The sequence below is a fragment of the Desulfomicrobium norvegicum genome (assembly GCF_900114595.1).
In the GTDB taxonomy this organism is placed as follows: domain Bacteria; phylum Desulfobacterota; class Desulfovibrionia; order Desulfovibrionales; family Desulfomicrobiaceae; genus Desulfomicrobium; species Desulfomicrobium macestii.
Map to the genome: position 1 here is coordinate 630,154 of NZ_FOTO01000001.1, position 230,686 is coordinate 860,839.

Genomic DNA, 230,686 nt, shown 5'->3' on the forward strand with positions numbered 1-230,686 from the left:
CCCGTGACCTTGACCACGGCGCTCTTGTAGAACGGATCCATGGCATAGTTGCCAAGGTTGATGTGGTCGTCGAAGGTCACGTATTCAAGCCCGTGCTGCACGGCCACGGACATGTACTCGAAGGCATAGTCCATGTTGCCCGACTCCATCATGGAAATGAGCTCCACGGACTTGGGGCGAACGTTCTTCTCCGGGCGGTTGGCGAGCACTTTGTCGTAAAGACCCGGCAGGCCCGTGAACTTCTCGGCGAGCTGGATGGTCATCAGACTGCGATAGCCGCACGGATCCAGATTCGGGTCCGAATGCCCCCAGACGACATCCGGGCGCTGCAGGATCTCGAACCAGTTCTTGTCGTTAATTTCGTCGGCATACCTGCTTGTGGGGGTGTAGCAGAGCACGATCTGGTTGGTGGCGAAACGGGCGTTCCACTGCGCGAATTCGGGCACGAGCATCTTGTCGATGACCAGATAGTCGGCGGAAGCCATGATGTCCGCGGGCTTGCCAAGTTCCGTGATCATGCGCGCGAGCTTGGTGCTGCCGCCGGATTCGCGCTGTACGTCGACCTTGGGATATTTGGCTTCAAAAGCCTTTTCCATGTCGGCAAAAGGCACGGCCAGGCTTCCGGCATGGAAGATCACCAGCTTGCCCGACGGCTCGGCAAAAGCTGATCCGCTCGTGCAGACGCCGAGCAGGGCAACAAGGAGAAGCACTTTCAAAAAATAGGGATTCATGAGCAACCTCCGGATAAAATGAAAAAGGTGCCCTGTATTATGCCCTCCAGGACTTTTGAGTCAACACTGACATAGATTTTTTAAATACGACCAAAACGGTCGGCTCCATGCCCAAGAACGCCAAACAAAAAATCCAGCCCCCGGCCGCGCCGAAGACTGGATTTACCAGGGGAGAAAGATTGGGCCTGGACTATTTCTTCTGCGCCGAAAGCCAGTCGACGATAAGCCCGTGTTCCTCGTGGGTGACGGCAGGAGCCTTGCTCTTGGCCAGCATCCGGGCCACCGTTGCGGACCAGGCCGCCTGATCCTTGACCCCGAATCCGGCCCGGACCCGGCCCAGATCGTGGCACTTGGAGCAGGTCTTCTCCACCAGCACCTGCCCGTCATCGGCAAAGGCAAATACGGAACCAAGGCATAGCAGCACGCCCATGACCATGACTTTAATAGCGTTCATGACAACTCCTTCTGTTTGCGAAAACCAGCAAGACACCATGAATGATCGTTATTTCAATGCGGCCTCGATGAAAAGGAAATCCTGGCTGTCGCGCCCGAATCAGCGTTTCGCGACCCGGCCCAGCGAACAGAACACGCCCGCCACGCAAAGCCCGGCGCAAACGGCGAAAATGATCTTCATGCTGGCCAGAAATTCCGGGATCGTGTCCGGAGCGATCTGGCGATCCTGCAGCAAAAAGCCGAACACCACGGCGGAAATGCCCATGGACAGAGTCATGCCGAAGGTGCGCATGGTCGCGACCAGGCTTGAGGCGATGCTGTAGTCCTTCGGTTCGACGCTGCCCATGACCACGCTCATGTTCGGCGAGGCGAAGAGAGCGAACCCGAGGCCCAGCAGAGCCAGGATCGAGCCGATCTCCCATAGTCCGGTCTGAGCGCCCACCCCGCACATCGCCCACAGGCCAAGGGCGCAGAAGGCCATGCCCATGCTGGCCAGCCAGGCCGCGTTGAAACGGTCGGACAGGACCCCGGCCACGGGAGACAACAGGCTCTGCACGACCGGCTGCACGATCAGGATGAACCCGGCGTGCATGGGCGAGAAGCCCTTGACCACCTGCAGGTACAGGCTGAGCAGGAAGCCCACCGCGAACGTGCCTGCGTAATTGATGAGGGTCGCAAGGCTTGAAAGCAGAAAGACGCGGTTGGCCGTGAACAGTGTCAGGTCGATAAGCGGATGCCGGATGCTGCGCGAGCGCAAAACGAACAGGACGCCCATGACCAGGGCGCCCCCAAGCAGCGGCAAGCCCCGCTCGGGCCGGGCCAGCCCGGTCAGCCCGTTAACGCAGCAAACCACGAAGGCCGCATAGAGCAGACTCCCGATCAGGTCGAAGCCCTGGCCGCGCGCCGGACGCCACTCGTCCTTGATCCCGCGGGCCATGATCCAGGCCAGCAGGCCCGGAGGCAGACACAGGAAGAAGACCGAGCGCCAGCCGAAAAGGGAGGTCATCATCCCGCCCACGAGAGGGCCCACGGACAGCCCCAGATAGACGCAGGCGACCAGGATGCCCATGACCCGGCCCCGCTCCTCGCGGGGGTAGAGCTCCGTCACGATGGCCACGCCCGTGGCCAGGATCATGGCCGCGCCCACCCCCTGCACGACGCGCAGGGTCACGAGGCTGACCACGGACCAGGCCAGGGAGGCGCACAGGGAAAAGACGACGAAGGCGCCCGTGCCCCAAACGAAGGTGCGCCTGCGGCCCAGGATGTCGGCCAGCCTGCCGATGGGCAGGAGAATGGCGGCCAGGGCGAGAATGTAGCTCCCGGCCACCCAGCTCAGCTCCACGGCCGAGGCCCCGAGCTCGATTTGCATGACCGGCAGGGTGATGGCCACGGCGGACATCATGAAGGGTACCAGAAAACTGGCCACGGACGCGGCGGCCAGGGCGGCTGTACGATTGTGCATGCTTCCTCCGAAGATCGGCCTTGATTAGTCCCAGCCGCGCGTGGGGGCAACCCCTGCAACCAAGGATGCAAAATTTGACAAAAACGGTTGCGCGCCACTTGTTTTCATCCAATCGATGATCTATCGGCAGGACTCGCAAGGAGATCCGATGCTTACATCCATGAAGTCCATCATCGACAAGGCCCTGACCCTGCCCAGGCAGACCGTGGCCGTGGCCTGCGCGCAGGACGCCGAGGCGCTCACGGCCGTGGCCGAGGCACATGCCATGGGTCTGGCCGATTTCATACTGGTCGGGAACACCGACAAAATCAAAGCCATTGCCGAGAGGATCGAACTCGATCTCACGGCGTTTGAACTTCTCGACGCCCGGGGCGAGGCCTGCGGAGCCGCCGCCACGGTGCAGGTCGTAGCCTCGGGGCGGGCGCAGATCCTCCTCAAAGGGTTCGTGGACTCCTCGGTCCTCTTCAGGGCCGTGCTCGACCGCGATACCGGACTGCGCAACGGTTCCACGGTCAGCCACACCGTGGTCATGGACGTGCCCGGGTTCGACAAGCTCTATCTGCTGACCGACGCGGCCATGATCATAAAACCCGACCTCGCGACCAAGCGCCAGATCGTGCTCAACGCGGTCAAGGTGGCCCGCGCCCTCGGCAACCCGGACCCCGTGGTCGGGGTTTTGTGCGAATCCGAGAAGGTCAACCCGAAAATGCCGGCTACCATGGACGCCGCGGCCCTGGTGGAGATGAACGCCAAGGGCGAACTCCCGGGCTGCCGCGTGGGCGGGCCCTACGCCCTGGACAACGCCATCAGCGAGCAGGCCGCCCGGCACAAGGGCATGAAAGATCCCCTGGCGGGCAAGGCCGACATCCTGCTGGCCCCGGATCTGGCGGCAGGCAACATCTTTTACAAGAGCCTCATGTACTTCGCCCACGCCCGCTCGGCCGGGGTGGTCATGGGTACCAGGGCCCCGGTGCTGCTCAACTCGCGGGCCGACTCCCACCAGACCAAGATCAACGCCGTGGCCCTCGGAATTCTCATGGCGGCAAAAGGAGCCTAGAACATGAAAATCCTGGTCCTGAACCCCGGTTCGACCTCCACCAAGATCGCGGTCTTTCAAGGCCGGGAAGCGCTCTTCGTGGAGACCATCCGCCACGAAGCAGCCGATCTGGATCGCTTCGCGCACGTCATGGACCAGGAGGGATACCGGCGGGAAATGATCGTGGCGGCCCTTGCGCGCCATGAGCTTGCCGTCTCGGACATGGCCGCCGTCATCGGCCGTGGCGGACTGCTCCGTCCCATGCCCGGCGGCGTGTACGCCGTCGGCCCGGAAATGCTCGCCGACCTGAGTTCCTGCGGCTTCGGAACCCACGCCTCCAACCTCGGCGCCATCCTGGCCCACGACCTGGCCGCCCGCGCCGGAATACCGGCCCTCATCGCCGACCCCGTGGTCGTGGACGAGCTTGGTCCTCTGGCCCGCTATTCCGGCCATCCCTCCATACAGCGACGCAGCATCTTTCACGCCCTGAACCACAAGGCCGTGGCCAGGCGCGTGGCGCAGGAACTGGGGCGCGCCTATGAAGAACTGCGGCTCATCGTGGCTCATCTGGGCGGAGGAGTGTCCGTGGGGGCGCACGAACTTGGCCGGGTGGTCGACGTCAACAACGCCCTGGATGGGGACGGGCCCTTCTCCCCCGAACGCAGCGGCGGCCTGCCCTGCGGAGCGCTCGTCAGCTGGTGCTTTGCCCCGGGCGCCAGCGAAAAAGACATCCGCCGCAGGATCACGGGCGCAGGCGGACTCTTGGCCTATCTTGGAACGGCCAACGGCATGGAGGTCGAGCGGCGCATCCGCGAAGGCGACACCCTCGCCCGGGAGGTGCGTCAGGCCATGGCCTACCAGGTGGCCAAGGAGATCGGAGCCATGGGCGCGGTGCTCCGTGGCCGGGTCGACGCCGTGATCCTGACCGGAGGGCTCATGCACGATCGGGGGCTGGCCGCGCTCATATCCGGACAGGTGGAATTTCTGGCTCCGGTCATGGTCCATCCGGGAGAGGACGAAATGTCCGCCCTGGCCGAGGCCGCCGGGCGCGCCCTGGCAGGCATGTGCGAGACGCTGACCTACCCGCCCCGCCTGGTGGACACAGGCGGCCGGAATCCGGTCTGAAAAATCAGCTGGTTTCGATTCTTCCGGGATTTGGCGGGAATTGCCCCTTTTCCCGGGCAGCGCTCTGGGGTAAAGGAAAAGAAATATTTCCATCTCAAGCCCCAGGAGCCGCAGGGAATGAACAAAAAAATCATTTGGGATCAGTCTTTTGAAACCGGAATTGCCGAGATCGACTCGCAGCACCAGCGCCTGGTCGAGATCATCAACTCCCTTGCGGACGGCATCGGTCACGCTTCCATGGACGATCTGCACAATATCCTGACCCAGCTCAAGGAATATGCCAATTACCATTTCCGGGCCGAGGAGACGCTCATGGAGGCCGCCGGATACGCGGAACTCGAAGAACACAAAAGCGAGCACCTGGCTTTTGTCGACCAGATCCTGCTTTTCGATCTGGACGTCATCCTGGCTTCCGAAGGACTGGCCTGGGACATGTTCCATTTCCTGCGCGGCTGGCTGACCAACCACATCCTCGTTGTCGACAGGAAATTTTCGACAGCGATGCCGGCCTGACACCCTCCCGCGCATTCCATTTCAATCGCGAAGCGCGGGTTTCCCCTTTTTTTAAGGTTCAGATTGCGCCAATGTTCATGCTTAGCAGGACTTTTCCGCCATCGACTCCTCCCGGAGCAAATTGCATGAGGCTTCTTGTTTTTCTTTTTCTCCTGACGGGATGTCACGCCTTCGCTCCTGTCCCCCCGGCCGTGCAGGAGCTGCCCCAGGCCTACCGGCTTGAAGCTGGAGAACATGATCCGGCCGACCAGTGGTGGCGGGACCTGCAAAGCGAGGACCTGAACGCCCTGATGGACGAGGCCCTGCGCTCCGCTCCGGACATGCGCACTGCCCTGGCCAGGCTCGATCAGGCGCAGGCCGCGGCTGAAAAGACCGGCAGCGCCCTCTGGCCGACCCTTGGCGCCAGCGCCGACGCAACGCGAACCTGGACCAAGCTCGACACCAAAAACCAGATCGAAAGCGACGCCTATGGACTGGGACTCGCCGCCAGCTACGAACTCGACCTTTGGGGACGGGTCAGGGCCCTGCGCCAGGCCGACACCCTGGAAGTCATGGCCAGCCGCGACGATCTGCGCACGGCGGCCCTGACCTTAAGCGGCGAAATCGCGGGGGCCTGGATATCCCTGTGTTCGACCCGGCAGCAGCTCGCCGTGCTGGCAAGCCAGCAGCGCACCAACGCGGACATCCTCTCCACCCTTGAGCTGCGCTTCGCCAACTCTCTGGCCTCGGCCCTGGACGTGCTGCAACAGCGCGAGGCCATCGCCCAGACCGAGACCGTGATTTTCCCCCTGAAATCCGAGGCCGTGCGCCTTGAAAACCGGATCAACCTGCTCCTCGGCAAGGCGCCGGGCACGATGGATCTCGCCGGAGCGGCCGATCTCCCGATGCCCATGCCCCTGACCAGGGCCGGGCTTCCGGCGGAGCTGCTGCTTGAGCGGCCCGACATCCGCGCGGCCTGGCAACGGCTGCTCGAATCGGGCTGGGACCTGGCCGCCGCCCGGGCGGACCGCATGCCGGCCCTGCGTCTGACCGGAAATTTCGAGCACAATGGCGGGGACGCAAGCCGCATCTTCGACAACTGGCTGGCCAACCTGGCCGCCTCCCTGACAGCTCCGATCATCGACGGCGGCAGCCGCCGGGCCGAAGTGAAACGACAGGAAGCCGTGCGCCGGGAGCGGCTGGCCTCCTATGAAAAGACCGTCTTCACGGCGCTCTTTGAGGTGGATACGGGCATAAACGCCGTGCTCAGACAAATCGAACTGGTGCGCGCCCTGGAAACCCAGCGCGACGCGGCCCGGTCCGCCCTGACCAGCGCCCAGGTCCGTTACCGCAACGGCGTGCTCGCCTACGACACCGTCCTCTCCCTGCTCCTCAAGCTGCAGCAGCTCGAGCGCACCCATATCAGGGAACAGGCCTCCCTTTTGACCCTGCAGACAGGACTCTGCCGGGCGCTGGGCAAGGGCTGGAGATCTTCTTTCCCCGATGCATCCTGAAAAAACCAAAGCGAAAAAGCCATGATCATACCCGAATGCGACAGCACCAAACCCCTGCCGTCCAAAGTCAAGCTTCTTGTCGTTCTTCTGTCCCTTCTTTTCCTCGGAGCCGGAATCTTTGTCGCGGTCCGTTTCATCAAGACCCGGCCCACGCCTCCCCAGAGGCCGCTGGTGGTCATCGCGCCCCTGGTCGAGACAACCACCGTCACGGCGGGACCCCAGACGGCTGTAGTCCAGGCGCTGGGCACCGTCGTGCCCGCACGCCAGACCCTGATCCGCTCCGAAGTGGCCGGAGTCGTCCGCGAGATTTCTCCGGCCTTCGTGCCCGGCGGAACGGTGGTCGGGGGCAGTCCGTTGCTGCGTTTGGCGGACGAGGATTTTCGTCTGGCAGTGACCAGCAGGGAGGCGGAGCTTGAAAACGCCAAGGCCGCGCTGGAACTTGAACTTGGGTACCAGCAGGTGGCCAGGCACGAATGGGAGCTTTTGGGAATCACGGGCAACGCCGGTGAGAGTCCGGATCTGGCCCTGCGCAAACCGCAACTCGCCCAGGCCCGGGCCAAGGTTCGGCAGGCCGAGGCGGCCCTGGATCAGGCCCGGCTCGATCTGAAACGGACCACCGTGACCGCGCCGTTCACCGCCCTCGTGCTGGAAAAGAACGTGGAGATCGGCTCCAGGGTCTCCATCACCGACACCCTGGCCACCCTTGTCGACACCCGTGAATTCTGGGTCGAGGCCGCCATACCGGTGGACCGCCTGCCCTGGATCACCCTGCCCGGAAAAGACGGCCCCGGCTCGGCGGTTCGCATCCGTTCCCAGGCCAGCGGCGCCGAGCGCACGGGCCGCATCCTGCGCCTGCGCGGGGATCTGGAGGAGCAGGGGCGCCTGGCCCGGGTGCAGGTCTCGCTGCCCGCGCCCCTTGAAGCCCCCCCCGCGCCCATTCTGCTGGGTGAATACGTGCGTCTTGAAATCGAGGGAACGCGTCTTGAAAACGTGATCCGCCTGCCCAGGGCCGCACTACGCGAAAACGACACCGTCTGGACCGTGCACAACGCGACCCTGGCCATCCGGCCCGCCACCGTTGCGTGGCGCGACACGGACACGGTCCTTGTTTCGGACGGCCTTGAATCCGGCGACACCGTCGTGACCAGCGAACTGGCGAGCCCCATCGACGGCATGCCTGTCAGCCTTGGCCAGGAAAAGTAGAGCCATGCGCAACAAAATCCAACACGGCGCCATCGCCTGGATGGCCTCCAACCCGGTGGCCGCGAATCTGATCATGCTGCTCTGCCTTGTCGGCGGACTGCTCATGACCACCAGGATCAAGCAGGAAGTCTTTCCCGAATTCGAGTCCGAAATCGTGACCGTGACCGTGGCCTACCCCGGAGCGAGCCCCGAGGAAGTGGAGAAGGGCATTGTCCTTGCCATAGAGGAGCGGGTCACGGGACTGGACGGAATCAAGAAGGTCACCTCCTCCTCGGTGGAAGGCGCCGGCACGGTCACGGTCGAGGCGCTGGAAGGGACCGACATGGAACGCCTGGCCCAGGACGTGAAAGGCGAGGTCGACCGCATCTCCTCTTTCCCGGAAGATGCCGAGACGCCGCGGGTGGTCATCGCCTCCAACCGCCGCCGGACCATGTCCATCGCCATCTATGGCGACATGGAAGAGCGCATCCTGCGCGAGATGGCCGAAACGGTGCGCGACGACCTGCTCCAAGACCCGGAGATCACCCAGATCGACCTGAGCGGCGCGCGCGACCTTGAGATCAGCATCGAAATTTCCCAGGACACCCTGCGCGCGCATGGCCTGACCCTGCGGCAGGTGGCGGAGATCATCGGCAACTCCGCCCTGGAGCTGCCCGGAGGCAGCGTCAAGACGAGCCAGGGTGAAATCCTGGTCCGGGTCAAGGACCGCCGCGAACTGGGCAAGGAGTTCGCGAACCTGCCCATCATCAGCTCCTCCGACGGCTCGATGGTCCGCCTTGAGGACCTTGGCCGCATCACCGACGGGTTCGAGGACACTGACCTCTTCGCCCTCTACAACAACCAGCCGGCCATCCTGCTGGACATCTACCGCGTCGGGGACCAGACGCCCATCTCCGTTTCCAATGCCGTCAAGCGGCACATGGAGCGGCTGAAGCAAATCCTGCCGCCGGGCGTGAACCTGGCCAAACGCAACGACAGCTCGGACATCTTTCGCCAACGCATGGACCTGCTGACCCGCAACGGCCTCATGGGTCTTTGCCTGGTCTTCATCCTCCTGGCCCTGTTCCTGGAAATCCGCCTGGCCTTTTGGGTCAGCATGGGCATCCCCATCTCCATCCTGGGCTCGTTCCTGATCCTTCCGGGGCTTGGCGTGAGCATCAACATGGTTTCCATGTTCGCCTTCATCATCACCCTCGGCATCGTGGTCGATGACGCCATCGTGGTCGGTGAAAACGTCTATCAGTACAAGGAACAGGGGCTCTCCTCCCTCAAGGCCGCCACCAGCGGCGCCCGGGAGGTGGTCATGCCCGTGACTTTCTCTGTCCTGACCAACGTCGTCGCGTTCGTGCCCATGCTCTTCGTGCCCGGCGTCCTGGGACGCGTTTTCGGCGTGCTCCCGGCGGTTGTCGTCAGCGTCTTTCTCATCTCCCTGGTGGAAAGTCTCTTCGTGTTGCCTTCCCACCTTGGGCACCTCAAGTCCGGAGGCAAATCCAGGCTGTCCTTCCTGCACAATTGGCAGGCCAAATTCAGTGCCGGGTTCATGCGCGTGGTGAACAACTTCATCTCGCCCCTGCTCATGCTGACCATACGCCTGCGTTATCTGACCCTGGCCATCGCCGTTGCGGTGCTTCTGGCCACGTTGGGATACGTGGCCAGCGGACGCATGGGCATCGTCATGTTCCCCAAGGTCGAGTCGGATTATGCCTACGTCGAACTGGCCATGCCCTTCGGCTCGCCCGTGGCCCGCACCGAAGCGGCCATCAACCGCATGGTCGGCATCGCCGACGAGCTGGCTCGTGAACACGGCGGGGATGAGCTGGTCGAGGGAATCTTTTCCCAGGTCGGGACGAGCTCGGGCGGACACCAGGGCTCGGTGCGCGTCTTTCTGACCCCGCCGGAAATGCGCACCCTGCCCACGGCGGAATTCACCAGACTCTGGCGGGAACGCGTCGGCGAAATCGCCGGAGCCGAATATCTCAAATTCGAATCGGATCGCGGCGGCCCGGGTTCCGGCGCGGCCCTGACCATCGAACTCTCGCACCGCTCCACCCAAATCCTGGAAAAAGCAGGAGAGGATCTGGCCAAGGAACTCGGTTCCTACGCCCAGGTGTCGGACATCGACGATGGATTTTCCGCCGGAAAGACGCAGCTCGACTTCCGTATCCGGCCGGAGGGGCGCAGCCTGGGGCTGACCTCCCAGGACGTGGCCCGCCAGATCCGGGCTGCATTTTACGGAGCCGAGGCACTGCGCCAGCAGCGCGGACGCAACGAAATAAAGGTCATGGTCCGTCTGCCGGAGGGCGAGCGCGTCTCCCTGCAAAACATCGAGGACTTTCTGGTGCGCACCCCTGCCGGCACAAGCGTGCTGCTGCGCGAAGTGGCCGATGTCACCAAGGGGCACTCCTACACCAGCATCGACCGGCGCAACGGCCGCCGGATAATCTCCGTGACCGCCGACGTGACCCCGCCCTCGGAGGCCGCCGCGATCATAAACGCCATCAAAGACGGATACCTGCCAAAACTGCAAGACCGTTATCAGGGTCTGGAGTTCAGCTTCGAAGGCAAGCAGGCCGACATCAAGGAAGGGGTCGGGGCGCTTTTGCTCGGACTTGGCATGGCCTGCCTGGGCATCTTCGCCCTGCTGGCGGTGCCGCTGCGCAGCTATGTGCAGCCGCTGATCATCATGACCAGCATCCCCTTCGGCATCGTCGGCGCCGTGTTCGGACATCTGGTCATGGGCTACAGCCTGAGTCTGGTGTCACTTTTCGGCATCGTGGCCCTGTCCGGGGTGGTGGTCAACGCATCCCTGGTGCTCATCGACTGCGCCAACGGCAAACGGCGGGTCGGTCAATCGGCCCTGGCCTCCATTCATCAGGCCAGCGTGCAACGCTTCCGGCCCATCCTGCTGACCACGGTGACCACCTTCGGCGGTCTCGCGCCCATGATCTGGGAAACCTCGCGCCAGGCGCGTTTCCTCATCCCCATGGCCCTGTCGCTTGGGTTCGGCATTGTCTTCTCCACTTTCATCACCCTTGGAATCGTGCCGTCCCTTTATATGGTGCTCGAAGACCTGAAGCGCTTCGGGCGCTCTCTTGTCAAATAAGGAGGACAAATGGAACTTGGAGTGCTGATCCTGCTGGCCGCCGCGGCCGGAGCGCTGGGCTGGTTCTGGATGGACGGCGTGGCCAGCGGCGAACGTCGCATGGGACACCGCCCTTGAGGTGCGCGCGGACCTCTTCCGGGAGAAGAGGCTGAAGAACACGAGGATAAAAAAGACGAGACGAGACCGGGCGGGGCGTAAGACGGCTAAAAATGCGATGCGTCCCAACGCACTTTGTTCATGGACTGCCAAAGACGGCACAGAAAGTGCCTCTCGGCCACCGGATACAGAATTCACAAAAATTCCAATCATTTGATCAAACCTGATCAGACTCTACTGATTGGCTGCATCGGCACCACGCAGCTGCCGCGACGGTCCGAAAAGCTCACTCTGTTCAATTCTTGAGCATTTTTTCGTGACTCAGATTTTCACCATCTGCCGTCAAAAAAACAGCCTGGCAAATAATTATCAATGAATTCAAGGCGATTAAAATTCAGACCGGCAACTGGCGTGAGTTCAAATTCTTCGATCACGGAATATCAGGGGGAGGGAAGATGCGGGCAGGTGCGCGTAAGTCAACCGGCCACACAGCAAAAAAAAACCCTGCAAGGCAGGGTTTAGAGGCTCAGATCGACGCGACTACCATCTGGGCCGGCGTTCACGCTCGGGACGGGGACGGGCTTCGTTGACCTTCAGGGAACGTCCGCCGTAATCGGCGCCGTCCAGAGCAGCGATGGCTTCTTCAGCGCCGCTCTCCATTTCCACAAAACCAAATCCACGGGCTCTGCCTGTCTCACGGTCGGAAATGAGTTTAACGTTTGCAACTTGGCCGTAGGTTGCGAACAGCGTTTCCACATCCTGCTCGGTGGCACTCCAGGGCAGGTTTCCGACATAAATGTTCTTCGACATGATGCACTTGTCTCCTGTAAAAAAACTGAAAAATCCAGGTTGAGTCTCCCATCGGATCTGTCGCGCCTTTGGGCCAAAACCCTTCCCGTCTCCTCGTACCTCGCACCAACCGAAATGGTTGATACATGGCTATGGAAAATACGTATTTCTAAAAAAAGAGGCAAGAGTTTATTTGAAAAGTTCCCTTAAAAAAGATGCCTTTTTTCGATCTTTTCAAACACGCCTGATTCCGGCATTTCCCCGGGAACATTCTCTGTTTCCACGTTGAAAAACATAACGGTTTGCATTACTAATTACCAATGCCCAGCGCTTCCTCCCCTTCCGGCACTCTTTTCGCCATCAAACGCTACGCCCTGCACGACGGGCCGGACCTGCGCGTGACTGTCTTCCTGAAAGGCTGCCCCCTGTCCTGCCTGTGGTGCCACAACCCCGAAGGCATCGAGGCCGCGCCGGTCATGGTGCACCTCCCGGAAAAATGCGTCGGCTGCGGGGAATGTCTGAAAACCTGCCCGCAAGGAGCCCTGCGCCCCGGACTGACAGGCGTGGTCAGAGACAATGAGACCTGCACCACCTGCGGGGTCTGCGCCGAGACATGCCCGGCCCTGGCTCACGAAGCCGTGGGCAAGACATGGGCCGTGTCCGAAGTAATGGCCGAGATAGAGAAGGAGATCCCCTTTTTCTCCGGAACCGGAGGCGGGGTGACCTTTTCCGGAGGCGAACCTCTGGCCCAGCCGGATTTTCTTGAAGCCATGCTCATGGCCTGCGGACAGCAGCACCTGCACCGCGCCGTGGATACCAGCGGCTTCGCATCCGCCGCGACGATCTCACGCATCGCCAGGCACACGGACCTTTTCCTTTTCGACCTGAAACACATGGACCCTGACGCCCACCGCCGGGCAACAGGCGTATCCAACGCCCCGATCCTTTCCAATCTGCGCCTGCTGGCAGAGTCGGGGGCGCGGATCGGGCTCAGGCTGCCGCTCATACCGGGAATCAACGATGACGCGGAGAACATTCGCCGCACAGGCCTTTTGGCCGCATCCCTGCCCGGAATCCAGAGCATCGACGTGCTCCCCTACCACGCCACTGCCAGGGGCAAATACGCCAAGCTCGGCATGCCCTACCCGGGAGATGCAATCCCCGCGGCCGATCCAGACAGCCTGGACCGGGCCATGGAAATTCTACGGCACTGCGGACTTGCGGTCCGTATCGGAGGATAGATGAACGACAGAATCATGCGCCTGCGCGAAGAAAGCTTCGCCGCCGAACCGTCCGTTTCCATCGAGCGAGCCCTGCTGGAAACCCGATTCTACCGCGAGAATTATGGCAAACACTCCTTGCCGGTGCTGCGAGCCCTGGTCTTCAGGGACCTGTGCGAAAAGAAAACCATTTACCTCGGCGACGGCGAACTCATCGTCGGCGAACGCGGCCCCGCCCCCAAATGCGTGCCGACCTTCCCCGAGCTGACCTGCCACTCGGCCTCGGACCTGCGCGTACTCGCGACCCGGCCCATGACCCGCTACCATGTCAGCGACGAGGATATCGAAACCTACGAACGCGAGGTCATCCCCTACTGGACCGGCCGGTCCATGCGCGAACGCGTCTTCTCTCAGATTCCTGACGAATGGCGGGCGGCTTACGAAGCCGGTCTCTTCACCGAGTTCATGGAACAACGCGCTCCCGGCCATACGGCCCTTGACGGCACGATCTACGAGTGGGGCATGCATGATTTCAAGGCGCGCATCGCCGAACGCATGAGCCGTCTGGACTATCTGAACGATCCCCTGGCCTCGGACCGCGCCGAGCAGCTGAAGGCCATGGACATCGCCTGCGACGCGGCCATCGTCTTCGCCCAGCGCCACGCCGATCTGGCCTGGGAAAAAGCCAAGACCGAGCCAAATCCGACGCGCAAGGCCGAACTCACGCGCATCGCCGAGGTCTGCCGCCGCGTCCCGGCCCAGGCCCCGCGCGACTTCTGGGAAGCGCTACAAATGTACTGGTTCGTGCACCTGGGCACCATCACCGAATTGAACGGCTGGGACGCCATGACCCCCGGCCACCTCGATCAGCACCTCACCCCCTTCTACGAGAAAGGCCTGGCCGACGGCACCCTGAACCGCGAAGCGGCCAAGGAGCTGCTCTGTTGCCTGTGGATCAAGGTCAACAACCACCCGGCCCCGCCCAAGGTCGGAGTCACGGCCAAGGAGAGCGGCACCTACAACGATTTCACCAACATCAACCTCGGAGGCCTCCGGCGCGACGGCTCCGACGGGGTGAGCGAGCTCTCCTACCTCATCCTGGAAGTGGTCGATGAACTGAGACTCCTCCAACCCCAGACCAGCGTGCACATCAGCCAGAAGACGCCGGACCGCTTCCTGAAGGCCGCCGCCCGCGTCATCAAAAACGGCTGTGGCTACCCGTCGGTCTTCAACACCGACGCCGTGGTCATGGAACAGATGCGCGTCGGCAAAACCGTGGAAGACGCACGCGAAGGCGGCTGCTCCGGCTGCATCGAAACCGGGGCCTTCGGCAAGGAAGCCTACATCCTGACCGGCTACCTGAACGTGCCCAAGGTCCTGGAACTGGCCCTGAACGACGGACGCGACCAGCTCACCGGCCGCCAGATCGGCCCCCGGACCGGCGACGCCCGCGATTTTTCAAGCTTCGACGACCTCTACGACGCCTTCACCCGCCAGCTGGACTGGGTGGTGGACCTCAAGGTGCGCGTCAACAACTACATCGAGCGCATGTACGCCACCCACTCCCCTGCGCCCTTCCTGTCCACGGTCATCCACGACTGCATCGAAAAGGGCCGGGACTACTACGACGGCGGCCCGCGCTACAACACCAACTACATCCAGTGCTGCGGCATCGGCACGGTCACGGACAGCCTGTCCGCAATCAAGACCCACGTCTTTGACGCCGGGACCGTCCCCATGCAGAAACTTGCCCAGGCCCTACAATCCAATTTCGAAGGATCGGAAGCCCTGCGCCTGAAGCTCTGGAACAAGACCCCCTTCTTCGGTAACGACGACGACCGGGCCGACGACATCATGCGCCGCATCTACGATTCACTCTTCACGGCCATCGACGGCCGCCCCAACACCAAGGGCACCGAATACCACTTGAACATGCTCTCCACCACATGCCACGTCTATTTCGGCAAGATGCTCGGAGCCTCGGCCAACGGCCGCCTGGCCGGACTGCCCGAGTCCGACGGCACCTCGCCCTCCCACGGCGCGGACAGAAACGGACCCACGGCCGTGGTCAAGTCGCTCTCGAAGATGGATCAGATAAAATCCGGCGGCACCCTCCTCAACCAGCGCTTCCTGCCCGGCGTCCTCAAAACCGATCAGGATCTGGACAAACTCGCCCAACTTGTGCGCACCTATTTCCGCCTCGGCGGCCACCACATCCAGTTCAACGTGGTGGACACGGCCACCCTGCGCCAGGCCCAGGCCAGTCCCGACGAGCACCGCAACCTGCTGGTCCGCGTGGCCGGATACAGCGACTACTTCGTGGACCTGGATCTGGATCACCAGGAGGAAATCATCCGGCGCACGGAGCAGGAAACGGCCTGAAAGAAATGCCTCCGGCGGGCAGGGGACTCGTCCCCTGCACCCCATTCACATTCTTTCAACCTGTCCTCATCCCTCTCAACCCGTCCACATCGCCTCAAGCGGGTCGGCGTGGTCCGGGCGAGAGCTGTCGGCTGTCTGACTGAGCCAGGCATCGTTTGCTTCCCGGCCGCCTGCCGGACAAAGCGCGCAAAAATGCCAAAACCTCAAGGACGGGAAGCATTACGAGGCCAGCGAAGGAGTTCCGGCAGGCCTCGCCCGGACCGCACCGGCACGCGCCCCCGCATCCCGCGCCAATTCCATGCCTTCGACAAACAGGAGCCTCGCCCCCTGCACCCCTCTCCCATCCTTCTCAACCCGTCCGCATCGCCTCAAGCGTGTCGGTGTGGTCCGGGCGAGGGCTGTCGGCTGTTTGACTGAGCCAGGCATCGTTTGCTTCCCGGCCGCGTGCCGGACAAAGCGCGCGAGGATGCCAAAAGCTCAAGGACGGGAAGCATTACGAGGCCAGCGAAGGAGTTCCGGCAGACCTTGTCCGGACCGCACCGACACGCGCCCCCCCGCATCCAGCGCCAAATCCCTATCTCCGACAGCCCCCAGTACCCCGTCCCCTCCCTTCACAATCCATCCACATCGCCTCAAGCGTGTCGGCGTGGTCCGGGCGAGGGCTGTCGGCTGTTTGACTGAGCCAGGCATCGTTTGCTTCCCGGCCGCGTGCCGGACAAAGCGCGCAAGGATGCCAAAAGCTCAAGGACGGGAAGCATTACGAGGCCAGCGAAGGAGTTCCGGCAGACCTTGCCCGGACCGCACCGACACGCGCCCTCCGCATCCAGCACCAAATCCACTCCCCGCCCCCAGCCCGTTCCTCCCAGAGAACCGATCGTTCCGATTCTGCCAACCTTCTTGCATTTTCCGTCATTTTGGCCCATGCCAAGGACGATTTTCCGCCATAGTGGCCAAACCCGTTTCTTCTCATCCATCATCAAGGAGGCTCCATGAAACGCATCCTGCTTTTCGCCGTTTTAGCCCTGGCTCTGTGCGCGACCACCGCTTCAGCCAAAAAGCTGGTCGTGGCCACGGATACCAATTTTCCGCCTTTTGAATTCAAGGACCCCGAGAGCGGCAAGCACACCGGCTTCGACGTGGAGCTTTGGGACGCCATCGCCAAGGAAATCGGCGCCGAGTACGACTTGCAGCCCATGGACTTCAACGGCATCATCCCCGGCCTGCAGTCCGGCCAGGTTGACGTCGGCATCGCCGGCATCACCATCAAGCCAGAGCGCGCCGAAGTCGTCGACTTTTCCGACCCCTACTACAACGCGGGCCTTCTGATCCTGGTCAAAGCCGACAACGAAGACATCACCGACGTGAAGGCTCTGGCCGGTAAGATCGTGGCCACCAAGCTCGGCACCACCAGCGAGGACTTCGCCAAGAAGGAAGCCGGAGCCAAGGAAGTGAAGCTTTTCCCCAACAATGACGCCATGTTCATGGAACTGCTCGCCGGCGGCGCCGATGCAGTCATCTTCGACTCCCCGGTCATCTCCGAATTCGTGCGCACCGTGGGCAAGGGTCAGGCCAAGATCGTCGGGCCCCTGTACATGGGTCAGTCCTACGGCATCGGCTTTCCCAAGGGCAGCGATCTGGTCGCCAAGACCAACGCCGCGCTCCAGAAGCTCAAAGACAGCGGCGCCTACCGCGAACTGTACATCAAGTGGTTCGGCACCGAGCCCAAGTAATCCCTCTTAAATCATCCATGGAGGCAGGATCTTCCTGCCTCCATTTCGAGACACCCATGGCCTTTCAATTCGAACCAAGCGTCGTTATCGACACCCTGCCCATGCTCATGCGCGGAGTCTGGTACACTATCTACCTGACCATCGGCGGCCTGTTTTTCGGCTTTCTTCTCGGAGTGGCCACGGGCCTCATGAAGCTGGCCCGCCCCTTTTTCGTCCGCAAGCTCGCCGATCTCTATGTGGAGCTCATTCGCGGCACGCCCATGCTGGTGCAGGCCATGTTCCTCTATTACGGCGTACCCATGGCCGTGGGCCTGCGCATCCCGCCGCTCATCGCCGGAGTCATCGTCATCGCCATCAACTCCGGCGCCTACATCGCCGAGATCGTGCGCGGGGCCATCCAGTCCATCAATGTCGGCCAGACCGAAGCAGGACGCTCCATCGGCCTGACCCGGGCCCAGACCATGCGCTACATCATCTGGCCGCAGGCCTTCAAACGCATGATCCCGCCCCTTGGCAACCAGTTCATCATCAGCCTCAAAGATACCTCGCTACTGATGGTCATCGGCGTGGGCGAACTGCTGCGGACCGGCCAGGAGATCGTGGCCGTCAATTTTCGGGCGTTCGAGGTCTATATGGCCGTGGCCATGGTCTATCTGGTCATGACCATGAGCATCGCCAAGGCTCTCAAGATTCTTGAGAACAGACTCATCAACAAGACCAGCGGAAAGCGCGCATGATTGAAATAAAGAACCTGCACAAGAAGTTCGGCGACCTGGAAGTTTTGAAAGGAGTCAACCTGACCGTGGCCTCGGGAGAGGTGGTCTGCATCATCGGACCGTCGGGCTCGGGCAAATCGACCGTGCTGCGCTGCATCAACCGGCTGGAAACACCGACCGCGGGCACGGTGATCGTCGACGGACACGACATCATGAACCCTCGGACAGACATCAATTACGTGCGCACCGAAGCGGGCATGGTCTTTCAGCAGTTCAACCTCTTCCCGCACATGACCGTGCTCGACAACGTGATCCTCGGACCGGTCAAGGTCCGCAAAATGCCCCGTGCCGATGCCGAACACCTGGGCCATGACCTTTTGGCCAAGGTGGGCCTCGGCTCCAAGGCCCAGGCCTACCCGGAGCAGCTCTCGGGCGGACAGAAGCAGCGCGTGGCCATCGCCCGCGCCCTGGCCCTGCAACCCAAGGTCATCCTCTTCGACGAGCCGACCTCGGCCCTGGACCCGGAACTTGTCGGCGAAGTGCTGGAAGTCATGAAAAAACTGGCGGCCGAGGGTATGACCATGATCGTGGTCACGCATGAGATGGGCTTCGCCCGCGAGGTGGCGGACAGGGTCATCTTCATCGACGAAGGTGTGATCCAGGAAGTAAACACCCCGGACAAATTCTTCAGCAACCCGAAAAATCCGCGCCTGCGCGACTTTCTGGGCAAGATCGTGGGCACCTGCCGGGAAATGCAGGGTCAGGGCAACTGAGCCCGGCCCACCAGTTGCGCGAATATGGTCGGCATCGGCGCTTCAAGGGTCATGCGTTGACCCGAGAACGGATGCGCAAAGCTGATTGAAGCGGCATGCAGCGCCAGGCGGGAAAAATTGTCCCCCTTGCCTCCGTATTTCCGGTCACCGGCCACCGGATGCCCCAGATCCGCCATCTGCACCCGGATCTGGTGCTTGCGTCCCGTCAGCAGTTCGATCCTCAAAAGCGAATATCCCCCCTTCTCCTTGACCACGGTCCAGGCGGTCTGCGCCAGCTTGCCGAGCCTGGCGTCGCGAGTGGAAAAGACCTTGTGCACACCACTCTCCACCAGATGGGAGATGACCGTGCCCGAGGCCTTGTCCATTTGCCCGTGCACCACGGCAGCGTAGATCTTGGTGGTATCCTCCCACTGATCCTGCAGGGTGCGTTTGGCCGCCTCGGTCTTGGCGAAGAGCAAAATCCCGGAAGTCTCCCGGTCCAGGCGATGGACAATGAAAATCCTGTACCTGGACTTGGCGTTGCCCTTGCGCACGTAATCGGTCAGGGCGTAATAGGCGGTACGCGTCTTTTCCGCCTCCGTGGCCATGGTCAGCATTCCGGCGGGCTTGTCCACGACGATGATGTCCCGGTCTTCGTGAATGATGACCAGGCCGGGCGGCAGATGACGGGAGACTGTACGCAGGGAAGCACACATGGTTTGTCCTTGAAGGGGAAATAGTTTCAAATAATTTAAGGGGCTTTGACTGCGAGCCGGGCCAGGCGTTCCAGAAGAATGGGGAGGCGCTGCTGGCTTCCGGCGTCTCCCGGGAGATATCCGGGAAGCGCATCCAGAAAGAATCGATTTTGGAGAAGCGAAGCAAACTGTTCCCGCAGGTAGTTACGCACCTCGAACTCCGCCGTGGATATATCCCGGACGATTTCGGGACGCCCGTCAATGACCGCGATAATATCTTCCATATCGTGACTGAGCATAAAATCGCCGTTTCCACGACCATGGAACGCATCAAGCTTGGTCGCAAGAAAACTGGCCGGGCTCACAACCCGCAGCGTTGCCGAATTCACAGCCATAATCCGAAAATCCCTGGCGGCGTATACATACCAACGGTTGGCAAACCCAAGAATATCGGGATCCGTTGGCATGACATCAAGTATCAGCGCGCCATGCCTGAAACGGCAGATAACTGACTCTCCGAGAGCTTCCAGAAAGCCCCTCTGCCGCAATCTCTCCTGAAATCTGTAATACTCCCCAAGCGTGCCAACCTCGACGAGGACGTCAATATCAAGAGTTGGGCGTATCGCCGGGCTTGCGGGGTCCGTGATCAAAAGTCCCGCCACCGCGCCACCCAAAAAAACAACTTCCTCGGCCAGATCACCAAGCAATGTTGCGACTTCCACGATGCGCTCCAGGCATGCTTCCCTATGTCGTCGCACGGTCGAGCATCTCCGAGAGCAATCGTTCAGCAAGCCGCTTCTCCCGGACCCTGCCGATCCGGATGGCATCCAGCAACGCCAAGGCGGCGTAGAGACCCGCGTCACCCACGGCCGCTTCGGGGACAGATTTGTACAAGGGGGACAAACCGATGCCACGAACGTTGCCCTCGGAAAAAGGCCACACGTACACATCCATCTCCCCCTCCCGGGCAGACAGTTCGCAATGCACAACAGGAGCTGAGAAAGCGGTGGGAATCCCTCTCGTGACAGGCCCGAGGTCCGGGGCAAAAGCATACTTCACGCCATGCAGGAGGAATTCGTCCAAAGCCATGCGGTGCGGCCTTTTCTGCTGCCTGTTGAACAATCCGGCATGTTCGGCCCGCCCAATCCCCTTGTGCACCTCGGAAGCGCTCATGCGCAGCTCGTAAGCCAGCTGATTGTACGACCACGGGCGGTCAGGCTCCAAAGAAAGTTTGAGCAGGATCACGATATCTTGCGGCTTCAACATGCGAATTCTCTATTCGCGAATCGCGAATAGAGCAAGCCCGTTTTCATCTCGGAATGTTTCGCCAACAAGCATGTTTGGTGAGCGCTCGGTAAGACGGGAATTCAAAGATGACAGGACCATCCTTGAAAAACCCGTTCAGTCAATCGAAGCAGAGGAAAATCAAAACCCGTCAACTCTCGCGCACGAACCCCTTGGACTTGAGTTTGTGGGCATATTGGGAATGCAGGGGACGGATCAGGTTGAGCCTTTTTTCGGCTCTGGAGGCGAAGATGTTGTCTCCGGCGGCCAGGACCACGCCGGTCTGGCCGTCCTGGGTCAGATAGACATCCGGGTCGGCGTCGAGGACCAGGATGCGCAGGTCGTTCTCGAACGGCAGGACCATGGGCCTGAAGGCGTGCAGGAAGGGACAGATGGGGGTCAGAGCGAAGACGTTGAGCTCCGGATAGATGAGCGGCCCGCCCGCGGAGATGGAATAACCCGACGAGCCCGTGGGCGTGGCCACGATCATGCCGTCGGCCCGCACCGTGCCCAGGTGGTCGTTGCCGTACCACATGTCCAGCCTGATCATGCGCGCCAGGCTTCCGCAGCTGATGACCAGATCATTTATGGCGTAGCCCCGATAATACTCCTGACCGCGCCGGAGCACATGAAAGCTGATCACCAGCCGCTGGGACATGTCGTACTCCCCACGCAGAATGAGCGTCAGGGATTCGCGCCAGTCCGTGGGCGAAAGCTCCGTAAGAAACCCGACTTTGCCGAGGTTCAGGCCCAGGATCGGGACACCCAGATCCTGCACGGCCCGGGCCACGGCGAGCAGGGTGCCGTCGCCGCCCAGGGTCAGAATCATGTCCGCATCCCCCCAGGTCGAAACGCAGTGGACCTCTTCCTTGGAAGATGCGACAATCCGCGCCGAGCGCCCCTCGCCCACGAGCCAGCGCCGGATTTGCCGGGCCATGTTGGCCGCAAGTTCGTTCTCGACGTTATGGACAATGACTATTTTGCTGATGATTTTTCCCATTTGCGGGAGTGTAAGCAAAAGGTCTCGCGTATTCAAGGAGAGGGGCAATGTTCGCTTGGGGCGGGCTATGGGCGGGGACAAACTTTTTTGCAAATAAAACTAAAGTTCGCGAACAAGTGGCCGATAGGGTGAAGTAAGAGGTACGCCCTGTGACAGTGAATCCCTTTCTCGTCAAAAACGTGATGCGCACGTACGACCAGCACCAAGAAGCGGGTCGGCGCATTGCCAGGTTCAAGAAATACATGGACCGCGCCGGGCAAGAGGATTCCGTTTCCATTTCCAAGGAAGCCAAAAGACGCCAACTGGTCGAAAAGGTCGCAGGCGAGATCGTGAACAACCTCATCGGATCGGACACCACGAACCCGGTCGTTCGCGAAATCAAGACACAGATGGCCAAGGAATTCGGGCAGGATGTGCTTTTCAGGTACCCGTCCGACGGAAACGGCCTCCAGATATTGAAAAAAACAGACCAGGGTGTCGCGGAATTGACCAACGGCGAAAAGGATGCTTTCATGCGCCGGTTGTGGGAAATCGCCTTGACCCGGGTCAACGAAACAATGCTCTAGGCCTTGTTCTTGGGCGGGCGCATGTCGTCCACATGAGGATCAAGCCATTGCAGCCGGAAACCCCGGCAGGAGCGGAAAATGTCGATCAACACCATCAAATCTTTCAGCGGCTACGAATCGCAACGACTGGACCAGCTGGAGCAGCAGCGCCAGGAGCACCAGAAGACCGTCGCCAATCCGGACGGCGGAACCGATCGCATCTCCATTTCGGATGAAGCGCGGCTCAAGATGAGCATGCTCAAGGCTGCCCAGGAAAACGACGGGGTGCGAGCCGACAAGGTCGCCGACGTGAAGGCCCGGATAGAGGCGGGAGAGTACAGTGCAAGCGGCAAGGATATCGCAGCCAGCCTGCTCCAGCAGGAGCTTGACATCTGGGGCTGACCCATTTGCGACTCGAACAGAAAAAGCCTGACCGGTGACCCGGCCAGGCTTTTTTCATGAATTGGCCAAACGCCTGTCCTCGTTTCCAAGGTCGCGCAGCAGGACCTGGGATGGAAATCCCGATTCCACTTGCGGGGACTGCAGCCCCAGTCGTTCCGGGACATTGACACAGATGGGCCCGGTCAGGTTGAGGGTGCTGCCCTGCGGATCGCCCTTGGGCACGGTCACGCTGACCATTATGACCAGATCGTGAATGCTGCGCACCTTCAAAATCCGCTCTTCGGCCGCGGCCAACCGAATCTCATAGTTCGGTAAAAACGAGAACGGGTCGGCGAGCATCATGCCCATGCTCGGCACTTCCATGCTTTGCAGGAAATGAAAGGGGGTTCCGGGCTTGAACTCCACCAGGGCGAATTCCCGCAGGGACTCGAAGCCGATGATGCCGCGAGGAAACCGGATGGTCTTGTCCGAGGAAACGACCAGCTGCCCGATGCGTGAATTTATTATTTGTCTTTGCTTGTCCATATTGCTGCCGCCATCATCAGATCGTTGTTATCGAGTTCCAGGGCCGAGGCGTTCTGGGTCTGCACCTTGAGGTAGATTTCTTCCCGGTAGACCGGCATGTGTTCCGGCACTTCAAGGCCCAGCTTGATCTGCTGCCCCTTGATGCTTAAAATAGTGATTTTGATGTCATCACCCACATGCACGCTTTCTCCGGGGCGACGAGAGAGTATGAGCATAACCCCTTCCTACAGATAATTGACCAGGCTCATCTTCATGATCATGGACGAGGATTTGAGGACCGCCTCATAAGACAGCTGCTGGTTGGCCAGCTCCGTCAGAAGCGTGGCCAGATCCGCATCCTCCACATTGCTCATGCGCTCGGTTTCGTTGAGTTTAAGGCCGGAGAGAACGGTGTCGGCCACGTCGAGTCGGTTTTCCCGCGCACCCACGGAGGCCAGCTGGGTGGTGAAATATTCGTGGCCGGTCTTCAGGCCGTCCAGCGCCTCGGCGCAGCCCTGCTGGTTATTGTTTTCAAGCGCGGCCACCAGCTTGCCCACGGTGACCATGATGTTCTTGCCCACGTCGGAATCCGAGAACACCGGCTGAGTCCCGTTTTCATAGTAGCCACCAAAAATTTCCGCTCCGACATTGTTGAGCCGCAAATACTGCCCGGCGGAAATCTCCACGTTGTGGGCCGCCGTCTGGGGATGGATGACGAACTGGGCGTTCTTGACGAGCGAGGCCTCGGCACCTCGCGTCGTAAGCACCAGCTTGCCGCCGGGCACCAGCAGCTCGACCGGAGCAGGAACAGCGGGAGGATCAGGAGGCGTGGTAGGAGTTGGAACGGGGCTATTAGAAGCCGTATGCCCCTCGGACCAATTCACCCCTCCGTCGATACTATAAGAATATTTGATTTTTTCAGTGGCGGACGTGCCGAGCACAATTGATTCCTCGATACGTACCATTACGTCACTTGAAAAAAGCCCGCGTCCCTCGGCGTTGACCGCCACCCCCATCTGAATGACGCCCGTGGATCCGGCTTTTACTTCAAATGCGGCTCCCTCGAGATCCGAGCCGGACAAGCGCACCTGACCGTAAGGCGTATTCACTATGCAGGAGGTTGAATCCGGAATAGTGGTGGTCCATGACTCGGTCGTCCCGTTGACCTCGGCCGAAACGGTGATGTCCAGATTCGCCCCCGCCGCCGCGACGGAAACCTTCACATCCTTCTCGAACCCACCAAGAGGCTGAGCGACAACGTCGGGATCGCCCGCTGTATAAAGCACCGCAGACTGGGACTCATGATCGCCCTTGTACACCGCCGTGGGCGCGATAGTCAGCCAAGAGCCCTGCGACACCGAGGTGTTGGAGGGAGGCGAAAGCGTCACTTCATGGTTTGAAGGCAGATTCACGCTGACCCCGCCCAAATTCAACGTTCCGTTGGCGTCCCATGTCCCTGTTTCCCAGGTCGCGCCCCCATCCTTGCTGAACCGGCAATCCGGCCTCCCGCTCACAGGGACGACCGTCCCTTCGGCCCCCAGAAACTGGACGACGAAGCTGTGGCTGGCCAAGCCCGTGGCCAGGCCAAGGCTGTTGCCGTCCTGGTCGTAAACCATGAGCGCCTCCTCGAAGGCGCTCTCGTCAAATTTCTGGCCGCCAAAAATGGCGTTGCCCTCGAAACGGGTGTTGCCCAGATTGACCAACTGGCTGAAAAGCTGACGGACCTCGTAGGAGGTGGCCTCGCGGTCTGAAGCGGTCATTGTCCCGGAAGCGCCCTGTTCGGCCAGCCCCTTGAGTTTGGTCAAAATGGTGCTGACCTGGATCATGGATTCATCGGCCAGGCCGAGCCAGCCCTTGGCCGTGTCAATATTGGAGCGATACTGGTCGATGGAAGCCAGGGAAGAGCGGTAATTGAGCACACGGGCAGTGCCCACCGGGTCATCGGAGGGGTTGTTGATGCGCTTCTGGCTGGAAGCCTGCATGTTCAAATCCATGAGCTTGGACTGGGTGTCCTGCAGATTGTACAGAAAATTGCTGTACTGGTTACGAAGGGATACGCGCATGTCCCGCCTCCATTAGTTCTTGAGCCCCAGCAGCACTTGCAGCATGGACTCGGCGGTGGTGATCAGTTTCGCAGCCGCGGTATAGGCGTGCTGAAACTTGATCAGGTTGGTCATTTCCTCGTCCAGATTCACGCCCGAGACGGATTCCTGCCGCGATCTCAGGTCATTTGCCAGGGCCTGCTGGTATTCATAATTGAACTTTGAAGACTGCGTGTCCGAGCCCGCCTTGGCCACCAGCGTGGAATAATATTCCCCCAGAGTCTGGATGGTCTTACCTTCGCTTACAGTACGCGTGGTCACGGCCTTGTTCTGCAAGGCGGCAAGGGCGGCGGCCGTGGTGTTGTCGCCCTCGTTCATCTCCCCGGCGCCGTTGACGTGGCCGGTGTTGATGCGGGATATGTTGCTGCGCACATCGTTGTTGAGGGACAGGGTCTGAGCGTCGGAGCCGTCGAAAAAGGTATTGATGCCCAGGGCAGCAAGCAGGCCGGTGGAATCGGAACCAAAGGCGAAATCATAGCCGTCTGCGGCTTCGATCTGCAGATGGTTGTCCAACACGGAGGCCGTGAGCTTGCCGGGAAAAACTCGATTTATAGCTCCAACAACACTTTCGAGGGAATGATCTTTGGCAACGAAATTTTGCACCCCGGCATCCGCGCTGAAATCCAAAGCCGAAAACTGCACCTGCGCTCCGGTATTCTTGTCGTAAACCCCGATCATGAGGTTACCGTCTTCCAGTTTGTCGCCAAATGCCGACCCAGCGCCGGTTTGCAGGGAAAGCTCGCTGCTCGTCACTCCGTAGGTCCCGGCTACTTGTTCGAAACGTTCAAGTCCCGTGCCCTGGGAATGGATACGGTTGACTTCCCAAGCCAGGCTCTTGGAAAAGGCGTCCAGCTTCTCGATATAACCACCCACGCTCGCATCCCGAAACTGGAAGTACCCGGCCAGGGTACCCCCGGTCAGACGACGTTCGTTATCTTCGCCGTTGGGCATGATCTGGGGAGTGATGTTGATCCTGGAGGAGGTGGTCTCGTACCAGAAAAGAGATTTCTTAGGCAGTATCTGAAAGCGATCGTCTTTCTGCAATGTACCATTAACATCGGCCCCGACTGGAAACGTCAGAGTGCCCTTGCCGTCGGGCAGCAGAAAAGCCTCTCCCGTGTACTTGAATACATCGCCGCCCGCTTCATTGGTCATCCAGGTCTTGCCGCCATCCACGGAAATCCTGAAATCCAGCGTTTCATTAGATCCAAGAGGAACGTCCACGGGAGGATCATTGCGAATTTCTATAGTATATTCGCTGGAACTTTCCCCGTCAAAAGTCGGCAACCCTTTATAGGTAGAGGTGCTTTTCAAATTCGCAATAGACGTCGGAGAATCGAAAGCCAACCGAAAGGCACTGACGCCATCAACCAGAGTATGCCCGGCCTGGGTGGTGATGGTCACGTTGCCAAGGCCGTTGTCGATATATCTGATATCGATCTTTTCGGCCAACTTCCGAACCAGGGCCGCACGTTCGTCGCGCAGTCCGTTGGCGTTGTTCTTGCCAGTCTCCTCGGTCACGGTGATCTGTTTGTTCAACGCGGCAATGCTTTCAAGAAGCGTATTGATCTCGCCGACTTCAGCATGAATGGTATCATCGGTCTGAGACTGCAGACGCTGCAGATCGCCGTAGACAACCCCGATGGCCTGCTCTAGATTTGAGGCATGGCCGAGCAGGGCCGAGCGCACGCTCTGATTGTCGGGGCTGGTGGCCAGGGTCTGCCAATCGGCCCAGAACGCGGACAGGGCCGAGTTGACCCCTTGCGCGTTGGATTCGTTGAAAATCATTTCAACGTTCTGCAGATTCTCGTAGAGCTTCTGCCAACGCTGCTGCTCCGAACTTTTGTCATTGTACATGATCTCGGTGAACTCATCGAAATAACGGATGACTTCGGCCGCGTTGACCCCTGTACCAAGCTGGCCCGGAGTGTAACTGATGTAGTAGCCATCCTCGAAGCGCACCGCCTGACGGCTATAACCTTCGGTATTGGCGTTGGAAATGTTGTTGCCGACGACCTCGATGGCCGACTGGTTGGCAAAAAGGGACTGCTTCCCGATATTGAACAGGGATGCGATGCCGGGCATCAGAGCCTCCCGCGCACCAGAGTCGCCGTGGCCGTGCGGTCCTGCCACGTCCCCTTGGCCGAGTAGGTGTTGCGCTCCCTCGGTGCGACCTGATTCTGAAAATGGCTGAGCAGCACGCCGCTCTGCTTCCACAGGGCCATGGCCAGATCGGCGTTGATCGAGGCCAGATGGCCGCTGTCCTGCTCATGCGTGACGATCTTGGCCCGCCACGTTTCAAAGATGCGCCTGTCCGCGGCGGGCAAGGTCTCCAGAAAAACAGCCAGATTGGTCATGCCCGCAGATTGCAGGCGATGGACCAGAGCCTCGCGTTCGCGCACGAGCTGTCTGATCAGGTCCTGGATGCACATCTCAAGTCCCGTCACCTGATCCGGCGCGCCCGCCCGCAACAAGGCGTATTCCTCGCGCAGGAGCTGACAGAGAAGCTCTGTGCCTTTTGCCTGACGAATGAGACTGCCAAGAATGATCTGTTGCATATCGTGCTTCCTTACACATGAGCGGTAGTGAAAATTAAGGCCGAGACAGGAAATCCCTGCTTGGCGCACCCTTCATTTCCCTGATCTTTGCAAAATGCCGACCAGCATGCATCAGATCCTCCAAAGACAGCGCCAGAGGCCCTTTCCCGTCCCTGACGCAGACGTCAGCGCCATGCCCACCGGCAAGAATTTCCCCGTGGCCACAAGCACTAAGGGCCGTCCTCGCCATCCATGCGCACAACGCGCAGGGCATCCTCAAGATCCGTGGGCATGATCTTCGTCTGAGCCTCTCCGGACTGCGACCTCTGCTCGATGCTACGCGCCAGCATCTCGGCCTCATGCTGGGCCGTGATCGCGGCCAGCGTGCGGGGGGGCACTGCCGCGGCCTGCGTCCCGGACGGAGCCTTGCCGCGATCCGCCACGTTCAGGGGATGCAAAGGAGCCGTCGAGGTCGTGTCGCGGCTGGCATTGACCAAGCGCTCGGAAAGATTCGCATAGAGCATGTCGGACAAGCCGATGCCCCCGCTTTGCGACATCTTGACTGAGAGTTCCTGGTCAAACATGGACAGATAGCTCTCCTCTTCCTTGGAATGAAGCAATCCTTCCTTGGGCACGGAAGCGCGCATCTGCTTCCAGATCTGGCCGATGAACACAGCCTCGAAATCCTGGCAGGCCTTCTTGAGCTTGACCTCATCCAGCCCCTTTTCGGGCTGCACCCGGGAGCGCAGATCCCGCAGGCGTTCCTGCAGGCTTTGCGTCGGATCAGGTTCGGGCAGGCCCGTGGTGATAATCTCGTTCATGCCGCCTCCGCTGGCTAGAGGACCTCAAGATCGGCATGCAGGGCGCCCGCCGATTTCATGGTCCGCAGAATGGAAATGAGGTCCCGGGGAGTGGCGCCGATGGCGTTCAGGCCATCGACCAGCTCCTGGATGGAAGCCCCGGCCATGAGGACGAGTCTCCGCTGCTCTTCGCGGACGCCGATCTCGGTGGACGGAGTGATGGCCGTCTGACCCGGGGAGAACGCTCCGGGCTGGGAAACCTGGGGCTGCTCGGACACGACCACGTTCAGGTTGCCATGGGAAACGGCAACCCGGGACAGGGTGACGTTGGAACCCAGAACCACGGTGCCGGTCTTTTCATCGACAACCACCTTGGCCCGGCTGTCGGGCTGTACTTCCAGATTCTCAAGAGAGGCCATGAGCGCGACGATGTTCCCCTGATACTGGGGAGGAATTCCGAGCCTTATGGAAGAGGCGTCCTGGGCGTGGGCGTACTGGCCGCCGATGGCCTTGTTCAGGCTGTCCGCGACCTGCTTGGCCGTGGAAAAATCCTCCACGCCCAGCTGGATGGTGATGTCCTTTTGCTCATTGAAGCTGAAGGGCACGCTGCGCTCGACCACCGCGCCGCCGGGGATGCGACCCACGGTGGTGATGTTCTTGGTCGCCGTGGCCGCATCTCCTCCGGCCGAAAACCCGCCCACGGCCAGGGAGCCCTGGCACAGGGCGTAAATGCTGCCGTCAATGCCCTTGAGTGGGGTCATGAGCAGCACGCCGCCAAGCAACGAGGACGCGTCCCCCACGGAGGATACTGTCGCGTCGAGCCGGGACCCCGGTCTGGCCGAAGCCGGCATCTTGACCGTGACCATGACCGCTGCGACGTTTTTGGGCTTGAGCGCTGCCCGGTCGACCTTGACCCCCATGTTTTCAAGCATATTGGCCATGGATTGGATCGTGAACTGCGAACTGCTCTTGTCTCCGGTTCCCGGCAGGCCGACCACCAGTCCGTAGCCGACGAGATCGTTGGAACGCACCCCGCCGAAGCTGGCGATATCCTTGAGACGCACGGCCCCGGCCGGCATGGCCAGGCCCATGGTCAGGCCAAGGGCGAGAAGCAGGAAAGCGAAGCGTCTGGTTTTAGAATGGCCACACATTGTCAAGTATCCTCGCAAGCCACCCGGGGCGTTGTTTATCGGCCAGGACGCCCTCGCCGTAAAGTTCGATGCGCGCTTCGGCCAGACTGGTGGACATGATGGTATTGTCGGCGTCGATGTCTCGATCCCGGGCCACACCCTGCACCAGCACGATCTGGGTCTCGCCGTTGACCCGCGTCTCGCGGGCCCCGACCACTTCCATGAGTCCGCCGCCAAGAACCCGGGTCACCCGGGCGGCCACGGTGGTGGTAAGGGAACTTTCGCGCTTGGTTTCGCCATCGCCCTCGAATCCGCTGGTGGACTTGGCGCTGACCAGAGAATCCGGACCCACGGTCGCGCCGGGAATGAGCGGTAACTTATCCTTGCCCAGATAGGCGCTTACGCCCAGATCCATGGAGCTCGCCCTGTCGGCCGTGGTCGAGGCCTTGCTCTTGGACAGCGTGGTCTCCACGACCTTGATGAGCAGGATGTCGCCGACCCTTTTGGCCCTGGCGTCGGCAAAGAGCATGGTCGCCCCGTCCGGATCGAAGAGCGAACCCGGATTTTGGGCCTCGGCCACCCGCTCCTGGGGAGGAGGCGTGACCACGGCCGCGGGCATGGGCGGACGGCCTGTGGTCCGGCATCCGGTCATGGCCAGCACGGCCAGCGTGAACATAAAGAATTTTTTCTGCATATTTCCTCCCAGCCTACGGCACACGCACCGTTTCTGCGTCGACAACCTGCGCGGCCACCACTCTGCGGCTTTGCATGTTTCGGACCCGGATGGTGTTGCCGATGCCGCCGTCCTCGAGACTTTCGACCGGCACGGTCAATTTGAGTGTCTGCCCCGCATAGACAAGGGTCAAAATCTGCCCCTTGGCCACCACGGGAATGAATTCCACCGCGTCGGCACTGATGACCTGCCCCTCGCCCACCGCCGCGGTCATGCGCAGGGGCAGATTGCCTCCATCCCAGGGCGCTCGCGCCATGTAAGCCAGATTCTTGCGCGCAAAGCCCACCAGGCCCGGCTCCAGGATGTCGCCCCTGTTCAGGACGCGGGCGGCGCAAGGCACGGTCTTCCAGACATCGGCGAAAACCGTGCCCGTGAAGCTCTGCACCGGGCGCCCGTCCTCGGTCACGGCCTCAAGGCGCAGGCTGATCCGCCCCGGCGCGGGAGTGCCCACGGGAATGACACGGACCTGAATCGGCTCCTTTTCCGGAAGAAAGAGATAGTCCGCCATGCGATACTCGCGGATTTCCACTTCGCCCCCGTGATGGGCCAGTGCATTCGTCAAAATTTTGTCGATGGCCGGCCGCAGGGACAGGGAGCTGAGCACCTGTCCCCCGCGCTGGACCTGAACCTGATCGGGAACGTCCACGGACGGCAGGGCCGTCCCGAAGCGCTGCACGATCAGTTCCCGGAGCCTGGCCCCATTGAGGTTGGCCCTTGCACCATCGAATTTGGGAGAGGCCAAAAGTGGTACAGTTCCGATGCCTGCCAGGATGGCCTTGGCGTCCTCGCCCTCGGCGCGGGCCAGATCGTTCAGGGTGATGGCCGGTCCGTCCACGCACACGGCCCCGGCCACGATCAGCCGGCCCTGGGCCACGGCCAGGCAGGGACAGAGCAGAAGAACGAACAGAGCCACGAAAAAACGCATGAGCTACCTCTTCAACTGATTGGCGGTCTGCAGCATCGTGTCGGCCGTGGTGATGGACTTGGAGTTGGCCTCGTAGGCGCGCTGGCCCACGATCATGTTGACCATTTCTTCCACGATCTCCACGTTCGACATCTCCAGAAATCCCTGGGCCAGGGTGCCGGCATTGTTCTCTCCGGGCACGCTCTCCACCGCCTCGCCGGATCCGTCGGTCTGCACATAGAGGTTGCGCCCCATGGCCTTGAGACCGGCGGGGTTGACGAAGGTGTAGACCGGAATGTCCGTGCCGGCGATCTCCGCTCCGGCCTTGTCCACGCAGGTCAAACGGCCGTCCTCGGTCACGACGATGTTCTGCGTCTCTGGCGGGACGATGAATTCAGGCTGCAGGGGGTGCCCGTTGTCGGTCACGATGCGTCCGTCGCTGTCGAGCTTGAAGGCGCCGCTTCTGGTGTAGGACTCCTCGCCGCTGCGATCGACGCGGAAAAACCCGTCGCCCTCGATGACCAGATCGAGCTGGTTGCCCGTATTCTGGAAATCGCCCTGCGAAAATATCTTGTGCACGGACACGGGCCGCACGCCCATGCCGACCTGCATGCCCACGGGCAGGCGATCGCCTTCCTGGTTTGAAGAGCCCGCGATCTTCATGTTCTGGTACATGAGATCCTCGAACTCGGCCCTGTTCTTCTTGAACCCGGTGGTGTTCACGTTGGCCAGGTTATTGGCCGTGACATCGAGATTGAGCTGCTGGGCAATCATGCCCGAGGCGCTGGTCCATAAAGCGCGAATCATATCTTCTTCTCCTTGCGGGATCACCCGCGCCCATCCTGCGTCCCGCGATCAGGTCGCGGGCGGCAAGCCTAGGGATATTATCTGGGCGCACCGACCTCTGCGATGGCCTTCTTGTCCTGCTCGAACGAGCCGCTGATCATCTTCTGGTAGGCCTCGAAAGCACGCATGGCCTCGATCATGTTGACCATCTCCGAGACCACGTTCACGTTGGCCGCCTCCAGAAAGCCCTGCTCCACGGTGGAATCCTCGGCCGGGATGGCCTGTGCCTCCGCACCCGGGCGGATGCGCAGCAGGGAATTGCCCACCTTTTCCAGAACGCGAGGGTCCTCGACGCGAACCAGATCGATGGTATCGACAAGTTCGCCGTCAACGGAGAACCCGCCGTCGGCGTCAACCAGCACGGCTCCCCCTTCCGCTATCTGCAGGGGGCCGCCCTGGCCCAGGAGCTGATTGCCGTGGGCGTCCACGACAAAACCCTCGGCCGAGCGATGGTACACGCCCTGACGGGTCAGGAATTCCCCTTCGGGCGTCTGGACCCGGAAAAAACCGTCCCCTGCGATGGCCAGGTCAAGCGGGTTGCCCGTGCTCTTCATTGGTCCCTGGGACATGTCGATGACCGCCTCGGAAATCCTGGGCTGCGCCAAAAGATTGGGCTGCGGCCAGGGTACCTTCTCGTTCAGAGTGGTGTTAGGGTCGACCATGTCATGGGCATAGCGGCGAAAGGTATCCCGAAAGGCCAGTTTTTCGCTCTTGAAACCCGTGGTGTTCACGTTAGCCAAATTATTGGCGATGCTATCCAGTCGATGTTGCTGTGTAAGAGCCCCGAATACGGCGCTATAACTGCTGTCTTGCATGGGGGGTCCTCCTTGGTAACGCTCATTGAGCAAATACCAGGCCACTTGAAATGCATGATCGCCGGGTTCACAAGGGCCACGGGAAAAAAACACTTGACTGCCATCCCCCCACTCATGCAAGGGAAACGGTTGCAGAGCGGGTGTAGCTCAATGGCAGAGTACAAGCTTCCCAAGCTTGGAGTCGCGAGTTCGACCCTCGTCACCCGCTCCACTCCTGTATGTGGTCATACTGATTTTCGGTAGCTGATGGGGGTGGGCCTTTTCGTGGTCCACCTTTTTTTTTCCGATAGGCTTATAAGATGGACAAAAACGAAATACACGCGCGGCTCATGGAAATGGTGACTCCCCTGTGTCAGGCCCGGGACCTCGAAGTCTGGGGCATCGACCTGCTTTTCGCGGCCGGGGGACGGCACAAGATCGTACGGGTCTATCTGGACTCCGAACACGGGGTCGGCATCGACGAATGCTCGGAGGTCAGCAGACAGCTGAGCCTGGCCCTGGACGTGGAGGACATCATTCCCGGAGCATTCACACTGGAAGTGTCCTCGCCCGGCCTTGAGCGGCCGTTTTTCTCCTTGGAGCAGCTGCAGGCCCATGTGGGGCAGACGGTGCGCATCCGCATGGAAAACCCGCTTGAGGGCAGAAAAAATTTCAAGGGGCGTCTGCTCGGTGTCGAACCGCCCATGTTTACGCTGACCGACGACAGCAATACATTTGAATTGAACTGGGACGATGTGGGCAAGGCCAACCTCGTCTACGAGCCCTTTGATCAGGGCAAGAAACGATAAATTTCGGAATACGGCGGGTTGTTTCCGCACGGAGAACGGAGGACGTTCATGAATTTGGAACTCAAAAAAGCCATCGACCAGATCAGCAAGGACAAGGGCATCGACCGTGAAATGCTGATCGACACACTGGAAGAAGCCATTCGGGCCTCCGTGACCAAAAAATACGGTGACAAGATGGATATCGAGGTCACCTTCAATGAAGAGACCGGCGAGATCGAAGTCTACCAGTTCAAAATCGTGGTCGAAGAGGTCGAGGATCCCGACACGGAGATTCTCATGGTCGAAGCAGTCAAGCACGACCCCAACGTCGAGCTTGACGACGCCATCGGATTTCGCCTGCAGGTCGAGGATCTTGGCCGCATCGCCGCCCAGAGCGCCAAGCAGGTCATCATCCAGCGCATGCGCGACGCCGAACAGGAAATCATCTTCGAGGAATACAAGAACCGCAAAGGCGAGATCGTCAGCGGCATCATCCAGCGTCGTGACCGTTCCGGCTGGATCATCAACCTCGGCCGGACCGAGGCCCTCCTGCCCAAGGACAAGCAGATCCCGCGTGAACGCTTCCGTCAGGGCGACCGGGTCGAGGGACTCATCATCGACGTACGCAAGGAAGGACGCGGGCCGCAGATCATCATCACCCGTTCCGATCCCGAGTACATGACCGCCCTTTTCCGCCGTGAAGTGCCCGAAGTGGCCGACGGCACCGTGAACATCATGGGCGTGGCCCGTGACCCGGGCCTGCGCGCCAAGGTCACCGTCCTGTCCCAGGATTCCAACGTCGACCCGGTCGGCGCCTGCGTCGGCATCCGCGGCTCGCGCATCCACAGCATCGTGCAGGAACTGCGCGGCGAGCGCATCGACATCGTGCTCTGGAGCCCGGACATCGCCACCTACGCGGCCAACGCCCTGTCCCCGGCACGCATCTCCAAGATCGCCATCGACGACGAGGAAAAATCCCTGGAAGTCGTGGTACCCGAGGATCAGCTGACCCCGGCCATCGGCAAGAAGGGCCAGAACGTCAAGCTCGCGGCCAAGCTTCTGGGTTGGAAGATCGACATTTTCACCAACAGCCGCTTCAACAAGGTGCACAAGAACCGCCACCTGCTGGAACAGCTGGCTAGCGCGGCCCAGGTCTCCGTTGCGGACTTCACCGAAGCCGGCTTCGATTCCCTTGAAGCCATGGCCGCCTGCACCAACGAGCAATTGCTCGACATCCAGGGCATCAGTGAAGAAAACATCGGCGCCCTGCGCGGAGCATTGAACCTCCTCATCAGCCAGAACCGGGAAGAAACCCCGGAAGAATCCGAGGAATCGGAAACAAAAGGCGCGGTCGAAGGGGAAGATGCTGATTACGCGGACGGAGACGAAGCATAGATGATCCCAGCGGACGACAAGACCGCCTGCGCGCAAGGGCCTATACGCATGTGCGTGATTTGCAGGCAGCGCTTTTCCAAAGAAGAACTATATAGATTTACCTGCCCTGTTCACGGAGAGCTCACTCTGACCGCTGACAGCACCGGAAAAACACCGGGACGGGGTTTTTATCTTTGCCGCGATGCGGCGTGCCGGAACAAATTCGAGCGATTCAAGGGCTGGCAGAAGAAATGTAAGGGGGTTGGGCATGTCCACTAGATTGCGGGTGAGAGACCTTGCCACGGAGCTTGATATCTCCAGCAAGGATTTGATGACGTTATTGCGGGAACTCAAAATCCCGGCCAAGAGCCATATGAGCAGCCTGACCGACGAAGAAGTCGGACAGGTCCGCAATCACCACCAGAACCGGGCCGCCGCGCCCCAGGTCGTGGACACGCGCGCCACCTCTGGCGTCATCGTGCGCAAGCGGCACAAGGTCTCTGCCGCCGAGGCCGAAACCCCGGAAACGGACGGCGAAGCACAGCCCAAGGACGGAACTCCCGCCGAGACCCCGGCAGAAGCGCCAGCCAAGACTGTGACTGAAACGACCGAGGCGACCGAGAAGTCCACGGCGCGCAAGCCTTCGAGGGCGGTCATCGTCACCCCGGCGCGCATCATCGAGGAAGTCTCCAGCGCCAAGGCCGCGCCCGAGGAATCCGCGAAGGAAGAGACGCCTGTGGCCGAGGCTCCGATCGCCGAAGCTCCAGTTTCCGTCGAAGAAGTCCCTGCCGAGCCGGTAGCCGCTGAATCGGCCGATGCCGATGCCGCAACCGCCGAAAAGACCGTTCAGGCACCTGCCGAGACTCCCGGTGAAGCCGGAGACGAGACAACCGCGGAAACCGAAGGCGAGTCCGAGGAAGCCAAGCGCGCCCGCAAGAAGACCAAAAAAGCCAAGCCCGCTCCTCCGTCCGTTCAGGTCAAGATCATCTCCCGGCCCACCATCGTCGAATTTCCCGACACCCGCGTGGACGGCCAGCCGGTTCGTCCCATGGGACCGGCAGCGCGCCCCATGGGTCCGGCAGGCTATACCCCGCGTCCCTCCGGACCGGGCGGACGTCCTTCCGGCCCAGGTGGCCCCGGCGGCCCCGGTGGTCAGCGCCCGAGCGCTCCGCGTCCTTCCGGACCGGCCAACCTCGGAGCTCCGCCACGTCCCGCCCCTGAAACCGAGGGTACCAAGGACAGCCGCGGCAAGAAAAAGAAGGGTCGCCGCACGGTGGAGGCAGCCGATCTGTACCGCAAGGAAGAATTCTCCATGGGCAAGGGCAAGAAGGCCCAGCGTGCCGAGGCTCGCAGAGCCGGTGGAGCCCGGGCCCAGGCACAGAACACGCAGCCGCTCAAGGCGTCCAAGCGCAAGATTCGCATCGACGACACCATCAGGCTGACCGACCTGGCCCATCAGATGGGCATCAAGGCCCAGGACCTGATCAAAAAGCTCTTTTCCCTGGGTGTGATGGCCACCATCAACCAGTCCCTGGATTTCGACACGGCCCTGCTCCTGGCCGCCGAATTCAAATATGAAGTGGAAAGGGCCGGATTCTCCGAAGACGACTTCCTGCTGCCCAAGGAGGCCGACAAGGCCGAGGACTTGAAGCCCCGTCCCCCTGTCGTGACCATCATGGGCCACGTCGACCACGGCAAGACCTCGCTCCTGGACGCCATCCGCTCCACCAGCGTGGCATCGGGCGAAGCCGGCGGCATCACCCAGCACATCGGCGCCTACCACGTGGCCACGTCACGCGGCGAGATCGTCTTCCTGGACACCCCCGGCCATGAGGCGTTCACCACCATGCGCGCCCGTGGCGCCAAGGTCACGGACATCGTCGTCCTGGTCGTGGCCGCCGATGACGGCGTCATGGAGCAGACCAAGGAAGCCGTCAGCCACTCCAAGGCGGCGGGCGTGCCCATCGTCGTGGCCGTGAACAAGATGGACAAGGAAGGGGCCGACCCTGACCGCGTCAAGCGCGAACTGTCCGATCTTGGGCTCATGCCCGAGGACTGGGGCGGCGATACCATCTTCGCCCACGTCTCCGCCAAGAAGCGCGAAGGTCTGGACGAATTGCTCGAACTTATCCTGCTGCAGGCCGAAGTGCTCGACCTCAAGGCCAACCCGGACAAGCCCGGCCGCGGCCACGTGGTCGAAGCCAAGCTGGACAAGGGCCGCGGCCCCGTGGGCACGGTTCTCATCCAGGAAGGCCAGATCACCCAGGGCGATGCCTTCGTGTGCGGCCTGATCAGCGGCAAGGTCCGCGCCATGTTCGATGACCAGGGCCGACAGATCAAGACCGCCGGACCGGCCATCCCGACGGAGATCCAGGGTTTTGAAGGCATCCCCGAAGCAGGCGACGAGTTCGTCATCGTCAAGGACGAGAAGGTTGCCCGCAAGATCGCCGAGGAACGCCGCGTCAAGCATCGCGACAAGGAACTGGCCAAGGAATCCAAGGTCACCCTCGAAAGCTTCCTGGCCACCAAGGCCGGCGAAGAGGCCCAGAACCTGAACCTGCTCTTGAAAGCCGACGTGCAGGGTTCCCTTGAAGCAATCTCCGAGGCCTTGCGCAAGCTGTCCACGGACGAAATCAAGATCGCCCTCATCCATGGCGGCGCCGGGGCCATCACTGAATCCGACATTCTGCTGGCATCGGCCTCCAACGCCATCATCATCGGGTTCAACATCCGTCCCACGGCCAAGATCAAGGAAGTGGCGGAGCAGGAAAAGGTCGACATCCGCTTCTACGACATCATCTACAAGCTCGTGGATGACATCAAGGCGGCCATGTCCGGCATGCTCTCTCCCGACATCAAGGAAGTGTACCTCGGCCAGGCCGACGTGCAGCAGGTGTTCAGCGTGCCCAAGATCGGCAATATCGCAGGCTGCATGGTCAGTGACGGCAAGCTCAAGCGCAACGCCAACGTCCGTCTGCTGCGCGACGGTGTGGTCATCTACACCGGCAAGCTCAGCTCCCTGAAGCGATTCAAGGATGACGCCAAGGAAGTGACCAAGGGCTACGACTGCGGTGCGGGCCTGGAGAACTTCAATGATATCAAGTCCGGAGATATCATCGAAGCCTTTGAACTGGTCGAGGAAGCCCGGACTATCTAGGCCCGGGTGGCCGTGAGGATCGACTAAGGTCCTCACGGAACCGGAAACCAAGGCATGGATTCCCGCCTGCGCGGGAATGACACGGAAGTGACGCGAACGGCCGGTGCGTCATCCCTGCTCAGACGGGGATCCATGCCTTTCATTTTTTCAGCACGTTGGATTTACGAACGGTACGCGGCCATGATCATCGGCACCCTGCGCCTGGAATTCCGCCTGCACGGCGTTTTTTCCTTGAAGGAAAAGCGAAAAAGCGCCAACAGCCTGAAGCAGAAGCTGCGCAACACCTTCAATGTTGCCGTGGCCGAAACCGAATCACAGGATTCCCATCAGGTCCTGGTTCTCGGGGTGGTCACGGTCTCCAACGATACGGCGCACGTACACAGCCGACTGTCCAAAGTACTGGCCATGGTGGAAGCTTCCACCGCCGACGAGCTTGTCCATGCCGACATGGACGTATTTGGAGCCTGATTTTTTATGCAAAGAAGCAATTCGAGACGCGCCATACAGATGGGCGATCAGATCATGCAGGTCCTGGCCTCGCTCCTGATTCAGGAGGTCGAGGACCCGACCCTTGCCCTTGTAACCATCACCGGAGTGCGCCTGAACCGGGATTTCAGCATTGCCGAGGTCCTCTACACCCACTTGCGCGGACGCGCGGCAGAGCCCGAGATCACCAAGGCGCTCTACCATGCCAAGGGTTTTCTGCGTTCGCGGCTGAGCAAGGAGCTCAACCTGCGCGGCATCCCGGACCTGCGATTCAAGTGGGACACCTTCCTCGAAGACATGGTGTACGATGCCCCTCCTGAAACAGATAGCTGAGCAACTGCGGGACGCGGACAATTTTCTTGTCCTCGCGCACGTTTCCCCGGACGGCGACGCCCTGGGCTCCATGCTGGCCATGGGAGAACTTCTCGACGCCCTGGGCAAGAAGGTGGTCCTCTTCAACGAGTCCGGCATCCCCCGTCGCTTTGAATGGCTCACGCCCAAACGCGAGATCCTGACCCGTTTGCCCGAGGAAGAGCCGGACAACCTCATCGTTCTGGACTGCGGCAGCGCCGAACGGGCCGGAGAACTCATCGCGCCGTGGCTCAAGACCAAGAAAGTGTTCAACATCGACCATCACCTGGGCAACCCCATGTTCGGCACCCTGAATTGGGTCGAACAGCGTGCGTCATCGGTGGGCGAAATGGTCGGCATGCTGGCCCGAAAGCTGGGAGTCCCGCTGGTGGGCCTGCTGGGCGAATATGTCTATTTGGCGCTCATTTCCGACACCGGGGACTTCTGTTTCAACAACACCCGACCCGAAACCCTGGAGATGGCCGCAGAAATCCTGCGCCTGGGCCTTTTGCCCGGACCTTTCCACGAACAGAAGCAATCCACCGGAAAGCTCAGCCAGCTTCAGATGCGCGGCACTGTCCTGCAACAGGCCCGCCTGTACGCGGACGGGCAGATCAGCCTCATCTGCTTTACGCGTGAACTCTTCGAGCAGACTGGAACAGGCCCCGAGGATACCGAAGGACTGGTCAACACCGTCCTCTACGTAAACGGGGTACAGGTGGCCATCAGCCTGCGCGAGGAAGAACAGGGCATCAAATTTTCGCTGCGTTCCAAAAGCAGCACCAACGTGCAAACCGTGGCCTTCCGCTTTGGGGGAGGCGGGCATCGCAACGCCGCCGGCGGGACCCTGCTCATGGACATGGAGCAGGCCAAGGCGACCATGATCCAGGCCGTGACCGAGGAGCTGGGCAAGTCATGAGCGCACCGTCACTGAAACAACTTGACGGGGTGCTGGTTTTGCATAAACCGGGAGGTCCCACTTCGGCCGATTGCCTGAATCAGATCAAGCGCCGCCTGGGGCAGAAAAAAATCGGGCACGCCGGTACCCTCGACCCCATGGCCACGGGAGTTCTGGTGGTCCTGCTCGGACAGGGCACCAAGCTGGCCGGCTATCTGGTCGATGGCCGCAAGACCTATCGGGGGCGCCTGATCCTCGGACAGACCACGGACAGCTACGATACGCAAGGCAAGGTTCTCGCCGAAGCGCCATGGGAACACCTGGACCCGGAGGCAGTGCGGGCCGAGGTGCTCGGCTGGAAGGGAACCATCAGCCAGGAAGTGCCCCCGGTATCGGCGGCCAAGCACCAGGGCAAGCCCCTGTATGCCTTGCACAGGGCCGGACAGGAAGTTCCGGTCAAGGTCAAGGATGTAACAATTTTCGATTCGCAGCTGCTCTCCATGGAGCTGCCGAGTCTTGATTTTCGAGTCACCTGTTCCGCGGGAACCTACATCCGCTCCCTGGCCCACAGCCTGGGGATGCGACTTGGGTGCGGAGCGGTGCTCAGCGAACTGGAGCGGGAGGCAAGCCACCCGTTCACCCTCGCCCAGGCTCATGATCTGGAAAAAGTGCTGGAAAGCAAGGATCTGCTCCACGAGCTGGTCCTGCCCATGACCCAGGCCCTGCCCCACTGGCCCAAGCTTGTGCTCAGTCACGAACAGGCCGCGCTGGTGCAGAATGGGGCATGGCTGCCGACGAGCCTTTTTCCCGATTATCCGGCCCAGGAAGGGGACCGGGCTCTCATGCTCTCCGCCGAAAGGGCCCCCCTGGCCCTAATGGAAGCGGGCATGCGCGCGGGAGTCCTGTCATGGGCCATCCTGCGCGGGCTTTGGCAAGCCTGAAAACTCTGGTTCGCAAAGTGGATATGGTCAGGTGGAAGAAACATGATAACCGGAGGATATGGCTGTGGTCTTAACCCCTGAACGCAAGGCTGAAGTTGTAAAGGAATATGGCAAAACCGAAACTGATACCGGGTCTCCTGAAGTACAGGTAGCCCTGTTGACCGAACGGATTACGTACCTCACTGACCACTTCAAAGGTCACAAGAAGGACTTCCATTCCCGCACAGGTCTGCTGAAGCTCGTCGGCAAACGCAGACAGCTTCTGAATTACCTGAAGAACAAAGACATTCAGCGTTACCGCGATCTGATCGCGAAACTCGGTCTGCGCAAGTAGACAGCTTTAAGGCGGGACCAATGGTCCCGCCTGCCCTTTTTTTGAACCGCGCTCCCGGCAGCATCACATGCCTGCGGTTTTGTGTTTAGTGCATGGCCCAACCCCGGTTGAACCATGCACTAAACACCAAACCCGCCGCCCGCTGCCCTCGACAGGGAGTGCCCAAACCATCACGAGGCAAATCATGGCAGCTTTTCAGACCACCAGACGCACCATCCCTATGGGCGACAGTGAAATCATCATCGAACACGGCAAGCTCGCGCTCCAGGCCAGCGGCGCCGTGACCGTGCAGTGGGGCGACACCGTCGTTCTGGTCACGGCCACCCATCAGGCCCTGGACCGGGTCGTGGATTTTCTTCCCCTGACCTGCAACTATCAGGAAATGCTCTATTCCGCAGGCCGCGTTCCCGGCAACTACTTCCGCCGCGAAGTGGGCCGCCCCAGCGAACACGAGACCCTGACCTCCCGGCTCATGGACCGTCCCATCCGTCCGCTCTTCCCCAAGGGCTGCACCAACGAGATCCAGGTCATCGCCACGGTCATCTCCTCGGACAAGGAGCGCTCCGCCGACATCCTGGCCATGCTCGGCGCTTCCACGGCCCTGCACATCTCCGAGATCCCCTTTGCCGGACCCATCGCGGCCATCCGCGTCGGCTACCGCGACGGACAGTTCCTCTTGAACCCCACGGCATCCGAGCTCGCCACAAGCCAGTTGAACATGATCCTGGCCGGTTCGCGCGACGCGGTGGTCATGGTCGAAGGCGGGGCCCAGTTCCTGTCCGAGGACATCATGACCGAAGCCGTGGCCTGGGGACACGCCCAGCTCGGACCCCTGCTTGATGTTCAGGAAGAGCTGCGCAAGGAACTTGGCAGAGAGAAGTTCACGGTCACTCCCCCGGCCGAGGACTCGGAACTGATTGCCGTCGTGGCCGAACTCGCCACCACGCCCCTGACCGAAGCCCTGGCAGTGCCCGGCAAGATGGATCGCCGCGATGCCAAGAAGAAGGTCAAGCAGAATCTGATGGAAGCCCTGGCAGCCAGATTTGCCGAAACACCCGAACGCGTCAGGGGTGTCGGCGAGATCATGGAAAAGCTGGAAAAGAAGATCGTCCGCCAGCGCATCATGAAGGACAAGATCCGCATCGACGGCCGCGACCTGACCACGGTCCGCCCCCTGATCATGGAAGTGGGTTTTCTGCCCCGCACCCACGGCTCGGCCATCTTCACGCGCGGCGAGACCAAGGCCCTGTGCACATGCACCCTTGGCAGCACCCGCGACGAGCAGCGCATAGAGACCCTGGCCGGCGACACATCCAGACGCTTCCTCATGCACTACAATTTCCCGCCGTACAGCGTGGGTGAAGCGCGCATGCTGCGTGCTCCCGGACGCCGCGAAATCGGCCATGGCGCCCTGTCCGAACGGGCCCTGAATCCCGTCCTGCCCGCGCCGGACGCGTTCCCGTTCACCATCCGCGTTGTCTCCGACATCATGGAATCGAACGGCTCGTCCTCCATGGCTTCCGTCTGCGGCGGCACCCTTGCGCTCATGGACGCTGGCGTGCCCATCAAGACTCCCATTGCGGGCATCGCCATGGGTCTCATCAAGGAAGGCGACGAGTACCTGGTCCTGACCGACATTCTCGGTGACGAAGACCACCTCGGCGACATGGACTTCAAGGTCGCGGGCTCCCGTGACGGCGTGACCTCCATCCAGATGGACATCAAGATCGCGGGCATCCCGGCCGAAGTCATGCAGAAAGCCCTGCACCAGGCCAAGGACGCACGCGTGCACATCCTCGACCAGATGGAAGCGCTCATCGCCGCGCCCAGAGGCGAGCTGTCCAAATTTGCTCCGCAGATGGACATCGTGCACATCTCCCAGGACAAGATCCGCGAAGTCATCGGACCCGGCGGCAAGAACATCAAGGCCATCTGCGAAGCCACGAGCGCCGACATCGATATCGACGATTCGGGCAAGATCTCCATCTTCGCTCCGGATTCGACCTCCCTGGCCAAGGCCCGGGAAATGGTCCTCTACTACGACCAGAAGGCCGAGCTGAACAAGGACTACGACGGAATCGTCAAGAAGATCATGGACTTCGGCGCGTTCATCGAAATCCTGCCCGGACTTGAGGGCCTGTGCCACATCTCCCAGCTTGCCCGCGACCGGGTCAACGTGGTGACGGATGTGGTTCAGGAAGGCGACGCCATCCGCGTCCGGGTCATCGACATCGAGCCTTCCGGGCGCATCAAGCTCAGCCGCAAGGCCATCATCCTGGAAGAACTGGGTGAAGAACCCGAACCGGTTCAGCCCCGCTCCGACCGCCCGCGTAACGACCGCCCGCGCGGCGGAGACCGAGGCGGAGATCGCGGTGGACCACGCCGTCGTTAATTCAAATCAAAAAAAACCCGGAAATTCCGGGTTTTTTTTGGCTCTCATTTTGCCGGTCATCCATCGCGTCTCGGATCACCGCCGGATGTAGTGGCTGAATTCTCCGCCCTGCACCCAGCGCTTCATCCCTCCGAAACCAGCGATAACGTTCCTGCAAGTCTCAAGGTCCGCTGGCGACATGGCCTTGAGACGCGTCGGCTGTCTGACCGAGCCAGGCATCGTTTGTTGAATCGTTGCCGAATGTACCGACTGGATTTTCTGTCCTGCACCCAACGCTTCAACTCTACGAGGCCGGTGAGGGAGTTCCGGCGGGGCTCAAGGCCATGTCGCCAGGGGGCCGCGTATCGCAAAATCAGCCGTGTTTTTTAAATTTTTATATTTTGCCCTGCACCCAACGCTTCATCCCTCCGAGACCAGCGAGAACGTTCCAACAGGTCTCAAGGGCCGCTGGCGACATGGGCTTGAGACGCGTCGGCTGTCTGACCGAGCCAGGCATCGTTTGTTGAATCGTTGCCGAATGTACCGACTGGATTTGTTGTCCTGCACGCAACGATTCAACTCTACGAGGCCGGTAAGGGAGTTCCGGCGGGGCTCAAGGCCATGTCGCCAGCGGGCCGCGTATCGCAAAATCAGCCGTGTTTTTTAAATTTATATATTTTGCCCTGCACCCAACGCTTCATCCCTCCGAGGCCAGCGAGAACGTTCCAACAGGTCTCAAGGTCCGCTGGCGGCATGGCCTTGAGACGCGTCGGCTGTCTGACCGAGCCAGGCATCGTTTGTTGAATCGTTGCCGAATGTACCGACTGGATTTTCTGTCCTGCACGCAACGATTCAACTCTACGAGGCCGGTGAGGGAGTTCCGGCGGGGCTCAAGGCCATGCCGCCAGCGGGCCGCGTATCGCAAAATCAGCCGTGTTTTCCAGGTTTTTATATATTCCCCCCCGGTCCGACTTCACGAAACGCCCCCCTCAACTCATCCAATAATACACGGCTCCGCAGAAAATCAGGCTGGCCACGCGAAAACCCTGGCTGCAAAAGATGAGTTCCAAGGCCAGTTTCGGCCTGAAAATGCCTGCGTAGTAGGGAAACTGATGCCGGAAGGCCCGCATGGGTGAAGACAGGACGTTCCCGACAATGAGCGCGATGACCACGTCGCGCACGGACATGGACCCGGCGTCGAGCAGAGCGCCGGCGGCGGCCATGCCGGCCGAAAACTCGGCGGCCAGCTGAAAGACAATGATGCCCATGGCCTTGGGATGCAGCCAGGACATGGCACTCATGTGCTCGGCCAGAAAATGCTCGACGACCGCAAACATGCCAAGCTTGTTCATGAAATGAACACCGACATAAATGGGCGCGGTAATCATCACGATCTTTTTGATGCGTCGCCTGAAACGACTCCAGGTCTTCTGCAAGACCTGCCGCGCCACGAGCTTTTCCTGGGCGGGCATGTCCATGGCATGGCAGCGGTTAAGCCCGGTCAGCAGAATCCGGCCAATGAAAAGAATCAGAACCGTGCGCAGCAACGCCGCCCCCACTGTGATGCCAAGATAGACCACAGCTGCGGATTTGAGGATGGGCACGGTGATAAAGATCATGCTCGGCAGGTGCAAGAAATAGGTCGGCAAGCTGTTGAAGAGATTGGTGAGGATGAGTTCACGGCGGGACAGTCGGCCCTGGTCGTACGCTTCGGCCAGCATGGTGTTGGCCGTGACGCCGGAAACAAAGGCCACGGAAAAACTGGCGGCGGAAATTTCGCACATGCGCCCGATGCGGGTCAGAGGATTGGCCAGACGCGCCATGAAACGGGTCCAGTGCATGGCCTCGATCAGGTTGCCGACAAAAAGTCCCACGGAAACAAGGCCGATCAGTTTGCACAGAGGCCACAGGATCTGCGCCCACAATTCAGCCGCGCTCATGCCTTGCGCCTCATGCCTTCAAACAAATTTCGCCCCGCTGATCGGGACCACACTAAAACCGCGCCGACGCCAACCCCGGCTCCCATGGCGTTGGCCACGGCATCCCACGGATCGAAAAATCGTCCCGTGGGCAACGCCCCCTGTGCAAACTCGAGCAGCAATCCAAGTCCGCCGGCAAGACAGAACGCCGTCAGCCAGGAGCGTCTCCAGGACGAGGGCCAAAAAGAAGCCATCAGGGCATAGGCCAGGAAATGAACAACCTTGTCGCTCTGTTCCGGTGCGCTGGACATATTCACCGGGATCAGGGAACCGACGATGAGGGCAAGCACATAGAACGCCCAGAAAAATTTGTGCAGGAAGATGACCGTATTTTCACGCATGGCCTCACCTATTCCAAAGGTCCGGACAGGGCAAGGGTTCGGGCTTCTTGTTATTTTGACGCCAAAGAACTATTGCCATCCCATGACGCACACGCCCACCATCTGGATAAATGCCGGAGAAACTTCCGGCGATTTGCATGGCCAGCTTCTGGTTCAGGCCCTGCGTGACCAGTGCCCGGATGCCAGATTCCTGGGCATGGCCGGACCGGCCATGCGTGAAGAAGGGGTCGAGGCCAGGCTGTGCACAGAGGCCCTGTCGGTCATGGGCTTCACCGAAGTCCTGGCACAACTCCCCAGAATCATGGGCCTCTTGCGTACCCTTGAAAGCCAGCTGGCAACATCCCGTCCGGATGTGGTGGTGGTCATCGACGCCCCGGATTTTCACTTCCGTGTGGCCCGAATCGCGCAACGCCTGGGCATTCCCGTCGTATATTACATCAGCCCCAAGCTCTGGGCCTGGCGGGAGGGGCGGGTTGAGTTCCTGCAACGCCACGTCGACCGACTGATCTCCATCCTCCCGTTTGAAGTCGAATTCTACGCCCGTCACGGCATGTCCATCGACTATGTCGGCCACCCGTTGCTTGACTCCATCAAAACGCCCCGGATCATGAATGTCCGCCGCCACGACAACCGAATCGGCATCCTTCCCGGCAGTCGCAAACGCGAAATAACGTCCCTGCTGCCCATTTTCTCCCGCGCCGCCGCCCTGCTGGCCGCCCGCTATCCGGATCTGGAATTCGTGCTGCCCGTGGCTCCCGGCATGGACCGGGAACTGATCAACCGCTGCTGGGTCTCGAAAACTCCGGTCACCCTGGTCAAAAGCTCCTCCCGTTACGAACTCATGCGCTCCTGCCGGGCCATCATGGCCGCTTCGGGCACCGTGACGCTGGAAACGGCCCTGCTAGAAGTGCCCACCGCCGTGGCCTACAGATTTTCCCCCCTTACCTATCTTTTGGGGCGCATGCTGGTGAAGGTGCCTTTCATCTCCCTGCCGAACCTCATTCTGGACGAACCCGTCTTCCCGGAATTTCTGCAGCACGATGCCAACCCTGCGGCCCTTGCCGCCGCCGTGGCGCAATGGATCGAGGAGACGCCTTCCCGGGCCCGCGTTCTCGACCGGCTTGGCGCTCTGCCCGCCCTGCTCGGCAACGGAGGGGCCACGTCGCGCGCGGCAAAAATCGTCCTGGACACCATGCGCAGGACCTGAAAGCCCGCCGTCAGCCGGGTGACTATCTTGCAGCAAGCCCGGGGAAGCAAAGATCAGGCTTGACAATCGATTCTCCATTGTTCATCTACGCAGACAGGAAACAAACATGAAAAACATCGCTACCCCCATTTCCATTATTATTCTCATTTCCGTGATTCCAGGATCACGGTCGGGGGAGTGACGCGTCTGCACAAGCGGATATCCACAAAAGAGCAAAGCCCCCGACCGCAAGGTCCGGGGGCTTTTTTTCATGCAAAAATGGCAAACTCAGGCCCGTCGGGCATGCAACCATGAACACCAGGCCACACGGCCGGCGGACACCGCCAGGAACTCAATGAACACCATTCAAATCTACGACACCACCCTGCGTGACGGCACCCAGTCCGAGGAACTCAATCTTTCGACAGAGGACAAGCTGCGCATCGCCACCAAGCTCGACCAGCTTGGGGTGGCCTACATCGAAGGCGGATGGCCCGGCTCCAACCCCAAGGACAAACGCTTTTTCGCGGAGATGCAGCAGTACCAGCTCAGCACGGCCAGGCTGGCGGCGTTCGGCTCAACCCATGCAGCCAAGGTCTCGGCGGAGAACGATGCCAATCTGCTCGCGCTCATCGATTCCGGCGCTTCGGTGCTGACCATCTTCGGCAAAACCTGGGACATCCACGTCACCGATGCCCTGAAAATCACCCTGGAGCGCAATCTCGAACTCATCCGGGACTCCCTGGCCTTCCTGCGCCCCCACGCCAAAGAGCTTTTCTACGATGCCGAGCATTTCTTCGACGGGTACAAGAAGAACGCCGACTACGCCATCTCCTGCCTTGGCACGGCGCTGGATTCCGGTGCGGATCTCCTGGTGCTCTGCGACACCAACGGCGGCACCCTGCCGGAGGAGATCGCCGCCATCATGGACGCGGTGCGTACACGCCTGCCCGAAGCGCGCCTGGGCATCCACGCCCATAACGACTGTGAGCTGGCCGTGGCCAATTCCCTGGCGGCCGTCCGGCACGGGGCCGTTCAGGTCCAGGGCACCATGAACGGCTACGGGGAGCGTTGCGGCAACGCCAACCTCTGTTCCATCATCGCCAACCTGGAACTCAAGATGGGATATTCCTGCCTGCCCGAGGGGCATCTGGAGCGCCTGACTGACACCTCGGCCTTTGTGGCCGAAGTGGCCAACCTGCGCTGCTTCAAGCGCCAGCCGTACACGGGGCAGTCGGCCTTTACGCACAAGGGCGGGGTGCATGTCGCCGCCGTACGCCGCAACCCGCGCACCTACGAACACATCGAACCCGAACTGGTCGGCAACAAGCAACGCATCCTGCTCTCGGACCTGGCCGGGCAGTCCAACATCCTTTTCAAGGCCAAACAGTATGGATTCGAACTGGACAAGGGCGACCCGTTTGTCCTTGAGCTGCTGACCGAACTCAAGAACCGCGAGGACCAGGGCTACGAATATTCGGCCGCCGAAGCATCCTACGAGCTTCTGGTCAACCGCGTGCTGGGGCGGGCCCGCAACTATTTCAGGCTGATCAGCTTTCGCATCATGGACTCGGTCTTCACCGAGGGGATGGAACCCTTCACCGAGGCCACGGTCATGCTGCGCGTCGGCGGCATGATCGAGCACACGGCGGCCACGGGCAAGGGTCCGGTCAACGCCATGGACTGCGCGCTACGCAAGGGTCTGGAGCGCTTCTACCCCAACCTTGGCGAAATGCGTCTCCTGGACTTCAAGGTTCGCGTCCTGACCGGATCGGTCCGCGAAGACGGGCACGGCGGAACAGCGGCCGTGGTGCGGGTGCTCATCGAATCCGGGGATCAAAAGAGCCGCTGGACCACGGTGGGCGTATCCTACAATATCATCGAGGCCAGCCGCCAGGCGCTGGAAGATTCCATCAATTACAAGCTCTTCAAGGACGACCAGAAAAAACTGACCCAGGCCATCCGGGAAATCTGACGGTAAAGCGGCCCGATGCGCAACGAGCCACCCGAAAATAATGCCTCCGACGTGCAGGCGGTGGGGCACCTGCACGCAACCGCAAGCGTTCAGGTGCTGGCCAGGCAAGGGCTGTCGGCTGTCTGACAGAGCCAGGCATCGTTTGTTTCCCGGCCGCGTGACGGACAGTGCCCTGCCCGCTGCCCAAAGTTCAAGACGGGGAAACATTACGAAGCCGGCGAGGGAGTTCCGGCAGACCTTGCCTGGCCAGTACCGAAACGCGCCACCCGAAAAAAAAAGCCCCGATTTCACGGGGCTTTTTCCTTTTGGCATGGGGTCCGAAGTTTTTAGATCCCAAGACTTTCCTTCATGTACTGGAAATCAATGATGGAGCTGACCAGCTGGGAGCCGTGCTGGATCTTGATCACATCACGCAGTTTGTGCCGCGACAGGATGGCTTCCATCTTCTTGGCCACGGTGAAGGTATCGTCGCGAACGACCACGATGGGCACTTCGAGAACCTCGGCCCGGGTCATGATGATGTCGTTGGGATAGAGATTGCCGGTCAGCACCAAGCACTGGCACTGCCCTTCCAGGGCGACCAGCTGAACATCGGAGCGGTCTCCGCCGACGATGATCGCGGACTTCTTGCTCTTGCGGAAATGGGTCATGAAATTTTCGACCTGCATGGTGCCGATCAGAAAATTCTCCACCACCCGCTCGGACTTGTCCTGGGCGGTAATGACCTTGCCGCCCAGACGGTCGGCCAGATCCGCGACCTTGATGGCGCCCATGAGCGGATCGGACGGGATCTTGCCCAGAATCTTGATACCCTTGCTCTCCATGAACGGATGCAGAAGCGAATCAAGCTCTTCCTTGAAAGCCGGGGGAATGTCGTTCAGAAGTACGCCCAGAAGCTGCTCTCCGAGCAGTTCCTTCATGGCGATGAGGTAGTCGTAATTGAGCTCTTTGACGTAGCGATCGATGATGATGGACTTGATCCCGAGGGACTTGACCACGCTGATCCCGTCCACACCGCAGTACTTGCCCGAATACATGCTGCCGGAACCGGCCACGATCATGACATCCTTGTCCTTGCCGAGCTCTTCGTAGGCAGTCTTGATGCGAGGCATCAGATCTTCGCACTTGCCCGTGAAGGCCTTCATCTTGAAATCCTGGTCCACGACCACGGGAGTGACCAGGGCGGGATTCTCGGAGAGCCCCAGGATGTCCTGAACGAAAAATGCGTCGGCATCGCCCAGCACTCCGTTCTTTTCCTGCGGCAAGGCACCCACCGGCTTCATGTAACCGACCCGGTAGCCCTCTTTTTGCAGTTTGAGCCCGATCCCCATGGCAATCATGTTTTTCCCGGAATAACCGGACGTCGCCCCTACATAAATTCCTACCATATTCCCTCCCGATCAGGACTGCGAAATTATTTTTTCGATCACGGCCCGACTATTCAGACTGAGGCAAAAGAGACATTCGCGCCCCGGCCACCCAGGCCCCCCTCGACGTGACCAGAACAGGATCGAATTCCAGGGTGTAAATTTCAGGAAAATCCAGAGTCATCTGCGACAATGTCAACAATACATCCTCAAGAGCCCGCAAGTCCAGCGCCTCGCGCCCACGCTCCCGCTTGAGCAGGGAGAAGACCTTGAGTTCCCGCATCATTCCGGCGGCGTCATCCAGGGACAATGGTGCAAGACGCATCGAATACTCCTGGAAAATGTCCGCCTGGCTGCCCGACAGCCCGAAGCGGATCAGTGGACCGAACTTCGGATCGCGCTGGACCCGAATGCAAACTTCCGCCGGTTTGCCGAGAATCATTTCTTGGACCAGACAACCCGAGACAAAGGCTTCGCTGCGCAGGCGCTGCACGCGCGAAGTCAATTTCATGAAACCCAGGCGAACCTCTTCGGAAGTCTGCAGATTGACCTCGACTCCGCCCACATCGCTTTTGTACTCGATATGCGGGGATGCAATCTTCAGCGCCACTGGACAGGCCAGACGCTTGGCGATCTTGACCGCGCTCTTGCTGGTCCGGGCAAGCTCCGTGCGGGGGAAACCAAGCTCATAAGCCATGAGCAGGGGCTGCACTTCAAAGCCGAACAGCTCGGTCTTGCCGACATCGAGGCAGTCTTTCAGAAAACGCTCGGCCTTGGCCTTGTCCCGGCGGTAACAGACCTCGACCGGATAGGATTTGGTCTTCCACCCGGCATAGCGAAGCATGGCCTCGAAGCTGGCCAGCGCCGCCTTGGGGTTGGAATAGCAGGGCAGGCCGTGACGCTGCAGAAAACGTTTCTCTTCCATCACCCCTTCCTGGCCGATCAGGCAGACCGCGACGGTCTTGCCTTCCGCCCTTGGCAAGGCGACCAGTTCGCGCACGATGGCCGGCAGGTCCACGCCAAGCCCCGGAGCGATGACCAACAGGGCCATCTGGATCTGCCGGTCGTGCAGCACCGTGTTCAAAGCCTGTGCATACTGAACGGGGGTGGCTTCCATGCCGATGTCCACAAGATTGGATGTCTGTGCATGGCGGGGAAGAACGTCGGCCAGACGGGCGGCCGTATCGCGGCCGAGGCGCGGAAGGATGAGACTGGTCCCGGCCATTCCGTCGGCGGCCAGAATCCCGGCTCCTCCGGAATTGGTGACGATGGCCAGATTCGGCCCCTTGGGCAGGGACTGAGTGCCGAACATGCGCGCCAGATCGAAGAGTGTAGAGAGATTGTCCACCTGAATGATGCCCGCCTGCTTCAGGGCGGTCTGGTAGGCCCTCTCCGATCCGGTCAGGGCGCCCACATGGGAAGAAATTGCCTTCTGCCCGTGCTCGGTCATGCCGGCCTGCAGCATGATGACCGGCTTTTCGTGGGTGATGGTCTGGCTGATGCGCGCAAAGCGGCGGCCGTTGTTCATGCCTTCCAGATACCCGATGATGACGCTGGTCTGGGGGTCTTCGGCCAGAAATTGAAGCATGGACGCTTCATCAATGACCGCCCGGTTGCCGAGGCTTGCGAATTTGGAGAAGCCGATCTCCTCGCTTGCGGCCCAATCCAGGATGGCGTTGCACATGGATCCGGACGGCGAAAAAAAGGCGATATTGCCCTGGCTGGGCAGCCGGGAAATGAGCGAAGCGTTCAGATGGTCCGCCCAGGAGGCCACGCCCAGACAGTTGGGCCCGAGCAAGGTCAGGTTCCGGCGTTCGGCCAACTGGATGATGGATTCTTCGAGATAATAGCCCTGTCCCCCGATCTCCCGGAATCCGGCGGAAATGATGATGACCGCCTTGATGCCCATGTCCGCGATCCATTCCAGCGCTTCAGGCACAAATTCAGGAGCAAGGCAGACCACGGCGAGGTCGATTCCTTTCAGATCGTCAAGGGTGCGCGGATCCTGTCCGGAGGTCCAATTGACGGGAACAATCCTCCCCTGATACCCCCAGCCTTCAAGATTTGAAAGCACGACACGGGCCGAGGCTCCTGCGTTGTCGAATGAACCGACAACGGCGATGGTTTGGGGAGAAAAAAGGGCGTGAAGATAATCGTCTCTCATGGAGAACCTTAATGTCACTGGAAGTTCCATCGGATGCACTGCAATCGCTGCAGAATGAAATCCATTATGAATTCAAGCAAGTCAAGCTTTTAATCCAAGCCCTCACACACAGCTCCCATGCCAATGAACACGGCTGTCCGCATAACGAACGGCTCGAATTTCTTGGTGATGCGGTTCTTGAGCTGGCTGTGTCCCAGGAATTGTTTCGCAAATTTCCGGAAGTGCAGGAAGGCCATCTGACCAAAATGCGCTCCGCGCTGGTCAGCGAAGGGGCGCTCGCGCAGGCGGCCAGAAGGATTCGTCTTGGCTCATGCCTGCTCCTTGGCCGCGGTGAGGATGTGCAGGGCGGGAGAGAAAAAAATTCCGTGCTGAGCGATGCGCTGGAAGCGGTGCTCGGCGCCGTCTACCTTGACGGGGGGCTGGAGTCCGCGATCACGTGCGTCAATTTTTTGTTCGAGGGGCAGTGGCCCGCGCCTCCGGAGACCTTCCGACCGCGCGACTTCAAAAGCCTGCTGCAGGAAGCCACCCAGCGCATCTGGAAGGCCAGGCCTTCGTATGCGCTACGCGACAGCCAGGGCCCGGAACACGCCAAGCAGTACACCGTCGTCGTGACCATGCCGGACAAGACCGAGGTTGAATGGGAGGAGCGCAGCATGCGCAAGGCCGAGCAGGGCGCTGCCGAGCAGGCTTTGCTGCTCCTGCGGAAACGCTTCCCTGATCTTTCCGAACCAGGCGCATAAGCCCGCCATCACCAGCAAAAGGCATTGCAAGAAAACAAGCCGGGGCCAAACGCCCCGGCTTTGTCTTTGATCATTGCCTTTGCCGATGGAAACCCGATTAACCCTGCATGAGCTGCATGGCCATCTGCGGCAGCTGGTTGGCCTGCGCCAACATGGCCACGGCGGACTGGGTCAGGATCTGGTTGCGCACGAATTCCGTCATTTCCTGGGCCACATCCACGTCGGAAATGCGCGACTCGGCGGCCTGCAGGTTCTCGGCCTGAATGCTCAGATTGGTGATGGTATTCTCCAGGCGGTTCTGCAAGGCACCAAGGCTGGCCCGGATATTGTCCTTGGAGACAATGGCTTCGTTGATGGCGTCGAGCGACTGCTGCGCCCCCTGCTGGGTGGAAATACTGAAGCCGCCGCCAACAGCCGGATCGGACTGGTTACCGACGCCAAGCGCCGAAGCAGTGGAGTTGCCGATGGCGATGTAGTAGTAGTCTTCACTGCTGTCATTGCCGGTGCCAAAATGGATCTTCATGGCACCTTGGGCTTGCAAGCCGCCACCATTGTGACCATCGCCCCAATCGGCAGCATTTGTTTCCGATGAAGAAAGATTGCCGTTGAGCAGATAAATTCCGTTGAAGTCCGTAGCATTGGCGATTCGGGTAATTTCCGAGGCCATGGCCTGGTACTCCGAGTCGATGATCAGACGCTGATCCGAGCCATAGGTGCCGGTAGCGGCCTGGGTGGCCAGTTCCTTCATGCGGATCAGCTTTTCATCGATAACGCCGAGGGCGCCGTCGGCCGTCTGAATCATGGAGATGGCGTCGTTGGCGTTGCGGACGCCCTGATTGAGGGACGCGATATCGGCGCGCATCAACTCGCGGATGGCCAGGCCCGCCGCATCGTCGGCGGCGGTGCCCACGCGCAATCCGGAGGAAAGGCGCCGGGTCGAGGTTGCTAAACTGCTGTAGGAATTGGACAGGTTCCTGGCGGAGTTCATCGCCATCAAGTTGTGATTTATGACCAAAGACATGTGAGATCCTCCTTACGCTGGTATGCACGCAACAATGCACACAGAATGCCATTTAAAATTTATTTATTATTTTCAGAATATTAGATTAATATCCCAGACAGAGCTTCGGCAAAGAGGTCAAAATTGCCTCCCACGGCTAAAGTTTTCCTCCCGCTGGACGATTATATTTATGAACTCATCCATCAAGAGGAGGCCTCGGCCATGAAAATAACCTCCCTCTCCTACGAGCCCCAGGAACTTCTGGCGCCCGTCGAGCAAACCAATCAGCTCAAATCCGACTTCGAAGACGCGGAGCGTGCCGCATCGGGCGGGCTTCAGGGCCGGCAATCCGGAGCGACGCCTGACGAGTCGGAAGAAATTTCCGCGCAGAAACTGCAAAACCTGACCGAAGCGGTCGATTCCTACATGTCCTCCCTGGGTGTGAACCTGAAGTTTCACATCGACGAGCGAACCGACACGGTCCAGGTGGAGGTGCGCGACCCCGAAACGCAAAAGCTGATCCGCAAGATCCCCGCCGACGAGATGCTCGACCTAGCCGTTTCCATAGAAAAGATGGTCGGACTTTTTCTGGACAAAGCCCTATAAACTGCTTGGTCCGCACGAAAAAAAACCCGCTCCGGGATTGCCGGAACGGGTTTTTTTTTCGTGCTGAAAGCTTAGAAGATTAGCGCTTGAGCTGGATAAGTACGGTCAGCATCTGATCGACGGTGGTGATGGTTTTGGAGTTGGCCTGGAAGCCCTTTTCCGTGGTGATCATCTTCACGAACTCCGTGGCCAAGTCCACGTTGGACTGCTCCAGGGAGTTGGAGGCGATGCTACCCTTGCCCCCGGTGTTCGCCAATCCGGTGATGGGCGGCCCCGAGGAGCGCGTCTCGGAAAAGAGGTTCCCGCCCTCGCGGTACAGGGCATAGTTGTTGTTGAACGTGGCCAGAGTCACGGCGAAGAGTTGCAGAACCTGCCCGTTGGAATACCTACCAGTGATGACCCCATCTCGGTCCACTGAGATGTTCTGCAAAAATCCTGCGGTGTATCCGTCCTGGGCCTGAAAGATGGTCGTGGAACCGGTGCTGTAGTTGGTGGATGAGAGAGCGCTTTTATCCGTCACATCAAAACCGTTAATAAGGGCCAAGTCGCTTGGGTCAAGGGTTGCCAACGCGGCCAAGTTGTCAAGACCGAGGTCTGAGGCTTCAGGATTCTGACCGGCGGGCCCAGGGTCCCATGTTGTCGTCTTGTTCCGCAAGCCAAAATTGATCTCGATATTTTTGGAAAGCGGCCCCACAATACTTCCATCCGAGGTTCCCAAAAAATTGGCCGTACACCGTGGATAGCCAGTCGGCGAGATATCGGCAGGTTCCCAGGAAGTCAGTGTATCAGGGGGCAAGGTGGTATCGTTGATCGTGAACGCGGACATATTCTCGAGTTCGCCAGCCGCGTTGAATGTAAGAGTACCAGCCATCAAAACACCTTTCATTTTCGGATCAGCAACACCATCCCAGAACTCGCGATTATCGTCACCAGGAGGAACAGTAACAATATATTCCCAATACTTCTTACCTCCAGCTTCAGACTCAACATTCTCATCGCCAACAGGATCCATATACACAGTTAGATTGTGGGACGAGCCGTTTTCATCATAAACCTTTATTGTAGTCTGATATGCGTAACTTTCTTCGGTCAGTGGTGAAGCTTCCCCCGCGTCATACGCGTTGAATAACGATGTAAACGGGGAAGTGGTGTAAGCTGACTTATCCTCCGATGCAGAGTCTACGTTGACGATCACATCAATCCGAGCCGTTGCCTGGGGTGGAGACTGGAAATTTTCCAATTTCACGTCCTGAGGCACGCCCTGAATCTGCACTCCGGATTTCGTCGGAGCTGTCGTGTTTCCGGTGGTTGAGGCGCTCGCATTTGTCTGCTGTACTTCCCACCCCTGAAGACGGTAACCTTGAGGATTGACCAGATAGCCATCCTCGTCAAAACGAAAGTTTCCGGCTCGCGTGTAGTAATTGATTTCCTGCCCGGCGGGGGAAACCATGAAAAATCCGTTGCCGCCGACAGCCAAATCCGTGGCTTCTGTGGTGCTCTCCAGGGAGCCCTGGGAAAAATCACCCATGACCGTACCCACGGACACGCCACGTCCCACCTGACCGCTGCCCGAAGCGGTGGTGATCTGCTGGCTCAGCGCATCCTCGAAATACATGCGCGAGCCCTTGAATCCTATGGTCGAGACGTTGGAGATGTTGTTGCCGATGACGGTCATATCCTCGCCATGAGCCTTGAGACCGCTGGTCCCGGAGTACAGAGATGCTGACAAACCCATAACTACCCCCTTCTTGATTCACTGCAATGAGCTGTGAAGAAAATTTACTCTTCAGCCACAACCGGCTGGATGACCTTCTTGATGTCGCTGAAACTGATCTTACGTCCGTCGCTCAGGCGGAAGAATGTCTCCCCGTCGCCCTGTTCCAGTGCGGTCACGGTGCCGGAGACTTCCGTGTCGACAAAAACCGTTGCCCCGGTTGGGCTTTCCGCTGAAAAATATACGTTGTACTGGCCGCTGTTGGCCGGATTCCCGTTGTAGTCCAGACCGTCCCAAGTGAATCCAAACTCCCCGGCCTGCATGGAGGAGAACTTCTCGGTACGCACCATATTGTTGTTTTCATCGTAAACATTGGCGTAGACTTGCGCGGCGGCGTCGGCCAGGGTGAAGTAGACCGGGGTCACGTAATTTCCGCTCTTGGTGATTCCGTCTCCCGAAGCCGTGATTTCCTTGCCGATGTAGTTGACGGCGCTGAGCATGTCCTGCTGGGCGGTCTTGTCCGTGAGGGAGGTGATGCCCTCGGAAATATTCGTCATCTGCTCAAGGCTCGAAAACTGCGCCAGCTGGGCAATGAATTCCTTGTCGTCCAGAGGATTGAGCGGATCCTGATTCTGCAACTGGGTCACCAGAAGCTTCAAAAAGGCGTCCTTGCCCAGGACATCGTTCTTGGATGCCGTGTCCGCGCCGTAAAAACCGCCCTGCTGCTGCAAAATCTGATCGATCATGACCGCCTCCTCTCAGGCAAAAATATCCAGGCCGCTTTGGGAAAGTTTTTCCCTGTGCCCGCTATTTTGCACATCCCGGACCATACCGCCCGCCACCCGTTCCAGAGTGCGCCAGCGCTTGGCCGACGAGGCCAATTCCTGGTTTTCCTGATAGCGGTTGTGATTCTCGGAGCCCTGCCACTGCGACTGGCTCTGAGAATCGGCCAGTTGCGTCTGCACCTCAAGTTTCCCGACCTTGAGCCCCTGGGCTTCGAGTTGCGTGCGTAGCTGCCCCAACTGCTCATTCAAGGCCAAAGAGGTCTCCTGATTGCTGGATCTGAGCACGGCCTGCACTTCCTTGCCCCGCACCTGCAAAATGACACTGACCTGCCCCAGGTCGGCCGGATCAAGACGAATGACCAGTTGCTTCACGCCCTGCCCCAGGTTCCTGAAGGCTCCGTTCTCAACCTGCTGATAGACCTCGGCGTTGCGAGCACTGACGGGAGCCTCCATCCTCTGCTGAAACTGACTCTGGGAAGCCTGTGCGGAGGCTGGGGTCAGCGTCTGGGATTCGGATGCTGTCTTTGTGTTCCCGGCGACCTGGGCGGCGCGGGAGGTGGATGAGGACGATTTTTCCCCGTCCTGCGTGCCGAAAAATCCCTGACGGGCATCGGGCTGCTTTTTCTCCCCCTTGGAATCCGCGGCCGCAGCGCTTCCGGCGGAAGCGGCTTCGCCCTCACGCGCCAGGGAGGCCGCGTCCTGCGCTACCGTCTGCCCGGAGCTTTCCCTTGCCGCCACGGGTCTGTCGGCGGCAGCCGGCAGGCCGCCGCGCGTCACGACGCTCCCGTTGCGGGCGGCGCCGTCCTGATCCTTTGCGGCGGCATGCTTGCGCTCCGCGTCGGTGGCCACGGACTCTGCGTGCCAGTCCTGCGCCGAAAGAGCTTCTTCCGTGGCATCAAGCACCACAGAGCTTTTCCCGGCGGAACCCTCGGACGCCGCGACGCGAATTCCGGGTTGACCTTGAACATCCGAAGACTGTTTCTCGCTGCGGACCGGGCGAGTTCCGATCTCAGGGCCCTTGCCGTCCTTAAGCGCGACCGGAATCTCGGACTTGGGATCATCGCCCTGCTTGCGATCCAGGGCTTCGCCGGACGCGGCCTTCGCAGCTTCCGCCGCCAAAATCCGAGACCTCGCGACGCGGGACTGTCCATCCTGCGCTCCCTCCATGACGCCGGCTTTCGAGGCAACGGAAGCATCGGCCTTGCCCAGGCTCTTTGTCAGGCTCTTGTCCGGGCTCACGCCTTCATGTCCCGCCGTCCGATGCGCTTCCAAGCGGACCAAAAGGGCGTCGATCTTCTGCATCACAGAAGACGAAGCGCTCTGTGTCTTCCGCTCCAAATTTTCGGTGCCTTCGCCCCGTTTCCCGTCCGCTGCCAGCTCCGCCTTCAGGCTTCTCATCTGCTCGCCCAGGGTCACGGCCAGTTCGCTGCGGTTCGAAGGATCGCTCTTTTGGAATTGACGGAGAAGTTCGTGCAGGGCCGCGATTTTTTCGGAAATGACGGATTCATCGTTGTCCGCGCCCCTCGCCCTGACTTCCTCGGCCAAGCTGTCGAGCAGCTCCTGCACTGCGGCAGCGGTGGAGTCATCCGCATTGTCCGCATTCGTAGCGCCGGTCTCTTTATCCAAGGCAGCGCTCTCGGCAGCGGATACGGAATCCGCCTGCCCAGATCCTGAGGCTTGGGGCTCCTGCACGGCAGCTTTTGCCGAGCCACCTGCGCTTTCTTCCACACGGTTTCCCTCATGGTCGGCAGGGTCCGGACTTGCGGAGACACTCTCTTCTTCAATTGGGGACGACTCGCGATAATCCGTATCCCTTCCATCTTCGGCAGGAACATGATCGTCAGCGAAAACCTGTTCGTGACTTGCAGGCGGCTCGGCCTGACTGGTTTGAGGAGTTACGACGGCTGTATCCGGCTGGTTCAGATGCGCCGAAAACAGATCATGAAAATCCTGACCGGACCGATTTTCCATCATTTCAAATGCGCCGCCAGCGCGAAAGGACTGTGCCCCACCAGACATGGATGCGGGAAAAAACTGCATTCTTCACCTCCTGCTGGAGGCAATAGATCAAAAGACGGGCCAAGCCGGAGCACGAAGGCCAAGGCGCCCCCCCGAAAGAAATTTTCCACCCGGAAAAACGCACCGCGCGCGTCCTACAAAAAAAGCGATTTCTGTCTTACAAAGCCTTTTTGATTTACTTTTTTCTTCCGCCCATGTTAAAAAAAATCGACTATCGCGTCATGGACTGTGTGGGGTTTTCGGAGCTGGCTTCTCCGAAAGCCCTCGCTTCCCGAACACGGGAAGCACACGACAAACGCCCAGCGGCTTCCCGCTGGGCGTTCTTTTTGGTGCCCCCCGACGATGGGGCTTGAAAACTCTCTTTACGCGGAAATACGCTATGATCCCGTTTCACCCATTCGGGAGAGCAGAAGCTGATAATTCCGAACCGTGCGACTGCGAAACCCTGCCTCACAATAGCTGAAATAATACTCCCACTTGCGCAAAAAATTCTGATCAAAACCCAGCTTCATGACCTCATCGCCACGCGACATGAACGCCAGCCGCCACAACTCAAGGGTTCGGGCGTAATGGAGCCCGATATCCTCCATGCGCGTGATGCCCAGCCTGCTTCGTGCGCCCACGGCTTGGGCCATGGCCCCGAGGGACGGCAAGTGACCGCCGGGGAATATGTGCTTCCGGATCCAGTCCGAACCCAGGCGGTAAGCCCTGTATTTCTGGTCGGGCATGGTGATGACCTGCAGCACGGCCCGTCCGTTCGGAGCGAGCAGACGGTCAAGGGTCTGAAAATACAGAGGCAGATTGCGATGCCCCACGGCTTCGAGCATCTCGATGGAAACGATGGCGCTGAAACTGCCCTGCACATGGCGGTAATCAGTCAGCAGAATGCTGATGTTCTCCTCCATGCCCTCTTCCCGCACCCTGCGCGTGGCCCACTTAAGCTGCTCTTTTGAAATGGTGATGCCCGTCACCCGGCAACCTGTGCGCCGCACCGCCTCCAGGGCGAAGCCGCCCCAGCCGCAGCCGATCTCGAGCACGTGATCTTCCGGGCCAAGACCGGCCATGTCGATGATGGCGTGCATCTTGGCGAACTGGGAATCTTCAAGGGAATCCTCTGCGCTTTTGAAGATGCCGCCGGAATAGGACATGGTCGAATCCAGAAAGAGCCTGTAAAAATCATTCCCGAGGTCGTAATGTTCGCCGATGTTGCGTCGGCTCCCGGCGACGGTGTTGGGGCGACGCAGATGCGTCATGAAATTGAGCGCTCTCCCCGCCAGGGCAGGCCAGAAGCGCCGATCATCCAGGACATCCTCGCGCTGCGCCAGCAGGCAGAGCAGGCGGACCAGTTCCGGGCTGCTCCAATCGCCGTCGGCGTAGGCCTCGCCAAAGCCGATGTCCCCGGACAGCATGACGCGGCTGAAGAAACGCGATCTGTGCACAGTAATCTCGGCCTTTGGCAGCGATCCGGACAAACCGAATATTTCCCGCCCCCCGTCCGGAAGGCCAAGCGTCAGCTGGCCATGATCCAGTTGCCGCAAGAAGCGCCTGACCGCCCACTTGCCAAGTGTGTCGGTCAGTGTCGGCGGAGCCTGCCGGATCGTCATGGACGAAGCAGGTTCAGGCTTCGGGTGGACGGCGAGTTTGCTGCGAAAATAAAGCCGCGCCGCCTGGGCCACGATGCGCGGGACGGTCAGGACCGCCCGCAAGGGATGCCCCATGAGTATCCGCGCCAGATTGCGACCGGTCATGGGTCGCGCCGCGCCGGTGAATGACGCCTTGAGGGCCTGCTGGTCGCCCAGATAATACGTGATGGAAATGGCAAGCTCGTCGCCCGGTTCGGAAAACATGAACTCATAGCGACCGCGACGTGGAAAAAACGGGGAGACATGAAAAGCCTTTTGCGCACCAAAAATCCTCTCCCCGCCCTCTGGAGTGAGCAAGTAGAGGTGAGTCTCGCCAAAGGTGTTGTTGACCTGCACCAAGACGCACGCAAGGCACCCCGACTCGTCGAAACAGTAAAAGAAGCTGGCCGGGTTGAAAACGTAATGAAATTGACGCAGGGCCGTGATCAGCACGATGCGCGCTGGCGCAAGATCCACTCCATTCTCCCGCAAGGCGCGCAGCACTTTGTCCCGCAACCCCTCGTCCCCATGATGCAGATAGTCGCGGTCATGCAAAGCCAGGGGGCGCAAACGGTTGTGTCCGAACCAGAATGTATCGCGCTCCAGCCGGTCCAGTTCGTCAATATCCAGGGCATACAGATGCAGATCGTAATCAAAGCCATGCCTGGCCTCATGCGTGCGCAAATGGCTCAGGGTTCCGACATAAATCCGCGAATTCATTCCTCCCTCCTGAACTTCCGCACGGCTTCGTGACTGGAGCGAACCGCGTCCTCGTGAAATCCGAAGCCGAAATAGCTGCCGCAGAAATAGGTGTTTCGGTGACCGTTCAAGGAAGAGAGGGAGCCCTGCGTCTCCATGGATTCCCTGGTGTACACCGGATGATGGTAGACCAGACTGGCCAGGACCGTGGATTCGTCATGGGGAGTCGGCCGGTTGAGGGTCACGAGATACTGTTTGCTTGCGGCCAGACCCTGCAGAAGATTCATGGCATACGTTACAAAAACCCGCGCGTTCTCCTGGGCTTCCCGCCTAAAATTCCAGCAGGCCCAGGCCTTGGGCGAGGGGGGCAACACCGAAACATCCGTATGCAGGACGGTCGTGTTTTCCTCGTAACGCCAGGCCCCGAGAAGCCGCGCCTCCTCCGGCGAAGGATCGCCCAAAAGGCGCAGGGCCTGATCGGCATGGGCCGCGATGAACACGTCATCAAAAATGCGCGGTTCCTCACCGGAAACCGTCACGCTGACCCCCGACGCGCCGCGCCGGATTTCCTCGATGGGAGCGTCAAGCCGCACCTCTCCGCGAAAACGACGCAAAAATGCCCGGACGTAGCTGCAACTGCCCCCTGAAACCGTTCTCCAACGTGGACGATCAACAAGGGAGAGAAGCCCATGATTGTTGAAGAATCGCAAAAAGGACAGGGCCGGAAACTGTCCCACCCGTCCGGCCGGAGTCGACCAAATGGCCGCGGCCATGGGCAGCAGATAGTTCTCGACCATGAAGGATGAAAAACCATGGCGGCGCACGTAGTCATCGAGGGTGCCAAGCTCCTGTCCGTCCTTGAGATCCGCCTTGCCCTGACGGCAAAAGCGGACAATCTCGAACAGAAAACGGTAATAGCGCACGGAAAACAGATTGGAGCGCTGGGCGAACAGCCCGGCCAGGTCCGTCCCGGCGTAGGTCAAACCGGTGCGCTCGCAATGAAATGCGAACGACATCTGAGCCTCCCTTGATGGGACTTCAAGCTCTTCGAGAAATTTGATGAAAAGCGGATAGGTGGCCTCGTTGAAGACGATGAAGCCCGTATCCACAGGGGTTCCCCCGTCCGGGCCATCCGGGACGGAAACGGTGTGCGTGTGCCCGCCCAGATAATTTTCCTTCTCGAAGATGGTCACCTCGCGGCTATCCTGCAAGAGGTGCGCGGCCACGATCCCGGCCACGCCGCCGCCGATAACGGCCACTGTCTTTTTGGCATTCGCCCTGCCTGTATTCATGCATGCTCCGAATCGTCGCCGCCGTGGCGGGTTTTCAAGGTGCGAGGGGGCCAGGGAAAAAAGGCGCTGGTAGCGCTTTTATAGGCCTCGAACTCAGGCTGGCCCTTGTATTTGTCTTCCAGCATGGGGATGCCCGATACTTTCAGGAGCAAAAATCCGATGAGTACGGGGCTGACCAGACCATACCAGCCATGCCCGGCACCAAGCCCCAGAAAAAAGAAGCCCCACCACAGCACGGCTTCGCCAAAATAATTGGGATGGCGGGTGTAACGCCACAGCCCCGTGGTCATGATCCTGCCCTTGCCGGCCGGAGTCTTCTTGAAACGGGACAATTGCCAATCGCCCACGGCCTCGAAGAAAAAGCCCACCGCAAAGAGGGCCGCACCCAGGACATCGGTCCAGACGAGCCCGGATCCGGGTCCGGCCACGGCCAGAAGGATGGGCATGGCGACCAGGAACACGACCAGCCCCTGCAGCATGTAAATCTGCAGGAAACTTCGCCAGACAAAGGTGTCTCCCCATTGCTCGCGAAAATTCCGGTAGCGAAAATCCTCGCCGCGACCCCGATGGCGCAAGCCGATGTGCACCGCCAGGCGCACGGCCCAAAGACACAGCAGACAGAACATGAGCAGCGGCCTGAAATGCAACTCCATCCCGCTCGCGAGCCAGGCTCCGAGACAGGCCGCCACAAAGGCCGGGCCATAGGCTATGTCGATGAGGCTGTTGTCACTTGCACGCGTCCCGATGACAAACATGGTGTTCATGGTCAAAAGCAATGCCACGGCCGCACCAAGAAATACGACAGTCATGGGCTCCTCCCTGAAGTTTCAGTTCAGCCGCACTCCGATGAGGTAGCTGCCTCCGGCGACGAGGGTGCACAGGACCATGCCCCAGGCGATATCGACCACAGCGACCAGCACCGGCCAGTCCCGCAAGGTCGCGAGGTTGGTCAGATCGTACGTGGCGTAGGTGAAAAAGCCGAAGAGCGCGCCAAACATGCAGGCCCGGACCAAAGACTGGGCTTCCAGGCCAGGACGGACGGCAAAGAGAAGAATCCCCGCTATATATATGAAATAGAACGCGAACGCCGCAGGCCAATTGACATCCGGGCTCAAGAGATGATGCAGGTTGGTCTTGTAGAAATTTCTGGCCACGAAGCCCAGCCAGATCATGTCGATGGCGAAGAAGACAGGGATGGTGAACAAATAGAGCTTGAGCCAAAAAATCGGATTCATGACCGCGCCTCCCTCATGGTTGCAAATCTTGCCCTCCGGCAACTATCCGCCCCTTCCAGCGCCGAGGCGGCAAGCACTGGCATCTCGGCCTCCCTCATAAGGCGCGGCTTTGCTGAAAAATCCGCCCGCTGCCGGGAGCAGGAACAAAAACGCCCGGTGACTGTCACCGGGCGCGATTATTTGGTTTTCAAAAAGCAGGGTTTTTCTTCAACCTCCGAATGAGCCGGCTCCGATCACTTCCATAGCCTTGGTGTAATGCACGCGCAGCTTGCCCATCTTGTCACCCAGATCCTTTTCCACGGGTCCCATCTCCAGCGGACATTCAGCTTCAAGTTGGGCGGTTTTCGTCTCGATCTCGCGCACCAGAGCCTTTATCTCGGCGACAGCGTCAACCAGTGCTCCTCGATCCTTGTCACCGAGGTCCAGAAAGCCGACCATCACATCATAAAGAGTCGCCTTCCATGCATTGAGTTCTCGTTCGACGCCTTTGCAATAGCCTTTTACAGCCAATTTTTTCGCTTCTTCAGTCGCACATCCATCAATTGCGGAACAAGCAAAGCAGGGGCCTGGATAATCCATGTTTACCATAGGTGCCTCCAAAAAGAGTTTGATGTTTGAGATACATGATACTCTAAAACCATCAATCGTCAATGAAAACTGTTATTGAATTCTTAATGTCACGCGCACTTCTGACAAGAGGCACGGCCCACTTTTTGCCCTCTGATTATCAAAGCATGACGCCCTTGAACGACTTGTCGCAGCCGCCGCGCATGCACCACGCACAGGAAGCGCCTTGCCATGACACCCGCAATCCGCGATGACCATGACGCAAGCGCGGAGGTACAAAAAATGCGATCCTGGCTCCACATAATCAGCCGACTGCGGCCCGCCACCATCCAGGCACATCTGATCCACATGGTGCTGGCCCTGGTCGTCATTCAGATCGCCGTCAGCTGGCACGTCATCTCCGGGCTGACCGAAGAGATGCTGCATGAACAGATCGGCCAGACGGCCCTGCAAACAGCCAGGACCATCGCCCAGATCCCGCGCATCCGGCAGGCGCTGCTCGAAGGCGACCCGCAAGGGGAAATTCAAACCCTGGCCGAAAACATCCGCACTCAGACCGGCGCATCGTTCGTGGTCATCGGCGACAGCGCGCAGAAGCGCTATTCACACCCGGTGCCCGCACGCATAGGCCAGACCTTTGTCGGCGGAGACACCGGGCCTGCCTTGCAGGAAGGTAAATCCTATGTTTCCGAAGCGGTCGGAACCCTTGGCAGGTCCCTACGCGGGATGACTCCGATCCTGGACGAGGACAACTCCATCATCGGCTTCGTATCTGTTGGCTATCTATCCGAAAGCATTCATCAATCAATCTCTGCCCACTTGGACAAGCCGCTCATGTACATCATCGGCATGAGCGTGGTCGGCATCCTGAGCGCCGTGGTCATCGCCGGGCGCCTCAAGAAGCTGACCCTGGGCCTTGAACCATCTGAAATAACCAGCCTGTATCTGGAACGTGTCGCCGTCCTGCAGACAATCCGCGAGGGAGTTCTGGCCATCGACCACCATGGCAACATCCGCGTCGCAAACCAGGCTGCGCGGCGCTATGCGGGGCTGAGCCTCGATGAACGTTTTGCGGGCAGACCCGCCTCCGGCATCATCCCGGAGGCGGGTCTTGAGCAGGCTCTGCGCACGGGCCAATCCGAGTTTGACCAGGAACGAACCGTCAACGGTCAGGAGCTCATCTTCAACATCGTGCCCGTTTTCCAGGACCAGAAAATTCAGGGCGTCGTGGCCAGTTTCAGGCGCAAGGACGAGCTTGACCTCCTGGCTGCGGAGCTTTCGCGAGTGCAGGAATACTCCGAACTGCTGCGCGTACAGACCCATGAATACTCGAACAAGCTGCACACCATCGCAGGACTCATTCAGATCGAAGCCTACCGCGAAGCCCTGGAACTGGTGGTCACCGAATCCTCGGGCTATGAGGAATTCATCCGATTCCTTGGCGAATCCGTGCCCCATCCGGTCATTGCAGCCATCATCCTCGGCAAGTACAACAGGGCCAAGGAGCTCAGGATCAATTTCGCCATCGACCGGGACAGCAGCATGGCCGATGTGCCAAAATGGATTCGCCAGGAAAAGATCGTGACCATTGTCGGCAACCTCCTGGACAACGCCTTTGATGCGGTCCTGACGCAGCCGCAGCAACTGCGCATGGTCGAGATGTCCTTCACGGACCTTGGCAACGACATCGTCTTCGAGGTCGAGGATGCCGGGCCGGGAGTGGCCGTGGACCAGCTTGAGCGGATTTTCGAGAAAGGGGTTTCATCCAAGGGCCGTGGGCGGCGCGGAGTCGGGCTGTATCTGGTCCGCCAGCGTCTGGATGAGCTGAACGGACAGATCATGGTCAGCCGCGGCAGCCTGGGCGGCGCTCTTTTCACCGTGGTCATTCCCAAGGAGCAGACATGATTACCAGGGTACTTGTTGTCGAAGACGATGTACGCATCGCGGATCTGCATCGCCGCTTCACCGAACGGGTCGAGGGCTGCGAAGTCGTCGGCATCGCCCACCGACTTGATGACGCGCGGGACATGGCCCAAGCCCTGGAGCCGCACCTCATCCTGCTTGACCTCTATTTCCCGGAAGGCCCCGGCACGGATCTTCTACGGGAAATCCGGGCCCAGAACCTGGAAATCGACGTCATCCTGATCACCGCAGCGCGCGAAGTCGGGACCTTGAAAGAGGCCCTGCGCGGCGGGGTATTCGACTATCTGATCAAACCCGTCACCGCCGAACGCTTCCATGAATGCCTGACCAAATTCTGCGCCTACCGGGAGCGCCTTGGACTTGGAAACGCCATCGAGCAGCACGACGTGGACACGCTGCTGCATCCCGCAAGTCCCTGCCCGCCCCTCGGCAGCAGCTGCCTCCCCAAGGGTATCGACGGTCTGACCCTGACCAAGGTGCGCGGCGCGTTTGAACAAACCGAGCCCGCGGGTCGCAGCGCGGAGGATGTGGCCGAACTGATCGGCATCAGCCGTTCCACCGCGCGCCGGTATCTTGAATACCTCATCTCCGAAGGCACGCTCTACGCCGACGTGGTCTACGGCAGCGTGGGCCGACCCGAACGCCGCTATTTCAGCCGCTGAGAGACCTGCCTTGGCCACTCCTGAAAGGGGGACCCTGATGCCGCCGTGAACAAAATGCGCTTAATCCACTAAATGGCGCTTTTTCTTTTTACGTTCCAAACCGTATTTTCCCCTCTTCCCGTCATATCCTCTCCTCATCAAAACTTGAGGTCCCTTCCCCGCGCGTCCGCGCCCATAACGTTTTTTGTTGACGGAGGAGTCATGAAACGTTTCTTCATGTGTGCAGTCCTTGTGATCGCAGTAGCCCTGACCATTCCCGCCTTTGCCAAAACAGTGCTCAAGCTCGGCCATATCGCCGAAGTCAGCCATCCCTATGCCAAGGGCGCCGACCAGTTCGCCAAGCTGGTCGCGGAAAAATCCGGCGGAGACATGGAAGTCCAGGTCTTCCCGTCCTCCCAGCTGGGCAGCCAGAAGGACATGACCGAAGGCCTCATCTACGGCACCATCGACATGGTCCTGACCGGCACTGCGGACCTCGGGCAGTTCCAGCCCAAGATGTCCCTTTTCGACCTGCCCTTCCTGTTCAAGGACCGCGCCCACGCCTACAAGGCTCTGGACACCGTGGGCATGGAACTGGGCAAGGAGCTTGAGCCCCGCGGCCTGAAGCTGCTGGGCTACATGGAGAACGGCATCCGCCACCTGACCAACAACGTCCGTCCGGTCAAAGCCCCGGCCGACATGGATGGCCTCAAGATCCGCGTCATGTCCAACAAGATCTACATCGAGACCATCAAGTCCCTCGGCGGCTCTCCCACGCCCATGGCCTTTGGCGAACTCTACTCCGCCATGCAGCAGGGCACTGTCGACGGACAGGAAAACCCCAGCGCACATATCTACACCAAGCGTTTCTTCGAAGTGCAGAAGTACGCATCCATGACCGCCCACGCCTATGCCCCGGAACCGGTGCTCATCTCCATGATTACCTGGAGCAAGCTCAGCGACGCCCAAAAGGCCATCATCCAGGAAGCCGCCACCGAGGCCGTCGCCTGGCAGCGCGAACTCTCCACCCAGCAGGACAACGAGTACTGGGACAAGATCAAGGCCACCGGCAAGATCGAGGTCATCGAAGTCGACCGCGCCCCGTTCATGGAAGCCACCCAGCCCGTGTGGAAGGAATTCGCCCCCACTGTCGGGCAGGACAACATCGACAAGGTGCTGGCTCTCGGCAAATAACTCATTCTCATGAACCCGCCCGCTTAGCCGGGCGGGTTTTTTTATCATCACATTTCTAGGAGGATTCCATGGACAAGCTCCTCAAGGGCGTGCGCTCGGTACTGTACGGATTTTCCGTCGTCGCCATGTCGATCATGCTCCTGATCATCTTTGCCCAGGTCGTGACCCGCTACATGTTCGGATACACCCCTGAATGGTCCGAGGAGCTGGCACGTTTCCTCTTTGTCTGGGTCGTTTTCCTGGGCTCGGCGCTGATCATGGGAGAAACCGGACACCTGGCCGTGCAGTTTCTGCCGGACAAGTTCAAGGGCACCCGCTTCGGCACCATTCTGGACGTCATCATCAACGCCTGCGGATATGTATTCATCATCCTGCTCCTGACCCAGGGCTGGAAAATGACCTCCATCATGACCTTCCAGCGCGCCCCGGGCCTCGATATTCCCATGAGCTGGGTCTATGTCATCATCCCTGTCAGCTGCGTGCTCATGCTCCTGTACCTCTTCAGGGAGACCCTGCGCATCATCAGGGACATTTCCAAATCTCGCGCCAGGCAGGAGGGATAGCCATGGAATACGTACTGCTCTTCGTCTTTCTGGGCCTGACCGCCCTTGGCGTGCCCGTGGCCTTTGCCCTGTGTCTGGCCGCGGCCACCGTCCTGCACTTTTTCATGAACATGCCCCTCGTCATGGTTTCCCAGATGATGTACTCGGGCATCGACTCGTTTTCCTTCATGGCCGTGCCCTTCTTCATGCTCGCCGGATCGTTCATGTCCGCGGGCGGCGTGACCGGCAGGCTGGTCAACTTCTCCCAGGCCCTGGTCGGCTCCTTCACCGGAGGACTGGCCCAGGCCGTGGCCGTTTCGGGCATGTTCTTCGCCGCCATCTCCGGGTCGTCCGCCGCCACCACCGCCGCACTGGGTTCGACCATGGTCAATGAGATGGAAAAGAAAGGCTACACGCGCGAGTGGGCCACCGGCATCGTCGCCGCCGGCGGCACCGTGGGCATCGTCATTCCGCCGTCCATCACCCTGGTCGTGTATGGCGTCATCGCCGACACCTCCATCGGCGATCTGTTCGTGGGCGGTTTTCTGCCCGGCCTGCTCATGGGTCTGTCCATGATGCTGGTCAGTTGGTATCTGGCCAAAAAACGCGGGCTCAAACCCGAGGGCACGTTCTCCACCTCGGCGCTGTGGACTTCCTTCAAGGACTCCTTTTTCGCCCTCATGACCCCGGTCATCATCATCGGCGGCATCTACGGCGGCATCTTCACCCCGACCGAAGCCGCGGCCGTGGCCGCCGTGTACGGCATTCTGGTCGGGCTGTTCATCTACAAGGAACTCAAATTCAAGGATTTCCCCAAGATTATCTTCCAGGCCGTCATCGGCACGACCATCATCATGTTTCTGGTCGGCGCGGCCAACGTCTTCGGGTGGCTCCTGACCAACCTGCAGATTCCCCATCATGTGGGCGCCTTCGTGGCCAGCCTGACCTCATCCCCGGTTCTTTTCCTGCTGGCCATGAACGTGCTGCTGCTGTTCATCGGGACCATGGTCAACGCCTCGGCCGCCGTGGTCATCCTGACCCCCATCTTCCTCCCGGTGGCCAAGAGCCTTGGCATCGACCCGCTCTTCTTTGGCGTGCTCATGGTCTGCAACCTGGCCATCGGCTGCATCACCCCGCCGGTGGGCCTCGACCTCTTCGTGGCCAGCGCCATCACCAAGGTACCGCTTGAAAAGGTCATGAAGGCAGCCGTGCCCTACCTGCTCGCACTGCTGGTCACCCTGCTGATCCTGACCCTCTTTCCGATCATCACCACCATCCTGCCCAGCCTGCTGCGCTAGAAAAGATACGAAGCACCACAAAAAAAAGGGGCGATCCTTAACGGACCGCCCCTTTTTTTGTGGTGCTTGGCGCAGGATCACTGCATCACTTCAGCCTTTTCGATGATGACAGGCTCGACCGGGACATCCCCGTGCATGCCCTTGGAGCCCGTGTTCACGGCTTCAATAAGGTCCACCACGCGCTTGCCCGCGACGACCCGGCCGAAGACGGCGTATCCGAAATCACGAGCGCCGTGATTCAAAAAAGCGTTGTCGGCCGTGTTGATGAAAAACTGGGACGTGGCGGAATCGACCTCGCCCGTACGGGCCATGGCGACCGTGTACTTGTCATTTTTAAGACCGTTGTCGGCCTCGTTTTTGATGGGATCATGGCCGCGCTTCTGGTGCATGGCCGTATCCATGCCGCCGCCCTGGATCATGAAACCCTTGATGACGCGGTGAAATACCGTACCGTCGTAAAAGCCCTCGCTCACGTAGGTCAGAAAATTCCGGGCCGAGACAGGGGCCTTGGCCTCGTCGAGTTCGATGACGATGATGCCTTTGTTCGTGGTCAGGGAAACCCTGGGGCCTTCCGCGAGAACGGTAGACGAAGACAGGCAAAGCAGAATCAAGGCAAAAACAAAAGTACGCATTGAGCACCTTCCTTTAAAAAATGACGGCTTCAAACCACCAGATCTCCGTCTTGGGTTTGCGCCAGGTTCCCTTGGGCAGGCCGGCCTTGACGCAGGTCTGATCCAGAAATGTTTCGCGGTCCCAGCCCCACTCCGTGGCCACCTGAGGCAACAGCAGGCCGGAATGCACGGATTTGCGGATATAGAGCCCGTGCCGTCCGACTTCGATCAGTTCCGGGTCGGGACACGGCGAGAGCGGCCCCATGACCGAGACCTCGATATCCAGGTCATCGAGCTCCCCGGCCGTCAGCGGAGAAAAGCGCGGATCCTCGAAGGCCGCCGCGCCCGCCATGCGCTCGATGGTGGCGGCCAGCGGACCCTTGCCCACGATGTTGCCGATGCAGCCGCGCAGGCGGCCCTCGCGCTTCAAGGTCACAAAAGCGCCCAGCTCCTCGCTCAGGGTCCTGGACTCAAGAGCGGGCTTCGGCCCGGAAGCCAGACCGAGATGATCCCGGATGACCCAGACCACGAGGTCCTTGCAGAAGCGCTTCTCCTCATCGGTCAAAACCAGTTCGAATGTGTTCATGCTTTCCTCCCTCAAGAATCAAAAGGCGGTTCCAAAGGCGGATTGGCCCACAGCGCGCCCATGGTTCTGGATGCGTCCCGGACCACGACCTGCCGTCCCTCGACACGCACCCGGCCCTGGGCGATCCAGTGCAGGGCCTGGGGATAGATGCGATGTTCCATCTCCAATATGCGCGCCCCAAGGGAGGCTTCGTCGTCGTCCGGATAGGCGGGCACGGCGGCCTGGATGATGACCGGGCCGTGATCCATCTGCTCGTCCACGAAATGCACGGTGCATCCGGCCAGCCGCACACCGTGGTCTGCCTGTTGCCCCTGGGCGCGCAGCCCGGGACAGGCCGGAAGCAGGGCGGGATGGATGTTGACCACGCGACCAGCAAAGGGCGTCAAAAACACCGGGGTCAGGATGCGCATGAACCCGGCCAGCGCCACGAGCTCGACACCGGCCTCCCGCAGCAGCCGGACCAGCTCGCCGTCAAAGGTCGCACGCTCGGGAAACTCGTCGTGGCGCACGCAGGCGGTTGCGATACCCGCCTTCCGGGCGCGCTCAAGCCCCTGCGCGTCAGGCTTGTTGGCGATGACGATGCGGATGTCGGCGTCGAGGCCGCCGTCGGCCACCCTGTCGAGTATGGCCTGCAGGTTGGACCCGGACCCGGAAACGAGGACGCCCAGCGCGATGGTCATTGAATCAGCCCTTCACCAGTGCTTCGACCAGGGCCGGAATGGTGTAGTCCTCGGGCATGATGTCGGGAGTGAACCCGTAATCCTTCAGGGTGCCTGCCGTCACGGGGCCGATGCAGCAGATCTTCAGCCCCTGGCCGACATAGGGGCGCAGGGTGTCTGCCGGGACCAGGGCGAAGAAGTTCTCCACCGTGGATGAGCTGGAGAAGGTCAGGTAATGGAGCCTGCCCTTTTCGAGAAGATCGATGATCTCGGCGCCGTCCTCCTGGGTCAACTGCGTCTCGTAGACCGGAAGCACGTCCACCTGGGCCGCGACCTTGGCCAACTCCTCGGGCAGCACTTCACGGGCGACCCTGGCGCGGGGGATGAGGACGCGCTTGCCTGCGATGCCTCGCTCAAGCAGCCCCTCGACCACGGATTCGGCCACGTACTTGGGCGGAATGAAGTCGGGACGGATGCCGTGCTCCAGGAGCGCCTCGGCCGTGGCAGGTCCGATGGCCGCGATCTGCATGGCGCCGAAAGCCCGGGCGTCCTTGCCCACGAGTTCGAGCTGGTTCCAGAAATGACGCACGCCGTTGACGGAGGTGAAAATGGCCCAGTCGTAATCCTGCAGGCTGTCTATGGCCGCGCGGACCGGAGCGTAATCCTCCAGGGGCACGATGGTGATGGTCGGAAACTCGTAGCAGGCCGCGCCCAGGCCTTCCAGCGTGTCCTTCAGACCGCTGGCCTGCTCCCGGGCCCGGGTCACGACCACGCCCTTGCCATGCAGGGGCAGCTTCTCAAACCAGTTCAGGGTGTCGTGCAGCTGCACCACCTCGCCCACGACCAGCATGGACGGAGCCTTCACCCCTTCACGCTCGGCCATGGCCGGGATCTCGCCGATGGTCGAGACCCAGGACTGATGCTCGCTTGTCGTGCCCCAGCGCACCAGGGCGGCGGGCATGTCCGCGCGCATCCCGTTCTCGATCAGCTTGGCCGAGATGTACGGCAGATTCTTCACGCCCATGTAGAAGCACAGCGTACTGGCCGCCGTGGCCAGAGCCGGCCAGTTATGGGCGGAATCAGGCTTGGTCGGGTCCTCGTGGCCGGTAATGAGCGACACGGAGGAAGCGTATTTGCGATGCGTGAGCGGAATGCCCGCATAGGCCGCGCCAGCCACGGCCGAGGTCACGCCGGGAACGACCTCGAAGTCAAGCCCGGCTTCGAGCAGTTCCTCGGCCTCTTCGGCTCCGCGCCCGAAAATGTAGGGATCGCCGCCCTTGAGGCGGGCCACGTTCTTGCCTTCCCTAACTTTGGCCACGATCAGGTCGTTGATCTGGTCCTGGGGCAGGGTATGGTCGCCGCCCTTCTTGCCGACATAGATGATCTCGGCGTCGGGACGGCACAGGGCCAGAAAGGTCTTGCTGGCAAGGTAATCGTAAATGACGACCTCGCATTCCTGCATGAGACGCTGCCCCTTGACCGTGATGAGACCCGGGTCGCCGGGACCCGCGCCGATGAGATATGCTTTGGCCATGATTGTTCCTTTCCTGAGCGTTTCCGCTGTTATTTTTTCGATCCGTGAACTTCCCGCCCAAGCTGTCGAAGGTGGGAACCCCGAAGTTGCGGGGGCTTCTCCGGGCAGACGCGTCACCATGACGTCATCCCCGTGAAAACGGGGTCCATCCCCTTGTACAGGAAAAGGCATGGATTCCCGCCTTCGCGGTAATGATCCGGCAACAACGCGCCACGCCTTCCCATGAAAAACGGGGTGACGTCGGGCCCGGAAATGTTAGCGCCTCACCCCACAAACTCCTGCATCCTGGCCCGCAGCTGCTCCAGGGTGGCCTTCTTCTCGGCGAATCCCTCCGCCTTGGCTTTTTCCTTGGCCACAACTTCCTCGGGAGCCTTGCTGACAAAACTCTCGTTGCCAAGCTTCTTTGTCACAAAATCAAGCTCTTTGCTGATCTTGCCCAGTTCCTTGTCCAGACGGGCCAGTTCGGCCACAAAATCGACCACGCCCTCAAGGGGCACGAAGAGTTCGCAGCCGCGCACCACAGCCGAGGCGCAGCCCCGGGGCGGCGCGATGTCCGCGCCCACGATCAGGGTCCCGACCCGGGCCAGGGCCGCGATCTCCGTTTCATGCGCCTTGAGGAAGCGCTGATCTTCCCCGCCCGCACGAACCATGACCGTCAGGGCCACGCCCGGCGCAACGCCCAGCTCGGAGCGGATGTTGCGCACGGCCACGATGACTCCCTGCAGAAACTCCATGTCGCGCACGGACGCCTCGTCCTCGCACTCGGGGCGGGCCTTGGGATAGGGGCGCACGGCCAGGCTCTCGGCATCGAGAGATGGGATGGAGGACCAGATCTCCTGGGTCACGAAGGGAATGACCGGGTGGGCGATGACCATGATCTCCGAGAGCACGTGCTTGAGGCACGACCGCGCCGCGGCCTTGGCTGCCGGATCATCGCCGTAGAGCTCGGGCTTGATCAGCTCCAGGTACCAGTCGCAGAACTCGCGCCAGACGAATCCGTACAGACCCTGGGCCGCCTCGTTGAAACGATAGCCTTCGATCTGGGCGGCGTGTTCGTTCTTGAGCATCTCCAGACGATGCAGAATCCACTTGTGATGCAGGGCCGTCATGACTTTGGGATCAAACTCGGGCTCGTTTCCATCGACATGCATGAGGGCGAACCGGGCCGCGTTCCAGATCTTGTTGATGAAGTGACGATACCCCTCGATGCGCGCCTCGGAGAGCTTGATGTCACGGCCCATGGCCGCGAACGAGGTCAGGGTGAAGCGCAGGGAGTCACAGCCGTACTTGTCGATCATTTCCAAGGGATCGATGACGTTGCCCGTGGATTTGGACATCTTCTTGCCGTGCTCGTCGCGGACCAGGGCGTGGATGTAGACGTCCTTGAAGGGCACTTCATCCATGAACTGCAGGCCCATCATCATCATGCGGGCCACCCAGAAGAAGAGGATGTCAAAACCCGTGACCAGGAGCGAGGTCGGGTAGAAGGCTTTGAGCTCGTTGGTTTGCTCCGGCCAGCCCATGGTCGAGAACGGCCACAGGGCGGAGGAAAACCACGTGTCTAGCACGTCCTCGTCCTGAGAAAGGGCTGTGCTTCCGCATTTGCAGGAGGTCGGGTCCTCGCGGGCGACAATGATCTCGCCGCAGTCCCGGCAGGTCCAGACCGGGATGCGATGTCCCCACCACAGCTGACGGGAGATGCACCAGTCGCGGATGTTGTCGAGCCAGTTGAAATAGGTCTTGTTCCACTGCGCGGGCCAGATGGTCGTACGTCCGTCCTCCACGGCAAGGCGGGCCTTTTCGGCCAGGGGCTTGACGGAAACGAACCACTGCTCGGACACGAACGGCTCGATGGTGGTCTTGCAGCGATAGCACTGGTTGACCTTGTTCTCGTAGGGCTCCTCGGCGGTGAGCGCCCCGCAGGCGCGCAGATCCTGGGCGATGAGCGTACGGCAGTCGACGGCGCTCATGCCCCGATACGCCTCGGGCGCGTTGTCGTTCATGCACCCCTTGTCGTCGATGACGCCAATCGCCTCCAGACCGTATTTGCGGCCCAGTTCCCAGTCGTTCATGTCATGGGCCGGAGTGATCTTGAGGCAGCCGGTTCCAAATTCGCGATCCACGTAGGCGTCGGCGATGATCGGAATGCGCCGCCCCACCAGCGGCAGAATGACGTACTTGCCGATCATGGACTGATAGCGTTCGTCCTCGGGGTGCACGGCCACGGCCGTGTCGCCGAGCATGGTTTCGGGGCGCACCGTGGCCACGGTCACGGAACCCGAACCGTCCTCCAGGGGATAGCGCAGATGATAGAGGGTCGACTTGGCCGGTGCGTACTCGACCTCGTCATCGGCCAGGGCCGTGTGACAGCGGGTGCACCAGTTGATGATGTACTTGCCGCGATAGACAAGTCCCTGTTCGTAGAGAGAGACGAAAACCTCGCGCACGGCCTTGGTCAGTCCCTCGTCCATGGTGAAGCGTTCCCGGCTCCAGTCCACGCTGGCGCCCATGCGCCGGATCTGGTTCAGAATGCGTCCGCCGTAGTCTTCCTTCCATTCCCAGACGCGGTTTATGAATTCCTCGCGGCCAAGGTCTTCGCGCTTCTTGCCCTCGGCCAGGAGCTTGCGTTCGACCACGTTCTGGGTGGCGATGCCCGCGTGGTCCGTGCCCGGCACCCAGAGCACGGTCTTGCCGCGCTGGCGCATGTAGCGGCACATGATGTCCTGCAGGGTGAGGTTGAGAGCGTGTCCCATGTGCAGGGCCCCCGTGACGTTGGGCGGCGGGATGACGATGGAGTAGTTGTCCTTGACGTGGGTCGCGGCCTTGGCCGCGTCGGGGGTGAAACTCTGGTGCGTCTTCCAGTACTCAAGCCACCGCTCTTCCACGTCGGCTGGTTCGTATCCCTTGGAAAGCGTCTCGTTGGCCATATGATGAACTCCGGATAATGAGCTGTTTGCGGCAAAAAAGCGCCGGAATGCCCGGCGCCACGGAAACAAAAATGAGTACTGGGGCGAACCCCAAAAATCAAGCCCGACTTGCCCGCCATCGTGCTTCCTGCTAGTCCGTCGGACATGCACAGACACCTCCCGCCCCTGGTCCTGCTGTGGGACGAATCGCACCTGTGGGTCCTGCTTCTCCACCGCGCCCTGAAAGCCCTGCACGCCCCCGTGACCCTGCTCAAGGCCGAGCAGGTCCGCGCCGGGGCATTGCGCAGTCACGAGGGTGCCACGCTGCTCGTCCCGGGGGGCTGGGCCCGGCTCAAATCCCTGGCCCTGGGCGAAGACGGCCGCAGGGAAATCCGCGAGCACATACGCGGCGGCGGCAAGTACCTGGGTTTCTGCGGAGGTGCGGGCCTGGCGCTCGGTTCGGAGCGCGGCGCGCCCTTTCTGGATCTGTGCCCCTGGTCGCGCAAGGCGGCCAGTCAGCGGCTGCCCAATTTCAGCGGACACCTGAACTGCATCGTCACCGAGAACGGCGAAGAGTACGAGGCCGCCCTGCCGGTCTGGTGGCCCTCGCAATTTCAGGCCAAGGACACGGAACTGGAAGTGCTGGCGCGCTACGAAGGGCCCGGCCCTGACTTCTGGTCCGCCGATCTGGATTGGTCCGGCATCGCGGCTTCGGAGGTGGGACAGTGGGAAGAGCTGTACGGCATAAACCTGAGTCCGGAGCGGCTGCGCCGGGAACCGTGCATCGTCCGGGGCGCTTACGGTCAGGGTTCCTTCGTGCTCAGCTACGCGCATCTTGAGACGCCGACCTCGCCCCAGGCCAACGCCCTGCTCTGCCGCCTGCTCGGCCTCGACCCGGCCCCCGGCGTACCGGCCTGGGACCTGAGCCGGGAAGAGGCGCTGTGGAACGACAAAGCGCTGCGAAGCGTGCATGCCGAACTGGCCGATCTTGTATCATTCGGCCAGAGTCATTTCCTGCTCTTCTGGCGCACCCCCTGGCTTCTGGGCTGGCGGCGCGGGGTGCCCGGCTCGCCCATCAACTTTCTGCTGGCCATGGCCTGGCAGGCCAGACACAATGAGGCGACCGCGCCGGCCAAGGAATATTGGGCCGAACACGGAACCAAATGCAGCCACCTCTGCCGGGATTTTTGCGCGCAGACCCGCGACTACCTGTTGCAGGAGCGCCGCATCCTGGCCACGTCTCCATCCTCGCCGGAAGCCAGCGCCTCGCCTGGCCTGCAACGCCGCAAACAGGAGCTTTTCGGAAAGTTCCCCGGATACGGGGGGCTGTACGGAGATATCCTGCGCACCCTTGACGAGCTGCTATGGTTGCAGTTCAGCGCTCAAGATGACCGGCAAGGCAGCTCTTGAGCCCCGAGAAGCGCTCGGTTTTCGGGAGCAGGTCGAAGAGGCTGTCCAGGTAGCCGCGCCCGGAGAAAATGCGCCGGCTTGCGCCATGGACCAGTTTCGGTCCCCATGAGGCAAGCAGCAGCTTGAAATCGTTGATGTAGCGAAGCTCCCCGTACGCAGGGCTCTCGCCGTCGGCCACGGCTTCGGCGACAAGCTCGGTCCAGGCCTCCGGTTCGTCCATGAGCCCAAGGGTGACCACGGGGTCCTGCGGGCCGGAGGCACCGAGCTTGGCCAAAACCACCGGCACGATATCGAGCTTGTCCGCATCCCGGACGACGTTGCACAGCGCCCTGCTCAGCGGGTCCATGTCCCGGGGGACTTCGCGCTTGTTGTGCAGCCGCACCGCCAGGATGATGCAGTCCCGGACCTGCGGTTCGAAAGCCGACAGAAAATCCCCCTCGCGCAGAAAATCAGCCCCCTCCTCGCCGTGGTCCACGGACTGGTCATCGCGATAGGTGCCAAACCTCTCGAACTGCGAAAACCTGCCGATATCATGCACAAGCGCCGCGGCCAGGTACGGCGCGGGCGGGGCGATGCTCTCCCTGGCCACGATCTTCGCGGCCAGGGCATGCACACGCAGGGAGTGGTCGCGTTTCAGGATGATGTGCTCACGCCGATCACCCAGACGCTCGGCGTACTCGCCGGCCATCCCGACAAAACGGGCGCGCATCTCCCGCAACACGACCGGATCCATCAAAGTCCCTGATAAAACTTGTACAGATCTTCGTCGATAAGCAGTCTGAAACCCTTGTCGGTCTCCTCGAAACGAATCACTGCGGCCGGGTCCAGGGCCACATCCAGAGCGTATTCCGCCAGACGGTTCGCTTCTTTCTGCGCAACTTCATCAAGCTCGGCAAATTTTCCCATCTCTATCCATTCGGTCATGATTTTCTCCCAGGACTGTCTATTTTCGCCAGAATTCAGGCACAAACAACACCAAAACCGTATAAATTTCAAGGCGCCCAAGCAGCATGCAAAAACTCAGCACCCATTTGCCCAGGGTCGGGATCGCCGCGTAGTTATCAACCGGACCGACTTCGCCGAGGCCCGGACCAATATTGCCGATGCACGCCACAACCGCCGCGAAAGAGGTCAGCACGTCCACTCCCATGGCGGCCAGGGCCAGCGCCGAGAGTACGAAAAGGACGATGAAGAGAACGAAAAATCCCCAGATGCTCGTCAGCACCTCTTCCTTGACCAGCTTGGGGCCGAATTTGAGCGGGAGCACGGCCCGGGGATGCACAAGCCGAAACAGCTCGCGGTAGGCATGCTTGAAGAGCAACATGACCCGCATGCACTTGATCCCGCCCGCCGTGGATCCGGCGCAACCGCCGATGAACATGCACAGGAGCAGCACCCCTTGCGACAGGGGCAGCCAAAGCTCGTAGTCCGCAGTGGCGTAGCCGGTGGTGGTGAGGATTGAGGCTACCTGAAACGATCCGAAGCGCAGGGCATCGAACCAAGAGGGGTAGCTTGAACCCTGGATGGAAACGGTTACGACGACGGTCAGAACAAGAACCAGGATCACGAAAAAGCGAAATTCCGGATCACGCCAGACGGCCAACGACCTTCCGCGAAAGAGCTGAAAATGAAGGGCGAAATTGACTCCGGCCACAAGCATGAAAAACGTGATCACGCCATCGATGTAGGCGGAATCGTAGGCCGCGATGGAGGTATTGCGCGTCGAGAATCCGCCTGTGGCCATGGTCCCGAAGGAATGACAGATACTCTCGAAGAGATCCATGCCGCCAAACATCAAGAGCACAACCTGGATCACGGTGAAGAGCACATAAACCTTCCACAGGCTCATGGCCGTATCCTTGATCCGGGGCTGGAGCTTGTCGGCCACGGGGCCCGGCACCTCGGCCTTGTACAGCTGCATGCCGCCCACGCCCAGAAAGGGCAAAATGGCGATGGTCAGGACGATGATGCCCATGCCGCCCAGCCAGTGAGTCAGGCTGCGCCAGAAAAGAAGCCCCTTGGGCAGGGCTTCGATGTTGGTCAGTATGGACGCACCCGTGGTGGTGAAGCCTGAGACGGATTCGAAAAAGGCGTCCGTGAAGGAGGGAAATCCGCCCAGGGCAAAGGGCAGGGCTCCGAAAAAGGCGCACGCGGCCCAGCCCAGGGAGACGATGACCATGCCCTCGCGATGGTTGATGACCAGCGGTTTGGGGCGCTTGAAGGCGAACATCAGAAAGGCCCCGGCCAGCACCGTCACGCACAGGGACAGAAAAAGCGGTGCCACGGAGGTATCGTCATAATACCAGCCGCAGGCCAGGGGCAGGAACATGCACAGGCCCACGCAAAGCAGGATGAGACCGGTGACGTGCAGGGCGATGGTCCAGCGCATCAGCCCTTCTCCTGTCCCCGGGACAACATCCGCTCGACTCCGGGAATGGACTCGGTCAGGCTCAGGATGAAGAGTCGGTCGCCGCGCTGGATAACGTCAAGCCCGGACGGGATGAGCACGGCGTCGGCGCGCATGATGCAAAGGACAAGCACGCCCTTGGGGAAAGTAAGGTCCTTGAGCGCCCTGCCCACCAGATCGGACTCGGGACCGACCAGCGCTTCAAGTGCTTCCGCTCCGTCCTTGATGGCCACGGCCGAGAGAACCCCGCCTTTTCGCACATGCTTGAATATGCTGTTCACCGCCGAAAGCCGGGGACTTACGATATGCTCAAGACCGATGGCCCGCACCAGCGGCATGTATTCGATCTTGTTCAGGCGGGTGATGGCCATGGGAGTGCCCAGCTTCTTGGCCAAAAGCGAGGCCAGAATGTTGCTCTCCTCGTTGCCGGTCATGGTCACCACCACATCCATGGCGCCGATATTCTCTTCAAGAAGCGCTTCCTGGTCCGTGCCGTCTCCGACCAGAACCACGGTCCGGTCGAGTTCCTCGGCCAGCACGGAACAGCGCTCGGGGCTCTTGTCCATGAGCTTAACGTGGACAGGCTTTTTTTCCAGGGCGCGGGCCAGACGCAGGCCGATGTTCCCGCCGCCGATGATCAGCACGCTGCTCTTCTTGCCGGAGCGGTTGCCCAGAAAGGAAAACACCGACTGCAACTGACTGTCCTCGCAGACAAAATAGACCAGATCCCCGTCGAGGATCTCGTCGGAGCCCGTGGGCACGATGACCTTGTCGTCACGCACGATGGCCGCGACGATGAGCTGCATGTCTCCGGCCTTGCGGCGCAAGTCCATGAGGCTGGTCCCGACCATCGGGTTGCCCGAGGTGATCCAGGTTCCGACGATCTTGATCCGCCCGTCCGCAAGGTCGCAGATGTCGACGGCTCCGGGGGCGCGCAGCATGTGCTCGATGGTGCGCACCACTTCGACCTCCGGATTGATGATGATCCCGATGCCGATGCCCTTGGCCAGCTGCTGTCCATACGCCGTGTACTCGTCGTTGCGGATGCGGGCCAGCTTGGTCAGCCCCGGGGCCAGCATGTTGGCGAAGGTGCAGGCCATGAGATTGATCTCGTCGCTGTCGGTCACGGCCAGCAGCATGTCGGCCTTGGTGATGCCGGCCTCGCCCAGCACAAGCGGGCTGCAGCCGGAGCCTTCAAGCACCTGCACGTCCATGTGTTCGAGAATGCGCTGCAGCACGGCAGGGTTGCGGTCGATGACCACCACATCCTTGTTTTCGGCGGCCAGTCGTTTGGCAATGTGAAATCCGACTTCTCCCGCTCCGACAATAATGGCTTTCAAGCAAATCGCTCCGGTTTTGGTAGGCTAGCGGCCCGATTGCACGGGCCAGGGAGTGCACTCCCGCGCCGGTGCATAACCGGCCGCGAAGGCTTCCCGCAAGGAGGAAAAATATACCCGGTTGGAGACACCGACCTTGCGTCCCTGCGTGCAGGGCAATGTATGAAAACGCTTGCTGCTCTTCGTGCCGACATAGCCGGCCTTGGCGACGGGGCCACTGAGAATCGCGGGCCAAAAACCCTTGCCCTGCTCCATGGCCGCGTTCTGGGCGGCAAGCAGGCGACCGGTCAGTGCCCTGTCCTTGTCCGACGGGTGAGGATAGACGAAAGCCGCACCTTCTTCAATCATGATCAGGTTGACCATCCGCCCGTCCGCAAGCCGCGCGATTCCGACCAATCGTCCATGACGGTCCCTGCCGAGCTCCTTTTCTTCCAAATCAAGGATCTGGCCGGAAACCAGGGAAAAAAGCCTGTCCCGGGATTGACTGCCGTAATGCTGCCCGGGCTTGTCCCCGCGCGAGATCTCCGGCGCGTCGATGCCACGCAGCCGCAGGCGCTCCCCTCCGTCCAGAATCAAGGTGTCCCCGTCCAGAACCGCCTGAACCCCGACGCGCCACGTCTGGGCCGAAACGCCCTGCGCAGAAAGCACCAGCGCCAGGACGACGGCCAGCACCTGAAGCAGCGGCCCAAAAAAGAAGGCAACCCGGAAGGTTGCCTTGGGATTTGAGATCACGTTCAGGCTAGGACTCATAGTACGAGCGCAGCTGCTGGCTGCGCACGGGGTGGCGCAGCTTGCGCAGGGCCTTGGCCTCGATCTGGCGGATGCGTTCACGGGTGACGTTGAAGAGCTTGCCGACCTCTTCCAAGGTATGGTCGCTCTTCTCGCCGATGCCGAAGCGCTTGCGCAGGACCTGCTCCTCGCGCGGGGTCAGGTCGGAGAGCACTTGGGCGATCTGCTCGGCCAGCTTGGTGTTGACCACCTCGTCGGCCGGGGCCACGGCCTTTTTGTCCTCGATGAAATCGCCCAGGCTCGAATCCTCTTCATCGCCGATGGGCGTCTCCAGGGAAATGGGCTCCTTGGCGATCTTGAGGACCTTCTTGACCTTCTCCAGCGGGTAATCCATCCGCTCGGCGATCTCCTCGGGAGAGGGGTCGCGGCCCAGCTCCTGGACCAGGTAGCGCGAGGTGCGCACCAGCTTGTTGATGGTCTCGATCATGTGCACCGGGATGCGGATGGTGCGGGCCTGGTCCGCGATGGCGCGGGTGATGGCCTGACGAATCCACCACGTGGCATAGGTGGAGAACTTGTAGCCGCGCTGGTACTCGAACTTGTCCACGGCCTTCATGAGGCCGATGTTGCCTTCCTGGATGAGATCCAGGAACTGCAGGCCGCGGTTGGTGTACTTCTTGGCTATGGACACGACCAGGCGCAGATTGGCGCGGATGAGCTCCTGCTTGGCGTCCAGGGCGTCGGTGTTGCCCTTGCGGATGCGCCACAGGATCTCTTCCAGCTGCTCCACGTCGTGCATGGCGTTTTCCTGCAGCTTGCCCAGGATCTCGATCTTGCCGTTGACCATTTCCTTGAAGGAGAAGAGCTCCTCCATGGTCATGCCGAGCTGGTCGGCGGCGGCCACGGGATTGATGGTGCGGGCGTCGAGCTGCTTGAAGATGCCGAAAATCTCGTCCTGGGATTTGCCCAGCGACAGGATGTAGGCCGAAAGGTCGCGGCGGCAGTTGTGCATCTGGCGCACATAATCGCCCACGGTCTCGATGATGCGGTCGATGAGCGTCTTCTCGAGCTTGATGTCGCGCAGGCACTGCACGACGCCTTCCTTGTAGTCCATGATCTTCTTCTGGATGCCGAAAACACGCTTGTCGAGGGTCGCGCACTCATCGAGACGGGTGTAGAGGGGCTTCTTCTTGCGGTAGATGTTCTTCACGTCTTCGAGCAGCTTGATGACGCGCTCGCGCTGGTTCATCTCCTCTTCGGAGGGGTCGTCCTCCTCGATGGTCTTGACGACATCCTTAAGCTTCATGCGGCCTTTTTTCAGGTCCTCGCCCACGCGCACCAGCTCTTCCACGGCCACGGGCACCTCGACCAGGGCGTACATGACTTCGAGTTCGCCGGCTTCTATCTTCTTGGCGATGTAGACCTCGCCGTCACGGTCCAAAAGGCCCACGGCACCCATCTCGCGCAGATACATGCGCACCGGATCGTTGCTGCGCGAGGAATAATCCGCGCCGTCCTCGTCTTCGGCCAGCTCCAGCTTTTCCTCTTCCTTGGGTTCCTCGCCGTCATCCTCGGCGATCTCGATCCCGCGACTAAGCTTCTCATCGACGATATCAATGTCCAGCTGATCGAAAATGACAATGATTTCTTCTATCTGTTCCGGAGTGTTTACTTCGGAAGGCAAGGCCTTGTTGAGTTCATCGAAGGTCAGAAATCCCTTTTTCTTTCCTTCGGCAATAAGCGCCTGAATTTGCTGAACATCCTTGATATTGCTCATCCGTTCCCCCCAAAGTTGATAAAAACCTTTCGTCCGCCGACGTGAAAATCCTTTCTCAGCACTGTGTCTTGGCCTGGATCAAGGCCAAAAGGCGAAGCTCTTCCTGGAAATCGCCGCTCTGACGGGCCTTGCGCAACCCGAAGTTGAGACTCTCCAACTCACGGCGCTGGCCCGTCTGACGCAAAAAATCCCGGACTTCGTCCCATTCGCTCCGGCCGTCATCAACCGTGACGTCGGTTCGCATCTGGCACTGAACATAAAACTGCTTCTCGCCCTGATCCATGCGGCTCAGGACTTCATGCGGGCTGACCCCGAAAATCTTGCTCCAGAAAATTTTGCCCCGTTCCGTGGCCAGGGCCTCGCCAAGCCCGAGCTCGTGCAGCTGCCCATGATATTCGGGAAAACGCACGGCAAAGGCCAACAGATTCCTGTCGAGCTGGGAAGGCTTGCACTGCTCCAGACCTGCCGGCGCCGACGCGGCGACACCCGTGCCTTTTTCATCCAGCGTGCGGCGCAATTCGGTTTCCGACAGTCCGAGTCCCGCAGCCAATTTGGGCAGATAAAAGGACTTCCAGTCCAGCTTTCCAAGCCGCGACATGAAACCGATGGCCCAGTTAAGCACTTCCTTGGGAGACTGGTTGGCGGACAGCTGCCGCAGACAGTAATCGAGTCCGTCCGCGGCCTGGGCGGAAAGCTCCAGCAGGCTCTCCCGGCCGTTCTTCTGCAGCACGGAGTCCACGTCTTCGCCATCCGGCAGGCACAGCACTCTGCATTTGAGGCCCTGCGACAGGATCATTTCCGCGCTGCGCAAGGCTGCCTTGCGGCCCGCTTTGTCTCCATCAAAAACAAGATCGACCTGGCCGACCAAACCTGAAAGACGATGCACCTGTTCTGGAGTGAGCGCCGTGCCCAGCACCCCGCAACTGTTTTCGAAGCCGAACTGATGCAGGCTCAACACGTCCACGTACCCCTCGGTCAGAAGCACGCTCTTGGAGTGGGACATGGCACGCCGGGCCTGAAACAGGCCGTAGAGATGCTCACCCTTGGTGTAGATGGGCGTCTCGCTCGAATTCAGGTATTTCGGACCGTCGCCGTCCACCAGGCTGCGGCCGCCAAAGGCCACGGTCTGGGCCGACAGGTTCATGATCGGAAAAATGAGCCGCTCGCGAAACCGGTCGTAATAGGAACCCTTGGCCGACTTGCTGACCAGCCCCGCTTTTTCGGCGAGGACCTCGGAAAACCCGCGTCCGCGCAGGTGATCGCGCAGCTCGTTCCATGCGGCCGGAGCCCAGCCCAGGCTGAAGCGGTCCACGATTTCCGGAGTCAGTCCGCGCCCCGCGATATACTCGCGCGCGGTTTTTCCCGGTCCGCGGCCCAGCATCTCCTTGTAAAAGACCGCCGCCAAGGCATGCATATCAAGGCACTCGGAGCGGGAAATCTCTCCCGGCGCCCTGTATTCAGGACGCTTGCGAACCTCAAGGCCGGCCTCTCGCGCCAGCGCCTCGACGGCTTCGCCAAATTCAAGGCCGTTGATGGCGCGGTAGAATTCGATGATGTCGCCGGAAGCCTGGCATCCGAAACAATAATAAAAGCCCCCTTCCGGATTGACCGAAAAGGACGGCTTGGTTTCCTGGTGGAACGGACATGGAGCGACCAGTCTGGTGCCGGACGGCCTGAGCTCAACGTGTCTTCCGATCACGTCCTCGATGCGCAGGCGGGCCTTGATCTGGGCGATCAGTCCTTGATCGAACGTGCTCATCCGGCTCCGATGAAAAAAATTAATCCGCCAAGGCCACCTTGGTCACGCCGTCACCACCCTCATCCGCATTGCCCAGACGAAAATCGCCAACGGCCCTGGATCGTTTCAGGTGCTCATGCACCACCCGGCGCATGGCGCCCGTGCCCATCCCGTGTATGATTTCGACTTCCGTCCGTCCGGCGAGCAGGGCCTTGTCCAGAAAACGGGACAGCTCCGATTCGGCCTCGTCGGTTCTCATTCCCCGCAGGTCGAGGCGCAGAGGAGTCACCGGGGCGGGCGCGCTTCTGAGCACGACCTTTCCGCCATCGGAATTGTCCTTGGCCGAAATCCGCACATCGGACAGCCCCACCCAAAGCGAAACACCGCCGACATCAAGGCGAACACGCTCTTTCTTTCCGTCGATTTCCCGCACCAGACCCGTTTTGTTCCAGGGCAGATAAAGCAGGACCTGCCCTTGGGCAATGGCCTGGATGGAAAGTTTATCGGCAGTCTCGTCAGTTTGGGGCGTTTGAGCCACGCTGTCGCGCAGCCGAGCGACTTCTTTCAAGGCTTCCTTGCGGCCGAGACGGCCTTCACGCCACTGGCGCATGATCTCCTGAGAAGCCTCGCGCAGTTCCTTTTGCATGCGGCTTCTTTCCTGATCGAGCTTCTCCATCTTGCGGGCAAACTTGAGCTCAAGCTCCCGGGTACGGGCCCGGGCCTTGTCCAGTTCCTCTTCCTTGGCCGCCGCCAAACGATTGAGGCGCTCGAAAATCTCTTCGGCATCGCCAGCATCCAGATACAGGTAATCCTGGGCCCGCGCCAAAATGGACTCGGGCAGCCCCTGCTCCCGGGCCACATCGAGGGCGCGGCTAGCGCCAACCTGATCGTAGCCAAGCTTGAAGAGCGGCTTTCTGGTATCCGGAGAAAAAATGACCGAGGCAGCGCGAACCCAGTCCTTGGAAAGCCCGTAGGCCTTCAGCGCGGGAAAATGTGTAGCCGCGCCGACCCAGGCGCCGCGATCAAGCAGTCCGTCAACCACGGCCTGAGCCAGGGCCGCGCCCTGACTTGGATCGGTGCCGACCCCGAATTCATCCAGAATGACCAGAGTGCGCTCGTCGATTCTCGGCCAGACCTCGCTGAAATGACGGATCTGGGCCGTGAACGTGGACAGACTCTGCTCAATGGACTGCTCATCGCCCATGGAGACGACAAAATTGTTCCACAGCGGCAAGGTGCTGCCCTCGGCGGCGGTGACGGGCAGCCCGGCATGGGCCATGAGGCCAAGCAACCCGAGGGTCTTCAGGCACACCGTCTTGCCGCCTGCGTTGCCGCCCGTGATGATGAGCACGCGCTGGCCCTCTTGCAACTCAAGATCCACGGGCACGACATTATCCTGTCCGAAGACCAGGAGCGGGTGCCGTGCCTGGGCCAGAGCCAGCGGCGCGTCGGGGGCGATATCCACGACATGGCCATCGGTGTGGCGGGCAAAATGGCAAATGGCCAACAACTGGTCAAAGCGTATGAGCTCGTCGAAAGTACGCTCGATGGCTGCCTGCTCCGTGCGGACAAGCTCGCTTAAAAAGCGCAGAACCTTCTGCTCTTCGGCGCGCTCCTCCTGCTTGTATTCCTGCAGGTCATTGTTGAGTTCGACCAGAAAGAGCGGCTCGAAATAACAGGTCTCCCCGGTCTGGGAATAGTCATGCACGATGCCCTTCAGGCGCCCCTTGAAATTGTTCTTGAGGGCCAGGACATAGCGATCCGAGGAGATGGTCAAAAATTCATCCTGCAGGATGAACTGCAGATCCTTGTTCTGAAAGAAATCCTGCACCTTGCGCGTACACATCTGGTGCACGCGGCGGATTTCCTGACGCACGGAATAGAGTTCGGGCGATGCTTCGTCCCGAATCGTCCCATCAGGGGCGAGGCAGCGCGACAGGCCGGACCAGGTCTTTGGAGGCAGAGTCAACCCCGCAGCCAGGGCAGCCAGGCCGGGATAGCGACCCGCATTGGCGGCGCCGAGACGCTCCACAAGAGACGCGGCCACCTTCAGCATCTCCCAGAGTCCGATCAGTCCATCCACGTCGAGAAAGGCCAGGGGGTTCTTCAGATACGCGAAAACACCGGCCACGTCGGGAAAGGCTGACAGGCGCACATCCTTGCAGGCGCAAAAATGGATGGCCTCCCGCACCAGGGCCGAACGCTCGGCGATGCGCAAGGGATCGGTTTCGGGCAAAAGCGAAAGGCAGGCATCCCTGCCCGCCTCACTGACCGCGAAGTGCGAAAGATGCTGCAGGACCTTTGGGTATTCCAGCAGCTGCAATGTTCTTGAATCCATAGGATTACGACGAAAGCTTGGCGCGCACCAGCGCGCTGAGTTCCTTTCCGTCGACACGGCCGGCATGTTCGCCCAAAATGGCGTTCATGACCTTGCCCATGTCTTTCATACCGGAAGCACCGAGGGTTTGGATGGTCATGGCCACAGCCTCTTCCAACTCTTGGGGAGAAAGGGCCGTGGGGAGGTAGGCGCGCAAAATGAGGTGCTCGCGCTCCTCGATTTCAGCAAGATCGATCCGGCCTGCGGCCCGGAACTGGTCAATGGATTCCTGGCGTTGCTTGACCTGCTTGGCCACGACATCCAGGATCTCGCTATCGGTCAACTCACGACGGAGATCGACCTGCTTGTTTTTGACGGCTGCCTTGAGCATTCTCAAGACAGCCACCTCGTCAGTCTTTTTGGCCTTGAAAGCGGTCAAATAGTCCTTTTCAAGGCGTTCAGAAAGACTCATTACATCACCTGCATTTTACGGATCTTCTTCAGCAGTCTTTTCTTGGCCGCAGCTTCCTTCTTCTTCTTCTGGATGCTGGGTTTTTCGAAATGCTGACGCTTTTTCAACTCGGAAAGGATACCGGCCTTCTCTACCTGCTTCTTGAACTTACGCAGGGAGTAGTCAAAAGTATCGCTGTCACCCATGTATACACCTGGCAAACGGATCACCTCCCGTTCTCGATCTGGTCCTGCCACCTGTCGGCGATCAGGAAACTTCGTCTTTTATGCAAACCTTCAAGGCATGGCAAGAAAAAAAGGAACAAAAAAAAGGGGCGCTCATGCAACCCCTTTTCAAAGCATCATGAAAATCAGGCTAGGAAATCTTTTCCTTAACGGTCTCGGCCAGAGACTTCAGGATAACCACGCCGACTCCGCTGCCTATGATGAAAAGCACAGCGTAGAGCACTCCGAAAAAAATGGCATGATCAGGCTGCCACCAGGGCAAATCCTGAGGCAGTGGGCTTTGAACAGTTTCCCCATGCAGCATAGGTCCCCCTCGCGGTAATTACTTGATTGCGTCTTTGAGTTCCTTGCCGGGCCGGAACTTGACAACCTTGCAAGCAGGAATCTTCAGTTCTTCGCCGGTGCGGGGGTTACGTCCGGTGCGAGCCTGACGCTCTTCAACCACGAACGTTCCAAAGCCGGTGAGGGTCATCTTCTTTTCGGTCACCAGGGTTTCCTGGACGGCCTTCAGAAATTCGGTCAGCGCGCGCTCGGCATTCGCTTTGGTCAATCCAGCCTTCTCCGCCATCTTTGCAACCAATTCAGCTTTCGTCATCAGTCTTCCTCCTTTGCAGTAAATTACCAACGGGTGCGTGAAACTCTCCAGAAGTCTCATGGGCTCACAACCGTCAACACTTGGCACATTCAGCCTGATCTTGAAATTTTCCGGACACGGCTGCGACACTTCCTACTGGAAGGAAAGAAACATGTCCATAGGGCTTCAGCACTTAGCCCACCGCCCTTTCCGGCGCAAACGCTCAGTCGGCAGGCAAACAGAATTTCACTTGCAAAGTCAAGCTTATTTTCAAAAAAACTCCGGCAAACCCTTCCCAGACGGGCGTTTTGGGCATCTAGCCCTCCTTTTTTTGGGGGGCAAGAACCCGGGACAGGGAGCGCAACGCTTCTGGGCTCAATTCCTCGGGACGAATTCGCCTGTCAACGCCCAGTTCCGCGCACCATGCCTCGACCGCCCCGGACCAGTGGGCCTTGAGAATGGTACCCAGCTGCTTGCGACGCTGCTGAAACAGGATCTTCACTGTCCAGGACAGGGCGGCGGCGTCATCCCAGGCCGGATCGGGCCGGGGCAGAAAACGTACAATGGCCGAGTCGACCTTGGGCTGCGGACGAAAAACATGGGGCGGAACCGTGAACACATATTCGCCACGCACGAAATTTCCGACCCATGCCGAGAGCGCCCCGTAGGTCCGGCTCCCTTCCCTGGCCGTAAGCCGCAGGGCCACCTCCTTTTGAACCATGAAAAGCATGCTCCTGAAAGATCGGCACCGGCTAACCATCTCCCATATCATGGGCGAGGCCACATTGTAGGGCAGGTTTCCGATCAGGGACAGGCCGGGCAGGCGCCGCGTTGCTTCCCAGCAGAAATCCAGCCCGTCGGCATGCACCACGCCCACGGTGGGGAATTCCGACTTGATCCAGTTCACCAGTTCCGTGTCCTTTTCAAGAGCCATGACCGGGCCGTCGTGCCCGGCCAGGATGCGGGTCAAGGCGCCTCTGCCCGGGCCGATCTCGAGCACCGGATCTCCGGGCGCAAGCTCAAGGCTGGCGACAATGCGCCTGCAGATGTTGGGATCGGACAGAAAATTCTGCCCAAGGGAACGCTTGGGGGCGAAAAAGGATGATCTATCCACGGCGCGGCATCCGGCGCTGTCGTTCGAGCCGTCGCTTGGCACGACGGTCATGATAGATGAGCACGGCGCGAAGCGTGATGAAGTACGTGACAATGGCCAGCGGAATGCCGGCGATGAATCCGCCCAGAGTGGTGATGAGCAGCCACTTCCAGCTGCGCTGCAAAAGCTCCAGGAGCGGAAGGTTCACGAACTCGTGGATGCTCAGATGTGCAACTTCCACCGGAACGAAAACCTTGCCCAGCATGTACAGCAGGGGAAAAATCAGGGCCCAGTTGAAGGGATTGCTCCACCAGGTGCCAAGAGCCGCGGCGATGACGTTGCCGCGCAGGACAAAGGCCAGGGCCACGGCTATGGCCATCTGCAAGGACAGAAAAGGCAATGCGCCGGCGAACACGCCCAAGGCCATCCCCAGAGCGATGGACTCGGCAGGGGCCTTGATGCGCACGACGCGCAGGTAGGTGTAGCGGCTCAGACGAGCGATCTTGACCCAGATTTTTTCCATGAATCCACATAAAAAAAGGCAGTTGGAACATCCAACCTGCCTTGGTTTTCGGCATATGCAAGTAACCTTCGCCGTCGATGTATTGCCCTGTCGTACGGATTGTCAATTCATTTCAATCCGCGCCGCGCCAAGCTCCGGCGGGTCCGCAAAAGAAGAGGGGCAGGACGACACGCCTGCCCCGCACATCATGCCACCGGAGGAGTGAACACCCGCGTGGCCATATCCCTGTCCATCATGAACAGCCCTCCGCCGTCGGTTCCAAGAAGGCGCAGCTTCTGCACGACCTCGTTTACGCTGTCCTCTTCCTCGACCTGCTCTTCCACGAACCAGCCCAGAAAGCTGGCCGTGGCATGGTCCTTTTCCTCGATGGCCAGGTTCATCAGGTCGTTGATGCGGCCCGTGATGTAGGCCTCGTGCTGGCGTGCGGCTTCCATGGCCGCCAGGGGGCTCTCCCACTCGAACTGGGGCTTCTCGATGGCCTCCAGGGTGACCCGGCCGCCACGCTCGCTCAGATAGTTGAAGAACTTCATGGCGTGGAAGGTCTCCTCCTGATTCTGAACCGTCATCCAGTTGGCGAAGCCGCCCAGATTCCTGTCCTTGAAGTAGGCCACCATGGCCAGGTAGAGATAGGCGGAAAACATTTCCGCGTTGATCTGATCGTTGAGCGCTTTTTCCATATTGGCACTAATCATCGGGAACTCTCCTTGAGGACTGTTTGAAATTAAATCAGCTTCTTGACCGCTTCAAGCACCGCCGCATAGTCGGGTTCGTTCGTCAGTTCGGGCACGACCTGCACGTAGGCCACCTTGCCGCCTGCATCGACCACGAAGATCGCCCGCGCCAGCAGACGCAGTCCGTCGATGAGCACGCCGTACGCCTGGCCAAAGGACGCGGTCTGATAGTCGGAAACGGTCTGCACATTCTCGACGCCCGCGTTGCCGCACCAGCGTTTCTGGGCAAAGGGCAGATCCATGCTCACGGTCAGGATCTTGACCTTGTCGCCAAGATTCTGGGCTTCCTGATTGAAGCGCCGAGTTTCCATGTCGCAGACCGGAGTGTCCAATGACGGCACGGCGGAAATCACCACTACCTTGCCCTTGAAATCGGAAAGGGACACCGGGCCAAGATCATTGTTGACCACGGTGAAATCGGGAGCGTCCATGCCGGGAATGATCTCCGGGCCGAGCAGGGTCAGGGGATTCGCCTTCATCGTCACTACGTTATCTCTTTTCATCGTGAACTCCATTGTTTGAGGCCTCGGTGCCGCGACTCGCCACGGCGAAACCGATCCGGCCGGTTTATCGGTAGCAGTTTGCAATCTAATGTTTGCATCCATTCGCGCAAGGGGGAAGAGTGCATTTTCGGTCCGGAAGATGTGTTTTCGCCTCAAAACGCCGCGCCCCGTCCTCTGGCCAACCGCCCCCGCCCCTGCTACACCGCCTCCCATGCACGCATCCCGACTGGTTTTTCTCGGCCTGGACGGCCTGCCCTGGTCTCTGGCCCAAAATCTCTGCGCCCAGGGTCTGCTCCCGAGCCTCGCCGCCGTCGCGGGATCTCCCGGGTGCCGGGCCATCCGGGCCGAACTGCCCGAACTCTCGCCCGTGAACTGGACCAGCCTCTTCACCGCCGCAAACCCAGGTGAACACGGAGTCTTCGGATTCACGCGCATGGACCCGCAAAGCTATGAGCTTCAGTTCACGGACTTCACCCATGTCCACGGAGCCACGATCTTCGAGCGACTGGCGGACAAAGGCCTCTTTGCCAAGGCCGTGAATATGCCCAATCTGGCTCCGGTGCGCCCCATGCGGGCCATGCTCGTGGCCGGATTCCCCGCCCAGGACCTGCGCACGTCCGTGCATCCCCCGGCCCTGGCGGGCATCCTGGCCGACCACGAATACACCATCGAGGCCGACACCGTGCGCGGGTCCACGGACCCGGGCTTTCTGCTCGAAGACCTGCACCGCAGCCTGGCCTGCCGGGAGCGCGCCCTGGATCTGATGTGGCCGGATCTGGCCTGGGATCTCTTCTTCTTCGTGCTCACGGAGACCGATCGCCTCGGCCATTTTCTCTTTCCCGCGCTGGTCGAGCCCTACCATCCGTGGCGCTCCGAGGCCTTGCGCTTCATGGCCGCCTGGGACCGCCTCATCGGAAAATTCTTCGAGCGCTATCATGACCTGCCCGGCCCCAAGCGTCTGCTGATCATGGCCGACCACGGCTTCACGACCCTCACCCAGGAGGTGGATCTCAACGTGTGGCTACGCGACCAGGGGCTCTTGCACCTCTCCCGCCAGCCCGCCACCGAATGGGACACGCAGGCCATGGGCCCGGCCACGCGGGCCTTTGCCCTTGACCCGGGGCGCATCTACCTGCACACTAAGGAGCGTTTCGCGCGCGGCACCCTCTCCGCCGCCGAGGCGGACCAGCTCGGCCGGGACCTCATCCGCGCCCTGTCCGGCCTGACCTACAACGGCCGCAAGATCATCCGCCACGTGCACCTTGGCCGGGACATCCATCATGGCTCAAAGGCCCATCTTGCCCCGGATCTGGTACTGGTCCCGGAGCCCGGGTTCGATCTGAAGGGCAAGTTCGGCCGCACCGGCATGTTTGGCCATTTCGGCCGCCAGGGCATGCACACGGCGGACGACGTATTTTTTTACGATTCCATGGGCTCCTCGGCCCGCACACCGACAGAGGTCGGCCAGACGATTCTGGACCACTTCGACATTCCCGCCGCCACCCGTGGGGCCTGAAACAATCATGCACATCGACTATCAAAACGACTTGAATCCCGCCCAATACGAAGCCGCGACCACCCTTGACGGACCGATCCTAGTCATCGCCGGAGCCGGCTCGGGCAAGACCCGCACCATTGTCTACCGCCTGGCCCGGCTGGTCGAGTCCGGCGTGTCCCCGGCCGAAATCCTGCTCCTGACCTTCACCCGCAAGGCCTCCTCGGAGATGCTGCACCGCGCGGAAGGACTCCTTGGCCACCAGGGGCTCGGAAACGTGCGCGGCGGCACCTTCCACGGCTTCGCCTACTCCCTGCTCAAGCAGCACGCAGGACTGCTCGGCTTCGAGCGCGGGGCCACGGTCATGGACCGTTCCGACGGCGAGGAGATACTGAGCCAGGCCAAGGATCGCCTGAAGATCGGCAAGGGCGACCGCAAATTTCCCAAGCGGGCCACCGTGCTCGGACTTTACAGCAAGAGCCGCAACAAGGAACTTACCCTCGAACAGGTGCTGCGCCAGGAGGCCTATCATCTCGGCCCCTACGAGGACGACCTGACCCGCCTCCTCGAAGAGTACGAGCGCATCAAGCGCGAATGCGGCCTGCTGGACTACGACGACCTGCTCTTTCTGCTGGAGCGCCTGCTGACCGAGCACCCGCACGTCCGCGAAGCGGTGACCTCGTCCATCTCCCACATCATGGTCGACGAATACCAGGACACCAACCTCGTGCAGGCGCGGCTGGTGCGCCTTTTGACCAAGCCCGGCGACACCAGCCCCAACGTCATGGCCGTGGGCGACGACGCGCAGTCAATCTATGCCTTTCGCGGCGCCAACGTGCGCAACATCCTGGATTTTCCCAAGATATTCCAGGGCACCCGCGTCATCAAGCTGGAGCAGAACTACCGCTCCACCCAGCCCATCCTGGAACTGACCAACGCCATCCTGGACGGCTTTCGCGACAAGTTCGCCAAACGCCTCTTCTCCGAACGCACCGACTCCCGCCTGCCCGAACACGTCCTGCCCTTTTCGGACCGCAGCCAGGCCCGCCTGGTCACGGCCAAGGTGACGGAACTCTCGCGCACCTACCCCCTCGACCAGATCGCCATTCTCTTCCGGGCGGGGTATCAATCGTACCATGTGGAAGTGGAGCTGAACAAGATCGGGCTCGGGTTTCGCAAATACGGGGGAATAAAATTCTCCGATGCCGCGCACATCAAGGACGTCCTGGCCTGCCTGAGACTCAGCCAGAACACCTCGGATCTTCCTGCCTGGCAACGCATCCTCGGCAATGTGCCCGGCATCGGCCCCAAGAGCGCGCAAAAAATCCATCATGCGGCCATGATCAACGATCAAGCCTTCATCAAAGCCCAGCGCGCCAAGCGCCCAGCCCTCGACGATCTGCTGCGCGTGCTCGACACCCTGCGCACCCAGGTCATGCGACCTTCCACGGCCATCACCTTCGTGCTCGAATACTATCAGCCGGTCCTGCGCGAAAAATTCCCCGACGACTACCCGCGCCGCGAGGCAGGGCTCGAAGAGCTGACCCAGATCTCCTTGAGCTACGACGACATCCCATCTTTCCTGGGCGACCTGAGCCTTGACAGCCCCGACGCGGAGGAAGACCGGGGCCAGGCCGTGACCTTGTCCACGGTCCATTCGGCCAAGGGGCTGGAATGGGACGCGGTGCTGGTCATCGACCTGGTCGAGGACCGCTTCCCTTCGCGCCACGCCATGAACGACAACGACGACTTCGAGGAGGAGCGCCGCCTCCTGTACGTGGCCTGCACCCGCGCCCGCGACAGCCTGACCCTCTTTTCCCCCGAAACCCTCTACAGCCGGGAGCTTGCAGCCACCACTCCGGCTCGGGTCAGCCCCTTTCTGCAGGATATTCCCTCTCACCTGCTGTCCCGGTATCGCGAACAGTTCACGGGAGGCGTTGGCCTCCAGACCCTGCCCACGCCGCGCCGCGCACCGGAAGGCACGTCTTCCCAGAGCTCCCGCCCCGGCCCGGGCGAAGACTTCGCGACCCCGGCGCCAAGACCCGCATCCAGCACCCAGACCCCGGTGCAGGGCACCTACTGCCGGCACAAGATCTTCGGCCGCGGCAAGGTCGTCCAGCGCGTGGAGCCGAACAAATACAAGATCAACTTCCCCGGATTCGGACTCAAGCTCATCATCGAGGATTTCGTGGAACTGGAATAGAAAACGGGGCGCGTTTGCCGAACACGCCCCGCTTTCATTTCATGGCCGGAATTTTCAAGCGCCCGTCAGCAGACCATGACCTTGACGTGAGCGAAAAGCGCGTCGTCCTCCACTTCCTGCCCCAGCCGGGCGAAGATGGCCTTGAGGGCCTGACATTCCGTGGCGAAGATATTTTCGTCCCCGATACGCTCATAAAGTCCGGTGGCCCGCATCACGTCGAGCACCTGCTTCTTGAGCCCCGAAAAGACGATCTGCACGCCGGTCTCGCGCAGCTGCCCCACCAGATTCTGCAGCATCTCCTCGCCCGATGAATCCATGGAATTGATGGCATCCCCGACCACGAGCAGAAATTTCGCGTCCTTGTGCTCGGCCACAGCCCCCAGCACCATGTCTTCGAAATACGTCACATTGGCGAAATACAGCGAGCCGTCGAAGCGCATGACCGTGACCAGGGTCGAGGTCGCCAGGGCCTTGTGTACGCTCACGTCCCGCAGGGTTCCGTCGGCATAGCGCCCGAGCACCGCCACACGCGGGGCCATGGTGCGATAGAGGTAGAGGCCGATGGACAGGGCCGCCCCGGTCATGATGCCCTTGTCCAGATGCGGCGCTGCGAGCAGCGTCACGGCGAAGGTCACCAGGGCGACGACGCCGTCTCCCCTGTTGGCCTTCCACGTGTGCATGAAGGCGTGGGGCGTGACCAGGCTGGTGACTGCCATGACAATGATCACGGCCAGCACGGCCTTGGGCAAGTGGTGGAGCAGGGGCGTAAAGAACAGCAGGGTCACGGCCACGAAGAAGCCGTTGAAGACCATGGCCAGCCCTGTTTTTGCCCCGGCCTGCATGTTGATGGCCGAGCCGGTGAAGGATCCGCAGGCCGGATAGGCCTGAAAAAAAGACCCGCCGATATTGGCCAGCCCCTGACCTATGAGTTCCTGATTGGGATCGACATGCTGCCGCGCCTTGCTGGCCAGGGCCTTGGCCATGGAGATGGACTCCATGAAGGCGACCAGGGCGATGATCAGGGCCGAGGGCAGCAATTGCATCACGGCATCGAGGCTGAGCGTCGGGATGGTCAGGGCCGGCAGCCCCGCCGGGACCGGCCCGACGACATCCCCGCCTCCGACCAGCTTCATGACGCCATGATCGACGCTCTTGATGTGCCAGGCGCGGTCATCGGTCGGCATGCCCTCCGGGGAGTCGCCAAGCAGGTAGAGACGGCCAGTCTCCTCGCCTTCAGGGCGCACGAAGCGCAGTTGCCGCACGCCGCGCAGAAGCTCGTTGTGCCGCCGCTCCAGGGAGTGCATGTCCAACCGCGCGAGCTCGGTCTGGTGGCGCAGTCCGGCGGCCACCCACACGGAGCCGTCCTTTTCCGCCCGCCGCTGCCGCGCGGAAAGCTCGGCCACCTCGCCGCCCAGATGTTCCATCCGTCGCAGATTTTCTTCATACTGGATCACGAGATCCCGGGCCCGAGGGGTTGCCAGGTCGTCGAGCACGGCGGTACCGCGCTGGTCGTAACCGATGGCGGCGCTGACCACTATGGTGATGACCACCGCGACGAGAACGCTGGCCTTGGACAGGGCCGGAATCCTCTTGATGACGAGAATGAGGGCCAGCCCGAAGAAGGTCATCCCCAGAGTCGGCAAATGGGTCTGCGGGAGCAGCCGGAGCATTTCCCAGACATCCCCCAGAAAAAAGTCGCTGCGGCCCTTGGGGATGCCCAGCAGCAGGTCCAGCTGGGACAGGCCGATGATGATGGCGGCCGCGTTCATGAATCCGAGGATGACCGGATGGGACACGAAATTGACGATGGTGCCGAGTTTGATCACACCCAAAAGAAATTGCACGAGACCCACCAGCAGGGTCAGAAGCAGGGCGAAACCGATGTATTCAGGCGTGTTCGAGACCGCAAGCGGAGTCACGGCAGCGGCGGTCATGAGCGAAACGATGGCCACCGGCCCCGTGGCCAGCTGCCTGGACGATCCCCACAGGGCCCCTATGATGGCCGGCACGAAAGCGGTGTACAGGCCGAAATACAACGGCAGGCCCGAGAGCTGGGCATAGGCCATGGCCTTGGGGACAAGCACCAGCGCGCCGGTGATCCCGGCCATCAGATCGGCCCGCACGACCAGCGCGCTGAACGGAAACCAAGCGAGAAAGGGAAAGAATCGCAAAAGCCTGACCGACATGAGACCATTCCTTGTCAGATGATTCGATGTTCAAAAATTACAACGCCCAGGCTGTTCCAAAATGGTGAGATGGGAGGAACAAAAAAAATCAAGGCCCGCACCTGCCGCTCAGTCAAATTTTCCTATTGAAGCCGGAGTCCGTTCAAAATTCGTTCTGGCAAGGCGCGAGCCGATTCTGAAGGGCGATGTGTAGCTTACCTACATGAGCCCTTCAGAATCGGGGAGCAACGCAGTCCAGAACGGATTTTGGACGGGCTCCTAGGCGGTGACGACCAGCACCGCGCAGTGCGCCCACCCGCAGACTTCCTTGGTCACCCGGCCGCCGAACATTTTGGGCAGCGGCCCCGAAACCATGCCGCCGATCATGATCATGTCCACGTTGCGTTCCTCGGCGGCGCGCACGATGATGTTCGATGCATGCCCAACCCCGGCCACGGCCTCAAAGTGAATCCGCGGCCACTTTTCCCGGCCTCGGGCACAGATGTCCTCGACCATTTTTTCGGCCTCGGGCAGACCGCTCTCCCGCCGCGCGACCGCCACGAAGGTCAGCCTCTCCAGGGTCACGCAGCAGATTCCCAGACTCAGGGCTTCCTCGACGGCCAGACGGCTGTTGGGCGAATCGTCCACGGCCACCAGCACATGGGACCCGGTCATCGTGAAATCCTTGGGGAGCATGAGCACCATGGGGAAACCGAGGCCGATGACCTTCGAAGTCATGCTGCCCACCATCAGGTACAGCCTTCCGGCCCGGCCATGACGGCCCATGATGATGACATCGGCCTCGCGCATTCTGGCCTGCTCGACGATGGCATGCTCGGGCACCGAGGAACCGACCACCACGGTCTCGCACTCCACCCCGCTGTCCCTGGCCATCTTGCGGATGTCCTCCATGTACGGAGCGATCTCCTGCTGAGCGCGGGTGACCCTGGCGTTGGCGGATTTGAGGGATTCGACATCGATTTTGACCACATGCAAAGCAATCAGCCGGGCACCGCAGGCTTGACCGAAAAAGATGGCCTCCTGCAGCGCTCCGTCACTGAAAATGGAGCCGTCCGTGGCCAGAAGCAGGGTCTTGGCTTCACCCAGAAGGCTGGTGGAGAAGCGGTTCATGCGCGCTCCGAGGTTGTGGTTGAAAACGTACCAAGAGCTACCCTTTTCGCAATTTCAATACAAGCATCGCCCCAAATTTCACTAGGAAACCGTTGCGCGATTTGCACCGAAAGGCCACGGAGGATGAGCGAGGGCGGATCTAGGAGCCTTGCATTTGACGGGCAAAATAGCGGACGGTAAGCATGATGTTCGAGGCCCCAAAACCGCAGCAAGGATACTACTCATGAACCCTCGCGTCATCGGCACCGTCCGCTCCCATCTCGTCAGCCGCGACCAGTGCCCGAAATACGGCGATACCTCCATGCCCCCGGTCTGGATCGAGCTGGCCCCGGACTTCGAGCCCGCAGCCACGGACCTTCAGGTCGGAGACGCCATCCTGGTCCTGACCTGGATGCACCAGGGCGATCAGGGCGTGCTGCGCTGCCACCCTCAGGGAAACCGCGAATTGCCCATGCGCGGCATCTTCTCGACCCGTTCCCCCGACCGCCCCACACCCATCGGCCTGCATGCGGTGCATATCCTCGACCGCGAGGGTCTGCGCTTGAAGGTGCATCCCCTTGAGGTCATCGACGGGACTCCCGTCATCGACATAAAGCCCGACAACACCACGCTCCAGGGCACAGCCGAATTCTCATCCCTGGTCAATCCCGATACGGGCCAGGCCATTCTCTCGGCCGCCCGCGACGGCTGGCTGCGTGGACTCTTCGCCGGATTCAACGGCAACGTGAGCATGCGACAAGGGGAGCGCGTTGTGATCACGGCCACGGGCAGTGCCAAGGGACACCTTGGGCCCCGGGATCTGGCCGTGGTAGATCTGGCCACGGGAACGCCCCTGACATCGGTGCGGGCCTCCTCGGAGCTTGCCGTACACCTTGAGGTATACCGCAACCAGCCCCTGGCCCGGGCCATCGTGCACACCCATCCGCCGAAACTTCTGGCCCTGTCCCTGCGCGGGGAAGGTCCTCTTCTTGACCTGCCCCTCTTCGAAGGCCGGGTCTTCGCCGACAAGCTGACCCGCGTGCCCGCCCACCGACCCGGCACTCCGGAGCTGGGGCAAGCAGTGGGACTGGCCAGCAGGGACTTCGAGGCCGTATTCATGGACAACCACGGACTTGTCTGTCGCGGGGAAACCATGATCCAGGCCCTGGGACTCTCCGAGGAATTGGAAAGTCTGGCCGGGATCGCCATGCGGCGCTGAGCCCGAAGCTTGGGGAGGGGGCGAGCTTGAGCTCGCCCCCTTTCATTTCTTTTCGATTTTAAAAATTATCTCTTGCCAAGCCCAAAAGTAAAATATATATACCCCGAGCATTTCTTGAGGGGATTCCTCCTTTTCCGCACGACCTTTCTTGAGCATGTTCGCTCTTCGATCCGGTTCCACACGTTTTCGAAATGCTTGTTTCCCGCCTTGGACAGTCGGCCTCACGGTAAGGGCCCGGTTCCAGAGCCGGGTTTTCTTTTGACCGCGAGGCCTATGCCCGCAAGGTATTAATATGACTACATTTTCTGATTTAGGCTTATCCGAACTGACCATCCAGGCTCTGTCCCGTAAGGGTTTCGAAGAGCCAACCCCCATCCAGATCAAGACCATCCCGGCCGTATTGACCGGGGAGAACGACATCGTCGCCCAGGCCCAGACCGGCACTGGCAAGACTGCGGCCTTTGGCTTGCCGCTGCTCGAAATGCTCGACCCTGACATCCGCACGGTGCAGGCCCTCGTTCTCGCCCCGACCCGCGAACTGGCCATTCAGGTGGCCGAGGAGATCAACTCCCTGCGCGGCGGCCGGACCATCAACGTCGCCCCCATCTATGGCGGCCAGTCCATGGATATCCAGCTCAGAAGCCTCAAGAAGGGCGTGTCCGTGGTTGTCGGGACACCGGGCCGCGTGCTCGACCACCTGCGCCGGGGCAGCCTCAATCTTTCGGGCATCCGTTTCCTGATCCTCGACGAGGCCGACGAGATGCTGAACATGGGCTTTCTGGACGACGTGCTGGAGATCATGGAACAGACGGGCTCCGAAAAACGCACCATGCTCTTCTCCGCGACCATGCCGCCTGAAATCCTGCGCATCGCCAAGAAATACATGGGCGATTATCAGGTCATTCGGGCCGAATCCAACCAGCTGACCGCCCCCCAGACCGACCAGATCTACTTTGAGGTCGCCATGAGCGACAAATTCGAGGCCCTGTGCCGGATCATCGACATGGAGTCGGAATTCTACGGACTTGTCTTCACCCGCACCAAGGTCGACGCCGACGCCGTATCCCAGCGCCTCATGGAACGCGGTTACGACGCCGACACCCTGCACGGCGACATGTCCCAGAGCCTGCGCGAGAAGATCCTGATCAAGTTCAAGAAGAAGCTGGTCACGATCCTGGTCGCCACCGACGTGGCCGCGCGCGGCATCGACGTGCACGACCTGACCCACGTCATCAATTTCGATCTGCCTCACGACCCGGAAGCCTACGTGCACCGCGTCGGCCGCACCGGCCGGGCCGGCAAGCAGGGCATCGCCATCACCTTCATCACGCCGTCCGAGTACCGCCGCCTGCAGTTCATCAGCAAGCACGCCCGCACGGACATCCGCAAGGCCAGGCTGCCCAAGGTCTCCGATGTCATCGACATGAAGAAGGGACGCATCCGTGCGGAACTGCAGGAAATCATGACCACGGAGCCGGAGCTTGAATTCATGGGCATGGCCCAGGAACTCCTCGACCAGAGCAAGCCCCGCGAAACCCTGGCCGCCCTGTTGCAGTACATGTTCCAGGAGGAGCTTGACGCCTCCAACTACAAGGAGATCGGAGACGCCTTCGTGGTGGACAAGACGGGCAAGTCCCGCCTCTTCGTGACCCAGGGCCGCAAGGATGGTCTGACGCCCAAGCGTCTGCTGACCTTCCTTGGCGACAAGTGCAACATCCCGCCCAAGAAAATCTGGGACATCCAGATCATGGAAACCTTCGCCTTTGTTTCCTTGCCCTTCCATGATGCCGAAAGGGTGCTGGCCATGTTCAACAAGGGCAAGGGCACCGAACTGGCCTTCACCAAGGCCAAGGCCCGCCCGAGCGCCCCGGCCCCCAGAAGATAACACCCGAAAATAATCCACAAAAAAAGGCCGTGCAGTGATGCATGGCCTTTTTCATTTGAAAAGCCGCGCTCCCGAAAGGGGAACGCGGCTTTTCCAGCAATCCGGCGGGAAGGCTCAAGGCCTCTAGGCCACGACGCCGTATGCCTTGGCCGGCGCGCCGCAGATCGGACACTTTTCGGTAGGCTCGCCTTCATGGATGTGACCGCAGATGCTGCAGACATAGTAGTCCACTGCCGCCAGCTCACCCATCTTTTCCGCCGCCTTGGAGTAGAGGTTTGCGTGGCATTCCTCGGCCTGATTGGCGAAAACGAAATATTTCTCGGCAGCCTTTTCGCCTTCGGCCTGGGCATCGGCGATCATGGCCGGATACATGGACTTGAATTCATGCGTTTCACCGGCCACGGCTTCCTTGAGATTTTCGGCCGTGGAACCAATGCCCTTCATGAGGCGCAAGTGCGCATGGGCGTGAATGGTCTCGGCGTGAGCCGCAGCCCGGAACAATTTGGCAACCTGCGGCAGCCCCTCTTCCTCGGCCTTCTTGGCAAAAGCCAGATACTTGCGGTTAGCCTGGGATTCTCCGGCAAAAGCCTCTTTCAAATTCTCGGTGGTCTTGCTCATTGGTATTCTCCTTGAGTGCTTTTTGTTATCAGGAATAATTCTCATCTTGCTAATAAATGCCCCTGCAAAGTGCAAGTACTTTTTTTTACAACACAAGGCCATGGCGGAAACGGACCGCCACTCGCACATTACCCCTTAATCTCCCCAATCTTCTTCAAACAATGACTCCAATCCTCCCACAATCACGGCCAGCAATCACCCGCCAGCACCTCAAGGTCCGTTGCCGTCATGGTCTTGAGGCGCGTCGGCTGTCTGACTGAGCCAGGCATCGTTTGTTGAATCGTTGCCGGGCGCACTGCCCAGAAATTTCCGCCCTGCACGCAACGATTCAACTCTACGAGGCCCGCGAAGGAGTTCCGGCGGGCCTCAAGGCCATGGCGGCAACGGGCCGCTGGCCGCACAAATCCCTAATCTCTTCAATCTTTTTAGCATTCTGACTCCACCCCTCCGCACAATCACACCAAAATTTCTTCCTTCCACCTCACATTTTGCTCTTGACGACAAAGTGAACGGTCGTTAACTAGCCCCTCCATGGCAAAGAGACTCACCACCATAATCCGTCGCGAACAGATCGCCGAAGCGGCCCTCGCACTGGTTGCCGACCAGGGTGTCGGGGCCCTCACCGCGCGCAACGTGGCCCGCGCCGTGGGCGTGACCGCGCCGGCCCTGTACAGGCATTTTCCAGGCGGCAAGGCCGACATACTGGCCAGCGTCCTGGACCTGCTCGACGACGTCAAGACCGAAGGAATCCGCCAGGCCATCAAGGAACCGGGCCCCGCACTGACCAAGCTGCGCCGCTGCTACGACCTGCACATCAGCGTGGTCGAGCGCTACCGGGCGCTACCCAACCTCGTGCTCTCGGACGCGCTGTGGAGTGACGAGAACCACCTGCGGGAGCGCCTGCTGAAGAACCATCAGCGGCACCAGTCCGAGGTGGCCGGGATCATCCGCCAGGGCCAGATTGCCGGGGAAATCCGCGACGACATCGATGCCGATGAGATCTTCGTGCAGTTTCTGGGTCAGTTCCTGACCATCGCCATCCTGTACAGCAGGCGCGGCGACATGATTGATCCCAAGACCCAGGCCGAGGCCAACTGGAAAATGTTTGTCCGAGGCGTATCCCCTTAATTTTTTTTTGCCCTTAAAGTGAACGACCGTTCACATAATATTTTCAAAACAAGAAATCCTGGAAGGACCAAATGAAGAAAATACTTATTCCCGTTGTCGTCGTGGTCGCCGTCGGCCTTGGCTATCTCGCCTGGAACAAGCCGTCGCAAGCCAACCAGCCAGCCGCAGCCCAGGTTGCTCCCGCTCCGGAAGTGGCCGTGGTCACCATGCAGGAAACAAACGTCCGTCTGACCACGGAATTGCCGGGACGCACCGCCGTATACCAGATGGCCGAGATCCGGCCGCAGGTGGGCGGCATCATCCTGAAGCGGGCCTTTGAGGAAGGGACCGAGGTCAAATCCGGCGATCTGCTCTACCAGATCGACCCTTCGACCTATGAAGTGGCCGTGGCCCGCGCCAAGGCGGCAGTGGCCAAGGCCAAGGCCGAACTGGAGCCCGCCCGGCTGAAAGCGGTGCGCTATCGTGACCTGATCCGCACCAAGGCCGTCAGCCAGCAGGACCACGACGAGGTCCAGGCCGCCCTGGCCCTGGCCGAAGCCAATGTGGCCGCGGCGCAGGCCGAGCTTGGCGCCGCGCACATCGATCTTGAGCGGACCAGGGTCCTCTCGCCCATAAGCGGCCGCATCGGTCGGTCCACCATCACCCCGGGCGCCCTGGTCACGGCCAATCAGGCCCAGGCCATGGCCACGGTGCAGCAACTCGACCCCATCTATGTGGATCTCACCCAGTCCAACGTTGAACTTTTGCGCATGAAGCACGCCCTCAAGAGCGGGGCCGTCCAGTCCGCCGGCGCAGCCGCGACAAAAGTCCGCCTGATCCTCGAAGACGGCGCAACCTATGCCCATGAGGGCATCCTGCAACTGGCCGAGGCCAGCGTGGATCAGAGCACCGGCTCCGTCACCCTGCGCGCCGTCTTCCCCAACCCCGAACGCGACCTTCTGCCGGGCATGTACGTCCGCGCCGTCGTCGAGGAGGGGGTGCTGGCCAATGCGCTGCTCATTCCGCAACAGGCCGTGGTCCGCGACGCGCATGGCAAAGCCATGGCCATGATCGTGGACGGCGAGGAAAAGGTGGCTGTCCGCCCCCTGGAACTGGACCGGGCGGTCGATGGTGACTGGGTTGTGCGCCAGGGACTGGCCGCCGGAGACCGAGTGGTCGTCGAAGGTTTGCAGAAGGCGCGCCCCGGCGTGCAGGTCCGTGTCGCAAAAGACACAATGTAAGGAGCTCTCATGGCACATTTTTTCATCAATCGCCCGGTATTCGCCTGGGTTCTGGCCATCGCCGCCATGCTTGGCGGCGTGCTGGCCATAACCGGCCTGCCCATATCCCAGTATCCGCCCATCGCTCCGCCTTCCGTGGCCATCAGCGCGACCTATCCCGGCGCCTCCGCCAAGACGCTCGAAGACGCGGTCACGCAGGTCATCGAACAGAAGATGAAGGGCATCGACAACCTGGACTACATGTCCTCGACCAGCCAGTCCTCGGGTCAGGCCGAAATCACCCTGACCTTCAAGGCCGGCACCAACCCGGACATTGCCCAGGTGCAGGTCCAGAACAAGCTGCAGCTGGCCATGTCGCTGCTGCCGCAGGAAGTGCAGGCCCAGGGCGTGCAGGTCACGAAAGCGGTCAGAAACTTCGTGCAGGTACTCGGATTCGTGTCCGAGGACGGCTCCATGGCCAGGGCCGAACTGGCCGACTATGTGGCCGCCAATGTGCTCGACGGCATGAGCCGCGTGGAAGGCGTCGGCGAGGTCACCCTGTTCGGCTCGCAGCACGCCATGCGCATCTGGCTCAACCCTGACAAATTGCACACCTACAGCCTCACGCCCGCCGACGTCGCGGCAGCCATCAAGGCCCAAAATGCCCAGATATCCGCAGGACAGCTGGGCGGACTGCCCTCTGTGGAGGAACAGCGCATCAACTTCACGGTCAGCGTTCAGGATCGCCTGCAGACTCCGGAGCAATTCCGGAACATCCTCCTGAAAGTGCATACCGACGGCTCCACGGTGCGACTGGGCGACGTGGCCAAGGTGGAACTGGGCGCCGAGAATTCGCAGATCGTCTCCCGCTTCAACGGTCAGCCCGCGGCGGCCCTAGCCATCAAGCTGGCCACCGGCGCCAACGCCCTGAAGACCGTCGAGGCCATCGCCGAATACACGGACAGCATCAGCTCGACCTTTCCGGCCGGGATGAAGGTCGTGGAAGCCTTCGACACCACGCCCTTCGTGCGCATCTCCATCGAGGAGGTGATCCGCACCCTGCTTGAAGCCGTCGTGCTGGTCTTTCTGGTCATGTACCTCTTTCTGCAGAACTTCCGGGCCACGCTCATCCCGACCATCGCCGTGCCCGTGGTTCTGCTCGGCACCTTTGGGGTGCTGGCGGCCTTTGGCTACTCCATCAACACCCTGACCATGTTCGCCATGGTCCTGGCCATCGGCCTGCTGGTGGACGACGCCATCGTCGTGGTCGAGAACGTCGAGCGCATCATGCACGAGGACGGCCTGTCGGCCAAGGACGCGACCCATCTGTCCATGACCCAGATCTCCGGGGCCCTGGTCGGCATCGCCCTGGTGCTGTCCGCCGTGTTCGTGCCCATGGCCTTCTTCGGCGGGTCCACGGGCGTCATCTACCGCCAGTTCTCCATCACCGTGGTCTCGGCCATGGTCCTCTCCGTCCTGGTGGCCCTGATCCTGACCCCGGCCCTGTGCGCCACAATGCTAAAGCCCGCAAAGCCCGGCCAGGGCAAACGCGGCTTCTTCGGCCTGTTCAACCGCGGCTTCGACCGCACGGCCAATGGGTATCAAAAGCTGGTCGGATCCATGACCCGGCGCTGGGGCCGCTCGCTGGTCCTCTATGCGCTCATCCTCGCGGCCATGATGTTCCTGTTCCAGCGCCTGCCCACGGGTTTTCTTCCCGACGAGGACCAGGGCATCCTCTTCGTGCAGGTCCAGCTGCCCATCGGCGCGACCCAGGACCGCGCCCTTGATGTGCTGGAACGCATCGAAAATCACTTCCTGGAAACCGAGAAGGACTCCGTGCAATCGCTCATGGCGGTGGCGGGCTTCAGCTTCGCCGGAAGCGGCCAGAACACGGCCATGTGCTTCGTGCGCCTCAAGGACTGGAGCGTGCGCAAAACCCCGGACATGCACGTCAAAGCCATCGCCGGACGGGCCATGGCCGCGTTCTCGCAGTACCGCGACGCGCAGGTCTTCGCCTTTTCCCCTCCTGCGGTGATGGAACTGGGCAACGCGGCCGGGTTCGACTTCGAGTTGCAGGACATGGCGGGCCTCGGCCACGAAAAGCTCACGGCCGCCCGCAACCAGCTCCTCGGCATGGCCAGACAGCATCCTGACCTGGCCATGGTCCGCCCCAACGGTCTGGATGACACGCCGCAGTACCGCATCGACATCGATTGGGACAAGGCAGGCGCCCTGGGCCTTGCCGTGTCCGATGTGACCGGCGTCATCGCCACGGCCTGGGGCAGCTCCTACGTCAACGACTTCCTGGACAAGGGCCGCGTCAAGAAGGTCATCATGCAGGGCGAGGCACCCTACCGCATGATGCCCGAGGATCTGGCCCGGTGGCATGTGCGCGGAAAATCCGGCCAGATGGTGCCCATGTCGAGCTTCGCCACGGCGCACTGGACCTCGGGCTCGCCGCGCCTGGAGCGCTACAACGGCGTTCCGGCCATGCAGATTCTCGGCGCGCCCGCTCCGGGCAAGAGCTCCGGGCAGGCCATGGCGACCATGGAGAGCCTGGCCAGTCAGTTGCCCGAAGGCATCGGCTTCTCCTGGACCGGCCTGTCCTTCCAGGAACGTCAGGCAGGCTCGCAGACCATCATGCTCTACGGTCTCTCCATCATCGTCGTATTCCTGTGCCTGGCGGCTCTTTATGAAAGCTGGAGCCTGCCCGCATCGGTCATCCTGGTCGTGCCCATCGGCGTCGTCGGAGCCCTGGCCGCCGTCAGTCTGCGCGGCCTGACCAATGACGTCTACTTCCAGGTCGGCCTGCTCACGACCATGGGCCTGGCGGCCAAAAACGCCATCCTCATCGTCGAGTTCGCCAAGAGCCTGGCCGAATCGGGCATGGATCTCATGACCGCGGTGGTCGAGGCGGCCCGGCAACGTCTGCGGCCCATCCTCATGACCTCCCTGGCCTTCGGCCTTGGCGTCCTGCCCCTGGCCCTGAACTCCGGCGCGGGTTCGGGCGGACAGAACTCCATCGGCACGGGCGTCATCGGCGGCACCATCGCCTCGACCATCATCGGCTCCCTGCTCATCCCGGTCTTCTTCGTCATCGTGGCCAAGCTGGGACTTTCCCGCAAGGAACCCAAAAAATCGACCACTCGCGCCATCATCCCCGGAGGGCACCCATGCGAAGATTGATACTCGTGATCGCGCTCGTCGCCTTGAGCGGCTGCGCCACCCTCGCTCCTGAACGGGAGCGCCCGGCCATGCCCGTGCCCGAGGCCTGGAACGCACCGGCCCAGACCGGCCCCCTGGCCGGAGTGGACGAGCTTGGCTGGCGAGACGTGTTCCCCGACTCGGCCCTGCAAAAGCTCATATCCACAGCCCTGCACCAGAACCGAAGCCTGCGTCAGGCCGTGCTGGCCATGGACAAGGCCCGCGCCCAGTTCGGCATCGCCCGCGCCGACCGTATCCCGAACATCGACGCCTCGGGCCAGAACTCGAACCAGCGTCTGCCTGCGGACCTGCACGGCGGGATCGAGGGCATTGACCGGCAGTGGAACGTGGGGCTTGGAATCTCCTCCTTCGAGCTTGACTTCTTCGGCCGGGTGAAGAGCCTTGAGGACTCGGCCCTGGAGAGCTACCTGGCCACAGAGGAAGCCCGGCGGGCCGCGCACATCAGCCTCGTGTCCCAGGTCGCAAGGGGCTATCTGACCCTGGCCGGAGACCGCGAACATCTTGCTCTGGCCCGGGAAACCCTTGAAAGCCGCCAGGCAACCCTTGATCTGACCATGGCCCAACTGGCCCACGGCATGAGCACGGAACTGGCCCGCCATCAGGCCGAGGAAGTCGTGGCCGTGGCCCAGGCCGAGGTCGCGCGCCTCACGGCCCAGGTGGCCATGGATGAAAACGCCCTGGCCGTGCTGGTCGGCGTGCCCGTCCCGGAACTCGGCCTCCCGGCCCGGGCCATAAACGACGTGGCCCTGCGCACGACGGTGGAGCCGGGACTTCCGTCGGAGCTTTTGACCAGGCGCCCGGACATCCTGGAGGCCGAACACCGCCTGTGGGCCGCGGGCGCGGAAATTGGCGCCGCACGGGCGGCCTTCTTCCCGCGCATCGGACTGACCACGACGGCCGGTTTGGCCAGCCTGGAACTGACCGACCTGTTCGATTCGGCCCAGCGGGCCTGGACCTTCGTGCCCAGCATCACCCTGCCCCTCTTTGACGCGGGCCGGAACAAGGCCAGACTTGAGGCGGCCAAGGCGGAGCAGCAGATCAGAGTCGCGCAATACGAGCAGACCATCCAGAACGCCTTTCGAGAAGTCTCCGACGCCCTGGCCAAAAACCAGGGCTACGAAGGCCAGGTCAAAGCCCAGGCCAGGCGCGCGGCAAGCGCGGAGAAGAGCCGCCTGCTGGTCGATCAGCGTTTTTCGGCGGGCCTTGAGAGCGCCTTTGCCGTGCACGACGCGGAGCGCACCCTCTTCACGGCCAGACAAAACCTGCTCGACGCCCGCCTGGCCCGGAAGCTGGCCATGGTCGAGCTTTTCACCGCGCTTGGCGGTGGCTGGCAGGAAAACGGGCTGCACGCATCGGCTCAATAGTAACCAGTTGAATTCAAAAGAAAAAGGCGGCCACTGGCCGCCTTTTTCTTTGATTGAAAACGTTACCCTCTCACGATGGGCGAAGAAATTCGAGATGGTCCTCGGCCAGGGCCAGCACGCGCCTGCGGCTGGCCGGGGAGCAGTCATGATTGGACAGATGGACAGCGGCGTACCCGCTCAAAGGGCGCAAAGCCAGGGCTGCGTGGTCCCATTCGCGCACAAGCCGCTCAGGGTCGGTGGTGCTGCTCGCTGTGCGGAAAAATCGCAGCGCGCCGACCGCCATGACCCGCGCCAGGGCGTCATGGGCTTCGCGCAGATTCCCGGCCGCGGCCAGGCATTCGTCCCGGGAGCCAAGCCCGAAAGCGTACAGCCAGAAAGCCTGCCAGTATGCGGACAGCTTCTGACCGGCCTTGGGACGGACGGAGAGCGGGATCAGATCATAGAGGCCGTCCTTGCGGCCGCTGGCCAGAATCTCGAGTCCGGGAAGCCGCAGGCCAGTCAGCTTGCCCTTGCGCCCGAGCATGGCTTCAAGGACGCGCACCACCCGCGCAGGCTTGAAGCGCCGGTGACAACGCGGAAGTTCAAAGCGGCAGCGCCAGCAGCCCACGCAATCCCCAGAACTGCGCAGCACCACGTGCCCCGGCTGGTAAGGACCTGTCTCGAAGGCGTGCACCGGTCCCATGGACAGATTGAGCACCTTGAGCCCCGACCAGGCCGCCAGATGCATGGGGCCCGTGTCGGGGGTTATCATGGCGGCCAGAGTCTGCCCGAACATGGCAAACATATCCAGCCCCAGGCTGCCGCAGGCGCTGGCCACCGGACGTGCGACGAGGCGCAGCACCTCGCGGCACAGCTCACGCTCTCCGGGCCCGCCAAGCAGGACAGGCACGAACCCCCGCCGTTCCAGTTCCCCGAGAAGCTCGACCCAAAACGCGGCACTGGGTCGTTTGTCCGATTCGCTCGCGCCGAGAAAAAGACCAATGTGACGGATGCCGTGCGGCATGTCGCGCGGCCCGGGCCAGCGGGTTTGCTCCATGATTTTGCGCGGGATCACGCCGAGGGCGTTCAGATCGGCCCAATGAAAGTGGTTGTGCCGGTTGTTGTGCGTCAGCGACGCCCGGTATTCCTGCCAGTCGCCCTCGATGCGGGTCACGCCATCCCGGATGTATCCGCCCACCAGCGCGTCACATTGCAGGCTCCCGGCCAGTTCCATGCTTTCGGCGCGGTGACTCAGATTTATGACCAGATGAAATGCCTGCCGCCGCAGCTCCCCTTCCTGCCCATGACTGAAGTAACGAACCTGCGGACTCAGGCGCACCAGCGGCACGGCAAAACTCGGCTCGGCCATGACCCAGACCGGATGACCGGGAAATGCCCGCTCCAGCCATAAAAAAAGAGGGAAGGACAGGATCAGGTCCCCCATGCGCTGCATCTGGATGACCAGGATGGGCTTCTTCACAGGCTAACCGTAGATAGAGCGCATGGTCCGGACCAGGGACTTTAAGCGCAGGTCGTAGGTGTGTTCGGCCAGAATGCGGGTACGAGCGGCCTGGACAATTCTTGCGCGCTCGCCGTCATGACTCAGGTAATGGCGCACGAGCCCGGAAATCTCGCCCGGGTCCTGATAGCAGACGATCTCCCGGCCAGGCTCGAAGAGCGCTTCCATCTGCCGCCGGTGGTCGGTGAGCAAGAATCCGCCGCAGACCGGCACGTCGAAGACGCGCTGATTGACCGCGCCCTTCATCTGCTGGCTGGTGCAGTTGAAGTTGATGCGCGTGGCCGGATAAAACCCGGGCAGGTCGGCGTAGTAGTTGAGTTCGCGATGGTAGGTCCAGCCGGGCTGCGGCAGAATCTCGTGCCAGCCCGGGTCTCCGACAAGAAGCGGCTTGAAGGGCAGCAGCTCCCGCACGCGCTCCAGGCGGTATAAAAGGGTCGCCTGCCAGGTGACCAGGGTCTCGAAGGCGAGCCGGGCGTCCACGTCCGGCAGGGCCCTGAAAGCCGCCACGTACATGGGCCGCTCCTCTTCCAGAAACCGGGCCACGGACAGGGCTCCGCTGAGCATGAAGGCGCGCCCGAGTTCCTCCAGATCGGCCAGAAGAACGGGCGGAAAATCGTAATGCCGCAGCTTGGCGCGCACCTTGTAAAGCATCGAGTTGCCGACAAAGGAGACATCGCGCGCCGGAGCCGTGTTCGGGGCGTGGGCGAAGCGGTGCGGATCGGTTGCCAGGGGCAGGTAGTGAACGCGCGAAAACCCTTGCGCCTTCAGGGACTCGATGTTGTCCACGTCCCAGGTGAAGAGCGTGACCCAATCCGAGGCCAGATTTTCGTAGACGTAGAGGATGAGGTGCGGGTTGTCGACGAACCAGGACGCCAGGGGAAGCTCCATGCGCGCCAGAAGCGCCGTCAGGATGCCCTCCTTGTCCACGCCCAGATGGTTGATGGTCAGCACGAAATCCGGACGAAAGAACAAAATTTCCGCGAGGATGGATTCGACGAATTCCTGGCTGCCCACCTCCTGACTCGGCAACTGCACCAGAGAGGTCGCGTAGCCGAGACGGGCGCAGGCGGCCTCAAGCTCGCCCATCAGAAAATAGGAGCTGGTCAAGAGCATCACGCGCGGGACCGTGGAGCGAAACTTGGGGTAGCGCGCCCGGTTCCAGAAATCGAACTTGAGGCTTATGTCCAGACGGTCTGCAAGCTCACGGTACAGGCCCGGCCTCAGACGCGCGTAGAAAGGGTCCCGGACCGGGGCGAAAGGAAGGCCGCCGTGCCGGAGCTGCCAGCGGGTCAAGCGGCTCAGGGCCACGTCTGGGTCGTCTTCGGCAACCCATAATATGCGGGGATCGTCACGCCATTTACCAGGCACTCCGGTCAGGGCGCCGATGGGCTCTTCGGCATCGACCACGGCCACCGGCCCGGAAGTCCGATCGAGCAGATTGGCCAGCCCGGCTCCGAGCCCCGCCCCCAAAAAGACCGGCAGGACCCCTTCGGCCGGAATTTCCGCCACGCGGCGCAGCTCGTTCTCACGGCCTCGCCTGCCGCCCAGATGCTGGGCGCGGCCGTCCCGCAGGATGCGCACATCCGTGGAACCGTCAGTGCCCTGCACAAGCTCGGCGGTGTAATCCATTTCGGCGACCATGGCCTCAGGCCCTGCCGTCGGCGTGGTATGGAGAAAAAAAGGTCGTGGTGACGGGGTGCATGCTGTTTCCTGTCAAAAAATGAACGCTTCGGAACATCCTAGCAACATGCCTGCCAAGAATGGTTACAAATCGTCGCTGTCGAGCCAGATCGTGACAGGGCCCCAGTTGACCAGGGACACGTCCATGTCCGCGCCGAATTCGCCTTCGGCTACCTGCGGCCATTGCCGACGCAGATCGGCTACGAAGGACTGGTACAGGGCCAAGGCGGCCCCGGGCTGGGCAGCCTTGGAAAATGAGGGGCGGCGGCCCTTTTTGACGTCGGCATAGAGGGTGAACTGCGAAACCACCAGGATGCCGCCGCCGTGATCGGCCAGGCTCGCGTTGATGGGGCCGCCCGCGTCGGGAAAAAGACGCAGGCCGAGGAGCTTCTGCATGAATTTGTTCCAGACGGGTCCGCCGACCATGTCCGGATCGTCGTTGCCGCCGAAGCCGAGCAGGACGACCATGCCCGGCCCGATCTCGCCCAAGGTGCGGTCCTGGACACGGACGCAAGCCGAACGCACCCGCTGCAGAACCGCCCGCATCAGACCGATCCTTCCGAGTAATAGGCCCTTGAGCTCGCTTTTTCCGAGACCATGACCTCGGCCAAACGGACCGGATACGAGGCCAGCAGATCCTTCATGCGCCGGAACACGAAGCGGGCCAGCAGCTCGGAAGACGGGTTCTGCTCGGCAAAATCCGGCAGGTCGTTCAGATGTTTGTGGTCGAGCTCGTCGGTCACCTCTTTCAGCAGACGCTTGAGCGCCTTGAAATCCATGAGGATGCCGAGCCTTTGGTCGAGGCTCTCCCCGACCACATCGACCTCCACCGTGAAATTGTGGCCGTGCATGTTCTCGCACTTGCCCTCGTAATGCCGCAGCTGATGCGATGAGCTGAAATCCGAGCTCACCCGAAGCCGCCATTGCCCTTGTGTCATGCACACTCCCTTTAGGTTCGGATCAATCGCCACTGTTCGAATTCCCGCCAAAATTCCGGACACGGCGCCACCATGAAATCCGGCCCGAACTGCAGGCGGCACACGTATTCCCCGCGACCAAGATCGACCTGCACCGGGGCCTGCCCCGGGTAACGCGTGACGATCTCCCCCAGCCCGGCCCAGTCGGGATCCTGTCCGTCGGCGCGCACGAAAAGGACCACCGGCTCCGTACCCGAGCCGACCACCTCCGAAAGCAGCTTGAAGGATTCGGCCAGGATCTTGGCTTTCTTGGGTCCGTCCTCGCTCTCTTCGTTCATGGAGTCGCGCTTGGCCACCACGCCGGTCATGAGCAGGGGCTCCTCACAGGCCAGCAGATCGCGGTAGGTCACGTACGGCTCGGAAAAGACGATGGCCTCGCCCGAACCGCTGAGATCCTCGATGCCGCAAAAGGCCATGCGGTCGCCCTTCTTGGTGTTGATGGTCTTCATCGAGGTGACCAGAACCGGCACCTGCACGGGCGATTTCTCGGTGAGGTCCGCGCACTGGGCCAGAGTCGGGTAGCCCAGCCGCCTGATCTCCTGGCGGAAGGGCTGCAACGGATGTCCGATGAGGAAAAACCCGAAGGCCTCCTTTTCCATACGGCACTTCTCGTCGTCCCCGAATTCCGGCAGGGCGGCCTCTTCTCCCTCGATGCCGAGCCCCGTCAGGTTGCAGGTGTTCTCCTCGACCATGCCCATGAACGAGAGCTGGCCGGAGGTTTTGCGCTTGGCCCGTTTCTGGGCCATGGCCTGGACCTTGTCCATTCCATCCAGAAGCGCCCTGCGCGAACACCCGAAGCTGTCCATGGCTCCCGACTTGACGAGGGAATCAAGCACCCTCCTGTTGACCTTGCGCAGGTTCACGCGCTGGCAGAAATCGAGCAGACTGGTGAAATCCCCGCCCTTTTCCCGCTCCTCCACGATGGACTCGACAGCCCCCTCGCCCACGCCCTTGATGCCGGATAGGCCGTAGCGAATGGACTCGCCCTCGACGGTGAACTCGTTGTAGCTGCGGTTCACGTCCGGGGGCAGAACCTCGATATCCATGTCCCGGCAGGCGCTGACATGGGCCAGGATCTTGTCGGTGTTGGACACTTCCGAGGTGACGATGGCGGCCATGAACTCTGCCGGGTAATGGGCCTTCACGTAGGCCGTCTGGTAGGAGATGACGGCATAGGCGGCACTGTGGGACTTGTTGAACCCGTAGCCTGCGAACTTCTCCATGAGGTCGAAGATGTACTCCGCCGCCTCCTGGGAAATGTTGTTCTCGCGCGCGCCGTCCAGAAAACGCACGCGCTGCTTGGCCATCTCCGCCGGGTCTTTCTTGCCCATGGCCCGACGCAGGTTGTCGCCTTCTCCGAGGGAATACTTGGCCAGGTCCGAGGCGATCTTCATGACCTGTTCCTGGTAGAGAATGACGCCGTAGGTGTCCTCCAGGATGGGGTGGACCACGGGGGCCAGTTCCTCGAATTCGTACTCGACCTTCCTCAGGCCGTGCTTGCGGCCGATGAAGTCGTCGACCATGCCCGACTCCAGGGGACCAGGCCGGTACAGGGCCAGAAGCGCGATGATGTCCTCGAAGCAGGAGGGCTTGAGGCCCCTGAGCACCCGGCGCATGCCGTCGGATTCCAGCTGGAACACGCCATCCGTCTCGCCCCGGCACAAAAGTTCGAAGGTCTGCGGGTCGTCGAGGGGCAGCTTCTCCAGAATCGGCACGGGCTTGTTGTTCTTGCGGATGAGCTTCAGGGCGTCATCGATGACGGTCAGGGTCTTGAGGCCCAGGAAGTCGAACTTGATGAGGCCGATGAGCTCGACCTTCTTCATGTCGAGCTGGGTCACGACCTCGCCGTTCTTGCCCTTGTGCAGCGGCAGATACTCGACCATGGGCTTCTGGGAGATGACGATGCCGGCGGCGTGGATGGACGAGTGTCGGGCCAGACCCTCAAGACGGCGGGCCACGTCGTAGAGCTTGCGGTACTGCGGGTCGCTGTCGATGAGCTTGCGCAGCTCCGGCTCCTCGTCCAGAGCCTTGGTCAGGGTCATCTTGAGGTCGTCGGGGATGAGCTTGGCGATGCGGTCGGCGTCCTTCAGGCTGACATCAAGGGCCCTGGCCACGTCGCGAATGGCGCCCTTGGCCTTCATGGTCCCGAAGGCCACGATCTGGGCCACGTGATCGGCTCCATACTTTTCCGAAACGTAGCGAATGACCTCGTCACGCCGATTGTAGCAGAAATCCACGTCGATATCAGGCATGGACGCACGTTCCACATTCAAAAAGCGCTCGAAGAAGAGCGCGTAGCGAATGGGATCGAGGTCCGTGATCCTGAGCGCGTACGAGACCAGCGATCCGGCGGCCGAACCTCGGCCGGGTCCGACGGGGATGTTCTTCGATTTCGCCCAGTTGATGAAGTCCTGCACGATCAGGAAGTAGGCCGGAAAACCCTTCTCGATGATGACGCTGAGTTCGAGTTCGAGGCGATCGCGATAAGCGGCCTCGTCCACTTCGTAGGGCAGGGCGGCGATGCGCTCCTTCAGCCCCTCTTCGGACAGTCGGCGAAACTCGTCGTCCAGGGTCGAGCCCTCAGGAACGTCGTAGACCGGAAAGAAATGCTGCTTGAGCTTCAGCTCCACCTCGCACATGTCCGCGATGCGGCCCGCGTTTTCCACGGCCTCGGGACAATGGGCGAAGGCGGCCTCCATCTCCTCGGGGGCCTTGTAGTAAAATTCGTTGGTATCGAAGCGGAGCCGCTGCTTTTCCGAGGCGATCTTGCCCGTGCCCACGCACAGGAGGATGTCGTGGGCCTCGTAGTCGTCCTTGTTCAGGTAGTGGCAGTCGTTGGTGGCGACCAGCGGCAGGCCGGTCTCCTTGGCCAGTTCCATGAGCCTGTCGTTGACGACCTCCTGCTCTTTCAAGCCATTGGACTGCAACTCCAGATAAAACCGGTCCGGAAAAATCTCCATGTATTCGCGCGCCTTCAGGATGGCGCTGTCGAAGGTCCCGTGGCGCAGGGCATAGGGAACTTCACCCTGCAGGCAGGCGGACAGACAGACGATGCCCTCGGAATGGGCGCGCAGCAGCTTCTTGTCCACGCGCGGCTTGTAATAGAAGCCCTGCAGAAAACCGGCGGACACGATCTTGACCAGATTGTGGTAGCCGACCAGATTCTGGGCCAGAAGCACCAGATGAAAGCGCTTCTTGTTCTCCCGCTCGAACATGTCGTCGGCGACGTAGACTTCGCTGCCGATGATGGGCTTTATGCCGTGCTTCTTGGCTTCGAGATAAAAGGGCACGGAACCGAAGAGATTGCCGTGATCGGTGATGGCGGCCGAGGAAAAGCCGAAATCAACGGCCCGGGCGCACAGGTCCCGTAGGCGAATGGCGCCGTCCAGGAGGCTGTACTCGGAATGGCAATGCAGATGGGTAAAACCGCTCATGATGCTCTCGGGAAAAAGGGAATTCCAAAAATCGGGGAAATGGAGACTAGAAAAGGCGCGGCTGAATTGCAAGCCGCGCTTCAAAGCAGAACGCCCGGACAGGCCGGGCGTTCTGGAATTGCGTCGGAATCAGAGAATCACATGGAAGCCCCGACCAGCTTGATCAGGCGCAGCAACTGGTTGGTGAAACCGGCCTCGTTGTCGTACCAGACGATGATCTTGACCATGGTTCCGTTCATGACCGAGGTGCACAGGCCATCGACCACGCCGCCGTAGATGCTGCCGACGTAGTCCATGGAAACGAGCGGCACTTCCGTGTAGCCCATGGCTCCGCCCTCGGGACCGCTGGCCGCGGCCTTCAGGACCGCGTTGACCTCGGCCACCGTGGTCGGCTTCTCCACTTCCACGACCAGGTCCACCAGGGACACGTTGGGCGTGGGCACGCGCACGGCCATGCCGTCGAGCTTGCCTGCCAGGGCCGGGATGACCATGCTCACGGCCTTGGCCGCGCCCGTGGTCGTGGGCAGCATGTTCATGGCACCGGCGCGGCCGCGGCGAATGTCCTTGTGCGTTCCGTCGAGCATGCGCTGGCTCATGGTGTAGGAGTGGATGGTGGTCATGAGTCCGTGCCTGATGCCGAAATTGTCGTCCAGAGCCTTGGCTGCCGGAGCCAGGCAATTGGTGGTGCAGGAGGCGTTGGAAATGATCCTGTGTTCTGCCGGATTGTAGAGGCCGTCGTTAACGCCCATGACCACGGTCAGGTCGGTGTTCTTGCCGGGGGCGGAGATGAGCACCTTTTTGGCGCCGGCGGCCAGATGCTTCTCGCAGCTTTCACGGTCCGTGAACTTGCCCGTGGACTCGACGAGGATATCGATGCCCTTCCAGTCCCAGGCGTCCGGGGCATTGCGGGTAACCAGCACCTGCTTGCCGTTCAGCAGAAAACCCTGCTCGTTGGGCTCGACATCACCGGCAAAGGTGCCGTGAACCGAGTCGTATTTGAGCAGGTATGCAAGGGATTCATTGTCGCCACGGGCGTTGACGCAGACCAGTTGAACATCCTGGTTCCCGGCCATGATGCGGGCAAGGTAGCGTCCGATGCGACCGAAACCATTGAGTGCAATTTTGACAGCCATATTCTTTTCCTCTTCCGCTTAAATTTTATTTGATGAACCCAGAACGTTCCTGATCTTGTGCGCCACCATGTCCCGCACCGCATCCCTGGCCACCAGCAGGTACTGACGCGGATCGAAATGTGACGGATTTTCGGCCAGATACTTGCGGATGGTGGCGGTCATGGCCAGACGGATATCGGTGTCGATGTTGATCTTGCACACGGCCGAGGCGGCCGCCTTGCGCAGCAGATCTTCGGGCACGCCCTTGGCTCCGGCGATCTTGGCGCCATACTGGTTGGCCATGTCCACAAATTCCTGGGGCACGGACGAGGCGCCGTGCAGCACGATGGGATAGCCGGGCAGCAGGGCCTTGATCTTCTCCAGGCGGTCAAAGTCGAGCTTGGCCTCGCCCGCGAACTTGTAGGCCCCGTGGCTGGTGCCGATGGCGATGGCCAGGGAATCGCAACCCGTGCGGCCGACAAACTCGGCGGCCTGGTCAGGGTTAGTGTACACGCTGTGCTCCACGTCCACGTCGTCCTCGACGCCAGCCAGCTGTCCAAGCTCCGCCTCGACCCACACGCCGCGATCGTGGGCGTAGGCCACGACCTGCTTGGTCAGGGCAATATTTTCCTCGAAGGACAGGTGCGAGCCGTCGATCATGACGGAGGTGAAGCCGCCGTCGATGACTTCCTTGCAGATCTCGAAATTCTGGCCGTGGTCGAGGTGCAGGCAGACCGGCAGATCATTCTCGGCCAGGGCGGCTTCCATGAGCTTGATGATGTACCCCTGGCCGGCATAGCGGCGGGCGCCGGCGGAAACCTGCAGGATGAGGGGGGATTTTTCGAGGTTTCCGGCCTCCATGATACCCTGGATGATTTCCATGTTGTTCACGTTGAAACCACCGATGGCGAAACCTTCGGCGTAACCTCGGGCAAACATTTCCTTGGGTGTGGTCAGGGGCATGATCGTCTCCTTGAAAGGCGGTTATTCGTTCTTGGCCAGATGCCGGGTCAACGCTTCCAGATATCCGGCATGAGTCAGATCAAAAGTCAACGGAGTCGCGGTTATGTAACCTCGGCTCAGATATCCCCGATCCGATTCGGGCTCCACATTTTCCGGCGGGATGACCCCGCACAGCCAGTAGTAGGGATTGCCCCGGGGGTCGTTTCTCTCGTCGTACCAGTCCCGGTAGGTGGACGAAGTCTGGCTGCAGACCTTGAGCCCCTTGGCGTTTTCAAACGGTCCGGCGGGAAAGTTCAGATTCAGCACGCAGTGCCGGGGAAAGGATGACCAGAAATCCCCGTCAAGCATCCGCACCGCGTATTCGGCCTGGGCGGAGAGCTCTTCAGGATGAAAATCGTCCACGGACACGGCCATGGCCGGGATGCCCGCCAAAGCGCCTTCGGTGGCCGCGGACACCGTGCCCGAATAGAGCACGTCCACGCCTACGTTGGCGCCCGAGTTGATTCCCGACACGATCATGTCCGGTCGTTTGGGCAAAAGGTGGCTGAGAGCCAGCTTGACGCAATCCGCCGGTGTGCCGGAAATGCCAAGGCCGGAAAACCCTGTTTCCTCCACCTGCTTGACCCTCAGTGGAGAAAACAGGGTCACCGAATGCCCCACCGCGCTCTGCTCGGTCATGGGTGCAGCCACGTGCACCCTGTGTCCGGCCTTGATCAAGGCGCCGTAAAGGGCGCGCAGTCCTACTGCTCTGATTCCATCGTCATTGGTGAGAAGAATGTCCATTTTTCGGGTGCGTCCGGATAAAGTTTCTTGGCCTGACTGTGCCCTAGGGTCAGAGCCTTGACGTTCACGTCCAGGATCTTGGCCGGCAGGACCGATGCCAGGGCCTTTTTCACGTTGGCGAAATTCATGAACGGCAGAAAATGACTCAGCGCCCCAAGGCAGATGATGTTGGTCGTCTGAGGCATGCCGATCCTGTCCCGGGCCATGTTCGTGAACGGCAGGCCCCAATATATGTTGGAGGGGGTCTGTGTCACGAGCGATGTATCGACCAACAGGAAGCCGGTCGGCTTCAGGTTGCGAAAATACAGGTTGCAGGCCTCCTGACTGAGAGCCACGAGCATGTCAAGATTCACGGGCTTTGGATAGCTGATTCTGTGTGAACTTATGACCAGATCGGCCCGGCTCGCTCCGCCCCGGGCCTCGGGGCCGTAACTCTGGGTCTGCGTGACGTAAAAGCCGTGGTCGATGGCCAGCACCTGGCCCATGATCTTGCCCAGGGTCAGGATACCCTGGCCGCCCGTTCCGGAAAGCCGTATCTCAAATCGATTCAGTTCGTGCTGCTTAGGCATTTCGCTGCTCCTGAAGCTTGTTGCGCAGTTCCTCATAACGCACTTCCAGACCCTGCCGCATCTCGTCCCTGAACACGCCTATGGGCGTGAATTTGGGTTTCTCTTCCGGAGCGAGCTGGGCATAACGATCAAGTTTGACGGTGTTTTTCTTATACCACTGGTACATGTCCACCACGGTCTTGAACTTGTTCTTGCGACCATACTGGGTATGGCAGGGAGTCAGGATCTCGACCAGGTTAAAACCCGGTTTCTCCAGGGCGTCGGAGATGAGGCCGTCGAGCATGTTGGCGTGCAGGACCGTGCCGCGGGCCACGTAACTGGCGCCGCTGGCCATGGCCATGTCCACGATGTCGAAGCTGCGTTCGAGCTGGCCGAAAGGAGACGTCGCGGAGACGGTCCCCTCGGGGCTGGTCGGCGATGCCTGGCCGCCGGTCATGCCGTAGATGTTGTTGTTGAGCACCAGCGCCGTCAGACCGATGTTGCGCCTGGCGGCGTGGATGAGATGGTTGCCGCCGATGGACATGGCGTCGCCATCGCCCATGACCACGATGACCTTGAGCGCCGGGTTGGCCATCTTGATGCCCGTGGCGAAAGTCAGGGCCCGGCCGTGAGTGGTATGCACGGTATTGAAGTCCACGTACACGGCCATGCGCCCGGAGCAGCCGATGCCGGCCACGAGCACGACATCGTCCTTGGCGTAGCCCAGGCGATGCACGCTGCGGATGAGGGAGCCGAGCACGATACCGTGGCCGCAGCCCGCGCAGTAGACATGGGGAAACTTCTTGTTATGCCTGAGATAGTCGTGAATGAGTTGTGTTACCTGTGCCATGGTCACGCCTGCATGATATTTTTGAAGATTTCCGAGGGAGTGATGATCTGGCCGTCAACGCGGTTGTTGGTAATGATGTGGGTCAGGCCGTTGTTGACCCGCTTCACCTCGCGCGAGATCTGCCCCATGTTCATCTCGGGCACGATGAGCGCCTTGCACTGCCGTGCCAGGGCCTGCACCGCCGTCTTGGGGAAGGGGAAAAGGGTCTTGAGCTTCAGGAGTCCGGCCTTGACCCCGCGTTCGCGGGCCATGTGCACGGCAAGTTCGGCCGAACGGGCCACGCAACCGTACGCCAGAACGACCACTTCCGCATCCTCGCAGTTGACCTCGTCGAAAAGCTGGATGTCGTAGAAGAACTGGTCGATCTTGCGGAACTGCCGATGCATCAGCGCCTTGACCTCGTCGGGCTTTGAGGTCGGAAATCCGTTCTGGTCATGGGTCAGGCCCGTGACATGGAAGCGGTATCCGGAGCCAAGGGGCGGCAGGGCCGGAACCCCGCGCATGGTCTCCTCGTAGGAAACGTACCACTCCGGCGGCATGGACGGGGTCACGCGGGCCAGGATCTCAAAATCCTCGGGGCCGGGAATGGAGATCTTTTCCCGGGTGTGGGCCGTGATCTCGTCGAGAAGCAGGATGACGGGCGTGCGGTATTTTTCGGCGAAATTGAAGGCCACGACGGTCATTTCCAGACATTCCTGCACGTCGCTGGCCGAAAGGACGATGATGGGATGGTCTCCGTGACAGCCCCAGCGGGCCTGCTGCACATCGCCCTGGGCCGGACTGGTGGGCAGACCGGTGCTTGGCCCCCCGCGCATGACGTTGACCACGACCAGAGGCACCTCGGTCATGCACGCGTAGCCAAGATTCTCCTGCATGAGGGAGAAGCCAGGGCCGGAAGTCGCGGTCATGGCCTTGCGACCGGCCAGGGACGCGCCGATGATGGCGCCCATGCTGGCGATCTCGTCCTCCATCTGGATGAACACCCCATCCTTGACCAGGGGCAGCCTTGCGGACATGACCTCGGCGATTTCCGTGGACGGGGTTATGGGGTAGCCCGCATAGAAGTTGCAGCCTGCCAGGAGTGCGCCTTCGACCACCGCTTCGTTGCCGAGGGCGAATATTTCCGTTTTCTTACGCTTTTTTGTCGCCATGTTCGTCTTCCCGGTTAGGTGTTCCAACATTCTCCTCCGGACCCGGGTCGGTGCCCGCGGACGGGTCCAAAGGCCCGCCCTTGGAGGCATCGAACGCATCGGTCTTCCTGCGGCTGATCTCCCTGGGGGTAACGGAGATAGCGAAATCCGGGCAATGCAGCTCACAGAATCCGCAATTCACGCAGTCTTCCTCTCGCACCACATGTGCCTTGCCGTCCGGCCAGAGTTCGAGCACCTTGGACGGGCAAAAAGCCGCGCATATCCCGCAGCCCTTACACCAATCCGGATAAATCGTCACCTTTGCTTGACCTTTCTTTTTGGACATAACCGCTCGATAAAGTGTTGGGGTTTCTTTCGTGGGTATGAAAAAAGGACACGCCCCGCCAATTCTGGTCGTCAATCCGGCCGGATACGTCCGGCCTCTTGCCAAAGCTGAAAACTTGCCTGTAGACGAAGTGGGAAACGAGCACGCGAAAGTCATTTGAATATTGTGCAACTGCCCAATTATCTTAGAAAATATCGACCTCGCCTTCGTTTGCGCCATTACCTCATGCATGCAGGAATAGCAACTTAATGAAGCACAAAAAAACATACGTACGCGATTTGGCTGAAGGAAATTCGATTTCCGAAGTGTTTGCCCTGTCCAAGGCCCAGCGCAAGGAAGCCAAGAACGGCCCCTACTGGCAACTGACCCTGACCGACCGCACCGGCAATATCGAGGCCAGGATCTGGTACCCCCAGAGCCAGCAATTCGAAGCCTTGCAGGCGGAACAATTCGTGGCCGTGAACGGGCAGGTGGCCTCTTTCAAGGACCAGTTGCAGATGAACATAAACGACATGGCCGTCATCGATCCGCGTGAAGCGGGCCTGGACCTGACCGACTTTCTACCGTCCTCCGCCATTCCTCCCGAGGACCTTCTTCGTGAAATGGAAGAATTCCTCGGCGCCGAACTGACTTTCAAACCATGGAAGGCCCTGTGCAGGAGCGTGCTGCACGACGATCATATCCGCGCATCCCTCTTGAGCGCGCCCGGAGCCAAGTCCATCCATCACGCCTATGCCGGAGGGCTCCTTGAGCACACCCTGGCCATCATGCGCATCTGCAGCGCCCTGTCCCGGCTCTATCCGGGAATCGACAGGGAAATCCTGCTCGTGGCCGCCCTTTTCCACGATCTGGGCAAGGCCTTCGAGCTCTCGCATGGCATAAGCCGCGAATACACCGATGCCGGACGCTTGCTGGGACACATCCAGATCGGGCTGGAGGTCCTGGAGCCTTTTCTGCGCAAGACCAAGGACCTGCCTGAAGAACTGTCCATGCACCTCAAGCACCTCATCGTCGCCCATCATGGCGAACTGGCCTTCGGTTCACCCTGCCTGCCCCAGACCGCCGAGGCCTTCATCCTGCACTACGCGGACAATCTGGACGCCAAGATCAACACCGTTCACGGAGCCCTGACCGCACCCGACGGCGAGGAAATCGGCGGCTGGAGCGAATACCACCGCACTCTTGGCCGCTACCTTTACCAGCCCATGCGCACGCCGGTCGCGACCACGGCGCCGGAACCGCAGCCCAAAACGCCCAAAAAGGCGACGCCCAAATCCGAGGAATCGCCCCTTTTAAAAGCCATGGGCATCACTCCAACATCCGGCAACCAGTAGGGAGGAAGCATGTTTCTTACTTTTGAAGGCATGGAGGGCTGCGGAAAATCCACGCAGTGCAAAAAGCTCATCGAACATTTCGTGCGGCAGGGACACGATGTACTGCACACTCTTGAACCCGGCGGCAGTCGTCTGGGCAAGGAACTCAGGCGCATTCTGCTCGATCCCAAGAACAGCGACCTGTCTTCAACCAGCGAGCTTTTCCTGTATCTGGCCGACCGCGCCCAGCACGTCTCCTCGGTCATCCGGCCAGCCATGGAAGACGGCAGGACCGTGATCTGCGACCGCTTCGCCGACTCCACCGTGGTCTATCAGGGCTACGGACGCGGCCTTGACCCGAGCCTTCTGCATCACCTGAACGACGTGGCCGTGCAAGGACTCTGGCCGGACATGACGATCCTTCTGGACGTGGAGCCGGAGATCGGCCTGAAGCGCGCCCTGACCCGCAACATGCTGGACAACAAGACCGCCACCGAGGGCCGTTTCGAAGCCGAGAGCATGGCCTTTCACACCCGCATCCGCGAAGGCTATCTGACCTGGGCCGCACTGCACCGGGGCCGCTTCCTGGTCGTGGACGCGGGCCGCAATCCGGACGCCGTGTTCGAGTCCATCCTGCGCGGACTGGAGGAGAAAGGCCTTGGCTAAGCCGGAAGTGACAGGCCTGATCCTGACCCTGAACGGGGCAAGACATCTCGACGCATGCCTCGCGTCCCTGGATTTCTGCGACCGGATCCTGGTCGTTGACTCCGGCAGCACGGACGCAACGGCGGACATCGCCGCCGCCCACGGAGCCCAGGTGCTGGTCAACCCTTGGCCCGGGCCCAAAAAGCAATTCGAGCTCGCCTTCGAACACATCGCCACGCCCTGGGTGGTCTCCCTGGACCAGGACGAGATCCTGTCCGATGAGCTGCGGGCGTCCGTTATCCAGGCGCTCCGGGACCCTGCGGACATGAGCGCCTTTCTCTGCCCACGCACGTCCTACTATTTCGACCGCTTCCTGCGCCACAGCGGCTGGTATCCGGACCTGCTGCCCCGCGTCTTCAAGCTGGCCGACACGGGCGTGCATGTCTCCGGGCCGCACTACGGGTTTGAAACAAAAGGGAAGACCCGGCGCCTGGCCGGAGACATCATCCACTATCCCTACGAAAACCTGAAGCAGCATGTGGAAAAGATAAACTACTACACGCAGATCGCCGCAGAAGAAATGCACGCCAAGGGCAAGCGGGCGGGCGTGGCCACGGCGATCGGCCACGGGCTGGCCAGGTTCATGAAGATCTATTTCTTCAGGCGGGGATTTCTGGACGGCAAGGCCGGATTCGTGCTGGCGGTCAACTCGTTTTTCTACGCCTTCCAGAAGTATATCCGGCTGGCGGAGCTTGGCGGTAAAAAAACAGAATAATACCGTATTGTTAAATCATTCAACACCATGACCCGGGTCCGGCGCAAGCGTGTGAGCTGCGCGCCGGTTCACCCGATGCCGTGGGGTCTGGCCATATCCAGAGGCCGGACCAGGCTGTCGAAGGCGTCCCCGTCCAGATAACCGAGCGCAAGACAAGCCTCCTTCAGGGTTGTGCCCTCCACATGCGCCTTGTGCGCCACCTCGGCGGCCTTGTCGTAGCCCATGACCGGTGAGAGGGCCGTGACCAGCATGAGCGAATTCCCGACATGTCTGGCAATGACCGTCTCGTCGGGCGCAAGGCCAGCCAGCGCGTAGACGGTGAAGCTCGCGCAGGCATCGGTCAAAAGGCGCATGCTCGTCAGCAGGTTGAAGATCATGACGGGCTTGAATACATTAAGCTCGAAATTGCCCTGGGAGCCGGCCATGCCCACCGCCACGTCCAGCCCCATGACCTGCACACAGACCATGGTCATGGCCTCGGACTGGGTCGGGTTGACCTTGCCGGGCATTATGGACGAGCCGGGCTCGTTGGCAGGCAGGATCAGCTCGCCCAGCCCCGCGCGCGGACCCGAGGCCAGCCAGCGGATGTCGTTGGCGATCTTCATCAGCGAACCGGCCAGAGTTTTCAGGGCTCCCGAAGTCATGACCACCGCGTCGTGGGCCGAGAGGGCCGCGAAGAAATTCGGGGCGGGCACGAAGGGCAGCCCCGTCAGCCCGGCAATCCCGGCCGTGGCCACACGGGCGAAATCCGGGTGCGCGCCCAGGCCCGTGCCCACCGCCGTCCCGCCCAGCGCCAGCCGATACAGATGCGGCAGGCAGCCGCGCAGCCGCTCCAGATTGTCCTCCAGCAGGGCCGCGTACCCCGAAAACTCCTGACCGAGGGTCATGGGCACGGCGTCCTGCAGATGGGTGCGCCCGATCTTGACGATGCCGTCCCACTCCCTGGCCTTGCGCTCCAGCTCGCCATGCATGGCCGTCACGGCTGGAATCACCTCGCCCGTGAGCATGAGGGCCGACGCGATGTGCATAGCCGCCGGGAAGGTGTCGTTGGATGACTGGGACATGTTGACGTGATCGTTGGGATGCACTGGCGTCTTGCTGCCAAGCGTCCCGCCGAGCAGCTCGATGGCCCGGTTCGCGACGACCTCGTTCACGTTCATGTTGGTCTGGGTGCCGCTGCCCGTCTGCCAGACATGCAGGGGAAAATTCCCGGCCAGTTTCCCGTCCACGACCTCACGGCAGGCCGCCATGATTGGTTCGGCCAGGCGAAGGGGCAACTTGCCAAGCTCCATATTGGCCTGCGCCGAGGCAAGCTTCAGGATGCCCAAGGCGTGAATGATCTCCCCTGGCATGAGGTCACCGCCAATGCGGAAGTACTTCAGGGAGCGCTGGGTCTGCGCGCCCCAATAGCGATCCTCCGGCACCTCGATTGGCCCCATGCTGTCGGTCTCGATACGCGTTTTCACCATGCGCCCTTCCCCCTTTGCGAAGTTCAGATTTTCTTGATCACGTTCTGAAGCGGCTTCTTGTTCGGCCCCTGGGTCGGCCGCACGGGATGACCCACGGGAATGACGGCCATGAACTCCCCCTTGGGCTCCTGCAGAAAGGTCAGAATCTCGTCCTTGATCAGGTACAGGATGCCAAGCCACACCGCTCCAAGCCCCATGGACGTAGCGGCCAGAAGCAGATTTTCCACGGCCGCGGCCGAGCTCTGGATCTCCATGGTGCGGAAGAAGTCAAAACCCATCTCCCGATCGACATGAAAAAGCTCCGTACCATGACTTATCAGGTCGCCGGTGTTGATCACGGCGATGGTCACCGGAGCCGAGGCGATGCTGCGTGCGGCCATGCGCAAGAGCGACGAGGCCGGTTTCTGGAATGTCTTGGATGCCGAAGAGACCAGCTCGGCCAGATTGCTCCTCGCCTCCCCTTCCAGGATGACGAACTTCCAGGACTGACGGTTGTGCGCCGAAGGAGCCTGATTGGCGGCGTCGAGCATGGCCATGACCATGTCCTCGGACAGGTCGCGCGGCGCGAACTGACGGATGCTGTGCCGTGCGTGGATGGTGGCCAGAGTTTCATTGTGGCTATGATTCATGTACTCGTCCTTTGTTTAACGGATCGCAAGGCGGATTGACTTTGGCATGACACCGGCGCACAAGCGGTGGCCGGGTACGCCGCCCTTCACTTCAAATTCACTAGCTCCAACATGGCACGCAAGACAACCACTTCCAGCCCCCGGCGCGCCCAGCCGCGCACAGCCGCAAAGAAGCACGCCGCATCAGGGGGGGCGCTTCGCCGCGTCCTGCAAGTCGCCGGCTGGATTCTGCCGGGAATCGTGGCCGTCATCCTGATCCTGCGCTTCGTGCCGCCGCCCACCAGCGCCTTCATAATCACCAGCCAGGTGGAACGGATGCTGGGCATGGCCTCCGGTCCCGCCGTAATGCATGAATGGACGCCCATGCGGCGCATCCCGAGGCACATGGCGCTGGCCGTGGTGGCGGCGGAAGATCAGAACTTCCCGAACCATTTCGGCTTCGACGTCGATGCCATCGCGCGGGCCGTGGAGCACAACAAAAAAAGTCAGGGAGTCCGTGGGGCGAGCACCATCTCCCAGCAGACGGCCAAAAACCTTTTTCTGTGGTCCGGGCGCAGCTATGTCCGCAAGGCCCTGGAAGCAGGCCTCACGGTGCTGATCGAACTTCTCTGGTCCAAGGATAGAATTCTGGAAGTGTATCTGAACATCGCCGAATTCGGTGACGGCACCTACGGCGTGGGAGCCGCGGCCAAACGGTTCTTCGGCAAGACTCCGGCCGGACTGACCACCCGCGAGGCCGCGCTTCTGGCCTCGGTGCTCCCGAATCCAAAAAGATTTTCGGCGGCCCGCCCGTCTTCCTATCTACGGCAAAGGGCGCAATGGGTGCAAACCCAGATGAAGCAGCTCGGACCAAACCACATAGACTGGCGCTAGACGCCACAGAGGTCACTCATGTCCTCCATCCGTTCCGCCAAGGGGAAAGCAGCATGAACCCGGGGATTCTCGCCGCCATCGGAGCCTACGCCAGCTGGGGCATGCTGCCCATCTACTGGAAGCTTCTGGGCCACGTGCCCACAGCCCAGCTACTCTGCCATCGCATCACCTGGTCCTTCGTGGTCCTGGCTATCTTTCTGGTCTTGACCCGGCGCATCGCCAGATTACGCAGCAGCCTGTGCCCTTCGGTGTGGGGCAGCTATGTCCTGGCCAGCCTGCTCATTGGCGTGAACTGGTTCATCTATGTCTGGAGCGTCAACGCGGGCTATATCGTGGAGGCGAGCCTTGGGTATTTCATAAATCCGCTGCTCTCGGTGCTGCTTGGCGTCTTCTTCATGCGCGAGAGGCTGCGGCCCCTGCAATGGGCCCCCCTGGGACTGGCCGCGGCGGGCGTGATCTACCTGACCTTCGATTACGGCCGCCTGCCCTGGATCGCCTTGACCCTGGCCGTGACCTTCAGCCTCTACGGGCTGGTCAAAAAAAAGGCGCCGCTCGGCGCTTTTGAAGGCCTGACCCTGGAGACGGGCCTGCTCCTCGCCCCCGCCCTGGCCTGGCTTGGCTGGAGCGAACTCTCGGGCGTGGGCGCGTTCCTGCATGCAGGCGTCGGCTCGGACCTGCTGCTCATGGGCGCGGGCGTGGTCACCACCGCGCCCCTGGTCATGTTCGCAGCCGCCGCGCATCGCATCCCGCTGTCCATGATCGGCATCCTGCAATACATCGCACCGACCATCCAGTTCCTGATCGGCGTCTTCATGTACCACGAACCCTTCTCCCGCACCCAGTTCACGGGATTCAGCATGGTCTGGCTGGCGGTGCTGCTGTTCTGGCTGGAGCGCTGGTGGATAGGCCATGCAACCCGTCCACCCAAGCAATAATCGAGTATCTGATTTGCCCCTTTAATCCAGGCAGCTCTTCATGTATGTCAGCATCTTTCGCAGTCCGACATGCAATGGTGTGCCAGGGGACCAATCCAATTCGTTTTTTGCAAGAGTGATATCAAGAACGTTGACAGGTACGTCAAAAGGCCTCGCGGGAAAATAGTGACAGGCAATTCGCTGCTCAAGCAGTTCGCCGATCATATGAATCAGATCATTCAGACTATATCCACGACCGCTACCGACGTTGAATATTCTTTGATCTCCTTCATAATTCATGGTCTTGATCGCAGCATCTATGGCATCACCAATGTAAATGTAGTCTCGTATGACTGATCCATCACCCCAAATTTCCAGAACATCTCCTTTCAACGCTTTATTCAAAAAAACCGGAATAACACCTTGCCCTGAATGAACTGGCTGGTATTCCCCATAGGGATTTGCCATCCGCAAAACGCGATAGTCAAGATTATGAAGATAGCGATATAAAAGTAAATATTTTTCAATGGAAAGTTTACCGACTCCATAAGCACAGATTGGATCTGTGGGATGATTTTCGGATATCGGAATTTGCTTAGGGATACCGTAGACTGTTCCTCCGGATGAGATAAAAACAATCTTCGGCGGCCTCTTAATCTTAATAACGCTGTCAAGAAGATGCAGGGTACTCGCTACATTTTCCTTCAGGTCGAGGACGGGATCGTCATTGGAGCTTTTTGGCAACGTCGTGCTGACAAGATGGAAGATGACCTCTACCCCATCCAGGACAGAAGCCGTCTCCACCGGATTGGTGAAATCTCCAGGCAACCACTCGACGCCAGCGATATCGGGCCAATTTCCGGAGCAAGGCGGCTTGTTGAAAGCACGCACTCGATGCCCCTGGCGGACCAAACGCGAACAAAGGTGTTTGCCGATAAAACCGGCGCCACCAAAAACCAGGATATCCATTCAATGCTCCCCTCAACGGCACGGACCAGCTAAAATCACAAAACCCTTGCACCAAGCCCCCCATCCCGGCGTGGACGGCGGGGCGATTAATCTTTATAGCATCCCAATCAAAGAGACGGCCAAGGGCTATCGCAACGCCCACGACATAGCAAGGAGGATCCATGCCTGACAAAGCCATCACACTCTACGCCTTAAGCACCTGCATTCATTGCAAGAAAACCAAAGAATACCTCGACGACTGCGGCGCCAAATACGACTGCGTCTTTGTCGACAAGCTCGAAGGCGATGAGCGCAAGCAGATCATCGAAGCCATCAAGAAAATCAATCCCAAGCTGTCCTTTCCGACCCTGCTCGTGGACGAGGAAGCCATTGTCGGGTTCAAACAGGATCAGATCAAAGAAGCGCTGGAGAGATGATGACTCCCGAAGAACTTTACGAAAAACTGCGGCCCCTGCAGGAAGCCAAAGGCTATTTCTTCAACAAGGACAAGGCGTTTGTTCTTGACCTCATGGAAAGTCTGCTGATCAACCGCGAACGATATGGCTACATGGCCTGCCCCTGCCGCCTGGCTTCGGGCAAGCGCGAACTGGATCAGGACATTCTCTGCCCCTGCGTGTACCGCGAACCCGATGTGGCCGAATTCGGAGCCTGTTACTGCGGGCTTTACGTTTCCAAGGAATGGAACGAAGGAAGCATCCCCCAGGAAACCGTTCCCGAACGGCGCGATCCTGAGAAACTGATGGCGGGCCTTCTTTTCGAAGAATGATCGAGATCGGCTGACGCTGTTTCCGATGCGCCAGCCCCGGAGCAAGCCATGCGAGACCAGGTCGAAAAGGCGCTCGATACCGTGCGCCCAATTCTGCAGGCCGACGGCGGCTACGTTGAACTGGTGGACATTCTGCCCAGCGGCATCGTGCAGGTGCGCATGACCGGAGCCTGCAAGGGCTGCCCCATGTCGCAAATGACGCTCAAGAGCAGCATCGAACGCGCCGTCAAGAAGATGGTCCCCGGCGTCAAGGCCGTCGAAGCCGTCTAGCCGGACCAGGCCGTCCGACCGGAAAAAATCCGGCCGCATATTTCAAACGCAACACTCATCCCACACCGCCAGGCCGAAAGGTCCGGGTGCGGGACCAGCCGGCGTTTTTTCGCCGTTTTTTTTGGAAGAGCAACATGACTCAAATAGTGACCCGTTTTCCCCCCAGTCCCACGGGGTATCTGCATATCGGAGGCGCCCGCACGGCGCTTTTCAATTATCTGTACGCCCGCCAGAACGGCGGCAAGTTCATCCTGCGCATCGAGGACACGGACCAGGCCCGCTCGACCCAGGAAATGACCGACGCCATCATTGACGCCATGCATTGGCTGGGCCTTGATTTCGACGAAGGCCCCTATTTTCAGAGCGAGCGCGGCGACCTCTACAACAGCTACGTGGACAAGCTCGTGGAAACGGGCAAGGCCTACTACTGCTCCTGTACGCCCGAAGAAGTTGAAGAGATGCGCGAGACGGCCCGCGCCGCGGGACTCAAACCCAAATACAACGGCAAGTGCCGGGAGCTGGGTCTTGGGCCCGGTCCGGGGCGGGTGGTCCGCTTCAAGACTCCCCTTTCGGGCAAGGTGGTTTTTGACGACACCGTCAAGGGTCCCATCGCCTGGGATGTGCAGGAAATGGACGATTTCATCATCCGCCGGGCCGACGGCTCCTCCATCTATCAGATGGCCGTGGTCGTGGACGATGCGCTCATGGGCGTCACCCACGTCCTGCGTGGCGACGACCACCAGAACAACACACCCAAGCAAATCCTCATCTACGAGGCGCTGGGCTTTCCGCTGCCCAAGTTCGGCCACGTGCCCATGATCCTTGGCCCCGACAAGAAAAAGATGAGCAAGCGCCACGGCGCGACCTCGGTCATGATGTACAGGGATCTTGGCTACCTGCCCGAGGCCATGCTCAGTTATCTGGTGCGTCTGGGCTGGTCTCACGGTGATGACGAGCTCTTCACCATGGCCGAACTGCTGGAGAAATTCTCCTTTGACGGCCTTGGCAAATCGGCCTCGGTCTTTGATATGGACAAGCTCAACTGGACCAACAGCCACTTCATCAAGATCGGCGATGTGCCAAGGCTCGCGGGCCTGCTGGACGAAATGATCCGGCAGACCACGGACTTTGAACCGGCACGGGACTATCTTGAGGCCATCGTGCCCCTTTTCCAGTCCAGGGCCAAGACCCTCAAGGAAATGGCTGAGCAGGCGACTTTTTTCCTGCATGATGCCCAGAGCCTGCCGTACGCCGAGGCGGCGGTGACCAAATTCCTCACTCCCGAAACACGGGAGCATCTTGCTGTCCTGGCCGAACGCATGCAAGCGCTGCCGGCCTTTGACCACAAGGGCCTCGAAGAAATGGTGAACGCCTATCTGGAAGAGACAGGCCTCAAGTTCAAGGCGCTGGCCCAGCCCATTCGTGTGGCCATCACCGGCACGACCATGAGCCCGGGCCTCTTTGAAACCATGGAAGTTCTTGGGCGCGAGCGCACCCTGGAACGTTTCCGCAAGGCCCTGACCCTGTAATCATGGGCCCGGGAAACCGGGCCTTTTCCAGACCTGCCGGACGAGTCCACCTCGTCCATCTCGTCCACAAGGTCCACTCCATGTACGACTATCAGCTTCACAACACCTATACCGCCCAAGTGGCGGACGGCATCGAGAATCTGGCCCAGACCGAACTGCAGGAACTCGGGGCCACCGACTGCGTATGCGGCTTTCGCTACGTGCACTTCAAGGCCTCTGCCCGGACTCTCTACCGCATCGTTTACCGCGCGCGGCTGATCTCGCGCGTTCTGGCTCCGCTGGCGCGTTTCGCATGCCCGGCGGACCAGGATCTATACAACGCAGGCATGGCCATCCGTTGGACGGACTTTCTGAACGCGGACCAGACTTTCGCCATCTTCGCCAACGTCTCCAAGAGCGCCATCGGCCATTCCCAGTACGCGGGCCTGAAACTCAAAGACGCCGTGGCGGACTGGTTCCGGGATCACACGGGTATAAGGCCCAGCGTCGACCCCCGCGACCCGGACCTGTGGCTGCATCTGCACATCCACGAAGACGTGGGCACGATCAGCCTTGACGTCTCCGGCGGGTCCATGCACCGGCGCGGCTACCGCGTGCAAAGCGTGGAAGCGCCCATGAACGAAACCGTGGCGGCGGCGATTATCCGCATGAGCGGCTGGGACGGCAAATCCCCCCTCATTGATCCACTCTGCGGTTCGGGGACCATTCTGTGCGAAGCCTTCATGCATGCCACCAACCTGCCGGCCGGACTGCTGCGCCGCAAATTCGGCTTCAACCGGCTGCCTGATTTCAACCCCCGGCTCTGGGATCTGGAACTCGCCGCCGAAACCACCGTGGAGCTTGAAGCCGACCTGCGCGGAAGCGACATCGACCCCGTCGCGGTGGAAGCCACGCGGACCAACATGTCCAGGCTGCCCGGCGGGGATGAGGTGATCGTCGGACGCCGGGACTTTTTCGAGCGGAGCGACATGACCGGCACGACCATCATCTGCAATCCCCCCTACGGCATCCGGCTGGGCAAAAGCGATGACATGGCCCCGTGGTTCAAGATGTTCGGAGACCACCTGAAGCGGCAGTGCTCCGGCTCCACGGCGTACGTCTACTTCGGGGACAGGGCCTGGCTCAAATGCATCGGCCTGAAGCCGGAATGGAAAAAACCCCTCAAGAACGGTGGCCTTGACGGCCGCCTGGCCAAGTTTGTCCTGTACTGATCACGCCTCGAAGTGAGCACACATTTTCGCGTCCTCCTGTTGACAGATTACTGTCATTGATTCACTTTGAACTACCTTCCAATTTCCACGCCCTGCCCGCTCTCCGGGCAGGAATCGCGCTCGGATTGGCATCACGTTCTATACATTAAATAGGAGGCTTGTATGATCTTCGTGCTCCCGGATCTCCCCTACGCCAAGGACGCTTTAAGCCCGTGCATCAGCGCCAAGACCTTTGACTTTCATCATGGCAAACACCATCAGCTCTACATCGACAACACCAACAAGCTGATCGCGGGCACGGATTTCGAAGGACAGACGCTGCGGGAAATTGTCATGGCCACGGCGGGCGATCCCTCCAAGGCAGGCATTTTCAACAACGCGGCCCAAGTCTGGAACCACTCTTTCTACTGGCGCTGCATGAAGGCCGGCGGTGGCGGAGCACCCACCGGAGCCGTGGCGACAGGCATCGACAAGGCATTCGGCAACTACGAAAATTTCGCCAAGGCCTTCAAGGAAGCCGGTATGACCCAGTTTGGAAGCGGATGGGCCTGGCTGGTGGAAAAGGATGGGAAGCTCGAGATCATGAAGACCGGCAACGCCGACACGCCCATGGTGCATGGCGCCAAGGCCCTGCTCACCGCCGATGTCTGGGAGCACGCATACTACCTTGATTACCAGAACCGACGGGCCGATTATCTGCAGGATTTTCTGGACAAGCTGGTCAACTGGGAGTTTGTCAACCAACAGTTGGCCAAGTAGGACGGCAGGCAACAAAAAAGGCGACTCATGGTCGCCTTTTTTGTTGAAAAACGGGGAAGCCTAGTTGACTGCAGGCTTGTTCACGGCACCGGAACGAATGCACTGGGTGCAGACCTTCATCCGCTTCACTTCGCCGGACTTCAGCTGAGCGCGGACAGACTGAAGATTGGGCATGAAGCGCCGCTTGGTCTTGTTGTTGGCATGGCTGACATTGTTGCCGACCTGAGGGCCCTTCCCGCAAATATCGCAAACTTTTGACATAACGTCCTCCTAAAATAGTGCTTTGATATCTTAAGCTGTCATGGCCTGGCAGCTCCGAGACTTTCCGGCCGGCCATGATCATGATTTGCCGCCAGAGGAATTTGGACCCATATATCCGGACGCCGGGGATGGCAAGTAAAAATCCTTGACAGGAAAAAGAATCCCCATATACACGTCCCGTTTCGAGGTGCACACATGGTTGAACATTGGATTGGACTGACGAATCTCCCGGCACAAGGTCGGGAATTTTCATTTGACGACCAGGACGTCTGGCGTGAGCTCTGGCAGGAGTTCCACTATGACATGGAAGTCGTCACGCCTCTCTCGGCCACGCTGAGCATCGTCCCCCAGCCGGACGGATACCTGATTCAGGGCCATATCGGCGGCACCGTCAGAACCGTGTGTCACCGATGCCTTGAAGATGCCGAAGTGGTCATCGATCACGACTTCGACACCTTTGAAGCCCACGAGGACGTGGACCTGATCGATGACGAGCCCAGCCACCTGCGCAACATCGACACAGGCTGGGAGTTGGACGCGGCGGGCCTTTTGTGGGAAGAATTCCTGCTGGCCCTGCCCGAAAAAATACTTTGCGCCGACACGTGTTTGGGGCTATGCCCGCAATGCGGAAAAAACAGGAACCTGGAATCATGCGCCTGCAGCAACCCGGACAGCCAATCGCCCTTGGCCAGAGCGTTGCAAGGCCTTAAAATCAAAACCAATTAGATCGCTTTCAAGATAGAGGTGCCATCATGCCATTGCCCAAGAAGAAAACATCCAAGTCCAGAAGAAACATGCGTCGTTCCCATGACCACGTCGCCATCCCCAACGTCGTGTACTGCGAATGCGGCGAAGCCAGCCTGTCCCACTGCATCTGCCCCGGTTGCGGCAAATACAAGGGACGCCAGTACACCAAGGCTGCAGATGCCTAAAGACATCTGTCTCGCCGTGGACGCCATGGGGGGAGACTTCGGCCCGGAAATAAACATTCCGGGCTCCCTCGCGGCTGCCCGTGAGACTGGGGTCAGGCTCATCCTTGTGGGCGACGAACCGTCCATCCGCAAGGAATTGGACAGGCACGCCCATGCGGACGTGCGTTTCGAAATCGTGCACACCACCCAGGTGGCCGGCATGGCAGAAAAGCCCTCTGATGTGCTCAGGCGCAAGAAGGACAGCTCCATGCAGGTGGCCTTTCGCCTTGTGCGTGAAGGCCGGGCCCATGGAGTGGTCACTGCCGGAAACTCCGGAGCGGCCCTGGCCTGCGGAATGTTCATCCTCGGGCGCATAAGCGGCGTGGACAGACCGGCGCTGGCCTCCATCATGCCAACCCTCAAAAAACCCATCGTGCTCATTGACGTGGGCGCCAACGCGGACTGCAAGCCGTACAATCTGGTCCAGTTCGGCCTCATGGCCGAAGTGCTGGCCCGTTGCGTGCTGGACATACCCAGTCCGAAAGTCGGCATCTTGAGCATCGGAGAGGAAGAAGGCAAAGGCAACAGCCTGACCAAGGACGCCTTTACCTTGCTGAAGGGCTCCTCTCTCAATTTTGTCGGCAACGTCGAGGGCCGTGACGTCTTCACCGGCGAGACCGATGTCATCGTCTGCGACGGTTTCGTCGGCAACGTGGCCCTGAAGCTGAGCGAAGGACTGGGCTCGGCCTTGGCTTCCATGCTCAAGACTGAGCTCAAGAAGTCAATCTGGTCGCGTCTTGGAACGCTCATCGCACTGCCCGCCTTCAAACGTTTCGCCAAAAAAATCGACTACGCCGAATACGGCGGCGCGCCCATACTTGGCCTGAACGGCATCGCCATTGTCTGCCACGGCAAATCCAACGCGCGGGCCATCACCACCGCACTGCAACAAGCCGCCATTTTCGTCGAAAAAAAGGCCAACGACTACCTCGTGGAGGGCCTGCACGCCAACACGGAACTGAGCCTATTCTCCCGGACCGGCAAGGCCTCCGCTCTCAAGCAGGAAGCCTCGGGCCTTTAGCTTTGCAACGTGACGCAGCCCCCCTCAAGGGAATGTAGGAATCCTCTCATGTCTTCACCGTGCTTCATTTCGGGACTGGGCTTGCACCTGCCCCGGACACTCGTAACGAATTCTGATCTGGAACATATCGTCGACACTTCCGACGAATGGATTCGCACGCGCACCGGCATCGCAACCAGACATTTCGCCCAGGCCGACGAGCCCTGCTCCGTCCTGGCTTACCATGCCGCATGCAATGCCCTGGAAAACGCGGGAATGACCGCCCAGGACCTCACGCATATTTTTGTGGGTACATTTTCCGGAGACTACAACCTGCCCAGCACTGCCTGCCTGCTGCAAGACATGCTGGGTCTCAAGGGCATCCCGGCCTTCGATCTGGCCGCGGCCTGCTCCGGCTTTCTGTATTGCCTGGAGACTGCCAGGGCCTACACCTGCATGTACCCGGACGCCAAGATCCTGATCGTCGGCAGTGAAGTGACCACCTCGCGCCTCAACTTCGAGGACCGCACCACCTGCGTGCTCTTCGGGGACGGGGCGGGCGCGGCCATCGTCACCGGGCAGGCAAACCCCGGACGCGTCAAGGTCATCGACGCCATGCTCAAGGCCGACGGCTCCGTGGGCAGCCTCCTGACCGTCCACGGTGGCGGCTCGGCGTGCAAACCGGTCCTTGGCCAGACCATCGGACCGGAATATTTTGTAGAAATGAACGGACGCGACGTCTTCAAGCACGCCGTACGCTGCATGGTGGAAATTTCCGCGAATCTGCTCGAGAAAAACGGGCTGACCACGGACGACATCGACCTCATCATCCCCCACCAGGCCAATATCCGGATCATCGAAGCCATCGGAAAAAAATTGAACGTGGACTCGGAAAAAATCTACGTCAATGTCGACCGGATCGGAAACACTTCCGCAGCTTCCATACCCATCGCCCTGACCGAAGCCGTGGCCAGCGGCCGCATCCAGCCCGGCATGAAAGTCCTGCTCACGGCCTTTGGCGGCGGATTTACCTGGGCATCGGCCTTGTTGCAATTTTAGTGGTCGTTGAGTAACCACTCAATTCGCACATTTCAAGCAAACCACGAGGTCAATCATGAGCGAACTGGTCAGGACCGCCTTGGTCACCGGCGGCACAAGAGGGATCGGCAAGGCGATCGTAAAAAAACTTGCAGGCTTGGGGTACCAGGTTTATTTCACCTACGTAAGCAGACCGGAACTGGCTGAAGCAGTGTGCGCCGAAATCGCGGCCGCTGGCGGCGCGGCCCGGGGCTTTCAACTCGACGCCAGCGACTGGGACGCCGTGGCCGATTTTTTTGCCGCGCAGATCAAGGACAAGGTCAGCCTTGAACTCCTGGTCAACAATGCCGGCATCACCAAGGATGGCCTGATCATGCGCATGAAGCGCGAGCAGTGGGAACAGGTGATCCAGATCAACCTGACCGGAGCCTTCGTCTGCCTGCAACAGGCAGCCAAGATCATGCTTAAGCAGCGAAAAGGGCGCATCGTCAATATTTCCTCCGTCGTGGGGCAGATGGGCAATGCCGGACAAGCCAACTACTGCGCGTCCAAGGCCGGCCTCATCGGGCTGACCAAGGCCGCCGCACTTGAGCTTGGCTCGCGCGGCATCACCGTCAACGCCATCGCGCCGGGGTTCATCGAGACCGACATGACTGAAACTCTCCCCCAGGACGTGCGGGAAAAATATCTCGAACGCATTCCTCTGGGATGCCTCGGTTCGGCGCAAACCATCGCCGACGCCGTGGCCTATCTGGCATCCGACCAGGCTGAATACATCACCGGTCAGGTGCTCGGAATCAATGGCGGCATGTATCTGTAGCCTGATTCCACTTTACGTACGAATACACACTTTGGAGGATTAAAATGTCTATTGAAGAAAAAGTCAAAGAACTGGTGGTCGAACAGCTGGGCGTTTCCGCGGAAGAAGTAAAGCTTGAGTCCTCCTTTGTGGAGTCCCTGGGCGCCGATTCCCTGGACCTGACCGAACTGATCATGGCCATGGAAGAAGAATTCGACATCGAAATCGATGACGAAGACGCACAGAAGATCGCCACCGTCCAGGACGCCATCAACTATATCAAGTCCAAGTCCTAGGACCCGTATCGTCGCCATGACACGGTACCCCGGTCCGTCTGGGGTACCTTTTTTTTCATGCACAGCCGGGCGGAACGTTTCGCCTTGCAAGTCCTAACTTTTCGAGAAGATCATGATTGGAAAACGCGTTGTCGTTACAGGCCTTGCGGCCATGACCCCCATTGGCAATTCCCTTGAAGAGAGCTGGACCAACCTTGTCGGCGGAGTCTGCGGCATTGGTCCCATCACTCTCTTTGACTGTTCCGAGTTCGACACGAAGATCGCAGGGGAACTGAAAAATTTCGATCCGACGAATTATGTCGGGGTCAAGGATGCCAAGCGCATGGACCGTTTTGTCCAGATCGCCGTGGCTGCCGGCAAGCAACTCATGGAAGACTGCGCCATGGTCATGGATGAAACCATGGCCCCCGAAGTGGGCGTGCTCCTGGGCTGCGGACTCGGCGGTTTGTCCACCATCGAGGACTTCCACAGCAAGCTGCTCAAATCCGGTCCGGGCAGGATTTCCCCCTTCTACATACCCATGCTCATCGCGAACATGGCTTCGGGGCAGATCTCCATCCACACCGGCGCCAAGGGCCCGAACCTGGTCACTACCTCGGCCTGCGCCTCGGCCACGCACGCCATCGGCTATGCGTATTCCGACATCAAGCTTGGCCGGGTCAAGGCCTGCATCACCGGCGGCGTGGAGTCGACGATCACGCCCATGGGCGTGTCCGGTTTCACGGCCATGAAGGCCCTGTCCACCCGCAACGACGAACCGCTAAAGGCCAGCCGTCCCTTTGACGCCGACCGCACCGGATTCGTCATCGGCGAGGGTGCGGGCCTGCTCATGCTTGAAGAGCTTGAACACGCCAAGGCGCGCGGAGCCAAAATCTACGCAGAGGTAGTCGGCTACGGGGCTTCCGGAGACGCATACCACATCGCCGCTCCCGAAGAGTCCGGCACGGGCATGGCCCAGGCCATGAAGTGCGCCCTGCGGGATGCCGAACTGGCACCGGAACAAATCACCTTCGTCAATGCGCACGGCACATCGACCAAGCTCAACGACAAGACCGAAACCAAGGCCATCAAGGCCGTCTTCGGCGCTCACGCCTACAAGATGCCCATCACCGCCAACAAGAGCATGATCGGGCACCTGCTTGGCGCTGCCGGCGGTGCCGAGGCAGTATTCACGGCCATGAGCCTGACCACGGGCATTATTCCCGGGACAATCAATCAGGACACCCCGGACCCGGACTGCGACCTGGATTACACGCCGGGTGCCAGCAGGGAAATGGACCTGGAATACGGCATCAGCAACTCGTTTGGATTCGGCGGCACCAATGCCTCCGTTATCCTGCGCAGTTTCAAATAACGATTTGCCGCCACAGCGCGGCTCAACAGAGTGGAGACACCGCCATGGACGAACTCACCCGCCAGGATCCGCAGATAGCCAAGGCTATCCAGCTGGAGACCAACCGCCAGATCACCAAACTCGAGCTCATCGCCTCGGAGAACTTCACCTCTCTTGCGGTTCGCGCCGCCATGGGCAGCGTCATGACCCACAAGTACGCCGAAGGCTATCCGGGCAAGCGCTATTACGGCGGATGCGAGTTCGTGGACATGGCCGAAAACCTGGCCATGGAGCGTGCCCGTCAGCTTTTCGGAGCCGAGTACGCCAACGTCCAGCCCCATTCGGGCTCCCAGGCCAACATGGGCGCGTATTTTGCCGTCATCGAACCGGGCGACACCATCCTTGGCATGAACCTGTCCCACGGCGGTCACCTGACTCACGGCAGCCCGGTCAATTTTTCGGGCCGCCTGTTCAAGACCGCCTTCTACGGCGTGGAAAAGGAAACCGGCCAGATCAACTATGACGAAGTCGAAGCCCTGGCCAAGAAACATCAGCCCAAGCTGATCATCGCCGGTGCCAGCGCCTACCCGCGCACCCTCGACTTCGCCCGCTTTCGGGCCATCGCCGACAGCGTCGGAGCCAAGCTGCTGGTCGACATGGCTCACATCGCGGGGCTCGTGGCCACGGATCTGCACCCCTCGCCCATCAAGCACGCCCACTACACCACGACGACCACGCACAAGACCCTGCGCGGGCCTCGCGGCGGCATGATTTTAAGCTCCGAGGAATTCGGCAAGACCCTCAACTCCCAGATCTTCCCCGGCATCCAGGGCGGACCGCTCATGCACGTCATCGCGGCCAAGGCAGTGGCCTTCGCCGAGGCCCTGCGCCCCGAGTTCAAGGAATATCAGCAGCAGGTTCTCGACAACGCCGCCACCCTGGCCAAGGAATTGACCGACGCGGGATACCACCTTGTCTCCGGCGGAACGGACAACCACCTCATGCTGGTGGACCTGACCGCCCAGGACATCACCGGCAAGGACGCCGAGATCGGCCTCGACAAGGGCGGCATCACCGTCAACAAGAACACCGTGCCCTTCGAGACCCGCTCGCCCTTCGTCACCTCCGGGGTGCGTCTTGGCACACCGGCCTTGACCACGCGCGGCATGAAGAGCGACGACATGCGCAAGGTGGCCAAATGGATTGTCGCCATCCTCGAGAATCTGGACAACGAGTCCAGACTGACCGAGATCCGGCTTGACGTGGAGAAATTCGCGGGCCAGTTCCCGCTTTTCGCCTGGTAGACCACGCTTTTCTCTACCGCCTTTCTCCAACCACAGGGCCGATTTGCAGGCCCTGTGGTTGATTCATTTCCAAAGAGGTGACCATGGACAACCGCATCCCCTGGCCGGAATATTTCATGAGCATCGCCTACCTGGTGGCCGAACGCTCCACCTGTCTGCGGCGAAAAGTCGGGGCCCTGGCCGTCAAGGACAAGCGCATCCTGGCCACGGGCTACAACGGCGCGCCTGCCGGACTGACCCATTGCCTTGAACTCGGCTGCCTGCGCGAAAAGCTCGGCATCCCCTCCGGCCAGCGCCACGAACTCTGCCGCGCCCTGCATGCCGAACAGAACGTCATCATCCAGGCCGCCATACACGGGGTGAGCATCGAGGGCGCCGACATCTTCTGCACCACCCAGCCGTGCATCCTCTGCGCGAAAATGCTCATCAACTGTCGGGTACGAGCCATTTTCTTCGCCGAGGGCTACCCCGACGAAATGTCTCGGGAGATGCTGGATGAGGCAAAAATCCCGTATTCCCGGCTGGAGAAGCCCGCCGATGCGTGACGAAAGCGTTTTCATGGACCTGGCCATCCGCCTGGCCGAAAAGGGACGTGGGCGCACGGCGCCCAACCCCTGTGTCGGCGCGGTGCTGGTGCGCGACGGAGAGGTTGTGGCCGAGGGCTGGCACACGGCTTGCGGACAGCCGCATGCCGAGGTCGAGGCCCTGCGCGACGCACGGGCCAAGGGCATTGATCCGAGCGGATGCACCCTCTACGTCACCCTTGAGCCATGCAACCATCACGGCAAGACGCCACCCTGCACCCAGGCCATCCTGGACGCCGGAATCGGGGAGGTGGTCATCGGCTGTACCGATCCCAACCGTTCCGTGGCCGGAGGCGGGGCCGATCGTCTGCTGGACGGGGGCGTCAGGGTGCGCACGGGGCTTCGCGAACAGGAATGCAAGGATCTCATCGCCGACTTTCTGATCTGGCAGACCACTGCCCGCCCGTACTCCATCCTCAAGCTGGCCACCACCCTGGACGGCAAGATCGCCACCCGCGACGGCCAGGCGGCCTGGATCTCCGGAGAAGCCTCGCGCCGCGAAGTGCACCGGCTGCGGACCTGGTGCGGAGCGGTCATCGTCGGCGGCGGCACGTTCCGCGCCGACAACCCGATGCTGACCTGCCGGCTGCCCGGATACGATGGCCCGCAACCCCTGGCCGTGATCGTTTCCCGCGAACTGCCGGACCCGGCAAAAGGCTCTCATCTTCTGTCCGCCCGGCCCGGCCAGACCGTATTCTGGACTACCGAGGCCCAAAGCCGCTCCGGGCGTGCCGCGCAGCTTGCGGACCTTGGCGTCACGGTCTGGGGACTGCCCTTCCTGAAATCCGAGCCCGAGACCCTGGACCTTGGCGCGGGGCTGCAACTGCTGCGCAGTGACAAGGGTTGCCTGTACACCCTGACCGAGGGCGGCGGACACCTGGCCGGATCCATGCAAAGGCAGGGATTGGTCGACGAACTGCGCATCTTTCAGGCCATGAAGGTTCTGGGCGACGAAGAGGCCCGCTCGGCATTTGCCGGACGCAAGGCTCTTTCCATGCAGGACTGCTGGGAATTTCGGACCGTGGAGCAGGGATTTTTCGATACCGATCTCTATCTCAGGCTGCGAGCAAAGGAGTAGGAATGTTCACAGGAATCATCCAGGGCCTTGGCCGGGTGGCGGGCATGGACCGAAGCGGCGGCGAAACCCGCTTCAAGATCCGCCCGGACTTTGCCCTGACCGACTACGCCCTTGGCGAATCCATCGCCGTGAACGGGGTCTGTCTGACCGTGGAAACTTTCGGAACAGGCTGGTTCACGGCCTATGCTTCCGGCGAGACCATGTCCGTGACCAACCTTGGCGCCCTTGGCATCTCCTCGGTGGTCAACATCGAGCGGGCCCTGGCCGTGGGGGACCGCCTTGGCGGACACATCGTCTCCGGCCATGTCGATTGCCTGGCCGAGGTGCTGACCGTCCGGCAGGCAGGCCAGTCCCGGATCTACCGTCTGGGCTTCCCCGCTCCCTACTCGGCCCAGGTCATCCCCAAGGGTTCCGTGGCCCTGGACGGGATCAGCCTGACAGTCAACGATTGCGGTCAGGGTTTTTTGGAAGTAAACATCATCCCGGCCACGCAACGGGAGACAACCATTTCGGACTGGACGCAGGGACGACGGATCAACATGGAGACCGATGTCATCGGCAAGTATGTGCAGCGCATGCTCGATCCTTGGAGCGAAGGTCGCCCCAAGGGAACTCCATCGGCCATCACCCCTGATTTTCTGAAAGAACACGGTTTTTGATCGTCACTCCAGTCCGACAGCCCATAAACGAGGAAAAAGATGCACAAATGTTCGGCCGAAGAGGCCATCAAGGAAATAAAGGCCGGGAAGATGATCATCCTGGTCGACGACGAAGACCGGGAAAATGAAGGCGATCTGACCATCGCCGCCGAAATGGTCACTCCCGACGCCATCAATTTCATGGCCAAGTTCGGACGCGGCCTCATCTGCCTTGCCCTGGAGCCGGCCCTGGTCGACAAGCTGGAACTCCCCCTCATGGCGCGCCGCAACACATCCAAGTTCGGCACCAACTTCACGGTATCCATCGAGGCCAAGCAGGGCGTGACCACGGGCATCTCCGCCCATGACCGGGCCCTGACCATCCAGACAGCCGTGGCCGACGAGACCACCCCCGAGGATCTGGCCACACCCGGCCACATTTTCCCCCTGCGCGCCAAGCCCGGCGGAGTCCTGGTTCGCGCCGGACAGACCGAAGGCTCCGTGGACCTGGCCCGCCTGGCCGGGCTCAAGGGCGCGGCCGTCATCTGCGAGATCATGAATGACGACGGCACCATGTCGCGCATGCCCGACCTCAGGAAATTCGCCGAAGAGCACAACATGAAGATCGCCACCATCGCCGATCTCATCGCCTACCGCTCCCGCAAGGACTCCCTGGTCCGCCGCGTGGCCGAGGCGCGCATGCCCACATGCTACGGCGATTTCACCATCGTGGCCTACGAGAACGACATCGACGCCCATACGCACATCGCCCTGGTCAAGGGGGATATCTCCGAGGACAACCCCGTGCTGGTCCGGGTGCACAGCGAATGCCTGACCGGCGACGTGTTCGGCTCCATGCGCTGCGACTGCGGCAGCCAGCTGCAGCGGGCCATGCAGATCGTCAACGACGAAGGCTCCGGCGTCATCCTGTACATGCGTCAGGAAGGCCGCGGCATTGGCCTTGGCAACAAGATCAAGGCCTACCACCTGCAGGACGAGGGTCGCGACACCGTGGAAGCGAATCTGGAACTGGGCTTCGCGCCCGATCTGCGCGATTACGGCCTGGGCGCGCAAATCCTGGTCGACCTTGGCGTGAAGCACATGCGGCTCATGACCAACAACCCCAAGAAGATCATCGGCCTGGAGGGCTACGGCCTGAAAGTCGTGGAGCGGGTGCCCATCGAAATTCCGGCCTGCGACGACAACAAGTGCTATTTGCACACCAAGCATTCAAAACTCGGCCATCTGTTGCATTTTGAAGCCGAAAACAAATAATTTTTTAAGGGAGTAGACATGCTGCACATCAAGACCATCGAAGGCCAGATGCAGGCCCAGGATCAAAAGTTCACGATCATCGCCAGCCGCTTCAACGACTTCATCGTCGATCGCCTCATCGGCGGGGCCGTGGATTATCTGCTTCGTCACGGAGCCACCCGCGAGAACATCACCCTCATCCGCGTGCCCGGAGCATTCGAGATGCCCCTGGTGGCCCAGAAAGTCGCGAGGAGCGGCAAGGCGGACGCCATCGTCTGCGTGGGCGCGGTAATCCGTGGCGCCACACCCCATTTCGACTATGTCTGCAGCGAGGCCACCAAGGGCATCGCCCACGTGTCCATGGACACCGGCGTACCCATCGGCTTTGGCCTTTTGACTACGGACACCCTGGAACAGTCCATCGAACGCGCCGGCAGCAAGGGCGGAAACAAGGGCGTCGAAGCCGCGTCCGCGGTTCTGGAAACCCTGCGCGTATTGCAGCAGATCTAGGGGAAATCCGTGACTCACAACCGTCGGCATCAACGCCGCTTCGCCTTTCAGGTCATATATTCGCTGGTTTTCGGCCGGGAAATGTCCAAGGACTCCCTCATCAAGTCCTTCGACAATTTCTGGACCGAAGAGGAATTCGACATGGAGCGCCAGGATTCCTATGCCTGGACTCTGGTCGAAGGCGTGTTCGACAATTACGACAGCATCGACGAGATCATCACCAAGCACTCGCAGCACTGGAAATTGAACCGCATCGCCAAGGTCGAGCTGACCATCCTGCGGCTCTCCCTCTTCGAGATGCTCTTCTGCCCCGACATCCCCATCAAGGTGGCCATGAACGAAGCCATCGAACTGGCCAAGGATTTCGGGGACGACAACTCCAAGACCTTCGTCAACGGAGTGCTCGACGCCGCGGCCAAAGGTGCCCAGCGCAATGAACACAAGACAATTCAGTCCGGCAACACGGAATCTTGAGGACAGCATGAGGCATTACGATTTCAAGCAGATCGAGGAAAAATGGCAAAAGGCATGGGAAGACCAGGCCTGTTTTCGAACCGACATGTCCCGGGACGGCGAAAAATACTATGTCCTGGAAATGTTTCCCTACCCCTCGGGACGCATCCACATGGGACATGTGCGCAACTATTCCATCGGCGACGTGGTCGCCCGCTACAAACGCATGCAGGGTTTCAACGTGTTCCACCCCATGGGCTGGGACGCCTTCGGCCTGCCTGCCGAGAACGCGGCCATCAAGAACAACACCCACCCCGCCAAGTGGACCTACGAAAACATCGCCTACATGCGCACCCAGCTCAAACGCCTGGGCTATTCCTACGACTGGGATCGGGAAATCGCGACGTGTCACCCCGGATACTACCGTTTCGAACAGGAATTCTTCCTCAAGTTCCTGGAAAAAGGGCTGGTTTACCGCAAGAACGCTCCGGTCAACTGGTGTCCGAGCTGCCACACGGTGCTGGCCAACGAGCAGGTCGAGGAAGGCCTGTGCTGGCGCTGCGATTCCGAAGTGCAGCAAAAACAGCTTTCGCAGTGGTTCTTGCGCATCACCGACTACGCCGAGGAGCTTCTGGCTGATCTGGACAAGCTGACCGAGGGCTGGCCAGAGCGCGTGCTGACCATGCAGCGCAACTGGATCGGCAAAAGCATCGGCGCCGAGATATCCTTCAAGGTCCAGGGCCTTGACGAACAGATCCCCGTATTCACGACCCGTCCCGACACGCTCTTCGGCGCGACGTTCATGAGCCTGGCTCCGGAACATCCGCTGGTGCAGAAACTCGTCGCCGGAACCGCTCAGGAAGCTGCTGTCGGCGAATTCGTGGACCGCATCGCCAAGATGGACCGCATCGTCCGCACCGCCGACGACCTGGAAAAGGAAGGCGTCTTCACCGGACGGTATTGCATCAATCCCCTGAACGGTCGTGAAATGCCCATCTACGTGGCCAACTTCGTGCTCATGGGCTACGGCACGGGCGCGGTCATGGCCGTCCCGGCCCACGACCAGCGCGATTTCGAATTCGCGACCAAATACACGCTGCCCGTGCAGGTGGTCATAAATCCCAAAGACATGAGTCTTGATCCGAAGACCATGACCGAGGCCTATTCCGACCCCGGCATAATGACCAATTCGGGACAGTTCGACGGCATGGGCAACGAAGAGGCCAAGAAGGCCATCGTGGACATGCTCGCGGCCCGGGATCTGGGCAAGCCCACGGTAAATTATCGCCTGCGCGACTGGAACATTTCCCGCCAGCGCTACTGGGGCGCGCCCATCCCGGTCATCTATTGCGATGACTGCGGCATCGTGCCCGTGCCGGCAAGCCAGCTCCCGGTGGAACTGCCCCTGGACGTCAAGGTCAACGCCGACGGTCGCTCTCCCCTGCCGGATTGCGAAAGCTTTGTGAACGTCGCCTGCCCGACCTGCGGCAAGCCCGCCCGTCGCGAGACGGACACCATGGACACCTTCGTGGAGTCATCCTGGTATTTCGCCCGCTACACCTCGGCCCGCAACGAGACCTTGGCCTTCGATCCGGCGGAGGTCGCCTACTGGATGCCCGTGGACCAGTACATCGGCGGCATCGAGCACGCCATCCTGCATCTTTTGTATTCGCGCTTTTTCGTCAAGGCCCTGCGCGACGAAGGATACCTCACCCACGACGAACCTTTCAAGAACCTGCTGACCCAGGGCATGGTCCTGCTGCATGGTTCCAAGATGTCCAAATCAAAAGGCAACGTGGTCGACCCTGACGAAATGATCGCCAAGTACGGAGCGGACACCGTTCGCCTGTTCTGCCTTTTCGCCGCTCCGCCGGAAAAGGATCTGGAATGGAACGACAAGGGCATCGAAGGCTCAAGCCGCTTTCTGAACCGCCTGTGGCGGCTGGTGGACGAACTCGATGACATCCTCTCCCCCGTCGGCACATGCGTGAGCATGGACGGTACGCTCGGCGAGGCCGCGGCCGAGCTGCGCCGCAAGGAACACGACACCGTGCGCAGGGTGGAACGCGACATTGAAAACAAGTTCCAGTTCAACACGGCCATTGCCGCCATGATGGAGCTGGTCAACACCCTCTACGCGACCAAGGACGACCTGCGCGGAAGCAAGCACGGCCCGCGCCTTTTGTCATCGGCCATCTCTTCCCTGCTGGTGACCCTGTCACCCATCGCTCCGCACGTCTGCGAAGAGGTCTGGAACCGCATGGGATACACCAGGACCCTGGCCGCCGAACCCTGGCCCACGCACGACCCCGAAGCCCTCAAGACCAACGAGGTGACCGTGGTTCTGCAGGTCAACGGCAAGCTTCGCGGCCAGATAACGGTGGCGGCGGATGCGACCTCGGAAGAAATCGAGACTCAGGCCATGAACGATCAAAACGTCTCACGACACATCGAGGGCAAAACAATTGTCAAAACAATCGTCATTCCCGGAAAACTGGTCAACGTGGTTGTCAGGTAGCCTCGTGTGGGCGGTGCTCTGCATCGCCCTGCTGCTGCCCGCATGCGGGTATCAGCTCACTGCCCGGGCTCCGATCCAGCTGCCCCAGGACAGCACGCGCCTCTATCTGGACAAGGTCACCAACCCGACCACCGAGACATGGATCGAGCCCATGCTCAGAAGCAGCCTGCGCGACGAACTGACCCGCCGCGGCAACGTGACATGGGTCAGCCGGGACGAGGCCGAGGCCACGGTCAACATCGACGTGCGCTCCTACAGCACCTCCGACGCCCTGAAGGGCCGCGATGACGTGACCCTCAAGTCAGCGGCCAGCATTCAGATGGTGGTCACCTTTTTCAGCACCAAGACCAACGCCCTGATCTGGACCTCGGGTCCGATCTTGGCCTCTGAATCCTTTCGGGGCGCCAGCGAAATCCAGTCGAGCTCGGGCACCCTGCAGTCAACCAGCGCCAAGCGCGAAGCGACCCAGGAAGCCGTGGACCTCGCGGTGCGCAAAGTGGCCGACCAGCTGGGCCAGAAGTTCTGATCCGGACATGACCAGACAGGGATTCTCCTTTCTCGTCTGCGCGGACCCGGAACTATTGAAGGACCGCGTGGACGAACTCCTGGACGGCCAGGGTTTCGCCGTTCGAACCTTTTGGGGTGATGAAGATCTCCCGGATCGCTTCTGGCAGACCCTGACCGTTCCCTCCATGATGGGCCCGCCCAACGCCGTGGTCCTGCGCCGGGCCCAGGACCAGAACGACGAATTCTGGACCCGCATGGGCCCCCTTTTGGCCATGGCCAGACCCTCGGTCTGGCCCATGTTCTGCCTTGAGGGCGAGTGGAAATCCGGCAAGTCCAACGTGCCGAAGACCGTGAGCAAGGGCAGATACTGGGCCGCCGCGCAAAAAAGGGGCTGGATCTGGGAACATCCCGGACTCTCCCGCGCCACCATCGGCCAGGAACTCGATCGTTTCGCCGCACGCCACGGACTGACCTACGCCCATGGCGTCAAGAAAATCCTGGCGGAATCCCTGCCGCTCAGCACCATCGCCCTGCGCAACGAGCTGGAAAAAATCCTGCTCCTGGCAGGCCCGGAAAAATCTATCCAGCCCGAACACCTCGCGGCCCTTGATGCCGAGGAGGCCTTTGATCTGTTCGCCTTTCTGCGTTCCCTGCAAACTCCCGCCGGCCGTCAGAAGGCCTGGGATCGACTCCTGAACGACCCGGCCATGGCCGGCGGAGACATGGTTTTTCCGGTCTCCTCGCTCATGCTGCGCGAAGCCCGCCAGCTCTGGCAGCTCCTGCACGGGGAAGACGGCAAGGTCCAACTCTACCCCAGCCTGAAGACGGAAAAAAAACGCCTGGCCCAGCGTCTGGGACCGGCGCGCATCGGCCGCTTCTGGGATATCGTGCTGCAGGCCGACACGGACATCAAAACCGGAAGGCTTAAGCCCGCCCAGGCCATGGAGAACCTCGTCAAGGAAGCCCAGCGCCTGTGGTGAAAGAGGACGCTGCCCACTATCTGGGACACCGTCTGCGGCTGCGCCAACGCCTGGACAACGATCCCCGGGCCTTGTCCGATTATGAAGTGCTGGAATTGCTGCTGACCTATGCCCTGCCCCGCAAGGACACCAAGCCCATCGCCAAGGAGATGATCTCCCGTTTCGGGTCCCTTGGCGACGCGTTGCTCGCCGACCCCGGCCGCATCGCCGAAATCCCCGGCCTGGGTGAAGGCGCTGCCAGATTCTGGCGCACCCTGCACGAATGCCGCGCGCGCCAGGCATGCGGCGCGATAGCCCGCAGGGAAAAATTCTCGTCGCCGGAACAGGTTAGGGACATGGTCTGCGCCCGCCTTGGACATCTTACCAAGGAAGAATTCTGGGTCATCCTCGTCGACAACCAGAACAGGCTCATCTCCTTTGAACGCGTCTTTCGGGGCACCGTGGATCAAACCGCGGCCTACCCGCGCGAAATCCTCGAACTGGCCTTGCGCCACCATGCCGGCGGACTGATCCTGGTCCACAACCACCCCGGCGGAAACCCCGTCCCCTCATCGCAAGACAAGGCCCTGACCGAAACCATCGCCCGCCTGGCCGATGACCTCGGTTTGCGCCTGCTCGACCACATCGTCGTGACGTCCGAGACCTTTTCCAGCTTCCGCGCCCAGGGCCTGCTCTGATTTTTTATTCCCAAAAGGGAAAAAATCCATTTTTTTTCTTGCCTGGGGCTCCAGGAGCCTTATAATTGACTGAATTTGCTTTTCGCGGCTTGAAACAACGCGAATACAACACCACGAGGAGACCTCAATGAGCGAAGAAAAATCGTTTTCCCCGGAAAAAGACGAACTTCAGGGCGAAAATTCAGATACAGCCAGTGCCGACAGCTCCGTTCAGGAAGCGGAAATCCCTACCACCATGCCTCTTTTGGCGGTCAGGGACATTGTCGTCTTCAATTACATGATCCTGCCCCTGTTCGTCGGACGTGAAAAAAGCGTGCAGGCAGTGGACGCGGCGCTCAACGGCAGCCGCTACATCTTCATCAGCACGCAAAAGGATGAGGGCGTAGACGATCCTTCTCCCGAGGATCTTTACGCCACCGGCACCGTGGCCATGATCATGCGCATGCTCAAGATGCCCGACGGCCGACTCAAAGTCCTGGTCCAGGGCCTGACTCGCGCCAGAATCACCGAATTCGTGCAGCACGATCCCTTCGACATGGTCAAGATCGAGACCATCGACGAACTCGTGGTTGAAAATCCCGGCCCCGAAGAGGAAGCCTTGCTGCGTTCGGTCAAGGAACAGAGCGAAAAAATCCTGACCCTGCGCGGCATCGACGCCGGCGAGATCATGAACGTGCTCAACGCCGTGAACGAGCACGGCCGCCTGGCCGACCTGGTCGCATCCAACCTGCGCATGAAGTCCTCCGAGGCCCAGCGCATCCTGGAAAGCCATGACCCCATCGAACGTCTGAACCTGGTCAACTCCCAGCTGGTCAAGGAAGTGGAAGTGGCCTCCATGCAGGCCAAGATCCAGAGCATGGCCAAGGAAGGGATGGACAAGGCCCAGCGCGAATATTTCCTGCGCGAGCAGCTCAAAGCCATCCGCCGCGAGCTTGGCGACAAGGGCGGCGAAGGCGAGGAGATGGAAGAGCTCAGAAAAACACTGAACTCCCTTGGCCTGCCCAAGAAGGTAAAAAAAGAGGCCGACAAGCAGCTCTCGCGACTTGAGTCCATGCATCCCGACAGCTCGGAAGCGACCATCCTGCGCACCTATATCGACTGGCTCATCGACCTGCCTTGGAAAAAGACGTCCAAGGACCGGCTCGACATCAAGGAAGCGGGCAAGATCCTCCATGAGGACCACTACAACCTTGAAAAGGTCAAGGAGCGCATCCTCGAATACCTGAGCGTGCGCAAGCTCAATCCGTCCATGAAGGGCCCGATCCTGTGTTTCGTAGGCCCTCCCGGAGTCGGCAAGACGTCGCTTGGCAAGTCCATCGCCAGATCCCTCGGGAGAAAATTCGTGCGCATGTCGCTGGGCGGAATGCGTGACGAGGCCGAGATCCGAGGACACCGCCGCACCTACATCGGCGCCATGCCCGGCCGTATCATCCAGTCCATGAAGGATGCCGGAACGATCAATCCGGTCATCATGCTCGACGAAATCGACAAGCTCGGCAACGATTTCAGGGGCGATCCGTCCTCGGCGCTGCTGGAGGTGCTCGATCCGGAACAGAACAACTCCTTCACGGATCATTACCTCAACGTGCCCTACGATCTGTCGAAGGTCATGTTCATCTGCACGGCCAACATGCTCGATACCATCCCGTCGGCCCTTTTGGACCGCATGGAAGTGATCCGCATCCCCGGCTACACGGAACAGGAGAAGACCATCATCGCGCGGCGCTACCTCCTGACCAGACAGATCAAGGAAAACGGTCTCACCAGCGACACCCTGATCATCTCCGACGCGGTTCTGGCCGAAATCATCAGAGGCTACACGCGAGAGGCGGGCCTGCGCAACCTGGAGCGGGAGATCGGCTCCATCTGCCGCAAGTACGCGCGCCGGGTGGCCGAGGGCAAGAAGGGCCCGTTCCGCGTGACCACGTCGGCGCTCGTAAAGCTTCTGGGGCAGCCCAAATTCATGGATGAGGAGCGCGAAAGCTCCATGCCTCCCGGCGTGGCCCTGGGTCTGGCCTGGACGCCTTACGGCGGCGAGATCCTGCACATCGAGTGCAGCCTTTTGCCGGGCAAGGGCAAGCTCATCCTGACCGGAAAGCTCGGCGAGGTGATGAAGGAAAGCGCCCAGGCGGCTCTGAGCTATGCGCGCACCAAAAGCGCAAGTCTGCAGCTTGCCGATGACTTCTTCGACACGCACGACATTCACATCCACGTCCCGGCCGGAGCCACGCCCAAGGACGGACCGTCCGCCGGCGTGACCCTGGTCACGGCGCTCATGTCGGCCATCAGCAATGAACCGGTGGCCTCGGATGTGGCCATGACCGGCGAAATCACCCTGCGCGGACGGGTCATGCCGGTTGGCGGCATCAAGGAAAAAATCCTGGCGGCGGTCAGCCACGGGGTCAAGAAGGTGCTCATCCCGGCCCGAAACGCCCACGACCTGGACGAAATTCCCAAGGAACTCAGAAAACGCATCACGGTCAAAACCGTGGAAACCATCGACGAAATCTGGCCGGAAGTGCGCTCCCTGAAAAGCGAATGATCCACCCCCTCGCTTAAAAATGAAAACCCCCGTGACACCAACATGTCGCGGGGGTTTTCATTTGCCGTGCCCGGAAGCGCGGCTCATGCCCGGCGGAGGTTCGGGCCTTGTTCCAGAGATGCGCTGGCGGGCAGATCGATGACAAATCTGGTCCCGGTGCCGGGCGTCGACTCCACCCACATTTTTCCGCCGTGCCCGCGAGTCACAATGAAGTAGGACACGGACAGCCCCAGGCCCGTGCCGATGCCAGTAGGCTTGGTGGTAAAGAAGGGTTCGAAGATCCGGCGCATGACCTCGGCGGGCATGCCCGCCCCGTTGTCCTCGATCTCGCAGCGTACGCCTAAGGCCGCGTTCGACAACCGGACCACGATTTTCGGATCTTCGGACCGCAGATCACCCATGATCATGGCCTGGGCCGCATTGCGCAGCAGATTCAAAAAGACCTGCTCAAGTTCCGTCTCCGTGCACTCGACCGGCACAAGATCCGCGGCATAATCCTTGACGATGCGGATTTGTTTGAAATCGAAGCTCTTCTTCAGGTCATAGTCGTTTTGCGCCAGGGTCAGGGCCCGGTCCACTATGACCGGCAGCGAGCAAACCGCGCGTCTGGATTCGCTGCGTCGACTGAAATCGAGCATGTGCCGGATGATGTCCGCCGCGCGCAAGGCAGCGTCCTGCATGTCCTGCACAAATGTCAGGATTTTGCGCTCCTGCATGTATTTTTCAAGTTGCGCCATATCCAGGCCGATGCTCTTGGCCACTTCGATATTCCTGTGAAAATCGGGACGGGTGCGCTGCACCAGATTCTGCGCGCTCTGCACGATGATTCCCAGCGGATTGTTGATCTCATGAGCGACTCCGGCCGCGATGCCACCCACCGAGACCATCTTCTCGCTCTGGATCATCATCTCCTGCATGCGCTTGAACTCGGTCACATCCCGTATCACGGCCAGAAGATAGCGTTCCATGCCGAGACTTATGAACTGGCCCGAAACGCTGCACGGCACATGAGCGCCGTCCTTGCGCCGGAATTCGATTTCCATATTGCTGATCTGGCCGGTTCTCTTCAGCCGTTCGATCACCCGCCCGCGACTTTCAGGATCGACGAACAGACCGATCTCAAGGGCGCTCCTGCCCACAAGCTCATCCTGGCGGTATCCTGTGAGCCGTGCGTACGCGTCATTGACTTCAACCAGCAGGCCGCTGTCCGGGTCCGACAGCGAAATGGCGTCAGGGGAGAGCTTGAAAAGACGCGAAAATTTTTCCTCGGATTGACGCAGCCGCTCCTCCGTGCGTTTGCGCTCGGTGATGTCGCGAAAAATCCCCTCGACTCCAAGAACGGCGCCCTGCTCGTCGTGGTAAAGCCCGCTCGATGTGGCCACGAGCACCGGCTCGCCGTCCTTGCGCTTCAAGACCACCTCGAAGTCGGCCACGAAACCCTGGGCTTGAATACGCTGCAAAAAATTCCGACGTTCCTCGGGTTCGAACCAGAATTCCTCGTTCAATCGTCCGAGCATCTCCTCGGTGCTTTCGTAACCCAGCAGGCGGGCCCCCGACGGACTGACCATGGCGAGCCGGCCCACGGCGTCGGTGCGATAGAAGACGTCATGGATATTGTCGATGACCGAGCGATAGAGCTTCTCGCTCTTGCGCAAGGCCTCTTCGGCCTTCCTGCGCTCGGTATAGTCGAAAAGCAGGGAGAGCATGACCTCCCGCCCCTGAAGGATGATAATCTCGGCGGACCAGAGAGCGGAACGCACGCTGCCAGTAATGGTCAGAAACTCGATGGGAAATTCTTTGAAGGATCCCTCCTTGCGCAAAATTGCAATGGCCCTGTCCCTGAGGTCCGGGTCTGCCCATATCCCGACTTCCTTGGAGGTTCGACCGATCTGGTCCTCCTTGGCACGGCCGAGCATCTCCACCCACCGGGCATTGACATCGATGAAACGGCCGGTGGCGATATCGGAGATGACCAGAGGAGCGGGACTGGAATGAAAGGCCTTGGCAAAGCGCTCCTCGCTCTGACGCAGCAGCTCCTCGGCCTCCTTACGTTCGGTGACATCCCGTCCAACGCCGACGATGGCCTCGATCTCCCCGGTCTCTGCCAGGATGGCCGAATCATTCCATGCGAACCAGCGCCAGCCGTCGACCGTCATGGCGCGCTGTTCCATGTAGGCAGTGTGAGGCGGATACTGGAGCGCCTTCATGGCCTCTTCGGTGGCAGCCAAATCATCCGCATGAATGAGTGGCATGAAGGTTGAATTCAGCAGCTCGGCCTCGGATTTACCAAAGGTTCGGCAATACGCGGGGCTCACGTAAAGAAAGCGCCCCTCCAAATCGACCTTGACCAGCAGGTCAGTCTGATGCTCCACAAGAAGTCTGTATTTTTCCTTTCTCTCACCCGCCTCACGCACAGATTCCGCCAACTCTGCCGTTTTAGCCTGGACCCGTCTGCGCAGAAGGAAATTCCACAGAAAAACGCCCACAAGTATTGAGCTCAGAATTCCGAACACCAGGACGATCATGCTCCAAGGCAAAGCTGCCTGAACGGGATGACCGGACCATTCGTCCATGATCGCATCAATTTCGGACTCCGTGATTTGATCGAAACCGCCCTGTATCACGCCCAGAAGCTCGGTATTGTTCTTGCGCACCGCCCCGTGGACGGTCTGTGTCGAAACCAGTTCCAAGGCCTGACGAAACTCGGCGCTGCCCGCATGTTGGGCCAGATAATGCCGCGCCACCGGCACGTCCGAGATAAACACCTTGATCTCACCTGAAATTGCCGCCCCGACAAGCTCGCGCGTCCCGGAAAACGTGGCGAACCGCAACTCCGGATAACGGGACAGGGCCACGTCCCGGGCAGCGTCCCCGCCGACGATCCCTACCGAAAATCCGGCAAGATCCTTGACGTTCTTGATCCCCCCAAGCTGGTCATGAAAGAATATGCCGGATGGAATGACAGTGATCTGCGACGTCAGGTCGAACACCTCTTCACGCTCCGGCGTCCGTGCCATCCCTCCAATCGCATCGGCCTTTCCTTCCCTGACCGCGTCCAGGGCGGCGCTCCACTCCATGAGCTTAAATTCGACGGCAATGCCGGTCTTTCTGCTCCACAGTTCCCAGACATCGACCAGAATCCCCTTGGGACTACCCGAGGCATCGAGAAACATGTACGGGGGGTAATCCCTGTCATCCGCCACAACAATTTTATCGGGAGCAGCCAGCGCGCCCGAGACAGGAACAAGCAGGGAGAAGAGGACAAGAAGCGCGTGTGCCCAAAGACAGATCGCGAAGCTTACGTCCTTTTTATTGCAGCGCATTGTGGCAGCTCACTTTCGAAGGAAACGCCGGGAGCGGAAGCATGGCGGGATCCTTTGGGAAAAAATATCACGGCGAGCCGGTTGCAACGGCCCGCCGCATGCGAACTAGGGCATCAGGGAATCACTGATTTCCTTGAACAGATCGGCCATGCAGACCACGCCGATGATCTTGCCTCCCTCCTCGACCACTGCGCGTCCGCGACGGTAGTCGAGAAAAACCTCAAGCACGCGGGCCAGCGGATCGTTGGGCTTCAGCATGGGGATGTCATGTTGCAGGCAGTCCGAGATGCGGACCTGGGAGCAGCTGCGGCAGGCATGGGCAAAGGCGCTGTCCCAGTCCACCTCGTTGCCGTCCAGGACGGACCCCTTGAGCAGGCACGGGCCAATGCCCTGGATCAGGTTCCACATGGAAAGCACGCCAATGAATTTGTCGTTTTTTGAAAAAACCAGCACGAAACTGGTGTCCGCCTGTTTGGCGCGAATTTGGCGCAGGGCGGTGATGGCCTCGGAAAGGCTCGCGTCCTCGCGCACGAACGCAAAATCCTCACGCATGATATCCCAGACCCGCTTGCGTAACATCATGATTATACCCCTGTTTAATGATAAGGAAGAAAGTGCCCGGCCCCGAACTCACTCAATCGAAATCGGCCAGCAGCGCGCCGATGTGCAATTCCTCAGTCAGCGACTGGTTCTGATACAGTGTCCTGATCCGCCACGAAGCCTGTTGCAGATGGGCGTTGGTGATGCCGTTGGCCAGAGCGGTGTAGGCTTCGAGAAAGGCGGCCAGATGATCGCACACCTTGAGCATTCTGCCGTCCTTGGGGCAGAATTCGTCACGGTTGTACGGCCCCTGCAACTGCTCCCAGCTCACGACTTTCGCCCGTCCGTCCTGCATGATGGTGGACTCGAACTCCGAGCCTACCTCGATGCCCAGAAAATACTCCAGCCGATCCACAAGCCCCCCATACACAGAACGGTCGAGAATGGAAAAGAGGCGGCGTTCAAGTTCCCGGCCTTCGTATTCACGGATCAGATCCCCGATGCCCTGAACCGAACTCTTGACCGGCGAGATGATATCGCGGGTCAAGAGTTCCGGGATATCGTGAAACAGCCCGGCATAGAAATTATTTTTTCTGCGCACCGGACAAGCGCCAACGGCGATGCTGAAAAAATAGGCCAGACAGGCCACGATGAACATATGCCCGAGGACGGAAGTCTCGGGGATGCGCGGGGTCTGGGACCAGCGTTTCTGAAAACGCAGCTGCCCGCACATGAAGGCGAATTTCCCGAGCCGGGTGCTCGGCCCCTCGATCAGCTGGCGCACGCCGGTCAGATCCAGATGCGCCTCCAGGCCGCGCCTGAAATTGTCCTCGATATCGTCCATTTCCTCATCCCACTTGTTCATGTCCCGGATAAGGTGGAACTCCCATCTGCTGGCGAAGAGATGCGCTGCGTCGAGAATCCGCGAGGCCAGGCTCTGGTCGCCGCTGACCTGCCGTTCGAAATGGTCCTTCATGCCATCCCAGAAATCCTTGCCCAGAGGCTGGACGCGCGGCTGTAATTCATTGAGCACCCAGGCCGTAAGTTTCTGATAATGGGCCGGATTGGACTTGATCTGATAGAAGATGGGCGGCTTGATGTCGGTTATGACCAGGCGATAAAGGTAATCGTAAATTCCGCCGCGCACGATGTCTTCGCCAAGGGCGGCCCTGTCCCCGGGGGAAAGATTCTGGGAATTGAGTTCGAAAAGCAGCCAGGCGACGATCATCTTGTGGGCCTGCTTGTCGACCTCAACAAGTTCCATGGGACGCATCTTGTCGTTCCAGCGCTTCATGAAACTTCCGGAAAAAACAAGTTGAAGCAAACCCTTGCGTATACTAGGCACTCTAGGCCTCCCCATGATGCCGCGTCAGGCCGGCGGATGAAATTTTTTCTCAAAAAAACAAGAAAAATACTTTACAAGCAGGCACAGGAAAGATAGCTCTTTCTTCCCTTATCCCACACGCATTGTTTCGTTACGTTGTAGCGGTTACGGTGGTAAAGCACAACCATTTGTGCATGTTACCTCCGATCTCAAGGTTGAAAGCACCCGCAACGACTCGGGTTTATCAGGCAGGAGCCACAGAAATGAAGACGTACAGTCCCAAAGCAAGTGAACTGACCCACAAATGGTACCTTGTCGACGCCAAGGACAAGGTCCTGGGCCGACTTGCAACGGAAATAGCAACCCGCCTCCGGGGAAAACACAAGGCCGAGTTCGCCCCGCACATGGATAACGGTGATTTCATCATCGTCATCAACGCGGACAAAATCAAAGTAACCGGCCAGAAGGCTTCCCAGAAGACCTACTACCGTTATACCGGTTATGTAGGCGGCCTTCGGGAAACCACTCTGGAAGAGATGATGGTCAAAAGCCCGGAAACGGTCATCACCAAGGCGGTCAAAGGCATGCTGCCCAAAAGCGCATTGGGCTTTCAGCTGATCAAAAAACTGAAAGTATACACCGGCACGGAACATCCTCACCAGGCACAGCAGCCTGAAGTGCTGGACATCTAATCAGGGATGGAGAAGATTATGAGTCAAGATTTCTTCTACGGTACCGGCAAAAGAAAGACATCCGTTTCCCGGACCAGACTGTATAAAGGCACAGGGACCATCACTGTCAACGGTCGCGAACTGGGTGACTACTTTCCCCGGGCCACGTTGCAGATGATCATTCGTCAGCCCCTCAAGCTGACCAAAACCCTCGAAAAATTCAACATCGCCTGCCGTGTCACCGGCGGCGGTCTTTCCGGACAGGCTCAGGCCGTGCGTCATGGCATCAGCCGCGCCCTGCTTGAATTCGATCCGGAAATGCGCGGCGTGCTCAAGCGTGCCGGTTTCCTGACCCGCGATTCCCGCGTCAAGGAAAGAAAGAAGTACGGCCAGCGCGCTGCCCGTGCCCGGTTCCAGTACTCCAAGCGTTAATCGCCCTCTGGTTTTCGAACACACTGGGGCAGAGGTGCACGCGCACCTCTGCCTTCTTTTTTTCAAGGAGCGCCCTGTGAGCAGCAAAAAAATCCAGCCGGTCATGGTTTTCGCGGATGCGGACGGCAATGTTTACGACCACCCCGACCTGCTCATGCTCGTGCGCCGGGGCCGCGAACTGACCCTGCCCCGCCCGGACGAGCTGATTCCCCTGCCCGAAGGCAGCGACCTGTATCTTTTGCCCGGCCGTCACGCCCTGGGCCTGGACCCCGAGACTGGCAAGGCCGAGGCCATGGAAGAGCGGGCCGTGGCCGCCTTTGTCTGCCCGTCCTATACGCTCTCCGCCTCGGCGGCCTACCTGCCTGACGCCGACGCACCCAAGCTGCCGTTGTTCGCATACGGAGCCATCGGTTTCGCCAAGGACAAATTCTGGGTCGCGGCCACCCAGGTCGACAAGGACAGAAGACAGGTCTTCACCCAGGTCGCGCCGGAACGGATCACCAAGGGCGCCCAGGATCTGCTGAAGCGCTATCCCGAAAACCGGCTGATCTCCCATCTTTCGCGCTGCGCCCTGACCTTTTGCTGCCCAGCCGCCAAAAACCTGGCCCTGGGCCGGTTCGAGGCGCCCCTGCCTACGGCCAAGGCCTGCAATGCCCGCTGCTACGGCTGCATCTCGCACCAGCCGCTGGACTCAGGCTTTCCGTCCTCCCAGAACCGCATTGATTTCACCCCCACGGCGAAAGAAATTGTCGAGATCATGCAGCTACACTCCAAGCGGGCCAAGAATCCGGTCATGTCCTTCGGGCAGGGCTGTGAAGGCGAACCCCTGACGGAAGCCGCGCTCCTGACCGAAGCCATCGCCCTCTTCCGTGGTGCGGGCGGCCGGGGCACGGTCAACATCAACACCAACGCGAGCCTGCCGGATACCATGCCAGGCCTTGCCAAAGCCGGCCTCGATTCCATCCGGGTCAGCCTGAACAGCGCGCGGGAGTCCGTCTACAACAGCTACTACCGGCCCCACGGCTACACCTTCGCCGACGTCCGCCGCACCATCGTCACGGCCAAGGAGCACGGACTTTTCGTGTCCCTCAACTACCTTTTCTTCCCCGGCGTAAACGACGTGGAGAGCGAACTCGAAGCCCTGACCGATCTCGTCGCCTCCGCCCGGCCCGACTACATCCAGATGCGCAACCTGAGCCTCGACCCCGAGCTTTACCTGGGTTGTGTCGGAGACCCGACCGAGCCGTCCATGGGCCTTGGCAATTTCATGAAACGACTCAAAAAAGCCTGCCCCTGGATCAATTACGGCTATTTCAACCCCTATATCGAGAACAAGATCCCCCTGCTCTGGACATAGCCGCCGCCTGCGCACAACCGGCCTTCCAAAAAGCCAAAAAGAACCCCGCCTGGAAAACCGGACGGGGTTCAAACATTTCTCGGGAAGAAAACGGCGGCCCTTGTCGCCTTGCCGTCAGCTCATGCGTCGGCGACGGGAAAATCTATGCGGACCTGCTCCTCGCCGTCGACACGCTCGACAATCTCGCCGATTATCCAGGCGTCCTGCTTCAGTGCGCCCAGCCGGTGCACCACATCCTTGGCCACGTCCTTCTTGACGACCATGATATAGCCGATGCCGCTGTTGAAAATCTGCAGCATCTCCTCCCAGGAGAGGTCCCCCTGGGTCCGCAGCCATTCAAACACGGGCGGGATGCTCCAGGAGCCGAAACGGATCTGCGCGGTCACGCCCTTGGGCAGGATGCGCACGATGTTGTCGTAGAAACCGCCGCCGGTGACATGGACCATGCCATGAATTTCCCAGTCCCGCATGACGTTGCGCACGGCTTCGACATAGATGCGGGTTGGCGTGAGCAGAACTTCGGCCACGGTCTGATCCGTGCCGGGAAAAATGTCGGCGGGCTGCAGGCCGGAGCGCTCATAGATCTTGCGTACAAGGGAGTACCCGTTGGAATGCACGCCCGAAGAGGCCAGGCCGATAATGATGTCGCCCACGCCGATGCTCGAACCGTCCACGACCTTGTCATTGTCGACCATGCCGACGCAGAACCCGGACAGGTCGTATTCGCCGTCGGCGTAGAAATCGGGCATCTCGGCGGTTTCGCCGCCGATGAGGGCGCACTGGCCTTCCTTGCAGCCGTCGACGATGCCCTTTATGACCGCTTCGGCCTTGTCGATATCAAGCTTGCCCGTGGCGAAATAGTCGAGGAAAAAAAGAGGCTTGGCTCCTTGGACAATGATGTCGTTGACACTCATGGCCACCAGGTCGATGCCGACTGTGTCGTGTCTGTCGAACATGAAGGCCAGCTTGAGCTTCGTGCCCACGCCGTCGGTGGAAGCCACCAGCACCGGCTCGTTGACCATGGACATGGACGGCTTGAAAAGCCCGCCGAATCCTCCAATATCGTTGACAACGCCCTTGGTGTAGGTCGATGCCACCAGAGACTTGATCCGGGACACGAACGTGTTGCCCGCTTCTATATCGACTCCGGCATCCTTGTAGGCCTTGTCTCGCTGGGACATGTACAACTCCTTGTTTCTTCGCCTTCAACCAGCTACGTTAATGCAAATCATTCTTCATCTGGAGGCCAAGTTGCATAATCTCACGGCTGAACCAAGTAAAGCAAAAAACACGTCGTTGGCAAGGTCGATCCTTGTGCCGGCCTGTCTTTTCATTTTCATGGGGCAGGCTGCCCTGGCTGGCATCACCATTGATTCCGGCGCACAAAAGGACACCGTGATGCAAACCGGCAGGGCAGGTAGCGATGACGGGAGCATCCTCATCCATTCGGACCCCGACAACGGCTCGCTGATTCTGGTCTCGCCGCCGCCTGCTCCCCCGCAGGAAGATTCAGACCTTGAGCCCGTCATCATCGTTCCTGAAATCAACATCAAGGAGTAGGTCATGAAGACACCAGCGCTACTCTGGCGATCATTGGAAGACAGCGCCGTGCAATGTCAACTCTGCGCCCATTTCTGCCGCATCGAAGATGGAACACGCGGTCAGTGCGGGGTACGCGAAAACAGGAGCGGCCAGCTCTTTTCCCTGTCTTATGACAAGGTCGCGGCCCTGAACCTCGATCCGGTGGAGAAAAAACCCCTCTTTCATTTCCTGCCCGGAACCAAGACTCTTTCCATTGGCACCCAAGGCTGCAACCTGGCCTGCGCGTTCTGTCAAAACGCGAGCCTCTCGCAGCCTCCCCGCCAGGGCAAGGCGCTCAGCGGAGAGGCCATCCCGCCCCGGGAGATCATCCGCATGGCGCAGACATCGGGGGCCGCGTCCGTGGCCTACACCTATTCCGAGCCCACCATCTTTTTCGAACTCATGCGCGAAACCGCGATCCTGGCCCGGGAAGCAGGCCTGGCCAACATCATGGTCAGCAACGGTTTCCAAAGCCCGCAATGCCTCGATGCGCTGGGCGACCTGATCCAGGCCGTCAACATCGACATAAAATCCTTCCGCGAGGAATTCTACCGCGACATCTGCGCTGCACGTCTGGAGCCGGTGCTCAAAAATCTGACGCACATGAAAAGACTGGGCTGGCACATCGAAACCACCACCCTTATCATCCCGGACCTGAACGACTCGGACCGGGAACTGACCGAAATCGCTCGCTTCGTGCACGACGAACTGGGCAAGGATACTGCCTGGCACGTCTCGCGCTTCCACCCCTGCCACCAGATGCTTGACCACGCGCCAACGCCGCTGGACACGCTGAAGCGGGCCTACGATATAGGGCGAGCCGCCGGGCTCTCCCATGTCTTTGTCGGCAACGTGCCGGGATCGGATCTGGAGAACACCATCTGCCCCGGGTGCGGACAGATGGTCGTGGAACGGGTCGGCTTCACGATCCTGCGCAACAGGCTGCAGCGGGGCGTATGTCCCGGATGCGGAGAAGTCGTCATCAGGCCGGAAAATCTGGGGAAAGGCGATTAAGAAACATCCGGAGCGGATTCCCTAAAATTCAATCCCGCGACGGGCCTTGCCGCCCTGCGCGTAAACGTGCTTGACCTCGGTGATGTCCGAAACGATGTCGGCCAGCTCCACAATCCAGGACGGAGCGCCGCGCCCGGACAGGACCAGGTGGCACCCCTGGTCCTTGCAACGCGTGATCAGTTCCCGCACCTCATCGTCCATGAGCAGGCCGTGATTCAGGGCATACAGGGCCTCATCGAGGATCAGCATGTCCACACCCCGGTCAAGGAGCTCTCCTGCCCAGCGCAGAAGCTGCGTGGCCTTTTCGCGGTGGGTGTCGAAATCGGTGTCACGGTAAAAGCCCGCTCCCGAGGCCAGAAAACGCTCGCCAAGCAGCTTTTCCAGCATCTCCTGTTCACCGGCCTGATCGCCCCGCTTCATGAACTGCCCAAAAGCCACGCCAAGCCCCTGCCCCAAGGCGCGAATGGCCTGGCCAACGCAGGCCGAGGTCTTGCCCTTGCCGTTGCCGGTATAGATCAGGAGCATGCGTCCCCCTCGGGCTCTTGCGGGGCGTTGAGCCGGGCCAGCGTCGCCCGGACTTGGGCCAGGATCTCTTCCTCGCCCTCGACCTTGCCGCCGAGCATGAGCACCCGGCCGTCGCAGATGGTCGTGTCCACGCAGGAGCTGTTCGCGCTGTAGACGAGGTTGGAGGCAAGATGGTGCCCCGGAACCATGCGCACATGCTCCAGATTGACCAATATGCAGTCCGCGAGCTTGCCGGAGGCGATGCGGCCCGCGTCCAGGCCATACATGCGCGCCCCGTTCAGGGTGGCCGTGTCGAGGGCTTCCTGGGCGGGCATGGCGGTCGGGTCCATGGACGTGACCTTGGCCAGCAGGGAAGCGATCTTCATTTCCTCGATCATGTCCAGATTGTTGTTCGAAGAGCACCCGTCCGTGCCCAGGGCCACGGTGACTCCGTGAGCCCTCATGGCGACATGGTCGAACTGGCCGGAACAGAGCTTCATGTTCGAGACGGGACAGTGCACGACCTGCACCCCGTGCCGGGCCAGGAGTTCCATCTCGGTCCCGTTCATCCACACGGCATGCGCCAGGATCAGGTTCGGAGCCAAAAGACCCAGCTCGTGCAGATACTCCACCGGCCGGTTGCCATGCTTGGCCAGGCAATCCTCGACCTCTTTTTGCGTCTCCGAAAGGTGCAGATGCACCAGAAGCCCGTGGCGGTTCGCGTATTCCCCCAGCCAGCGCAGGGAGTCCGAGGACACGGTGTAGATGGCGTGAGGCCCGAGAATGAACTGGATGCGGTCCGGAAAGGCTGCGCTGACGGCGTGCAGATCCATGACCTGACGCTTCATGGTCTCGGCGCGGACCGGGTCGTCGAAATCGAAAAAGGCGGCGGACAGGGCCGCGCGCATGCCCATCTCGGTCACAGCCCGGGCCGTGCCCTTCCAATGCCAGTACATGTCGGCGAAAAAAGTCGTTCCGGACTTGATCATCTCAAGGCAGGCCAGTTTCGCCCCCCAATAGATGTCGTCTTCGCCAAGTCTGGACTCGAAAGGCCAGATATGGTCGGCAAGCCAGGTGTGCAGATCCATGTCGTCGGCATAGCCGCGCATGAGCGTCATGGCGGCGTGGGTATGGGCGTTGTGAAAGGAAGGCAGGATGGCCTTGCCCGACCCGTCGATGACAACGTCGGCGGACGAATCCACGTCCGTTCCGATGGAGTCGAAGCGATTGCCCTTGATGAGCACATCAACCAACTCTCCATTCAGGCGCACTTTTTTTATCAAGATACTCAAGAGGCCACCTCCGTTGTTTGGAGGTACCTGATAACGGCATCCCCCCGGCATTGTCCATAGAGAGGCCCTGACGCCGCCACCAAGACAATCGACATTTCCCGCGAATGCGTCCTTCTCTTTTGCCGCCGGCTCAATTATACTCTTGTGCACGAAATTCACGGAACACGAGGTATTGACATGAAAAACACTGACTCGGCCCCAAGTTCGGGCGAGACCATGCTCTCCACGCTGCGCGGCAAGATAACGGCGACGATCCTGACCCTGCTGGCCTTGAATGCCGCGGGCCTCGTCTGGATCGCCCTGACCGCAAGCTCCGCCATTCCGCCGCTGTCGTGGGGCGTGGCCGGGATCATCCTGCTCCTGACCGTGGGGATCGGAGCCGTCGCCCTGAAGGTTCTGCACCGCGAGGCGCAGCGGGGCATAGCCGACATAAACGCCGTGTTCCAGAACATCCAGGGCCAGGAAGCCGACCTGTCCTGCACCATGGCGGATCTGGATAACCCGGACCTGAAGCACATCTCGGCCTGCTACAACAGCTTCCTGGCGAGCGTGCGGGAACTGGTGGAAAAAATCCGCAAGATGGGCATCGACATCGCCCTCGACAGCACCCGCATGGCCAAATCCGTGTTCGACACCAGGAACAAGACCGCCGCGCAGGGCTCCATCGCCGAGGAAGTGGCAGTGGCCAGCAACGAGGCCAACGCGGCCATCGCCGAAATCGCGCAGAACACGCAGTATGTGGCCGAAAAGACCACCAGCAACCTGAACACCGCCCACAGGTCGCACACCGAACTGCAGGACGTCACGGACAAGATCCACAAGATCAACGCCATCGTCGAATCCTTCCGCAACACCGTGGACGATCTTGGCGCAAGCTCGGCCAACATCCTGAGCATCGTGACCATCATCAACGGTATCTCGGAACAAACCAATCTCTTGTCCCTGAACGCCACCATCGAGGCCGCCCGGGCCGGTGAGCACGGCAAGGGTTTTGCCGTGGTCGCCGAGGAAGTGCGGGAACTCTCGCGCAGGATCAAGCCCGCCACGGAAGAAATATCGAACAATATCGGGGCAATGATCAAGATCGTCGAACGCACCCAGACCGAGACCGCTCAGATCCTGGATTATGCCAGGGATACCGACCAGGTCGTAACTGCGGCCACCGTCAATTTCGAGAGCATGATCGACGACTTTGAAACGGCCAACGACCAGCTGATCAAAATCGCGGCCGCCATCGAGGAGTTGTCGACCAACAACAACGACGTCACCGAAAAGGTCAACAACATCAATGCGCTCAGCCAGGAGATCGCCAAGGACATGAACTCCTCGGCCACCTCGGTGGACGCCCTGAACTCCGTGACCGAGCGGATGCTCGAACTCGTGGCGCGATTCAAGACAGGGGAAGGCAAATTCGACACGGTCATCGACACAGCCAAGGAGATCCGCGACGACTATCAGGCCCGGATTCAGGGCATGAAGGACCGGGGGATCAACGTGTTCGACATGCAGTACAAGGCTGTGCCGAACACGTCACCGCAGAAATACGTCACCGCCTTCAGCGATGTTTTCGTCAAGGAGATGCAGAGCGTCGTCGATGACGCGCAGAAAAGAATTCCGGGGACCATCTATTGTCTGGCCATCGACCAAAAAGGCTACCTGCCCATCCATCACGGGGCCGTCTCCAAGGCCATGACCGGAGACCCGGTCAAGGATCTGCTCCAAAGCCGGCACCAGCGCATCTACCAAAGCAACCGCACAGAACAGCGCAGGTGCTCGCACACCGACCCGCTCCTGCTGCAAACCTACATGCGCGATACAGGCGAAATTCTGAACGACCTGTCCATGCCCATATTTGTCGATGGCAAGCACTGGGGAGCCTTCATCATGGGCTTTGACCCGCGAGCCATGTTCAGCGAGCCTTGAAAGACCCGCGCATCATCTTGAAAAGGCCGGACCGCTCCGGCCTTTTCGCATTCATATGCCGTGGTCATCCGGCCAGACGTCCCTGCATCCGATCCGCGCACAAATCCAGAAAACAGGCATGCACGCGACCGTCCCCGGTCAATTCCGGGTGAAAGGACGTGGCCATCAGATGCCCCTGGCGCAAGGCCACCGGGGCATCTCCAAGGCGGGCCAGGACCTTCACTCCCGGACCGGTTTCGAGCACCCGCGGAGCCCGGATGAACACGCCGGGGTAGGGACGGGAATCCGGCAGCCCGTCAACGCGCAAACCTGACACGAAACTCTCCTGCTGGCGGCCGTAGGCATTACGCGCGACACCCATGTCCATGAGCCCCAGAAAAGGCTCCTCGCCCTCGACCCTGGCGGCCAGCAGAATGAGCCCCGCGCAGACGCCCCAGACCGGACGGCTTGCCCCAAAATCGCGCAAGACGACGTCAAGCCCGGACAGTCCTGCAAGGCGCCGCATGCTCGTGCTCTCTCCGCCGGGCAGAATGAGCCCGTCCAGACCCTCCAGATGGGCGCAAGAGCGGACCAGTTCGGCCCGCGTCCCCAGCGTTTCGAGCATTTCGACATGCTCGGCGAAAGCGCCCTGCAGGGCAAGGATGCCGACGCGCATCACCAGCCCCGGCCCGCAAACTGCTGCGCGGCATCCAGGGAGCGCACCGCGATGCCGGACATGGCCTCGCCCAGATTTTCGCTGACCCGGGCCAGAATGGACGGATCATCGAAATGAGTCACCGCCTGCACGATGGCCCGCGCTCTTTTGGCCGGATCGCCGCTCTTGAAGATCCCCGACCCAACGAAAACTCCGTCCATGCCAAGCTGCATCATCAGCGCGGCATCGGCCGGCGTGGCCACTCCTCCGGCAGCGAAATTGACCACGGGCAGCCGCCCCAGTTCACGCACCTGACGCAGAAGTTCCAGGGACGCACCGATATTCTTGGCATACGTGGCCAGCTCTTCGAGGGGCATGCCCTGCACCTGCCTGATCTGGCTTTGCACGGTCCGGGCATGGCGCACGGCCTCGACCACGTCCCCCGTGCCCGCCTCGCCCTTGGTGCGAATCATGGCCGCGCCCTCGGCAATGCGGCGCAGGGCCTCGCCCAGATTGCGGCATCCGCAAACAAAGGGCACCTTGAACGCATTCTTGTCGATATGGAATTCCTCATCCGCCGGAGTCAGGACCTCGCTCTCGTCGATGTAGTCCACGCCCACGGCTTCGAGGATGCGGGCCTCCATGAAATGGCCGATGCGGCACTTGGCCATGACCGGGATGGAGACACTGGCCATGATCTCGCGGATCATGGCCGGATCGGACATGCGGGCCACGCCGCCGCAGGCACGGATGTCGGCGGGAACCCGTTCCAGGGCCATGACCGCGCAGGCCCCGGCCTCTTCGGCAATGCGGGCCTGTTCCGCGTTGATCACGTCCATGATCACCCCGCCCTTGAACATCCGGGCCAGGCCCGTATTGAGCAGTGCCTTGTCGTCGTTGCAGTCACTTGATTTCATACTGTCCTCCTGATTGAGATTGGACAGCCGTTGAAACAGTCAGGCCGCAAAATGACAATAGCTGTTTATTGCGGAGAAAATATGGAGATTTTCTCCATATCAGGACTCAAGGGAGAGCAGATAGGAGCGCAAGCCGTCCCGACGGTCCTTGAGCCCGAGCTTGCGGCGGAGATGATGGCGGTGGGTGTCGATGGTGGAGGCGCCAACCCCCAGACGGGCGGCGATTTCCTTGGTGCCGAGTCCCTCGCGGATCAATTCGGCGACCTGGATTTCGGCTGGGGTCAACCCCTGGCAGACCGTGGACAATCGATGGCAAAAGGGCTCAGTCAATTCCTTGAGGCTCCGGCGAAGCTGATCGGCCAGCAAGCGGGCCTCTTCTCCTGCGCAAAGCCCCTGCAGGCGATCCAGGGTCGGAGAGATGCTACGGCGGACATTGGCCAGCACGGCCTGTTCAAGATCTTCGCGATCCTCTTCGCGCTGACGCAAAAGGACCTTGAGTGCCGTGTTCATCTCGGCCAGGCGTTCGGTCTGGGCCAAAAGTTCGGCGGTGCGTTCCCTGACCCGCTCCTCCAGCACCTCGCTGTGCCGCGCCCGCAGTGCCTCCTCTTCCTTGCGCCCGCTGATCTCGGCCAGGGTGCCCACGTAGCCCAGCAGATTCCCGTCCGGGCCGTGAACCGGCCGGGTCTGTTCCTCCACCCAGCCCACTCGTCCGTCCGGGCGGGAATACCTGTACTCGGACCGAAAAAGCGGCTCGCCCCGGGTCACGGCTCCGGCCCGCTCGTTCAAAAGCCTCGGCAGATCCCCGGGGTGAACGGTCCTGGCCCAACCGTCCCCCAGGGCTTCCTCCTCGGACAGGCCCATCATCTCGCAGAAGGTCCTGTTCACGAAAACGCACTTGTCCTCAGCGTCGTCAAAAAAAATCCCCAACGGGGAGCCATCGACCAGAACCCGCAAGCGGCCCTGCAGGATCGCAACTTCGGCTTCAGGATCGTGCCGGGATTTTTTTGAATCGGTTGTCATGGAAAAAGCAGATAAGGGCTCATGGCGGTTATGGGAATACCTCATTTTGCCTGTCCGCGCCCGGAACGCTCCGCACCAAAACAAACCGGCCCTTGATCCCGGCCCGTGCACGGCGTACGTACCAGTGAACGCACCCGTACTGGAGTTTCCCATGAAAAAACTGATCCTTGTTTGCACCCTTTTGCTCGGCATCCTGCAGGTCTCCGCGGCCATGGCCGGACCGTGGACCGCCCTTGAACCCGTCCGTCTCCTGGCCTCGGACACCTCGGCGACCCTGCCGGTGGGTGAAAAGCTGGGCAAGATCGACAATCTGCGTTTCAGGATCGACGGCGCCACAGTCATGTTCGAGAGCCTGACCCTCATTCCGGTCGAGGGCGAGCCCATCGAACTTCGCGCCCCCGTGCAGCTCAAGTCCGGAGAATCCTCGGGGCTGATCAACATTCCCGGAATGGCCACGGTCATCGACAAACTAAAGCTTGTGTACCGCATCACCGACGGCAAGCCCGCCACGATGACCCTGCGGGTCAAGCTGGACTGAACGGCAGGACGCAGGGAAAACGCCGCAGAATCGGCGCGCGGCATGCGATCGGCCGAAATTCCGGAGCCGCGAACCGCAGTCCGCACGCAGCTTTGCACAGGTCCAAGCAAAGAATTGCGGTTTGCGGAATCAATCGTTAGGGCCAGCGGAACAAATGCCCGCGACAATGGCGTTGACGGGCTCAATTCTGTTGCGTGGAGGCGCGGTTATGCTCATGGAAGACGAGGACATCCTCTTTTCGGACATCAAACTTGACCCGGACACGTTTTATTTCCTGTATATCGGCGAAATAAAAACGGACTGCCTGAACCAATTCTTCAAGGAGACTCTCTCCAAAATTCACGGCCAGACTTTCGACTTCATTTCCATCCTGCCGGATGTGCTCGAATCCTACCCGCACAAGAACACCATGGTCATAAACCCCATGGCCAGGGAGCTTTTCCGGGCCAAGGGCCGCAAGGTCAGCTTCCGCATCCCGCCACGGACCTTTGCCTCCCTGGTCTCCGCATCGGACACTGTCAATGAGCTGATCCGCCAGCTCCTGGACAAGCAGGGGCATGTCTTCATCCACGTCTTCGAATCCGTACCCGAACTGACCCTGGCGCTCATTCCCGGCGTGCGCATCCTCGGGCCCAGCGGCCACATCGCCAACATCTGGAACAACAAGCTCTACCAGCTGCAACGCCTGAAAGACGTCGCCCCGCTGATCAACTATCGCGTCTGCCAGGATGCGCAGGACATGATGGATACGGCCCGCGAGCTCTGGGAAGAGTGGCCGGACGGCATATTTGTCAGCCAGCCCTATTCGGCGGCCGGAGTGAACAGCTTTGTCGCCCGCTCGCAGGAAGAGATCGAAACCAAGACCGCGCATCTGCGGGGCAAATTCTTCATCAGCCGCTACATCCCGCACGTGGCCGACCCCACGGTTTTGGGGATCGTGGCCAACGCCCAGGACGTGTTCATCGCGGCCACCGCCGACCAGGAAATATACGACGGCAACAAGTTTCGCGGATCGACCTTTCCTTCCGAGCAACCCGAAGCCACGCAGCAGGAGTTGCGCGAGATCACGCGCAGGATAGGGCAGGTCATGGGGCGCGGCGGCTATCGCGGCATCTTCGGGTGCGACTACATCGTCGACGACCAGGGCCGGATCTTTTTTGTGGAGGTCAACGCCCGCAAACAGGGCACGACCATGGAGATGTGCTGCACCCTTGAGAACGCCCTGCCGCCCGAGACTCCGGGCCTGCTGGAACTGGAATACCACGCCGTGATGTTCGACCGCTTCCCGGACAACAAGATGGAGATCAAGGAAGCCCTGAAGGGAATCTGCTGGCGGACCTACAACTTCAAGCTCGAACACGAGGCCGAAACCGAGCACATCGTCCCCGTGGACGAGGACGAGCGGACCCTCTTTCGCCAGATCGTCAGCAACGGCCAGGAACACGGCGTGATCGTGGTCGAACACGTCGGCGGCAAGCAGGCCGTCATGCCCGGCACGTTTCTGGGCAGGGTCGTGGCCGTGGCCCGGGACCGCTGTCTGCTCGATGACGACATTCGCCTGGGCATCGAGCAACTGAACGACTCCATCCGCAAACACTCACAAACACAGGAATCAAGCGAGGATGACAAGTAATGAGCATCAATGCCCTGGACACGTTTACTACGGATCTCTTTGAAAAACTGTTCACCGTGAAAAATGACGCCGCGCCATCGGATGAAGAGCGTCTGACCATTGCCGAACTTTTCAGGCAGGCCGAGGCCGAAACGCTGACCGGCCCCATCGTGGCTCTTTTCGCCGCGCTGGAAAAATTCCACGACGACCGGGGCTGGACTCCGGAGCAGCTGGGCATGACACGAGACGGCCTCGCGGCCCTGGCCGTGAAGCATGAACAGATCGACGAACACCGGGTCACCGTGGGCGGCCGCGTCGGCAAGGCCCTGGCCATCGTCGATGCCGCCCAGGACCGGGTCGCCGACTATCTGGGCCGTCACCCCCGGGAAGCTCCGAGCGGCATCGAAGTCTGGGACCTGATGCTCGAGAACCAGGCGCGCATCAGGAAAGTCCTGGGCATGAGCGAGGACGACTGGAACTCCTATTCCGGCCAGCTCCGTCATGCCATCGAATCCGTCGAGACCCTGTCCAAAGTGATCGATCTGCCCGCCAAGGCGGTGCAGGACGTGCTGCGAGTCACCAAGACCTACCGCATGCGCCTCACCCCCTATTACGCGAGCCTGATCCTCCCTGGCCAGATCAACGACCCGGTCCTTTTGCAGTCCGTGCCTACCGGAGAGATGATCGACAACGCCGGCGTCGAGATCCCTCCCGTGGCAGCGGACCATTCTCCGGCCCGGCTCATCGACCAGTTTTACCCAAGAGTGGTGACCATCAAGGCCACCAACATGTGCGCCATGTACTGCACCCATTGCCTGCGCATCGCCCACATCGGCGCCAAGGACCGCCTCTACGGCAAGGAAGCCTACGGCGAGGCCCTTCAGTACATCCGCGCCAACCCCGAAATCCGTGACGTGCTCGTGACCGGCGGCGACAGCCTGGTCCTGCCCAACAGCATGCTCAAGTGGCTCCTGGGCGAACTCGACGCCATCGATCACGTGCGCATGAAACGGCTCGGCACACGCATCCCCGTGACCACGCCGCAGCGCATCGACGACGAACTTCTGGATATTCTGGAGGCCAGCAGCGACAGGAAGCCCCTGCGCGTGGTCACGCAGATCAACACCGCCCAGGAGATCACGCCGGTCTCGAAGGCCGCGTTCAAGGCCATCTCCAAACGCGTGGCGGCAGTCATGAATCAGGCCGTGCTCTTGAAAGGCATCAACGACACCAGCGTCAAGATGTGGAAGCTGTGCGAGACCATCCAGGAAGCCTATGTCCGCCCCTACTATGTCTTCAACTGCAGCTACCGCAACCCGCAGTTCATGCATTTGCGCGTGCCCGTGGCTGTGGGACAGGGCATCATCGAGAGCATGTACGGCAACATCTCCGGTGACGCCATTCCACGCTACATCGCCACCGCAGGGGGCAAGATCCCATTGCACCGCACCAACGTGCTCGAACACGCGCAAGGCCACGTGAAGATGCAAAAGCCCTGGAGCGGCGAGCAGGTTATATACCCAGATCCCGATCCGCAAGAATACGCCCGCCAGGACTTCGGCTTCGCCAAGTACGAAAAATGATCCCGGCCATGCACGACAAAATCCAGTCATATCTCGCCCCCCGCCGCAGGGATGCCCTTGATCTGCTGCGGCGGCTGGTCGAGATTCAGAGCGGCAGCCGCAACAAGCCGGGCCTTGACCGCATGGCGGGGGAAATGGCCACGGTCCTGGGCGAGGTCTTGCCCGACGTGCGCACCCTGCCCTTCACGGAGCACGGAAACATGGTCCAGGCCATGACCGCTCCGGCCGCGAAGGGACGCAAGGGCATCGTGCTGGTCGGACACATGGACACGGTCTTTCCCGCCGACACGGCCTTCACCGCATTTCGCGAGGAAGGCGACCGCTGCCACGGCCCGGGCGTCTATGACATGAAGGGAGGCCTCGTTGTCGCGGTTCATGCCCTGAAAACCCTTAAGCACCTGGGTCTTCTGGACGACATCCCGATCACTGTACTGTGCAATTCCGACGAGGAGATCGGCTCCCCCGCTTCGCGCCCCTGGATTGAAAAAGAGGCGCAAGGTGCCCTGGCCGCCCTGGTCTTCGAAGGCGGCGGAGCGGACAAGAATGTGGTCACCGGCCGCAAGGGTCGGCTCGGAATGCTTCTGACCGTGCAGGGACAGGCCGGACATGCGGCCAAGGGCGGTGCCAAGGCCAGCGCCATCCTGGAGCTGGCGCACATGATCGTCGCCCTTGAAGGACTGAACGACGGCCGGGACATCACCCTCAACGTCGGCCTGATCGAGGGCGGAATCGGACCCAACACCGTGCCCGAACTGGCCACGGCGGCCCTCGATGCCCGGTTCCTGACCCCGCAGGGCAGACAGCGCCTTGAAAAGGACTTGAACCGGATTGTCTCAAGGACCACCATCCCCGGAACCGTGGCCACCCTGATCGAACAGTCCGGACGACCGGCCATGCCCCAGTCGGAAGGGAACCGACGACTTTACGCCATGGCCCGCGAGCAGGCGCAAATTCTCGGTTACGACCTGCCCGAGGAGCTGCGCTCGGGCGTGTCCGACGCCAATTTCATCGCAGGCCTGGACGTGCCTGTGCTCGACGGGCTGGGACCCGTGGGAGACCTGGACCACAGCGATCTGGAGTATATTCTCAAAGACACGTTGTCCGAAAGAGCGGCGCTGACGGCGGCGACCATCGCAGCAATCTGGAATCATGCAACAAGCGCATGATTTTTCCAACCTCTCGCAATTTGACAGGATGAATGATCTTCAGCATAGAAGATCAACAACGTAGTGGATTTTTTATCCTTGATTCACAACAATTCATCGATGGAGGTGCTTATGGTTGGAAGAAAATGGCTGGTCGCCCTTGTGGTCGTACTCGGAATGGCGGTAACTGCGCCCCAGGCAATGGCCAAGCAGGACATTCTCTTCGGCGGAGCGTCGATCACCGGCGTCTACTACCAGGTTGCGTTGCAGCTCAGCAACATGATGAACAAGCATGCAGCCGACAAGTACAACTACATCGGTCGCCCCACAGGTGGCTCGGTTTTCAACATCAATGCCATTGACCGCGGCGCGTTTGACTTCGCGGTGGCCCAGTCCGACCGCAACTGGCAGGGCTTCAACGGCGCCGCCGACTGGGAAGGAAAGCCCGTCAAGGGTCTGCGCAGCGTGTTCAGCATGCATCCCGAGACCGTTCTGCTGGTCACCCGCAAGGACACCGGCATCAAGACCGTCATGGACATGAAGGGCAAGCGGATCAATATCGGCAACCCCGGCTCCGGCCAGCGCGGCAATGCCGAAGACGTCCTGCGCATCTACGGCCTGGACCCCAACAAGGATTTCAGCGCAGAGGCGCTGCAGCAGGCTGAAGCCTCCCGCGCCCTGGTCGACCAGAAGGTCGACGCCTTCTTCTTCACCGTCGGCAACCCCAGCGCCGCTGTCGAAGAGCCTGCCCAGTCCGTCGAACTTGACATCGTCCCCATCAATTCCGACGGCATCAAGGACTTCGTGGCCAAGCATCCCTATTACATCATGACCAAGATCCCGGCCGGCACCTACAAGGGTGTGGACAAGGACGTCGAGACCTACGCCGTGACCGCGACCGTCATCTCCAATGAGTCCGTGTCCGAAGAAGTGGTCTACGACATGGTCAAGACCGTTTTCGAGAATCTGGACGAACTCAAAGCCTCCCACGCCGCTTTCCGCAACCTGAATCCCAAGGAAATGCTGCAGGGCCTCTCCGCCCCGCTGCATCCCGGCGCGATCAAGTACTACAAGGAAAAAGGTTGGATGTAGCCTCATCCTGACAAGGGGGCCACGCGGCCCCTTTGTCTATTTGAAAGGCCCGCATTTTTCTTCCGCCTCACTTCTCTGACGCAAGGACACTGTCATGGCAGAACACGAAACACCCAAACAAGACAACGTCGCCCCCGGCCAGGAGTCTTCCGCCAGCATGAAGAAAGCTGCCGAAGACCTTGTGGCCATGGTCGAAGCAGGGGCGCGGGAACCCTCTAATTTTTTCGCGTCCGGAGCGATCACGCTACTGTGCCTGTGCTGGTCCGCCTTCCAGCTCTTCCTGGCCTACCAGCCCCTGAATTCACACATCGCCCGGGCCTGGCATCTGGCGTTTGCAGTGTGTCTGGCCTTTCTGGCCTATCCTGCCTACAAGCAGCACACTCCGCCCATGTGGGTCAACTGGACCCGGAAGGTCCTCCCGAATTTCGCCAGGCGCTCCATACGCACCTACATTCCCTACTACGACATGATCCTTGCGGCGCTGGCCACGTCAGGCGCGCTCTACATCTGGTGGGACTACGACCAGCTCATCAATCGGCAGGGCCTGCCCAACACCTTGGACATCTGGATGGGCATCATCCTGATCGTGCTGCTGCTTGAAGCCGCCCGACGCTCCCTTGGTCCGGCGCTGACCATACTGGGCTCGGTCTTTCTGGCCTACACGGTCTTTGGGCCCTATTTGCCCGAGGTGCTGCGTCATCGCGGCGTGCCGCTCGATTTCATCATCAGCGACATGTACCTGACCACCACCGGCATTTTCGGAGTGCCGCTGGGCGTATCCACGGATTTCGTCTTCCTCTTCGTCCTTTTCGGCGCACTGCTCGACCGCGCGGGCGGCGGAAAATATTTCATCGACGTGGCCTTTTCGGCGCTCGGCACCTTTCGCGGCGGCCCGGCCAAGGCCGCTGTCCTGGCTTCGGGCCTGACAGGGCTGGTCTCGGGCTCTTCCATCGCCAACACCGTGACCACCGGCACCTTCACCATCCCGCTGATGAAGAAGGTGGGCTTTCCGGCATACAAGGCCGCAGCCGTCGAGGTTGCGGCGTCCACCAACGGCCAGCTCATGCCTCCGGTCATGGGCGCGGCGGCCTTCATCATGGCGGAGATAATAGGCATTCCATATCTGGATGTCGTCCGGGCCGCATTCCTACCCGCGATCATCTCCTACCTCGCCCTGTTCTGGGTCGTGCATGTCGAGTCCATGAAGATGGGCATCAAGGCCATTCCCCGTTCCCAGCTCCCTCCGTTCTTCAAGACCCTGCTGCGCGGCTGTCACTTCATCATTCCGCTGGCGGTGCTGATCTATTTCCTGGTCATCGTGCGTCGCTCGCCCGTGACCTCGGCGCTCCTGGCCATCGAGAGTCTGACCGTGATCATGCTGGTGCAGCGTCCGATCATCGCCTACCTGACCATGTGCGCCCATCGCCGCGCCGGCACCCTCGACCCGGACGTGGACACCGGACACTTCATGGTCGCGGCCTTCCGCCAGGGCCTTGTCGACATCTGGAACGGCCTGATCATGGGCGCGCGCAACATGATCTCCGTGGGCGTGGCCACCGCCACGGCCGGAATCATCGTCGGAGTGGTGACCATCACCGGCCTTGTCGGCCGTTTCATCACCCTCATCGACACCATCTCCATGGGCAACGTGGTCCTGATGCTCATCTTCACGGCCATTACCAGCCTGATTCTGGGCATGGGCATGCCGACCACGGCCAACTACATCATCATGGCCACCCTGACCGCACCGGTCATCGTGCAGCTCGGCGCCGACGCCGGGCTTGTCTTCCCCATCATCGCGGCTCATCTGTTCGTGTTCTATTTCGGCATTCTCGCCGACGACACGCCGCCGGTGGGACTTGCGGCCTATGCGGGGGCGGCCATTGCACGCTCCGACCCAATTAAAACCGGTGTGCAGGGTTTCGCCTACGACCTGCGCACCGCGATTCTGCCGTTCATTTTTCTCTTCAACACGGACCTCTTGATGATTTCCGGCGTGACCGCCACCGGGGACATCATCTGGCTCGACGACTACCTGCACATCGCGTGGATCTTCTTTTCCGGGATGATCGCCATGTTCGCGTTCGCCTCGGCGATCCAGGGCTGGCTGGTCAAAAGCTGCAACTGGGGGGAACGCCTTCTGCTGCTGGCGATATGCGCCACGACATTCCGCCCTGGAGCATTTGCACCCTACCTGCCTTTCGACAGGCTGGGCATGCAGATTTTGGGAGTTTGCGTTTTCTTCCTCCTTGTCGCATGGCAAATGACGGTTAAAAAGAACAAGAAAAAGAGAAAAGTCACAACATAAAAAAGGCGAGGCACTGCATGTACAAACGCATTCTTGTCCCCATTGATTTGCAGGAACCCGATGATCGCGCCCGCTGCATGGGCCTGGAGAGATCGATTGAACTTTGCCGCCTATACAAGGCTCAACTGTACATCCTGACAGTAGTTCCAGACATGGGAATGCCCATTGTCGCAAACTACTTTCCGCCAGACGCAGGCGACAAGATTGTCGGCGAGGCCGAGGAAATGCTGCATGAGATGGTTGGAGTCTACATTCCTGACGACATCGATGTTAACTATCTTGTCGCACAAGGTTCAATCTATAGAAGAATCCTGCGCATGGCAGAGAAGATTAACGCAGACCTCATTGTGATGCCTGCTCATCGCCTCAAACTGCAGGACTATCTTCTTGGCACAAATACGGCCAAGGTCGTCCGGCATGCGCAGTGCTCGGTGCTGGTGGTACGCTACGACTCCGAAGAATCCTGCGCGATCTTCGATCAATCGGGCGACCAGGAAGACGAGGACTAGACGCGCAGGGCCTGCTTTTCACCCGCGCCCCGAATGATCACGCAGCCCGTGACGGCCCGGGCGGCCTCCCTTTTCCGGGAAGCTGCCCGCCAGCCGGCAGGGGCTTTTTTCTTTTTTCGGCCTCGGATCGTGACGCCCAGGCATCGGGCAGGCACCGGGCAGGCCAGTGCCTCGAAAAACCGTACGTGTTTGCATGCGTGCGGGGCAAACCCTACTCAACGCCCTTTACATCCTGCCCCGCTCCCTTCAGAATGAAGTTTTTGAAGGAATCCCATGAACCACTCAGTCATAGTCATCGGCGGCGGGCCTGCCGGTCTTCTGGCCTCTGCCACCGCCGCCTCCAAAGGCGCCACGGTCACCCTGCTCGAACGCATGGACCGCCCGGGCCGCAAGCTTCGGATCTGCGGCAAGGGCCGCGGCAATATCGGCAACACCGCGCCTTTAAATGAGTTCCTGACTCATTTCGGCAAGAATTTTCGTTTCCTGCGCCCGGCCCTGTCCCATTTCTTCACCACGGACACCGTCGAACTGCTGAGCGATCTTGGCGTCCCGACCAAGGAAGAGCGCGGTGGTCGCCTTTTTCCAGCCAGCGACAGCGCACAGGATCTGGTGGACGCCTTTGTGCGCAACGCCAAAACCAAGGGCGTCACCATCCGCACCGGCTGCCGGGTTCGCGGCATCAAACGCAAGGACGGACGGTTCGAAGTCTCCTTCGGCACTCAAACCCTCACGGCGGACAGAATCATCCTGACCACCGGAGGTGCCTCATACCCCGCGACCGGCTCCACCGGCGACGGCTACGAGCTGGCCAAAAGCCTGGGACACGCCATCGTGCCCATCGCTCCGGCTCTTGTCCCGCTGATCACAGCCGGGGATACCGCCTCGAAATTGCAGGGTTTATCGCTCAAGAACGTGCGCGTTGAATTGCGCGTCGACGGCAAGAAGGCCGGAGAAGACATGGGCGAGATGCTCTTCACCCATTTCGGCCTGTCCGGCCCCCTCATCCTGACCTTGAGCAAGGCCGCCGTGCGTGCGGTGGACCAAGGCAAAAAGACCGAGATCCTCATCGATTTGAAACCCGCCCTGGACACGGCCAAGCTGGACGCTCGCCTTCTGCGCGACCTGGCGGAACATGGCAAAATGCACCTGGAAAACCTGTTGCGCGGCCTCATGCCACCCAAGCTCATCCCGGTATGCCTCGAACAGACGCGCCTGGCCGGAGACAAGGCCGCCCACCAGATCTCCTCCGAGGAGCGCAAGCGCCTGCGCCTGTGGCTCAAGGAACTGCGCTTCACCGTCAGCGGCTACCGTCCAATGCGCGAGGCCATCATTACCTCCGGCGGCGTGGATCTGTCCGAAGTCAATCCCAAGACCATGGAATCGAAAGTCTGCCCGGGGCTTTTTCTGGCCGGGGAAGTGCTCGACATGGACGCCGACACGGGCGGCTTCAACCTGCAGGCGGCCATGTCCACGGGTTACCTGGCAGGGCTGAGCGCCTCCGACGCCCCATGACCACGCACGCACGTGAGGATTGCATGACCGCATGTTGACATCCCGATGATCCACGAGCACACCCTTGCACGCACACAGGGGTTGCGCTAGGAGCTTGAAGGGACTTTGCTTTCCAAGGAGTTTTTCATGACCGACTTCAAAATTCCGGCTCCAGGCGAACCGGCTCCCCCTTTTTGCCTCGACGGCGCATCACGATCCGGGGTCAGCCTGGAAGACTACCACGGGCGCTGGGTGGTTCTCTATTTCTACCCCAAGGACAACACTCCCGGCTGCACCGTGGAGGCACAGGAGTTTTCCGCCCTGAAGGACCAGTTCGCGGAACTGAATGCCGTGATCCTGGGATTGAGCCCTGACTCCATCAAATCCCATCAGAACTTCACGGGCAAGCATGACCTGCAGGTGGAACTCTTGAGCGACCCCGAGCATGAAATCCTGAAGCGGTTCGGGGCCTGGCGGCTCAAGAAGAACTACGGCAGGGAATACATGGGCGTGGCGCGTTCGACATTTCTCATCGATCCCTCCGGAGTGATCCGCCGCACCTGGCCCACCGTGAAAGCTTCCGGGCACGCGACCGAAGTACTGGCCGCCTTGAAAGCGCTGGTCTGAACCAAAAGCCATGCCGCGCGGACAAAACACCCTACTGACGGAGCTCAAAAGCCTCGTCTCCGCCATTGAGGCCAGCGCGCGTGCGGGCAACTCGGTCGCGCTCAAAGCCCATCTCAAGGAACTCGTCGCCTGGGCCAGGCAACTCATCCTGCGCGTGCCCCTGTCCTCGTCCACGTCCACGCAGGCGCAGACGCAGGAAATCGAAGGCCTGAAGCGCAGGCTGCGCGCCTCGAAAACCAGCTTCGACTCCATGATCTCGGCCTACAAAGCCATCCTGGACGCTTTTGAAACCTTTCGCGGAACCGTCGATCTCGTCCAGCAGACCAAACGCCTGGAAGAACTTCCCGCGACGCTGGACGCCATCCGAGGGCTGCGCAACCTGCACACCCTCCACGTCGTGCTGGATTACGATCTTTTTGAACGACGCATTCCCAAGGGCGTGGGGCGGGCTTCGGCAGCCACCATCCGCGATCGCCTGAAACAATTCTCACCCAGCCCGCACGCTCCAAGGCTCTTTCTCGGCGAGGTAGGACAAATCGAAAACCCCGGTTTTTTTCTCGGGCTGGAAGAGGACCCTCCATCCGGATCCTGCTTCATCTTCGCCCTTGGGCACAAATACGTGCACTCGAAGATCATCGGCGTGGTGGCAGCCTACGATCCCGACCCAACGCGCTACGCTCCGGACAAAGCCACCGATTTTCTGAGCCATTTCTGCAATATCCTGGCGTGCACCCTGATCACCGCCCTGGAACACGCCCAGCTTGAGGAATTAACCGTACGCGACGCCCTGACCGGAGTGAACAACCGCACCTACCTGGAACGCCATGCCGGACGCATCCTCGATTTCGCGGCACGCAAAAATCTTCCCGTGCATCTGCTTTTCATCGATCTGAACGGGTTCAAGGCGGTCAACGACACCCTTGGGCATGAGGCAGGGGATGCCATACTGGTGGAGGTGGCCAGATCCATCAAGGCCATGATCCGCAAGTACGACATCTTCGTGCGCCTCGGCGGAGACGAATTCGTCATTCTGCTCCCGGACACCGATGGAAACATGACCCGCACGTTCGTGAATCGCCTGCGCCGAACCCTGGCCGACATCGACGTCAGCCGGGTCTGCTCCCTGGACACGGACCTGCGAATTTCCGCCTCTGTCGGCGCAGCCCTTCACCAGCCGCCCCAGAGTCTGGAAAGCCTCATCAAGGCCGCCGACCTGCACATGTACAAGAACAAGACTCTCTCAAGGGAAGATCCCGCCGCCAGGCAAGATGCTCCCATTCCAAAAACAGCCTCCCTACCGGCAAGGACCTCGCACCACCATGATTGAATTCGACATCTCCGGTTTCGGGCAACGCACCCTCCATCACCTGGTTCTGGACTACAACGGCACCCTGGCCCTGGACGGACGGGTCCAGCCCGGCGTCTTTTCGCGCCTGAGCCAGCTCAAGAGCCAACTGCAAATCCACATCCTCACCGCGGACACATACGGTACAGTGCGTTCGACCTTCGGACAGACAGACTACACGGTGCATGTCCTGCCCGCCGGCAATGAATGCGCGGCCAAGGCCGAATACGTGCGCGAACTCAAGGCCCCGTCCTGTGTTTGTCTTGGCAATGGCAACAACGACGCCGTCATGCTCGCGGAGGCCGGACTGTCCATGGCCGTACTTCAGCCTGAAGGGGTAGCCAGGGCCGCCCTCACCTCGGCCCACATTCTGGTTCCCGGCATCGAGGCCGGCCTTGATCTTCTGCTGCACCCCACACGCCTCAAAGCCACCCTGCGCGCCTGACGTACACGCGCCTACTACCTACGCAATTTTTTTAACCACTTAATATTAATAATCCTTGTTGATTTATTCAGTCCAAATACGTATAAATTGTACTACGCAACTCGTATTACACTACCTCATGAGAGGAGGGCGCATGATCAACACCCAGTCCATCAAATTCACCACAAAACTGTTTACCGGAATCCTGTCCATTCTGATTCTGTCATTGATATCGGTAATCGCGGTCTCAAACATTCTCGTCAAGGACGGACTGGAAAGTCTCGGCAGGGATGCGCTGGAGAACATCAACAACTCCGTCTTCATCTCGCTTGAAACCCAGAACTCCCTTTTGCTCGAAAAACTCGCCGGCGACATGACCATCCTGGAGGGAGAACTGGACCGCTATGGTTCCTTTGACCTGGACCCAAGCTACATGCTGGATCGAACCATCATCAATCAGGTCAGCAAAGAATCCAAGCAAGTCAGCATACCCAGACTAATGCTCGGCGGAACGGTCATGAACGGCAACACGGGCATCGTGGACAAGATCCAGTTCATGACCGGTGGTGTGGCCACCATCTTTCAGGTGCTGGACGACAAACTGCTGCGGGTATCCACCAACGTGCGCATCAACGAAACGGACCGTGCGGTGGACACTTACATCCCCGCCGACAGTCCCGTATACAAGACAGTCATGAGCGGCGAAACCTATAACGGCCGCGCTTTTGTGGTCAACGACTGGTACGTGACTTCGTATAAGCCCGTGTACAACGCCGACGACAAGATCGTGGCGGTCCTCTTCGTGGGACGCAAGATATTGACCCCGCAGCTGCGCGAGATGCTGACCACCATCAAGGCGGGCGGTGTCGGTTACTTTTTCGTGTACAATTCCAAAGGAGAGGTGTTGGTCCATCCCACCCTCGAAGGAAAAAATATTTTCGAGGAGGCCGGAATCGGGGATTTGTTCCGTGACCACAAGAGCAACTTCCTCGACTATGAGTGGAACGGGGAACACAAGATCACCTATACCCAGCACTTCGAGCCCTGGGACTGGCATGTCGCCGTCGGCCTGAGTGATGCACAGATGATTCGCGGGCTGGACACGGAAATCATTACCGATAGCATCTACGTCGGCTTGGCCGTCATGCTCCTCGGCGTATTCATCGCCGTGCTGCTCATCCGCGGCATCGCCAAGCCCCTGAACCAGCTCGCGGCCAAGAGCCTGCAGGTGGCCGATGGCGACTACACCATCGCTTTCACCCACCCGGCCAAGGACGCCATCGGGCATCTGTCCGACGCCTTGAACACCATGGTCGGCCGCACCAAGGAAATGCTCGGCGAAATCAACACCGCCACCCAGTCCCTGGCCACCGCGTCCACGCAACTGTCGAGCATATCCTCCCAGATGACCGAGGGGTCGGCCCAGACCGCGAACATGGCCAACACGGTCAGCAACGCGGCCGAGGAAGTCAGCGGCAACATGAACTCCGTCTCGGCAGCCATGGAACAGGCCTCCATGAACATGACCACCGTGGCCACGGCGGCTGAAGAAATGTCCGCCACCATCCACGAGATCGCCCAGAATTCCGAGCGGGCCAAGAACACCACGGCCAGCGCGGTATCCAAGGCCCAGGCCGCATCGGGCCGGGTCGACGAACTGGGCGCGGCCGCCAAGGAAATCAGCGCCGTGACCGCGACCATCACCGCCATCTCCTCCCAGACCAACCTGCTGGCCTTGAACGCCACCATCGAGGCGGCGCGGGCGGGCGAGGCCGGACGCGGATTTGCCGTGGTGGCCAACGAGATCAAGGAACTCGCACAGCAGACCGCCAAGGCTACCGAGGACATCCGCGAGAGGATCACGGGCATCCAATCCGTGACCACCCAGACGGTGGGCGACATCTCCGACATCACCGGAGTCATCGCCGAGATGAATGAAATCGTGGGCACCATCGCCGCCGCGGTCGAGGAGCAATCCGTGACCACTCGCGACATCGCCGAAAACGTCGGGCAGGCGTCCATGGGCATCACAGAGATCAACTCCAACGTGGCCACCAGTTCGTCCATGACCCACTCCATCAGCTCCGACATCGAAAAAGTGCGCTCGGCCTCGGACGAGATGACCGCGAGCAGCCAGACAGTGCAGCAGAGCGCGATGGAGCTCTCCGAACTTGCCGAACGCCTGCGGGATCAGGTTTCACGTTTCAAGATCTAGGCCCGTGCAGTGGGTGGAAAAAAGGGCCGCATGCGGCCTTTTTTACCGCCTGCAAACAGTTTCATCCAGCCATGACCCAAACACAGCGGCCCGGAAAAACAAACAATTTCAAAAAATGTCACGTTATTTCGGGTTGAAATCAAAAAAGTGTTTGACAAAGCCCAAGGCTCTACCTAGAAGCGTTTTCTCGTGTCGGGATGTAGCGCAGCCTGGTAGCGCACTTGAATGGGGTTCAAGGGGCCGGAGGTTCAAATCCTCTCATCCCGACCACACGAAATGCCCACATAGCTCAGTCGGTAGAGTGCGTCCTTGGTAAGGACGAGGTCAGCAGTTCAATCCTGCTTGTGGGCTCCAGATTATAAGCCGGTCTTAGGACCGGCTTTTTTTTGTTGCGTGATATCCACCTTTTTCACAAAGTTCTCTTTTGGCCGCTTCACTGCTAAATCTTCGCGGTCAAACAAAAACCTTTCCCCCGCGAGGAATACATGCACGTAGGCTCCTACACCTTTCAGGAATTCAAGGACAAAGCCGCCGAATTTCACGGCTATCCCGCCCCCGGCCTCTTGATAGGCGGCTACATGGTCGAGATGGCCAAGGCCGCGCTGCCCCCGAATATCCTTTTCGAGGCCGTGGTCGAGAGCAAGAAATGCCTGCCCGACGCGGTGCAGCTCCTGACCCTGTGCAGCATCGGCAACGGCTGGATGAAGATAGTCAACCTTGGCCGCTATGCCGTCTCCCTTTTCGACAAGTACACGGGCGTCGGCGTGCGCGTCAGCGTCGATCTGGACAAACTCAAGGACTGGCCGCAGATCGAAGGCTGGTTCTTGAAGCTCGTGCCCAAGAAGGACCAGGACACCGAAGAGCTGTTCCGGGAGATCGAGGCCGCCGGAGACAGCATCCTGCGCCTGGAAAAGATTACGGTGCAGCAGAGGCTCCTGGGACACAGCCACATGACCCGCATCGACCGCTGCCCAGTCTGCCGTGAAGCCTATCCGGTCAGCGACGGAGCCATCTGCCGAGGCTGCCAGGGCGAGGCCCCCTACGAACATTCGCGCGCAGTTGAAGTCGAGGAATGCATGCCGACCCGCGTACCCGTGGCCGAGGCTGTCGGCCGCAAGGCACTGCACGACATGACCCGCATCGAACCCGGCCAGAGCAAGGGCGCGGAATTCCTGGCCGGACAGACCATCACGGCAGGCGATGTCTGCCGGTTGCAGCAGATGGGCCGCAACAGTGTCTACGTGCAGGACGAAAGCCTGCCCGAAGGCGAATTCGTGCACGAAAACGACGCGGCGATCAGCTTTGCCACCCGCATGGCGGGCCCCGGCATCGCATGCACGCCCGAGCCCCGCGAAGGCAAGATCGACTTTCATGCGGCCTGTTCCGGCCTCCTGCAGGTCAACCTTGAAGCACTGGAACGTTTCAACCTGACCCCCAACGTCATGTGCGCCACGCGCCAGCACTGCGCCCTGGTCGAAGAAGGCCGCCTGGTGGGCGGCACCCGCGCCATTCCGCTTTTTCTCAGCCGCGAAAACTTCAGCCGCGCCCTGAGCGCGCTTGGCGACGAGCCGATCATGTCCATCGCCCCGCTGCGCCAGGCCAAGATCGGCGTGCTGGTCACGGGCACTGAGGTCTTTCAGGGCCTGATCGAGGACAGATTCGCGCCCATCATCCGGGCCAAGGCCGAAGCCCTGGGTTCCACTGTGGTGGGCGAGGTAGTCGCCCCGGACGACCGGGAGGCCATTGCCGACGGCGTGAAGCAGCTGCTGGAACGTGGCGCCGACCTGATCGTGACCACGGCCGGCCTGTCCGTTGATCCCGACGACGTGACCCGCAAGGGCCTGGAGGACGCAGGAATGACCGACGCACTGCACGGCGCGCCGATCCTGCCCGGAGCCATGACGCTCATCGGCCGCATCGGAGGCGTGCAGGTCATGGGCGTGCCCGCCTGCGCCCTCTTCTTCAAGACCACGAGCCTGGACGTGCTCCTGCCCCGCCTGCTGGCCGGCGTGCCCATCACCCGCCGCGACCTGGCCCGCATCGGCGAAGGCGGTGTCTGCCTGCAGTGCAACACCTGCACCTACCCCAAGTGCACTTTCGCCAAATAACCGCCCTTTCGGCAAAATGACCTCACGCGTCCCCGCTGTCCGAACCGGACGGCGGGGACGCTCTTCATGGACAAGAGACCAAATAAGGACTAAATAAGTTCCATCTCGATTATCCGGAGGGCATCCATGAAATATTCCACCCAGGTCAAACCCATCAGTTATCTCAAAAGCCATGCGGCCGAGATCGTGTCCACGCTTTCGCAGACCCGGCAACCGCTGCTCATCACCCAAAACGGGGAAGCCAAACTCGTGGTCATGGACGTCAAAAGCTACGAAGCTCAGGAAGAAACCTTCGCGCTCCTCAAACTGCTGGCTTTGGGCAAGCGGGAGATGGACCAGGGAAGATTCCGGGACGTTGAGGATGTTTTTACCGAGATTGACGCCCTCGATCCGAAATGACCATGCGTATCTTCATTCTCGAATCCGCCGAACGGGACTTGAAGGAATTGCGCCGCTATCTCATTGATACCTTCACGCCCAAGCATTGGCAGGACACATACGCGGACATCAAGAAAAGCGTGCGCGGACTACAGGAATTTCCCCGCAGTGGCGTCATCCCGGATGAAATCGCACAACTCGGCCTGACTCAGTATCGCCAGATTCTGTCTGGAAAAAACCGAATCATCTACGAAATACGCGCCAAAGAGATCTACATCCACATCATCGCCGACACGCGGCGGGACCTGGGGTCCCATCTTGCCAAGCGTCTGCTGGAGCGCGAGCCCTGAGTTCGGCCGTACCCGACGCAGCGACACGCCCCGCCAACGCGCCCTTGCCCGCCGCCCGATCATCGATTATCCATCCCGGCATCATCACCGCGGAGGAATCATGATCAGCATCGACCAGCTTCTCGTCTTCAGCCTGACCTCACTGTTACTCATTTTCACCCCCGGCCCGGACATCATCCACGTGCTGACCCGAGGCGTGGCCCAGGGGCGCTCGGCCGCGCTGGCCGCCGCCATGGGCTTCAGCCTGGGCAACATCGGTCACACCCTGCTTGCGGTCTTCGGACTCTCGGCCATCCTGGCCTCGTCGGCCTTGGCCTTCACCCTGGTCAAGATCGCGGGCGGCATCTACCTGCTCTATCTCGGCTTCAAGCTCTGGACGGCGGACCCGGCGCTGGTCCTCTCCGGGCACGGGGAAGACAAGACGGCCCGCATCATCTTTCGCCAATCGATCCTCGCCAATCTGCTCAACCCCAAGGTCGCGATCTTTTTCCTGGCCTTCTTTCCGCAGTTCGTGCGCCCCGACCAGGGGCACCCGGCCATGCAGATGATGGTCCTCGGCCTGACCTTCGTCGTTTTGACCATGCTCGGCTTCGGACTGGTGGCCCTTGGCGCGGGAGCGCTCAACTCCCGCCTGGCCGCCCGCCCCTCCCTTTCGGCCTGGCTGCACAAGGGCGCCGGAGCCATCCTCATGCTGCTTGGCCTGCGCCTGCTCTGGGCCGACCGCTAGCCCGAAAAAAAAAGGCGGGCCGCATCCGGTCCGCCTTCAGTTCCCCCATTCGCGAAAAAACTACATCCAGCGCTTCCTTGCCAGCAAAAGCCAGGCGAGCAGGCATCCGCCGACGGCGATCCCGGAAACGATGGCGAAGGCATGGGGCGAGCCTTGAAAAGGGGTCGCGATATTCATGCCGTAAACACCCGAAATGATGTTGGGAATCATGAGGATGATGGTGAATCCCGTCAGGAATTTCATGACCATGTTCATGTTGTTGGAGATGATGGATGCAAACGCGTCCATGGTCCCGGACAGGATGTCGCTGTGGATCTTGGACATGTCGATGGCCTGCCGATTCTCGGTGATGGCGTCCTCCAGCAGATCGGACTGATCCTCGGTCAACTGGATGGTGCGCATGCGCAGGACCTTGTCCATGATGATGTCGTTGGCTTTGAGGGACGTCGTGAAATAGACCAAGCTCTTCTCGATGCCCAGAAGCTCGATGAGCTCCTCATTGCGCATGGACTGCTGCAGCCGGTGCTCGATCACGTCCGAGCGCCTGATGATGTCTTTCAGGAACCTCAGGTAAATGAGCGACGTGCGCTGCATGAGATGGATGGCGAAACGCATCCTGTCCGCCGTATCCACAATGCGGGTGCGTCCGTTCAGAATCCCGGTGACCAGATCCTGCGGAGAGCGGCAGACCGTGACCACGGCCGTAGGCGTTATGATCACGCCGATGGGCTGGGTGAGGTAGGGGATGCGGTCGGAGACATTCTCGACCGGCACGCGCAGGACCAGCAGAAGCACTCCTTCCTCCAGTTCAAGGCGGGCGCGCTCGTCGACATCCAGAGGGTCGGTCAGATGGTCGAGGGGAATGCCGAGCAGGATCGAAGTACGCTGCAGTTCCTCCTCGGAGGGATTGATCAGGTTGACCCAGCAGTCGGAGTCGAGGTGTTCCTGAGGAGACAGGATTCCATCAATGGTCTTGTGGATTGTAATCATATTGTGAGTCCTTCAAATGGTGTGAACAGGCAGAAAAAATACGCCGGGTTCATCGGCAGCCCGGGCGTGGCCCAAAACCGATCTGAAGAATCACGAGTACGGGTCCGCGGAACGGCCCGCGGCACGAGGAAGCTGTCCGGAACGGACGAAGCGGCGGCAAAAGACCGCACGGGAACGAAAAGTGTGGGAAAGCATGATCCACCTGCCGCAGCGCCGAGGCTCCGTCAGGCGGCCGGGTCAGGCGCGATGAGGACGGGGAGCTCGACGAAAAAGTTTACGATGTCGGAAGCAGGGCCTAGGGCCGCAACTGTCGCCAGAATCCACTGTGATCTCCTTTGCATGTCGCCCGGGCACAATGTCCGGGACACAAAAAACGATGGCCACCCATACGCCTGACACTCTCGAAACGCAAGCTCAATCCCGCGGTTCCTGTCGCAAACGTGCAAAAAAGTTCCTGAAATCCACGCCGGATGCGTTGCCCTTGAAAGCGTTTTAACGTAAGTGCAATCGATTCTTTCAAGGCAGTTCCCATTACACGCGACCTCCGGGACGCATTCCCTTCAGAGCGCCAGGATGAACCATGATTTTTGACAACATCCGCATGAAGCCCAAGCTCCTTTTCCTGTTCATCATGACCGGAATCGTTCCTCTGGGCATCGTGGCCCTCATCGGCAGCTACTCCGCTTCCAACGCCCTTCTGGATCTGGCCTTTGAACAACTCGGCAGCATCCAGGCCATCAAGCGCGACAAGCTGCAAACCACCCTGACCGAACGCATAAGCGGGCTCAAGCTCCTGGCCGGACTGCGGCAGACCCAGCAGGCCGTGGACGACCTGAACGTGCTCGGGGAAGATGACCCGGCGCGCCCCTACCCCATCGAATCAAGCGAATATCAAAGAATTCACGGCAGATACGACTCCCAACTCAAGGGCTACATCGCCGTCAACGGCTTTGAGGACCTCTACCTGATCGACCGTCGTGGAGGTAATGTCATGTACGCGGCCGGCCAGGGCGAGGAGCTTGGCACCAGCCTGGCCACCGGTCGCTACCGGCACACGGCGCTGGCCAGACTCTGGGAACGGGTGCTGCGCAGCGGAGACGTGGCCTTCGAGGATTTCAGCGTCTACGAGCCCAATGGCGGGAAACAGGCCGCCTTCATCGGCTATCCGGTCCTTGACCTGCAAGGCGGCGTGGCCGGGGTCATCGCCGCGCGCGTCTCGGGGGAGTTCATCAACCAGATAATGCCCTCCCGGCAGGGCCTGGGCAAATCGGGAGAATCCTATCTGCTGCGCTGGCTCGAATCCCAAAAGAAATTCGAAATGCGCAGCGATATCAAGACCATGGGCAATGGCCTCTACGTCATCGGCTACACCCTGCCCCGCACTCCCGCCTACTGGCATGACGCCGTGGTCAAGGGCTTCGACGGAGGCGGCGGCACCTACGAGGACAGCGCGGGCACGACGGTGCTGGTGGCCTTCAACACGCTGGACGTACTGGGCACCAACTGGATTCTCATTTCCAAGATCGACAAGGGCGAAATTCTGCGCCCCATCTGGACATTCCTGCTGATCATCTGCGTCACCGGCGCGGTACTGGCTCTCATGATCGCGCCCGGCGCCTATGGCTTGGCCAAAGGCATCAGCCAGCCGCTGGAACAGGGCGTGAGCTTCGCCGAGGCCATCTCCGCCGGAGATTTGAAGGCCCGCCTGGACCTGCGTCAAAAGGACGAACTGGGCATGCTGGCCAAGGCCCTGAACAGCATGGCCCGCAACCTGCGCGAAATGGACTGGCTCAACCAGGGCAAGACAGGCCTCGACGACACCCTGCGCGGCGAACACAGCCCCCAGGAACTGGCCCGGCTTTTCATCTCCTTCATCTGCAAGCACCTGGACAGCCAGATCGGACTCTTTTTTCTGCACGATGACGGCGAACTGGTGTTGACCTCATCCTACGCCTTCACCAACCGGCAAGGGCAATTCACCAGACTGCGCGTAGGCGAGGGGCTGGTCGGCCAGGCCGCCCTGGAAGGAGAAATCCTTACCTTCGCTCAGGTCGAAGAGGGTGCGCCGCATTTTCATTTCGGTCCAGGCGAAGCCGTCCCCAGCCATTTCCTGGCCGCGCCCGTATTCATGGGCAAGGAGCTGCTCGGCGCATTTCTCATCGGCCGCGAATATGCATTCTCACCTCTGCACAGGCAGTTCATAGCCGATATCGCCAAGAACACGGCGGTTCTGTTCAACATGGCCACCTCGCGCGGCGTGATCGCAGACCTCTTGCGGCAGGCCCAGGAGCAGCAGGAGATGCTGCGGGTGGCCAACGAGGAACTCGAAGAACAGACCAACATGCTCAAGGAGTCCCAGACCGAGCTGCAGGCCCAGCAGGAGGAGTTGCAGGTCACCAACGAGGAACTGGCCGAACAGACCCGCGCCCTCAAGGAATCCGAACGCAGGCTGCAGGACCAGCAGGGCGAACTGCGCTCCGTCAACGACAAGCTTGGCGAACGGGCCATGGAGCTTGAAGAGCAGAAAAGCGCCATCCGCCGCAAGAACAAGGAGCTTCTGCGCGCCCAGGAGCAACTCAAGCTCAAGGCCCAGGAACTTGAAAGCGCGAGCAGGTACAAATCCGAATTCCTGGCCAACATGTCCCACGAGCTGCGCACCCCGCTCAACTCCATCCTCATCCTGTCCCAGCTTCTGGCGCACAACAAGGAAGGAAACCTTTCCCCGAAGCAGACGGAAGCGGCGTCGGCCATCAACTCTTCGGGCGCGGACCTGTTGCGCCTCATCAACGAAATTCTCGACCTGTCCAAGGTCGAGGCGGGCAAGGTCGAGCTGCACCTGGAAGAGATGCCGCTAACCTCCATGATCTCGGACCTGCAGCGGGTCTTCAAAGGCGTCGCCGTGGAAAAAGGCGTCTCCTTTCTGGTCGAACAGGATCCATCCCTGCCCGAGACCATGCTCACCGACACGCACCGGCTGCAGCAAGTCCTGCGCAATCTCCTGTCCAATGCCTTCAAGTTCACGGACCACGGCAGCGTCACCCTGTCCATCTCCCGTCCCGACCCTGAAATCGCCCTGCCCGAGAGCATTCCCTCGGCCGAGGAGGCGATCTGCATCGCAGTCACGGACATGGGCATCGGCATCCCCGAAGACAAACAGGGCACGATCTTCGAAGCCTTCCGCCAGGCCGACGGCAGCACCAGCCGCAAATACGGCGGCACGGGCCTTGGGCTGTCCATCTCCCGGGAACTGACCAAACTTCTGGGCGGGGAAATCCGCCTGCACAGCCGGGAAGGACAGGGCTCGACCTTCAGCCTGATCCTGCCCTTGCGCCACCACGCCGGGACCTCCGTTGACGAAATCCGCCCGAGGGAGTCCGCGCCCGAACAAAAAGCGACGCCCCCCCGGCCTGCAAAGCCCGAGGTCGAAGCGCCCGCGCCCTATCTGCAGGACGATCGCGCCAACCTCAAATCCGGCGACAAGTCGCTCCTGATCATCGAGGATGACCAGCATTTCGCCCGCATCCTGCGTGATCAGGCGCGAGACATGGGCTTCAAGGTCCTCTTGGCGGCCGACGGCGAGACCGGTCTGCACTTTGCCGATTTTCACGCGCCAAGCGCCATCATTCTCGACAACGTCCTGCCGGGCATAGACGGCTGGACGGTCATGGAGCGGCTCAAAAACGATCCCGGAACGCGGCACATCCCTCTGTCCTTCATTTCGGCGGAAGACCGCAGCCTGGAAGCCATGCGCATGGGCGCGCTGGCCTTTTTGACCAAGCCCGTAAAGATCGAAGAACTGCAAAAACTGCTCGAAAAAATAGACTCCTTCATCAAAAAACCCTCGCGCAGGCTGCTCGTGGTCGATGACGACGCCCTGCAGCGGGAGTCCATTCGCGCACTGATCGGCAACGGAGACGTTGAAACCGTAACCGCCGCCTCGGGCGCCCAAGCGCTGGCGCTGCTCAAGTCCCAGAACTTCGACTGCATGATCCTGGACCTTGGGCTCAGCGACATGTCCGGCTTTGACGTGCTACGGACGCTGCGCTCCGGCCCGACCCCGTCCACCCTGCCCGTGGTCGTCTACACGGGCCGGGACCTGAGCGACGAGGAAGAGCGCAGACTCTCGCAGTATGCGGAGAGCATCATCGTCAAGGGCGCACGCTCTCCGGAGCGGTTGCTGGAAGAAACGACGCTCTTTCTGCACCGGGTCCAGGCCAATCTGCCCCAGGAAAAGCAACGCATGCTCCAGACCGACTCGGAGCCGGAATCCGTGCTCTACGCGCGCACGGTCCTCGTGGTCGATGACGACATGCGCAACATTTTTGCACTGACGAGCGTGCTTGAGGAAAAAGGGATGCAGGTCGTGGTGGCCCGGGACGGCAGCGAAAGCCTGACCAAGCTGCGGGAGAATCCCGAGATCGATCTGGTACTCATGGACATCATGATGCCGGTCATGGACGGCTATGAAGCCATGCGGGAAATCCGCAAGGATCCGAGGCTCAAGGACCTGCCCATCATCGCCCTGACCGCCAAGGCCATGAAGGGGGACAAGAGCGCCTGCATCGAGGCCGGCGCCAACGACTACCTGGCCAAGCCCGTGGATATGGACAAGCTGCTCTCGCTGCTGCGCGTATGGCTATACCGCAAATGAACGTTCATCCCGAGACCGAGCGCATCGAATTGCGCCTGCTTCTGGAAGCCATCTACCTCAAATACGGGTACGACTTCCGCAACTACTCCATGGCCCACCTCAAGCGGCGGGCCGAGTACAGGTTGAGCCTCTCCGGGCTGGCGTCCATTTCGCAGTTGCAGCACGCGGTCCTGCATGACGAAAAGATGTTCCTGATTTTTTTGCAGGACCTCTCCATCAATGTCTCGGAGATGTTCAGGGACCCGCCGTTCTACAAGGCGCTCAGAAACGAGATCCTGCCCATGCTCGGCACCTACCCGTCCTTCAAGATCTGGCATGCGGGATGTTCCGCCGGACAGGAAGTGTACTCCATGGCCATCCTGCTGCACGAGGCGGGAATGCGCGAGCGCGGGCAGATCTACGCCACGGACTTCAACCGCGCCATTCTGGAACAGGCCAGGGAAGCCGCCTTTCCGCTGGCGCAGCTCAAGGACTACACGACCAAATACCAGCAGGCGGGCGGGGAAAATTCATTTGCCGACTACTACGCGGCCGACGACGAACGGGCGCTGCTGTGTTCGTTCCTCAAAGAGAGGATTTTCTTTTCCGAGCACAACCTGGTCACGGACGGAGTTTTCGGCGAAATGCACCTGATTGTCTGCCGCAACGTCCTCATCTACTTCGACCGCGAGTTGCAGGATCGGGTGGTGGGACTGTTTGTCGATAGCCTGTGTCCGGGAGGATTCTTGTGCCTGGGAAGCAAGGAGAGTCTCAAATTTTCCAGGCATGCGGAAAAATTTGAAGTCGTGCGGGAAAAGGAAAAAATTTACCGCAAGCGCAGGGACGCATGAAAAGAGCGTTCAAGGCAGTGGTTGTCGGAGTTTCGTCCGGTGGTCTCGAAGCCCTCAAGATTCTTGTCCCGGGCCTGCGCAAGGACCTCTCCGTACCCGTGCTCATCGTGCAGCACCTTTCGCCACAGGCCGACTCCTATCTTGCGCTCCGCCTGGACGAGGTGAGCGGACTCAAGGTCAAGGAGGCCGAGGACAAGGAGTTTCTGCAGGCGGGCGTGGCGTATGTGGCTCCACCCGATTATCATCTGCTGGTGGAACCGGACGGAAGCCTTTCCCTTAGCGTTGACCCGAAAGTGAATTTTTCGCGGCCCTCGGTGGATGTGCTCTTCGAGACCGCCTCCGACGCCTTCGGCGCCGCGCTCATCGGCGTGGTCCTGACCGGAGCCAACCAGGACGGGGCCAAAGGGCTGGCCCGCATCAAGCGCCGAGGAGGGCTGGCCATCGTGCAGTCCCCGGAATCGGCCCTGGCGGACGCCATGCCACGGGCCGCCCTGGAATCCACCAACGTGGACCATGTCTTGCCTTTGCGCGAGATCGCCCCTTTTTTGAACAACCTCCTTATTGGACCGAGCCATGCCAACACCGATTGACATCCTGATCGTGGACGATCGCCCGGAAAACCTGCTGACTCTTGAACATCTCCTGGAAAACCCGGAGCTGAACATCGTGCGCGCGGGATCAGGCCAGGAAGCCCTGGCCAGCCTGCTGGACCACGATTTCGCCCTGGTGCTTCTGGACGTACAGATGCCGGACATGGACGGTTTCGAAACAGCGGAACTGATGCGCGGCAACAAACGCACCCGGCACATCCCCATCATCTTCGTAACCGCCAGCCATACCGAGCATCAGCACATTTTTCGCGGGTACGATTCCGGGGCCGTGGACTATCTGTTCAAGCCCTTGGACCCGCAAATGCTCTTCTGCAAGGTCCGCATATTCCTGGAAATTCACCGCCAGCGGCATGCACTGCAAAGCAAGACCAGGGAACTTGACGCCAGAATCGCAGAACTCAATCTGCTGCAGGCCGAACTGGAGGAAAAAAACCGCCAGCTGCAACTCCTGTCATCCCTTGACGGGCTGACCGGCATCCCCAACCGCCGTCAATTCGACGAGATGCTCAATCTGGAGTGGAATCGCATGGCCCGCGAAAAAACCCCTCTCTCGCTGATCATCCTGGATGTGGATCATTTCAAGCTTTTCAACGACCGCTACGGACATCTGGCCGGCGACTGCTGCCTGTGCCGCGTGGCCTCGGCCCTGGCAGGCATGATGCGACGACCCGCCGACATGGTCGCGCGCTATGGCGGTGAGGAATTCGCGGCCATCCTGCCGGGCACCAGCGCCGAGGGAGCGCAGCTGGTGGCGGAGAGCATGCGCCGGACCGTGGCCGAACTTGCGATCGAACACCTGGACTCGCCTGTCCAGAGCGTGGTCACCGTAAGCCTTGGAGTGAGCACGGTCATCCCGATTCCCGGCTGCATCCCGGCAGACTTGATCCAGGCCGCCGACCAGGGACTTTACCAGGCCAAGCAGGAAGGCCGGGACCGCTGGATTCGCACCGACTGCATCCCCCTGTCATGCAAGTCTCCCTGGAACTAGGAGCGTCACCCTTTGAAAGCCTCTGAATGCAACGCATGGCGATAGCGGAGCCCATGAAATGACGACGCCGGACTCATTGCCTTCAAACGCCTTCAGGATTCTTGACGGGCGGGGACATGGAGCGCTTCAGACCTGGGTTCCGGGACAGGATGTGCCTCGAAACGAGGGCCTCGCATGGTTCCACCTGAACTATGCCGATCCGGAAACCCGGGACTGGCTGCTGCGCTCCGAATTGCTGAGCATTCCGGTGGCGGAATCTTTGCTCGACGAGGAAACGCGGCCTCGCGTACTGCATCACGGCGAGGGGCTGCTCCTGACGTTGCGCGGGGTGAACCTCAATCCCGGCGCCGAACCCGAGGACATGGTCTCCATAAGATTATGGATCGAGGACGGCCGGATCATCTCCACACGCAAACGCCGGCTCAAATCCGTGGAAACGATCCAGGGCATGCTCGAAGCGGGACACGGCCCACGCAGCAGTGGGGAATTCCTGGTGATGTTGCTCGGGCTCATGACGGACAACATCGGAGAGGTCATCGAGGCACTGGAAGACAACATGGCCGAGGTGGAAGAGAGGATCGTCGAACACAAGGATGCCAGGGCCCGCGAAAGCCTGGCCGATCTGCGCAGGCAGGCCATCGCGCTGCGCCGCTACCTCGCGCCACAGCGCGAGGCTCTGTCACGGCTGACCACCGAGCAGGTGCCATGGATGAGTCCGGACGATCATTTCCGGATTCGCGAAACCACGGACGAGCTCATTCGGCACATAGAAGATCTTGACGCGGTGCGTGAACGCGCGGCCCTCGCGCACGAGGAGTTTGTGAACCACGCCTCGGAACAGCTGAACCGGCGCATGTTCCTGCTCTCGGTGGTGACGGTCATCTTTCTTCCACTGGGATTCTTGACGGGACTTTTCGGCATCAACGTGGGCGGCATCCCCGGATCCGGCAGCCCATGGGGCTTTGCCGCATTCTGCCTGGGCGTCGCACTGGCGGGAGCGGGCATATTCCTGATATTCAAGCGGTCCCGCTGGCTATAAAAAAAGACGATTGATCATTCCAAGCATGGATTACAGCGCGGCGCCACCATGGCGCGCACGCAAAGGACCTGATCAATCGTCTTGTGCGCTCTCTAACATTCCGGCACGCCCCTCTGCAAGAAAGGATTGCGTTTTTTGCTCATCATCCATTCTGTCGAAATAGCCGCTCAGTTGTGACACGCAGCGCACCGCGATGCGTGAAAAACCCTCGGCAAGAAGAACCTCCTCCAACATGCAGAGCATTCGGGATGAATGAATCTCACGGCCAAGATGCAGTTCATGGCATCCCCGGTCGCCAAGTCGCAGCCTGAAGGGGAATTCCTCATGTCCCGCCGCTTGCAAAGCCTCTTCCACGGCCCGCTCCCCTGCGGCCAGACGCGCCAATAGCCGCGCATCAGGCGCCAGGCCATACGGCAGGCGGGTCAGCAGACAGGCCCGGGCCTGCTGCTCCGGGCGCGCGAGGCCCGTCTTCCTGGCCAGGGCGCGGATCATGTCCTTGGTCAATCCGACTTCGGCCAGGGGAGAGCGGATGCCAAGTTCAAGCAATGCCCGCCTTCCGGGACGGAACTGCCGGGCGTCCGAGGCGTTGGAACCGTCACAGACAGGCGCCGTGGCGACGGACAGTATCTGCTCGAAAAGAAACCGCTTGCATTCATAGCAACGCGCCTTCGAACCGGCCGCGACTTCAGGCAGATGCAAGGGATCAAGCCGCAGCAATTTCCAGGGCAGCCCCATGCTCGCAGCCCACGCGAGAGCGTATTCGGACTCTTCGGGAGCGACATGTGGACCACGGACATGCACAAGCTCCACCGACACTCCGGCCAGCAGCCCTGCATGGGCCAAAAAACGGCTGTCGATCCCGCCGGAAAAGGCCACGGTGACAGGGCCCACTTCACGCAGCCGACCGATCAGAGAATCCCAGGCGGAAGTTTCATCATGCAAAGGCATCGAGACTCCTCGTTTCAAGCTGATCTTCATCCAATGTTTCCTCTTCCCTGCCCGCCAAAAACACCGTAAGCGACCGCCATGAGCCACTTCAGCGCGATCCATGAAATCGACGCGGGGGAATTTTCGGTCCGTAGCGTCCTGATCCGGGGAACCCGGTTCTGCCTGATCTGGGACACCTTGACCAGTCCGCGCGACATGGCCAGCTTCGCCCAAATCTGCGCCGGACAGCAGTGTCTGGCCGTCTACAGCCACGCCGACTGGGACCACGTGCAGGGCACGGCCGCCCTGGACAATCCCGTCGTCATCGGCCACTCGGACTGCGCCCGGCGGTTCGAGGTCGAGGCCGGGCAGACCCTGGCCGACATGCAGGCCCGGGAACCGGGCAAGTGGGACGAGGTCAAGCTCATCCCCCCGCACATCACCTTCGAAGGCCGCCTCGACCTTGACCTCGGTGGCCTCACGGTCCAGCTGCACTCCCTGCCCGGACACACCCCGGACACCCTCGTGGCCTTCATCCCGGAAATGGAGCTTCTGCTGGCCGGGGACGCGGTGGAACTGCCCCTGCCCTGCGTGCCCGCGGACTGCGACCTCGATGCGTGGATAGGGGAGCTTCTGCGCTGGCGCAAGCACCCGGGAGCGTGTAGGGTCATCCCATCGCACGGGCCCATGGGCGGCAAGGACATCCTGGACGGCACCATCGACTATCTCGACGGCTTGCGCCAGGGCCAAAACAGGCTCTTGCCTGAAGGGCTGTCCCCGTTTTACGCCAGCACACACCGGGACAACTTGAGTAATCGCGGCATCGGCACCGGATCGTAGTCCGCCTGTATCAATGCAATTTTCAACATCAACCGAGGAGATCTCGATGAAGGTCGTCTTTCACCTGGACCTGGACGAAGAAAAGGTTCTGCGCATCGCCCTGACCAACATGGAAAACCTGCGCGCCGCCAAGCCGGGAGCACGCATCAATCTGCTGGTCAATGGACCCGCGGTCAAATTTTTCCGCAAGAACGGCGAGGACGAATTCCTGACGCGCATCAAGAACCTGATCCAGTCCGAAGTGACGGTCTTCGTGTGCCAGAACGCCCTGCGCGCCTTCGAAATCCCCGAGGAAGACCTCTGCCCCGGATGCGAAACCGTCCCCGCCGGCGTAGTCGCCCTGATCAAATTGCAGCAGCAGGGCTGCGCGTACATCAAACCGTAGGGGCGGTCCTACGTGACCGCCCTGCCTTTGGCCCCGCGTGACCGCCCGGCATCGCGGGAGAGGGCAGACACGCAGGTCTGCCCCTACGGTGCATTCATCATAACCCCGACCGAATTAATCACGACCCGTCAACCAAATCCGCGCCTATCGTAGGGGCGGTCCTACGTGACCGCCCTGCCTTTGGTCCTGCGTGACCGCCCGGCCTTTGGTCCTGCGTGACCGCCCTGCCTTGGTCCTGCGTAAACGCCCGGCATTCCGCCCTGCGTGACCGCCCGGCATCGCGGGAAAGGGCAGACACGCAGGTCTGCCCCTACGGTACATTCGTCACAACCACGACCGGATTAATTTTGACCCCGCCCACCACGAATCACATTTCACCCCAAAAAATAATTCACCACGACTAATTTTTTTATTGACTTCCACCCATCCGCCCGCATAATAAGTTCACCACGACAAACAATTCCGGAGACGTTATGAATCTTGATCTTTTCATCACCCTTGGCGTGATAGCCATTGCGGCAATCTACCTGCTGCGACGACACTTCAGGAAAAGCGACCCATGCTGCGGCTGTTCGGGTTGTTCCAACAACCTTGAACCCAAACCGCTTGGAGACTGCCGTTCCAAAAAAAGCTGATTTTCAAAATCCTCCTCGCCGTCATTCCTCTGCAAAGAGGTATTTTTTTACACACATGATTAGACACAACTAACTCGGAGCCGCCATGAATTCAACCATTACCCTCAGGTCCATGCAGGCCGATCAGTCCGGCATCATCGATTCCATCAGCGCCTCTGGCGAGCTTGGCAGACGCATTCGCGACATGGGGCTTGTACCCGGGACACAGGTCACCATCGTGGGCCGCGCGCCGCTAAAAGACCCGGTGGCCCTGCGCCTGCGCGATTTTACCCTGACCCTGCGCAACAATGAAGCCGACCTGATCATGGTCAACGTGAACAACAGCGGAGAAAACCGTCAATGAACGCCACCATGGCCCTGATGGGCAACCCCAATTCCGGAAAGACGACCCTGTTCAACAACCTGACCGGCGCCAGGCAGCACGTGGGCAACTACCCCGGCATCACCGTCGAAAAACGCGAAGGCCGCCTCAAGATCGAAGAGCTCGACATCACCGTGGTCGACCTGCCGGGAACCTACTCCCTGACCGCCTACACCCAGGACGAACTGGTTGCGCGAAATTTTCTGATCGAGAAAAATCCCGACGCAGTGGTGGCGGTGCTGGACGCGACCAATCTGGAGCGCTCACTCTATCTTGTACTGCAAATCCTGGAGCTTGGCACTCCGGTCATCGTGGCGCTGAACATGATGGACGAGGTCCGGCGCAAAGGCGTCAGCATCGACACTGGGCGTCTCTCCAAGCTTCTAGGCACCCCTATCCTCGAAATGGTGGCGAGAACCGGCGAGGGGCGCGAAAATCTTCTGCAGGAGGCGCGCACGGCCATGCTCGAACGTCGCCCCGCGCGAAGGGAACTGCGCATCTCCTACGGTCACGACCTCGACGAGACTCTCAACGTCATGCAGGAACTGATCGAGTCCTCGAATTTTCTCGATGGCCGCTATCCATCCCGCTGGCTCGGTCTCAAGTATCTGGAAAACGATGCCGAAGTCCTGGCCTTGGGGGAATCCTTCCCGGATGTGCACTCGCGCCTGCTGGAACTGACCGGCACCCTGGCCGAGCATTGTCGCAAGACCCTGAACACCGAGCCCGAATGCCTCATCGCCGACTACCGCTACGGGTTCATTACCGGGCTCCTGAAGGACGGAGTGGTCACACGGCCCACGACCCAGGCCCGCTTCGACATCACCGACAAACTGGACATGGTGCTGACCAATCGTCTGGCCGGACCTTTTCTCATGTTCGCCATCATCTATCTGATGTTCGAGCTGACCTTCACGCTGGGTGAAGTGCCCATGGGCTGGGTGGAAGCGCTGTTCGGCTGGCTCAGCGAAACGGCCACCGCCATCCTGCCCGAAGGCCTGCTCAGCTCGCTCATCGTATCCGGCATCATTGACGGTGTGGGCGGCGTACTCGGCTTCACGCCGCTGATCATGATCATGTTCTTCTTTCTCTCCTTCCTGGAGGATTCCGGGTACATGGCGCGCATGGCCTACATGCTCGACCGCGTCTTCCGCATCTTCGGGCTGCACGGCTGCTCGGTCATGCCCTTCATCATCTCCGGCGGCATACCCGGCGGCTGCGCCGTGCCCGGCGTAATGGCGGCACGCACCCTGCGCAGCCCCAAGGAAAAGATCGCAACCGTCCTGACCGCGCCCTTCCTTAGCTGCGGAGCCAAGGTACCCGTCTTCCTGCTTCTGGCCGCCGCCTTTTTCCCGGGAGCCGGCGCCAGCGCGCTGTTCTGGATCACCCTTGGCGGATGGGTCATGGCCCTTGTCTCGGCCCGCATCCTGCGCTCCACCGTCATCAAGGGCGAGGCCACGCCTTTTGTCATGGAACTGCCGCCGTACCGCATGCCCACCTTGAAAGGCATGTGCCTGCACACTTGGGAGCGGGTCTGGCAGTACATCAAGAAGGCCGGCACCGTGATCCTGGCCATCTCCATCCTGCTCTGGGCGGCCATGACCTTTCCGGGCCCGTCCGAGGAGCAGACCGCACGCTTCGCAAACGAACGCGCCGGCATCGAGGCCATGACCTGGGAGAGCGACGCAGCCATGGAAGAAGCCCTGGCCGTCATCGACAACGCCGAAGCCCAGGAAGCACTGCGCTCTTCGCTGGCCGGTATGGTCGGCACGGCTCTTGAGCCCGTCTCCAAGCCCGCCGGATTCGACTGGCGCACCAACATCGCCCTTCTGGGAGGCTTCGCAGCCAAGGAAGTCATCGTCTCAAGCCTTGGCACCGCCTACTCCCTCGGCGAAGTCGATCCGGAGGAGAGCACCGGCCTGTCCGAGAAGCTGCGCACCGATCCGGCCTGGAACATGTGGGTGGCTGTCAGCCTCATCGCCTTTGTGCTGCTCTACGCGCCCTGCTTCGTGACCGTGGCCGTCATCGGCCGGGAGATCGGCTGGAAATGGGCCGCCTTTTCGGTGGGTTTCAATACGATCCTGGCCTATGGCATATCCGTGAGCATTTATCAGGTCGGCATGGCCCTTTAAAAACGTTTTCCCTCGATCAACCTCCCCCTCCACCGGGGCGGCAGGGCCATGCCCTGCCGCCCCGGCCCTTTTTTTGGCGCCATGCGCGTAACGCGCAGCACTAGTGGACATGGATGAGAACCGTGGGTCCTTCGTCTTCACAGATGATGACACCGGGACGGAGCGGAACATGGCCTCTGGAAAAAACTTCGCCGTAACCCATCGGCAACGTCACCAGTAAAAAACGCCCGCTTCCAATCGAAAGCGGGCGTCTTGCGCAATGGGCTTCCAGGCTCCTAGCGCATGGCCTTCCTTGCGGCCTCGGCCAGGAAACCGGAACGACTCATTCCATGGTTGGCGGCGTAGGTGTCGATCTTGGCCAGCAGAAGCTTTGGAAGAGTGATATTGAGCTTGGCCGCCGGGCCGAAATACCGTTCAACAGGCGCTTCGACCGCAGCCCAAATCCAGCCGTCGAACTCCGGCCGGGCCTGATGCTCGGCTATGGATTTCAAGACCGGGATATCGCGACCGGCCTCGATGGCGGCCTCGCACCACAAATCAATGGCCTCCCGAGCGTTGTCCATGGCTTCTTCCAGGGTATCACCCGCAGAAAAACAGCCCGGAAGATCAGGCACAACCACACCGTACGCGGTGGTCTCGGTCCCCGGCTCTATGGCGATGACGAATTTCATGCTTCCTCCCTAGTTGAGACCGGCGGCATTCATGATCTGATGCGTCAGCCCTTTTCCCAAATCCTTTCGCGGGTGCGGCACAACCACATGCCCAGGCTTTTCGGGATGCACGTACACATGGTGGCTCCCCCTGGCCCTGCGAAACAGCCACCCGTCAGCTTCCAGCTTCTTGATAAGTTCAGCGCTTCCCATGGTGGTTATGATAACCACCACAACTCTGGCGTCAAGCTCTTTGCCGACTGTAAAAACAGGAGGAGCATCGCCCCGTCCATCCAAGGCGGGCAAAAAATCGCAGGGATGACACCGAAGCGGGATAAGGAGCGGCAAGAGAAAAATCCACACGCGTGGCCTGCAAAAAAGCAAAGACCCCGCGCAGAAGCACAGGGTCGTCAGGGGCGTTCTTGTAACGCAGGTTGTCTTGGCACGTGGCCCGGGATCAGGCCATTCGCGGCGGAATTATCCCACCGAGGAAAAAACCATGGCTGCATGCACTCCCACCACGCATGCGGCGGCAATCAGGCCCAGAACCAGTCTCTTTCCAAAATCTGCAAGCATTTCTGCTCCTTAAAATGCATTTGAAAAAACATTTCCCTTGCCGATGCGACGGACTGCGCAGTCCGCCTACAAGCCATTCGCTACCTAGCGCGGCCAAGTAACACTGTCCATGGAATTTTATGCGTGAAGCAAAAAACCCTTGCCGAAGTTTTCCGGCAAGGGCTTGGGAATCAAATCGGGGCGAAGTCGGCCTTCGCCTCGAATCAATCGGCCATTACTCAGCCTGGGCCGCAGGATCCTTGTAGAGAGCCGGATCAACGCCAAGAGCGGAGATCAGGTTGCCGGAAAGGGCCATGAGCTTGTAGGCCGCGATCTGCTCGTTCACGCTGGAGGTGACCAGCTGGCTGGAAGACTGGAACACTTCGTTCTCGGAGTCGAGCACGTCGAGCAAGCTGCGCTGTGCCACGCCGAACTGCTCCAGGTAGATTTCCTTGGTGTTGCGGTTGTACTGTACGGCAGAGGTGTATTCCTTCACCTCGTTCAGGGAGGACTTGTACTGCGCCCACGTGGTCTTGGTTTCGTTTTCGACCGCCAGGGTCAGGTCGGACTTGTCGGCTTCGGCCTGGCGCTTGCGAGCCTTGGTGGCCTTGTGACCGGCCACGTCGGAACCGCCGTTGAACAGGTTCCAGTTGAAACGGACCATGGCAGCGTCAGTGCGCTCCCAAGTTTCCTGATTCTCTACGCCGTCGGAATAGGCGGAGGACAGCTCAAAATACACATAGGGATGGTAATTTGCCTTGGCGATGTTGATGCGCTCGGCCTCGGCGTTGACGTCTTCGCCGGCGGCGTTGATCTTGGGATTGTTGCCGACGGCCTGGGCGGTCATGTCGTCCAGGGAAGCGGGGATGAGGTCCTGCGGATAGGGATCAACGGCGATCTTGCCGGGCAGCACGCCGGTCAGGCGCTGGTATTCATTCAAAGCCGCCTGCAGGGCGGAACGGGTCTTTTCGATGGAGGCCTGGGCCATGGACAGGCGGCCCTGGGTCTGGGTCACGTCCGCCACACTGCCTGCACCGGCCTCCTCGCGCTCCTTGAGGGAAGACAGGATGTCGCGGTGGGCCTTGGCGTTCTCTTCGGCCAGGAAGAGCAGTTCGCGCTGGCGATACACTTCGAGGTTGGCGATGACAGCATCCAGAGCCAGGGACTCGGCGTTGTCGAAAACGCGGTAGTCCAGGGAAGCGGCGCGTCTTTCATCCAGACGGATCTGACTGGAAGCCTCGCCACCGTCATAAAGACGCTGGCTCAGGATCGCGGAGATCTCGCCACGGGAATCCCAATCGCCGTCATTCCCGTTGTTGAGTTCGGAATTGTAGGAATCAGAACCATACCCGCCACGAATGTCGAGTTTGGGATACCAGCGGCCCTTAGACTTGTCCAAGTCATGCCCCACCGCTTCTCGGTTGTGTTTGATCATTTCCAGGCGCGGGGCATAGCGCAGGGTGTCGATGACACTTTTCTGGAGGGTGATGTCATCTTCGGCCGCAGCCACTCCGGCCGAAAGCATCACAGATAAGACAAGAGTAAGGCCTAATTTTTTTGCGTTCATAAACTTCCTCTCCTTGCTAGGGTAAAACATGGACTTATTTTGCTTTCATGTAATGATCGCAGTGGAGCTTGTAAACGAAAAAAGGGAGATTTGCACTCCCTTTTAATAAAAACCAACGTCCTACTTGTATGTAAGACAAGTCACGATTCGTACGAAGTCTTGATCACGTGTTCAAGAACATCGACCGAAAACCCCACAGCGTCCAAGCTCAAATCCAAGTCCACGCCGACATGGGTTCCAGCATCAAGCCCGGAAAGCTCCAACACGGAGCCAAGCCCATCCACGGACAAGCCGACAACATCATCCAAAGCCAGGATATCATCCAGCGACCAGCCCTGAAAATCCGGCATGGTCTCTTCCGGGGTCTTTTCGCCCAGGGCAAAGGAGCCCAGGGTTGTCGTGCCATCCACGGCTTCGGCAATATAACTGTAATACGTCGCGACCATGGATTGTCCGCCATCCCCGGAAACGGGGCAGACAAACGAATACTGCCCATCAGGCCAGACGGTAAGCTCCCCCCCGTAGGGCGGAGCCAGAACCAACCCGTCCTCGGGAACCTGGAAACCCGCGAATTCCACGACGCGCAGAAAATCCGAAGATTTCGGCTCGGGCCAGAAGTGGCCGGTTTGAGCGTGCTGGGGCATTTCATTATTCGTGAACGGATGATCCATGATGTCACCAAGTTTAAAAAGCTCTTATTCTTTGACGTACAAAAAGCCAAAAAAGAGGGGGGGGGAAAGGAAAAACCTCCCCCCTGAATCTTTTAGCCAATCTTGAGCACACCATCGGTAATCATTTCGTTGAGCACATTTAATTGATTTATGTCTGAATCCAAGTTGCTGATGTTGATCGTCGCGAGAGTGGTGAAGTCATTCCCACCGCCGTCAGCATCAACACTGAGCTTAATCTGTGTGTCCGAGAAACTATCAACATGGAGATATCCGCCCAAATTATCCGTCGTAGCCCCGTCAAGCAGCTCTGACAAATCGAGGTGATCCTGCTGATAGTTGAAGTCCGCGATGATGTCGCCAGCATCGACATCAGCCAAATCGCCGTCGACATACTTGAACACGTCGACACCGTTGCCGCCGGTCATACTATCGTCACCTGCACCACCGGTCAGAAGATCATCCCCGTCACCACCAACCAATGTGTCATCCCCAGCCGCGCCGATAAGATGATCATTGCCGTCTCCGCCAAGGATGGAATCGTCGCCAGATCCTCCGTTGATGTAATCATTCCCAGCCAGGCCGTACAAGGTATCATCGCCACTGGTTCCAAAGATAAAATCATCAGCTTGATCGTAGCCCTGGGCCACGTGCGAAGCATCAGCCTCAATTGCGTTAACAGGCAGCTGCGGGGTCACATCGAAGGTCAGAGTTGCGGTGTCGGAGTCTCCGTCAGGCTGAACCAGTTTATAGGTAAAGCTCTCGGTCAGCGTACCGCCAATGTAATCCGTATCATCAGGGGCATAGCTCGGGGTATAAGAGTAGGCACCATCAGGATGAATGGTCAAACTGCCATAAGTTCCCTCAATCACTGTTCCTCCGAAATGAACAGCGCTACTGCCCACTTCAGCAACCAAGGCCCCTTCGACACCCTGGAGATCATTCAAGAGCACGTTGCCGCTAACCTGACCCGCCAGAACCCAATCGACGTCGTCGAAGCTCAAAGTTATGTTGTTTCTCCCCTCTGGAGTAATTTGAAAAATATTGCCGTCCACACTGAGAGTTACGTAAAGATCGTTTAAAAGTGTATCGTCGTCTGCGTCTAAAACAAAACGATATGTCCCTGCAGACGGCACCTGAAATGGGGTAGTAATCTCGGAATTCCCTCTGAAATCTTTAGTTTCCACCGTCTGCCAAGAATCATCTGTCTCTACTTCAAGCCGAACCTTAACATCGTCTTCAGAAAAAAATCCTTTGAAATAGCCGATAATTTTAACATGTGCATTTAATGTCGTTGGCATATCCGTAGAAAAAGTGTCGGAAACCACTGTTGCCCGACTATTATCCCCTAATAAATCACCCGCGTTAGCATCACTTGGATTTGCAACAATATTTTGAATATTAAGCGGAATAGTCGACAGGACACTAGGAACTACTTCGACAAAATTGACTGCATCTGTGCCAATCACAGCAGTAGCTCCAGCACTACCGCCTGTATCGTTCGTCGCCGTCACCTCGCTGGAATCAGTAATCGTCAGGCTCAATTTCGCCCTAGCCACATCATCATCACCATCGACAACCTTGTATCCAAAATCCAGCTTGACAGAGTCATTGACGTCAAATGAACTCCGCACAAACTTATACGAACCATCAGCATAGCCGGTAAACGTCCCGTATGGCGTCTCAGTAACGTAGTAATCATCCTCGCCATCAGCGCCAGGATGTTTCACGTCGCCCCAAATCACCTCGCCTCGACCGTCAGCGCCGAAATCAGGATTAACTTTGCCCGCAATAACTGGAGCAGTTACAGGGGAGATGGTCGCCATAAGCGGGAACTCCTCTGGGCCGCCTTCCGAGTCAACATTATTTTCGAAAGTCGATATTCCCGTTGCTATGCTGCCATCAGATTTGACAAATCCAAGAATCTTCAACTCAAACTGCTGCCCAGCTACTGAGAACTGTTGGCTAAAGCTTGCTGAATTTATCGTGATCTCGTCTTTAGACGCAACAGGATTATTATCAATATTTGTCGTTTCATCGTGACTAAGCCTGATCGTATGCTCGACGAGCTCCCCGTTCACCATGAACTTCACACGCAAGTCTACTGAAGTGACACTGCTCCCAGATCCAATTGGACGGTTTATATGAGAAAATTTTCCCAATTCAAAAGGCGACCCTGCCAGATTATCAGAGAATACTCTTAAGTCATCTTTGTCGACAAACTTATAGCCCGAGCCTGTCGTTGAATCACCACCCCAATAATATGCATCTGAAAGTGGATCAGCGTCTAAATCTGTAGGAGAAGCCAATACGTTATTACTTGGTGACGCACTGACAAATCCTGCCTGGAATCCAGAAACATGGACAGGAATCTGTTCAACAAATGTTCTTGCAGCATTCGCAGCACTAGGCCCATCATCCTCGAAGCGAACCATCTGGCCAACATCGAGGGAAGCGGAATGCGTATCGTGATCGCCGTCAGTTGCAGTCGCGACAAGGGATATCAAACCGGAGTTAATCCTGGCGGCGGAATCAAGAGCTTCGATCGGATCTCTTGCATCATCATGCACAACAGCGCGCTGCTGATCCAAAGTCACCACGCCATTCCCGTCAACGCTCATTTCAAAAACGACACTCTTCACACCATTATTGTCAATATACCCTTGTACCAGTGTATTATTTGTGTTTGATCTCAGGATTACTTCCAGATCGGTGGCAGTATCAAACAAGCCGGAAGCACCGTCTTTAAGATCAAATGCATAGGTTAACGCCCCGCCAGGCCCATCAGCCCCGTAATTAACTTTGAAGGCGCCGCTCAAATCCAAGGTGGCATTAATCTCGAAGTTCGACTCATCAACCACCAAAAGGCCGTTAGAAGCCTGCGTCCACTGGGCATTGATGTTGACGTCGTTAAAGTCGGCGTCCGGCCCAGAAAGCGGGAGATCCTCCCAGTTCTGATTGCCTTCCGTTTTGGGTTTATCCTCCATGTAGTCACGCCCGTCAGCATTAAGAGATGGCTCATCGAAAATCACTGGGAAATCGTTACCGGCAAGGGGCGAACCCTTTCCCCCGGAACCATTATCAAGAAATGCTTGCCACTTGCCGTCAACCTGGTCGAAAACTACCTTCGCGTTATCGGAGAGGAAAGAATTTCTGTTGCCTCCATTTGGTATTATAAAAAACCCGATCTGATCCTGAGTGTAGCCAGAAACGGTAATCGTTGATGGCTCCTGGCCATAGTCATGCACGTCGTTCCAAACCACAACACCGTTCGTGGGAATATCGCCTTCACCCTTGAAGTAGTATCCATAGCTGTTGTGATAGCCAGCCGAACTCGCGAAATCGAAGTTGGAGAGAACGAGTAGGTTTGCAGGATCATTCGCAGTCACGACTTCGACTTTTGGCACATCATTCTCGACCACGATCTTGAAGGAGCCTTTGTCCAAGCCGTCCAATGTCGCCTCGTCGCCATCAGCGTCCGTCACCTTCACCCCAACCAAGGAGGAGAAGTCGATCCCGTCGACGCCCTTCGGCCCATCATCAGCATAGCCCGTAAGCAGGGACACGCCCGTGTCCCCACTGCCCGGAACATGATCCAGCTGACCGTCAAGATCAAATGACCAGCTGCCGTCGACGTTCACCGTCAGCGTGAAGATGGTCGTGCTTCCAGCTTTCGCGGTCAGCGTGTTGTCGGACACTTCATAGCCCAACTTCACACCATCGGAATACAGCTCCGGCAGTTTGCTCGTGTCGTCCCGCATGCCAAAGGCCACACTCCCCGGACCATCGGCACCGGGCTTGACAGCGACAAGACCGGACAGAGAACCGGCAAGGCCGATGACGGTGTCGTGGTCAGTCGTGATCCCGCCTTCACGGATGCCTTCGGAACTGTCGGTCGGCTCTGCTTTCGTGGAAAGAGCATCCTCGTAAACCTTCGCCTCGATAGGCCTGAATTCCTCACTCATCGAGACAGTCGGAACATCATTCTCAACCACTATCTTGAAGGAGCCTTTGTCCAAGCCGTCCAATGTCGCCTCGTCGCCATCAGCGTCCGTCACCTTCACCCCAACCAAAGAGGAGAAGTCGATCCCGTCGACGCCCTTCGGCTCATCATCAGCATAGCCCGTAAGCAGGGACACGCCCGTGTCCTCACTGCCCGGAACATGATCCAGCTGACCGTCAAGATCAAATGACCAGCTGCCGTCGACGTTCACCGTCAGCGTGAAGATGGTCGTGCTTCCAGCTTTCGCGGTCAGCGTGTTGTCGGACACTTCATAGCCCAACTTCACACCATCGGAATACAGCTCCGGCAGTTTGCTCGTGTCGGTCAGCAAGCCAAAGGCCACACTCCCTAGGCCATCGGCACCGGGCTTGACAGCGACAAGACCGGACAGTGAACCGGCAAGGCCGATGACGGTGTCGTGGTCAGTCGTGATCCCGCCTTCACGGATGCCTTCAGAGCTGTCGGTCGGCTCGGCCTCAGTGGAAAGCGCATCCTCGTAAACCCTCGACACGACAGGTGTGTACTTTTCGTTCATCGAGACCGTCGGCACATCGTCCTGCACCCGAAGAGTCAGCGGGACCTCGATAGGGTCATAGTCGCCATCCACCCCTGTAATAATAACGGAACCGAGCACGTTGATCTGCTCGCCCTGATCGTTCGGCTCAAGCAGCATGTTATCTAAAAGCTCAAAAACATATTGCCCGTTAGCGTACACTACCAAGGAGGCGGCCGGAGACGGCCCATCATAGATGAATGCAGAGAACCCCTCGCTTGGAATGGGCTGCATATTCGCGCCTAAAAAATTGCCATGCTGATCCCAGTAAACAGTGGTGCCGGGCTCGAAAGATTCCTCACCAACGGTGAAGACGGTCGCCCCACGGAAGCCATCAGCACCCCAATTGACGTTGTCTTCAATGGTGCCTCGGAAAATCTTATCCCAGCTGTCACTTTCATCATTGCCATCAATTTTTTCATCTTCAACCGTCGCGATATCGCCTCCGTCACCGAGGGAGACCGCATTCAGCGCCCCGGCCTCAAGGTCAAAGAATGACTCAAGCTCGGACAAAGGCGTCTCACCAGAGGTCAGGCGCAGCATGTACGCCCCTTCGGAAGGGCCGCCTTCGCCTTCATCGTGACTCGTAACGACAGCAACGTCCCCCAATTTCGTCCAGTTATCGGACAGATTTCCGCTCTCAAAACTCTCAACCGGAGCACCATTGACTGCCAAATTGTCAATCAGCAAGTGCGAATCATAACCAGTGTCTCCAGCATTCATGACTCCAAAGCCGATAGTCAACAGGCCGTCCGATTCCGCAACGTACGTGAAACTTGCCCAATTTGTCGCGTTTTCAGTTCCGACCTGGGCGACGTCGGCCAGCTTGATAGCTTCGCCATTAATGACCACAAAACCAAAATCCCTGTACGGGTCGAATATGAGCTCATCGGCATCAAAGAACCAATCGAAAGATACCTTGTCCCCAGCCTCCACCTCAAGAGTAGTGGACACACCGGAGCCGTCTGTCGCAGTGTTGATACCGCCAAAAACCGGCAGATCATCATCAATGGTCATGTTCAGGCCGCCCGAGACGCTATCCCCAGAGCCGTCCGTGATGGTGTAAGTGAAATTATAGAGGATGTCGTCTTCCGTGCCGGGCGCGGAATGATCCAGCGGCCGAAACAACTCGAAGCGGTAGTCACCGTTGGCGAGATCCGTGAGTTCAAGGGCGAAGACAACGATCTTCTCGGGAGTGCTGACTATTTCCTGAAGCACTTTCTCGCCAGACTTCTGACCAGAGTTTGAATAGCCGAAGTAGTAAGCATTGAGCGTCAGGCCGCCGTCCACAACCTCGTACGACAGGATATTGCCTTCCGAGGTCACGCCCTTTGCCGCGAGTCCGGTCGTATCCCAGGAGAAGGGAGACGTGATGCTGGGACCGTCGCCTCCAAAATCATAAGAAAGACTTCCCTCAACGAAGGGGAGTTGAGCAGGATGGTCCCCCGATGCTGAGTCATAGTTGCCGAAATAGGGGGCGCCCTCACCCAGTCCATCCTCATCCACAACACCAGCGACTAACCCGGCTGTAGGAAGAGGATTTTCGAGCGTAACATCCGCCTCAAGAGCTTCGACTACAATGGACGCAAATTCGCGAGGGTCGAGTCCATCCAGCTTATCCGTGCCGTCGATCACCTCGCCAGCGCCCTCGCGGAACTGCCCCACACCACCACTATCTACAGCACCAGCCTCAGGCCCAGCCGCAGGCTCCACTTCCTTCTCACCCAAAGCTGCCAGAAATTCCTGCATGTCCAGAACCGTACCATCAGGCATGACCACATTGGGCGCCTGGGCTTCGCCCAGATCCGTGAAATCGAGGACTACCTGGCCGCCGTTCGCGAATTCAAAAACCACATTTCCGCCATCCATCTTCACTTCGGCCTGATCAAAAGCAGCCTCAAGCACAATATCCTGACCGGGGATCGCGTTGACGATGACGGTCTGTCCGGTTTCTGGGGCCTGTACGTTCTGTTTGGAATTCTGCGATTCAGCCATGGTGTCCTCCACCTTCGGGTTATGTAAAATTTGGGGTTAATGCCCGTTTACAACCATTTTAAATTCTTTGACGTTTTTTATGCGGGCAGGAAGGGCTAGGGTCAAGCATGAAAGATTTTATTCGAGGTATGAATCTCAAATAAGTATCCTTTTACTGGTTTATCTAATCATTTCTGCTTATTAAAAAAACAAAACGCATACACAGAAATACTGAGGCCACCCACGCTCTCACCCTGCGCCTCATACTTACGTATGAACACAGACAGTTGAGTCATCCGTTCGCGGACAACGAGCGGACACGAGATGGACTCTCATGGATTGAATGGGCCGAACGTTATCGGCAGGTAAGGAGGGCTGCGTTTCAGGAAGTGATACCCGGCCGCAAAGCCCGGGCCATAAAAGACGGGTCAGGAGCTTTGCGAATCGAGAATAAGGCGGGTCAGATCGTCGATCCCCGGGTCGAGACCGATCAACGTATCGACATGGTGCCCATCCGGCACATCATGCGCAAAATAGTCCTGCGTATCAAAATACCCACCGTGCAAGAGGGCTTCGGCGGCGCCGTCGACATCCATGAGCTCGGGCAGGGACCAGGCCTGAAAATCATGCATCAGACCGGGGCTGTCGTCCTCTCCCGGGAGCACAAAAGATCCGGCGACGATCTCGCCGTAAAGATCTTCCGCCACATAGCCGTAAAAGGTCGATACCGGCTCCTGCATTTCCGCCGCGTCCCCCACCAACTGCGCTGCGAATTCGTACCTGCCGTCCTGCCAGACCGTCAGCATCCCTCCGAACGGCGGGCTGACCACCAGGCCGTTTTCGGGCACAGGCATACCCGCGAATTCGAGAACCCGAAGCAAGACATCTCCCTCGCCTTGAGTCCAGAGCTGCCCTTTTTCAGCAGGGCGGCTCGCATATTCGTTTTGAGGGGAGTTCATAATCACACCTTTTTCCATTTCATCATTCAGTTACGCCTCATGGTCCGGGCAAGGGTCGCCCCCTGCCCGGAGCCGTCAAATTCAGGCAATGTCAACATTCGAGGTCAGCATGGTTTCCAGGGCGATCTCGATGGTCAGCATGGCCAAGCTTTGGTCTCCATCGCCGTCCCGAACCTGATAGGAGAAGACATCCTCTGCGCCCTGCGGCGCGGAATCATTCAACGTGTAGCCGTATTCCCCGTTGGAATACAGGGTCAACGTGCCGTAAGCGCCTTCAATCGTAACCACTCCACCCTCGGAGATTTCCTGCCAGGTCTCGCCGCCATCATTGCTCACGCCATTGACCCAGATGCCGTCAGCGCTTCCATCATCGTTGTCCAGCACATTCCCGGACCCTATTCCGCCTTCAAAGCCGGAGTCCACCGCGTCGGGATCGTGATTATCAAGGGTAGGCTGGAGGATCTGCACATTGGAGCCACCAAAGGTGTTGCCATTTCCAGCCAGATACCCACCCAGACCCTCAAGTTCGGGGTCAATGACGTTCCCGTCGCTGTCATAGAACACTTGGCCGGCCTTGATGTAATAGGCTGTGATCGTTCCGCCGGTCTGCGCCTCGACCCAAGCCACAAAACCCTGGGGATTGTCCGGGTCCTTCATTTCATTGAAGAGGTTTTCATAATCATCGATCTTGAAGGCCTGCTCCTCGCCGTTCACATCCACCAGGAAGAGGACATTGGAGATGGCGTACCTGATTTCATAATCCTGGCTGAAGTCCACGTGGCCTCTATCGTGCACGGCAGTCACCACATCGTCGCCGAATTCTATGAGCCCGCCCAAAGAGAAGGACTCCGAGGCGCTGTCATCGTCACCGTCCGTGGCGCGAATGTTCACGACCAGCTCTTCAGCGGTCAGAATCTGCACTTCATCCAGGCCGCCCTCCACGCCATCGGGGGCTTCATGCATGATCGGGCGCAGCTGCTCAAGCGTCACCACCCCGTATTCGTTTATGGTCAACGTGAAGGTTGCGTCCTCATTGCCCAGGCTTTCCACCCGGCCGATCACGTTTCCGTTTTCGTCCGTGTAAAGCAGGATCGATTCACCGGTCAGCATGTCCTTCAGCCCGGAGTCGACACCGTCCAATTCTCCGAATGAATACTCAAGGGAAGGATCGCCACCCTCGGAATACTCGCCGTTGTACTGCACCAGCTTTGGGCCGTCAGCGCCGAATACAACCTGAAAAACCCCGCCCGCGCTTGCGGTGTCGGTATTTGTCGGCTGCTCGTTGCTCCCACCCGGCAGATAGCTGTCCTCGGTGCGCAGGGAGAGGCTTGCCTCTGGCACGACGTCGATAACCGGACCGTCGTCGAGCACATTGACCGTCAGGGAACTCGTCGCAATGATGGCACCATTGTTGACGACCTGCATGACAAAAACGTCCGGCAGGCTGTCGTCGTCAAACCTTCCGTCACCACCGCCGTTCTCTTCGGGGACAGGATGGTCGATGTTGCCGTCCAGGGTGTACTCATAGCTGTACGTTCCGTCGGGGTTCTGCGTAACCACAAGGGTCCCGTACTGGCCGTGAACAATGCCTCCTCCAGTTACATCCACATCCTCGTCCACGCCTCGAATGAAGAGCTGGTCCTCCCCTCCGGGACCCGGCGTGAAGGGGATGGCGCCGCTGGTGCTGTCCGCGGTTCCGCCGTCGTTGCTTCCCGGCCACTGAACCTCGCCTTCATCAAGCGAACTCTCTTCGACCTGGGTCACAACCGGCCCGAGCACCGGCGGGGTCGGGATTGACGGAGTCGGGATTGGCGGGGCTGCATCAGCCTCTTCGATCAAATCGTCGGCCTCCAGGCTCTCCACCGTGATCGATGTGAACTCGCGGGGATCAAGCCCGCCCAGCCTGTCCACTCCCGCAATGAGGTTTCCTGCGTCATCCCTGTACTCACCGACACCACCACTGCCATCCGCGCCGCCCTCGGGACCGGCCGCAGGCTCGATCTCACTCTCACCAAGCGCGGCCAGAAACTCCTGCATGTCCAGGATGGTTCCATCAGGCATGACCACATTGGGTGCCTGAGCATCGCCAAGGTCGGTAAAATCAAGGACCACCTGGCCGCCATCCGCGAAATTGAAGACCACGTTGCCCCCATCCATCCTGACTTCCGCCTGATCAAAGGCGCCCTCAAGAATGAAATCCTGACCCGGGACAGCGGTCAAAACCATAACCTGCCCGACGGCAGGAGCCTGAACGGCCAATCTGGTGTTTTGTGTTGTTGCGGCCATGGTGTCCTCCTTGACGACAATTCCTGTTTTTTTGACGTCGCCCGTGTTGAAATCAACCTTTGCACGACCATCAAACTGCTTGTCTTACAAATGGTCATCCGGCGCCTGAAAGACAAGCATGAAAACAGGACCGGAAAGGTATGAATTTTCCGGCCCGAGCAAACAAAAAATTAATTATTCATTACAGATGAATACAAAAAAAAAGAGCTGCGGAGCCGCAACGCAACACAAGTCCGTCCATCCCGTCCGTTGGTACTTTCGGGCTAGCCAGCGCTCTTAGCCCCTCGCAAAAATAGCTTCAACATACTAATTTCATTCTTTTTACAACCAAAACAGCAAAGACTGTCATACATTTGCGACACCGCAAGCAACCGCTGAACATCCCCTGCAAGGGGCGGCCGTAAACAAGCGCACCCGAGCGGATTCAAGAAACCAGGGTCACTCCATGAACCGGACGGACCAGTTTGCAGATCAAGGGCGGGGTGAAAAAAGATACAGGCTGAAGCAGAGACTTCACATCAAAAAATCCCCCGTCCAGTGACGAGGGATTGCAGCGAATTGTGGTGTTTGGCAGAAGGGCGCGGGTTTGCGTTTTATCCCGCGAAGCGCTTCATGAATTGAAGGAATCAAGAATGAGACGGGCCAGGCCGTCGTCGAAGTCGGAGTCCAGGGCCGCCGCATCCAGATGTTCGGAAGGATGGTCCAGACCGGACGCCTCGTGCAAGTAGACTTCCACGGGCTCCATCCCGGAAGCTGCCAGGAGTTCTTCGGCGGCGCCGTCGACATCCATGAGTTCAGGCAGGGACCAGGCCTGGAAATCATGCATGCCCTCGGGCACGCCCGCTTCCTCACCCAGTAAAAAGGACCCTATGAAGGACAAACCGTCATCGGTCTCGACCACATAGCTGTAGTGGGTCGCGATTCCTCCCGTCTCGACGGGCGAGGAGGTGAACGCATAGCTCCCGTCGGGCCACACGGTCAGTTCGCCGCCTGCCGGCGGGCTGATGACCAAACCCTCATCAGGCACGAAAAGCCCCGCAAATTCCACGACTCGCAATGAATTCGAATCATTTCCATCTTCCAGGAGTCGACCTTCTCCGGAGAGAAGATCTTCCATGATGCTCTGGGTTGGCCGTGTCGGTTTCATGATCGCCTCCACCCTTTCTTATGATGACATTCCCACCGTTGCCGACTGGGATGGGCGCATCGTCCTTCAAAAACGGGGGAAAGGGAAGGCCCTTTCCCCCGGTCCGGTTCAGATGTTGATATTGTTGGTGATCATGGTGTTGATGACATCGTCGATGGAATCATCAGCGCCAACCCCCGTGACCGTGATGGTCGCCACATGGGTGTTGTAGTCTCCGCCCGCGCCATCCTGATCGATGCGCACATCGACCGTGGCCTTGCCATCCAGACCAAGTGCGCCCGTGATGTTCACGTAATCAAGAGGATCGGAACTCGTTCCCGAGAGCAGCGCGGAGAGGTCGAGAGTGTCGCCATCGGGGCCAAGCTCGAAGTCGAGGATGGTGTCACCCGTCACGGCTCCATCCGGCACGTCACCCGCCGCGTACGAGAAGGTGTCCTGGCCGGCGCCGCCGGACATGGTGTCGTTACCGGTGCCGCCGACTATGAAGTCGTCGCCTTCCTGACCATGGATGATGTCGTTGCCCGCGCCTCCGTAGAGCATGTCATTGCCGCCTTCGCGACCACTCTCCTGCGACAGGGTGGCATGATTGTTCCTGATATAATCCAGGGTTTGCGCACGATCCCAGGTATCGAATCCGGGCACGGTGGACATGCCCGCCTCAAGCTGTTCGAAGACGAGCCATCCGGAACCGGCCGCCACGTTCAACCCGGCGGCAGTCGCAAGCACGTCCGTAAACAGCACATCACCGAAGATGATGTCATCGCCGGCATTGCCCATGACTATATCGTCACCGGCAGCGATCGACACGGTCGAGGCGCCGGTCAACTCACCAATGACGTCGTTCAGTTCTTCGGCGGAAGTCACATTGGTAGCAGCCCCACCTGCGCCTTCAAGCTGCGACAGCAGAGTCAGGGCATCCTGATTGACACTGATGCCCACCGCTTCGATGGTAAAGCCCTGGGCGCCTCCAGGACCGGGTGATTCAATCAAATCCACTTCATTCTTGCTATCTCCCGGAATGTCTCCCAGAACGTGGCGCATTGCGTCGGCGGCACTCACGGACACCACCTCACCGCTATTGTTCAATGCCCGATTGGGCTCCCCGTCGGAGACGAATATGACCTTGTTGAGATCGGCGTTTTCAAGGGGAGCGCTAGACTCAATCCACTGGTTCGCCTTGACCAGCGCGGCTTCGTAGTTCGTCCATCCCATCCCCGCCGTCATGCCATTCACGGCCAGCAGCGCGCCCTCCAAGCCAGTCAAACCGAGGTTGTCAACTCCGTTTGAAGTAATCATGAAGGTACCCAAAGATTCCGCATTGGTGCCGAACTTGACGATATGCACCTGCACATCCTTGGCCTGGGAATTCTTGAGCCCATTCAGGGCGTTTGCCACTGCCGCCTTGAGACCGTTCAGCTGGGCTCCGGACATGCTGCCCGAATTGTCGAGCACCAGCACGATGTTCGCCACCGTACCCGGGACGAGTGTAGCCCCGCCTGGATCGCCAACCAGGATGTCTCCACCCGCGTTGCCCGTGATAGAGCCATCACCTGCGGCAGGGACTGTGTACACGGAACTGCTCCCGCCGATGTCGTCGTCCGCGGAGCCCACTATTAGCGTCCCCGAAACCTTCGGATCGAACTGGACGCTCAGGTTCGTCATGGCCACATCACCGTCCGCGTCGGCGACAGCCACAGTGAAGACGGTATTGACCGGCAGATCCACCGTCTTCTCCACGATTTCCGTTGCAGTGACTCGGAATCCATTGCCCCCGGTGTCGGAGAGATCTATCCTCGTCAAGTTGCTCAGGGTTGTGGGAATGCCGGTCATGATCCCTTCGGAGAAAACCAGCACGCCCGTCTCGGTTGTGATTACTCCTTCGGAATTGGTTCCGTAGGCGGTCCAGCTCACTTCGTTGGTCGCTTCGCCACCCTGGATATCAATGCTGAACTGCGCAGCTTCAACACTTCCCTCGTAGAAGAAGTAGATGGCTTCTGCGCCGTCAACAAACTGGTTGCCAACTCCAAGGCCCTGTTGACTTGCGTTGACTCCGCCCGTGGAGGAATCGACGGTCGTGATCACCCTTTCGGTTGAAGGAATGACACTTCCCGGCTTGTACAGCTTCCCTGCGTCCGTGAGCAGCAAATAATCCTCGTTAGCGCCAATGTTCTGATTGAAGATCGTTCCAAACGTCTGGCTGGACGCGTCGAGAGTGCCATCCATGACTATGGAGTACTGCCCCGTCGCCACATCAAAGGTCAGGGTGAAGATGAGTTCCTGATCGACACCATTCGTATACACGCCTGGAATTTCGCTGGTGTAGGCGAACAATATGGAGGTGTCTTCAGGATCGACATAGTAGTAAACCGTCTCGCCTCCGGCAGTGAGCGCCGAAGCAGAGTAGACCACTTCGCCACCGTCCCAGCCGGAAACATTCCAGCTGAGGTCCGCCGATCCGGGAAGATCGACGCCCATCGCCAGGTCGGAAGTTCCGGTTACCTGAGCGTCTGGGTCATTGAGCAACGTTGCCGGCTCGATGGAGGTCAGAGTCGGGCCGTCGTCCTTGAAGCTGATGAATGCGCCAATGCCCACTGCATCCATGGCCACGTCCTGGTCGCCGTCTTCCAGGGTCACCACTGCGGACAGCTTGTTCGCAAGGGTGATGGCTTCATCGTAACTTGATGTGTCGGCAGGATTGCCTTCGAGGGTCGCCGGATCAGGATGCACCATGGCCACATGTTGCGTGACGCTCAGCTTGCCGTCCTCGCCAATCTCGATGGTGAAGGCGTCATGCGTACCCGAGCCGTCCGTGTACTTGCCGTAAACCACATTGTTGTCGTCAGGATCGGCCACAAGGGTGATCAAATGCCCGCCAACGGTGGTCTTGAACCCTGTCGCGGAATCGTCGATGCGCAAAGACACGTCCGGAGTGCCGCCGTCAGCACCCGCAGCGGGGGCTACCGTGTATGCAAAGATGGACTCCGCGCCCGTAACCTTCACGCCAAGCTGACTTGTTTCGTCGGTCACAACCGCGCCAAGAACCTGCTGCTCAAGGCCTATGTTCAGATCAATGTCCACGGCCGGGCCATCGTCCTTGAAGCTGATGAATGCGCCAATTCCCACCGCGTCCATAGCCACGTCCTTGTCGCCGTCTTCCAGGGTCACCACTGCGGACAGCTTGTTCGCAAGGGTGATGGCTTCGTCGTAACTTAAGGTGTCGGCAGGATTGCCTTCGAGGGTCGCCGGATCAGGATGCACCATGGCCACATGTTGCGTGACGCTCAGCTTGCCGTCCTCGCCAATCTCGATGGTGAAGGCGTCATGCGTACCCGAGCCGTCCGTGTACTTGCCGTAAACCACATTGTTGTCGTCAGGATCGGCCACAAGGGTGATCAAGTGCCCGCCAACGGTGGTCTTGAACCCTGTCGCGGAATCGTCGATGCGCAGAGACACGTCCGGAGTGCCGCCGTCAGCACCCGCAGCGGGGGCTACCGTGTATGCAAAGATGGACTCCGCACCCGTAACCTTCACGCCAAGCTGACTTGTTTCGTCGGTCACAACCGCGCCAAGAACCTGCTGCTCAAGGCCTATGTTCAGATCAATGTCCACCGTGGGCATATCGTCCACGATCTTGATGTAGAAGTCCTTATCCAGAGTGATGGAGTCGCCGTCAGCGTCTGTGGCCTTGACTATGGAGGACATGTCCAGGAGCAGGAGATTTTCCCCTCCGCCGGGAGCGTGATCCAGAGGACCTTGCAGGAGGAAACTGAAATGCCCGTCGCTCTGCAAGGTGAGTGTGAAGACCGGAACTTCGCCAGCCGTTGCGGTGAGCACGTTCCCTTCGACCAAATAGGTCACGGGGATCCCACCGGAAGTCAGCTCCGGAAGTCCCGAGGTGTCAGGCAGCATGCTGAAGGTCCCGTCTTCATCCGCGCCGAAGGAGACCTGGGATGCCAGGGATCCCGTTGCCAGCTTTGTGTCCGGCCACCCATCAACGGGCCGACCCCATATCGAAAAGTCGTTCTCCTCCTGGTTGCCATTAGGAAGCATCTCTTCCTCCACGATCTTGAGCACCGGGAAGATACCGTCCTGCTCGGGCACGTCATCGGTCACGTTGATGGTGAAGCCTCCCGTCAGGGTGATGGCGTCGCCGTCGCCGTCCGTGGCCACGATCACCGACGCCAAATCGATGGGCAGGTTGTTCTGACCGTCACCGACGGGATGATCGAGCTGGTCGTAAAGATTAAACGTGTACTCGCCGTCACTGTCGAGCTCCAGGGTGAAGACGACCCGCTCCTGAGGCAGGGAGATCATCCTGGCGACTTGTACGTCCTCATCGCCGCCAGGCCCTTCGGGCTCACCGATTCCGACATAGGCGATCAGGGTCGACCCTTCCACTCGGTAGCTCAAAGGTTCGCCCTTGGAGTAGAGGTTTTGGGCCACAAGGCCGCTCACATCTTCGGACAGGCTGAATCCGCCTTCGCCCGGTCCGTCCGCGCCGAATACGACCAGGGATGCCAAGGACCCCTTGATGTTGGCGGGGCCACTGTCCCACCACTTGTAAGGATCACCCGTGAAGGAACCATCGTGGTTGCCGTCGTTGGGATGGTTGCCGTCGGAAAGCCAGGTCTTGATATCGTCTTCATCGACGGTCCTGTTTATGGCCGCATCTGTGGCCACCGGCGAATCATCGTCAACGATCATGTTCAGACCACCGACGACGGAATCTCCGGAGCCATCGGTCAGGGTGAAAGAAAAATTGTAGAGGATGTCGTCTTCCGTGCCGGACACGGAATGATCGAGGGGCTGATACAGTTCGAATCTGTATGTTCCGGCAGCCAGATCTGTAACTTGCAGGCTGAATACATCCACCCTGACGGGTTCCAGGGACTCTATTCTGTTGTCATACTCCCCGTTTGGATACTCAGTAATATAGAATGCGTTCAGGGTTGTTCCACCGTCCACGACTTCGTACTGAAGCTCATTCCCTCGGGATTCCACTCCCAGGGCCACAAGGCCCGCCAGACTCCATACGAACGGAGTCGTTGCGGAAGGCCCGTCTCCGCCGAAGTCATAATTGAGCACCCCTTCGGCATACGCAAACTGGGCGGGATGGTCCCCGTCGGCCCCGTCGTCGTTGCCGTCAAAGGGAGTCATGGTCAGTTCGCTGACGCGGAGCCCGTCTTCATCGGCGGCTCCAAAAGCCAATCCTGCCGAAGGCAACGGATTTAAATCTTCGACATCGGCTTCCAGGGCCTCCACCGTAATGGCGGTGAAATCACGCGGGTCCAAACCGCCCAGCTTGTCCACGCCATCAATGAGATTGCCCGCGTCGTCCCTGTACTCGCCGACGCCGCCGCTTCCGGTGGCACCGCCTTCAGGGCCCGCTGCGGGCTCAACGTCTCCCTCGCTCAGGGAGGCTAGAAATTCCTGTAAATTGAGGACCGTGCCGTCCGCCAAGATGATGTTCGGGACCTGGCCATCCGGAATATCACTGAATTCGATGACCACCTGCCCGCCATCTGCGAACTCGAAAACAACGTTATTGTCTGACATTTTCGGCTCTGCCTGGTCAAAGGCGGAGTCGAGCACGATATCCTGTCCCGGGATCGCGCTGACAATTACGGACTGCCCGGCTTCGGGAGCCCTGACTGACAGCTTGGTGCCTTGTGTTGTTTCAGCCATGATAACCTCCATTGTGTTTCACACGATTTATATTCATATTTGCTTAATAGTTTATCACACTTTAAAAACATCACTCCCTCTCATTTTTTTAAATAGTTTCACAAATGATACACGCCAAAATTTTCATCACTGTCAGCTCATAAAATAAAAGTACATTTTATATGCTCTTATACTTTCTGTTATATTCCTAATGGGAATCTATGTTTGCAGGGTCAAGCATGAAAGAAAATCAAGACGGGTATGATTTTTCCAGCGATTTCAGGGGAACGACAACGCCCTGAAATATATAGGACAAAATGTCATACACGGAAAAAGTATGAGCGGTGGAAGGCGGCTGGAGCCGCGCCTCTCATACTTTCGGGTGAGAGAAGAAAAACCGAATTTCCCTTGCAAGATGGCGGGTCAGGACTTAGTTTCCGGCAACATATCAATATCATCGAGGCCAAGCACGCATGAATGATCCCAAGGTCGCCATACCCATACCGGCTCCACAGGCCGCCGCCAAACCGCGGCCGGCAATCACCGCCCAGATCAACCCTTCACAAGTTTATTTCACCCCACCGCTGGTGGGATGTTTGTCCGTGATATCCCGCCTGCAGGGCCGGCCAGTCAGCGCCACGGCCCTGGAAGCAGGCCTGCCGCGCACCCAGGAAGGCATGACTCCTTATGCGGTGATCCGCGCGGCGCGGCGTGAAGGCATAGACGCTCAGATCGCGCACAAACCGGTCATCGACAAAATCTCCCCCCTGAACCTGCCCTGCATCCTGCTCATGCAGGACGGCTCGGCCTGCGTGCTGGTCAGCGTGACGTCCGGCACGGCCCGCGTCATCATGCCCGAGACCCCAGACGCACCCTTCGACACCCCGGTCGAGAAGCTGAAAGAAACCTACTCCGGGCACGCCGTCTTCGCCCGGCCCAAGGCCAGCCTGGACGGCAGGACCGAAGGGCTCAAGATCTTCAACACCAAGAAGTGGTTCTGGGGCACCATTTTTCATTTTCTGCCCATTTACCGACACGTCATCCTGGCTACGATTTTCATCAACCTGCTGGCCATCGCCTCGCCTCTTTTCACCATGAACGTGTACGACCGGGTCGTGCCCAACAACGCCCTTGAGACCTTGTGGGTGCTGGCGGTGGGTGTCGGCATCGCCTTCTTTTTCGACTTCGCGCTCAGGAACCTGCGCGGCTATTTCGTGGACGTGGCAGGCCGCAACTCCGACATTCTGGTGGCCAGCAAGCTCATGAGCCACATTCTGTCCATCCGCCTCGACCACAAACCCGAATCCACGGGAGCGCTCGTCAACAACATGCGCGAGTTCGATTCCCTGCGTGAGTTCTTCAGTTCCACCACACTGCTTGCGCTGGTGGATCTGCCCTTTTTGATCCTGTTCATTACCATCATCTTCTACATCGGAGGCCCCGTCGCCTTTGTTCCGGCCGTAGTCGCGCCCATCGTGATTTTGGTCGGCATCATCATGCAGGGCCCGCTGAAACGCGCCATCGAAGGCGGCTACAAGGAATCGACCCAGAAAAACGCGTTGCTGGTCGAAACCGTGAGCGGCCTTGAGACCATCAAGACCAGCCGGGCCGAAGGCTCCATGCTCGGCCGCTGGGAAAACATCGTCGGCATGGGCGCAAAATCGGCCATCCGCTCCAAGTCGCTCTCCACCTTTTCTCTGAGCTTCACCCAGTTCGCCTCTCAGATCGTCTATTGCGGCGTCATCATCTGGGGCGTGTACCGCATCTCCGAAGGCGCGATGACCATGGGCGGACTCATCGCCTGTTCCATCCTGGTCGGCCGGGCCATGGCCCCCCTGGGCGCGGTGGCGGCCATGCTGACCCGCCTGCAACAGAGCCGCATGGCGCTCAAGAACCTGGACCTGCTCATGCAGATCCCAAGCGAACGCCCCGAAGAAGTCCAGCACCCCGAACATCAGGATCTGCGCGCCAGCATCACCTTCGAGGATGTGAGCTTCAAATATCCAAGCGCCCTGACCAACGCCCTGTCCCACATCGACCTGCATATCGCGCAGGGCGAGCGCGTAGCCATCATCGGCAAGATGGGCTCGGGCAAGACTACCCTTGGCAAGCTTGTCAACGGCCTCTACGAGCCGCAAAAAGGGGCGGTGAAGATCGGCGGGCTTGACATCCGGCAGATCGACCCGGCCGAATTGCGGGCCAAGATCGGCTACATGGCCCAGGACAATTTTCTTTTCCACGGCACGGTGCGCGAGAACATCACCCTCGGCGCGCCCCACGTCAGCGACCAGGCCCTGCTGCGCGCCGCGACCATCGCCGGGGTCACGGACTTCATCAAGAACAACCCCGCCGGCTTCAACCTGCAGGTCGGGGAGCGTGGCCTGTCCCTTTCCGGCGGCCAGCGCCAGGCCATCACCATCGCCCGCACCCTGCTGCTCGACCCGGACATCGTCATCCTGGATGAACCCAGCAGTTCCATGGACGTGGGTGTGGAGGCCGTGCTCAAACTTCGTCTCTCTTCGGCCCTGAAAGGCAAGACCCTCATCCTCATCACCCACAGACCGAGCCTGTTGTCCCTGGCCACGCGGGTCATCGCCCTTGAGGGCGGATCGATCATCGCCGACGGACCGCGCAACGAAGTCCTGACCGAGCTGCAAAAGCGCGGCAACGGAGCCAAAAATGTCTAATCGAGTATATTCCGAATCCGACCTTGAATACATGAGCGTAGTCGACGCGGCCATGTATCGCCGGGGGCACCGCTGGGCCTACGTGCTGTCCGCGACCATCTGCCTGCTCCTTGGCTCGCTGCTGGTCTGGACCCACTTCGCCATCCTCGACGAGGTCACGCGCGGCATGGGCCAGGTCATCCCGTCCCAGCGGGTGCAGATCATCCAGAACCTCGAAGGCGGCATCCTCGAAGAAACCCTGGTGCGGGAAAACCAGCTCGTAGAAAAGGGCGACATCCTGGTCCGCATCAGCAACGAACTGGCGCAGAGTTCCCTGAAGGATACGGCCAGCCAGGCATTGGAGCATCAGGCCGCCATCGCCCGTCTCAAGGCCGAATCGTCGGGCACGGAGCCGGTGTTTTCCGAAGAGCTCAAAACCAAGGCCCCAAAGGCGGTAAACGACCAGATGGCCATTTATCGGGCGCGCATGGACCAACTGACTCAGGAAATGAACATCCTGCGCAGCCAGTACACGCAGCGTTTGCAGGAAGCCCGCGAGATGACCATCCGGCGCAACCAGACTGCCCAGGACCTCAAGCTGGCCCAGGAACAGATGAACATCGCCAAGCCCCTCATGGAAAAGAACGTGTACCCGAGAGTCGACTACCTCTCCCTGGAGCGTGCCGTCAGTTCCCTGCGCGGAGATCTGCAGAGCCTAGGCGTGGCCATCCCGCGTACGCAGCAGGCGGCGCAGGAGATCAAGGAGCGTCAGGCCCAGCGCATGGCCGAGTTCAAGGCCACGGCCCTGCAGGAGATGAACCAGCATCAGGTTGAGCTCAATTCCAAGCTGCACGCCCTGTCCGCCGGACAGGACCGGGTCACGCGCACGGACGTGCGCAGCCCTGTGCGCGGCACAGTCAAGCAGGTCATCCTCAATACCGTCGGCGGCGTGGTCAAACCCGGAGAACCGATCCTTGAGATCATTCCCCTGGACGACACCCTGCTCATCGAAGCCAACATCAAGCCCGCCGACATCGCCTTTTTGCATCCGGGCCAAAAAGCCATGATCAAGATCACGGCCTACGACTTCTCCATCTACGGCGGGCTTGAAGGTTCCGTCGAACAGATCAGCGGCGACACCATCGAGGACCAGAAGGGCGAAAGCTTCTACAAGGTCAAGCTGCGCACCCAGGCCTCGGCCATCGTCTATCGCGGCGAGAAACTCCCGATCATTCCCGGCATGACCGCCAGCGTGGACATCCTGACCGGCAAGAAGAGCGTGCTCGACTACCTCTTAAAACCCATTCTCAAGGCCAAGGAGAACGCCTTGAGGGAGCGTTGACCTATTGAGATGGCCCGTCACCACGTTTCTTGTGCTGCTGGCGGCGGCCCTGTGGTTTCCAAGCGATTTCGCGGCAATGGGAACCGGAGCCGCGCCGATGCAAAACCAGACGGGCCAAGTGGAGCTTGCAAGCAGGGACGCGAATGCCGCAACGGGGGGCACCAGCCAAGAGACGAGGCAGGACAACGAATCCTCTCGGATGCCCTCCCCTTTGAAGACGCAAGCGGATATCGGGCCGGACCAGGAACGGGCCAAGGATGCCACCCCGGCCGTTTCGCGGAAACAAGGAGAGGCCCTCGACTCGCAGACAAGCGTTGCTTCGGAGCAGGCTCCGGACACACCGGCAACGGTTGCCAAGGGGGACCGGAATCAAGAATCGTCCACCCCAAAAGCGCCCCTGCCCGTATGGCGTCAAGGCGCCCAGGCACAAGCCCCGACGCCTTCAGGGCAGGCTCCGCGCACAAAATCAGAGACCGGCGATCAGCCTATACGGCTTTTTCAGAGCGCGGCCTTTCGCGGCAATTTCAATGCCCTGCCCAAATGGAAGCGGGTCCTGTCCAAGGTCAAGGGACAGATCCAGACGCTTGGCAGCTGCACTTCGGCCAAGACCTGCCCGCCCGGCGCGACCAGCTGGCAGCGCATCATGAAGCAGGCCAGAGGCAAGGAACGCACGGAACAGCTCAAGATGATCAATTCCTTTTTCAACAAATGGCCCTACCGCCTGGACCAGGACGCCTACGGGGCCTCGGACTGGTGGGCCACTCCGCAGGAATTCCTGAAGATATCCGGAGATTGCGAGGACTACGCCATCATCAAGTACTTTGCCCTGCGGGAGCTAGGCTTCTCGAAGGACGAACTGCGCATCGTCGTGGTCAAGGATCGCATCAGAGGCATCGCACACGCTGTTCTGGCAGTATTCACGGACGGGGATGCCTACATCCTGAACAACATCTCCGACGCAATTTTCACGCACGGCAAATACAGACACTACATTCCGCAATACTCCTTGAACGAGGAGCATCGGTGGTCACACATCCCTGTAGCGAACTAAACTTAACGGAGAGGGGAATATGACAGCATCAAGCAGCAAAGCAGCTCTGCCCGCCATGGGCAAGAACAGGTCGGAACTGGTCATGGGGGTGGCCATCATCTCCCTGATCATCGTGGCCCTTTTGACCTGGGTGGCCTGGAGCGTCCGGGCCAAGCAGGGAGAGCTGCAAGAGCAGATCCAGGGACGGCTCGAATTGCTGGCCACCAGCCGTGCCGAAGTCCTCACGGCATGGCTCTCGGGTCTGGTCGAGCAGACCGACAAACTCATCTCCTCGGACCTCTTTCGCCTTTACGCCACGGACATGGATCTCATCGACGCGGACCCGAGCTTTCTGATCACGGGCATCATCCCCGAAGGCGATTCCTATGACCAGATGGCCCAACTGACCGACCAGTTTCCCCTCATGCACCAGACCTTCTCCGATTTCACGGTCTTCGCGGGCTTTCTGTCCGGACGTATCGTGCACCGCAGCGGACAGTCCTACATCGGCTCCGACTCGAGGGTGAACCCGCTTTCTCCCAGCCAGTCGGCCTTGATTAAAAAGACCTTCGCCTATCCCATGGCCCACTTCTCCCCCTTGCGCCAGACAGACAACGGCCTGGTCATCGACATGTGCGTGCCGATCTTTTCCACTGCCGAGGAAAACGGGGAGAAGAAGGCGGTGGCCGTGGCCATGCTGACCAAGAGCGCGGGCATGACCATCACCTCCCTGCTCTCCAACACCCCGCTCTCGACCAGGGGGGAAAGGACACGGATCATGCAGATGACCGAGGCCGGATTTCAGGAGATCGTGCCCTGGAGCCCTGGCGGGGTCGCTCCCATCCAGGCACCGCCAGAACTGGATTCGGGGCAGCGGCTCGGCTTTGACAAGCGCAACAGCCTGGGTGGCCAGACTTCCGTTTTTTCACTTGGCGTGAAGCTTCCCGATCTTGACCTGTGGGTCATCCAGGAGGTGGATACCCAGAGCGCGACCGTGGGATTGCAGGAGTACACCCGGGTTTCCCTGCTCATCGCGGGCCTCATCGCCATGGTCACGAGCCTTCTCTTCGGAGCCATCTGGTGGCGCACCATGGGCCAGAGCCACAAGCGCATCGCCGGCAAGTTTCAGACCCTGGCCCAGGAGCTCGAACAACAGCGCAACTTCCTGGATTCCATCAACGACTCGATCCCGGATTTCATCGCCGTCAAAAACCTGAACGGCAACTACACCTACGCCAACCCGGCATTGGCCGAAGGGGTGGGACGGCCGGAAGACGAGGTGCTCGGTCTTGATGATATCGCCCTGTTCGGCTTCGACACCGGCAAGCGCCTGGAACAATCCGACGCCCAGACCCTGCAGACCGGGGAGCCCGTGACCGTCACCGAACGCGTCTTCCTCAAGTCGCGGGAACATCATTTCCAGATCACCAAGGTCACCTTGAAGGGCGATCAGAACACGCCGCAAGGCATCGTCTCCGTATTCCGGGACATCACCGCCATGGTTCAGGCCGAGGACCGCAAGCGCCAGGCCATTTCCCAGACCGTGGAGGCGCTGGTCAAAGCCATCGAGTTCACGGACCCATACCTGGCCGGACATTCCCTGCTGATGCGCGACGTATCCTCCCTGCTGGCGGATAGCCTCAACCTGTCCC

At 60.1% G+C, this 230,686-nt stretch carries 202 protein-coding genes and 3 tRNA genes (2 of these 205 running past the window's edge); 112 read left to right on the top strand and 93 right to left on the bottom strand.

Annotation, left to right across the window (positions count from 1 at the left end; translation table 11 throughout):
• From wtpA to BMZ24_RS02860, 3 genes are all read right to left on the bottom strand, one after another.
• Positions 1–731, bottom strand: the 5' portion of a protein-coding gene (gene wtpA, locus BMZ24_RS02850; RefSeq protein ID WP_092189060.1) for a tungstate ABC transporter substrate-binding protein WtpA. The gene continues 247 nt to the left of window position 1, outside the view; the window shows 731 of its 978 coding nt (coding positions 1–731); the start codon lies at positions 729–731; the stop codon falls past the left edge of the window.
• A gap of 190 nt (positions 732–921) precedes the next feature.
• Positions 922–1,185 carry a hypothetical protein gene (locus tag BMZ24_RS02855; protein ID WP_092189062.1) on the bottom strand — a complete coding sequence of 88 codons (264 nt, stop codon included), beginning with the start codon at positions 1,183–1,185 and terminating at the stop codon, positions 922–924.
• A gap of 99 nt (positions 1,186–1,284) precedes the next feature.
• Complete coding sequence (locus BMZ24_RS02860; protein WP_092189064.1) at positions 1,285–2,646, bottom strand: MFS transporter; 1,362 nt, start codon at positions 2,644–2,646, stop codon at positions 1,285–1,287.
• A 148-nt stretch (positions 2,647–2,794) separates the two neighbouring features.
• On the opposite strand from BMZ24_RS02860, the gene BMZ24_RS02865 reads away from it, so the two are divergent.
• The 6 genes from BMZ24_RS02865 (at position 2,795) to BMZ24_RS02890 (ending at position 11,119) form a co-directional block, all read left to right on the top strand.
• The gene (locus BMZ24_RS02865; RefSeq protein ID WP_092189066.1) at positions 2,795–3,703 is read left to right on the top strand and encodes a bifunctional enoyl-CoA hydratase/phosphate acetyltransferase; all 909 of its coding nucleotides are present in this window, start codon (positions 2,795–2,797) and stop codon (positions 3,701–3,703) included.
• A 3-nt stretch (positions 3,704–3,706) separates the two neighbouring features.
• On the top strand, positions 3,707–4,807 hold the full coding sequence (buk, locus tag BMZ24_RS02870) for a butyrate kinase (protein WP_092189068.1): 1,101 nt from the start codon (positions 3,707–3,709) through the stop codon (positions 4,805–4,807).
• Between the two features lie 117 nt (positions 4,808–4,924).
• Positions 4,925–5,320 (top strand): bacteriohemerythrin, encoded by a 396-nt coding sequence (locus tag BMZ24_RS02875; protein ID WP_092189070.1) that lies wholly within the window; start codon positions 4,925–4,927, stop codon positions 5,318–5,320.
• A 125-nt stretch (positions 5,321–5,445) separates the two neighbouring features.
• The gene (locus tag BMZ24_RS02880) at positions 5,446–6,813 is read left to right on the top strand and encodes an efflux transporter outer membrane subunit (protein WP_161949014.1); all 1,368 of its coding nucleotides are present in this window, start codon (positions 5,446–5,448) and stop codon (positions 6,811–6,813) included.
• Between the two features lie 21 nt (positions 6,814–6,834).
• Complete coding sequence (locus BMZ24_RS02885) at positions 6,835–8,016, top strand: efflux RND transporter periplasmic adaptor subunit (protein WP_092189074.1); 1,182 nt, start codon at positions 6,835–6,837, stop codon at positions 8,014–8,016.
• Positions 8,017–8,020: 4 nt separating this feature from the next.
• A complete protein-coding gene (locus BMZ24_RS02890; RefSeq protein ID WP_092189076.1) occupies positions 8,021–11,119 on the top strand; it encodes an efflux RND transporter permease subunit in 3,099 nt (1,032 codons plus the stop codon).
• 636 nt (positions 11,120–11,755) lie between these two features.
• Here BMZ24_RS02890 and BMZ24_RS02895 read toward each other — a convergent pair.
• Positions 11,756–12,025 (bottom strand): RNA recognition motif domain-containing protein, encoded by a 270-nt coding sequence (locus BMZ24_RS02895; RefSeq protein ID WP_015774533.1) that lies wholly within the window; start codon positions 12,023–12,025, stop codon positions 11,756–11,758.
• A gap of 299 nt (positions 12,026–12,324) precedes the next feature.
• On the opposite strand from BMZ24_RS02895, the gene BMZ24_RS02900 reads away from it, so the two are divergent.
• The 5 genes from BMZ24_RS02900 (at position 12,325) to BMZ24_RS02920 (ending at position 18,825) form a co-directional block, all read left to right on the top strand.
• Positions 12,325–13,245, top strand: a complete 921-nt coding sequence (locus tag BMZ24_RS02900; RefSeq protein WP_092189078.1) for a glycyl-radical enzyme activating protein — start codon at positions 12,325–12,327, stop codon at positions 13,243–13,245.
• Positions 13,246–15,606 (top strand): trans-4-hydroxy-L-proline dehydratase, encoded by a 2,361-nt coding sequence (gene hypD, locus BMZ24_RS02905; RefSeq protein ID WP_092189080.1) that lies wholly within the window; start codon positions 13,246–13,248, stop codon positions 15,604–15,606. It abuts the gene before it with no gap.
• 989 nt (positions 15,607–16,595) lie between these two features.
• Positions 16,596–17,336 (top strand): glutamine ABC transporter substrate-binding protein GlnH, encoded by a 741-nt coding sequence (gene glnH / locus BMZ24_RS02910; RefSeq protein WP_092189082.1) that lies wholly within the window; start codon positions 16,596–16,598, stop codon positions 17,334–17,336.
• A 56-nt stretch (positions 17,337–17,392) separates the two neighbouring features.
• Entirely contained in the window at positions 17,393–18,073 is a 681-nt protein-coding gene (locus tag BMZ24_RS02915) for an amino acid ABC transporter permease (protein ID WP_092189084.1), read from the top strand.
• Entirely contained in the window at positions 18,070–18,825 is a 756-nt protein-coding gene (locus BMZ24_RS02920) for an amino acid ABC transporter ATP-binding protein (RefSeq protein WP_092189086.1), read from the top strand. Before BMZ24_RS02915 ends, BMZ24_RS02920 begins: the two co-directional genes overlap by 4 nt.
• On the opposite strand, the gene BMZ24_RS02925 is transcribed toward BMZ24_RS02920, so the two are convergent.
• The 4 genes from BMZ24_RS02925 to BMZ24_RS02940 all read right to left on the bottom strand — a co-directional run bounded on the left by BMZ24_RS02925 (position 18,813) and on the right by BMZ24_RS02940 (position 21,783).
• Positions 18,813–19,520 (bottom strand): RluA family pseudouridine synthase, encoded by a 708-nt coding sequence (locus BMZ24_RS02925; protein WP_092189088.1) that lies wholly within the window; start codon positions 19,518–19,520, stop codon positions 18,813–18,815. The two genes, BMZ24_RS02920 and BMZ24_RS02925, sit on opposite strands and share 13 nt — an antisense overlap.
• A 35-nt stretch (positions 19,521–19,555) precedes the next feature.
• A complete protein-coding gene (locus BMZ24_RS02930; protein WP_244150270.1) occupies positions 19,556–20,221 on the bottom strand; it encodes a hypothetical protein in 666 nt (221 codons plus the stop codon).
• A 22-nt stretch (positions 20,222–20,243) separates the two neighbouring features.
• On the bottom strand, positions 20,244–20,765 hold the full coding sequence (locus tag BMZ24_RS02935) for a hypothetical protein (protein WP_092189092.1): 522 nt from the start codon (positions 20,763–20,765) through the stop codon (positions 20,244–20,246).
• A 169-nt stretch (positions 20,766–20,934) separates the two neighbouring features.
• Positions 20,935–21,783, bottom strand: a complete 849-nt coding sequence (locus BMZ24_RS02940) for an NAD(+)/NADH kinase (protein ID WP_092189094.1) — start codon at positions 21,781–21,783, stop codon at positions 20,935–20,937.
• A 149-nt stretch (positions 21,784–21,932) separates the two neighbouring features.
• Here BMZ24_RS02940 and BMZ24_RS02945 point away from each other — a divergent pair, with 149 nt between their 5' ends.
• Entirely contained in the window at positions 21,933–22,349 is a 417-nt protein-coding gene (locus BMZ24_RS02945; protein ID WP_092189096.1) for a DVU0524 family FlgM-associated protein, read from the top strand.
• A gap of 78 nt (positions 22,350–22,427) precedes the next feature.
• Entirely contained in the window at positions 22,428–22,730 is a 303-nt protein-coding gene (flgM, locus tag BMZ24_RS02950; RefSeq protein WP_092189098.1) for a flagellar biosynthesis anti-sigma factor FlgM, read from the top strand.
• Positions 22,731–22,784: 54 nt separating this feature from the next.
• Here the strand turns inward: flgM and fliW are convergent, their stop codons facing one another.
• From fliW to flgF, 11 genes are all read right to left on the bottom strand, one after another.
• Positions 22,785–23,255, bottom strand: coding sequence for a flagellar assembly protein FliW (gene fliW, locus BMZ24_RS02955; protein ID WP_092189100.1), 471 nt, complete (start codon positions 23,253–23,255; stop codon positions 22,785–22,787).
• On the bottom strand, positions 23,234–23,470 hold the full coding sequence (gene csrA / locus BMZ24_RS02960; protein WP_092189101.1) for a carbon storage regulator CsrA: 237 nt from the start codon (positions 23,468–23,470) through the stop codon (positions 23,234–23,236). Before csrA ends, fliW begins: the two co-directional genes overlap by 22 nt.
• A 9-nt stretch (positions 23,471–23,479) precedes the next feature.
• Complete coding sequence (gene flgL, locus BMZ24_RS02965) at positions 23,480–25,297, bottom strand: flagellar hook-associated protein FlgL (RefSeq protein ID WP_092189102.1); 1,818 nt, start codon at positions 25,295–25,297, stop codon at positions 23,480–23,482.
• 12 nt (positions 25,298–25,309) lie between these two features.
• The gene (gene flgK / locus BMZ24_RS02970; RefSeq protein WP_092189104.1) at positions 25,310–27,421 is read right to left on the bottom strand and encodes a flagellar hook-associated protein FlgK; all 2,112 of its coding nucleotides are present in this window, start codon (positions 27,419–27,421) and stop codon (positions 25,310–25,312) included.
• Positions 27,421–27,894 (bottom strand): flagellar export chaperone FlgN, encoded by a 474-nt coding sequence (flgN, locus tag BMZ24_RS02975; RefSeq protein WP_092189106.1) that lies wholly within the window; start codon positions 27,892–27,894, stop codon positions 27,421–27,423. Before flgN ends, flgK begins: the two co-directional genes overlap by 1 nt.
• A 209-nt stretch (positions 27,895–28,103) precedes the next feature.
• A complete protein-coding gene (locus BMZ24_RS02980) occupies positions 28,104–28,694 on the bottom strand; it encodes a rod-binding protein (RefSeq protein WP_092189108.1) in 591 nt (196 codons plus the stop codon).
• Between the two features lie 14 nt (positions 28,695–28,708).
• Positions 28,709–29,824, bottom strand: a complete 1,116-nt coding sequence (locus BMZ24_RS02985; protein ID WP_092189110.1) for a flagellar basal body P-ring protein FlgI — start codon at positions 29,822–29,824, stop codon at positions 28,709–28,711.
• Complete coding sequence (locus BMZ24_RS02990; RefSeq protein ID WP_092189112.1) at positions 29,808–30,497, bottom strand: flagellar basal body L-ring protein FlgH; 690 nt, start codon at positions 30,495–30,497, stop codon at positions 29,808–29,810. Before BMZ24_RS02990 ends, BMZ24_RS02985 begins: the two co-directional genes overlap by 17 nt.
• A gap of 13 nt (positions 30,498–30,510) precedes the next feature.
• Positions 30,511–31,461, bottom strand: coding sequence for a flagellar basal body P-ring formation chaperone FlgA (flgA, locus tag BMZ24_RS02995; protein WP_092189114.1), 951 nt, complete (start codon positions 31,459–31,461; stop codon positions 30,511–30,513).
• Positions 31,462–31,464: 3 nt separating this feature from the next.
• The gene (gene flgG, locus BMZ24_RS03000; protein ID WP_092189116.1) at positions 31,465–32,247 is read right to left on the bottom strand and encodes a flagellar basal-body rod protein FlgG; all 783 of its coding nucleotides are present in this window, start codon (positions 32,245–32,247) and stop codon (positions 31,465–31,467) included.
• A 77-nt stretch (positions 32,248–32,324) separates the two neighbouring features.
• The gene (gene flgF / locus BMZ24_RS03005; RefSeq protein WP_092189118.1) at positions 32,325–33,101 is read right to left on the bottom strand and encodes a flagellar basal-body rod protein FlgF; all 777 of its coding nucleotides are present in this window, start codon (positions 33,099–33,101) and stop codon (positions 32,325–32,327) included.
• 136 nt (positions 33,102–33,237) lie between these two features.
• On the opposite strand from flgF, the gene BMZ24_RS03010 reads away from it, so the two are divergent.
• From BMZ24_RS03010 to pnp, 11 genes are all read left to right on the top strand, one after another.
• Positions 33,238–33,312 (top strand) — tRNA-Gly (locus tag BMZ24_RS03010).
• Between the two features lie 88 nt (positions 33,313–33,400).
• Positions 33,401–33,889, top strand: a complete 489-nt coding sequence (locus tag BMZ24_RS03015) for a ribosome maturation factor RimP (RefSeq protein WP_092189120.1) — start codon at positions 33,401–33,403, stop codon at positions 33,887–33,889.
• Positions 33,890–33,937: 48 nt separating this feature from the next.
• Positions 33,938–35,263 carry a transcription termination factor NusA gene (nusA, locus tag BMZ24_RS03020; protein WP_092189122.1) on the top strand — a complete coding sequence of 442 codons (1,326 nt, stop codon included), beginning with the start codon at positions 33,938–33,940 and terminating at the stop codon, positions 35,261–35,263.
• Positions 35,264–35,311: 48 nt separating this feature from the next.
• Entirely contained in the window at positions 35,312–35,521 is a 210-nt protein-coding gene (locus BMZ24_RS03025; protein ID WP_092189540.1) for a YlxR family protein, read from the top strand.
• Positions 35,511–38,399: a translation initiation factor IF-2 gene (gene infB / locus BMZ24_RS03030; RefSeq protein ID WP_092189124.1), complete on the top strand. Its 2,889-nt coding sequence runs from the start codon at positions 35,511–35,513 to the stop codon at positions 38,397–38,399. The genes BMZ24_RS03025 and infB overlap by 11 nt, the downstream gene beginning before the upstream one ends.
• 54 nt (positions 38,400–38,453) lie before the next feature.
• Positions 38,454–38,867, top strand: a complete 414-nt coding sequence (locus BMZ24_RS03035) for a DUF503 domain-containing protein (protein ID WP_425266258.1) — start codon at positions 38,454–38,456, stop codon at positions 38,865–38,867.
• Positions 38,868–38,873: 6 nt separating this feature from the next.
• The gene (gene rbfA / locus BMZ24_RS03040) at positions 38,874–39,218 is read left to right on the top strand and encodes a 30S ribosome-binding factor RbfA (protein ID WP_092189544.1); all 345 of its coding nucleotides are present in this window, start codon (positions 38,874–38,876) and stop codon (positions 39,216–39,218) included.
• Positions 39,193–40,155 carry a DHH family phosphoesterase gene (locus BMZ24_RS03045; RefSeq protein WP_092189126.1) on the top strand — a complete coding sequence of 321 codons (963 nt, stop codon included), beginning with the start codon at positions 39,193–39,195 and terminating at the stop codon, positions 40,153–40,155. The genes rbfA and BMZ24_RS03045 overlap by 26 nt, the downstream gene beginning before the upstream one ends.
• The gene (gene truB / locus BMZ24_RS03050) at positions 40,152–41,075 is read left to right on the top strand and encodes a tRNA pseudouridine(55) synthase TruB (protein WP_092189128.1); all 924 of its coding nucleotides are present in this window, start codon (positions 40,152–40,154) and stop codon (positions 41,073–41,075) included. Before BMZ24_RS03045 ends, truB begins: the two co-directional genes overlap by 4 nt.
• A gap of 64 nt (positions 41,076–41,139) precedes the next feature.
• On the top strand, positions 41,140–41,409 hold the full coding sequence (rpsO, locus tag BMZ24_RS03055) for a 30S ribosomal protein S15 (protein WP_092189546.1): 270 nt from the start codon (positions 41,140–41,142) through the stop codon (positions 41,407–41,409).
• A 184-nt stretch (positions 41,410–41,593) separates the two neighbouring features.
• Positions 41,594–43,801, top strand: coding sequence for a polyribonucleotide nucleotidyltransferase (gene pnp, locus BMZ24_RS03060; RefSeq protein ID WP_092189130.1), 2,208 nt, complete (start codon positions 41,594–41,596; stop codon positions 43,799–43,801).
• Between the two features lie 968 nt (positions 43,802–44,769).
• Here pnp and BMZ24_RS03065 read toward each other — a convergent pair.
• Both BMZ24_RS03065 and BMZ24_RS03070 read right to left on the bottom strand, forming a co-directional pair.
• Positions 44,770–45,720, bottom strand: a complete 951-nt coding sequence (locus tag BMZ24_RS03065; protein WP_092189132.1) for a hypothetical protein — start codon at positions 45,718–45,720, stop codon at positions 44,770–44,772.
• Complete coding sequence (locus tag BMZ24_RS03070) at positions 45,717–46,100, bottom strand: VanZ family protein (RefSeq protein WP_092189134.1); 384 nt, start codon at positions 46,098–46,100, stop codon at positions 45,717–45,719. Before BMZ24_RS03070 ends, BMZ24_RS03065 begins: the two co-directional genes overlap by 4 nt.
• Positions 46,101–46,182: 82 nt before the next feature.
• Here BMZ24_RS03070 and lpxB point away from each other — a divergent pair, with 82 nt between their 5' ends.
• Positions 46,183–47,307, top strand: coding sequence for a lipid-A-disaccharide synthase (lpxB, locus tag BMZ24_RS03075; protein WP_092189136.1), 1,125 nt, complete (start codon positions 46,183–46,185; stop codon positions 47,305–47,307).
• 334 nt (positions 47,308–47,641) lie between these two features.
• Positions 47,642–49,261, top strand: coding sequence for a citramalate synthase (cimA, locus tag BMZ24_RS03080; protein ID WP_092189138.1), 1,620 nt, complete (start codon positions 47,642–47,644; stop codon positions 49,259–49,261).
• A gap of 326 nt (positions 49,262–49,587) precedes the next feature.
• Here the strand turns inward: cimA and BMZ24_RS03085 are convergent, their stop codons facing one another.
• Both BMZ24_RS03085 and BMZ24_RS03090 read right to left on the bottom strand, forming a co-directional pair.
• Positions 49,588–50,649: a phosphotransacetylase family protein gene (locus BMZ24_RS03085; protein ID WP_092189140.1), complete on the bottom strand. Its 1,062-nt coding sequence runs from the start codon at positions 50,647–50,649 to the stop codon at positions 49,588–49,590.
• Positions 50,650–50,698: 49 nt separating this feature from the next.
• Entirely contained in the window at positions 50,699–52,792 is a 2,094-nt protein-coding gene (locus tag BMZ24_RS03090; RefSeq protein ID WP_161949015.1) for an acetate--CoA ligase family protein, read from the bottom strand.
• An 11-nt stretch (positions 52,793–52,803) separates the two neighbouring features.
• Between BMZ24_RS03090 and rnc the strand changes: the two genes are divergently transcribed.
• Positions 52,804–53,532 carry a ribonuclease III gene (gene rnc, locus BMZ24_RS03095; RefSeq protein ID WP_092189144.1) on the top strand — a complete coding sequence of 243 codons (729 nt, stop codon included), beginning with the start codon at positions 52,804–52,806 and terminating at the stop codon, positions 53,530–53,532.
• Positions 53,533–53,629: 97 nt separating this feature from the next.
• Here rnc and BMZ24_RS03100 read toward each other — a convergent pair whose 3' ends face one another.
• On the bottom strand, positions 53,630–54,553 hold the full coding sequence (locus BMZ24_RS03100; protein WP_092189146.1) for a flagellin N-terminal helical domain-containing protein: 924 nt from the start codon (positions 54,551–54,553) through the stop codon (positions 53,630–53,632).
• A gap of 201 nt (positions 54,554–54,754) precedes the next feature.
• Here BMZ24_RS03100 and BMZ24_RS03105 point away from each other — a divergent pair, with 201 nt between their 5' ends.
• Entirely contained in the window at positions 54,755–55,138 is a 384-nt protein-coding gene (locus tag BMZ24_RS03105) for a flagellar protein FlaG (RefSeq protein ID WP_143077822.1), read from the top strand.
• A gap of 79 nt (positions 55,139–55,217) precedes the next feature.
• Here BMZ24_RS03105 and BMZ24_RS03110 read toward each other — a convergent pair whose 3' ends face one another.
• Genes BMZ24_RS03110 through BMZ24_RS03120 form a run of 3 tightly spaced genes read right to left on the bottom strand, consistent with a single transcriptional unit; the run spans position 55,218 to position 59,365 of the window.
• The gene (locus tag BMZ24_RS03110; RefSeq protein WP_092189150.1) at positions 55,218–56,873 is read right to left on the bottom strand and encodes a flagellar hook protein FlgE; all 1,656 of its coding nucleotides are present in this window, start codon (positions 56,871–56,873) and stop codon (positions 55,218–55,220) included.
• Positions 56,874–56,917: 44 nt separating this feature from the next.
• A complete protein-coding gene (locus BMZ24_RS03115; protein WP_092189152.1) occupies positions 56,918–57,598 on the bottom strand; it encodes a flagellar hook assembly protein FlgD in 681 nt (226 codons plus the stop codon).
• Positions 57,599–57,610: 12 nt separating this feature from the next.
• Positions 57,611–59,365 carry a flagellar hook-length control protein FliK gene (locus BMZ24_RS03120; RefSeq protein WP_161949016.1) on the bottom strand — a complete coding sequence of 585 codons (1,755 nt, stop codon included), beginning with the start codon at positions 59,363–59,365 and terminating at the stop codon, positions 57,611–57,613.
• A gap of 105 nt (positions 59,366–59,470) precedes the next feature.
• On the opposite strand from BMZ24_RS03120, the gene BMZ24_RS19755 reads away from it, so the two are divergent.
• On the top strand, positions 59,471–59,830 hold the full coding sequence (locus tag BMZ24_RS19755; RefSeq protein ID WP_161949017.1) for a hypothetical protein: 360 nt from the start codon (positions 59,471–59,473) through the stop codon (positions 59,828–59,830).
• A gap of 203 nt (positions 59,831–60,033) precedes the next feature.
• Here the strand turns inward: BMZ24_RS19755 and BMZ24_RS03125 are convergent, their stop codons facing one another.
• Genes BMZ24_RS03125 through BMZ24_RS03140 form a run of 4 tightly spaced genes read right to left on the bottom strand, consistent with a single transcriptional unit; the run spans position 60,034 to position 64,504 of the window.
• Entirely contained in the window at positions 60,034–61,998 is a 1,965-nt protein-coding gene (locus BMZ24_RS03125; RefSeq protein WP_092189156.1) for a DUF1365 family protein, read from the bottom strand.
• Positions 61,995–63,269: an NAD(P)/FAD-dependent oxidoreductase gene (locus BMZ24_RS03130; RefSeq protein ID WP_092189158.1), complete on the bottom strand. Its 1,275-nt coding sequence runs from the start codon at positions 63,267–63,269 to the stop codon at positions 61,995–61,997. The genes BMZ24_RS03125 and BMZ24_RS03130 overlap by 4 nt, the downstream gene beginning before the upstream one ends.
• Positions 63,266–64,078 (bottom strand): DUF1295 domain-containing protein, encoded by an 813-nt coding sequence (locus BMZ24_RS03135; RefSeq protein WP_092189160.1) that lies wholly within the window; start codon positions 64,076–64,078, stop codon positions 63,266–63,268. Before BMZ24_RS03135 ends, BMZ24_RS03130 begins: the two co-directional genes overlap by 4 nt.
• An 18-nt stretch (positions 64,079–64,096) precedes the next feature.
• Positions 64,097–64,504, bottom strand: a complete 408-nt coding sequence (locus BMZ24_RS03140; RefSeq protein WP_092189162.1) for a DUF2177 family protein — start codon at positions 64,502–64,504, stop codon at positions 64,097–64,099.
• Positions 64,505–64,519: 15 nt separating this feature from the next.
• Between BMZ24_RS03140 and BMZ24_RS03145 the strand changes: the two genes are divergently transcribed.
• Positions 64,520–64,726 carry a hypothetical protein gene (locus BMZ24_RS03145; RefSeq protein WP_092189164.1) on the top strand — a complete coding sequence of 69 codons (207 nt, stop codon included), beginning with the start codon at positions 64,520–64,522 and terminating at the stop codon, positions 64,724–64,726.
• On the opposite strand, the gene BMZ24_RS03150 is transcribed toward BMZ24_RS03145, so the two are convergent.
• Positions 64,712–65,092: a hypothetical protein gene (locus BMZ24_RS03150; RefSeq protein WP_092189166.1), complete on the bottom strand. Its 381-nt coding sequence runs from the start codon at positions 65,090–65,092 to the stop codon at positions 64,712–64,714. The genes BMZ24_RS03145 and BMZ24_RS03150 overlap by 15 nt on opposite strands.
• 261 nt (positions 65,093–65,353) lie before the next feature.
• Between BMZ24_RS03150 and BMZ24_RS03155 the strand changes: the two genes are divergently transcribed.
• From BMZ24_RS03155 to BMZ24_RS03175, 5 genes are all read left to right on the top strand, one after another.
• The gene (locus BMZ24_RS03155) at positions 65,354–66,976 is read left to right on the top strand and encodes an ATP-binding protein (protein WP_092189548.1); all 1,623 of its coding nucleotides are present in this window, start codon (positions 65,354–65,356) and stop codon (positions 66,974–66,976) included.
• Positions 66,973–67,656: a response regulator gene (locus BMZ24_RS03160; RefSeq protein ID WP_092189168.1), complete on the top strand. Its 684-nt coding sequence runs from the start codon at positions 66,973–66,975 to the stop codon at positions 67,654–67,656. Before BMZ24_RS03155 ends, BMZ24_RS03160 begins: the two co-directional genes overlap by 4 nt.
• A 201-nt stretch (positions 67,657–67,857) precedes the next feature.
• On the top strand, positions 67,858–68,829 hold the full coding sequence (locus tag BMZ24_RS03165) for a TRAP transporter substrate-binding protein (protein WP_092189170.1): 972 nt from the start codon (positions 67,858–67,860) through the stop codon (positions 68,827–68,829).
• A gap of 68 nt (positions 68,830–68,897) precedes the next feature.
• A complete protein-coding gene (locus tag BMZ24_RS03170) occupies positions 68,898–69,392 on the top strand; it encodes a TRAP transporter small permease (RefSeq protein WP_092189172.1) in 495 nt (164 codons plus the stop codon).
• A 2-nt stretch (positions 69,393–69,394) separates the two neighbouring features.
• Positions 69,395–70,669, top strand: a complete 1,275-nt coding sequence (locus tag BMZ24_RS03175) for a TRAP transporter large permease (protein WP_092189174.1) — start codon at positions 69,395–69,397, stop codon at positions 70,667–70,669.
• Between the two features lie 77 nt (positions 70,670–70,746).
• Here BMZ24_RS03175 and BMZ24_RS03180 read toward each other — a convergent pair whose 3' ends face one another.
• From BMZ24_RS03180 to BMZ24_RS03200, 5 genes are all read right to left on the bottom strand, one after another.
• On the bottom strand, positions 70,747–71,301 hold the full coding sequence (locus BMZ24_RS03180) for a peptidylprolyl isomerase (protein ID WP_092189176.1): 555 nt from the start codon (positions 71,299–71,301) through the stop codon (positions 70,747–70,749).
• A gap of 13 nt (positions 71,302–71,314) precedes the next feature.
• Positions 71,315–71,866: an AmmeMemoRadiSam system protein A gene (gene amrA / locus BMZ24_RS03185; RefSeq protein ID WP_092189178.1), complete on the bottom strand. Its 552-nt coding sequence runs from the start codon at positions 71,864–71,866 to the stop codon at positions 71,315–71,317.
• Between the two features lie 11 nt (positions 71,867–71,877).
• Positions 71,878–72,546 carry a phosphoribosylglycinamide formyltransferase gene (purN, locus tag BMZ24_RS03190; protein ID WP_092189180.1) on the bottom strand — a complete coding sequence of 223 codons (669 nt, stop codon included), beginning with the start codon at positions 72,544–72,546 and terminating at the stop codon, positions 71,878–71,880.
• A gap of 4 nt (positions 72,547–72,550) precedes the next feature.
• Complete coding sequence (cobA, locus tag BMZ24_RS03195) at positions 72,551–74,059, bottom strand: uroporphyrinogen-III C-methyltransferase (RefSeq protein ID WP_092189182.1); 1,509 nt, start codon at positions 74,057–74,059, stop codon at positions 72,551–72,553.
• Between the two features lie 263 nt (positions 74,060–74,322).
• Complete coding sequence (locus BMZ24_RS03200) at positions 74,323–76,986, bottom strand: valine--tRNA ligase (protein ID WP_092189184.1); 2,664 nt, start codon at positions 76,984–76,986, stop codon at positions 74,323–74,325.
• A gap of 144 nt (positions 76,987–77,130) precedes the next feature.
• Between BMZ24_RS03200 and BMZ24_RS03205 the strand changes: the two genes are divergently transcribed.
• Positions 77,131–78,375: a BPL-N domain-containing protein gene (locus BMZ24_RS03205; protein ID WP_143077823.1), complete on the top strand. Its 1,245-nt coding sequence runs from the start codon at positions 77,131–77,133 to the stop codon at positions 78,373–78,375.
• Here the strand turns inward: BMZ24_RS03205 and BMZ24_RS03210 are convergent.
• From BMZ24_RS03210 to tpx, 16 genes are all read right to left on the bottom strand, one after another.
• Positions 78,341–79,108, bottom strand: coding sequence for an HD domain-containing protein (locus tag BMZ24_RS03210; RefSeq protein WP_092189186.1), 768 nt, complete (start codon positions 79,106–79,108; stop codon positions 78,341–78,343). The two genes, BMZ24_RS03205 and BMZ24_RS03210, sit on opposite strands and share 35 nt — an antisense overlap.
• Positions 79,108–79,299: a hypothetical protein gene (locus tag BMZ24_RS03215; protein ID WP_092189188.1), complete on the bottom strand. Its 192-nt coding sequence runs from the start codon at positions 79,297–79,299 to the stop codon at positions 79,108–79,110. The genes BMZ24_RS03210 and BMZ24_RS03215 overlap by 1 nt, the downstream gene beginning before the upstream one ends.
• Positions 79,300–79,318: 19 nt before the next feature.
• Positions 79,319–80,764, bottom strand: a complete 1,446-nt coding sequence (locus tag BMZ24_RS03220; protein WP_092189190.1) for a TrkH family potassium uptake protein — start codon at positions 80,762–80,764, stop codon at positions 79,319–79,321.
• Entirely contained in the window at positions 80,764–82,122 is a 1,359-nt protein-coding gene (gene trkA / locus BMZ24_RS03225; protein WP_092189192.1) for a Trk system potassium transporter TrkA, read from the bottom strand. Before trkA ends, BMZ24_RS03220 begins: the two co-directional genes overlap by 1 nt.
• Before the next feature lie 24 nt (positions 82,123–82,146).
• Positions 82,147–82,869 (bottom strand): thermonuclease family protein, encoded by a 723-nt coding sequence (locus BMZ24_RS03230; RefSeq protein ID WP_092189194.1) that lies wholly within the window; start codon positions 82,867–82,869, stop codon positions 82,147–82,149.
• Entirely contained in the window at positions 82,859–84,625 is a 1,767-nt protein-coding gene (gene rpoD, locus BMZ24_RS03235; protein ID WP_092189196.1) for an RNA polymerase sigma factor RpoD, read from the bottom strand. The genes BMZ24_RS03230 and rpoD overlap by 11 nt, the downstream gene beginning before the upstream one ends.
• Before the next feature lie 55 nt (positions 84,626–84,680).
• Positions 84,681–86,384 carry a DNA primase gene (dnaG, locus tag BMZ24_RS03240; RefSeq protein WP_092189198.1) on the bottom strand — a complete coding sequence of 568 codons (1,704 nt, stop codon included), beginning with the start codon at positions 86,382–86,384 and terminating at the stop codon, positions 84,681–84,683.
• Between the two features lie 19 nt (positions 86,385–86,403).
• A complete protein-coding gene (locus tag BMZ24_RS03245; protein ID WP_092189200.1) occupies positions 86,404–88,701 on the bottom strand; it encodes an endonuclease MutS2 in 2,298 nt (765 codons plus the stop codon).
• Positions 88,702–88,705: 4 nt separating this feature from the next.
• A complete protein-coding gene (locus tag BMZ24_RS03250) occupies positions 88,706–89,152 on the bottom strand; it encodes a GatB/YqeY domain-containing protein (protein ID WP_092189202.1) in 447 nt (148 codons plus the stop codon).
• Positions 89,152–89,352, bottom strand: coding sequence for a 30S ribosomal protein S21 (gene rpsU / locus BMZ24_RS03255; protein WP_092189550.1), 201 nt, complete (start codon positions 89,350–89,352; stop codon positions 89,152–89,154). Before rpsU ends, BMZ24_RS03250 begins: the two co-directional genes overlap by 1 nt.
• Before the next feature lie 154 nt (positions 89,353–89,506).
• Positions 89,507–89,680, bottom strand: coding sequence for a hypothetical protein (locus tag BMZ24_RS19870; protein WP_015774630.1), 174 nt, complete (start codon positions 89,678–89,680; stop codon positions 89,507–89,509).
• An 18-nt stretch (positions 89,681–89,698) separates the two neighbouring features.
• Positions 89,699–89,971 carry an HU family DNA-binding protein gene (locus BMZ24_RS03265; protein ID WP_015774631.1) on the bottom strand — a complete coding sequence of 91 codons (273 nt, stop codon included), beginning with the start codon at positions 89,969–89,971 and terminating at the stop codon, positions 89,699–89,701.
• A 295-nt stretch (positions 89,972–90,266) separates the two neighbouring features.
• Entirely contained in the window at positions 90,267–91,064 is a 798-nt protein-coding gene (rsmA, locus tag BMZ24_RS03270) for a 16S rRNA (adenine(1518)-N(6)/adenine(1519)-N(6))-dimethyltransferase RsmA (RefSeq protein WP_244150271.1), read from the bottom strand.
• Positions 91,057–91,566 (bottom strand): DUF2062 domain-containing protein, encoded by a 510-nt coding sequence (locus tag BMZ24_RS03275; RefSeq protein WP_092189206.1) that lies wholly within the window; start codon positions 91,564–91,566, stop codon positions 91,057–91,059. The genes rsmA and BMZ24_RS03275 overlap by 8 nt, the downstream gene beginning before the upstream one ends.
• 185 nt (positions 91,567–91,751) lie before the next feature.
• Positions 91,752–92,258, bottom strand: a complete 507-nt coding sequence (locus BMZ24_RS03280) for a ferritin (protein ID WP_092189208.1) — start codon at positions 92,256–92,258, stop codon at positions 91,752–91,754.
• Between the two features lie 29 nt (positions 92,259–92,287).
• Entirely contained in the window at positions 92,288–92,800 is a 513-nt protein-coding gene (gene tpx, locus BMZ24_RS03285) for a thiol peroxidase (protein WP_092189210.1), read from the bottom strand.
• A 211-nt stretch (positions 92,801–93,011) separates the two neighbouring features.
• Here tpx and BMZ24_RS03290 point away from each other — a divergent pair, with 211 nt between their 5' ends.
• Together BMZ24_RS03290 and BMZ24_RS03295 are read left to right on the top strand one after the other, a co-directional pair.
• A complete protein-coding gene (locus BMZ24_RS03290) occupies positions 93,012–94,316 on the top strand; it encodes an alkaline phosphatase family protein (protein WP_092189212.1) in 1,305 nt (434 codons plus the stop codon).
• A 7-nt stretch (positions 94,317–94,323) separates the two neighbouring features.
• Positions 94,324–96,498 (top strand): ATP-dependent helicase, encoded by a 2,175-nt coding sequence (locus BMZ24_RS03295; protein WP_092189214.1) that lies wholly within the window; start codon positions 94,324–94,326, stop codon positions 96,496–96,498.
• A 65-nt stretch (positions 96,499–96,563) separates the two neighbouring features.
• Here BMZ24_RS03295 and BMZ24_RS03300 read toward each other — a convergent pair whose 3' ends face one another.
• Positions 96,564–98,684, bottom strand: coding sequence for a SulP family inorganic anion transporter (locus tag BMZ24_RS03300; protein ID WP_092189216.1), 2,121 nt, complete (start codon positions 98,682–98,684; stop codon positions 96,564–96,566).
• Between the two features lie 258 nt (positions 98,685–98,942).
• Positions 98,943–99,794 carry a universal stress protein gene (locus tag BMZ24_RS03305; protein ID WP_092189218.1) on the bottom strand — a complete coding sequence of 284 codons (852 nt, stop codon included), beginning with the start codon at positions 99,792–99,794 and terminating at the stop codon, positions 98,943–98,945.
• Between the two features lie 223 nt (positions 99,795–100,017).
• Here BMZ24_RS03305 and BMZ24_RS03310 point away from each other — a divergent pair, with 223 nt between their 5' ends.
• Together BMZ24_RS03310 and BMZ24_RS03315 are read left to right on the top strand one after the other, a co-directional pair.
• Positions 100,018–100,992, top strand: a complete 975-nt coding sequence (locus BMZ24_RS03310; RefSeq protein WP_092189220.1) for a TrmO family methyltransferase domain-containing protein — start codon at positions 100,018–100,020, stop codon at positions 100,990–100,992.
• Between the two features lie 292 nt (positions 100,993–101,284).
• A complete protein-coding gene (locus tag BMZ24_RS03315) occupies positions 101,285–102,877 on the top strand; it encodes a DEAD/DEAH box helicase (protein ID WP_092189222.1) in 1,593 nt (530 codons plus the stop codon).
• Positions 102,878–103,000: 123 nt separating this feature from the next.
• Here BMZ24_RS03315 and BMZ24_RS03320 read toward each other — a convergent pair whose 3' ends face one another.
• The gene (locus BMZ24_RS03320) at positions 103,001–103,495 is read right to left on the bottom strand and encodes a rubrerythrin family protein (protein ID WP_092189224.1); all 495 of its coding nucleotides are present in this window, start codon (positions 103,493–103,495) and stop codon (positions 103,001–103,003) included.
• Between the two features lie 531 nt (positions 103,496–104,026).
• On the opposite strand from BMZ24_RS03320, the gene BMZ24_RS03325 reads away from it, so the two are divergent.
• The 4 genes from BMZ24_RS03325 to BMZ24_RS03340 all read left to right on the top strand — a co-directional run bounded on the left by BMZ24_RS03325 (position 104,027) and on the right by BMZ24_RS03340 (position 110,411).
• A complete protein-coding gene (locus tag BMZ24_RS03325; protein ID WP_092189226.1) occupies positions 104,027–104,623 on the top strand; it encodes a TetR/AcrR family transcriptional regulator in 597 nt (198 codons plus the stop codon).
• Positions 104,624–104,694: 71 nt separating this feature from the next.
• The gene (locus BMZ24_RS03330) at positions 104,695–105,843 is read left to right on the top strand and encodes an efflux RND transporter periplasmic adaptor subunit (protein WP_092189228.1); all 1,149 of its coding nucleotides are present in this window, start codon (positions 104,695–104,697) and stop codon (positions 105,841–105,843) included.
• A gap of 9 nt (positions 105,844–105,852) precedes the next feature.
• On the top strand, positions 105,853–109,008 hold the full coding sequence (locus BMZ24_RS03335; protein ID WP_092189230.1) for an efflux RND transporter permease subunit: 3,156 nt from the start codon (positions 105,853–105,855) through the stop codon (positions 109,006–109,008).
• Positions 108,996–110,411, top strand: coding sequence for an efflux transporter outer membrane subunit (locus BMZ24_RS03340; protein WP_092189232.1), 1,416 nt, complete (start codon positions 108,996–108,998; stop codon positions 110,409–110,411). The genes BMZ24_RS03335 and BMZ24_RS03340 overlap by 13 nt, the downstream gene beginning before the upstream one ends.
• A gap of 70 nt (positions 110,412–110,481) precedes the next feature.
• Here the strand turns inward: BMZ24_RS03340 and BMZ24_RS03345 are convergent, their stop codons facing one another.
• The 12 genes from BMZ24_RS03345 to BMZ24_RS03400 all read right to left on the bottom strand — a co-directional run bounded on the left by BMZ24_RS03345 (position 110,482) and on the right by BMZ24_RS03400 (position 123,732).
• Complete coding sequence (locus BMZ24_RS03345) at positions 110,482–111,870, bottom strand: glycosyltransferase family 9 protein (protein WP_092189233.1); 1,389 nt, start codon at positions 111,868–111,870, stop codon at positions 110,482–110,484.
• 3 nt (positions 111,871–111,873) lie between these two features.
• On the bottom strand, positions 111,874–113,550 hold the full coding sequence (locus BMZ24_RS03350; protein ID WP_092189235.1) for a CgeB family protein: 1,677 nt from the start codon (positions 113,548–113,550) through the stop codon (positions 111,874–111,876).
• Positions 113,551–113,673: 123 nt separating this feature from the next.
• A complete protein-coding gene (gene dtd, locus BMZ24_RS03355) occupies positions 113,674–114,135 on the bottom strand; it encodes a D-aminoacyl-tRNA deacylase (protein WP_092189237.1) in 462 nt (153 codons plus the stop codon).
• Positions 114,135–114,527: a 6-carboxytetrahydropterin synthase QueD gene (gene queD, locus BMZ24_RS03360; protein ID WP_192622615.1), complete on the bottom strand. Its 393-nt coding sequence runs from the start codon at positions 114,525–114,527 to the stop codon at positions 114,135–114,137. Before queD ends, dtd begins: the two co-directional genes overlap by 1 nt.
• An 11-nt stretch (positions 114,528–114,538) precedes the next feature.
• Entirely contained in the window at positions 114,539–118,000 is a 3,462-nt protein-coding gene (gene dnaE, locus BMZ24_RS03365) for a DNA polymerase III subunit alpha (RefSeq protein WP_092189552.1), read from the bottom strand.
• Between the two features lie 137 nt (positions 118,001–118,137).
• On the bottom strand, positions 118,138–119,133 hold the full coding sequence (gene gap / locus BMZ24_RS03370) for a type I glyceraldehyde-3-phosphate dehydrogenase (RefSeq protein WP_092189241.1): 996 nt from the start codon (positions 119,131–119,133) through the stop codon (positions 118,138–118,140).
• Between the two features lie 18 nt (positions 119,134–119,151).
• On the bottom strand, positions 119,152–120,075 hold the full coding sequence (gene fba, locus BMZ24_RS03375; protein WP_092189244.1) for a class II fructose-1,6-bisphosphate aldolase: 924 nt from the start codon (positions 120,073–120,075) through the stop codon (positions 119,152–119,154).
• A 21-nt stretch (positions 120,076–120,096) separates the two neighbouring features.
• Positions 120,097–120,858 carry a 5'/3'-nucleotidase SurE gene (surE, locus tag BMZ24_RS03380; protein WP_092189246.1) on the bottom strand — a complete coding sequence of 254 codons (762 nt, stop codon included), beginning with the start codon at positions 120,856–120,858 and terminating at the stop codon, positions 120,097–120,099.
• Positions 120,816–121,427, bottom strand: a complete 612-nt coding sequence (locus BMZ24_RS03385) for a 2-oxoacid:acceptor oxidoreductase family protein (RefSeq protein ID WP_092189248.1) — start codon at positions 121,425–121,427, stop codon at positions 120,816–120,818. Before BMZ24_RS03385 ends, surE begins: the two co-directional genes overlap by 43 nt.
• A complete protein-coding gene (locus tag BMZ24_RS03390) occupies positions 121,420–122,256 on the bottom strand; it encodes a 2-oxoacid:ferredoxin oxidoreductase subunit beta (RefSeq protein WP_092189250.1) in 837 nt (278 codons plus the stop codon). The genes BMZ24_RS03385 and BMZ24_RS03390 overlap by 8 nt, the downstream gene beginning before the upstream one ends.
• A gap of 2 nt (positions 122,257–122,258) precedes the next feature.
• Positions 122,259–123,437 (bottom strand): 2-oxoacid:acceptor oxidoreductase subunit alpha, encoded by a 1,179-nt coding sequence (locus BMZ24_RS03395; protein WP_425266260.1) that lies wholly within the window; start codon positions 123,435–123,437, stop codon positions 122,259–122,261.
• Positions 123,388–123,732 (bottom strand): 4Fe-4S dicluster domain-containing protein, encoded by a 345-nt coding sequence (locus tag BMZ24_RS03400; protein ID WP_092189254.1) that lies wholly within the window; start codon positions 123,730–123,732, stop codon positions 123,388–123,390. The genes BMZ24_RS03395 and BMZ24_RS03400 overlap by 50 nt, the downstream gene beginning before the upstream one ends.
• 248 nt (positions 123,733–123,980) lie before the next feature.
• Between BMZ24_RS03400 and BMZ24_RS03405 the strand changes: the two genes are divergently transcribed.
• From BMZ24_RS03405 to BMZ24_RS03415, 3 genes are read left to right on the top strand one after another with little or no spacing between them, the layout of a single operon-like run.
• Entirely contained in the window at positions 123,981–125,066 is a 1,086-nt protein-coding gene (locus tag BMZ24_RS03405) for a 3'-5' exoribonuclease YhaM family protein (protein WP_092189256.1), read from the top strand.
• A 9-nt stretch (positions 125,067–125,075) separates the two neighbouring features.
• Entirely contained in the window at positions 125,076–125,711 is a 636-nt protein-coding gene (gene tmk / locus BMZ24_RS03410) for a dTMP kinase (RefSeq protein ID WP_092189258.1), read from the top strand.
• Positions 125,704–126,465, top strand: a complete 762-nt coding sequence (locus BMZ24_RS03415) for a glycosyltransferase family 2 protein (RefSeq protein ID WP_092189260.1) — start codon at positions 125,704–125,706, stop codon at positions 126,463–126,465. The genes tmk and BMZ24_RS03415 overlap by 8 nt, the downstream gene beginning before the upstream one ends.
• A 68-nt stretch (positions 126,466–126,533) precedes the next feature.
• On the opposite strand, the gene fumC is transcribed toward BMZ24_RS03415, so the two are convergent.
• Both fumC and BMZ24_RS03425 read right to left on the bottom strand, forming a co-directional pair.
• Positions 126,534–127,934 (bottom strand): class II fumarate hydratase, encoded by a 1,401-nt coding sequence (gene fumC, locus BMZ24_RS03420; protein WP_092189262.1) that lies wholly within the window; start codon positions 127,932–127,934, stop codon positions 126,534–126,536.
• 23 nt (positions 127,935–127,957) lie between these two features.
• Complete coding sequence (locus BMZ24_RS03425) at positions 127,958–128,563, bottom strand: nitroreductase family protein (protein WP_092189264.1); 606 nt, start codon at positions 128,561–128,563, stop codon at positions 127,958–127,960.
• Positions 128,564–128,674: 111 nt separating this feature from the next.
• Between BMZ24_RS03425 and mtgA the strand changes: the two genes are divergently transcribed.
• Entirely contained in the window at positions 128,675–129,436 is a 762-nt protein-coding gene (gene mtgA / locus BMZ24_RS03430) for a monofunctional biosynthetic peptidoglycan transglycosylase (RefSeq protein ID WP_244150272.1), read from the top strand.
• A 53-nt stretch (positions 129,437–129,489) separates the two neighbouring features.
• On the top strand, positions 129,490–130,371 hold the full coding sequence (gene rarD, locus BMZ24_RS03435) for an EamA family transporter RarD (protein ID WP_092189268.1): 882 nt from the start codon (positions 129,490–129,492) through the stop codon (positions 130,369–130,371).
• 21 nt (positions 130,372–130,392) lie between these two features.
• Here rarD and BMZ24_RS03440 read toward each other — a convergent pair whose 3' ends face one another.
• A complete protein-coding gene (locus BMZ24_RS03440) occupies positions 130,393–131,319 on the bottom strand; it encodes an NAD-dependent epimerase/dehydratase family protein (RefSeq protein ID WP_092189270.1) in 927 nt (308 codons plus the stop codon).
• Between the two features lie 161 nt (positions 131,320–131,480).
• On the opposite strand from BMZ24_RS03440, the gene BMZ24_RS03445 reads away from it, so the two are divergent.
• From BMZ24_RS03445 to BMZ24_RS03470, 6 genes are all read left to right on the top strand, one after another.
• Positions 131,481–131,735 carry a glutaredoxin family protein gene (locus tag BMZ24_RS03445; protein ID WP_012805293.1) on the top strand — a complete coding sequence of 85 codons (255 nt, stop codon included), beginning with the start codon at positions 131,481–131,483 and terminating at the stop codon, positions 131,733–131,735.
• Positions 131,735–132,085 carry a ferredoxin-thioredoxin reductase catalytic domain-containing protein gene (locus BMZ24_RS03450; RefSeq protein WP_092189272.1) on the top strand — a complete coding sequence of 117 codons (351 nt, stop codon included), beginning with the start codon at positions 131,735–131,737 and terminating at the stop codon, positions 132,083–132,085. Before BMZ24_RS03445 ends, BMZ24_RS03450 begins: the two co-directional genes overlap by 1 nt.
• 48 nt (positions 132,086–132,133) lie before the next feature.
• Positions 132,134–132,355 carry a NifU family protein gene (locus tag BMZ24_RS03455; RefSeq protein ID WP_092189274.1) on the top strand — a complete coding sequence of 74 codons (222 nt, stop codon included), beginning with the start codon at positions 132,134–132,136 and terminating at the stop codon, positions 132,353–132,355.
• Positions 132,356–132,489: 134 nt separating this feature from the next.
• Positions 132,490–133,884, top strand: coding sequence for a glutamate--tRNA ligase (gltX, locus tag BMZ24_RS03460; protein ID WP_092189554.1), 1,395 nt, complete (start codon positions 132,490–132,492; stop codon positions 133,882–133,884).
• A 2-nt stretch (positions 133,885–133,886) separates the two neighbouring features.
• The gene (locus BMZ24_RS03465) at positions 133,887–135,095 is read left to right on the top strand and encodes a THUMP domain-containing class I SAM-dependent RNA methyltransferase (protein WP_244150273.1); all 1,209 of its coding nucleotides are present in this window, start codon (positions 133,887–133,889) and stop codon (positions 135,093–135,095) included.
• 162 nt (positions 135,096–135,257) lie between these two features.
• Positions 135,258–135,854 (top strand): superoxide dismutase, encoded by a 597-nt coding sequence (locus BMZ24_RS03470; protein ID WP_092189276.1) that lies wholly within the window; start codon positions 135,258–135,260, stop codon positions 135,852–135,854.
• Between the two features lie 60 nt (positions 135,855–135,914).
• Here BMZ24_RS03470 and rpmB read toward each other — a convergent pair whose 3' ends face one another.
• On the bottom strand, positions 135,915–136,115 hold the full coding sequence (rpmB, locus tag BMZ24_RS03475; protein WP_092189278.1) for a 50S ribosomal protein L28: 201 nt from the start codon (positions 136,113–136,115) through the stop codon (positions 135,915–135,917).
• Positions 136,116–136,310: 195 nt separating this feature from the next.
• On the opposite strand from rpmB, the gene BMZ24_RS03480 reads away from it, so the two are divergent.
• The 19 genes from BMZ24_RS03480 (at position 136,311) to lon (ending at position 154,597) form a co-directional block, all read left to right on the top strand.
• On the top strand, positions 136,311–136,841 hold the full coding sequence (locus tag BMZ24_RS03480) for a YceD family protein (protein ID WP_092189280.1): 531 nt from the start codon (positions 136,311–136,313) through the stop codon (positions 136,839–136,841).
• A 26-nt stretch (positions 136,842–136,867) separates the two neighbouring features.
• Positions 136,868–137,047, top strand: a complete 180-nt coding sequence (rpmF, locus tag BMZ24_RS03485; RefSeq protein WP_012805285.1) for a 50S ribosomal protein L32 — start codon at positions 136,868–136,870, stop codon at positions 137,045–137,047.
• Positions 137,040–138,107, top strand: coding sequence for a phosphate acyltransferase PlsX (gene plsX, locus BMZ24_RS03490; RefSeq protein WP_092189282.1), 1,068 nt, complete (start codon positions 137,040–137,042; stop codon positions 138,105–138,107). Before rpmF ends, plsX begins: the two co-directional genes overlap by 8 nt.
• 48 nt (positions 138,108–138,155) lie before the next feature.
• The gene (locus BMZ24_RS03495; RefSeq protein WP_092189284.1) at positions 138,156–139,145 is read left to right on the top strand and encodes a beta-ketoacyl-ACP synthase III; all 990 of its coding nucleotides are present in this window, start codon (positions 138,156–138,158) and stop codon (positions 139,143–139,145) included.
• Positions 139,146–139,200: 55 nt separating this feature from the next.
• Positions 139,201–139,944, top strand: a complete 744-nt coding sequence (gene fabG, locus BMZ24_RS03500) for a 3-oxoacyl-[acyl-carrier-protein] reductase (protein ID WP_092189286.1) — start codon at positions 139,201–139,203, stop codon at positions 139,942–139,944.
• Positions 139,945–139,988: 44 nt separating this feature from the next.
• On the top strand, positions 139,989–140,219 hold the full coding sequence (acpP, locus tag BMZ24_RS03505) for an acyl carrier protein (protein WP_012805281.1): 231 nt from the start codon (positions 139,989–139,991) through the stop codon (positions 140,217–140,219).
• A gap of 112 nt (positions 140,220–140,331) precedes the next feature.
• Positions 140,332–141,573 carry a beta-ketoacyl-ACP synthase II gene (gene fabF / locus BMZ24_RS03510; protein WP_092189288.1) on the top strand — a complete coding sequence of 414 codons (1,242 nt, stop codon included), beginning with the start codon at positions 140,332–140,334 and terminating at the stop codon, positions 141,571–141,573.
• 44 nt (positions 141,574–141,617) lie between these two features.
• The gene (glyA, locus tag BMZ24_RS03515) at positions 141,618–142,856 is read left to right on the top strand and encodes a serine hydroxymethyltransferase (protein WP_092189290.1); all 1,239 of its coding nucleotides are present in this window, start codon (positions 141,618–141,620) and stop codon (positions 142,854–142,856) included.
• An 83-nt stretch (positions 142,857–142,939) separates the two neighbouring features.
• Positions 142,940–143,401, top strand: a complete 462-nt coding sequence (locus BMZ24_RS03520; protein ID WP_092189292.1) for a deoxycytidylate deaminase — start codon at positions 142,940–142,942, stop codon at positions 143,399–143,401.
• Positions 143,394–144,518, top strand: a complete 1,125-nt coding sequence (gene ribD, locus BMZ24_RS03525; RefSeq protein ID WP_092189294.1) for a bifunctional diaminohydroxyphosphoribosylaminopyrimidine deaminase/5-amino-6-(5-phosphoribosylamino)uracil reductase RibD — start codon at positions 143,394–143,396, stop codon at positions 144,516–144,518. Before BMZ24_RS03520 ends, ribD begins: the two co-directional genes overlap by 8 nt.
• A 2-nt stretch (positions 144,519–144,520) precedes the next feature.
• The gene (locus BMZ24_RS03530) at positions 144,521–145,177 is read left to right on the top strand and encodes a riboflavin synthase (RefSeq protein WP_092189296.1); all 657 of its coding nucleotides are present in this window, start codon (positions 144,521–144,523) and stop codon (positions 145,175–145,177) included.
• Positions 145,178–145,216: 39 nt separating this feature from the next.
• Positions 145,217–146,431 (top strand): bifunctional 3,4-dihydroxy-2-butanone-4-phosphate synthase/GTP cyclohydrolase II, encoded by a 1,215-nt coding sequence (locus tag BMZ24_RS03535; protein WP_092189298.1) that lies wholly within the window; start codon positions 145,217–145,219, stop codon positions 146,429–146,431.
• 18 nt (positions 146,432–146,449) lie between these two features.
• Complete coding sequence (ribH, locus tag BMZ24_RS03540) at positions 146,450–146,920, top strand: 6,7-dimethyl-8-ribityllumazine synthase (protein ID WP_092189300.1); 471 nt, start codon at positions 146,450–146,452, stop codon at positions 146,918–146,920.
• 9 nt (positions 146,921–146,929) lie between these two features.
• Complete coding sequence (gene nusB, locus BMZ24_RS03545) at positions 146,930–147,394, top strand: transcription antitermination factor NusB (protein WP_092189302.1); 465 nt, start codon at positions 146,930–146,932, stop codon at positions 147,392–147,394.
• Between the two features lie 7 nt (positions 147,395–147,401).
• Entirely contained in the window at positions 147,402–149,891 is a 2,490-nt protein-coding gene (gene leuS, locus BMZ24_RS03550; RefSeq protein WP_092189304.1) for a leucine--tRNA ligase, read from the top strand.
• Positions 149,892–149,895: 4 nt separating this feature from the next.
• Entirely contained in the window at positions 149,896–150,417 is a 522-nt protein-coding gene (lptE, locus tag BMZ24_RS03555; RefSeq protein WP_161949018.1) for an LPS assembly lipoprotein LptE, read from the top strand.
• A 7-nt stretch (positions 150,418–150,424) separates the two neighbouring features.
• Positions 150,425–151,378, top strand: coding sequence for a DNA polymerase III subunit delta (locus BMZ24_RS03560; RefSeq protein WP_092189308.1), 954 nt, complete (start codon positions 150,425–150,427; stop codon positions 151,376–151,378).
• Positions 151,375–152,055, top strand: a complete 681-nt coding sequence (radC, locus tag BMZ24_RS03565; protein WP_092189558.1) for a RadC family protein — start codon at positions 151,375–151,377, stop codon at positions 152,053–152,055. The genes BMZ24_RS03560 and radC overlap by 4 nt, the downstream gene beginning before the upstream one ends.
• Before the next feature lie 127 nt (positions 152,056–152,182).
• Positions 152,183–154,597 carry an endopeptidase La gene (gene lon, locus BMZ24_RS03570; RefSeq protein ID WP_092189310.1) on the top strand — a complete coding sequence of 805 codons (2,415 nt, stop codon included), beginning with the start codon at positions 152,183–152,185 and terminating at the stop codon, positions 154,595–154,597.
• An 83-nt stretch (positions 154,598–154,680) separates the two neighbouring features.
• On the opposite strand, the gene BMZ24_RS03575 is transcribed toward lon, so the two are convergent.
• From BMZ24_RS03575 to BMZ24_RS03585, 3 genes are all read right to left on the bottom strand, one after another.
• Positions 154,681–157,920: a PAS domain S-box protein gene (locus tag BMZ24_RS03575; RefSeq protein ID WP_092189312.1), complete on the bottom strand. Its 3,240-nt coding sequence runs from the start codon at positions 157,918–157,920 to the stop codon at positions 154,681–154,683.
• Positions 157,921–158,025: 105 nt separating this feature from the next.
• Positions 158,026–158,502 carry a CBS domain-containing protein gene (locus BMZ24_RS03580; protein ID WP_092189314.1) on the bottom strand — a complete coding sequence of 159 codons (477 nt, stop codon included), beginning with the start codon at positions 158,500–158,502 and terminating at the stop codon, positions 158,026–158,028.
• Between the two features lie 52 nt (positions 158,503–158,554).
• Positions 158,555–159,805 (bottom strand): HD domain-containing protein, encoded by a 1,251-nt coding sequence (locus BMZ24_RS03585; RefSeq protein ID WP_092189316.1) that lies wholly within the window; start codon positions 159,803–159,805, stop codon positions 158,555–158,557.
• 242 nt (positions 159,806–160,047) lie between these two features.
• Here BMZ24_RS03585 and rplM point away from each other — a divergent pair, with 242 nt between their 5' ends.
• The 3 genes from rplM (at position 160,048) to BMZ24_RS03600 (ending at position 162,244) form a co-directional block, all read left to right on the top strand.
• Positions 160,048–160,476 (top strand): 50S ribosomal protein L13, encoded by a 429-nt coding sequence (gene rplM / locus BMZ24_RS03590; protein ID WP_092189319.1) that lies wholly within the window; start codon positions 160,048–160,050, stop codon positions 160,474–160,476.
• An 18-nt stretch (positions 160,477–160,494) separates the two neighbouring features.
• Positions 160,495–160,887, top strand: coding sequence for a 30S ribosomal protein S9 (gene rpsI / locus BMZ24_RS03595; RefSeq protein WP_012805263.1), 393 nt, complete (start codon positions 160,495–160,497; stop codon positions 160,885–160,887).
• A gap of 76 nt (positions 160,888–160,963) precedes the next feature.
• Positions 160,964–162,244: a radical SAM protein gene (locus tag BMZ24_RS03600; RefSeq protein ID WP_092189321.1), complete on the top strand. Its 1,281-nt coding sequence runs from the start codon at positions 160,964–160,966 to the stop codon at positions 162,242–162,244.
• A gap of 119 nt (positions 162,245–162,363) precedes the next feature.
• Here BMZ24_RS03600 and purM read toward each other — a convergent pair whose 3' ends face one another.
• Positions 162,364–163,425: a phosphoribosylformylglycinamidine cyclo-ligase gene (gene purM / locus BMZ24_RS03605; RefSeq protein WP_092189323.1), complete on the bottom strand. Its 1,062-nt coding sequence runs from the start codon at positions 163,423–163,425 to the stop codon at positions 162,364–162,366.
• 40 nt (positions 163,426–163,465) lie between these two features.
• Here purM and BMZ24_RS03610 point away from each other — a divergent pair, with 40 nt between their 5' ends.
• Positions 163,466–163,804: a hypothetical protein gene (locus tag BMZ24_RS03610; RefSeq protein ID WP_143077824.1), complete on the top strand. Its 339-nt coding sequence runs from the start codon at positions 163,466–163,468 to the stop codon at positions 163,802–163,804.
• A gap of 3 nt (positions 163,805–163,807) precedes the next feature.
• A complete protein-coding gene (gene amrS, locus BMZ24_RS03615) occupies positions 163,808–164,839 on the top strand; it encodes an AmmeMemoRadiSam system radical SAM enzyme (protein ID WP_092189327.1) in 1,032 nt (343 codons plus the stop codon).
• 21 nt (positions 164,840–164,860) lie between these two features.
• On the opposite strand, the gene BMZ24_RS03620 is transcribed toward amrS, so the two are convergent.
• Together BMZ24_RS03620 and BMZ24_RS03625 are read right to left on the bottom strand one after the other, a co-directional pair.
• Positions 164,861–165,364 carry a cob(I)yrinic acid a,c-diamide adenosyltransferase gene (locus BMZ24_RS03620; protein WP_092189329.1) on the bottom strand — a complete coding sequence of 168 codons (504 nt, stop codon included), beginning with the start codon at positions 165,362–165,364 and terminating at the stop codon, positions 164,861–164,863.
• Positions 165,355–166,635 carry an amidohydrolase gene (locus BMZ24_RS03625; RefSeq protein ID WP_092189331.1) on the bottom strand — a complete coding sequence of 427 codons (1,281 nt, stop codon included), beginning with the start codon at positions 166,633–166,635 and terminating at the stop codon, positions 165,355–165,357. Before BMZ24_RS03625 ends, BMZ24_RS03620 begins: the two co-directional genes overlap by 10 nt.
• Before the next feature lie 177 nt (positions 166,636–166,812).
• Here BMZ24_RS03625 and BMZ24_RS03630 point away from each other — a divergent pair, with 177 nt between their 5' ends.
• Positions 166,813–168,558 carry a methyl-accepting chemotaxis protein gene (locus tag BMZ24_RS03630; RefSeq protein ID WP_092189333.1) on the top strand — a complete coding sequence of 582 codons (1,746 nt, stop codon included), beginning with the start codon at positions 166,813–166,815 and terminating at the stop codon, positions 168,556–168,558.
• Between the two features lie 64 nt (positions 168,559–168,622).
• On the opposite strand, the gene pdxT is transcribed toward BMZ24_RS03630, so the two are convergent.
• From pdxT to BMZ24_RS19760, 3 genes are all read right to left on the bottom strand, one after another.
• Positions 168,623–169,213, bottom strand: coding sequence for a pyridoxal 5'-phosphate synthase glutaminase subunit PdxT (gene pdxT, locus BMZ24_RS03635; RefSeq protein WP_092189335.1), 591 nt, complete (start codon positions 169,211–169,213; stop codon positions 168,623–168,625).
• Positions 169,213–170,109, bottom strand: coding sequence for a pyridoxal 5'-phosphate synthase lyase subunit PdxS (gene pdxS / locus BMZ24_RS03640; RefSeq protein WP_092189337.1), 897 nt, complete (start codon positions 170,107–170,109; stop codon positions 169,213–169,215). Before pdxS ends, pdxT begins: the two co-directional genes overlap by 1 nt.
• A gap of 99 nt (positions 170,110–170,208) precedes the next feature.
• Positions 170,209–171,129, bottom strand: a complete 921-nt coding sequence (locus tag BMZ24_RS19760; protein ID WP_161949019.1) for a PAS domain S-box protein — start codon at positions 171,127–171,129, stop codon at positions 170,209–170,211.
• Between the two features lie 151 nt (positions 171,130–171,280).
• On the opposite strand from BMZ24_RS19760, the gene BMZ24_RS19765 reads away from it, so the two are divergent.
• From BMZ24_RS19765 to BMZ24_RS03710, 14 genes are all read left to right on the top strand, one after another.
• Positions 171,281–171,667: a hypothetical protein gene (locus BMZ24_RS19765; RefSeq protein WP_161949020.1), complete on the top strand. Its 387-nt coding sequence runs from the start codon at positions 171,281–171,283 to the stop codon at positions 171,665–171,667.
• 208 nt (positions 171,668–171,875) lie between these two features.
• The gene (locus BMZ24_RS03650; RefSeq protein WP_092189341.1) at positions 171,876–173,300 is read left to right on the top strand and encodes an ATP-grasp domain-containing protein; all 1,425 of its coding nucleotides are present in this window, start codon (positions 171,876–171,878) and stop codon (positions 173,298–173,300) included.
• A complete protein-coding gene (locus BMZ24_RS03655; RefSeq protein WP_092189343.1) occupies positions 173,300–174,862 on the top strand; it encodes a KamA family radical SAM protein in 1,563 nt (520 codons plus the stop codon). Before BMZ24_RS03650 ends, BMZ24_RS03655 begins: the two co-directional genes overlap by 1 nt.
• Before the next feature lie 8 nt (positions 174,863–174,870).
• Positions 174,871–176,028 carry a M20 family metallopeptidase gene (locus BMZ24_RS03660; protein ID WP_161949021.1) on the top strand — a complete coding sequence of 386 codons (1,158 nt, stop codon included), beginning with the start codon at positions 174,871–174,873 and terminating at the stop codon, positions 176,026–176,028.
• Between the two features lie 111 nt (positions 176,029–176,139).
• Positions 176,140–177,099: a TAXI family TRAP transporter solute-binding subunit gene (locus BMZ24_RS03665; protein WP_092189347.1), complete on the top strand. Its 960-nt coding sequence runs from the start codon at positions 176,140–176,142 to the stop codon at positions 177,097–177,099.
• 94 nt (positions 177,100–177,193) lie between these two features.
• Entirely contained in the window at positions 177,194–179,407 is a 2,214-nt protein-coding gene (locus BMZ24_RS03670; protein WP_092189349.1) for a TRAP transporter permease, read from the top strand.
• A gap of 17 nt (positions 179,408–179,424) precedes the next feature.
• Positions 179,425–179,916, top strand: a complete 492-nt coding sequence (locus tag BMZ24_RS03675; RefSeq protein WP_092189351.1) for a universal stress protein — start codon at positions 179,425–179,427, stop codon at positions 179,914–179,916.
• A 273-nt stretch (positions 179,917–180,189) separates the two neighbouring features.
• Positions 180,190–181,428, top strand: coding sequence for a BaiN/RdsA family NAD(P)/FAD-dependent oxidoreductase (locus tag BMZ24_RS03680; RefSeq protein WP_092189353.1), 1,239 nt, complete (start codon positions 180,190–180,192; stop codon positions 181,426–181,428).
• A gap of 126 nt (positions 181,429–181,554) precedes the next feature.
• Positions 181,555–182,034: a peroxiredoxin gene (locus BMZ24_RS03685; protein WP_092189355.1), complete on the top strand. Its 480-nt coding sequence runs from the start codon at positions 181,555–181,557 to the stop codon at positions 182,032–182,034.
• Between the two features lie 10 nt (positions 182,035–182,044).
• Positions 182,045–183,361 carry a sensor domain-containing diguanylate cyclase gene (locus BMZ24_RS03690; protein WP_092189357.1) on the top strand — a complete coding sequence of 439 codons (1,317 nt, stop codon included), beginning with the start codon at positions 182,045–182,047 and terminating at the stop codon, positions 183,359–183,361.
• Complete coding sequence (locus BMZ24_RS03695; protein WP_092189358.1) at positions 183,354–183,824, top strand: HAD family hydrolase; 471 nt, start codon at positions 183,354–183,356, stop codon at positions 183,822–183,824. Before BMZ24_RS03690 ends, BMZ24_RS03695 begins: the two co-directional genes overlap by 8 nt.
• Positions 183,825–183,957: 133 nt before the next feature.
• A complete protein-coding gene (locus BMZ24_RS03700; protein ID WP_161949022.1) occupies positions 183,958–186,018 on the top strand; it encodes a methyl-accepting chemotaxis protein in 2,061 nt (686 codons plus the stop codon).
• A 193-nt stretch (positions 186,019–186,211) separates the two neighbouring features.
• Positions 186,212–186,288: transfer RNA gene (locus BMZ24_RS03705), tRNA-Pro, on the top strand.
• Positions 186,289–186,296: 8 nt separating this feature from the next.
• Positions 186,297–186,372: transfer RNA gene (locus BMZ24_RS03710), tRNA-Thr, on the top strand.
• Between the two features lie 2 nt (positions 186,373–186,374).
• On the opposite strand, the gene BMZ24_RS20335 is transcribed toward BMZ24_RS03710, so the two are convergent.
• On the bottom strand, positions 186,375–186,509 hold the full coding sequence (locus BMZ24_RS20335) for a hypothetical protein (protein ID WP_264080931.1): 135 nt from the start codon (positions 186,507–186,509) through the stop codon (positions 186,375–186,377).
• Between BMZ24_RS20335 and BMZ24_RS03715 the strand changes: the two genes are divergently transcribed.
• The 4 genes from BMZ24_RS03715 to BMZ24_RS03730 all read left to right on the top strand — a co-directional run bounded on the left by BMZ24_RS03715 (position 186,504) and on the right by BMZ24_RS03730 (position 189,581).
• The gene (locus tag BMZ24_RS03715; protein ID WP_092189362.1) at positions 186,504–188,126 is read left to right on the top strand and encodes an FmdE family protein; all 1,623 of its coding nucleotides are present in this window, start codon (positions 186,504–186,506) and stop codon (positions 188,124–188,126) included. The two genes, BMZ24_RS20335 and BMZ24_RS03715, sit on opposite strands and share 6 nt — an antisense overlap.
• A gap of 126 nt (positions 188,127–188,252) precedes the next feature.
• The gene (locus BMZ24_RS03720) at positions 188,253–188,525 is read left to right on the top strand and encodes a type II toxin-antitoxin system Phd/YefM family antitoxin (protein ID WP_092189364.1); all 273 of its coding nucleotides are present in this window, start codon (positions 188,253–188,255) and stop codon (positions 188,523–188,525) included.
• Between the two features lie 2 nt (positions 188,526–188,527).
• Complete coding sequence (locus BMZ24_RS03725; RefSeq protein WP_208599796.1) at positions 188,528–188,854, top strand: type II toxin-antitoxin system RelE/ParE family toxin; 327 nt, start codon at positions 188,528–188,530, stop codon at positions 188,852–188,854.
• A gap of 100 nt (positions 188,855–188,954) precedes the next feature.
• A complete protein-coding gene (locus tag BMZ24_RS03730; protein WP_092189368.1) occupies positions 188,955–189,581 on the top strand; it encodes a LysE family translocator in 627 nt (208 codons plus the stop codon).
• A 60-nt stretch (positions 189,582–189,641) separates the two neighbouring features.
• Here the strand turns inward: BMZ24_RS03730 and BMZ24_RS03735 are convergent, their stop codons facing one another.
• On the bottom strand, positions 189,642–190,571 hold the full coding sequence (locus tag BMZ24_RS03735) for a magnesium transporter CorA family protein (RefSeq protein WP_092189370.1): 930 nt from the start codon (positions 190,569–190,571) through the stop codon (positions 189,642–189,644).
• A gap of 580 nt (positions 190,572–191,151) precedes the next feature.
• Between BMZ24_RS03735 and BMZ24_RS03745 the strand changes: the two genes are divergently transcribed.
• Genes BMZ24_RS03745 through zntB form a run of 5 tightly spaced genes read left to right on the top strand, consistent with a single transcriptional unit; the run spans position 191,152 to position 198,690 of the window.
• The gene (locus tag BMZ24_RS03745) at positions 191,152–195,222 is read left to right on the top strand and encodes a response regulator (RefSeq protein ID WP_092189374.1); all 4,071 of its coding nucleotides are present in this window, start codon (positions 191,152–191,154) and stop codon (positions 195,220–195,222) included.
• On the top strand, positions 195,204–196,052 hold the full coding sequence (locus BMZ24_RS03750; protein ID WP_244150274.1) for a CheR family methyltransferase: 849 nt from the start codon (positions 195,204–195,206) through the stop codon (positions 196,050–196,052). Before BMZ24_RS03745 ends, BMZ24_RS03750 begins: the two co-directional genes overlap by 19 nt.
• Positions 196,049–196,642 carry a chemotaxis protein CheB gene (locus BMZ24_RS03755; protein WP_092189378.1) on the top strand — a complete coding sequence of 198 codons (594 nt, stop codon included), beginning with the start codon at positions 196,049–196,051 and terminating at the stop codon, positions 196,640–196,642. The genes BMZ24_RS03750 and BMZ24_RS03755 overlap by 4 nt, the downstream gene beginning before the upstream one ends.
• On the top strand, positions 196,626–197,651 hold the full coding sequence (locus BMZ24_RS03760) for a diguanylate cyclase domain-containing protein (protein WP_092189380.1): 1,026 nt from the start codon (positions 196,626–196,628) through the stop codon (positions 197,649–197,651). Before BMZ24_RS03755 ends, BMZ24_RS03760 begins: the two co-directional genes overlap by 17 nt.
• 58 nt (positions 197,652–197,709) lie before the next feature.
• The gene (zntB, locus tag BMZ24_RS03765; RefSeq protein WP_092189382.1) at positions 197,710–198,690 is read left to right on the top strand and encodes a zinc transporter ZntB; all 981 of its coding nucleotides are present in this window, start codon (positions 197,710–197,712) and stop codon (positions 198,688–198,690) included.
• A 72-nt stretch (positions 198,691–198,762) separates the two neighbouring features.
• Here the strand turns inward: zntB and larE are convergent, their stop codons facing one another.
• Positions 198,763–199,638 carry an ATP-dependent sacrificial sulfur transferase LarE gene (gene larE / locus BMZ24_RS03770; RefSeq protein ID WP_092189384.1) on the bottom strand — a complete coding sequence of 292 codons (876 nt, stop codon included), beginning with the start codon at positions 199,636–199,638 and terminating at the stop codon, positions 198,763–198,765.
• Between the two features lie 78 nt (positions 199,639–199,716).
• Between larE and BMZ24_RS03775 the strand changes: the two genes are divergently transcribed.
• The 5 genes from BMZ24_RS03775 (at position 199,717) to feoB (ending at position 203,970) form a co-directional block, all read left to right on the top strand.
• Complete coding sequence (locus tag BMZ24_RS03775; protein WP_092189386.1) at positions 199,717–200,457, top strand: MBL fold metallo-hydrolase; 741 nt, start codon at positions 199,717–199,719, stop codon at positions 200,455–200,457.
• 46 nt (positions 200,458–200,503) lie between these two features.
• The gene (locus BMZ24_RS03780; protein ID WP_092379197.1) at positions 200,504–200,842 is read left to right on the top strand and encodes a DsrE family protein; all 339 of its coding nucleotides are present in this window, start codon (positions 200,504–200,506) and stop codon (positions 200,840–200,842) included.
• A 473-nt stretch (positions 200,843–201,315) separates the two neighbouring features.
• Positions 201,316–201,477: a FeoB-associated Cys-rich membrane protein gene (locus BMZ24_RS03785; RefSeq protein WP_092189390.1), complete on the top strand. Its 162-nt coding sequence runs from the start codon at positions 201,316–201,318 to the stop codon at positions 201,475–201,477.
• 85 nt (positions 201,478–201,562) lie between these two features.
• Positions 201,563–201,820, top strand: a complete 258-nt coding sequence (locus BMZ24_RS03790; RefSeq protein ID WP_092189392.1) for a FeoA family protein — start codon at positions 201,563–201,565, stop codon at positions 201,818–201,820.
• Positions 201,817–203,970 (top strand): ferrous iron transport protein B, encoded by a 2,154-nt coding sequence (gene feoB, locus BMZ24_RS03795; RefSeq protein WP_092189394.1) that lies wholly within the window; start codon positions 201,817–201,819, stop codon positions 203,968–203,970. Before BMZ24_RS03790 ends, feoB begins: the two co-directional genes overlap by 4 nt.
• Before the next feature lie 275 nt (positions 203,971–204,245).
• Here feoB and BMZ24_RS03800 read toward each other — a convergent pair whose 3' ends face one another.
• The 9 genes from BMZ24_RS03800 to BMZ24_RS03840 form a co-directional block, all read right to left on the bottom strand.
• A complete protein-coding gene (locus BMZ24_RS03800; RefSeq protein ID WP_092189396.1) occupies positions 204,246–204,641 on the bottom strand; it encodes a type II toxin-antitoxin system HicB family antitoxin in 396 nt (131 codons plus the stop codon).
• Positions 204,642–204,650: 9 nt separating this feature from the next.
• Positions 204,651–204,983 (bottom strand): type II toxin-antitoxin system HicA family toxin, encoded by a 333-nt coding sequence (locus tag BMZ24_RS20075; RefSeq protein ID WP_244150275.1) that lies wholly within the window; start codon positions 204,981–204,983, stop codon positions 204,651–204,653.
• A gap of 427 nt (positions 204,984–205,410) precedes the next feature.
• A complete protein-coding gene (locus BMZ24_RS03810; protein WP_161949023.1) occupies positions 205,411–206,742 on the bottom strand; it encodes a TolC family outer membrane protein in 1,332 nt (443 codons plus the stop codon).
• Positions 206,743–206,882: 140 nt separating this feature from the next.
• A complete protein-coding gene (locus tag BMZ24_RS03815; protein ID WP_143077825.1) occupies positions 206,883–207,413 on the bottom strand; it encodes a hypothetical protein in 531 nt (176 codons plus the stop codon).
• Between the two features lie 92 nt (positions 207,414–207,505).
• Positions 207,506–213,961, bottom strand: a complete 6,456-nt coding sequence (locus tag BMZ24_RS03820) for a DUF5801 repeats-in-toxin domain-containing protein (RefSeq protein WP_092189402.1) — start codon at positions 213,959–213,961, stop codon at positions 207,506–207,508.
• A 407-nt stretch (positions 213,962–214,368) separates the two neighbouring features.
• Positions 214,369–214,899 carry a hypothetical protein gene (locus BMZ24_RS03825; RefSeq protein WP_143077826.1) on the bottom strand — a complete coding sequence of 177 codons (531 nt, stop codon included), beginning with the start codon at positions 214,897–214,899 and terminating at the stop codon, positions 214,369–214,371.
• 81 nt (positions 214,900–214,980) lie between these two features.
• Positions 214,981–217,185: a DUF5801 repeats-in-toxin domain-containing protein gene (locus tag BMZ24_RS03830; RefSeq protein ID WP_143077827.1), complete on the bottom strand. Its 2,205-nt coding sequence runs from the start codon at positions 217,183–217,185 to the stop codon at positions 214,981–214,983.
• 610 nt (positions 217,186–217,795) lie between these two features.
• Positions 217,796–218,332, bottom strand: a complete 537-nt coding sequence (locus BMZ24_RS03835; RefSeq protein WP_092189408.1) for a hypothetical protein — start codon at positions 218,330–218,332, stop codon at positions 217,796–217,798.
• A gap of 108 nt (positions 218,333–218,440) precedes the next feature.
• Positions 218,441–224,017 (bottom strand): T1SS-143 repeat domain-containing protein, encoded by a 5,577-nt coding sequence (locus BMZ24_RS03840; protein ID WP_161949024.1) that lies wholly within the window; start codon positions 224,015–224,017, stop codon positions 218,441–218,443.
• 452 nt (positions 224,018–224,469) lie between these two features.
• Here BMZ24_RS03840 and BMZ24_RS03845 point away from each other — a divergent pair, with 452 nt between their 5' ends.
• The 4 genes from BMZ24_RS03845 to BMZ24_RS03860 all read left to right on the top strand — a co-directional run.
• Positions 224,470–226,683 carry a type I secretion system permease/ATPase gene (locus BMZ24_RS03845; protein WP_092189412.1) on the top strand — a complete coding sequence of 738 codons (2,214 nt, stop codon included), beginning with the start codon at positions 224,470–224,472 and terminating at the stop codon, positions 226,681–226,683.
• On the top strand, positions 226,676–228,004 hold the full coding sequence (locus BMZ24_RS03850) for an HlyD family type I secretion periplasmic adaptor subunit (RefSeq protein WP_092189414.1): 1,329 nt from the start codon (positions 226,676–226,678) through the stop codon (positions 228,002–228,004). Before BMZ24_RS03845 ends, BMZ24_RS03850 begins: the two co-directional genes overlap by 8 nt.
• 97 nt (positions 228,005–228,101) lie before the next feature.
• Positions 228,102–229,055, top strand: coding sequence for a transglutaminase-like cysteine peptidase (locus BMZ24_RS03855; protein WP_161949025.1), 954 nt, complete (start codon positions 228,102–228,104; stop codon positions 229,053–229,055).
• A 19-nt stretch (positions 229,056–229,074) separates the two neighbouring features.
• On the top strand, positions 229,075–230,686 hold the 5' portion of the coding sequence (locus BMZ24_RS03860; protein ID WP_092189418.1) for an HD domain-containing phosphohydrolase. 461 nt of this gene lie beyond the right edge of the window; 1,612 of the gene's 2,073 nt are visible here — the first part of the coding sequence; its start codon is at positions 229,075–229,077; its stop codon lies off the right edge, out of view.

Excerpts from the sequence above, each read along its gene's own strand:
- BMZ24_RS02855 (WP_092189062.1), bottom strand. The coding sequence starts at position 1,185 with ATGAACGCTATTAAAGTCATGGTCATGGGCGTGCTGCTATGCCTTGGT.
- BMZ24_RS02860 (WP_092189064.1), bottom strand. The coding sequence starts at position 2,646 with ATGCACAATCGTACAGCCGCCCTGGCCGCCGCGTCCGTGGCCAGTTTT.
- BMZ24_RS02865 (WP_092189066.1), top strand. The coding sequence starts at position 2,795 with ATGCTTACATCCATGAAGTCCATCATCGACAAGGCCCTGACCCTGCCC.
- buk (WP_092189068.1), top strand. The coding sequence starts at position 3,707 with ATGAAAATCCTGGTCCTGAACCCCGGTTCGACCTCCACCAAGATCGCG.
- BMZ24_RS02875 (WP_092189070.1), top strand. The coding sequence starts at position 4,925 with ATGAACAAAAAAATCATTTGGGATCAGTCTTTTGAAACCGGAATTGCC.
- BMZ24_RS02880 (WP_161949014.1), top strand. The coding sequence starts at position 5,446 with ATGAGGCTTCTTGTTTTTCTTTTTCTCCTGACGGGATGTCACGCCTTC.
- BMZ24_RS02885 (WP_092189074.1), top strand. The coding sequence starts at position 6,835 with ATGATCATACCCGAATGCGACAGCACCAAACCCCTGCCGTCCAAAGTC.
- BMZ24_RS02890 (WP_092189076.1), top strand. The coding sequence starts at position 8,021 with ATGCGCAACAAAATCCAACACGGCGCCATCGCCTGGATGGCCTCCAAC.
- BMZ24_RS02895 (WP_015774533.1), bottom strand. The coding sequence starts at position 12,025 with ATGTCGAAGAACATTTATGTCGGAAACCTGCCCTGGAGTGCCACCGAG.
- BMZ24_RS02900 (WP_092189078.1), top strand. The coding sequence starts at position 12,325 with ATGCCCAGCGCTTCCTCCCCTTCCGGCACTCTTTTCGCCATCAAACGC.
- hypD (WP_092189080.1), top strand. The coding sequence starts at position 13,246 with ATGAACGACAGAATCATGCGCCTGCGCGAAGAAAGCTTCGCCGCCGAA.
- glnH (WP_092189082.1), top strand. The coding sequence starts at position 16,596 with ATGAAACGCATCCTGCTTTTCGCCGTTTTAGCCCTGGCTCTGTGCGCG.
- BMZ24_RS02915 (WP_092189084.1), top strand. The coding sequence starts at position 17,393 with ATGGCCTTTCAATTCGAACCAAGCGTCGTTATCGACACCCTGCCCATG.
- BMZ24_RS02920 (WP_092189086.1), top strand. The coding sequence starts at position 18,070 with ATGATTGAAATAAAGAACCTGCACAAGAAGTTCGGCGACCTGGAAGTT.
- BMZ24_RS02925 (WP_092189088.1), bottom strand. The coding sequence starts at position 19,520 with ATGTGTGCTTCCCTGCGTACAGTCTCCCGTCATCTGCCGCCCGGCCTG.
- BMZ24_RS02935 (WP_092189092.1), bottom strand. The coding sequence starts at position 20,765 with ATGTTGAAGCCGCAAGATATCGTGATCCTGCTCAAACTTTCTTTGGAG.
- BMZ24_RS02940 (WP_092189094.1), bottom strand. The coding sequence starts at position 21,783 with ATGGGAAAAATCATCAGCAAAATAGTCATTGTCCATAACGTCGAGAAC.
- flgM (WP_092189098.1), top strand. The coding sequence starts at position 22,428 with ATGTCGATCAACACCATCAAATCTTTCAGCGGCTACGAATCGCAACGA.
- fliW (WP_092189100.1), bottom strand. The coding sequence starts at position 23,255 with ATGGACAAGCAAAGACAAATAATAAATTCACGCATCGGGCAGCTGGTC.
- csrA (WP_092189101.1), bottom strand. The coding sequence starts at position 23,470 with ATGCTCATACTCTCTCGTCGCCCCGGAGAAAGCGTGCATGTGGGTGAT.
- flgL (WP_092189102.1), bottom strand. The coding sequence starts at position 25,297 with ATGCGCGTATCCCTTCGTAACCAGTACAGCAATTTTCTGTACAATCTG.
- flgK (WP_092189104.1), bottom strand. The coding sequence starts at position 27,421 with ATGCCCGGCATCGCATCCCTGTTCAATATCGGGAAGCAGTCCCTTTTT.
- flgN (WP_092189106.1), bottom strand. The coding sequence starts at position 27,894 with ATGCAACAGATCATTCTTGGCAGTCTCATTCGTCAGGCAAAAGGCACA.
- BMZ24_RS02980 (WP_092189108.1), bottom strand. The coding sequence starts at position 28,694 with ATGAACGAGATTATCACCACGGGCCTGCCCGAACCTGATCCGACGCAA.
- BMZ24_RS02985 (WP_092189110.1), bottom strand. The coding sequence starts at position 29,824 with ATGTGTGGCCATTCTAAAACCAGACGCTTCGCTTTCCTGCTTCTCGCC.
- BMZ24_RS02990 (WP_092189112.1), bottom strand. The coding sequence starts at position 30,497 with ATGCAGAAAAAATTCTTTATGTTCACGCTGGCCGTGCTGGCCATGACC.
- flgA (WP_092189114.1), bottom strand. The coding sequence starts at position 31,461 with ATGCGTTTTTTCGTGGCTCTGTTCGTTCTTCTGCTCTGTCCCTGCCTG.
- flgG (WP_092189116.1), bottom strand. The coding sequence starts at position 32,247 with ATGATTCGCGCTTTATGGACCAGCGCCTCGGGCATGATTGCCCAGCAG.
- flgF (WP_092189118.1), bottom strand. The coding sequence starts at position 33,101 with ATGCAAGACAGCAGTTATAGCGCCGTATTCGGGGCTCTTACACAGCAA.
- BMZ24_RS03015 (WP_092189120.1), top strand. The coding sequence starts at position 33,401 with ATGGACAAAAACGAAATACACGCGCGGCTCATGGAAATGGTGACTCCC.
- nusA (WP_092189122.1), top strand. The coding sequence starts at position 33,938 with ATGAATTTGGAACTCAAAAAAGCCATCGACCAGATCAGCAAGGACAAG.
- BMZ24_RS03025 (WP_092189540.1), top strand. The coding sequence starts at position 35,312 with ATGTGCGTGATTTGCAGGCAGCGCTTTTCCAAAGAAGAACTATATAGA.
- infB (WP_092189124.1), top strand. The coding sequence starts at position 35,511 with ATGTCCACTAGATTGCGGGTGAGAGACCTTGCCACGGAGCTTGATATC.
- BMZ24_RS03035 (WP_425266258.1), top strand. The coding sequence starts at position 38,454 with ATGGATTCCCGCCTGCGCGGGAATGACACGGAAGTGACGCGAACGGCC.
- rbfA (WP_092189544.1), top strand. The coding sequence starts at position 38,874 with ATGCAAAGAAGCAATTCGAGACGCGCCATACAGATGGGCGATCAGATC.
- BMZ24_RS03045 (WP_092189126.1), top strand. The coding sequence starts at position 39,193 with ATGCCCCTCCTGAAACAGATAGCTGAGCAACTGCGGGACGCGGACAAT.
- truB (WP_092189128.1), top strand. The coding sequence starts at position 40,152 with ATGAGCGCACCGTCACTGAAACAACTTGACGGGGTGCTGGTTTTGCAT.
- pnp (WP_092189130.1), top strand. The coding sequence starts at position 41,594 with ATGGCAGCTTTTCAGACCACCAGACGCACCATCCCTATGGGCGACAGT.
- BMZ24_RS03065 (WP_092189132.1), bottom strand. The coding sequence starts at position 45,720 with ATGAGCGCGGCTGAATTGTGGGCGCAGATCCTGTGGCCTCTGTGCAAA.
- BMZ24_RS03070 (WP_092189134.1), bottom strand. The coding sequence starts at position 46,100 with ATGCGTGAAAATACGGTCATCTTCCTGCACAAATTTTTCTGGGCGTTC.
- lpxB (WP_092189136.1), top strand. The coding sequence starts at position 46,183 with ATGACGCACACGCCCACCATCTGGATAAATGCCGGAGAAACTTCCGGC.
- cimA (WP_092189138.1), top strand. The coding sequence starts at position 47,642 with ATGAACACCATTCAAATCTACGACACCACCCTGCGTGACGGCACCCAG.
- BMZ24_RS03085 (WP_092189140.1), bottom strand. The coding sequence starts at position 50,649 with ATGGTAGGAATTTATGTAGGGGCGACGTCCGGTTATTCCGGGAAAAAC.
- BMZ24_RS03090 (WP_161949015.1), bottom strand. The coding sequence starts at position 52,792 with ATGAGAGACGATTATCTTCACGCCCTTTTTTCTCCCCAAACCATCGCC.
- rnc (WP_092189144.1), top strand. The coding sequence starts at position 52,804 with ATGTCACTGGAAGTTCCATCGGATGCACTGCAATCGCTGCAGAATGAA.
- BMZ24_RS03100 (WP_092189146.1), bottom strand. The coding sequence starts at position 54,553 with ATGTCTTTGGTCATAAATCACAACTTGATGGCGATGAACTCCGCCAGG.
- BMZ24_RS03105 (WP_143077822.1), top strand. The coding sequence starts at position 54,755 with ATGAAAATAACCTCCCTCTCCTACGAGCCCCAGGAACTTCTGGCGCCC.
- BMZ24_RS03110 (WP_092189150.1), bottom strand. The coding sequence starts at position 56,873 with ATGGGTTTGTCAGCATCTCTGTACTCCGGGACCAGCGGTCTCAAGGCT.
- BMZ24_RS03115 (WP_092189152.1), bottom strand. The coding sequence starts at position 57,598 with ATGATCGATCAGATTTTGCAGCAGCAGGGCGGTTTTTACGGCGCGGAC.
- BMZ24_RS19755 (WP_161949017.1), top strand. The coding sequence starts at position 59,471 with ATGATCGTCAGCGAAAACCTGTTCGTGACTTGCAGGCGGCTCGGCCTG.
- BMZ24_RS03125 (WP_092189156.1), bottom strand. The coding sequence starts at position 61,998 with ATGAATTCGCGGATTTATGTCGGAACCCTGAGCCATTTGCGCACGCAT.
- BMZ24_RS03130 (WP_092189158.1), bottom strand. The coding sequence starts at position 63,269 with ATGAATACAGGCAGGGCGAATGCCAAAAAGACAGTGGCCGTTATCGGC.
- BMZ24_RS03135 (WP_092189160.1), bottom strand. The coding sequence starts at position 64,078 with ATGACTGTCGTATTTCTTGGTGCGGCCGTGGCATTGCTTTTGACCATG.
- BMZ24_RS03140 (WP_092189162.1), bottom strand. The coding sequence starts at position 64,504 with ATGAATCCGATTTTTTGGCTCAAGCTCTATTTGTTCACCATCCCTGTC.
- BMZ24_RS03145 (WP_092189164.1), top strand. The coding sequence starts at position 64,520 with ATGGTTGCAAATCTTGCCCTCCGGCAACTATCCGCCCCTTCCAGCGCC.
- BMZ24_RS03150 (WP_092189166.1), bottom strand. The coding sequence starts at position 65,092 with ATGGTAAACATGGATTATCCAGGCCCCTGCTTTGCTTGTTCCGCAATT.
- BMZ24_RS03155 (WP_092189548.1), top strand. The coding sequence starts at position 65,354 with ATGCGATCCTGGCTCCACATAATCAGCCGACTGCGGCCCGCCACCATC.
- BMZ24_RS03160 (WP_092189168.1), top strand. The coding sequence starts at position 66,973 with ATGATTACCAGGGTACTTGTTGTCGAAGACGATGTACGCATCGCGGAT.
- BMZ24_RS03165 (WP_092189170.1), top strand. The coding sequence starts at position 67,858 with ATGAAACGTTTCTTCATGTGTGCAGTCCTTGTGATCGCAGTAGCCCTG.
- BMZ24_RS03170 (WP_092189172.1), top strand. The coding sequence starts at position 68,898 with ATGGACAAGCTCCTCAAGGGCGTGCGCTCGGTACTGTACGGATTTTCC.
- BMZ24_RS03175 (WP_092189174.1), top strand. The coding sequence starts at position 69,395 with ATGGAATACGTACTGCTCTTCGTCTTTCTGGGCCTGACCGCCCTTGGC.
- BMZ24_RS03180 (WP_092189176.1), bottom strand. The coding sequence starts at position 71,301 with ATGCGTACTTTTGTTTTTGCCTTGATTCTGCTTTGCCTGTCTTCGTCT.
- amrA (WP_092189178.1), bottom strand. The coding sequence starts at position 71,866 with ATGAACACATTCGAACTGGTTTTGACCGATGAGGAGAAGCGCTTCTGC.
- purN (WP_092189180.1), bottom strand. The coding sequence starts at position 72,546 with ATGACCATCGCGCTGGGCGTCCTCGTTTCCGGGTCCGGGTCCAACCTG.
- cobA (WP_092189182.1), bottom strand. The coding sequence starts at position 74,059 with ATGGCCAAAGCATATCTCATCGGCGCGGGTCCCGGCGACCCGGGTCTC.
- BMZ24_RS03200 (WP_092189184.1), bottom strand. The coding sequence starts at position 76,986 with ATGGCCAACGAGACGCTTTCCAAGGGATACGAACCAGCCGACGTGGAA.
- BMZ24_RS03205 (WP_143077823.1), top strand. The coding sequence starts at position 77,131 with ATGCACAGACACCTCCCGCCCCTGGTCCTGCTGTGGGACGAATCGCAC.
- BMZ24_RS03210 (WP_092189186.1), bottom strand. The coding sequence starts at position 79,108 with ATGGATCCGGTCGTGTTGCGGGAGATGCGCGCCCGTTTTGTCGGGATG.
- BMZ24_RS03215 (WP_092189188.1), bottom strand. The coding sequence starts at position 79,299 with ATGACCGAATGGATAGAGATGGGAAAATTTGCCGAGCTTGATGAAGTT.
- BMZ24_RS03220 (WP_092189190.1), bottom strand. The coding sequence starts at position 80,764 with ATGCGCTGGACCATCGCCCTGCACGTCACCGGTCTCATCCTGCTTTGC.
- BMZ24_RS03230 (WP_092189194.1), bottom strand. The coding sequence starts at position 82,869 with ATGAGTCCTAGCCTGAACGTGATCTCAAATCCCAAGGCAACCTTCCGG.
- rpoD (WP_092189196.1), bottom strand. The coding sequence starts at position 84,625 with ATGAGCAATATCAAGGATGTTCAGCAAATTCAGGCGCTTATTGCCGAA.
- dnaG (WP_092189198.1), bottom strand. The coding sequence starts at position 86,384 with ATGAGCACGTTCGATCAAGGACTGATCGCCCAGATCAAGGCCCGCCTG.
- BMZ24_RS03245 (WP_092189200.1), bottom strand. The coding sequence starts at position 88,701 with ATGGATTCAAGAACATTGCAGCTGCTGGAATACCCAAAGGTCCTGCAG.
- BMZ24_RS03250 (WP_092189202.1), bottom strand. The coding sequence starts at position 89,152 with ATGAGTCTTTCTGAACGCCTTGAAAAGGACTATTTGACCGCTTTCAAG.
- BMZ24_RS19870 (WP_015774630.1), bottom strand. The coding sequence starts at position 89,680 with ATGCTGCATGGGGAAACTGTTCAAAGCCCACTGCCTCAGGATTTGCCC.
- BMZ24_RS03265 (WP_015774631.1), bottom strand. The coding sequence starts at position 89,971 with ATGACGAAAGCTGAATTGGTTGCAAAGATGGCGGAGAAGGCTGGATTG.
- BMZ24_RS03275 (WP_092189206.1), bottom strand. The coding sequence starts at position 91,566 with ATGGAAAAAATCTGGGTCAAGATCGCTCGTCTGAGCCGCTACACCTAC.
- BMZ24_RS03280 (WP_092189208.1), bottom strand. The coding sequence starts at position 92,258 with ATGATTAGTGCCAATATGGAAAAAGCGCTCAACGATCAGATCAACGCG.
- tpx (WP_092189210.1), bottom strand. The coding sequence starts at position 92,800 with ATGAAAAGAGATAACGTAGTGACGATGAAGGCGAATCCCCTGACCCTG.
- BMZ24_RS03290 (WP_092189212.1), top strand. The coding sequence starts at position 93,012 with ATGCACGCATCCCGACTGGTTTTTCTCGGCCTGGACGGCCTGCCCTGG.
- BMZ24_RS03295 (WP_092189214.1), top strand. The coding sequence starts at position 94,324 with ATGCACATCGACTATCAAAACGACTTGAATCCCGCCCAATACGAAGCC.
- BMZ24_RS03300 (WP_092189216.1), bottom strand. The coding sequence starts at position 98,684 with ATGTCGGTCAGGCTTTTGCGATTCTTTCCCTTTCTCGCTTGGTTTCCG.
- BMZ24_RS03305 (WP_092189218.1), bottom strand. The coding sequence starts at position 99,794 with ATGAACCGCTTCTCCACCAGCCTTCTGGGTGAAGCCAAGACCCTGCTT.
- BMZ24_RS03310 (WP_092189220.1), top strand. The coding sequence starts at position 100,018 with ATGAACCCTCGCGTCATCGGCACCGTCCGCTCCCATCTCGTCAGCCGC.
- BMZ24_RS03315 (WP_092189222.1), top strand. The coding sequence starts at position 101,285 with ATGACTACATTTTCTGATTTAGGCTTATCCGAACTGACCATCCAGGCT.
- BMZ24_RS03320 (WP_092189224.1), bottom strand. The coding sequence starts at position 103,495 with ATGAGCAAGACCACCGAGAATTTGAAAGAGGCTTTTGCCGGAGAATCC.
- BMZ24_RS03325 (WP_092189226.1), top strand. The coding sequence starts at position 104,027 with ATGGCAAAGAGACTCACCACCATAATCCGTCGCGAACAGATCGCCGAA.
- BMZ24_RS03330 (WP_092189228.1), top strand. The coding sequence starts at position 104,695 with ATGAAGAAAATACTTATTCCCGTTGTCGTCGTGGTCGCCGTCGGCCTT.
- BMZ24_RS03335 (WP_092189230.1), top strand. The coding sequence starts at position 105,853 with ATGGCACATTTTTTCATCAATCGCCCGGTATTCGCCTGGGTTCTGGCC.
- BMZ24_RS03340 (WP_092189232.1), top strand. The coding sequence starts at position 108,996 with ATGCGAAGATTGATACTCGTGATCGCGCTCGTCGCCTTGAGCGGCTGC.
- BMZ24_RS03350 (WP_092189235.1), bottom strand. The coding sequence starts at position 113,550 with ATGGTCGCCGAAATGGATTACACCGCCGAGCTTGTGCAGGGCACTGAC.
- dtd (WP_092189237.1), bottom strand. The coding sequence starts at position 114,135 with ATGCGGGCGGTTCTGCAGCGGGTGCGTTCGGCTTGCGTCCGTGTCCAG.
- queD (WP_192622615.1), bottom strand. The coding sequence starts at position 114,527 with ATGACACAAGGGCAATGGCGGCTTCGGGTGAGCTCGGATTTCAGCTCA.
- dnaE (WP_092189552.1), bottom strand. The coding sequence starts at position 118,000 with ATGAGCGGTTTTACCCATCTGCATTGCCATTCCGAGTACAGCCTCCTG.
- gap (WP_092189241.1), bottom strand. The coding sequence starts at position 119,133 with ATGGCTGTCAAAATTGCACTCAATGGTTTCGGTCGCATCGGACGCTAC.
- fba (WP_092189244.1), bottom strand. The coding sequence starts at position 120,075 with ATGCCCCTGACCACACCCAAGGAAATGTTTGCCCGAGGTTACGCCGAA.
- surE (WP_092189246.1), bottom strand. The coding sequence starts at position 120,858 with ATGGACATTCTTCTCACCAATGACGATGGAATCAGAGCAGTAGGACTG.
- BMZ24_RS03385 (WP_092189248.1), bottom strand. The coding sequence starts at position 121,427 with ATGCCTAAGCAGCACGAACTGAATCGATTTGAGATACGGCTTTCCGGA.
- BMZ24_RS03390 (WP_092189250.1), bottom strand. The coding sequence starts at position 122,256 with ATGGCACAGGTAACACAACTCATTCACGACTATCTCAGGCATAACAAG.
- BMZ24_RS03395 (WP_425266260.1), bottom strand. The coding sequence starts at position 123,437 with ATGTTGGAACACCTAACCGGGAAGACGAACATGGCGACAAAAAAGCGT.
- BMZ24_RS03400 (WP_092189254.1), bottom strand. The coding sequence starts at position 123,732 with ATGTCCAAAAAGAAAGGTCAAGCAAAGGTGACGATTTATCCGGATTGG.
- BMZ24_RS03405 (WP_092189256.1), top strand. The coding sequence starts at position 123,981 with ATGAAGCACAAAAAAACATACGTACGCGATTTGGCTGAAGGAAATTCG.
- tmk (WP_092189258.1), top strand. The coding sequence starts at position 125,076 with ATGTTTCTTACTTTTGAAGGCATGGAGGGCTGCGGAAAATCCACGCAG.
- fumC (WP_092189262.1), bottom strand. The coding sequence starts at position 127,934 with ATGGTGAAAACGCGTATCGAGACCGACAGCATGGGGCCAATCGAGGTG.
- BMZ24_RS03425 (WP_092189264.1), bottom strand. The coding sequence starts at position 128,563 with ATGAATCATAGCCACAATGAAACTCTGGCCACCATCCACGCACGGCAC.
- mtgA (WP_244150272.1), top strand. The coding sequence starts at position 128,675 with ATGGCACGCAAGACAACCACTTCCAGCCCCCGGCGCGCCCAGCCGCGC.
- rarD (WP_092189268.1), top strand. The coding sequence starts at position 129,490 with ATGAACCCGGGGATTCTCGCCGCCATCGGAGCCTACGCCAGCTGGGGC.
- BMZ24_RS03440 (WP_092189270.1), bottom strand. The coding sequence starts at position 131,319 with ATGGATATCCTGGTTTTTGGTGGCGCCGGTTTTATCGGCAAACACCTT.
- BMZ24_RS03445 (WP_012805293.1), top strand. The coding sequence starts at position 131,481 with ATGCCTGACAAAGCCATCACACTCTACGCCTTAAGCACCTGCATTCAT.
- BMZ24_RS03450 (WP_092189272.1), top strand. The coding sequence starts at position 131,735 with ATGACTCCCGAAGAACTTTACGAAAAACTGCGGCCCCTGCAGGAAGCC.
- BMZ24_RS03455 (WP_092189274.1), top strand. The coding sequence starts at position 132,134 with ATGCGAGACCAGGTCGAAAAGGCGCTCGATACCGTGCGCCCAATTCTG.
- gltX (WP_092189554.1), top strand. The coding sequence starts at position 132,490 with ATGACTCAAATAGTGACCCGTTTTCCCCCCAGTCCCACGGGGTATCTG.
- BMZ24_RS03465 (WP_244150273.1), top strand. The coding sequence starts at position 133,887 with ATGGGCCCGGGAAACCGGGCCTTTTCCAGACCTGCCGGACGAGTCCAC.
- BMZ24_RS03470 (WP_092189276.1), top strand. The coding sequence starts at position 135,258 with ATGATCTTCGTGCTCCCGGATCTCCCCTACGCCAAGGACGCTTTAAGC.
- rpmB (WP_092189278.1), bottom strand. The coding sequence starts at position 136,115 with ATGTCAAAAGTTTGCGATATTTGCGGGAAGGGCCCTCAGGTCGGCAAC.
- BMZ24_RS03480 (WP_092189280.1), top strand. The coding sequence starts at position 136,311 with ATGGTTGAACATTGGATTGGACTGACGAATCTCCCGGCACAAGGTCGG.
- rpmF (WP_012805285.1), top strand. The coding sequence starts at position 136,868 with ATGCCATTGCCCAAGAAGAAAACATCCAAGTCCAGAAGAAACATGCGT.
- plsX (WP_092189282.1), top strand. The coding sequence starts at position 137,040 with ATGCCTAAAGACATCTGTCTCGCCGTGGACGCCATGGGGGGAGACTTC.
- BMZ24_RS03495 (WP_092189284.1), top strand. The coding sequence starts at position 138,156 with ATGTCTTCACCGTGCTTCATTTCGGGACTGGGCTTGCACCTGCCCCGG.
- fabG (WP_092189286.1), top strand. The coding sequence starts at position 139,201 with ATGAGCGAACTGGTCAGGACCGCCTTGGTCACCGGCGGCACAAGAGGG.
- acpP (WP_012805281.1), top strand. The coding sequence starts at position 139,989 with ATGTCTATTGAAGAAAAAGTCAAAGAACTGGTGGTCGAACAGCTGGGC.
- fabF (WP_092189288.1), top strand. The coding sequence starts at position 140,332 with ATGATTGGAAAACGCGTTGTCGTTACAGGCCTTGCGGCCATGACCCCC.
- glyA (WP_092189290.1), top strand. The coding sequence starts at position 141,618 with ATGGACGAACTCACCCGCCAGGATCCGCAGATAGCCAAGGCTATCCAG.
- BMZ24_RS03520 (WP_092189292.1), top strand. The coding sequence starts at position 142,940 with ATGGACAACCGCATCCCCTGGCCGGAATATTTCATGAGCATCGCCTAC.
- ribD (WP_092189294.1), top strand. The coding sequence starts at position 143,394 with ATGCGTGACGAAAGCGTTTTCATGGACCTGGCCATCCGCCTGGCCGAA.
- BMZ24_RS03530 (WP_092189296.1), top strand. The coding sequence starts at position 144,521 with ATGTTCACAGGAATCATCCAGGGCCTTGGCCGGGTGGCGGGCATGGAC.
- BMZ24_RS03535 (WP_092189298.1), top strand. The coding sequence starts at position 145,217 with ATGCACAAATGTTCGGCCGAAGAGGCCATCAAGGAAATAAAGGCCGGG.
- ribH (WP_092189300.1), top strand. The coding sequence starts at position 146,450 with ATGCTGCACATCAAGACCATCGAAGGCCAGATGCAGGCCCAGGATCAA.
- leuS (WP_092189304.1), top strand. The coding sequence starts at position 147,402 with ATGAGGCATTACGATTTCAAGCAGATCGAGGAAAAATGGCAAAAGGCA.
- BMZ24_RS03560 (WP_092189308.1), top strand. The coding sequence starts at position 150,425 with ATGACCAGACAGGGATTCTCCTTTCTCGTCTGCGCGGACCCGGAACTA.
- lon (WP_092189310.1), top strand. The coding sequence starts at position 152,183 with ATGAGCGAAGAAAAATCGTTTTCCCCGGAAAAAGACGAACTTCAGGGC.
- BMZ24_RS03575 (WP_092189312.1), bottom strand. The coding sequence starts at position 157,920 with ATGCGCTGCAATAAAAAGGACGTAAGCTTCGCGATCTGTCTTTGGGCA.
- BMZ24_RS03580 (WP_092189314.1), bottom strand. The coding sequence starts at position 158,502 with ATGATGTTACGCAAGCGGGTCTGGGATATCATGCGTGAGGATTTTGCG.
- rplM (WP_092189319.1), top strand. The coding sequence starts at position 160,048 with ATGAAGACGTACAGTCCCAAAGCAAGTGAACTGACCCACAAATGGTAC.
- rpsI (WP_012805263.1), top strand. The coding sequence starts at position 160,495 with ATGAGTCAAGATTTCTTCTACGGTACCGGCAAAAGAAAGACATCCGTT.
- purM (WP_092189323.1), bottom strand. The coding sequence starts at position 163,425 with ATGTCCCAGCGAGACAAGGCCTACAAGGATGCCGGAGTCGATATAGAA.
- BMZ24_RS03610 (WP_143077824.1), top strand. The coding sequence starts at position 163,466 with ATGCAAATCATTCTTCATCTGGAGGCCAAGTTGCATAATCTCACGGCT.
- amrS (WP_092189327.1), top strand. The coding sequence starts at position 163,808 with ATGAAGACACCAGCGCTACTCTGGCGATCATTGGAAGACAGCGCCGTG.
- BMZ24_RS03620 (WP_092189329.1), bottom strand. The coding sequence starts at position 165,364 with ATGCTCCTGATCTATACCGGCAACGGCAAGGGCAAGACCTCGGCCTGC.
- BMZ24_RS03630 (WP_092189333.1), top strand. The coding sequence starts at position 166,813 with ATGAAAAACACTGACTCGGCCCCAAGTTCGGGCGAGACCATGCTCTCC.
- pdxT (WP_092189335.1), bottom strand. The coding sequence starts at position 169,213 with ATGCGCGTCGGCATCCTTGCCCTGCAGGGCGCTTTCGCCGAGCATGTC.
- pdxS (WP_092189337.1), bottom strand. The coding sequence starts at position 170,109 with ATGAAATCAAGTGACTGCAACGACGACAAGGCACTGCTCAATACGGGC.
- BMZ24_RS19760 (WP_161949019.1), bottom strand. The coding sequence starts at position 171,129 with ATGACAACCGATTCAAAAAAATCCCGGCACGATCCTGAAGCCGAAGTT.
- BMZ24_RS19765 (WP_161949020.1), top strand. The coding sequence starts at position 171,281 with ATGAAAAAACTGATCCTTGTTTGCACCCTTTTGCTCGGCATCCTGCAG.
- BMZ24_RS03650 (WP_092189341.1), top strand. The coding sequence starts at position 171,876 with ATGCTCATGGAAGACGAGGACATCCTCTTTTCGGACATCAAACTTGAC.
- BMZ24_RS03655 (WP_092189343.1), top strand. The coding sequence starts at position 173,300 with ATGAGCATCAATGCCCTGGACACGTTTACTACGGATCTCTTTGAAAAA.
- BMZ24_RS03660 (WP_161949021.1), top strand. The coding sequence starts at position 174,871 with ATGCACGACAAAATCCAGTCATATCTCGCCCCCCGCCGCAGGGATGCC.
- BMZ24_RS03665 (WP_092189347.1), top strand. The coding sequence starts at position 176,140 with ATGGTTGGAAGAAAATGGCTGGTCGCCCTTGTGGTCGTACTCGGAATG.
- BMZ24_RS03670 (WP_092189349.1), top strand. The coding sequence starts at position 177,194 with ATGGCAGAACACGAAACACCCAAACAAGACAACGTCGCCCCCGGCCAG.
- BMZ24_RS03675 (WP_092189351.1), top strand. The coding sequence starts at position 179,425 with ATGTACAAACGCATTCTTGTCCCCATTGATTTGCAGGAACCCGATGAT.
- BMZ24_RS03680 (WP_092189353.1), top strand. The coding sequence starts at position 180,190 with ATGAACCACTCAGTCATAGTCATCGGCGGCGGGCCTGCCGGTCTTCTG.
- BMZ24_RS03685 (WP_092189355.1), top strand. The coding sequence starts at position 181,555 with ATGACCGACTTCAAAATTCCGGCTCCAGGCGAACCGGCTCCCCCTTTT.
- BMZ24_RS03690 (WP_092189357.1), top strand. The coding sequence starts at position 182,045 with ATGCCGCGCGGACAAAACACCCTACTGACGGAGCTCAAAAGCCTCGTC.
- BMZ24_RS03695 (WP_092189358.1), top strand. The coding sequence starts at position 183,354 with ATGATTGAATTCGACATCTCCGGTTTCGGGCAACGCACCCTCCATCAC.
- BMZ24_RS03700 (WP_161949022.1), top strand. The coding sequence starts at position 183,958 with ATGATCAACACCCAGTCCATCAAATTCACCACAAAACTGTTTACCGGA.
- BMZ24_RS03715 (WP_092189362.1), top strand. The coding sequence starts at position 186,504 with ATGCACGTAGGCTCCTACACCTTTCAGGAATTCAAGGACAAAGCCGCC.
- BMZ24_RS03720 (WP_092189364.1), top strand. The coding sequence starts at position 188,253 with ATGAAATATTCCACCCAGGTCAAACCCATCAGTTATCTCAAAAGCCAT.
- BMZ24_RS03725 (WP_208599796.1), top strand. The coding sequence starts at position 188,528 with ATGCGTATCTTCATTCTCGAATCCGCCGAACGGGACTTGAAGGAATTG.
- BMZ24_RS03730 (WP_092189368.1), top strand. The coding sequence starts at position 188,955 with ATGATCAGCATCGACCAGCTTCTCGTCTTCAGCCTGACCTCACTGTTA.
- BMZ24_RS03735 (WP_092189370.1), bottom strand. The coding sequence starts at position 190,571 with ATGATTACAATCCACAAGACCATTGATGGAATCCTGTCTCCTCAGGAA.
- BMZ24_RS03745 (WP_092189374.1), top strand. The coding sequence starts at position 191,152 with ATGATTTTTGACAACATCCGCATGAAGCCCAAGCTCCTTTTCCTGTTC.
- BMZ24_RS03750 (WP_244150274.1), top strand. The coding sequence starts at position 195,204 with ATGGCTATACCGCAAATGAACGTTCATCCCGAGACCGAGCGCATCGAA.
- BMZ24_RS03755 (WP_092189378.1), top strand. The coding sequence starts at position 196,049 with ATGAAAAGAGCGTTCAAGGCAGTGGTTGTCGGAGTTTCGTCCGGTGGT.
- BMZ24_RS03760 (WP_092189380.1), top strand. The coding sequence starts at position 196,626 with ATGCCAACACCGATTGACATCCTGATCGTGGACGATCGCCCGGAAAAC.
- zntB (WP_092189382.1), top strand. The coding sequence starts at position 197,710 with ATGACGACGCCGGACTCATTGCCTTCAAACGCCTTCAGGATTCTTGAC.
- larE (WP_092189384.1), bottom strand. The coding sequence starts at position 199,638 with ATGCCTTTGCATGATGAAACTTCCGCCTGGGATTCTCTGATCGGTCGG.
- BMZ24_RS03775 (WP_092189386.1), top strand. The coding sequence starts at position 199,717 with ATGAGCCACTTCAGCGCGATCCATGAAATCGACGCGGGGGAATTTTCG.
- BMZ24_RS03780 (WP_092379197.1), top strand. The coding sequence starts at position 200,504 with ATGAAGGTCGTCTTTCACCTGGACCTGGACGAAGAAAAGGTTCTGCGC.
- BMZ24_RS03785 (WP_092189390.1), top strand. The coding sequence starts at position 201,316 with ATGAATCTTGATCTTTTCATCACCCTTGGCGTGATAGCCATTGCGGCA.
- BMZ24_RS03790 (WP_092189392.1), top strand. The coding sequence starts at position 201,563 with ATGAATTCAACCATTACCCTCAGGTCCATGCAGGCCGATCAGTCCGGC.
- feoB (WP_092189394.1), top strand. The coding sequence starts at position 201,817 with ATGAACGCCACCATGGCCCTGATGGGCAACCCCAATTCCGGAAAGACG.
- BMZ24_RS03800 (WP_092189396.1), bottom strand. The coding sequence starts at position 204,641 with ATGAAATTCGTCATCGCCATAGAGCCGGGGACCGAGACCACCGCGTAC.
- BMZ24_RS03810 (WP_161949023.1), bottom strand. The coding sequence starts at position 206,742 with ATGAACGCAAAAAAATTAGGCCTTACTCTTGTCTTATCTGTGATGCTT.
- BMZ24_RS03815 (WP_143077825.1), bottom strand. The coding sequence starts at position 207,413 with ATGGATCATCCGTTCACGAATAATGAAATGCCCCAGCACGCTCAAACC.
- BMZ24_RS03820 (WP_092189402.1), bottom strand. The coding sequence starts at position 213,961 with ATGGCTGAATCGCAGAATTCCAAACAGAACGTACAGGCCCCAGAAACC.
- BMZ24_RS03825 (WP_143077826.1), bottom strand. The coding sequence starts at position 214,899 with ATGAACTCCCCTCAAAACGAATATGCGAGCCGCCCTGCTGAAAAAGGG.
- BMZ24_RS03830 (WP_143077827.1), bottom strand. The coding sequence starts at position 217,185 with ATGGCCGCAACAACACAAAACACCAGATTGGCCGTTCAGGCTCCTGCC.
- BMZ24_RS03835 (WP_092189408.1), bottom strand. The coding sequence starts at position 218,332 with ATGAAACCGACACGGCCAACCCAGAGCATCATGGAAGATCTTCTCTCC.
- BMZ24_RS03840 (WP_161949024.1), bottom strand. The coding sequence starts at position 224,017 with ATGGCTGAAACAACACAAGGCACCAAGCTGTCAGTCAGGGCTCCCGAA.
- BMZ24_RS03845 (WP_092189412.1), top strand. The coding sequence starts at position 224,470 with ATGAATGATCCCAAGGTCGCCATACCCATACCGGCTCCACAGGCCGCC.
- BMZ24_RS03850 (WP_092189414.1), top strand. The coding sequence starts at position 226,676 with ATGTCTAATCGAGTATATTCCGAATCCGACCTTGAATACATGAGCGTA.
- BMZ24_RS03855 (WP_161949025.1), top strand. The coding sequence starts at position 228,102 with ATGCAAAACCAGACGGGCCAAGTGGAGCTTGCAAGCAGGGACGCGAAT.